The sequence below is a fragment of the Vibrio campbellii CAIM 519 = NBRC 15631 = ATCC 25920 genome (assembly GCF_002163755.1).
In the GTDB taxonomy this organism is placed as follows: domain Bacteria; phylum Pseudomonadota; class Gammaproteobacteria; order Enterobacterales; family Vibrionaceae; genus Vibrio; species Vibrio campbellii.
The window spans coordinates 173,015-403,700 of record NZ_CP015863.1 but is presented as its reverse complement, the minus strand read 5'-3'; the positions used below and the strand labels follow the sequence as shown (position 1 = coordinate 403,700).

General features: G+C 44.0%; 224 protein-coding genes and 7 pseudogenes (1 of these 231 only partly in view). 102 read left to right on the top strand and 129 right to left on the bottom strand.

Going from position 1 to position 230,686, the window contains the following annotated elements; all coding sequences use genetic code 11:
• Positions 1–126 precede the first annotated feature (126 nt).
• From A8140_RS02050 to A8140_RS02025, 6 genes are all read left to right on the top strand, one after another.
• Positions 127–426, top strand: a complete 300-nt coding sequence (locus tag A8140_RS02050) for a DUF2607 family protein (protein WP_005528562.1) — start codon at positions 127–129, stop codon at positions 424–426.
• Between the two features lie 98 nt (positions 427–524).
• Complete coding sequence (gene zrgA / locus A8140_RS02045) at positions 525–1,238, top strand: zinc uptake protein ZrgA (protein ID WP_005528561.1); 714 nt, start codon at positions 525–527, stop codon at positions 1,236–1,238.
• A 52-nt stretch (positions 1,239–1,290) separates the two neighbouring features.
• On the top strand, positions 1,291–2,019 hold the full coding sequence (locus tag A8140_RS02040) for an ABC transporter ATP-binding protein (RefSeq protein WP_005528560.1): 729 nt from the start codon (positions 1,291–1,293) through the stop codon (positions 2,017–2,019).
• The gene (locus A8140_RS02035) at positions 2,016–3,275 is read left to right on the top strand and encodes an ABC transporter permease (RefSeq protein ID WP_005528559.1); all 1,260 of its coding nucleotides are present in this window, start codon (positions 2,016–2,018) and stop codon (positions 3,273–3,275) included. The genes A8140_RS02040 and A8140_RS02035 overlap by 4 nt, the downstream gene beginning before the upstream one ends.
• 5 nt (positions 3,276–3,280) lie before the next feature.
• Positions 3,281–3,775, top strand: coding sequence for a DUF3299 domain-containing protein (locus A8140_RS02030; RefSeq protein WP_005528558.1), 495 nt, complete (start codon positions 3,281–3,283; stop codon positions 3,773–3,775).
• Positions 3,776–4,146: 371 nt separating this feature from the next.
• The gene (locus tag A8140_RS02025) at positions 4,147–5,052 is read left to right on the top strand and encodes a TIGR03899 family protein (protein ID WP_005528557.1); all 906 of its coding nucleotides are present in this window, start codon (positions 4,147–4,149) and stop codon (positions 5,050–5,052) included.
• A 90-nt stretch (positions 5,053–5,142) separates the two neighbouring features.
• On the opposite strand, the gene cysC is transcribed toward A8140_RS02025, so the two are convergent.
• From cysC to cobA, 5 genes are all read right to left on the bottom strand, one after another.
• Positions 5,143–5,760: an adenylyl-sulfate kinase gene (gene cysC / locus A8140_RS02020; protein WP_005430514.1), complete on the bottom strand. Its 618-nt coding sequence runs from the start codon at positions 5,758–5,760 to the stop codon at positions 5,143–5,145.
• A gap of 24 nt (positions 5,761–5,784) precedes the next feature.
• The gene (locus tag A8140_RS02015) at positions 5,785–7,509 is read right to left on the bottom strand and encodes an SLC13 family permease (RefSeq protein ID WP_005528556.1); all 1,725 of its coding nucleotides are present in this window, start codon (positions 7,507–7,509) and stop codon (positions 5,785–5,787) included.
• Positions 7,510–7,719: 210 nt separating this feature from the next.
• Positions 7,720–9,150, bottom strand: coding sequence for a sulfate adenylyltransferase subunit CysN (cysN, locus tag A8140_RS02010; protein WP_005528550.1), 1,431 nt, complete (start codon positions 9,148–9,150; stop codon positions 7,720–7,722).
• 18 nt (positions 9,151–9,168) lie between these two features.
• A complete protein-coding gene (gene cysD / locus A8140_RS02005) occupies positions 9,169–10,077 on the bottom strand; it encodes a sulfate adenylyltransferase subunit CysD (RefSeq protein WP_005430587.1) in 909 nt (302 codons plus the stop codon).
• Between the two features lie 58 nt (positions 10,078–10,135).
• Positions 10,136–11,011, bottom strand: a complete 876-nt coding sequence (cobA, locus tag A8140_RS02000; protein ID WP_005528549.1) for a uroporphyrinogen-III C-methyltransferase — start codon at positions 11,009–11,011, stop codon at positions 10,136–10,138.
• Positions 11,012–11,286: 275 nt separating this feature from the next.
• Here cobA and cpdB point away from each other — a divergent pair, with 275 nt between their 5' ends.
• Positions 11,287–13,248, top strand: a complete 1,962-nt coding sequence (cpdB, locus tag A8140_RS01995) for a 2',3'-cyclic-nucleotide 2'-phosphodiesterase (RefSeq protein ID WP_038862672.1) — start codon at positions 11,287–11,289, stop codon at positions 13,246–13,248.
• A gap of 97 nt (positions 13,249–13,345) precedes the next feature.
• Positions 13,346–13,918, top strand: a complete 573-nt coding sequence (locus A8140_RS01990) for a Crp/Fnr family transcriptional regulator (protein ID WP_005528548.1) — start codon at positions 13,346–13,348, stop codon at positions 13,916–13,918.
• Between the two features lie 66 nt (positions 13,919–13,984).
• Here the strand turns inward: A8140_RS01990 and dbpA are convergent, their stop codons facing one another.
• Positions 13,985–15,364: an ATP-dependent RNA helicase DbpA gene (gene dbpA / locus A8140_RS01985; RefSeq protein WP_005528547.1), complete on the bottom strand. Its 1,380-nt coding sequence runs from the start codon at positions 15,362–15,364 to the stop codon at positions 13,985–13,987.
• A 146-nt stretch (positions 15,365–15,510) separates the two neighbouring features.
• On the opposite strand from dbpA, the gene A8140_RS01980 reads away from it, so the two are divergent.
• From A8140_RS01980 to A8140_RS01965, 5 genes and pseudogenes are all read left to right on the top strand, one after another.
• The gene (locus tag A8140_RS01980) at positions 15,511–15,963 is read left to right on the top strand and encodes a GNAT family N-acetyltransferase (RefSeq protein ID WP_005528546.1); all 453 of its coding nucleotides are present in this window, start codon (positions 15,511–15,513) and stop codon (positions 15,961–15,963) included.
• A complete protein-coding gene (locus A8140_RS01975) occupies positions 15,964–16,851 on the top strand; it encodes a DMT family transporter (RefSeq protein WP_038862675.1) in 888 nt (295 codons plus the stop codon). It begins immediately after the preceding gene.
• Positions 16,823–16,990: pseudogene (locus A8140_RS25500) on the top strand (AraC family ligand binding domain-containing protein); the annotation flags it as partial. The gene A8140_RS01975 and the pseudogene A8140_RS25500, both read left to right, overlap by 29 nt.
• A 312-nt stretch (positions 16,991–17,302) precedes the next feature.
• The gene (locus tag A8140_RS25495) at positions 17,303–17,527 is read left to right on the top strand and encodes a helix-turn-helix domain-containing protein (RefSeq protein WP_227740689.1); all 225 of its coding nucleotides are present in this window, start codon (positions 17,303–17,305) and stop codon (positions 17,525–17,527) included.
• Positions 17,528–17,624: 97 nt separating this feature from the next.
• Positions 17,625–18,101, top strand: a complete 477-nt coding sequence (locus tag A8140_RS01965) for a DUF4405 domain-containing protein (protein ID WP_005528544.1) — start codon at positions 17,625–17,627, stop codon at positions 18,099–18,101.
• A gap of 85 nt (positions 18,102–18,186) precedes the next feature.
• On the opposite strand, the gene A8140_RS01960 is transcribed toward A8140_RS01965, so the two are convergent.
• Positions 18,187–18,783 carry a LysM-like peptidoglycan-binding domain-containing protein gene (locus tag A8140_RS01960; protein WP_005528543.1) on the bottom strand — a complete coding sequence of 199 codons (597 nt, stop codon included), beginning with the start codon at positions 18,781–18,783 and terminating at the stop codon, positions 18,187–18,189.
• A gap of 231 nt (positions 18,784–19,014) precedes the next feature.
• Between A8140_RS01960 and A8140_RS01955 the strand changes: the two genes are divergently transcribed.
• Positions 19,015–19,635 (top strand): FKBP-type peptidyl-prolyl cis-trans isomerase, encoded by a 621-nt coding sequence (locus A8140_RS01955; RefSeq protein ID WP_005528542.1) that lies wholly within the window; start codon positions 19,015–19,017, stop codon positions 19,633–19,635.
• A 151-nt stretch (positions 19,636–19,786) separates the two neighbouring features.
• On the top strand, positions 19,787–20,266 hold the full coding sequence (locus A8140_RS01950; RefSeq protein WP_005528541.1) for a DUF2780 domain-containing protein: 480 nt from the start codon (positions 19,787–19,789) through the stop codon (positions 20,264–20,266).
• A 157-nt stretch (positions 20,267–20,423) separates the two neighbouring features.
• Here A8140_RS01950 and rplQ read toward each other — a convergent pair whose 3' ends face one another.
• The 29 genes from rplQ to rpmE all read right to left on the bottom strand — a co-directional run bounded on the left by rplQ (position 20,424) and on the right by rpmE (position 34,776).
• Complete coding sequence (rplQ, locus tag A8140_RS01945) at positions 20,424–20,804, bottom strand: 50S ribosomal protein L17 (RefSeq protein WP_005383141.1); 381 nt, start codon at positions 20,802–20,804, stop codon at positions 20,424–20,426.
• 26 nt (positions 20,805–20,830) lie between these two features.
• Positions 20,831–21,823: a DNA-directed RNA polymerase subunit alpha gene (locus A8140_RS01940; RefSeq protein WP_005528540.1), complete on the bottom strand. Its 993-nt coding sequence runs from the start codon at positions 21,821–21,823 to the stop codon at positions 20,831–20,833.
• 24 nt (positions 21,824–21,847) lie between these two features.
• Complete coding sequence (gene rpsD, locus A8140_RS01935) at positions 21,848–22,468, bottom strand: 30S ribosomal protein S4 (RefSeq protein ID WP_005383146.1); 621 nt, start codon at positions 22,466–22,468, stop codon at positions 21,848–21,850.
• Between the two features lie 27 nt (positions 22,469–22,495).
• Complete coding sequence (gene rpsK / locus A8140_RS01930; RefSeq protein ID WP_001118870.1) at positions 22,496–22,885, bottom strand: 30S ribosomal protein S11; 390 nt, start codon at positions 22,883–22,885, stop codon at positions 22,496–22,498.
• A gap of 18 nt (positions 22,886–22,903) precedes the next feature.
• A complete protein-coding gene (rpsM, locus tag A8140_RS01925) occupies positions 22,904–23,260 on the bottom strand; it encodes a 30S ribosomal protein S13 (protein ID WP_005450559.1) in 357 nt (118 codons plus the stop codon).
• 149 nt (positions 23,261–23,409) lie between these two features.
• A complete protein-coding gene (gene rpmJ, locus A8140_RS01920) occupies positions 23,410–23,523 on the bottom strand; it encodes a 50S ribosomal protein L36 (RefSeq protein ID WP_000868186.1) in 114 nt (37 codons plus the stop codon).
• A gap of 38 nt (positions 23,524–23,561) precedes the next feature.
• The gene (secY, locus tag A8140_RS01915) at positions 23,562–24,896 is read right to left on the bottom strand and encodes a preprotein translocase subunit SecY (RefSeq protein WP_005435093.1); all 1,335 of its coding nucleotides are present in this window, start codon (positions 24,894–24,896) and stop codon (positions 23,562–23,564) included.
• Positions 24,897–24,916: 20 nt separating this feature from the next.
• Positions 24,917–25,351: a 50S ribosomal protein L15 gene (rplO, locus tag A8140_RS01910; RefSeq protein ID WP_005528539.1), complete on the bottom strand. Its 435-nt coding sequence runs from the start codon at positions 25,349–25,351 to the stop codon at positions 24,917–24,919.
• A 5-nt stretch (positions 25,352–25,356) separates the two neighbouring features.
• A complete protein-coding gene (gene rpmD, locus A8140_RS01905) occupies positions 25,357–25,533 on the bottom strand; it encodes a 50S ribosomal protein L30 (RefSeq protein WP_000201159.1) in 177 nt (58 codons plus the stop codon).
• 7 nt (positions 25,534–25,540) lie between these two features.
• Positions 25,541–26,044 (bottom strand): 30S ribosomal protein S5, encoded by a 504-nt coding sequence (gene rpsE, locus A8140_RS01900; protein ID WP_005435090.1) that lies wholly within the window; start codon positions 26,042–26,044, stop codon positions 25,541–25,543.
• Positions 26,045–26,058: 14 nt separating this feature from the next.
• Positions 26,059–26,412: a 50S ribosomal protein L18 gene (rplR, locus tag A8140_RS01895; RefSeq protein WP_005435088.1), complete on the bottom strand. Its 354-nt coding sequence runs from the start codon at positions 26,410–26,412 to the stop codon at positions 26,059–26,061.
• Positions 26,413–26,421: 9 nt separating this feature from the next.
• Positions 26,422–26,955 carry a 50S ribosomal protein L6 gene (gene rplF, locus A8140_RS01890; RefSeq protein ID WP_005528537.1) on the bottom strand — a complete coding sequence of 178 codons (534 nt, stop codon included), beginning with the start codon at positions 26,953–26,955 and terminating at the stop codon, positions 26,422–26,424.
• Positions 26,956–26,967: 12 nt separating this feature from the next.
• Positions 26,968–27,360 carry a 30S ribosomal protein S8 gene (rpsH, locus tag A8140_RS01885; RefSeq protein WP_005450567.1) on the bottom strand — a complete coding sequence of 131 codons (393 nt, stop codon included), beginning with the start codon at positions 27,358–27,360 and terminating at the stop codon, positions 26,968–26,970.
• 29 nt (positions 27,361–27,389) lie between these two features.
• Entirely contained in the window at positions 27,390–27,695 is a 306-nt protein-coding gene (rpsN, locus tag A8140_RS01880; protein WP_004410442.1) for a 30S ribosomal protein S14, read from the bottom strand.
• 17 nt (positions 27,696–27,712) lie between these two features.
• Complete coding sequence (gene rplE, locus A8140_RS01875) at positions 27,713–28,252, bottom strand: 50S ribosomal protein L5 (RefSeq protein WP_005528536.1); 540 nt, start codon at positions 28,250–28,252, stop codon at positions 27,713–27,715.
• A gap of 23 nt (positions 28,253–28,275) precedes the next feature.
• Complete coding sequence (gene rplX / locus A8140_RS01870; protein ID WP_005435084.1) at positions 28,276–28,593, bottom strand: 50S ribosomal protein L24; 318 nt, start codon at positions 28,591–28,593, stop codon at positions 28,276–28,278.
• 13 nt (positions 28,594–28,606) lie between these two features.
• Positions 28,607–28,978: a 50S ribosomal protein L14 gene (gene rplN, locus A8140_RS01865; protein ID WP_004410450.1), complete on the bottom strand. Its 372-nt coding sequence runs from the start codon at positions 28,976–28,978 to the stop codon at positions 28,607–28,609.
• A 164-nt stretch (positions 28,979–29,142) separates the two neighbouring features.
• Complete coding sequence (rpsQ, locus tag A8140_RS01860) at positions 29,143–29,397, bottom strand: 30S ribosomal protein S17 (RefSeq protein ID WP_005435082.1); 255 nt, start codon at positions 29,395–29,397, stop codon at positions 29,143–29,145.
• The gene (gene rpmC, locus A8140_RS01855) at positions 29,397–29,588 is read right to left on the bottom strand and encodes a 50S ribosomal protein L29 (protein ID WP_004410456.1); all 192 of its coding nucleotides are present in this window, start codon (positions 29,586–29,588) and stop codon (positions 29,397–29,399) included. The genes rpsQ and rpmC overlap by 1 nt, the downstream gene beginning before the upstream one ends.
• A complete protein-coding gene (gene rplP, locus A8140_RS01850; RefSeq protein WP_005379577.1) occupies positions 29,588–29,998 on the bottom strand; it encodes a 50S ribosomal protein L16 in 411 nt (136 codons plus the stop codon). The genes rpmC and rplP overlap by 1 nt, the downstream gene beginning before the upstream one ends.
• A gap of 11 nt (positions 29,999–30,009) precedes the next feature.
• Positions 30,010–30,708 carry a 30S ribosomal protein S3 gene (gene rpsC, locus A8140_RS01845; protein ID WP_005435080.1) on the bottom strand — a complete coding sequence of 233 codons (699 nt, stop codon included), beginning with the start codon at positions 30,706–30,708 and terminating at the stop codon, positions 30,010–30,012.
• A gap of 18 nt (positions 30,709–30,726) precedes the next feature.
• Positions 30,727–31,059: a 50S ribosomal protein L22 gene (rplV, locus tag A8140_RS01840; protein ID WP_005528535.1), complete on the bottom strand. Its 333-nt coding sequence runs from the start codon at positions 31,057–31,059 to the stop codon at positions 30,727–30,729.
• Between the two features lie 10 nt (positions 31,060–31,069).
• A complete protein-coding gene (gene rpsS / locus A8140_RS01835) occupies positions 31,070–31,348 on the bottom strand; it encodes a 30S ribosomal protein S19 (RefSeq protein ID WP_005431614.1) in 279 nt (92 codons plus the stop codon).
• A 21-nt stretch (positions 31,349–31,369) separates the two neighbouring features.
• Positions 31,370–32,194, bottom strand: a complete 825-nt coding sequence (gene rplB, locus A8140_RS01830) for a 50S ribosomal protein L2 (protein WP_005528534.1) — start codon at positions 32,192–32,194, stop codon at positions 31,370–31,372.
• Between the two features lie 15 nt (positions 32,195–32,209).
• Positions 32,210–32,512, bottom strand: coding sequence for a 50S ribosomal protein L23 (gene rplW, locus A8140_RS01825; RefSeq protein ID WP_004398471.1), 303 nt, complete (start codon positions 32,510–32,512; stop codon positions 32,210–32,212).
• Positions 32,509–33,111 (bottom strand): 50S ribosomal protein L4, encoded by a 603-nt coding sequence (gene rplD / locus A8140_RS01820; protein WP_005435074.1) that lies wholly within the window; start codon positions 33,109–33,111, stop codon positions 32,509–32,511. Before rplD ends, rplW begins: the two co-directional genes overlap by 4 nt.
• A 17-nt stretch (positions 33,112–33,128) precedes the next feature.
• Positions 33,129–33,758: a 50S ribosomal protein L3 gene (gene rplC / locus A8140_RS01815; RefSeq protein WP_005435072.1), complete on the bottom strand. Its 630-nt coding sequence runs from the start codon at positions 33,756–33,758 to the stop codon at positions 33,129–33,131.
• 14 nt (positions 33,759–33,772) lie between these two features.
• The gene (gene rpsJ, locus A8140_RS01810) at positions 33,773–34,084 is read right to left on the bottom strand and encodes a 30S ribosomal protein S10 (RefSeq protein ID WP_004410492.1); all 312 of its coding nucleotides are present in this window, start codon (positions 34,082–34,084) and stop codon (positions 33,773–33,775) included.
• A 473-nt stretch (positions 34,085–34,557) separates the two neighbouring features.
• Positions 34,558–34,776 carry a 50S ribosomal protein L31 gene (gene rpmE, locus A8140_RS01805; RefSeq protein WP_005429947.1) on the bottom strand — a complete coding sequence of 73 codons (219 nt, stop codon included), beginning with the start codon at positions 34,774–34,776 and terminating at the stop codon, positions 34,558–34,560.
• A 295-nt stretch (positions 34,777–35,071) separates the two neighbouring features.
• Between rpmE and priA the strand changes: the two genes are divergently transcribed.
• From priA to rraA, 7 genes and pseudogenes are all read left to right on the top strand, one after another.
• Positions 35,072–37,273: a primosomal protein N' gene (gene priA, locus A8140_RS01800; protein ID WP_005528533.1), complete on the top strand. Its 2,202-nt coding sequence runs from the start codon at positions 35,072–35,074 to the stop codon at positions 37,271–37,273.
• Positions 37,274–37,476: 203 nt separating this feature from the next.
• Positions 37,477–38,487, top strand: a pseudogene (cytR, locus tag A8140_RS01795) (DNA-binding transcriptional regulator CytR); the annotation flags it as partial.
• A 168-nt stretch (positions 38,488–38,655) separates the two neighbouring features.
• Positions 38,656–39,207, top strand: a complete 552-nt coding sequence (locus A8140_RS01790) for an SPOR domain-containing protein (RefSeq protein WP_005528532.1) — start codon at positions 38,656–38,658, stop codon at positions 39,205–39,207.
• A 115-nt stretch (positions 39,208–39,322) separates the two neighbouring features.
• Positions 39,323–39,874 (top strand): ATP-dependent protease subunit HslV, encoded by a 552-nt coding sequence (gene hslV / locus A8140_RS01785; RefSeq protein ID WP_005435051.1) that lies wholly within the window; start codon positions 39,323–39,325, stop codon positions 39,872–39,874.
• A gap of 29 nt (positions 39,875–39,903) precedes the next feature.
• The gene (gene hslU, locus A8140_RS01780) at positions 39,904–41,235 is read left to right on the top strand and encodes an HslU--HslV peptidase ATPase subunit (RefSeq protein WP_005528531.1); all 1,332 of its coding nucleotides are present in this window, start codon (positions 39,904–39,906) and stop codon (positions 41,233–41,235) included.
• Between the two features lie 308 nt (positions 41,236–41,543).
• Positions 41,544–42,461, top strand: a complete 918-nt coding sequence (locus tag A8140_RS01775) for a 1,4-dihydroxy-2-naphthoate polyprenyltransferase (protein ID WP_005528530.1) — start codon at positions 41,544–41,546, stop codon at positions 42,459–42,461.
• Positions 42,462–42,536: 75 nt separating this feature from the next.
• Positions 42,537–43,064 carry a ribonuclease E activity regulator RraA gene (gene rraA, locus A8140_RS01770; RefSeq protein WP_005528529.1) on the top strand — a complete coding sequence of 176 codons (528 nt, stop codon included), beginning with the start codon at positions 42,537–42,539 and terminating at the stop codon, positions 43,062–43,064.
• Positions 43,065–43,166: 102 nt separating this feature from the next.
• On the opposite strand, the gene zapB is transcribed toward rraA, so the two are convergent.
• Positions 43,167–43,409 (bottom strand): cell division protein ZapB, encoded by a 243-nt coding sequence (gene zapB / locus A8140_RS01765; RefSeq protein ID WP_005428165.1) that lies wholly within the window; start codon positions 43,407–43,409, stop codon positions 43,167–43,169.
• A gap of 347 nt (positions 43,410–43,756) precedes the next feature.
• On the opposite strand from zapB, the gene glpX reads away from it, so the two are divergent.
• From glpX to A8140_RS01750, 3 genes are all read left to right on the top strand, one after another.
• The gene (gene glpX, locus A8140_RS01760; RefSeq protein ID WP_005528528.1) at positions 43,757–44,764 is read left to right on the top strand and encodes a class II fructose-bisphosphatase; all 1,008 of its coding nucleotides are present in this window, start codon (positions 43,757–43,759) and stop codon (positions 44,762–44,764) included.
• A 493-nt stretch (positions 44,765–45,257) separates the two neighbouring features.
• Complete coding sequence (locus A8140_RS01755; RefSeq protein ID WP_005528527.1) at positions 45,258–45,872, top strand: helix-turn-helix transcriptional regulator; 615 nt, start codon at positions 45,258–45,260, stop codon at positions 45,870–45,872.
• Positions 45,873–45,992: 120 nt separating this feature from the next.
• Positions 45,993–46,355 carry a DUF3135 domain-containing protein gene (locus tag A8140_RS01750; protein WP_005528526.1) on the top strand — a complete coding sequence of 121 codons (363 nt, stop codon included), beginning with the start codon at positions 45,993–45,995 and terminating at the stop codon, positions 46,353–46,355.
• Here A8140_RS01750 and A8140_RS01745 read toward each other — a convergent pair.
• The 3 genes from A8140_RS01745 to A8140_RS01735 form a co-directional block, all read right to left on the bottom strand.
• Positions 46,352–46,615: a GIY-YIG nuclease family protein gene (locus A8140_RS01745; protein WP_414826140.1), complete on the bottom strand. Its 264-nt coding sequence runs from the start codon at positions 46,613–46,615 to the stop codon at positions 46,352–46,354. The two genes, A8140_RS01750 and A8140_RS01745, sit on opposite strands and share 4 nt — an antisense overlap.
• A gap of 252 nt (positions 46,616–46,867) precedes the next feature.
• Positions 46,868–47,290: a DUF805 domain-containing protein gene (locus tag A8140_RS01740; protein ID WP_005528524.1), complete on the bottom strand. Its 423-nt coding sequence runs from the start codon at positions 47,288–47,290 to the stop codon at positions 46,868–46,870.
• A gap of 63 nt (positions 47,291–47,353) precedes the next feature.
• Positions 47,354–47,701, bottom strand: a complete 348-nt coding sequence (locus A8140_RS01735) for a 5-carboxymethyl-2-hydroxymuconate Delta-isomerase (protein ID WP_005528522.1) — start codon at positions 47,699–47,701, stop codon at positions 47,354–47,356.
• Between the two features lie 271 nt (positions 47,702–47,972).
• On the opposite strand from A8140_RS01735, the gene tpiA reads away from it, so the two are divergent.
• Positions 47,973–48,743 carry a triose-phosphate isomerase gene (tpiA, locus tag A8140_RS01730; protein WP_005428123.1) on the top strand — a complete coding sequence of 257 codons (771 nt, stop codon included), beginning with the start codon at positions 47,973–47,975 and terminating at the stop codon, positions 48,741–48,743.
• Positions 48,744–49,320: 577 nt separating this feature from the next.
• Positions 49,321–50,670, top strand: a complete 1,350-nt coding sequence (locus A8140_RS01725) for an MBL fold metallo-hydrolase RNA specificity domain-containing protein (RefSeq protein WP_005528520.1) — start codon at positions 49,321–49,323, stop codon at positions 50,668–50,670.
• A gap of 153 nt (positions 50,671–50,823) precedes the next feature.
• On the opposite strand, the gene galU is transcribed toward A8140_RS01725, so the two are convergent.
• Positions 50,824–51,702 carry a UTP--glucose-1-phosphate uridylyltransferase GalU gene (gene galU, locus A8140_RS01720; protein WP_005449262.1) on the bottom strand — a complete coding sequence of 293 codons (879 nt, stop codon included), beginning with the start codon at positions 51,700–51,702 and terminating at the stop codon, positions 50,824–50,826.
• A gap of 69 nt (positions 51,703–51,771) precedes the next feature.
• Positions 51,772–52,938 carry a nucleotide sugar dehydrogenase gene (locus A8140_RS01715; RefSeq protein ID WP_005528517.1) on the bottom strand — a complete coding sequence of 389 codons (1,167 nt, stop codon included), beginning with the start codon at positions 52,936–52,938 and terminating at the stop codon, positions 51,772–51,774.
• A 183-nt stretch (positions 52,939–53,121) separates the two neighbouring features.
• Between A8140_RS01715 and wecA the strand changes: the two genes are divergently transcribed.
• A complete protein-coding gene (gene wecA, locus A8140_RS01710; protein ID WP_005528515.1) occupies positions 53,122–54,183 on the top strand; it encodes a UDP-N-acetylglucosamine--undecaprenyl-phosphate N-acetylglucosaminephosphotransferase in 1,062 nt (353 codons plus the stop codon).
• 93 nt (positions 54,184–54,276) lie between these two features.
• Here the strand turns inward: wecA and A8140_RS01705 are convergent, their stop codons facing one another.
• From A8140_RS01705 to A8140_RS01640, 14 genes are all read right to left on the bottom strand, one after another.
• Positions 54,277–55,095: a glycosyltransferase gene (locus A8140_RS01705; protein WP_005528513.1), complete on the bottom strand. Its 819-nt coding sequence runs from the start codon at positions 55,093–55,095 to the stop codon at positions 54,277–54,279.
• A gap of 15 nt (positions 55,096–55,110) precedes the next feature.
• Positions 55,111–55,989, bottom strand: a complete 879-nt coding sequence (locus tag A8140_RS01700; protein WP_005528512.1) for a glycosyltransferase family 2 protein — start codon at positions 55,987–55,989, stop codon at positions 55,111–55,113.
• Between the two features lie 38 nt (positions 55,990–56,027).
• Entirely contained in the window at positions 56,028–57,305 is a 1,278-nt protein-coding gene (locus A8140_RS01695; RefSeq protein ID WP_157722003.1) for an oligosaccharide flippase family protein, read from the bottom strand.
• A gap of 23 nt (positions 57,306–57,328) precedes the next feature.
• Positions 57,329–58,057, bottom strand: coding sequence for an O-antigen ligase family protein (locus A8140_RS25960; protein WP_418369047.1), 729 nt, complete (start codon positions 58,055–58,057; stop codon positions 57,329–57,331).
• Positions 58,058–58,487: 430 nt separating this feature from the next.
• A complete protein-coding gene (locus A8140_RS01685; protein WP_038862831.1) occupies positions 58,488–59,867 on the bottom strand; it encodes a surface carbohydrate biosynthesis protein in 1,380 nt (459 codons plus the stop codon).
• A 12-nt stretch (positions 59,868–59,879) separates the two neighbouring features.
• Positions 59,880–60,911 carry a nucleotidyltransferase family protein gene (locus tag A8140_RS01680; protein WP_038862832.1) on the bottom strand — a complete coding sequence of 344 codons (1,032 nt, stop codon included), beginning with the start codon at positions 60,909–60,911 and terminating at the stop codon, positions 59,880–59,882.
• Entirely contained in the window at positions 60,889–61,587 is a 699-nt protein-coding gene (locus A8140_RS01675) for an acylneuraminate cytidylyltransferase family protein (protein ID WP_005535446.1), read from the bottom strand. Before A8140_RS01675 ends, A8140_RS01680 begins: the two co-directional genes overlap by 23 nt.
• A complete protein-coding gene (locus A8140_RS01670; RefSeq protein ID WP_005535447.1) occupies positions 61,584–62,642 on the bottom strand; it encodes an N-acetylneuraminate synthase family protein in 1,059 nt (352 codons plus the stop codon). The genes A8140_RS01675 and A8140_RS01670 overlap by 4 nt, the downstream gene beginning before the upstream one ends.
• Before the next feature lie 9 nt (positions 62,643–62,651).
• Positions 62,652–64,103: a NeuD/PglB/VioB family sugar acetyltransferase gene (locus A8140_RS01665; RefSeq protein ID WP_005535449.1), complete on the bottom strand. Its 1,452-nt coding sequence runs from the start codon at positions 64,101–64,103 to the stop codon at positions 62,652–62,654.
• Complete coding sequence (locus tag A8140_RS01660) at positions 64,103–65,254, bottom strand: LegC family aminotransferase (RefSeq protein WP_005535451.1); 1,152 nt, start codon at positions 65,252–65,254, stop codon at positions 64,103–64,105. Before A8140_RS01660 ends, A8140_RS01665 begins: the two co-directional genes overlap by 1 nt.
• Before the next feature lie 12 nt (positions 65,255–65,266).
• On the bottom strand, positions 65,267–66,457 hold the full coding sequence (locus tag A8140_RS01655; RefSeq protein ID WP_005535453.1) for a UDP-N-acetylglucosamine 4,6-dehydratase: 1,191 nt from the start codon (positions 66,455–66,457) through the stop codon (positions 65,267–65,269).
• A 141-nt stretch (positions 66,458–66,598) separates the two neighbouring features.
• Complete coding sequence (locus tag A8140_RS01650; protein WP_005535455.1) at positions 66,599–67,561, bottom strand: LPS O-antigen length regulator; 963 nt, start codon at positions 67,559–67,561, stop codon at positions 66,599–66,601.
• Positions 67,562–67,866: 305 nt separating this feature from the next.
• Positions 67,867–70,539: an SLBB domain-containing protein gene (locus tag A8140_RS01645; protein WP_005535457.1), complete on the bottom strand. Its 2,673-nt coding sequence runs from the start codon at positions 70,537–70,539 to the stop codon at positions 67,867–67,869.
• A 68-nt stretch (positions 70,540–70,607) separates the two neighbouring features.
• Positions 70,608–71,123 carry a porin family protein gene (locus A8140_RS01640; protein ID WP_005535460.1) on the bottom strand — a complete coding sequence of 172 codons (516 nt, stop codon included), beginning with the start codon at positions 71,121–71,123 and terminating at the stop codon, positions 70,608–70,610.
• Positions 71,124–71,776: 653 nt separating this feature from the next.
• Here A8140_RS01640 and A8140_RS01635 point away from each other — a divergent pair.
• The 11 genes from A8140_RS01635 (at position 71,777) to A8140_RS01585 (ending at position 83,799) form a co-directional block, all read left to right on the top strand.
• Positions 71,777–71,998 carry a hypothetical protein gene (locus A8140_RS01635; RefSeq protein WP_005535462.1) on the top strand — a complete coding sequence of 74 codons (222 nt, stop codon included), beginning with the start codon at positions 71,777–71,779 and terminating at the stop codon, positions 71,996–71,998.
• A 69-nt stretch (positions 71,999–72,067) separates the two neighbouring features.
• Positions 72,068–72,742, top strand: a complete 675-nt coding sequence (locus A8140_RS01630; protein WP_005535464.1) for a YjbF family lipoprotein — start codon at positions 72,068–72,070, stop codon at positions 72,740–72,742.
• Complete coding sequence (locus tag A8140_RS01625) at positions 72,739–73,500, top strand: capsule biosynthesis GfcC family protein (RefSeq protein ID WP_005535467.1); 762 nt, start codon at positions 72,739–72,741, stop codon at positions 73,498–73,500. Before A8140_RS01630 ends, A8140_RS01625 begins: the two co-directional genes overlap by 4 nt.
• A gap of 2 nt (positions 73,501–73,502) precedes the next feature.
• Positions 73,503–75,701 carry a YjbH domain-containing protein gene (locus A8140_RS01620; RefSeq protein ID WP_005535470.1) on the top strand — a complete coding sequence of 733 codons (2,199 nt, stop codon included), beginning with the start codon at positions 73,503–73,505 and terminating at the stop codon, positions 75,699–75,701.
• A gap of 151 nt (positions 75,702–75,852) precedes the next feature.
• Positions 75,853–76,794: an ADP-glyceromanno-heptose 6-epimerase gene (rfaD, locus tag A8140_RS01615; protein ID WP_005535473.1), complete on the top strand. Its 942-nt coding sequence runs from the start codon at positions 75,853–75,855 to the stop codon at positions 76,792–76,794.
• Positions 76,795–76,908: 114 nt separating this feature from the next.
• Positions 76,909–77,895, top strand: a complete 987-nt coding sequence (gene lpxM, locus A8140_RS01610) for a lauroyl-Kdo(2)-lipid IV(A) myristoyltransferase (protein WP_038862836.1) — start codon at positions 76,909–76,911, stop codon at positions 77,893–77,895.
• Positions 77,892–78,611, top strand: a complete 720-nt coding sequence (locus A8140_RS01605; RefSeq protein ID WP_005535613.1) for a glycosyltransferase family 25 protein — start codon at positions 77,892–77,894, stop codon at positions 78,609–78,611. The genes lpxM and A8140_RS01605 overlap by 4 nt, the downstream gene beginning before the upstream one ends.
• A 3-nt stretch (positions 78,612–78,614) precedes the next feature.
• A complete protein-coding gene (waaF, locus tag A8140_RS01600; RefSeq protein WP_005535612.1) occupies positions 78,615–79,670 on the top strand; it encodes a lipopolysaccharide heptosyltransferase II in 1,056 nt (351 codons plus the stop codon).
• Positions 79,664–80,920 (top strand): lipid IV(A) 3-deoxy-D-manno-octulosonic acid transferase, encoded by a 1,257-nt coding sequence (gene waaA / locus A8140_RS01595; RefSeq protein ID WP_005535609.1) that lies wholly within the window; start codon positions 79,664–79,666, stop codon positions 80,918–80,920. Before waaF ends, waaA begins: the two co-directional genes overlap by 7 nt.
• 76 nt (positions 80,921–80,996) lie before the next feature.
• Complete coding sequence (locus tag A8140_RS25035; RefSeq protein WP_038862838.1) at positions 80,997–82,418, top strand: hypothetical protein; 1,422 nt, start codon at positions 80,997–80,999, stop codon at positions 82,416–82,418.
• A 142-nt stretch (positions 82,419–82,560) separates the two neighbouring features.
• Positions 82,561–83,799, top strand: a complete 1,239-nt coding sequence (locus A8140_RS01585; RefSeq protein WP_005535602.1) for an IS256 family transposase — start codon at positions 82,561–82,563, stop codon at positions 83,797–83,799.
• Positions 83,800–84,131: 332 nt separating this feature from the next.
• Here A8140_RS01585 and A8140_RS01580 read toward each other — a convergent pair whose 3' ends face one another.
• Together A8140_RS01580 and A8140_RS01575 are read right to left on the bottom strand one after the other, a co-directional pair.
• Entirely contained in the window at positions 84,132–84,836 is a 705-nt protein-coding gene (locus A8140_RS01580; protein ID WP_033000584.1) for a 3-deoxy-D-manno-octulosonic acid kinase, read from the bottom strand.
• A 24-nt stretch (positions 84,837–84,860) separates the two neighbouring features.
• The gene (locus A8140_RS01575) at positions 84,861–85,265 is read right to left on the bottom strand and encodes a diacylglycerol kinase (RefSeq protein ID WP_005449346.1); all 405 of its coding nucleotides are present in this window, start codon (positions 85,263–85,265) and stop codon (positions 84,861–84,863) included.
• A 104-nt stretch (positions 85,266–85,369) separates the two neighbouring features.
• Here A8140_RS01575 and A8140_RS01570 point away from each other — a divergent pair, with 104 nt between their 5' ends.
• From A8140_RS01570 to A8140_RS01560, 3 genes are read left to right on the top strand one after another with little or no spacing between them, the layout of a single operon-like run.
• Positions 85,370–86,440 carry a glycosyltransferase family 9 protein gene (locus tag A8140_RS01570; protein WP_005535600.1) on the top strand — a complete coding sequence of 357 codons (1,071 nt, stop codon included), beginning with the start codon at positions 85,370–85,372 and terminating at the stop codon, positions 86,438–86,440.
• A 38-nt stretch (positions 86,441–86,478) separates the two neighbouring features.
• The gene (locus A8140_RS01565) at positions 86,479–87,246 is read left to right on the top strand and encodes a glycosyltransferase family 2 protein (RefSeq protein ID WP_005535599.1); all 768 of its coding nucleotides are present in this window, start codon (positions 86,479–86,481) and stop codon (positions 87,244–87,246) included.
• Complete coding sequence (locus A8140_RS01560; RefSeq protein ID WP_005535598.1) at positions 87,243–88,031, top strand: glycosyltransferase family 2 protein; 789 nt, start codon at positions 87,243–87,245, stop codon at positions 88,029–88,031. The genes A8140_RS01565 and A8140_RS01560 overlap by 4 nt, the downstream gene beginning before the upstream one ends.
• Before the next feature lie 48 nt (positions 88,032–88,079).
• Here A8140_RS01560 and A8140_RS01555 read toward each other — a convergent pair whose 3' ends face one another.
• From A8140_RS01555 to radC, 9 genes are all read right to left on the bottom strand, one after another.
• On the bottom strand, positions 88,080–89,015 hold the full coding sequence (locus tag A8140_RS01555) for a glycosyl transferase family 90 (RefSeq protein WP_005535597.1): 936 nt from the start codon (positions 89,013–89,015) through the stop codon (positions 88,080–88,082).
• On the bottom strand, positions 89,002–89,484 hold the full coding sequence (gene coaD / locus A8140_RS01550) for a pantetheine-phosphate adenylyltransferase (RefSeq protein ID WP_005535596.1): 483 nt from the start codon (positions 89,482–89,484) through the stop codon (positions 89,002–89,004). Before coaD ends, A8140_RS01555 begins: the two co-directional genes overlap by 14 nt.
• A 9-nt stretch (positions 89,485–89,493) precedes the next feature.
• Positions 89,494–90,246 (bottom strand): glycosyltransferase family 25 protein, encoded by a 753-nt coding sequence (locus A8140_RS01545; RefSeq protein WP_005535595.1) that lies wholly within the window; start codon positions 90,244–90,246, stop codon positions 89,494–89,496.
• Positions 90,247–90,267: 21 nt separating this feature from the next.
• On the bottom strand, positions 90,268–91,077 hold the full coding sequence (gene mutM / locus A8140_RS01540) for a bifunctional DNA-formamidopyrimidine glycosylase/DNA-(apurinic or apyrimidinic site) lyase (protein ID WP_005535594.1): 810 nt from the start codon (positions 91,075–91,077) through the stop codon (positions 90,268–90,270).
• A gap of 103 nt (positions 91,078–91,180) precedes the next feature.
• The gene (locus tag A8140_RS01535) at positions 91,181–91,657 is read right to left on the bottom strand and encodes a hypothetical protein (RefSeq protein WP_005535593.1); all 477 of its coding nucleotides are present in this window, start codon (positions 91,655–91,657) and stop codon (positions 91,181–91,183) included.
• Positions 91,658–91,726: 69 nt separating this feature from the next.
• The gene (locus A8140_RS01530) at positions 91,727–93,259 is read right to left on the bottom strand and encodes a phosphoethanolamine transferase (protein WP_005535592.1); all 1,533 of its coding nucleotides are present in this window, start codon (positions 93,257–93,259) and stop codon (positions 91,727–91,729) included.
• A gap of 87 nt (positions 93,260–93,346) precedes the next feature.
• Positions 93,347–93,517 carry a 50S ribosomal protein L33 gene (gene rpmG, locus A8140_RS01525; protein ID WP_004410866.1) on the bottom strand — a complete coding sequence of 57 codons (171 nt, stop codon included), beginning with the start codon at positions 93,515–93,517 and terminating at the stop codon, positions 93,347–93,349.
• 13 nt (positions 93,518–93,530) lie between these two features.
• On the bottom strand, positions 93,531–93,767 hold the full coding sequence (gene rpmB / locus A8140_RS01520) for a 50S ribosomal protein L28 (protein WP_005384783.1): 237 nt from the start codon (positions 93,765–93,767) through the stop codon (positions 93,531–93,533).
• Positions 93,768–94,070: 303 nt separating this feature from the next.
• On the bottom strand, positions 94,071–94,745 hold the full coding sequence (radC, locus tag A8140_RS01515; protein ID WP_005535320.1) for a RadC family protein: 675 nt from the start codon (positions 94,743–94,745) through the stop codon (positions 94,071–94,073).
• A gap of 338 nt (positions 94,746–95,083) precedes the next feature.
• Here radC and coaBC point away from each other — a divergent pair, with 338 nt between their 5' ends.
• The 3 genes from coaBC (at position 95,084) to A8140_RS01500 (ending at position 97,990) form a co-directional block, all read left to right on the top strand.
• Complete coding sequence (gene coaBC / locus A8140_RS01510) at positions 95,084–96,283, top strand: bifunctional phosphopantothenoylcysteine decarboxylase/phosphopantothenate--cysteine ligase CoaBC (RefSeq protein ID WP_005535316.1); 1,200 nt, start codon at positions 95,084–95,086, stop codon at positions 96,281–96,283.
• Positions 96,284–96,443: 160 nt separating this feature from the next.
• Positions 96,444–97,034 (top strand): nucleoid occlusion factor SlmA, encoded by a 591-nt coding sequence (gene slmA, locus A8140_RS01505; RefSeq protein WP_005434407.1) that lies wholly within the window; start codon positions 96,444–96,446, stop codon positions 97,032–97,034.
• Positions 97,035–97,039: 5 nt separating this feature from the next.
• On the top strand, positions 97,040–97,990 hold the full coding sequence (locus tag A8140_RS01500) for a Kdo(2)-lipid IV(A) acyltransferase (RefSeq protein ID WP_005535314.1): 951 nt from the start codon (positions 97,040–97,042) through the stop codon (positions 97,988–97,990).
• Between the two features lie 70 nt (positions 97,991–98,060).
• On the opposite strand, the gene pyrE is transcribed toward A8140_RS01500, so the two are convergent.
• Positions 98,061–98,702, bottom strand: coding sequence for an orotate phosphoribosyltransferase (gene pyrE / locus A8140_RS01495; RefSeq protein ID WP_005379384.1), 642 nt, complete (start codon positions 98,700–98,702; stop codon positions 98,061–98,063).
• 104 nt (positions 98,703–98,806) lie between these two features.
• Positions 98,807–99,523, bottom strand: a complete 717-nt coding sequence (rph, locus tag A8140_RS01490) for a ribonuclease PH (protein ID WP_005535312.1) — start codon at positions 99,521–99,523, stop codon at positions 98,807–98,809.
• Positions 99,524–99,697: 174 nt separating this feature from the next.
• Here rph and A8140_RS01485 point away from each other — a divergent pair, with 174 nt between their 5' ends.
• Entirely contained in the window at positions 99,698–100,564 is an 867-nt protein-coding gene (locus tag A8140_RS01485; protein WP_005535311.1) for a YicC/YloC family endoribonuclease, read from the top strand.
• Positions 100,565–100,736: 172 nt separating this feature from the next.
• Positions 100,737–101,933, top strand: a complete 1,197-nt coding sequence (locus A8140_RS01480; RefSeq protein WP_033000553.1) for a tyrosine-type recombinase/integrase — start codon at positions 100,737–100,739, stop codon at positions 101,931–101,933.
• Between the two features lie 18 nt (positions 101,934–101,951).
• Here A8140_RS01480 and A8140_RS01475 read toward each other — a convergent pair whose 3' ends face one another.
• Positions 101,952–102,734: a hypothetical protein gene (locus tag A8140_RS01475; RefSeq protein ID WP_005535308.1), complete on the bottom strand. Its 783-nt coding sequence runs from the start codon at positions 102,732–102,734 to the stop codon at positions 101,952–101,954.
• Between the two features lie 242 nt (positions 102,735–102,976).
• Between A8140_RS01475 and A8140_RS25955 the strand changes: the two genes are divergently transcribed.
• The 5 genes from A8140_RS25955 (at position 102,977) to mobF (ending at position 108,525) form a co-directional block, all read left to right on the top strand.
• Positions 102,977–103,165, top strand: coding sequence for a helix-turn-helix transcriptional regulator (locus A8140_RS25955; protein WP_005535306.1), 189 nt, complete (start codon positions 102,977–102,979; stop codon positions 103,163–103,165).
• A gap of 10 nt (positions 103,166–103,175) precedes the next feature.
• Entirely contained in the window at positions 103,176–103,730 is a 555-nt protein-coding gene (locus A8140_RS01465) for a hypothetical protein (protein ID WP_005535303.1), read from the top strand.
• 174 nt (positions 103,731–103,904) lie between these two features.
• Positions 103,905–104,207: a hypothetical protein gene (locus tag A8140_RS01460; RefSeq protein ID WP_005535302.1), complete on the top strand. Its 303-nt coding sequence runs from the start codon at positions 103,905–103,907 to the stop codon at positions 104,205–104,207.
• Positions 104,204–105,937 carry a type IV secretion system DNA-binding domain-containing protein gene (locus A8140_RS01455; RefSeq protein ID WP_005535300.1) on the top strand — a complete coding sequence of 578 codons (1,734 nt, stop codon included), beginning with the start codon at positions 104,204–104,206 and terminating at the stop codon, positions 105,935–105,937. The genes A8140_RS01460 and A8140_RS01455 overlap by 4 nt, the downstream gene beginning before the upstream one ends.
• A 2-nt stretch (positions 105,938–105,939) precedes the next feature.
• The gene (gene mobF / locus A8140_RS01450; protein WP_005535298.1) at positions 105,940–108,525 is read left to right on the top strand and encodes a MobF family relaxase; all 2,586 of its coding nucleotides are present in this window, start codon (positions 105,940–105,942) and stop codon (positions 108,523–108,525) included.
• Positions 108,526–108,548: 23 nt separating this feature from the next.
• On the opposite strand, the gene A8140_RS01445 is transcribed toward mobF, so the two are convergent.
• The 11 genes from A8140_RS01445 to A8140_RS01395 all read right to left on the bottom strand — a co-directional run bounded on the left by A8140_RS01445 (position 108,549) and on the right by A8140_RS01395 (position 120,904).
• Positions 108,549–109,277, bottom strand: a complete 729-nt coding sequence (locus tag A8140_RS01445) for a restriction endonuclease (RefSeq protein WP_005535297.1) — start codon at positions 109,275–109,277, stop codon at positions 108,549–108,551.
• 24 nt (positions 109,278–109,301) lie between these two features.
• The gene (locus tag A8140_RS01440) at positions 109,302–109,751 is read right to left on the bottom strand and encodes a phosphatase domain-containing protein (protein WP_005535294.1); all 450 of its coding nucleotides are present in this window, start codon (positions 109,749–109,751) and stop codon (positions 109,302–109,304) included.
• Positions 109,748–110,686, bottom strand: a complete 939-nt coding sequence (locus A8140_RS01435; protein ID WP_038862844.1) for a response regulator — start codon at positions 110,684–110,686, stop codon at positions 109,748–109,750. The genes A8140_RS01440 and A8140_RS01435 overlap by 4 nt, the downstream gene beginning before the upstream one ends.
• Positions 110,683–113,070, bottom strand: coding sequence for an ATP-binding protein (locus A8140_RS01430; RefSeq protein WP_050566974.1), 2,388 nt, complete (start codon positions 113,068–113,070; stop codon positions 110,683–110,685). Before A8140_RS01430 ends, A8140_RS01435 begins: the two co-directional genes overlap by 4 nt.
• Positions 113,057–114,313: a DNA cytosine methyltransferase gene (locus A8140_RS01425; RefSeq protein ID WP_005529148.1), complete on the bottom strand. Its 1,257-nt coding sequence runs from the start codon at positions 114,311–114,313 to the stop codon at positions 113,057–113,059. Before A8140_RS01425 ends, A8140_RS01430 begins: the two co-directional genes overlap by 14 nt.
• Positions 114,314–114,638: 325 nt before the next feature.
• Positions 114,639–115,064, bottom strand: a complete 426-nt coding sequence (locus tag A8140_RS01420) for a phosphate-starvation-inducible protein PsiE (protein WP_005529146.1) — start codon at positions 115,062–115,064, stop codon at positions 114,639–114,641.
• 161 nt (positions 115,065–115,225) lie between these two features.
• Complete coding sequence (locus tag A8140_RS01415) at positions 115,226–116,065, bottom strand: ABC transporter ATP-binding protein (protein ID WP_005529144.1); 840 nt, start codon at positions 116,063–116,065, stop codon at positions 115,226–115,228.
• Positions 116,066–116,101: 36 nt separating this feature from the next.
• Complete coding sequence (locus A8140_RS01410) at positions 116,102–116,959, bottom strand: ABC transporter ATP-binding protein (RefSeq protein ID WP_005430191.1); 858 nt, start codon at positions 116,957–116,959, stop codon at positions 116,102–116,104.
• A 9-nt stretch (positions 116,960–116,968) separates the two neighbouring features.
• Entirely contained in the window at positions 116,969–118,795 is a 1,827-nt protein-coding gene (locus tag A8140_RS01405) for an extracellular solute-binding protein (protein ID WP_005529141.1), read from the bottom strand.
• A gap of 38 nt (positions 118,796–118,833) precedes the next feature.
• Positions 118,834–119,877, bottom strand: a complete 1,044-nt coding sequence (locus A8140_RS01400; RefSeq protein WP_005430115.1) for an ABC transporter permease — start codon at positions 119,875–119,877, stop codon at positions 118,834–118,836.
• Between the two features lies 1 nt (position 119,878).
• A complete protein-coding gene (locus tag A8140_RS01395; protein ID WP_005430070.1) occupies positions 119,879–120,904 on the bottom strand; it encodes an ABC transporter permease subunit in 1,026 nt (341 codons plus the stop codon).
• A gap of 821 nt (positions 120,905–121,725) precedes the next feature.
• Between A8140_RS01395 and A8140_RS01385 the strand changes: the two genes are divergently transcribed.
• The 14 genes from A8140_RS01385 (at position 121,726) to A8140_RS01320 (ending at position 139,915) form a co-directional block, all read left to right on the top strand.
• Positions 121,726–124,326, top strand: coding sequence for a TonB-dependent receptor plug domain-containing protein (locus A8140_RS01385; RefSeq protein ID WP_005529139.1), 2,601 nt, complete (start codon positions 121,726–121,728; stop codon positions 124,324–124,326).
• A gap of 73 nt (positions 124,327–124,399) precedes the next feature.
• The gene (locus A8140_RS01380; RefSeq protein WP_005529137.1) at positions 124,400–125,164 is read left to right on the top strand and encodes a DUF3450 domain-containing protein; all 765 of its coding nucleotides are present in this window, start codon (positions 124,400–124,402) and stop codon (positions 125,162–125,164) included.
• A 3-nt stretch (positions 125,165–125,167) separates the two neighbouring features.
• Positions 125,168–126,529 (top strand): MotA/TolQ/ExbB proton channel family protein, encoded by a 1,362-nt coding sequence (locus tag A8140_RS01375; protein WP_005529135.1) that lies wholly within the window; start codon positions 125,168–125,170, stop codon positions 126,527–126,529.
• A gap of 9 nt (positions 126,530–126,538) precedes the next feature.
• Entirely contained in the window at positions 126,539–127,066 is a 528-nt protein-coding gene (locus A8140_RS01370) for a MotA/TolQ/ExbB proton channel family protein (protein WP_005529134.1), read from the top strand.
• 25 nt (positions 127,067–127,091) lie between these two features.
• A complete protein-coding gene (locus A8140_RS01365; protein WP_005430119.1) occupies positions 127,092–127,499 on the top strand; it encodes an ExbD/TolR family protein in 408 nt (135 codons plus the stop codon).
• 4 nt (positions 127,500–127,503) lie between these two features.
• The gene (locus A8140_RS01360) at positions 127,504–128,136 is read left to right on the top strand and encodes an energy transducer TonB (RefSeq protein ID WP_005529132.1); all 633 of its coding nucleotides are present in this window, start codon (positions 127,504–127,506) and stop codon (positions 128,134–128,136) included.
• 11 nt (positions 128,137–128,147) lie between these two features.
• Entirely contained in the window at positions 128,148–129,362 is a 1,215-nt protein-coding gene (locus A8140_RS01355; RefSeq protein WP_005529130.1) for a tetratricopeptide repeat protein, read from the top strand.
• 364 nt (positions 129,363–129,726) lie between these two features.
• Positions 129,727–130,350, top strand: a complete 624-nt coding sequence (gmk, locus tag A8140_RS01350; RefSeq protein WP_005529128.1) for a guanylate kinase — start codon at positions 129,727–129,729, stop codon at positions 130,348–130,350.
• A gap of 163 nt (positions 130,351–130,513) precedes the next feature.
• A complete protein-coding gene (gene rpoZ / locus A8140_RS01345) occupies positions 130,514–130,786 on the top strand; it encodes a DNA-directed RNA polymerase subunit omega (RefSeq protein WP_005379346.1) in 273 nt (90 codons plus the stop codon).
• 39 nt (positions 130,787–130,825) lie between these two features.
• Positions 130,826–132,946: a bifunctional GTP diphosphokinase/guanosine-3',5'-bis pyrophosphate 3'-pyrophosphohydrolase gene (gene spoT, locus A8140_RS01340; protein WP_005434453.1), complete on the top strand. Its 2,121-nt coding sequence runs from the start codon at positions 130,826–130,828 to the stop codon at positions 132,944–132,946.
• Between the two features lie 53 nt (positions 132,947–132,999).
• On the top strand, positions 133,000–133,683 hold the full coding sequence (gene trmH, locus A8140_RS01335; protein ID WP_005529125.1) for a tRNA (guanosine(18)-2'-O)-methyltransferase TrmH: 684 nt from the start codon (positions 133,000–133,002) through the stop codon (positions 133,681–133,683).
• A 288-nt stretch (positions 133,684–133,971) separates the two neighbouring features.
• Entirely contained in the window at positions 133,972–136,053 is a 2,082-nt protein-coding gene (gene recG / locus A8140_RS01330; protein ID WP_005529123.1) for an ATP-dependent DNA helicase RecG, read from the top strand.
• A gap of 232 nt (positions 136,054–136,285) precedes the next feature.
• Positions 136,286–138,271 (top strand): S9 family peptidase, encoded by a 1,986-nt coding sequence (locus tag A8140_RS01325; RefSeq protein ID WP_005529122.1) that lies wholly within the window; start codon positions 136,286–136,288, stop codon positions 138,269–138,271.
• A 252-nt stretch (positions 138,272–138,523) separates the two neighbouring features.
• Positions 138,524–139,915 carry a uracil-xanthine permease family protein gene (locus A8140_RS01320; protein WP_005529120.1) on the top strand — a complete coding sequence of 464 codons (1,392 nt, stop codon included), beginning with the start codon at positions 138,524–138,526 and terminating at the stop codon, positions 139,913–139,915.
• Positions 139,916–139,994: 79 nt separating this feature from the next.
• On the opposite strand, the gene envZ is transcribed toward A8140_RS01320, so the two are convergent.
• Positions 139,995–141,287, bottom strand: coding sequence for a two-component system sensor histidine kinase EnvZ (gene envZ, locus A8140_RS01315; RefSeq protein ID WP_005529119.1), 1,293 nt, complete (start codon positions 141,285–141,287; stop codon positions 139,995–139,997).
• Positions 141,288–141,412: 125 nt separating this feature from the next.
• Positions 141,413–142,132: an osmolarity response regulator transcription factor OmpR gene (ompR, locus tag A8140_RS01310; protein WP_005529117.1), complete on the bottom strand. Its 720-nt coding sequence runs from the start codon at positions 142,130–142,132 to the stop codon at positions 141,413–141,415.
• Positions 142,133–142,346: 214 nt separating this feature from the next.
• Here ompR and greB point away from each other — a divergent pair, with 214 nt between their 5' ends.
• A complete protein-coding gene (greB, locus tag A8140_RS01305) occupies positions 142,347–142,835 on the top strand; it encodes a transcription elongation factor GreB (RefSeq protein WP_005529114.1) in 489 nt (162 codons plus the stop codon).
• Between the two features lie 68 nt (positions 142,836–142,903).
• Here greB and A8140_RS01300 read toward each other — a convergent pair whose 3' ends face one another.
• Positions 142,904–144,787: a putative ATP-dependent zinc protease gene (locus tag A8140_RS01300; RefSeq protein WP_086015916.1), complete on the bottom strand. Its 1,884-nt coding sequence runs from the start codon at positions 144,785–144,787 to the stop codon at positions 142,904–142,906.
• Between the two features lie 210 nt (positions 144,788–144,997).
• Between A8140_RS01300 and A8140_RS01295 the strand changes: the two genes are divergently transcribed.
• Positions 144,998–147,319 (top strand): Tex family protein, encoded by a 2,322-nt coding sequence (locus A8140_RS01295; RefSeq protein WP_005529110.1) that lies wholly within the window; start codon positions 144,998–145,000, stop codon positions 147,317–147,319.
• Between the two features lie 104 nt (positions 147,320–147,423).
• Here the strand turns inward: A8140_RS01295 and A8140_RS01290 are convergent, their stop codons facing one another.
• A complete protein-coding gene (locus tag A8140_RS01290) occupies positions 147,424–147,888 on the bottom strand; it encodes a hypothetical protein (RefSeq protein ID WP_005430182.1) in 465 nt (154 codons plus the stop codon).
• A 135-nt stretch (positions 147,889–148,023) separates the two neighbouring features.
• Positions 148,024–148,788, bottom strand: a complete 765-nt coding sequence (gene bioH, locus A8140_RS01285) for a pimeloyl-ACP methyl ester esterase BioH (protein ID WP_005529108.1) — start codon at positions 148,786–148,788, stop codon at positions 148,024–148,026.
• Positions 148,789–148,872: 84 nt separating this feature from the next.
• Between bioH and A8140_RS01280 the strand changes: the two genes are divergently transcribed.
• The 4 genes from A8140_RS01280 to cysQ all read left to right on the top strand — a co-directional run bounded on the left by A8140_RS01280 (position 148,873) and on the right by cysQ (position 151,898).
• Positions 148,873–149,598: a ComF family protein gene (locus A8140_RS01280; protein WP_029388870.1), complete on the top strand. Its 726-nt coding sequence runs from the start codon at positions 148,873–148,875 to the stop codon at positions 149,596–149,598.
• 97 nt (positions 149,599–149,695) lie between these two features.
• Complete coding sequence (gene nfuA, locus A8140_RS01275) at positions 149,696–150,280, top strand: Fe-S biogenesis protein NfuA (protein ID WP_005430072.1); 585 nt, start codon at positions 149,696–149,698, stop codon at positions 150,278–150,280.
• A 176-nt stretch (positions 150,281–150,456) separates the two neighbouring features.
• Positions 150,457–151,023 (top strand): ADP compounds hydrolase NudE, encoded by a 567-nt coding sequence (gene nudE, locus A8140_RS01270; protein WP_005430103.1) that lies wholly within the window; start codon positions 150,457–150,459, stop codon positions 151,021–151,023.
• Between the two features lie 47 nt (positions 151,024–151,070).
• The gene (gene cysQ, locus A8140_RS01265) at positions 151,071–151,898 is read left to right on the top strand and encodes a 3'(2'),5'-bisphosphate nucleotidase CysQ (protein WP_005430183.1); all 828 of its coding nucleotides are present in this window, start codon (positions 151,071–151,073) and stop codon (positions 151,896–151,898) included.
• A gap of 289 nt (positions 151,899–152,187) precedes the next feature.
• Here cysQ and A8140_RS01260 read toward each other — a convergent pair whose 3' ends face one another.
• The 12 genes from A8140_RS01260 to gspC are packed head-to-tail and all read right to left on the bottom strand — an operon-like array spanning position 152,188 to position 163,549.
• Complete coding sequence (locus A8140_RS01260; RefSeq protein WP_005529103.1) at positions 152,188–152,949, bottom strand: type II secretion system protein N; 762 nt, start codon at positions 152,947–152,949, stop codon at positions 152,188–152,190.
• A gap of 1 nt (position 152,950) precedes the next feature.
• A complete protein-coding gene (locus A8140_RS01255) occupies positions 152,951–153,442 on the bottom strand; it encodes a type II secretion system protein M (RefSeq protein WP_005430160.1) in 492 nt (163 codons plus the stop codon).
• Between the two features lie 7 nt (positions 153,443–153,449).
• Positions 153,450–154,652 carry a type II secretion system protein GspL gene (gene gspL / locus A8140_RS01250; RefSeq protein ID WP_005529102.1) on the bottom strand — a complete coding sequence of 401 codons (1,203 nt, stop codon included), beginning with the start codon at positions 154,650–154,652 and terminating at the stop codon, positions 153,450–153,452.
• The gene (gene gspK / locus A8140_RS01245) at positions 154,621–155,631 is read right to left on the bottom strand and encodes a type II secretion system minor pseudopilin GspK (protein WP_005529099.1); all 1,011 of its coding nucleotides are present in this window, start codon (positions 155,629–155,631) and stop codon (positions 154,621–154,623) included. The genes gspL and gspK overlap by 32 nt, the downstream gene beginning before the upstream one ends.
• On the bottom strand, positions 155,624–156,304 hold the full coding sequence (gene gspJ, locus A8140_RS01240; RefSeq protein WP_005529097.1) for a type II secretion system minor pseudopilin GspJ: 681 nt from the start codon (positions 156,302–156,304) through the stop codon (positions 155,624–155,626). The genes gspK and gspJ overlap by 8 nt, the downstream gene beginning before the upstream one ends.
• A 22-nt stretch (positions 156,305–156,326) precedes the next feature.
• On the bottom strand, positions 156,327–156,722 hold the full coding sequence (gspI, locus tag A8140_RS01235) for a type II secretion system minor pseudopilin GspI (protein WP_005529095.1): 396 nt from the start codon (positions 156,720–156,722) through the stop codon (positions 156,327–156,329).
• Positions 156,703–157,308 (bottom strand): prepilin-type N-terminal cleavage/methylation domain-containing protein, encoded by a 606-nt coding sequence (locus tag A8140_RS01230; protein ID WP_005529093.1) that lies wholly within the window; start codon positions 157,306–157,308, stop codon positions 156,703–156,705. Before A8140_RS01230 ends, gspI begins: the two co-directional genes overlap by 20 nt.
• 31 nt (positions 157,309–157,339) lie before the next feature.
• Entirely contained in the window at positions 157,340–157,783 is a 444-nt protein-coding gene (gspG, locus tag A8140_RS01225; RefSeq protein WP_005529091.1) for a type II secretion system major pseudopilin GspG, read from the bottom strand.
• Between the two features lie 60 nt (positions 157,784–157,843).
• Positions 157,844–159,064: a type II secretion system inner membrane protein GspF gene (gene gspF, locus A8140_RS01220; RefSeq protein WP_005430086.1), complete on the bottom strand. Its 1,221-nt coding sequence runs from the start codon at positions 159,062–159,064 to the stop codon at positions 157,844–157,846.
• Positions 159,064–160,566 (bottom strand): type II secretion system ATPase GspE, encoded by a 1,503-nt coding sequence (gspE, locus tag A8140_RS01215; RefSeq protein ID WP_005529089.1) that lies wholly within the window; start codon positions 160,564–160,566, stop codon positions 159,064–159,066. The genes gspF and gspE overlap by 1 nt, the downstream gene beginning before the upstream one ends.
• Positions 160,559–162,589 carry a type II secretion system secretin GspD gene (gspD, locus tag A8140_RS01210; protein WP_005529086.1) on the bottom strand — a complete coding sequence of 677 codons (2,031 nt, stop codon included), beginning with the start codon at positions 162,587–162,589 and terminating at the stop codon, positions 160,559–160,561. Before gspD ends, gspE begins: the two co-directional genes overlap by 8 nt.
• A 36-nt stretch (positions 162,590–162,625) precedes the next feature.
• On the bottom strand, positions 162,626–163,549 hold the full coding sequence (gspC, locus tag A8140_RS01205) for a type II secretion system protein GspC (protein WP_005529083.1): 924 nt from the start codon (positions 163,547–163,549) through the stop codon (positions 162,626–162,628).
• Between the two features lie 255 nt (positions 163,550–163,804).
• Between gspC and hslR the strand changes: the two genes are divergently transcribed.
• The 4 genes from hslR (at position 163,805) to A8140_RS01185 (ending at position 169,299) form a co-directional block, all read left to right on the top strand.
• Entirely contained in the window at positions 163,805–164,191 is a 387-nt protein-coding gene (hslR, locus tag A8140_RS01200) for a ribosome-associated heat shock protein Hsp15 (RefSeq protein ID WP_005430076.1), read from the top strand.
• 31 nt (positions 164,192–164,222) lie between these two features.
• Positions 164,223–165,098 carry an Hsp33 family molecular chaperone HslO gene (gene hslO, locus A8140_RS01195; RefSeq protein ID WP_005529081.1) on the top strand — a complete coding sequence of 292 codons (876 nt, stop codon included), beginning with the start codon at positions 164,223–164,225 and terminating at the stop codon, positions 165,096–165,098.
• 336 nt (positions 165,099–165,434) lie between these two features.
• Positions 165,435–167,063 carry a phosphoenolpyruvate carboxykinase (ATP) gene (gene pckA, locus A8140_RS01190; RefSeq protein WP_005529079.1) on the top strand — a complete coding sequence of 543 codons (1,629 nt, stop codon included), beginning with the start codon at positions 165,435–165,437 and terminating at the stop codon, positions 167,061–167,063.
• Positions 167,064–167,223: 160 nt separating this feature from the next.
• Positions 167,224–169,299 carry an AsmA family protein gene (locus tag A8140_RS01185; RefSeq protein ID WP_005529076.1) on the top strand — a complete coding sequence of 692 codons (2,076 nt, stop codon included), beginning with the start codon at positions 167,224–167,226 and terminating at the stop codon, positions 169,297–169,299.
• A gap of 123 nt (positions 169,300–169,422) precedes the next feature.
• On the opposite strand, the gene A8140_RS01180 is transcribed toward A8140_RS01185, so the two are convergent.
• The 3 genes from A8140_RS01180 to A8140_RS01170 all read right to left on the bottom strand — a co-directional run bounded on the left by A8140_RS01180 (position 169,423) and on the right by A8140_RS01170 (position 171,784).
• The gene (locus A8140_RS01180) at positions 169,423–170,325 is read right to left on the bottom strand and encodes a bifunctional GNAT family N-acetyltransferase/hotdog fold thioesterase (protein ID WP_005529074.1); all 903 of its coding nucleotides are present in this window, start codon (positions 170,323–170,325) and stop codon (positions 169,423–169,425) included.
• A gap of 108 nt (positions 170,326–170,433) precedes the next feature.
• The gene (gene dtd, locus A8140_RS01175; RefSeq protein ID WP_005529072.1) at positions 170,434–170,868 is read right to left on the bottom strand and encodes a D-aminoacyl-tRNA deacylase; all 435 of its coding nucleotides are present in this window, start codon (positions 170,866–170,868) and stop codon (positions 170,434–170,436) included.
• Positions 170,840–171,784, bottom strand: a complete 945-nt coding sequence (locus A8140_RS01170) for a virulence factor BrkB family protein (protein WP_005529070.1) — start codon at positions 171,782–171,784, stop codon at positions 170,840–170,842. The genes dtd and A8140_RS01170 overlap by 29 nt, the downstream gene beginning before the upstream one ends.
• Positions 171,785–171,819: 35 nt before the next feature.
• Here A8140_RS01170 and A8140_RS01165 point away from each other — a divergent pair, with 35 nt between their 5' ends.
• Positions 171,820–172,461: a DUF2959 domain-containing protein gene (locus tag A8140_RS01165; RefSeq protein WP_005529068.1), complete on the top strand. Its 642-nt coding sequence runs from the start codon at positions 171,820–171,822 to the stop codon at positions 172,459–172,461.
• Positions 172,462–172,550: 89 nt separating this feature from the next.
• On the opposite strand, the gene A8140_RS01160 is transcribed toward A8140_RS01165, so the two are convergent.
• Both A8140_RS01160 and typA read right to left on the bottom strand, forming a co-directional pair.
• Positions 172,551–173,105, bottom strand: coding sequence for an AAA family ATPase (locus tag A8140_RS01160; RefSeq protein WP_005529066.1), 555 nt, complete (start codon positions 173,103–173,105; stop codon positions 172,551–172,553).
• Between the two features lie 75 nt (positions 173,106–173,180).
• Positions 173,181–175,010 (bottom strand): translational GTPase TypA, encoded by a 1,830-nt coding sequence (gene typA, locus A8140_RS01155; RefSeq protein ID WP_005430066.1) that lies wholly within the window; start codon positions 175,008–175,010, stop codon positions 173,181–173,183.
• A 531-nt stretch (positions 175,011–175,541) separates the two neighbouring features.
• Here typA and glnA point away from each other — a divergent pair.
• The 6 genes from glnA to add all read left to right on the top strand — a co-directional run bounded on the left by glnA (position 175,542) and on the right by add (position 184,185).
• A complete protein-coding gene (gene glnA / locus A8140_RS01145) occupies positions 175,542–176,951 on the top strand; it encodes a glutamate--ammonia ligase (protein WP_005529054.1) in 1,410 nt (469 codons plus the stop codon).
• A gap of 197 nt (positions 176,952–177,148) precedes the next feature.
• Positions 177,149–177,730 (top strand): DUF4124 domain-containing protein, encoded by a 582-nt coding sequence (locus tag A8140_RS01140; protein WP_005529051.1) that lies wholly within the window; start codon positions 177,149–177,151, stop codon positions 177,728–177,730.
• Between the two features lie 106 nt (positions 177,731–177,836).
• Positions 177,837–178,907 carry a nitrogen regulation protein NR(II) gene (gene glnL, locus A8140_RS01135; protein ID WP_032999909.1) on the top strand — a complete coding sequence of 357 codons (1,071 nt, stop codon included), beginning with the start codon at positions 177,837–177,839 and terminating at the stop codon, positions 178,905–178,907.
• 59 nt (positions 178,908–178,966) lie between these two features.
• The gene (gene glnG / locus A8140_RS01130; RefSeq protein ID WP_005529046.1) at positions 178,967–180,370 is read left to right on the top strand and encodes a nitrogen regulation protein NR(I); all 1,404 of its coding nucleotides are present in this window, start codon (positions 178,967–178,969) and stop codon (positions 180,368–180,370) included.
• A 112-nt stretch (positions 180,371–180,482) separates the two neighbouring features.
• Positions 180,483–183,029 (top strand): phosphodiesterase GepA, encoded by a 2,547-nt coding sequence (gene gepA / locus A8140_RS01125; protein WP_005529044.1) that lies wholly within the window; start codon positions 180,483–180,485, stop codon positions 183,027–183,029.
• Positions 183,030–183,180: 151 nt separating this feature from the next.
• On the top strand, positions 183,181–184,185 hold the full coding sequence (gene add / locus A8140_RS01120) for an adenosine deaminase (RefSeq protein WP_005529043.1): 1,005 nt from the start codon (positions 183,181–183,183) through the stop codon (positions 184,183–184,185).
• A gap of 67 nt (positions 184,186–184,252) precedes the next feature.
• Here the strand turns inward: add and hemN are convergent, their stop codons facing one another.
• The 5 genes from hemN to A8140_RS01090 all read right to left on the bottom strand — a co-directional run bounded on the left by hemN (position 184,253) and on the right by A8140_RS01090 (position 188,898).
• Complete coding sequence (hemN, locus tag A8140_RS01115) at positions 184,253–185,644, bottom strand: oxygen-independent coproporphyrinogen III oxidase (protein WP_005529036.1); 1,392 nt, start codon at positions 185,642–185,644, stop codon at positions 184,253–184,255.
• A 185-nt stretch (positions 185,645–185,829) separates the two neighbouring features.
• Positions 185,830–186,318: a DUF2489 domain-containing protein gene (locus A8140_RS01110; RefSeq protein ID WP_005430018.1), complete on the bottom strand. Its 489-nt coding sequence runs from the start codon at positions 186,316–186,318 to the stop codon at positions 185,830–185,832.
• A 7-nt stretch (positions 186,319–186,325) separates the two neighbouring features.
• Positions 186,326–186,868 carry a Der GTPase-activating protein YihI gene (gene yihI / locus A8140_RS01105; RefSeq protein ID WP_005529035.1) on the bottom strand — a complete coding sequence of 181 codons (543 nt, stop codon included), beginning with the start codon at positions 186,866–186,868 and terminating at the stop codon, positions 186,326–186,328.
• Positions 186,868–187,506, bottom strand: coding sequence for a class I SAM-dependent methyltransferase (locus tag A8140_RS01100; protein ID WP_005529034.1), 639 nt, complete (start codon positions 187,504–187,506; stop codon positions 186,868–186,870). Before A8140_RS01100 ends, yihI begins: the two co-directional genes overlap by 1 nt.
• A gap of 774 nt (positions 187,507–188,280) precedes the next feature.
• Complete coding sequence (locus A8140_RS01090) at positions 188,281–188,898, bottom strand: c-type cytochrome (protein WP_005529032.1); 618 nt, start codon at positions 188,896–188,898, stop codon at positions 188,281–188,283.
• 159 nt (positions 188,899–189,057) lie between these two features.
• Between A8140_RS01090 and yihA the strand changes: the two genes are divergently transcribed.
• Entirely contained in the window at positions 189,058–189,717 is a 660-nt protein-coding gene (yihA, locus tag A8140_RS01085; RefSeq protein ID WP_005429993.1) for a ribosome biogenesis GTP-binding protein YihA/YsxC, read from the top strand.
• Between the two features lie 515 nt (positions 189,718–190,232).
• Here the strand turns inward: yihA and spfP are convergent.
• The 4 genes from spfP to hemB form a co-directional block, all read right to left on the bottom strand.
• Positions 190,233–190,280: a small protein SpfP gene (gene spfP, locus A8140_RS26095; protein WP_438356636.1), complete on the bottom strand. Its 48-nt coding sequence runs from the start codon at positions 190,278–190,280 to the stop codon at positions 190,233–190,235.
• A 193-nt stretch (positions 190,281–190,473) separates the two neighbouring features.
• Positions 190,474–193,266, bottom strand: a complete 2,793-nt coding sequence (gene polA, locus A8140_RS01075; protein ID WP_005529031.1) for a DNA polymerase I — start codon at positions 193,264–193,266, stop codon at positions 190,474–190,476.
• 620 nt (positions 193,267–193,886) lie between these two features.
• A complete protein-coding gene (locus A8140_RS01065; RefSeq protein WP_005529027.1) occupies positions 193,887–194,321 on the bottom strand; it encodes a GNAT family N-acetyltransferase in 435 nt (144 codons plus the stop codon).
• 125 nt (positions 194,322–194,446) lie between these two features.
• Positions 194,447–195,508, bottom strand: coding sequence for a porphobilinogen synthase (hemB, locus tag A8140_RS01060; RefSeq protein ID WP_005529022.1), 1,062 nt, complete (start codon positions 195,506–195,508; stop codon positions 194,447–194,449).
• Between the two features lie 186 nt (positions 195,509–195,694).
• Between hemB and A8140_RS01050 the strand changes: the two genes are divergently transcribed.
• Positions 195,695–196,459, top strand: coding sequence for a TatD family hydrolase (locus tag A8140_RS01050; protein WP_005529021.1), 765 nt, complete (start codon positions 195,695–195,697; stop codon positions 196,457–196,459).
• Positions 196,460–197,043: 584 nt separating this feature from the next.
• On the opposite strand, the gene tatC is transcribed toward A8140_RS01050, so the two are convergent.
• From tatC to rmuC, 7 genes are all read right to left on the bottom strand, one after another.
• Entirely contained in the window at positions 197,044–197,793 is a 750-nt protein-coding gene (gene tatC / locus A8140_RS01035) for a twin-arginine translocase subunit TatC (protein WP_005429982.1), read from the bottom strand.
• Between the two features lie 68 nt (positions 197,794–197,861).
• Positions 197,862–198,260: a Sec-independent protein translocase protein TatB gene (tatB, locus tag A8140_RS01030; protein WP_005529020.1), complete on the bottom strand. Its 399-nt coding sequence runs from the start codon at positions 198,258–198,260 to the stop codon at positions 197,862–197,864.
• Between the two features lie 3 nt (positions 198,261–198,263).
• On the bottom strand, positions 198,264–198,512 hold the full coding sequence (gene tatA / locus A8140_RS01025) for a Sec-independent protein translocase subunit TatA (protein WP_005429959.1): 249 nt from the start codon (positions 198,510–198,512) through the stop codon (positions 198,264–198,266).
• 48 nt (positions 198,513–198,560) lie between these two features.
• Entirely contained in the window at positions 198,561–200,195 is a 1,635-nt protein-coding gene (gene ubiB / locus A8140_RS01020) for a ubiquinone biosynthesis regulatory protein kinase UbiB (protein WP_005529019.1), read from the bottom strand.
• Complete coding sequence (locus A8140_RS01015) at positions 200,192–200,827, bottom strand: ubiquinone biosynthesis accessory factor UbiJ (protein WP_005448553.1); 636 nt, start codon at positions 200,825–200,827, stop codon at positions 200,192–200,194. Before A8140_RS01015 ends, ubiB begins: the two co-directional genes overlap by 4 nt.
• An 11-nt stretch (positions 200,828–200,838) precedes the next feature.
• The gene (ubiE, locus tag A8140_RS01010) at positions 200,839–201,618 is read right to left on the bottom strand and encodes a bifunctional demethylmenaquinone methyltransferase/2-methoxy-6-polyprenyl-1,4-benzoquinol methylase UbiE (RefSeq protein ID WP_005529008.1); all 780 of its coding nucleotides are present in this window, start codon (positions 201,616–201,618) and stop codon (positions 200,839–200,841) included.
• A 78-nt stretch (positions 201,619–201,696) separates the two neighbouring features.
• Complete coding sequence (rmuC, locus tag A8140_RS01005; RefSeq protein WP_005529006.1) at positions 201,697–203,229, bottom strand: DNA recombination protein RmuC; 1,533 nt, start codon at positions 203,227–203,229, stop codon at positions 201,697–201,699.
• A gap of 169 nt (positions 203,230–203,398) precedes the next feature.
• Between rmuC and A8140_RS01000 the strand changes: the two genes are divergently transcribed.
• The 7 genes and pseudogenes from A8140_RS01000 to A8140_RS25030 all read left to right on the top strand — a co-directional run.
• Complete coding sequence (locus tag A8140_RS01000) at positions 203,399–204,307, top strand: DMT family transporter (protein WP_005529004.1); 909 nt, start codon at positions 203,399–203,401, stop codon at positions 204,305–204,307.
• Positions 204,308–204,503: 196 nt separating this feature from the next.
• Complete coding sequence (locus A8140_RS00995; RefSeq protein ID WP_005528991.1) at positions 204,504–206,951, top strand: EAL domain-containing protein; 2,448 nt, start codon at positions 204,504–204,506, stop codon at positions 206,949–206,951.
• Between the two features lie 165 nt (positions 206,952–207,116).
• Positions 207,117–207,914, top strand: coding sequence for a substrate-binding domain-containing protein (locus A8140_RS00990; RefSeq protein WP_005430041.1), 798 nt, complete (start codon positions 207,117–207,119; stop codon positions 207,912–207,914).
• A 14-nt stretch (positions 207,915–207,928) separates the two neighbouring features.
• Positions 207,929–208,636, top strand: coding sequence for a hypothetical protein (locus A8140_RS00985; protein ID WP_005528989.1), 708 nt, complete (start codon positions 207,929–207,931; stop codon positions 208,634–208,636).
• 10 nt (positions 208,637–208,646) lie between these two features.
• Positions 208,647–209,168 (top strand): RNA polymerase sigma factor, encoded by a 522-nt coding sequence (locus A8140_RS00980; protein ID WP_005528988.1) that lies wholly within the window; start codon positions 208,647–208,649, stop codon positions 209,166–209,168.
• Positions 209,153–209,914: a hypothetical protein gene (locus A8140_RS00975; protein ID WP_005528986.1), complete on the top strand. Its 762-nt coding sequence runs from the start codon at positions 209,153–209,155 to the stop codon at positions 209,912–209,914. Before A8140_RS00980 ends, A8140_RS00975 begins: the two co-directional genes overlap by 16 nt.
• A 1,831-nt stretch (positions 209,915–211,745) precedes the next feature.
• A pseudogene (locus A8140_RS25030) lies at positions 211,746–211,922 on the top strand (IS3 family transposase); the annotation flags it as partial.
• Positions 211,923–211,988: 66 nt separating this feature from the next.
• Here A8140_RS25030 and A8140_RS00970 read toward each other — a convergent pair.
• A pseudogene (locus A8140_RS00970) lies at positions 211,989–212,171 on the bottom strand (NAD(P)/FAD-dependent oxidoreductase); the annotation flags it as partial.
• 48 nt (positions 212,172–212,219) lie between these two features.
• Positions 212,220–213,110 (bottom strand): restriction endonuclease, encoded by an 891-nt coding sequence (locus A8140_RS00965; RefSeq protein ID WP_005536748.1) that lies wholly within the window; start codon positions 213,108–213,110, stop codon positions 212,220–212,222.
• A gap of 46 nt (positions 213,111–213,156) precedes the next feature.
• On the opposite strand from A8140_RS00965, the pseudogene A8140_RS00960 reads away from it, so the two are divergent.
• Positions 213,157–213,507 (top strand): annotated as a pseudogene (locus A8140_RS00960) (IS1 family transposase); the annotation flags it as partial.
• A gap of 136 nt (positions 213,508–213,643) precedes the next feature.
• Here the strand turns inward: A8140_RS00960 and A8140_RS00955 are convergent.
• The 3 genes from A8140_RS00955 to A8140_RS00945 are packed head-to-tail and all read right to left on the bottom strand — an operon-like array spanning position 213,644 to position 216,303.
• A complete protein-coding gene (locus A8140_RS00955; protein ID WP_005536750.1) occupies positions 213,644–214,453 on the bottom strand; it encodes an exonuclease/endonuclease/phosphatase family protein in 810 nt (269 codons plus the stop codon).
• Position 214,454: 1 nt separating this feature from the next.
• Positions 214,455–215,030 carry a nucleotidyltransferase family protein gene (locus A8140_RS00950; protein WP_005536752.1) on the bottom strand — a complete coding sequence of 192 codons (576 nt, stop codon included), beginning with the start codon at positions 215,028–215,030 and terminating at the stop codon, positions 214,455–214,457.
• A 22-nt stretch (positions 215,031–215,052) separates the two neighbouring features.
• Complete coding sequence (locus tag A8140_RS00945) at positions 215,053–216,303, bottom strand: hypothetical protein (RefSeq protein WP_005536753.1); 1,251 nt, start codon at positions 216,301–216,303, stop codon at positions 215,053–215,055.
• Between the two features lie 357 nt (positions 216,304–216,660).
• Between A8140_RS00945 and A8140_RS00940 the strand changes: the two genes are divergently transcribed.
• From A8140_RS00940 to A8140_RS00905, 8 genes are read left to right on the top strand one after another with little or no spacing between them, the layout of a single operon-like run.
• A complete protein-coding gene (locus tag A8140_RS00940) occupies positions 216,661–217,800 on the top strand; it encodes a nucleotidyltransferase family protein (RefSeq protein ID WP_038863351.1) in 1,140 nt (379 codons plus the stop codon).
• A 32-nt stretch (positions 217,801–217,832) separates the two neighbouring features.
• Positions 217,833–220,082 carry a B12-binding domain-containing radical SAM protein gene (locus A8140_RS00935; protein ID WP_050557422.1) on the top strand — a complete coding sequence of 750 codons (2,250 nt, stop codon included), beginning with the start codon at positions 217,833–217,835 and terminating at the stop codon, positions 220,080–220,082.
• The gene (locus tag A8140_RS00930) at positions 220,082–221,074 is read left to right on the top strand and encodes an aldo/keto reductase (protein WP_038863349.1); all 993 of its coding nucleotides are present in this window, start codon (positions 220,082–220,084) and stop codon (positions 221,072–221,074) included. The genes A8140_RS00935 and A8140_RS00930 overlap by 1 nt, the downstream gene beginning before the upstream one ends.
• Entirely contained in the window at positions 221,046–222,215 is a 1,170-nt protein-coding gene (locus tag A8140_RS00925; RefSeq protein ID WP_080619591.1) for an aminotransferase class V-fold PLP-dependent enzyme, read from the top strand. The genes A8140_RS00930 and A8140_RS00925 overlap by 29 nt, the downstream gene beginning before the upstream one ends.
• A gap of 6 nt (positions 222,216–222,221) precedes the next feature.
• Entirely contained in the window at positions 222,222–222,794 is a 573-nt protein-coding gene (locus A8140_RS00920) for a hypothetical protein (protein WP_038863347.1), read from the top strand.
• A complete protein-coding gene (locus A8140_RS00915) occupies positions 222,761–223,729 on the top strand; it encodes a formyltransferase family protein (protein ID WP_038863345.1) in 969 nt (322 codons plus the stop codon). The genes A8140_RS00920 and A8140_RS00915 overlap by 34 nt, the downstream gene beginning before the upstream one ends.
• On the top strand, positions 223,701–224,348 hold the full coding sequence (locus A8140_RS00910) for a dTMP kinase (RefSeq protein WP_005537384.1): 648 nt from the start codon (positions 223,701–223,703) through the stop codon (positions 224,346–224,348). The genes A8140_RS00915 and A8140_RS00910 overlap by 29 nt, the downstream gene beginning before the upstream one ends.
• Positions 224,349–225,557 carry an MFS transporter gene (locus A8140_RS00905; RefSeq protein WP_038863344.1) on the top strand — a complete coding sequence of 403 codons (1,209 nt, stop codon included), beginning with the start codon at positions 224,349–224,351 and terminating at the stop codon, positions 225,555–225,557.
• 107 nt (positions 225,558–225,664) lie between these two features.
• Here A8140_RS00905 and A8140_RS00900 read toward each other — a convergent pair.
• From A8140_RS00900 to ftnA, 5 genes and pseudogenes are all read right to left on the bottom strand, one after another.
• Positions 225,665–226,327, bottom strand: a pseudogene (locus tag A8140_RS00900) (IS1 family transposase); the annotation flags it as partial.
• A gap of 64 nt (positions 226,328–226,391) precedes the next feature.
• A pseudogene (gene tnpC, locus A8140_RS00895) lies at positions 226,392–227,818 on the bottom strand (IS66 family transposase).
• A 196-nt stretch (positions 227,819–228,014) separates the two neighbouring features.
• Positions 228,015–229,202 carry a BaiN/RdsA family NAD(P)/FAD-dependent oxidoreductase gene (locus tag A8140_RS00890; RefSeq protein ID WP_005533538.1) on the bottom strand — a complete coding sequence of 396 codons (1,188 nt, stop codon included), beginning with the start codon at positions 229,200–229,202 and terminating at the stop codon, positions 228,015–228,017.
• Between the two features lie 154 nt (positions 229,203–229,356).
• Entirely contained in the window at positions 229,357–229,680 is a 324-nt protein-coding gene (gene uspB, locus A8140_RS00885) for a universal stress protein UspB (RefSeq protein ID WP_005533536.1), read from the bottom strand.
• Positions 229,681–229,770: 90 nt separating this feature from the next.
• Entirely contained in the window at positions 229,771–230,298 is a 528-nt protein-coding gene (gene ftnA / locus A8140_RS00880; protein ID WP_005533534.1) for a non-heme ferritin, read from the bottom strand.
• A gap of 156 nt (positions 230,299–230,454) precedes the next feature.
• Between ftnA and uspA the strand changes: the two genes are divergently transcribed.
• Positions 230,455–230,686 carry the 5' portion of a universal stress protein UspA gene (gene uspA / locus A8140_RS00875; protein WP_005430021.1) on the top strand. Its footprint extends 194 nt past the window's final position, so only the first 232 of its 426 coding nucleotides appear in the window; its start codon is at positions 230,455–230,457; its stop codon lies off the right edge, out of view.

Here is a 230,686-nt window from a genome sequence, read left to right as displayed (position 1 = left end):
CTCCCGAAAACTTGCTTCTAAGTTATTATTTCATCACAGATAATCCATCTCCATTTCATAAAAGAGTGAACTTTTCTGCCAAATGGGTGTTATATTATAACACTAGGTATCGTTTCGGGCTTTAAGATGCACTATCGCTGGCAAGCAATCTCACATCATTGGCGTCGCACTGTGGTCTTACTCAGTGTTGCGTTACTGATCGCTTGGAATTTTGCCACTATCGCTCATCAACTTGACCTAGTCCCGGAGCACCACAGCCACCATCATTGCCAAATGTTTGCTGGCTCACATCATGGTCTGGCTAAGGCTCAACCAGAGCTCCTCGCACCAACTTATCAACGCTCGACATACTCAGACGTGATCAAAAAACGTTTAAATGTCAGTGATGTGCGCTATACAGCACGCGCGCCGCCTATTTTTGCTTAAACTTAAGAAGCCTCCATACTAGAAATTAAACGAGTTGCTAACTACATGATTTAAATTAGCAATCTCAATAAAACATTTAAGCAAATTAGGAAAAGAAAATGCCTTCTAAACACGCTCTAGCTCTTGTTATCGGTCTATCTCTAGCAGCAACCGCAAACGCAGAAGAATATCGTCAACACGAAGCACACGTGCACGGCCACGTAGAATTCAATATTGCTCAAGATGGTAAAGACCTACTGATCGAAATCACTTCTCCAGGCGCGGACGTTGTTGGCTTTGAACACGCACCTGAAAACGCCGAACAAGAGAAGGCACTTGGCGATGCTGTTGCTGCTCTAAAAAACACCGACCAGTTGTTTGCTATCAACAAACAAGCGAAATGTGTGATTGAAGATGTTCACGTATCCCACACCCTAGGCCAAGATTCTCATGAAGGTCATGAACACCACGACCATGAGGGCCACGATCACGATAAACATGACCACGAAGGTCACGATCATGACAAACATGGCCATGACAAGCACAAAGACCATGATCACGACGAACATGCACATGATGATGACCACCACGATCACGAAGGTCATGAACATCACGACGAGCATGAGGGTCACGATCATGAACACGGCGGCCACGGTGAGTTCACAGCAGAATACCGCTACCACTGTGACTCTGTTGCTGATCTAAACAGCATCAATACCACTTGGTTCAAGCAATTCCCTGCAACAGAATCAATCAGTGCAAACCTATTCACTGACACCACTCAGTCTGCGACTAGCCTAAGCAAAGACAACGCAAAGATCGCAATTAAATAAATCACATGGCGTGTAAGTACTTACTTACACGCCATTGCTTTGGTAATTTATTATGACTGAAACCACGTCAAACGTTGTTGAGCTCTCTAATGCCCAGTTTGTCTGGCCCGGCTCTGAAAACGCGACCATTAACATCCCCCAGTTACACATTGCTCAAGGCGAGCATGTCTTTATCAAAGGCCCAAGCGGCTGCGGTAAATCGACTCTGCTTGCCCTGTTAACAGGCATCAATACGCTCACATCCGGTTCACTGTCTGTATTAGACACCGATATCGCGAGTTTGAGAGCGAGTCAAAGAGACAAGTTTCGCGCCGATCACATTGGCTATATCTTCCAACAATTCAATTTATTGCCTTATCTCAATGTGATAGAGAACGTTCTTATTCCATGCCAATTCAGTAAAATTCGCCGCGACCGCGTTACTCCAAATGCTTCAACGACATCACTGGAAGAACAAGCGACGACGCTACTGGAGCGTTTGCGTTTACCTAAAGCCCTGCATGACAAACCGGTATCAGAGCTCAGTATTGGTCAGCAACAACGTGTCGCAGCAGCGCGTGCTTTGATTGGTCAGCCTGAACTGGTGATTGCCGATGAGCCCACATCGGCACTCGATCATGACAACCGCAAAGCATTCATTGAACTCTTGATGGAGCAAGCCAACCTTGCCAACGCGACGTTGGTCTTCGTCAGTCATGACCCGACGCTAGAATCCTTATTTGACCGAACACTTAATCTGCCTGAAATCAATCAAGCGCAAACCCTAGGAGCCGCATCATGAGTGCTGTTGTAAAGCTCGCTTGGAAAAGCCTGATGAACCGTAAAGCGACCGCTATTCTCACCATCATGACGGTTGCCATTTCTGTTGTTCTATTATTAGGCGTAGAGCGCATTCGAACCCAAGCCAAAGATAGCTTCGCTAATACTATTTCTGGAACTGACCTAATTGTCGGAGGTCGCTCAGGGCAAGTGAACCTGCTGCTGTACTCAGTATTCAGAATCGGCAATGCCACCAACAATATTGACTGGAAGAGCTACCAAGAGTTTGCGAACCATCGAGCCGTCGATTGGGCAATCCCAATCTCGTTGGGTGATTCACACAAAGGCTTTCGAGTGATGGGCACCAACCACAGCTATTTCGAACATTATAAGTACGGAAGTAAGCAACCACTCACCTTCTCAGAAGGTCTAGAATTCAAGGGCTTATTTGAAACCGTACTTGGCTCTGATGTTGCGAAACAACTCGGCTATAAAATTGGTAGCGAGATCATCATTGCCCATGGCATCAGTGATGTTGGCTTTAGTCGTCACGACAACTTGCCATTTAAAGTCGTCGGTATTCTGGCTCCGACAGGCACGCCAGTGGATAAAACCGTCCACGTTTCCCTAGAAGCAATTGAAGCAATTCACGTCGGTTGGGAAAGTGGCGCTCGCTTGGGCCCGACACCGAGTGCCGCAGACCTCAAAGCCAGAGATTTTCAACCAAAGCAGATCACTGCGATGCTGGTCGGGTTGAAATCACGCATCCAGACTTTTGCTCTGCAAAGACAAATCAACACTTATCCGAAAGAGCCACTTAGTGCCATCATGCCGGGCGTCGCTCTGCATGAATTATGGGGAATGATGTCGGTTGCAGAACAAGCACTGATGGCAGTCTCAGGCTTTGTAGTCGTGGCAGGTTTATTGGGTATGTTGAGTAGCTTGCTGACCAGCTTACAAGAACGCCGCCGTGAAATGGCCATCCTGCGCGCAATGGGGGCAAGACCTAAACACGTCTTCTCGCTACTGATCAGTGAAGCAAGTTTACTCACGTTTGCTGGCATCATTACCGGCGTTGCGGGCTTGTATTCCATTCTTGCCCTCTTGCAACCAATAATCCAACAAAGTTATGGTATACACCTAACCTTAACGGCACTGTCGCCGTATGAATGGATGTTGCTTGGCTTTGTACAGTGTGCAGGTATTGTGATTGGCTTCATCCCTGCATTCCGTGCTTACCGACAATCGCTCAGTGATGGAATGACAATTAGGATTTAGTAAAGATGTGGAAAAAGATACTCGCTAGCTGCTTGCTACTGATTTCGTTCACTGCGCCAGTATTGGCAAGTGATGAACCGTTGAAACTCGACTGGATTGATCTAGTCCCTGAGAATGAGCGCAAGATGTTCGACAGTGTCGGCATGCCTGCGACTGACCACACCGGTGGAGCAGCATTACAGTCAAAGATTGGTAATGTTCGTCCAGAACTGAACGGTAGCAAGGTAAAAATCCCTGGCTTTGTGATCCCATTAGAGGGTGACGCGAATACAGTGACGGAATTTTTGCTGGTGCCATATTTTGGCGCTTGTATCCACGTTCCACCGCCGCCACCAAACCAGATCATCTACGTGAAATTTCCGAAAGGAGCGCCAGTACAAGAGTTGTGGGATGTTATTTATGTCGTGGGGACATTAAAGACCGAGACCATAGAACATGAACTGGCAGAAACGGCCTACGTGATTGAAGGCTCATCAATTGAAGACTACGATGATATGTAGCTTGTTTGATAGCTAATAACTTGGTTGCTAATCAATAAATCTGTTGATTAGTAGAATAGATACACTAGGCGTCGCTTCGGCGCCTTTTTTATGCCTGCCAGATATATATTTCGTTATACGATATAGCGAGACAAATACGCGAGTATACCGACATACAAAACCAAAAGTAGCGCTATCGACAGGTGTTTTCTCAGTTTGCTTACGTCTGAATATCTCATCACCCCTCCAAAATAATGATAACAATTTTAACAACTCATTATCATTTTGAATAGCCCTATTCTGTCAAAATCCGGACATGCCTCTCTGGTCGAGAAAACAGGAAAGGTGTAAATTTAAGCAAGTGCTAATCGCCAGCCTTGGTAGGAAATAAAATGGCAGAACCAACAAAGCAACCTGTTGTTATTGAACACGAACCCACACAACAAAAACACACTCACCACGAAAAGAAGTCTGGCTACATCAAAGACAGTGCGAGCCGTGTTCAAAGCATTGCTCAAATCTACGGATTAGATGCTTTGTTGCACAACGATCCTCCAGCTAAAACTGCACTTGAACGCGCTCAGTTACGTGAACAACGCCGCCAAGAACAAAGACAAAAGAACTTAGAGCAAATCCTCAAACTGGCGCACAGCTCATGTCGAGATGAGACCGCTGGTGAGCCAGACCAAGACTGGTTGTATCGTTTTTTCGATATGGCGCAAGACATCCACAACAGCTCAATGCAAAAGCTCTGGGCGCAAGTCATGAAGCGCGAAGTGACCAACCCCGGCTCAACTTCGATGAAAGCACTTAAAGTGTTGAAAGACATGTCGCCGAGAGAAGCCCAAACTCTGCAACGTGCCGCGACGCTAGCGTGCAGTTTTGGTGGAGATAGCAGTCGCAAACTGCTGATTGGCTACAAAGCGCATGGCGGAATATTCAGTTTTGGCAAACGTGATACCACCAGCAATCTCAACATGGGCAGCTTCCAACTGCCTTATTCGAGCTTGTTAGTATTGATTGAATTGGGACTGCTGCACAGCACTGAATTAGAGTCAGGAGAGATTGGCATTGAAACGCCTTTGATGCTCACCTATCAAGGTAAAAACTTATCACTGCAGGTAAATACCAAAGGCGTGCGCCTGTTGTACTACCGCTTTACTCCGACAGGTAATGAGTTGTGTAAGCTGCTTGGTAACAAGCCTAATAATCAATACTATGACCAGATGCTAGCGCTTCTAAATCAGAGATTTAGCGTTCATAGCGAAGCCAAAACCACAGTAAACCACACCGTTTAGTACATAAAAAAGAGCTTTTGGTCACCTATGATCCAAAAGCTCTTTTAACTGCTCAGTGACTTTTTGGCCACCTATGATCCAAATGCTTTTTTATCGGATCACACCGCGTTGTCTAAGGTCGATTAAACACAACTCCACCAGCTCTTCGACACTCTTTTCGCCGGCTGGCAAATCAATTTCTGGGCTTGCTGGAGCTTGGTATTCAGAGTCAATACCGGTGAAATTCGGGATTTCTCCTGCGCGTGCTTTTTTGTACAAGCCTTTCGGATCGCGACCTTCACACACTTCTAAAGAAGCATTGACGAACACTTCAATAAACTCGCCCTCTGGCAACAGATCACGCACCAATTGACGCTCTGCACGGTGAGGAGAAATAAATGCCGACAGAACAATCAAACCCGCGTCTGCCATCAGTTTCGCCAGTTCACCAATACGACGAATGTTCTCGCGACGGTCTTGCTCAGAAAAGCCTAAGTCGCTACACAAGCCATGACGAACATTGTCGCCATCAAGTAAATAAGTGTGATAACCCAATTCGGCTAAGCGATTTTCCAATGCACCTGCCACCGTTGATTTGCCCGCGCCAGATAGCCCAGTAAACCAAAGTACCGCAGGCTTCTGCTTTTTTAATCCAGCACGAAACTGTTTATCAACCGAGTGCTGATGCCAAACGATGTTTTCATCTTTTACCGGAGTTTCGGCAGTCATAACGTATCCTTGTAAATTTACAGATTAAAACGGAAAGAAGACCGGAATCAGCGTCAGTACTAGCACTGAATACACGATGGAAATCGGCACGCCAATTCGCACATAATCGGTCAATTTGTAATTCCCTACGCTGTATACCAACAAATTGGTTTGGTATCCGTAAGGAGAAATAAAACTGGCACTGGCGCCAAACAGCACCGCCATAATGAAAGGCATTGGGTCAACGCCATAACCTACCGCCATGCTGTAGCCAATAGGGAAAGACAGCGCCGCCGCTGCATTGTTGGTCACGAGCTCAGTTAGCACTAAGGTCATAATGTAAGTGGCGACTAGCGCACCAAACACACCCCAGCCATTAAATGCTTCAATAAACATATCGCCCATTCGCACTGATAAACCGGATGTAATCATCAACTGGGCGATAGACAACGCCGAGCCCACAATCACCACAATATCGATTGGGAAGCGGCGACGAAGTTCGGAAAGTTGAATCACACCAAAAGCAAGTAGCGCAATCAGATAAGCTGCCAGACCTTTGATAATCGGTACGAGCTCTAGCAACGCACAGCCAATCACAGCGGCAAAGCCAAATAACACCAAAGCCGATTTGTTGGCGTCTAAACGCGCGCTGGAATCCAGATCGTTCACCAACACAAACTCTTTACGGTGAGCACGGCGTTCCGTCTCAAAGCGCTTACCGGGTACCAAAACTAACGTATCGCCCGCAGCTAAAGTGATGTTACCTAAGCCTCCTTCAAGACGTTCATGGCCACGACGAATCGCCACAACCACCGCATCAAAACGGTCACGGAAGCGGCTCTCTTTCAGGGTTTTATGACAGAAGGTCGCCGATGAGCTGACTACCACTTCAATGAAGTTCTGTCCGTTAAGGTGCTGATGGCCAAACAGCGTTAAACCTGGAATTTCTTGCAATGTTGCGACACTCTCTACATCGCCACAGAACAGCAGCCGGTCTTTAGCGTTGAGGACAAAATCAGGTCCAACAGACGGAACCGTCACACCATCGCGAATTACTTCAGCAAGGAACAACTTTCTCAGGGCACGCAGGTTATTTTCGGTAATAGTACGACCAACCAAAGGTGAACCAGGCTCAACACGAGATTCTAGAAAGTAAGGTAAATCTTCTTGGCTTTGGTCATCGTAATTGGGCAACAGATAACTCAGCGGAATAAGAATAAGCACACCACCCACCAACACCGCTAAGCCAATCATGGTTGGAGTAAAGAAGCTCAAACTTGGCAGGCCGGCATCTTCAACAAAACTGTTGATGATTAAATTGGTCGAGGTACCAATCAATGTCAACGTACCGCCAAAAATCGCCGCATAAGAAAGCGGAATCAAAAGCTTAGAAGGCGCATGTTGTTGGTTGCGTTTAATCGCGCCAATTAATGACACCACAACCGCGGTGTTATTCGTGAAAGAGGAAAGTAAAGCGGTAGAAAAGCCCAACTTGGCAATCACACTGCCGAGATGGCCTTCAGAAATACTGCGACTGACCCAACTGATCAATAAGGTTTTTTCTAATGCGCTCGATGCGAGGATCAGCAGCACTAGGGTCAGAAGTGAAGAATTAGTAAAGTTTGCCGCAATGGTATTGAGCTCAATCATCCCCGCCATAAAGGCGATGAAAGCGGCTCCAGCAAATACGTAACTTGGTTTAATTTTGGTTACGAGTAAACAAGTGATAATGCCAAGCAAAATCGCTAATACAAATCCTTGTTCCCACATAGCCAATCCTTACCAATAAACCCGATACGGGCACAACAACGACTCGTGCAAACTTAGCTGCACGGAGTGACAAACGAGTAACCAGACAAAAAAGCAAAGCAAGCGAAAAAGAACGCCAGAATGCTCGGTTTCTTGGGCTTCCGGAGCATTCTGGATTCGGGGGAAATCAGCCTGACGGGTTTCGCAATCCAGTCAGGCTAGGTGAACCAATTACTTCTTCAATAACTGGCTCAGATCTTTAGCTTCCCAATGTGGGAAGTGCTTACGAACCAAAGCATTGAGTTCAAGTTCGAACGCTGAAACATCCGCAAGACCACGCTCAACAGCCGCCAAACTTTCTTTCACCATGCCGGCACCTACTGTTACATTGGTTAGACGATCGATGATGATGAAGCCGCCGGTATCGGCACAATCTTGGTAGTTATCCAATGCGACAGATTCGTTCAGCGACCACTCACACAAACCAATGCCGTTGAGTGGCAATTCAGCTGCACCGTGAGTCGAAAGATTGTTGATGTCGTACTGATGACGAATCGCTTCAACGTGACCAACCGTCTTCTTACCAGCAATCTTAATGTCGTAATCACGACCTGGTTGCAGCGGTTGCTCTGTCATCCACACTACGTCAGCCAACAAGTGGTTGGTTGATTCCACTTGTGCATTTTCCAGCACCAGCAAATCACCACGACTGATATCAATTTCGTCATTCAGAGTCAGCGTAACAGCCAGACCTGCTTGTGCTTCCTGTACATCGCCATCAAAGGTCACGATGCGTGCAACGGTTGAGGTTTTGCCTGATGGCAGCGCCTTGATCGCATCACCTACTTTCACTGAGCCTGATGAAATCGTGCCCGCAAACCCACGGAAATCAAGGTTAGGACGGTTTACATACTGAACAGGGAAACGGAAGTCGCCTTCGCCTTTCTCGTGGTCAACATCCACAGTCTCAAGTAGCTCAAGCAAAGATGGACCTTCAAACCAGCTTAAGTTCTGTCCTTTCTCTACTACGTTGTCGCCTTCTAGCGCTGACAACGGAATGATTTGGATATCCGTCTCACCCGCTAGGTTTTCTGAGAACTGCAGGTACTCATCGCGGATCTCTTCAAAACGTTCTTGTGAGTAATCCACCAAGTCCATTTTGTTGATAGCAACGACGAAGTGTTTCAAACCCAGTAGGTTAGAAATGAATGAGTGACGACGCGTTTGGTCCAGCACACCTTTACGTGCATCAACCAAAATCACAGCTAAATCACAGGTAGATGCACCTGTTGCCATGTTACGCGTGTACTGCTCATGTCCTGGCGTGTCAGCAATGATGAACTTACGTTTCTGCGTCGAGAAGTAACGGTAAGCCACATCAATGGTGATGCCCTGCTCGCGTTCTGCTTGTAGACCATCTACCAGCAATGCCAAATCTGGCTTTTCACCCGTGGTGCCTACGCGTTGGCTATCCGAGTGAACTGCTGCTAGCTGATCTTCATAAATTTGTTTTGAGTCGTGGAGTAAGCGACCGATTAGGGTACTTTTACCGTCATCTACCGAACCACAAGTCAGGAATCTAAGTAACGACTTGTACTGGTGTTGTTTTAAATAGCCTTCAATACCAAGCTCGGCTAATTGAGCTTCAACTGCACTGTTCATTATCTTTCCTTAGATCCTTTAGAAGTAACCTTGACGTTTCTTAAGCTCCATCGATCCTGACTGATCGTGGTCGATCGCACGACCTTGGCGTTCACTTGAGGTTGCCACCAGCATTTCTTCGATGATGCCTGTTAGCGTGTTTGCTTCAGACTCAATCGCGCCAGTCAGCGGGTAACAACCCAAAGTACGGAAACGAACACTCTTCTCTTCAATCACTTCACCTGGCTCTAGCTTCATGCGGTCATCGTCTACCATGATCAGCATGCCATCACGCTCAACAACCGGTCGCTTGTCTGCAAGGTACAGAGGTACGATCTCGATGTTTTCTAGGTAGATGTATTGCCAGATATCCAGCTCAGTCCAGTTTGAAAGTGGGAACACACGAATGCTCTCCCCTTTGTTTACTTGACCGTTGTATGTTTTCCAAAGCTCTGGACGTTGGTTTTTCGGATCCCAGGTATGGTTCTTATCGCGGAATGAGTAAACGCGCTCTTTTGCACGTGACTTCTCTTCATCACGACGTGCACCACCGAATGCTGCATCAAAACCGTACTTGTTCAGAGCCTGCTTCAAACCTTGAGTCTTCATGATATCGGTATGCTTTGAAGAGCCGTGCACAAATGGGCTACAACCCATTGCTAGACCTTCTGGGTTCTTATGAACCAAAAGCTCAAAGCCGTATTTCTCAGCGGTACGATCACGAAACTCGATCATCTCGCGGAATTTCCAATCCGTATCTACGTGCAGTAGTGGGAATGGAATTTTGCCTGGGTAGAAGGCTTTGCGCGCAAGATGCAACATGACTGATGAATCTTTACCAATCGAATACATCATGACTGGGTTATCGAACTCAGCCGCAACTTCGCGGATGATATGAATACTCTCCGCTTCGAGTTGTTTAAGGTGAGTTAAACGTTGTTGGTCCATGTTTTGTCTTTCCTTTTTAAGCTTGAAGGCTCATTTGTCCCTAATCTTTGGTCTGAAATTATATGGAGCTGGCAATAGCACTTTTGTTGAATTCAGTACTAGACAAAAACCAGTCCAACTTTTGAGACAGACGCACAACTTCGCCGACAACAATCAAAGACGGAGCTTGAGCTTCTTTAGATAATTCAGATAGTTGAGAAAGTTCTCCGGTGAAAACTTTTTGCTGGATTTGCGTACCGCGCTCGATGATGGCTATAGGGGTTGAGGCTGCCCTACCATGTTTGATGAGCTGATTCTGAATATAGTGTGATTTCATCAGCCCCATGTAGATCACTAAAGTCTGATTCCCACGCGCGAGCGTCGACCAATCCATGTCGTCACTTTCTTCTTTCAGATGACCCGTAACAAACAGTGCTGACTGCGCATAATCACGATGCGTCAGTGGAATACCGGCATAAGCGGTCGCACCCGCAGCGGCAGTAATACCCGGAACCACTTGAAAACGCACACCAGCATCAGCCAAAACTTCCAGTTCTTCACCACCGCGGCCAAACACAAATGGATCGCCACCTTTAATGCGCACCACTCTGTAGCCTTGCTTAGCAAAGTCCACCAGCAGCTGGTTGGTCTTTTCTTGCGGCACACTGTGGTGCCCAGCACGTTTACCCACGCACACCAAAATGGTTTCGCTTGGAATTAACGCCATGATCTCGTCAGACACTAGGTAGTCGTAAAGCACGACCTCAGCTTGTTGTAGGCAGTTGAGTGCTTTCAGCGTTAATAGCTCAGGGTCACCCGGACCGGCACCAACAAGGGCAACTTCACCCGGTTGAAGAGATTGCTTGCTGAAACGCGGAAGATCGGCAGCTCGGTTATCCGAAACCAGCCGAGGCTTATTGATTGGGAAATTCGTTACTGAATCGTTAACTGCCATGTGCTTGCTCATCATCCATTGATATCGTTATGGATGGCATTATGGCGGTGGGTTTATATTACCGGAAATTCTAAAATTTCATTTTTTATTCAAAAAACTGCTAAGAAGCTTTTGTTAGGTCTCATTCAAAATGGTGAAAAAGGCATCAGCCTGACACTTTCCTCCGCATTTAATTGCCTAATGTTCACAGTTTTCTGCATCTTAGCCTGAGCTTGCACTAATATTTGTTACATTACGCTGTACGACCCCTCTATCCCATTTAATTGGAGCACCTCATGAAAATGGCAGTTAATCCCGTATCCGTCGCAGTTTTAAGCGGTATGTTGACGCTTGCAGGTCCAGCAATGGCGGACACTATTAAGCTACGTATTATCGAAACCACCGACATTCACACTAATGTGATGGATTACGACTACTACAAAGATCAGCCTTCTCAGCAAATCGGTCTTAGCCGTGCAGCGACACTGGTTAAGCAAGCTCGTGAAGAAGCAGTGAACAGTGTTTTGGTCGACAATGGCGACTTGATTCAAGGCAGCCCAATGGGCGATTACATGGCAGCGAAAGGGATTAACGCTGGCGAAATCCACCCGGTATACAAAGCGATGAACCAGTTGGATTACGATGTGGGTAACATTGGTAACCACGAATTCAACTACGGTCTTGAGTTCCTGAAAAACTCTATCGACGGTGCAAACTTCCCTTATGTTAGTGCTAACGTTTTCGACAAGAAGACAGGTGAGCACTACTTCAAACCTTACCTCATTAAAACGCACACGTTCAAAGACACTGATGGTCAAAGCCACGAAATCAAAGTGGGTTACATCGGCTTCGTACCACCGCAAATCATGGTATGGGATAAGAAGAATCTAGAAGGTAAAGTCTTCGCTGAAGACATCACTGAGACAGCGAAAAAGCTGGTTCCTCAGATGAAGAAAGAAGGCGCAGACGTGATTGTGGCGATTCCACACTCGGGCATTTCGACTGACCCATACAAGCTAGGCGCTGAAAACTCGGTTTACTACCTCACAGAAGTTGAAGGTATTGATGCGATTGCCTTTGGTCACTCTCACGCCGTATTCCCGGGTAAAGACTTTGCCAAGCTGCAAGGTGTCGACAACGCCAAAGGCACAATTAATGGCGTAACCGCAGTCATGCCAGGTCGCTGGGGCAGCCACGTTGGCGTAATGGACTTGATGCTGAAAGAAAAAGACGGCAAGTGGCAAGTGGTTGAAGGTCAATCTGAAGCGCGCCCTATCTTCGATAAAGCTAACAAGAAATCTTTGGCAGAAGCCGATAAAGGCATCGTGGATGCACTTGTTGATGACCATAAAGGCACACGTGAATTCGTCAACCAGCCAATCGGTAAAGCAAATGATGTGATGTACAGCTTCCTAGCGCTTGTACAAGATGATCCAACGATTCAAATCGTAAACCTAGCGCAGAAGGATTACGTGGAACGCTTTATCCAAGGCGACCCAGACCTTGCAGACATTCCAGTATTGAGCGCAGCGGCACCATTTAAAGTCGGCGGACGTAAAGACGATCCAAATGGTTTCACCGAAGTAGAGTCAGGTCAGCTGACTTTCCGTAATGCCGCGGATCTTTACCTATACCCGAACACGCTGGTAGCGATGAAGGTTAAAGGCAAAGAAGTTCACGAATGGCTAGAGTGTAGTGCAGGTCAGTTCAATCATATTGATGTTAACAGCACCAAACCTCAGCCTTTGATTAACTGGGATAGCTTCCGCACTTACAACTTCGATGTGATGGATGGTGTGAACTACCAAATCGATGTTACTCAACCGCCGAAGTACGATGCGGATTGTAAAGTGATCAACCCAGACTCACAGCGTATCGTGAACCTGACTTACAACGGTAAACCGGTTGATCCAAAACAAGACTTCATCATCGCTACTAACAACTACCGTGCTTACAGCGCAACCTTCCCAGGTACTGGTCCGGACTTCATCGCGTTTGATGCTCCAGATGAGAACCGCTCAGTAGTGGCCGCTTACATCTCTCGCATCAGTAAAGAGCAAGGCGAAGTGACACCAAGCGCGGATAACAACTGGTCTTTCGCACCAATCAAATCGGATAACAAACTTGATGTTCGTTTTGAAACCTCACCAAGTGATAAAGCTGCGCAGTTCATCAAAGAGAAAGGGCAATACCCGATGAAACGTGTCGCCACTGACGAAGTTGGTTTCGCGATTTACCAAATTGACCTGAATAAGTAAGGCAAGTTTGGCAATGATTTCAAGCGGCTCTCATGAGCCGCTTTTTTGTTGTCAGTAAAAACCGTTAGAATGAGAAAAACCGTTTCTGAGTTATCACATGCACAGCGATCTTTTTTCTGACTTAATCAATCATGGCTTCCTCGAAGACGAAGCGAATCAGCTAATTGAACATGGGCAACAGCTAGAGTTGCCAACGCGCCATATTCTCAATCACCAAGGTGAGTTCAGCTCTCATATCTACTTTGTATTAGAGGGCTTGTGCCACGCCAGTTATCTGACTGACAAAGGGAAGGAATTCAGTAAAGAGTTCTACTGGGAAAAGGATTGGGTGATTGGCTTTGAAGGGCTTATCAAGAATCAGCCATCGCCGTACTTATTAGAAACGCTGACACCTTGTCATCTGTTTTGCTTGCCAATTGAAGTGCTACACCAATGGCGTGAAGAAAAGCATCCTATCTATTTAAAGCTGCTCGAAGCACAATTAATGCATAAAGAAAACAAAGAACGCTTTATGTTGCTCTACTCACCAGAAGAGCGTTACCAACTGTTTTGTCAGCATTATCCAGACTTAGAACAGCGTATTACCGATAGCCAAATTGCCGCTTACTTGGGGATTACCGCAATCAGTCTTAGCCGCATTAAGTCGCGCTTAAAGAAAGGCAATGAATAAGATCAGGTAGGCAGGAAAAAACAAAGGCGCTCATATCGAGCGCCTTTGCATTAAATGAGGTTCTGCTTACTTCAGAATACGAGCACGGAATTGACGACCTTTCATCTTACCGTTGCTGATGGTTTGCAGTGCTTTCTTCGCCACAGACTTCTCTACCGCAACATAAGAACGCATCGCCATTAGCTGGATCTTACCCACTTGTGCACCCGTGATACCATTTTTACCGGTCAAACAGCCAAGGATGTCACCCGCACGTACTTTCTGTTTCTTACCGCCATCGATATTAATCGTCACCATCTTCGCTTGGTATGGCTGCTGAGTTGATTTCGCTGGCAGTGTTGCTGGTACCACATCCATCTCTAGGTACTCTTCAATACGAGCCACACGTAGACCATCTTTCTCACCAAAGAAACTGAACGCCAGACCTTTGCTGCCCGCACGACCAGTACGGCCGATACGGTGAACGTGTACTTCAGGATCACGAGACAGTTCGAAGTTAAAGACTGCATCAAGGTTGTCGACGTCTAAACCACGCGCCGCCACGTCTGTTGCAACAAGGATAGACACACTCTTGTTAGCAAACTGTACCAGAGCTTGGTCGCGTTCACGTTGTTCTAGATCGCCATGAAGGTCCACCACACTGAAGCCTTTGTGATGCAGTTCATCTGCCACATTCTGAACTTCTTTCTTGGTATTACAGAACACCACCGCTGACTCTGGCTGGTGCGTCAGTAGCAGGTTCGCCAAAGCTTCATCGCGCGCTTCTGAACCTTCAACGTTGTAAAAGTACTGCGCGATGCTCGACGTATCGTGTGTCGATTCTACTTTGATCATCTCTGGCGATTGCATAATACGTTGAGCAATCTGTTCGATCTTCTCAGGGAAAGTCGCACTGAATAGCAGTGTTTGACGTTGCTTCGGTGCTGCATCAATGATCGCATCGAGTGCGTCTTGGAAGCCCATTTCCAGCATGCGGTCTGCTTCATCTAGAACCAGCGTGTTTAGCTCTTCTAGGTTAATGCGACCTCTCTCTAGGTGGTCAAGGATACGACCTGGCGTACCTACCAGAATATGCGCGCCATGCTCTAATGAACCGATTTGCGGTCCCATTGGCATACCACCACACAATGTCAGTACTTTAATATTGTGAATACCACGACCTAACGTACGGATCTCTTTCGCCACCTGATCAGCCAGTTCACGCGTTGGGCACAACACCAAAGATTGTACACGGAAGCGCTTCACATTTAGGTTGGACAATACGCCCAGACCAAATGCCGCCGTTTTGCCTGAGCCTGTTTTACCCTGACCAATCACATCACGCTGATTCAAAATCGCAGGTAAGCTCAACGCTTGAATTGGCGTCATATGGGTGTAGTTCAATGATTCAAGCGTCTCTAGTAGCGCTGGATTAAGCCCTACTTGGTCAAAAGTTTGTTTGCTCACAGGGAAATATCCTCAGGTGGGATGAAAAAGAGGGCACATTATCGCCAGATTTGTCGCGAAGACCAGTGAAAATTAACCATTGTTAATGAGTAATAGCAGAAAACGACGTAAAGTCAGCTGCATTCGCTCATTAATGGATATTGGAAATGATCAACTGGACTGCCCTACCTTTCTCTCAACTGACAACGACACAACTCTACGAGATGCTGCGCCTGCGCGTTGATGTCTTTGTGGTAGAGCAAACATGTCCTTATCCAGAACTGGACGGCAAAGATACACTGGAAGGGGTTTTTCACCTATTGGGCTACAAAGACAATGAACTGGTTGCCTGCGCTCGTCTATTGCCTGCTGGCACCACTTACGACAATGTCAGTATCGGCCGTGTGGTAACCAAACAAAGCGCTCGTGGTGGTGGCCTTGGACATGAACTGCTTGAGCAAGCCCTACAACATTGCCAACAGCTTTGGGCAGGTAAAACGATAGATATCGGCGCACAAGAACACCTGATGGCTTTCTATGCGAGTCATGGCTTTGAAGTCATTTCCGAAAGCTACCTTGAAGATGGTATCCCGCATGTCGATATGCGCCGAGTGAGCTAAATGTCACCCCACCACCTGGCGTTACTATTACTGGTTATCGGCAACTTGGCGGCGTCACTCTCCGATGTCGCCGTCAAACTGATTGAAGGCGGTATCTCACCATTTCAATACATATTTCTGCGTCAATGTTTTGCCCTACTGCTTATTTTACCCTTTTATCTAAAACAAAAGCAGGACAAACGTACACTCAAACAAACTCCGATCACATTGATTCGAGCCCATCTTATTTTGCTCGGGAGTGGCTGTATGGTAGTTGCCATAACCTATTTACCATTGGCAACAGCCAATGCCGTGTTCTACGCTGCACCACTTCTTATGCTGCCACTATCAGTATGGCTACTAAAAGAGCAGCCACCATTAGGTAAAATATTACTCACTGGCTTTGGATTTATTGGCGTATTAATTGTGTTACGACCAAACCAATTTCATTGGGCAGCTTTGTTCGCTTTAGGTACGGCAACAACCCTCGCGCTATTTAATATATTAGTCAGACGTTTACCCAGCGAACAGACCGTCGTGACGACGTTATGGTGGACCACATTATTTTCACTCCCCCTTTCTACATTATTAGCTGCCTTCTTTTGGCAACCCATAGCCGCAAGAGAGTTGGCGCTTGTTTTTATGAGTGCAGGCTGCATTTTAAGCTACAATGGCTTAGCCGTTCTGGCTTACCAAAAAGCACCAGCTGGAGAGATTGCTTTCGCTGAATATTCTGGCTTAGTATTTGTCACACTATTTGGCATATACTGGTTCAATGAAATACCAGATTTTTTAAGCGTCATTGGAATGACAATGATCCTCCTACCGATAATGCTAAAAAATGCCATTTCCACTCGTTGGAGATTAGTAAAGAAGAAATATGATAGAGCACAAAATAAAGCATTATGAAATAGAAGAACATACGGACAATCACTGTCACCAAGAGCATCAACTCGTCTATGTCCATAGCGGACTATGCGCATCACACACTGAGGGAAAAAGCTACTACGCTGTTAATGGTCAGGCCCTTTGGATTCCTGCAAACAAATCGCACTCAGCAAGCTTCTTTCAAGACTCCAAATTGAGCTTACTATTCTTTGACCAACCGCCACCGTCGCCCTTAACGAAAAAACCAGCGTTACTCAGAGTCACAAACTTTTGGTCTCTATTAATGCATGAGTATTCCCAACATCACCTTGGCTTCGACAACAATACTCAACATGCTTATAACGATGTTCTTTGGGACCAAATACAATATTTAAGCCAAATACAAGGCCCTCAAGCTCACACAAATCATTGCGACAAACGACTCAGCACCCTTATCAATACAGTATGCCTTAAACCAAATAAGAATATTACTTTGCAAGATTTTGCCAAACATTGCGGCGCTTCAGAAAGGACATTAAACCGACTGTTTTACAAACAATTCCATCGCTCGTTTGGTGAGTGGCGGAATATGATCGTAATGGAGCGCGCCAATCAAATGCTCATGCAAGGCTTTAGCGCAACCGATATCGCTCTCGAACTGGGATACCAAAGCCTACCGACCTTTTCTTCTGCACTCAAACGTTACAACACCAAATAAAAGTGACAAGAAAGACAAGAAGATTGTCATAAATCGATAAGCGCTATTTTACCCGGCCTTTATAGTTCTCCTTCTGAAATAAAAAGGCGATAGTATTATGTCCAAAAGAAAGAAAACCACTCCGCTTCTCATTGTTACTAGCCTAATGGTCTTAGTATCAGGCGTCATGCTGTTCTTCGATATCATGCCGCAAAAAGTGGTGTTAATGCATGAATGGATAGGCTTGATTCTTACATTAGCAGTGATGAGTCATGTCTTAATGCATAAGAAATTGGTTCTGATGCACTTAAAACAAGGTAGTAATCTGGTGTTGATGGTCTGTGTCTTATTACTGGGTAGTAGCATGTTACAGCCAGAAGGTGGTGCTGGTAACCCTGCTGAAAACCTATTTGCCGCTGTAGATAATTCCTCAATAGAAACCATTGCCACATTAAAAGGTATGTCATTTGAAGACATAAAAGCTGTGATGCAAACCAATCACATCCAGATCAATAATAAAAATGCTACGATCACCGAGGTGGCGCAGCAAAATGACATCAGCAATGAGCAATTGCTAACTTTAATCTTCAGATAGATATGGTGGGCTCGCCATCAAGGGTGAATAAGACACTAACAATTTATGTATACCCAGGTATTCGCGCTTCTTGGGTATCATTAGCTTATTTATTACGCCCGAATGTGCCATCAGATAAGCGGAAGAACATCACCGACTCGCCACTTTTCTCAAGCTGAAGCATATCTAATTTGCCATCGTCAGCGAGCTTAAAGCGCACCAATTGCCCCTGCTTGATTCGGCTTAGTGGCTTGTCGCTGCCTTCAATTTTAACTAAGGCATTCAAGTCCGCCATCGGCAGTTGGTTGCTACGGAATACTTGAGCCAACGTATCACCGTTCTTTACCGTGTACTCTTTCCATTGCTCAGATTTTGGCTCTGAGTTTTGCGCTGAACGCTGCTCACTTAAACTTTGCGCATTCAACTGAATGGCAACACGTTGATTCTCGACTTGAGTGTCATCAATAAGTGCTTGAGTATCTTTTGGCACTGGGATGATCAGAAGCACCAACACCACAGGCACCAATACCATTAGTGCACGCTGATGTAGTTTTGGAAGGCGTTGCCAAAACTGAGTGACTGGCTGCAATCTCTCCTGCCACTTCTCTTTGTTAAACGGCTGCTTCCAATCGATAGCAGCGAGCTTTTGTTTCATCAATTCGACATGGTCGACTTGCTGCTTTTTCTTTCTGCGACGATTCATTCTGATGAGTCCCTTAATACTTCTAATCTCAGTATAAAAATACCAGCGCGGAGAGTATATGTTTTTCGCCAAAGTAAAATGTAATTAGGCGTAAATTAGCAGAAATTTCACTTGGAGTAAGAGATAAGTCACACCCTCTGCTCCAGAATGCGACATTCGAGCGCAATCATTTAAACCGAGGCTCGAACCTGATATCCTGTTCCTTTATCACTCCTAATAAGAGCGACATTCATGTCTGAAATTAAATTTGAAACTGCAGAACAGAAAGCTAGCTACGGTATTGGTCTGCAAATGGGTCAGCAACTAGCTGGTTCTGGTCTAGAAGGTCTTAGCGTTGACGCTATCGCTGCTGGTATTGCAACTGCACTAACTGGTGACATGCCATCTATCGAAATCGACGAGATCAACAACGCACTGCAAGAGCTACACACTCGTGCAGAAGCAGTTCGTCAAGAAGCAGCTAAAGCAGCAGCAGCTGACGGCGAAGCGTTCCTAAAAGACAACGCTCTACGTCCAGAAGTAAACGTTCTTGAGTCTGGTCTTCAGTACGAAATCATCACTGAAGGTACTGGTGCAATCCCAACAGCAGCATCTCAAGTACGTGTTCACTACCACGGTGAGCTAACTGACGGCACTGTATTCGACAGCTCTGTATCTCGCGGTCAACCAGCTGAGTTCCCAGTAACTGGCGTAATCAAAGGTTGGGTTGAAGCACTTCAACTAATGCCTGTTGGTTCTAAGTGGAAACTATACATCCCACAAGATCTAGCATACGGTGAGCGTGGCGCAGGTGCTGCTATCCCTCCATTTGCTGCTCTAGTATTCGAAGTAGAACTACTAGAAATCCTGTAATTGAGACTCTCTTCAATACAAATTCGAAGCGGCGCTCACTAGCGCCGCTTTTTTTGTCTAAAATAAACAGACTTAAGCTCAACAACCTTAATGTCTCTGTTATCTTAAGTAGTGAATAAACAATAATAATCGCAAGCCACACGGAGGTATTATGCGTAAAACACTCTTCACCTTAACACTGCTTTCAATGAGCATTGGTACAGCCCACGCTTTTCTTGATGCTGTCACCGATAAAGAAAGCCAAGAAGGTTTAATGGACATGGTCAGCCAAGGCATGAATGCGGAATCATCACCGCTCACCGACTTACTCACTAGCCAGCTTCCGGTTTCGACCGAACAAGCAGCCGGCGGTACGGGTGCCCTTTTAGCGTTGGCACAAAGCCAACTGTCAGATCAAAACAGCAGTGAACTAAAATCTCTGATCCCAGGAATGTCGAGTTTGGATGGTGCGCAAAGCTTATTAGGTAATATTGAAAGTTTAAGTGCAGTACAAAGCACGTTCGATAAGCTGGGCTTAGACCCATCGATGATCAGTCAGTTTGCACCAGTGATACTTGGCTATCTAGGTGACCAAGGCGCAAGTGAAGGTTTGTTGAATTCGCTAAGCGGGTTATGGGGTTCAGACAACTAAGAAGTTTCGCCTAAACATAAATTAAGATGAAAGATTCGATTATCGAAGATTAGCGTTGAGAGGGGAAACGGAAAACTCAATTTGTTTCGCTTTCAAATACGACAGATACAAAAAAGCCGAGCTAATGCTCGGCTTTTTTTGTTCTTACGAACTGAGATTACTCAGCAGCTTCTTCAGCAGCTGGGCGATCTACAAGCTCAATGTAAGCCATTGGAGCTTTATCACCAGCACGGAAGCCAGCTTTTAGGATACGAGTGTAACCGCCCTGACGAGCAGCAAAACGTGGACCTAGTTCGTTAAACAGTTTTGCAACTACTTCGTTGTCACGAGTACGTGCAAATGCTAGACGACGGTTAGCAACACTGTCAGTCTTAGCTAGTGTAATCAAAGGCTCAACTACGCGACGTAGCTCTTTTGCTTTTGGCAAAGTAGTCTTGATAACTTCATGACGTACTAGAGAGCTAGCCATGTTGCTGAACATCGCTTTACGATGTGAGCTGTTGCGGTTGAGTTGACGACCACTCTTACGATGGCGCATGACCTAATCCTTCTAACTAGTATCGATTAATCTTCAGCGATTGATGCAGGTGGCCAGTTTTCTAGGCGCATGCCCAGAGACAGACCACGTGACGCAAGTACGTCTTTAATCTCAGTAAGAGATTTTTTACCAAGGTTAGGCGTTTTAAGTAGCTCAACCTCAGTACGTTGTACTAGATCACCGATGTAGTGAATCGCTTCTGCTTTCAGACAGTTAGCAGAGCGAACTGTTAGTTCAAGATCGTCTACAGGACGCAGTAGGATCGGATCGAATTCTGGCTTCTCTTCCTTCTCCTCAGGTACACGTACATCACGAAGATCTACGAACGCATCCAATTGTTCAGCTAGGATAGTAGCTGCACGACGGATTGCTTCCTCAGGTTCTAGAGTACCGTTCGTTTCCATATCGATAACAAGCTTGTCTAGATCAGTACGCTGCTCTACACGAGCTGCTTCTACAGCGTAGGCAATTTTGTCTACAGGGCTGTAAGTAGCATCTACTAGTAGGCGACCGATTGGACGCTCATCTTCTTCGTTATGGATACGCGCAGAAGCTGGAACATAACCACGACCACGTTCTACTTTGATACGCATTGCGATCTCAGCGTTGTCATCCGTTAGGTGACAAATAACGTGTTCAGGGTTAGCGATCTCTACATCACCGTCATGGGTGATGTCACCTGCAACCACAGGGCCCGAGCCTGATTTGTTCAAAGTAATGAACACTTCATCTTTGCCTTCGGCAACGCGTACAGACAAACCTTTAAGGTTTAGAAGAATTTCAAGAATATCTTCTTGAACGCCTTCTTTAGTGCTGTACTCATGAAGTACGCCTTCGATTTCTACTTCTGTTACAGCACAACCTGGCATAGAAGATAGAAGAATGCGGCGAAGTGCATTACCCAGAGTATGACCAAAGCCACGCTCTAATGGCTCAAGAGTTACTTTTGCGTGAGTCGAGCTGATTTGTTCGATGTCAACTAGACGTGGCTTAAGAAATTCTGTTACAGAACCCTGCATTGTGTCCTCTCTTTAGTTTAAACCTTACTTAGAGTAAAGCTCGACGATCAATTGTTCGTTGATGTCAGCTGATAGATCAGAACGCTCAGGCATACGCTTGAATGTACCTTCCATCTTGCCACCATCTACTTCAATCCAAGTTGGTTTTTCACGTTGTTCAGCAACTTCTAGAGCTGCTTTGATACGAGCTTGCTGTTTAGCTTTCTCGCGGATAGAAACAACGTCATTAGCCGCTACTTTGAAAGAAGGAACGTTTACAACTTTACCGTTAACTAGGATAGCTTTGTGGCTAACTAGCTGACGTGCTTCTGCGCGAGTTGCGCCAAAGCCCATGCGGTAAACTACGTTATCAAGACGACCTTCAAGAAGCTGAAGCAGGTTCTCACCTGTGTTGCCTTTAAGACGTGCAGCTTCTTTGTAGTAGTTACGGAATTGTTTTTCTAGAACGCCGTACATACGACGAACTTTTTGCTTCTCACGAAGCTGAACGCCATACTCAGATAGACGACCGCGACGAGCGCCGTGTACACCTGGTGCGTTATCAATTTTACACTTGGTATCGATCGCGCGAACACCAGACTTAAGGAATAAGTCAGTGCCTTCACGACGGCTAAGCTTCAGCTTAGGACCCAAATATCTTGCCATGATCTTTCTCCAGTAATCTAAAAAACGTTATACGCGACGTTTCTTAGGTGGACGACAACCGTTATGAGGGATTGGTGTAGCATCAACGATGTTTGTGATGCGGAAACCAGCAGCGTTCAGAGCGCGAACAGTAGATTCACGACCTGGACCTGGACCCTTAACCATAACTTCCAAGTTCTTTAGACCGTATTCTTTAGCCATTTCAGCACAACGCTCAGCGGCAACCTGTGCAGCGAACGGAGTAGACTTACGAGAACCACGGAAACCAGAACCACCTGCAGTAGCCCAAGCTAGAGCATTACCTTGACGGTCAGTAATGGTTACGATTGTGTTATTGAAAGAAGCATGGATGTGCGCAACGCCATCTGCAACTTGCTTGCGTACGCGCTTACGAGCGCGAGTTGGTTGTTTAGCCATTGTACTCTACCTTCCCGATTATTTCTTGATCGGCTTACGCGGACCCTTACGGGTGCGAGCATTGGTTTTAGTACGCTGTCCACGTAGTGGTAGACTGCGACGATGACGAAGACCACGGTAACAGCCAAGGTCCATAAGACGCTTGATGTTCATAGATACTTCACGACGTAGATCACCTTCTACAGTGTACTTAGCTACACCATCACGCAGTTGATCGATCTGCTCTTCAGTTAGTTCACTGATCTTAACATCTTCAGCAATACCCACTTCAGCTAGGATAGCTTGAGAGCGAGTTTTACCGATGCCGTAGATCGCCGTTAGAGCGATTACAGCGTGTTTTTGATCAGGAATGTTAATGCCTGCTATACGGGCCATTATTCACTCCTAAGTGTTTCTATAAAAGAATTAGCCGCAGCAAAGCCCGTTATGGATACGCTGCGGGATACTACTTCTTTTGCACGCAAAAGGTAGGCCGAGGAATATACTCGACCTAACCTTCGTTTTCAAGTAAAAATTTCTGCTAATTAGCCTTGGCGCTGTTTGTGCTTTGGCTCACTGCAAATCACGCGAACAACACCGTTGCGCTTGATTACTTTACAGTTACGGCAGATTTTTTTAACGGAAGCACGAACTTTCATTGCTAAACTCCGTAATTGAAACTGAGTCTACCGTCGAATTAACGACCGTAGCCTTTCAGATTCGCTTTCTTCAACACAGAATCATACTGTTGAGACATCAGATGAGTCTGTACCTGTGCCATAAAGTCCATGATAACAACTACTACGATTAGTAGAGATGTACCGCCGAAGTAGAAACGTACGTTCCACGCGACCATCATGAACTCGGGAATCAGACAGATAAAGGTAATGTACAGTGCACCCGCTAGGGTTAAACGTGTCATCACTTTATCAATGTACTTAGCTGTCTGCTCACCTGGGCGGATACCGGGTACGAATGCACCGGACTTCTTCAAGTTATCTGCTGTTTCACGCGGGTTGAAAACCAACGCCGTGTAGAAGAAACAGAAGAAAATAATCGCTGCTGCATAAAGCATTACATACAGCGGCTGACCTGGGCTAAGAGCCAAAGACACGTCAGTTAACCAACCGAACGCGCTGCTCTCACCGTTCTGACCAAACCACTGAGCCAGTGTTCCTGGGAACAGGATAATACTTGATGCAAAAATCGCTGGAATAACACCTGCCATATTAATTTTAAGTGGCAGATGCGAGCTTTGCGCAGCAAATACTTTACGACCTTGTTGACGCTTAGCGTAGTTAACGACGATTCGGCGTTGACCACGTTCCATGAAAACAACGAAGTAAATTACTGCAAAAGCTAATACCGCGATTAGCAGCAGAAGAAGTACATGCAATTCACCTTGACGCGCTTGCTCGATTGTTTGACCGATTGCAGAAGGCAATCCAGCAACAATACCTGCAAAAATCAGAATGGAAATACCATTACCGATTCCTCGCTCTGTAATTTGTTCACCTAACCACATTAGGAACATGGTACCGGTTACTAAACTTACGGTAGCAATTAGCGTAAACATGGTTTGGTTCATAACAACCAGATTGTCGACCATGTTTGGTAAGCCAGTTGCAATACCAATAGCTTGGAATGTTGCAAGTACAAGCGTGCCGTAGCGTGTGTATTGGCTGATCTTACGACGGCCTGCTTCACCCTCTTTTTTGAGTTCCGCTAACGCTGGATGAACTACAGTTAGCAGTTGGACAACAATAGATGCCGAAATATACGGCATGATGCCCAACGCTAGTATAGATGCACGCTCAAGAGCACCACCGGAGAACATGTTAAACATTTCAACGATGGTACCTTTTTGCTGTTCGAACAAATCGGCAAGTACAGCAGCGTCAATACCAGGAATCGGCACAAAAGAGCCGGCTCGGAATACTAAAAGAGCACCAATTACGAATAACAAGCGCGACTTTAGTTCACTTAAGCCGCTTTGAGCACTACGAAAATCTTGTCCTGGTTTCTTAGCCATCTGTACCTCGTTCCTCGAGATTATTCCTCGATTTTACCGCCTGCAGCTTCGATTGCAGCTTTAGCGCCTTTAGTCACACGTAGACCTTTAACAGTCACTGCTTTGTTGATTTCACCAGAAAGAACAACTTTAACGAATTCGATGTTCTTAGTGATGATGTTAGCAGCTTTAAGGCTGTTTAGATCTACCACGTCACCAGAAACTTTCGCTAGTTCACCTAGACGAACTTCAGCAGACACTAGGCTCTTACGAGAAGTGAAACCGAATTTTGGTAGACGTTGTTTCAGAGGCATCTGACCGCCTTCGAAACCTGGACGAACTTTACCGCCAGAACGTGATTTTTGACCTTTGTGACCACGGCCACCAGTTTTACCTAGGCCAGAACCGATACCGCGACCTACACGCTTAGGAGCATGCTTAGAGCCAGCAGCCGGTGCAAGAGTATTCAAACGCATTCTGATTACTCCTCAACTTTAACCATGTAGTAAACCTTGTTGATCATACCGCGTACGCACGGAGTATCTTCAAGTTCTACTGTGTGGTTGATTTTACGAAGACCTAGACCACGCAAAGTAGCTTTGTGCTTTGGTAGGCGGCCAATTGAGCTTTTAGTTTGAGTTACTTTAATAGTTGCCATGGTGTTCTTACTCCGAAATAGCTTCAACAGTTAGACCACGTTTAGCAGCAACCATTTCTGGCGACTTCATGCTACCTAGTGCATCGATCGTTGCACGAACAATGTTGATAGGGTTCGTAGAACCGTATGCTTTAGATAGTACGTTGTGTACGCCAGCAACTTCTAGTACTGCACGCATCGCACCACCTGCGATAACACCAGTACCTTCTGCAGCAGGCTGCATGTAAACTTTAGAGCCCGAATGGCGACCTTTCACTGGGTGGTGAAGAGTGCCTTCGTTTAGCGCGATAGTAGTCATGTTACGACGCGCTTTTTCCATTGCTTTTTGAATCGCTGCAGGTACTTCACGAGCTTTGCCGTAACCGAAACCTACACGACCGTTACCGTCACCAACTACTGTTAGTGCAGTGAAGCTCATGATTCGACCGCCTTTAACCGTTTTAGAAACGCGGTTAACTGCGATTAGCTTTTCTTGCAAATCATTCGCTTGAACTTGTTGTTCTTTAGCCATCTTCCAACCCTACCTTAGAATTTCAGACCAGCTTCGCGAGCAGATTCTGCTAGCGCCGCTACTCGACCGTGGTATTGGAAACCAGAACGATCAAATGCAACTGCAGTTACGCCTTTTTCAAGAGCGCGCTCTGCAACAGCTTTACCTACTGCTTTAGCTGCATCAACGTTACCAGTGTATTTCACTTGCTCACGGATCGCTTTTTCTACAGTAGAAGCTGCTGCGATAACCTCAGAGCCATTAGCCGCGATAACCTGTGCGTACACGTGACGAGGAGTACGGTGTACAACTAGGCGAGTCGCACCCAGTTCTGCAATCTTACGACGTGCGCGTGTAGCACGACGGATGCGAGATGCTTTCTTATCCATAGTGTTACCTTACTTCTTCTTAGCTTCTTTAGTACGCACATTTTCATCTGCGTAACGAACACCTTTGCCTTTGTAAGGCTCAGGTTGACGGTAAGAACGAATGTCAGCCGCAACTTGACCAACTAGTTGTTTATCACAACCAGTGATGATGATTTCAGTTTGGCTTGGACATTCAGCTTTAATACCCGCTGGCAACTCGTGCTCAACTGGGTGAGAGAAGCCTAGTGTTAGACCTACAGCGTTGCCTTTGATAGCAGCACGGTAACCAACACCTTTAAGAGTTAGCTTCTTAGTAAAGCCTTCAGTAACACCAACAACCATGTTGTTAACTAGAGCGCGAGCTGTACCAGCTTGTGCCCATGCGTTAGCAGCACCTTCTTTCGGACCGAAAGTTAGGTTGTTTTCTTCCTGAGCGATAACTACAGCGTTGTTTAGAACGCGAGTCAGTTCGCCTTTAGCACCTTTTACAGTGATTTCTTGGCCGTTTAGTTTCACCTCTACGCCAGCTGGAATAGCGACAGGTGCTTTTGCAACACGAGACATAGTCTACTCCTATTAAGCTACGTAACAGATGATTTCACCGCCAAGACCTGCTTTACGTGCAGCGCGGTCTGACATCAGACCCTTGGAAGTAGAAACGATAGCAATACCAAGACCACCCATTACAGAAGGAAGTTGATCTTTCTTCTTGTAAACACGTAGACCTGGACGAGAAACACGTTTAAGTTGCTCGATTACTGGTTTAGCTTGGAAGTACTTAAGTGTAACTTCTAGCTCAGGTTTTGCTTCGCCTTCAACAGCGAAGTCAACGATGTAACCTTCAGCTTTTAGTAGTGCAGCAATTGCAACTTTAAGCTTTGAAGAAGGCATTTTAACAGCAACTTTGTTTGCTGCCTGACCGTTACGAACGCGGGTCAGCATATCCGAAATCGGATCTTGCATGCTCATATGATTTACTCCAAATGATTAAGTGGCAATTACCAGCTAGCCTTACGAAGACCCGGAATCTCGCCTTTCATGCAAGCTTCACGAACCTTAATACGGCTTAGACCGAACTTACGTAGGTAACCGTGTGGACGACCAGTTTGGTTACAACGGTTGCGCTGACGTGATGCACTTGAATCACGTGGAAGAGATTGCAGTGTAAGTACCGCATTCCAACGATCTTCTTCAGATGCGTTTACATCGCTGATGATAGCTTTTAGCGCAGCACGCTTTTCAGCGAACTTAGCTACTAGCTTCGCACGTTTTGCTTCACGTGCTTTCATTGAATTTTTAGCCATAACAGTAACCCTTCACCTTACTTACGGAATGGGAAGTTAAAGGCAGCCAGCAGAGCACGGCCTTCCTCATCAGTACCAGCAGACGTCGTAATAGTGATGTCTAAACCGCGTACTCGATCAACTTTATCAAAGTCGATTTCCGGGAAGATGATTTGCTCGCGAACGCCCATGCTGTAGTTACCGCGACCGTCAAAAGACTTAGCGCTAACACCACGGAAGTCACGTACACGTGGAAGTGCGATAGAGATTAAACGCTCTAAAAATTCCCACATACGTTCGCCACGCAAGGTTACTTTACAACCGATAGGGTAGCCTTCACGGATTTTGAAACCTGCAACAGATTTACGAGCTTTAGTGATAAGTGGCTTTTGACCAGAGATCGTTGCCATATCAGCAGCTGCGTTTTCTAGCAGTTTCTTATCGTTGATTGCTTCACCAACACCCATGTTTAGGGTGATTTTCTCGATTCTAGGGACTTGCATGACGCTTGTGTAGCTAAACTGTTTGGTCAGTTCAGCGACTACAGACGACTTGTAGTAATCATGCAGTTTCGCCATAGTAGAACTCCAAATTACTTCTATTAGTTAGAAACGATTTCGTTGTTAGACTTAAAGAAACGAACTTTCTTACCATCTTCAAAACGGAAACCGATACGGTCAGCTTTACCAGTAGCTGCGTTAAAGATCGCCACGTTAGAAACATCGATAGCTGCTTCTTGCTCTACGATACCGCCTTGGATACCTAGTGCAGGAACAGGTTTCTGGTGTTTCTTAACAAGGTTGATACCTTCAACGATAACTTTACCAGTTGCTAGGACCTTAGTTACTTTACCTTTCTTGCCTTTGTCTTTACCAGCAAGAACGATTACTTCGTCGTTACGACGGATTTTAGCTGCCATTTCTACGTGCTCCTTACAGAACTTCTGGAGCCAGTGAAACGATCTTCATGAACTTATCGCCACGAAGTTCGCGTGTCACAGGACCAAAGATACGTGTACCGATTGGTTGCTCAGTGTTGTCGTTCAACAATACACAAGCATTTCGGTCGAAGCGAATGACAGAACCGTCAGGACGACGTACGCCTTTACGGGTGCGCACTACCACCGCCTTCAGAACGTCACCTTTCTTAACTTTACCGCGAGGAATTGCTTCCTTAACAGTAACTTTGATAACGTCACCGATATGTGCATAACGGCGGTGAGAGCCACCCAGAACCTTAATACACATTACGCTGCGTGCGCCTGAGTTATCAGCTGCGTCCAGCATACTTTGCATTTGGATCATGTTAGTGCTCCGCTAAATAATAAAAAAACTAGACCCTCTCGGGTCGGGCTGCCTCTTTAAAAGGGACGCGAATTGTACCACCCTTTTTTTCAATTGGGTAGTCAAAAAATAAACGGCTCCAAAAATTATTTTTGGAGCCGTTTTTAATCATAGAATAAAGAAGATTAGATCTTCGCTTTTTCTAGGACTTTTACCAATGTCCAAGACTTAGTCTTAGACAGAGGACGACACTCTGCGATTTCAACTGTGTCGCCTAGGCCACACTCGTTGTTCTCGTCATGTGCGTGTACTTTAGTCGTGCGCTTTACGAATTTACCGTAAATTGGGTGTTTAACCATGCGCTCGATAGCAACTACGATAGACTTGTCCATCTTGTCGCTAACAACACGACCTTGTTGAGTACGTTTTACTTCGCTCATTATGCGCCTGCCTTCTCAGTCAAAACAGTTTTCACACGTGCGATATCACGGCGTACAGCTTTCAGAGTATGAGTTTGCTGTAGCTGACCAGTTGCAGCTTGCATGCGCAAGTTGAACTGTTCACGTAGCAAATTCAATAGCTCAGCGTTAAGCTCTTCAACGCTTTTCTCGCGTAGATCTTGTGCTTTCATCACATCACCTGCTTAGTTACAAATGTAGTTTTGAATGGCAGTTTACGAGCCGCTAGGCGGAACGCTTCACGAGCCAATTCTTCAGGTACACCACCCATTTCGTACATAACCTTACCAGGTTGGATTTGGGCTACCCAGTACTCAACGTTACCTTTACCCTTACCTTGACGAACTTCAAGTGGTTTTTCTGTGATTGGTTTGTCTGGGAACACACGGATCCAGATTTTACCTTGACGCTTAACGTGACGTGTCATTGCACGACGTGCCGCTTCGATTTGACGAGCAGTTAGACGACCACGGCCAACAGCTTTAAGACCGAATTCGCCGAAGCTTACATCAGTACCTTTAGCTAGACCACGGTTACGACCTGTCTGAACCTTACGGAACTTAGTACGTTTAGGTTGTAGCATCTGTCGACTCCTTACTTACGGCCTTTACGCTGCTTCTTAGGCTTGTCGCCTTTAGGCTCTACAGCGTTAGCTGCTGGCATACCACCTAGGATCTCACCTTTGAAGATCCAAGTTTTAATGCCGATCACACCGTATTGAGTGTGAGCCGAAGAAGTTGCGTAATCAATGTCAGCACGTAGAGTGTGTAGAGGTACACGACCTTCACGGTACCACTCAGAACGTGCAATTTCAGCGCCGCCTAGACGACCACTTACTTCTACTTTGATGCCTTTAGCACCTAGACGCATTGCGTTTTGTACCGCGCGCTTCATAGCACGACGGAACATAACACGACGCTCTAGTTGAGACGCGATGCTGTCACCAACAAGTTGTGCATCAAGTTCAGGTTTACGTACTTCAGCGATGTTAATTTGCGCTGGTACACCTGCAATTTTTGCTACAGCTGCGCGTAGTTTCTCAACGTCTTCACCTTTCTTACCGATTACAACGCCTGGACGAGCAGTGTGAATAGTCACACGGATGCTCTTAGCAGGACGCTCGATAACGATGCGTGAAAGAGACGCTTTTTGTAGTTCCTTAGTTAGGAACTGACGTACCTTGAAGTCGCCGTCTAGGTTGTCAGCGAAATCTTTGGTGTTAGCAAACCATGTAGCATTCCAAGGCTTAACGATGCCAAGACGAATACCATTAGGATGTACTTTTTGACCCATTGCTTACTCTCCTAGTCTCTAGCGATCTGCTACAACAACAGTGATGTGGCTTGAACGCTTCAAGATACGATCCGCACGACCTTTAGCACGAGGCATAATACGCTTCATGGTTGGGCCTTCATCTACAAAGATTTTTGCGACATTCAGATCGTCAATATCTGCACCTTCGTTGTGCTCCGCGTTAGCGATAGCAGACTCTAGAACTTTCTTAACTAGAACAGCAGCTTTTTTGTTGCTGAAAGTTAGGATTTCTAGAGCTTGGTCAACAGATTTACCACGAATTAGATCCGCAACTAAGCGAGCTTTCTGAGGCGAAATGCGAGCAAAGTTATGTTTAGCAATAGCTTCCATTATTTACTCCTTAACGCTTCTTAGCTTTCTTATCCGCAGCGTGACCGCGGTAAGTACGTGTTGGTGCGAATTCACCTAGTTTGTGACCGATCATTTCTTCGGTTACGAAAACAGGTACGTGCTGACGACCATTATGGACAGCGATGGTCAAACCGATCATCGATGGGATGATCATTGAACGACGGGACCAAGTCTTAAGTGGCTTTTTGTCTCCGCTTTCCACCGCTTTCTCTACCTTCTTCAGCAAGTGTAGGTCAATAAATGGACCTTTCTTGAGAGAACGTGGCATGGCGATTCCTCTTTATATAGATTACTTGTTACGACGACGTACGATGTACTTGTCAGTGCGTTTGTTCTTACGAGTCTTGAAGCCTTTAGTTGGCATACCCCAAGGAGATACTGGGTGACGACCGCCAGATGTACGACCTTCACCACCACCGTGTGGGTGATCAACCGGGTTCATTACTACACCACGTACGGTTGGACGTACGCCGCGCCAGCGTGAAGCACCAGCTTTACCAAGTTCACGTAGCATGTGCTCAGAGTTACCAACTTCACCGATTGTTGCACGGCCTTCAGAAAGAACTTTGCGCATTTCGCCAGAACGTAGACGGATAGTTACGTACGCACCGTCGCGAGCAACGATTTGAGCGTAAGCACCAGCCGAACGAGCTAGCTGACCACCTTTACCAGGTTTTAGTTCAACGTTGTGTACAGTTGAACCTACTGGGATGTTACGCATTGGAAGAGTGTTACCAGCTTTAATCGGTGCATCAACACCAGATTGGATAACATCACCCGCGTTAACACCTTTAGGTGCTAGGATGTAGCGACGCTCACCGTCTTTGTAAAGAACTAGAGCAATGTTTGCGCTACGGTTTGGATCGTATTCTAGACGCTCAACTGTCGCTGGGATACCGTCTTTAGTACGTTTGAAGTCAACTACACGGTAGTGGTGCTTGTGACCACCGCCGATGTGACGTACTGTGATACGACCGTTGTTGTTACGACCACCGTTCTTAGAGTTTTTCTCTAGAAGAGGTGCGTATGGCTTGCCCTTGTGTAGGTCAGCGTTAACAACTTTAACAACGTGACGACGACCAGGGGAAGTCGGCTTACATTTAACAATAGCCATTTTTAACTACTCCTGTTATTCCGCGCCGCCAACAAAGTCAAGATCTTGACCTTCTTTCAAAGTAACGTACGCTTTCTTAACGTCGCTGCGGCGACCTTGGCGTAGACCTTGACGTTTGGTCTTACCCTTAGTGATAAGAGTATTTACAGACTTAACTTCAACTTCAAAAAGCTTTTCTACAGCTGCTTTGATCTCTTTCTTAGTTGCATCTTTAGCTACTTTGAAAACGATAGTGTTCGCTTTCTCAGCTGCCATAGTTGCTTTTTCAGAGATGTGCGGAGCACGTAGAACTTTTAGGATACGCTCTTCAGTGATCATGCTAGCATCTCCTCAACTTGCTTAACTGCTTCAGCAGTCATTACAACTTTGTCGAACGCGATTAGTGAAACTGGGTCGATACCAGCAACGTCACGTGCGTCAACTTTGTATAGGTTACGAGCAGCTAGGAATAGATTCTCATCTACTTCGCTAGTCACGATTAGAGCGTCAGTTAGCTCAAGCTCTTTAAGCTTAGCAACTAGCTCTTTAGTCTTTGGCGCTTCAACTGAGAAGTTATCAACAACGATTAGACGCTCTTGACGAACTAGCTCAGAAAGAATGCTCTTCATAGCACCGCGGTACATTTTCTTGTTAACTTTTTGGCTGTGATCTTGTGGTTTCGCAGCAAAAGTAACACCACCTGTACGCCAGATTGGGCTACGGATTGTACCAGCACGCGCACGGCCAGTACCTTTTTGACGCCATGGCTTAGCGCCACCGCCAGAAACTTCTGAACGTGTTTTTTGAGCACGAGTACCTTGACGAGCACCTGCTGCAAATGCAACAACTACTTGGTGTACAAGAGCTTCGTTAAACTCACGTCCGAAAGTAGTTTCGGAAACAGTTAGTGCATCAGCACCTTTAACCATTAGTTCCATTACTTACTCCTGAGACGTTATGCTTTAACAGCTGGTTTAACGATCACGTTGCCACCTGTTGAGCCTGGTACTGCACCTTTAATAAGAAGCAGATTGCGCTCAGCGTCAACACGTACGATCTCTAGGTTTTGAGTCGTTACACGCTCAGCACCCATGTGACCTGCCATTTTCTTGCCTTTAAATACGCGACCTGGAGTTTGACATTGGCCAATTGAACCCGGTGCACGGTGAGACAATGAGTTACCGTGAGTCATATCTTGAGTACGGAAGTTCCAACGCTTAACAGCGCCTTGGAAACCTTTACCCTTAGATGTACCAGTAACGTCTACTTTCTTAGTTTCGTTGAATAGTTCAACTGTTAGCTCAGCGCCAACTGCGAACTCTTCACCGTTTTCCAAACGGAATTCCCAAAGACCACGACCAGCTTCAACGCCAGCTTTAGCAAAGTGACCTGCTTCAGCTTTGTTTACACGGTTAGCTTTCTTTGAACCAGCAGTTACCTGGATTGCAGCGTAGCCATCTGTCTCAAGAGTTTTAACTTGAGAAACACGGTTTGCTTCAACTTCAACAACTGTTACTGGGATAGAAACGCCGTCTTCAGTAAATACGCGGGTCATGCCCACTTTACGACCGATTAGACCAATCATTCTTCTAATCTCCCTTAACCTAGGCTAATTTGAACGTCAACGCCCGCAGCAAGGTCTAGACGCATTAGAGCATCAACAGTTTTGTCTGTTGGCTCAACGATGTCGATTAGACGCTTGTGAGTACGAATTTCGTACTGGTCACGTGCTTTCTTGTTAACGTGTGGAGAGATAAGAACTGTGAAACGCTCTTTACGAGTTGGCAGTGGGATTGGACCACGAACCTGTGCGCCAGTGCGCTTAGCTGTTTCAACGATTTCCGCTGTAGAAGCGTCGATTAGTTTGTAATCGAATGCTTTTAGGCGGATACGGATACGTTGGTTCTGCATGAGACAGAGCTCCAATATTAAAAATTACACAAACAATATCGCCACTCAAACTCGTCAAGACGAGAGAATGCCGATTGATTTATGTGAAACCGTAGCATCCAAGATTAGGACGCATTGTCAGTTAATTTTCGATTAACTATCCCTATATGCCAGAGTCACGTCTGGGGATAGTTTTTCCGAAGAAAAGATAGCTAATTGTATTAACCGCGAACATAAGCTGAGTCTACATTACCTTGCAAATCCGAAGACTTGCTCGCTCCTCATTGCTCATTGGTTCACAACTGGCTTAACCAGTGCGACGCATTATACAGATCACACTTTAGGATGCAAGAGCTGAGTGAAAAATAATCGAACAAAATTCAACCACTCGGCTTATCCCGGTTTTTACGCCAAATCGCCTATTTTACGATGGGCAAATAAACAAAAAGGACGCCGAAGCGTCCTTTTTTAAACAGGAATAATAGCGCTGGCTATTACTTCTTGCTTGATAGGGCACCGAAACGCTTGTTGAAGCGATCAACACGGCCGCCTGTATCAACGATACGTTGCTTACCAGTGTAGAATGGGTGACATTTGTCACATACGTCTAGGTGGATAGACTCTTTGTCTAGAGTTGACTTGAACTCGAAAGAGTTGCCGCAAGAACAAGTAGCAGATACTGCTTTGTATTCTGGGTGGATACCAGCTTTCATGGGATAACCTCAATTGTAGGCCGTGTCGCTATACGAATCTAAGCCGCACACCACACGTAATGAAAAATAAAAGTGCGATACCGCATCGACCAAATGCCGAAGCCATATCTAAGGCGCAGTATAGTAATGAATCACTAGACTAGGATCAACACATTTGGCAACTTTTTCGCCACTTTTTTCACCAGTACTTTAGTACTGAAGGGAATCAAGTTACCCGAAATGCAGATTGCTCGAATTTCTTAACGCGTTTTAATAGACTATAGCCCTCTTCCCTCTTTTATATAGTAAAGATTCTATGCGTCCATCCATCGCCCGAGTAGCACTGCCAGTCCCGCTCGACAAACAGTTTGACTATCTCATACCTAGTCACCTTTTCCCTGTGATTGGCGGACGCGTTTCTGTGCCTTTTGGTCGGCAGACTTTGGTTGGCATCGTGACAGCAATGGTTAATCATTCAGACTTTCCTAAAGAGCAACTGAAAGCGATTAAAGCGGTATTAGATGCCCAACCAGTTTGGCCAGAAAAACTCTATTCTTTACTGACTTGGTGTAGCCAGTTTTACCAATATCCACTTGGTGACACACTTCATAATGCAATGCCAGCTGCCCTGCGTAAGGGAAAACCTGCGGATTTCGCGACATTACAAGAGTGGCAAATCACTGCGTCGGGTAAAGATAAGCTGATGCAAGGCTTAGGGCGTGCAGTCAAGCAACAGCGTGCTTTGCAGATGCTGGTCAATGGTTCAGTGCCACACCAAGAGTTCATCGACCAAGAAATTGGCTCTACCGTACTTAAGTCTTTGGAAGAGAAAGGCTGGGTCGAACGCATAGAGAAAAAGCCGACGATCACTAAGTGGGGCCAACAAGTTGAGTTCGATGTTGAAAAACCAGAGCTCAACCACGAACAAGCTCTGGCGATTGCTAGCGTAAACAGCCAAACTGGCTTTGCCTGCTATTTACTAGAGGGCGTTACAGGTTCCGGCAAAACCGAAGTTTACCTTAACCTCATTAAGCCAGTACTTGAACAAGGTAAGCAAGCTTTGGTACTCGTCCCTGAGATAGGCCTGACTCCCCAAACCATTAACCGCTTCAAGCGTCGCTTCAATGTGCCTGTGGATGTCATTCACTCTGGGTTAAATGATACCGAGCGACTCAACGCCTGGCTTTCTGCGCGAGACAAAGCCGCTGGCATCATTATTGGTACGCGTTCTGCCCTACTGACGCCTTTTGCTGATCTTGGCATTATCATTGTCGATGAAGAACACGACTCGTCTTATAAACAACAAGATAGCCTACGCTACCATGCTCGTGATGTTGCGGTGATGCGTGCACATAAAGAGCAAGTGCCTATTGTCCTCGGCTCTGCCACGCCAGCCTTAGAAACACTACACAATGCACTAACGGGCAAGTACCACCATTTAACTCTGACACAACGCGCCGGTTCTGCCGTTCCGACCACTAACAAGGTACTAGATGTTAAAGGCCTCTATCTAGACAGTGGCTTATCCGCGCCATTGATCGCTGAAATGCGCAAACATCTAAAAGCGGGCAACCAAGTGATGCTGTTCTTAAACCGTCGCGGCTTCTCACCGGCGTTAATGTGCCATGAATGTGGCTGGATTGCGGAATGTAAACGCTGTGATGCTTACTACACCTTCCACCAATACAGCAATGAGATTCGCTGTCACCATTGTGGCTCACAGCAGCCTGTCATTAATCAATGCCAAGGTTGTGGTTCGACTCAGTTGGTCACTGTGGGTGTGGGTACCGAACAGCTTGAGTTGCAACTGGCCGAGCTCTTCCCAGAATACAAAGCCATTCGTATTGATAGAGACAGCACGCGCCGTAAAGGTAGCCTAGAAGATGCGCTCGAATCGATTCGTAAAGGCGAATACCAAATTCTGATTGGCACGCAGATGTTAGCAAAAGGTCACCACTTCCCAAATGTGACGCTTGTTGCGCTACTCGATGTTGATGGTTCCCTCTACAGTAGTGACTTCCGCGCCTCCGAGAGACTGGCTCAACTGTTTATTCAGGTCGCAGGTCGCGCAGGTCGCGCAAGCAAACCCGGTGAAGTGATATTGCAAACTCACCACCCAGAACACAGTTTACTGCAAGCTCTACTGCAGAAAGACTATCGCCACTTCGCTATGACCGCATTGGAAGAGCGTAAACTCGCCCAACTGCCACCGTATAGCTTCTTGACCTTATTTAAAGCAGAAGCCAACCAAAGCGAAGTGGTCGAAGACTTTTTACGTCAGGTACGTTTTACCCTTGAATCGCACCCATTGTTCGATGATAGCTGCATGGTGTTGGGGCCGACACCATCACCACTGGCTAAGCGCGCTGGCAAATATCGATGGCAGCTTTTACTGCAAACTCAGCATCGCTCATTGATGCAAAAGTTATTAACCAGTGCGAAACCTGCTATTGAGTTGTTGCCAAATGCCAAGAAAGTTCGCTGGAATTTAGACATAGAGCCACAGGATCTCAGCTAGCAAACGTTTAACCATGTAATGAATTGCCTTTTAATGTGATGAGATTCACATTAGGATTGCAATTTTTGTTAAACAGACCGTAACTTTCCCTTTAGAAATGAATAGACTATTCAAATTAGTAAAGTCTAAAGTGGATCAGTCACATAGGCTTCAATTAGAACAATGACAAACGTCACCTTGGCGAATATTTTAAGAGGGTAAAAACTATGGCGACAATGAAGGATGTTGCCCAGCTTGCAGGGGTATCTACTGCGACGGTATCAAGAGCATTAATGAATCCAGAAAAAGTCTCTTCTTCAACAAGAAAGAGAGTGGAAGATGCCGTACTAGAAGCTGGTTATTCACCAAATTCATTAGCTCGTAACTTACGCAGAAATGAATCAAAAACCATTGTCACCATCGTACCGGACATTTGCGACCCGTACTTCTCAGAGATCATTCGTGGTATTGAAGATGCAGCAATGGAACACGGCTATCTTGTTCTATTGGGCGACAGTGGTCAGCAGAAAAAGCGTGAAAGCTCGTTTGTTAACTTAGTCTTTACTAAACAAGCAGATGGTATGCTTTTGCTTGGTACTGATCTGCCGTTTGATGTCAGCAAGCCTGAACAGAAAAACCTGCCACCTATGGTGATGGCGTGTGAATTTGCTCCAGAGTTGGAACTGCCAACCGTTCATATCGATAACCTAACTTCAGCATTTGAAGCAGTGAACTACCTTACTCAGTTAGGTCATAAGCGTATTGCTCAGATCTCTGGTCCAGACTCTGCTGCTCTGTGTCAGTTCCGCCACCAAGGTTACCAACAAGCACTGCGTCGTGCGGGTATTAATAAAGAGGAGCAATACACCGTTATTGCCGACTTCTCTTTTGACGGCGGAGTACAAGCCGTGCGTAAACTGCTTGAGCTTCCAGAGCCACCGACCGCTCTATTTTGTCACTGTGACACCATGGCAATTGGTGCTATTCAAGAAGCGAAGCGCCTAGGTCTGCGTATTCCTCAAGACCTGTCCGTTGTCGGCTTTGATGACATTCAGTTCGCTCAATATTGCGATCCACCGCTAACCACCATCTCTCAACCTCGTTATGAGATCGGTCGCCAAGCGATGTTGATGATGCTTGAATTGCTTAAAGGTCACGACGTGCATTCTGGTTCTCGCCTACTCGAGACCAAACTTGTTGTGCGTGGCAGTGCAGCGCCACCGCCACTTCGATAAGAAAACTCTTCCACAGCAACAACCATTTCATTCTAAGCGACGCATTTAGCGTCGCTTTTTAATGCCGACTTTCCTGTACGTAGCTAACAAGATTATCTAATTAGGGTGTTTTCTCGTCGCATTCTGGATTAACATATTTGCCAGAATCCTTGATGACCAGAAGTAACCGTGGCAAATAGAGATTATGTAAGACGCGGACGCGGCGCTCCGAAGAAGTCGACAAAAAAACAACCTTCAAGAAAAAAACCTTGGCGTAGTGGTCTACTGGCAATATTGCTCGTGGGCGGTTTCGGCTATGGCCTGTATTTATTGAGCTCAGATCCAGAACCTGAACAAACCGTTGTGGCAGAAAAGCCTGTAACGAATACCATCAGCAAACCAAAGCCGAAGAAAGACATTCCACCTCCACCAGAAGAAAAGTGGGAATACGTAGAATCTCTACCACAGCGTGAGGTAGAAGTCGTCGCTAAAGAAATTCAGGTATCCAAAGTACCTTATGTGATGCAGTGTGGTGCATACAAAAACCAAAGTCAGGCAGAGGAGCGTAAGCTCGCCATTGCCTTCCAAGGAATGAGCAGCCGTGTGATTAAAAAAGAAGGCAGCTCTTGGTATCGCGTAGTGCTTGGTCCATACAAGTTCAAGCGTGATGCAGAGAAAGAGCGCCACAAGTTGCAACGCGCCAAGATTGAGCCATGTGCAATTTGGAAAGAAAATCTTTAAACACAGGCCCTAGGAGCTAAGATCCTAGGGCCTTTCTTTTCGCCCCCTTGAATCCCCCACTCACTTGCCCCATATACTTAATTAAATCCAAAGAGAAATAATTAAGAGGTCGACTGTGACTACCATTGTATCTGTACGTCGAAACAATAAAGTCGTCATCGCGGGTGATGGCCAAGTGTCGCTAGGTAATACCGTAATGAAAGGCAACGCACGTAAAGTTCGCCGCCTATACAACAACCAAGTACTTGCTGGCTTTGCTGGCGGTACCGCGGATGCCTTCACCCTATTCGAGCGCTTCGAAAGCAAACTTCAAATGCACCAAGGCCACCTAACTAAGGCGGCTGTAGAGCTAGCAAAAGACTGGCGTAGCGACCGTGCACTTCGCAAACTAGAAGCCCTACTGGCGGTAGCGGATGAAACTGCTTCCCTAATCATCACTGGTAACGGTGATGTGGTTCAGCCAGAAAACGATCTGATCGCCATTGGCTCGGGCGGCGCATACGCACAAGCAGCCGCAACTGCACTATTAGAAAACACGGACCTAGACGCACGCGAAATCGCAGAGAAAGCACTGAACATTGCTGGCGATATCTGTGTATTCACCAACCATCACCACACTGTAGAAGAACTAGAATCTACAGTAGAGCTTCCTAAGCCAACGGCTTAAGCGTAATCGTAACGAAGTAAGGAAAGAATATGTCTGAAATGACTCCTCGCGAAATCGTTCATGAACTGAACCGCCACATTATTGGTCAAGACAAAGCAAAACGTTCGGTTGCGATTGCACTGCGTAACCGCTGGCGTCGCATGCAGCTTGAAGAAAGCTTGCGTGTCGAAGTCACACCAAAGAACATCCTAATGATTGGTCCTACTGGTGTAGGTAAGACAGAGATCGCTCGTCGTCTTGCGAAACTGGCAAACGCACCATTCATCAAAGTAGAAGCAACCAAATTCACTGAAGTGGGTTATGTAGGTAAAGAAGTGGAAACCATTATCCGCGATCTCACCGACGTTGCTGTGAAGATGACTCACCAGCAAGCGATGGAAAAAGTAAAATTCCGCGCAGAAGAGCAAGCAGAAGAACGTGTGCTAGACGCGCTGCTGCCACCAGCTCGTGATTCTTGGGGTCAATCTGAGCAAAAAGAAGACACATCGAATACGCGTCAAATCTTCCGTAAGAAACTACGTGAAGGCCAGCTAGACGACAAAGAAATCGAGATCGATGTAGCTGCACCGCAAATGGGTGTGGAGATCATGGCGCCTCCTGGTATGGAAGAAATGACTAACCAGCTACAGGGCATGTTCCAAAACCTAGCGGGTGATACCAAAAAGAAACGCAAGCTGAAAATCAAAGACGCAATGAAAGCATTAGCGGAAGAAGAAGCAGCGAAACTGGTGAACCAAGAAGAGCTGAAAGAATCTGCAATCTTCAACGTAGAGAACAACGGCATCGTATTCATCGATGAAATCGACAAGATTTGTAAGCGCGGTGAAAGCTCTGGCCCTGACGTTTCTCGTGAAGGGGTTCAGCGTGATCTACTACCACTAATCGAAGGTAGCACGGTATCAACGAAGCACGGCATGGTAAAAACAGATCACATCTTGTTTGTGGCGTCTGGTGCATTCCAAGTAGCAAAGCCTTCTGACCTGATCCCAGAACTACAAGGTCGTCTACCAATCCGCGTAGAACTTGAAGCGCTGACCAGCAACGATTTCAAACGTATCCTAACAGAGCCTAAAGCGTCTCTAACTGAGCAATACATTGCGCTGATGAAAACAGAAAGCGTAGATGTAGAGTTCACTGAAGACGGTATCACTCAAATCGCAGAAGCGGCATGGACGGTGAACGAAACCACTGAGAACATCGGTGCTCGTCGTCTACACACTGTGATGGAGCGTTTGATGGATGAGATTTCTTACGACGCGACTGAAAAAGCCGGTGAGAAGTTCGTCATCAACGCGGCATACGTGAAAGACCGCCTAGGCGATACGATTGAAGATGAAGATCTAAGCCGCTTTATTCTTTAATAACGCTCTCTAGAGTCCAAAGCCCAGAATAATGCTTCTGGGCTTTTTCGTTCCGCATGACCGTTACTTTCACAAGCTATAAACCAAAAGAGTTCGGCATCCTAGCGAGCTCCAGCGAGACTAAGAATCTAGTAACAACGTGCGCCGTACCCTTCCCTTTCCCAAAAAACGCCATTTATTACCTCAAATATGGAAACTGTGTTCCTTCTCCGTAAGTCTTTGACTCTTAATTGAGTTGTTTCAGGTCAATAGCGTAACGGGCGCTTTGTGCTTATACTGGGCACATTGGTTCCTAGCACGAAATATCCATGAAACAATCATTGCAGATCTGGCTTGAAGCCGCTCGTCCAAAAACATTACCCCTCGCACTGGTGTCTATTTTGACCGGTAGCGTACTCGCCTATTCTGCGGGTCACTTCTCGCTGGCCATCGCGGTAATGGCCTTCGTCACCGCAACGCTACTGCAGATATTGTCTAACCTTGCGAACGACTACGGCGATGCAGTACAAGGCACAGACAACGATAACCGTTTGGGCCCTCAGCGTGCGATGCAGTCTGGCGCGGTAACAGCGGATCAAATGAAGAAAGCGATTATCTTCAACATCATCCTGACCGCCATTGCTGGTTTAACCTTAGTGTTTTATGCACTGAGCTCTTTTGAAAGTATCATTACCTTTATCGGTCTGGGCATTCTTGCCATTATCGCGGCGATTGCTTACACCATGGGCAGCAAGCCTTATGGTTATGTTGGCTTGGGTGACCTGTCTGTATTTATCTTCTTTGGCCTACTTGGTGTATCTGGCACTTACTTCCTACACACAGGTCATGTAGATGCGACACTATTCCTACCAGCACTAGGTTGTGGTTTGTTGGCAGTAGCTGTACTCAACATCAACAACATGCGCGATATCGAGAACGACAGCGAATGTGGTAAACGCACCATGGCGGTTCGACTTGGCCAACGCAAAGCGAAACAATACCACTTCATCTTACTTGGTGGCGCACTACTGGCTTTTGCTGTTTACCTGCTGATTCAAGACAAACCGGTATGGATCAGCTTGCCATTCTTGATTAGCATTTTCGTGGTGGCGAACCATGGTAAAGCGGTTTGGAATACCGAGAAACCTGCGCAAATCGCTCCAATGATGCCCGTAGTTGTGAAGTGCTCGCTGGTTACCAATGTTTTATTTGCAACAATTGTGGTAGCTCAAACTCTAATGAGTTAAAAAAGGATTGTCATTGCATTGACTTAATGCCTAGATATACTCAAAGACAACAGTTTCTGTTTAGAAAGGTACGCTATGGAATACAATACATCAGCACTCTGTGATATCTACCTTGATCAGGTAGACGTGGTTGAACCGATGTTCAGTAACTTTGGCGGACGAGCTTCGTTTGCCGGGCAAGTGACAACGATTAAGTGTTTTGAAGACAACGCACTGATCCGCGAAACGTTAGAACAAGATGGTATCGGACGAGTATTGTTGATTGATGGTGGTGGTTCCCTACGCAGGGCCTTAATCGATGCAGAAATCGCGACGCTTGCAGAAGAAAACGAATGGGAAGGCATCGTCGTTTACGGTTGTGTCCGCGAAGTGGACGAGCTGGAAGACATGAACCTAGGCATCCAAGCACTCGCGTCTATCCCTGTTGGGGCAGCAAACCAAGGTATCGGTGAAATCGACGTACCGGTTAACTTTGGCGGCGTTAGCTTCCTACCTGAAGATTACATCTACGCAGACAGCACTGGCATCATTCTTTCTCCTGAGCCACTCAATGTAGACCTAGAGCTCGATGAAGAAGACGACGGAGAGGAAGGGTTAAACTAACCCTATTCCTTTATTAGCAACGAGCTACTCGCTAAAAACCCATCGCCAAATACGCAAACACCCGCCGAAGCGGGTGTTTTTGATTCTGGATACTTAAGTGGATTATTCCACTTCGTCCATCTTGCCAAGTAGTGCACGGATGCGCTCTTGCCACTGAGCATGCTCTTGTTGAGCTTGCTGAGATTTTTGCTCAAGCTCTTCACGCTGAGAACGAAGCTCGTTTGCTTCTGTTTCAAGCTTCACTTTATCTTCTTTCAGCTCTTCGACTTCCATCTGAAGAAGAGTGATTGTGTCAACTGCAGTTTGAATTTTCGATTCTAGTTGTTCTAGTACTTCAAAAGACATCTTGGCCTACCTATTGTTATTCCGTTGGGACGATGCGCGAGCATTCGCTTGCACCTTACCTATGAGGTTCATTCTACTCAGCGTAGCGACGAGAAACACTTACTATATTCGATATTTTGCATCATTCGGTTAAAAAATCGGCGCAATCTCACTAAACGCTGACTTTTCTTATCATCGAAGCATTTTTGCGCAATGCATTTTCCCATCACTACCCCTTAAACTCACCCAAGTATTGATCAAATTCAACTTAGTTAAAGTAAAAGCTCAGCAAAAAGGCAAACGTTTAACTGACGATGTGATAAAATCGCCGCGCAACTTATTCTTCCCTCTTGTTACTTGGAGACATCATGAAACGCGATTTAGCAATGGCATTTTCCCGTGTTACTGAAGGTGCCGCTTTGGCTGGTTACAAATGGCTTGGCCGTGGCGACAAAAACGCAGCGGACGGTGCTGCAGTTGAAGTGATGCGCACCCTACTGAACAAAACAGACATCAGTGGTGAAATCGTTATTGGTGAAGGTGAAATCGATGATGCACCAATGCTGTACATCGGTGAGCAAGTGGGTATTGGTGGCGACGAGGTCGATATCGCAGTAGACCCAATCGAAGGTACACGCATGACCGCAATGGGCCAATCTAACGCACTGGCAGTATTGGCAGCAGGTGAGAAAGGCAGCTTCCTTAAAGCGCCTGACATGTACATGGAAAAATTGGTTGTTGGCCCAGGAGCAAAAGGCGTTATCGACCTAGGTAAGCCACTTAAAGAAAACCTAGAAAACGTAGCGAAAGCGCTGAACAAGTCTCTTGATACGCTAGTCGTTATTACGCTTGCGAAGCCTCGTCACGATGAAGTGATCGCAGAGATGCAAGCCATGGGCGTTCGCGTATTCGCAGTGCCAGACGGTGACGTAGCCGCTTCAATCCTAACTTGTATGCCAGATAGCGAAGTAGACATGATGTACTGCATCGGCGGCGCACCAGAAGGCGTAGTATCTGCAGCAGTGATTCGCGCACTAGACGGTGACATGCATGGTCGCCTTCTTCCTCGTCACGAAGTAAAAGGTGATACGGAAGAAAACCGCATCTACGGCGTAGCTGAACTACAACGCTGTGAAGAGATGGGCGTAAAAGCGAATGTTGTATTGAAGATGGAAGACATGGCGCGCAGCGACAACGTAGTCTTCTCTGCAACGGGGATTACTAAAGGTGACCTGCTAGAGGGCATCTCTCGCCAAGGCAATATCGCAACAACAGAAACTCTATTGATTCGTGGTCGTTGTCGTACTATTCGTCGCATCAAGTCTACGCACTACCTAGAGCGTAAAGATCCAGAAGTACGCGATATTATTCTTTAAGCATTATTGGAGGCTCCCACTCACTCTGAGTTGGAGCCTTTCTTTCCTTGCAAGTCATTTACGCTTCCTTTGTCATCATCAGAGTACGTCACTCTAGCGAGCAAGAATCTAGTTCCAGCGAGCTCCCCATCTTTATGCCTAAACTCAGGCTATAGAATCAACGAATAATAGATTCTGAATCACCTCGTCCCTCGTTGTTCAGAATGACGATTACTTTATCAAGCTATAAACCAAAAGAGTTCGTCATCCTAGCGAGCTCAAGCGAGACTAAGGATCTAGTCACAGCAACCCCTTATTCTTTCCTACTCACCTTAAACCACAGTACAAACAGACAATAGATTCTGAATCACGCTCGTTCCTCGCTGTTCAGAATGGCGATATATATTTGTTCGCATGAGCATAGACCCAACAAATCCACACACAAATTAAGTCAACACTTTTCTTTACTAACCCTATCGAGCATAATATGTACTGACGTATAAATGGTGGGTATATGAAGACCGTAGATAGGATTTTGCAAATCGTTAAGCGTGATGGCTCTGTCACTGCGAAACAACTCTCTTCTGAACTGGGTATGACAACCATGGGTGCGCGTCAGCATCTGCAAGGTCTGGAAGATGACGGCGTCCTGTCGATCCATGATGTAAAAGTCAAAGTTGGTCGCCCAACTCGTCACTGGTCTCTGACACAAAAAGGTCATGAACAATTTGCAGATCGCCACGGTGAACTGACCATTCAATTTATTGAGGCCGTAGAGCATATCTTCGGTAAAGACGGATTGGAAAAAGTCACGTCTGAACGCGAAAAACTCACCCTACAAAGCTACCAACAGCACCTTGAGCAGTGCGACTCGCTAGAGAGCAAGTTACAGACACTGGTTACCCTGCGTGAGCAAGAAGGCTACATGGCCGAACTGGAACAAGATGAGCATGGTTTTATTCTGATAGAAAACCACTGCCCTATTTGTAAAGCTGCGACTCGCTGCCCAAGCTTGTGCCAATCTGAGCTCAACGTCTTCCAATCGCTTCTCGGCAATGAAACCAAAATCGAACGCGCCGAGCACATCATCAGTGGTCAACGCCGCTGTGTGTACCGTATTCAAGCCTAATATCTCGACTCACTCCCACTTAGTTATGAACATGCACTCTTATTAGTGAGACGATGCTGTCATTCCTTCTACCTGCGTTTCTACATGGATTAAGCTTTTAGTAACTAGGAGCAAGATCCAATGGATTTGGAGATAGTTATGGCAAGCACCCACAAGCCTCAAGTTTTGCCCTCATTCGATGAGATGGTAAAAATGGCAGAACGCGATCCCGAAGCCTTTGAACAGTTTCGTCATGATATGGCAAAAGAGATGATAGAAGGTGCCTCAGAACGGATGCAACCACGATTGTGGGCACAACAAAGTCACATAGATAGAGTCATTAATAACTGCAAAAACCCAAACCACACCAATGTTGTGTTGATGAATGAGCTACAAAAACAGGTCGTGAAATTTAGAGAAGCATTACAAGGGGAGTCTGCACCAACTCAAAAAGCCGATGTGGTTGAGTTGAAGGCGTTGAAAGGTAGGGATGATTTTTACTAAAACTCATTGGATAAATCGAGAAAGTCAGGGTTAGATTCTCTCACTAAATCTAACTTCCATTCACGCTTCCATTGTTTCAGCTGCTTTTCTCTTTTTATGGCTAAAGCCATGTCTTCGAACCACTCAAAGTAAACGAGCTTGTGAACATGATATTTCTTGGTAAAACCCTTAACGATCCCGTTTTTATGCTGCCATATTCTTTGGGGCAGTCGACTAGTAACACCAATGTAGAGAACAGAGTTATTTTTTGAAGTTAGGATGTAAACGCAAGGTGTTTTGTTGATGGTTCATTCTCCTTAATGAGTTGTTTTGGTTTCCTATTGTGACCCACCAGCAAAGTCAGCTTACTTCAAACTCGGAGCACTCGGTGAGTAGATTCTGAATCACGCTCGTACCTCGCTGTTCAGAATGACGGTTACTTTAAGCGACTATTAAATAAAAGAAATCCGTCATTCTAGCGAGCCCTAGCGAGACTAAGAATCTACGTCCAACGAGTCCAATATCCAATGAGCTTACTTCGGCTCAGGTCCATAGTCGTTCTGACCTGTAGTGCCTTTCAAGAAGCCACACTCCACCAGAATCCATAGGCCACAAATCAGAGAAATAGAAGCGATCATCATTTGCGGTGTCGATGGGTCTTGTGCTGCTGGGTTTGTCATTGGCGTTGCGACTCGGCCAATGATCAACGGGATGTTCAACGCCAACCAGTAAATCGACTTATTACGGTCATGCCAACGCTTAGTGGTGATCGCCAAATCTGGGATAAGAAGAATTAGCAGGAAGATAGGCAGAAGAATATAAGAAAACGCAGGGAATAACTTACTGATGCCTGCACCGAAGCCCAAGATCATGATGTAGTAGATGATATTCCACACCCAGTAAGTTTTACGGCCTATACGACCTTGGAAAGAAAACAGTAGTTCTTTAATCGACATCGAAACACTCAACATATTGAAAGTGCGACAACTCCTTGGCCGCACTAAGTAAATCTAGTGTGTCTAATTTACCACCTTCTGGAAGCAATCAATATCCATATCTCGAACATTCACGGTCAAACTGCGAACATGGCTCGCTTGTTCTTGCAGGACTACCATCAGTGCTCTTGATAATTCCCGCTTCTGTTCTGGGCTTCTTCCCGTTAGTAAATCAAAGTTGATATGAATAAAATCCACACTATCGCCCTCTTCCCCGACCAGCCAATTGTGGCAACGAAGTGCACGAGACTTAACGGACGCCAGCTCAAACAAACCACTGTCTAAAGTCACTTTGTGTAAGTCTTCTAATAAGCCTTGAACATTCACACGCTCATCGACCGAGTTGGAATATTCTAAAACTAAGTTTGGCATTTTGATTCCTTTCTTATTACGGCTAACTTTTAGCCCGTAGTAATACCAATCTAAGACGCATTTTCCGAGGAATGAACTATCATTCTGTCTACGCGATCACCAATCGATTGCTTTTGACAAAAATAACAGAACAAATGCAGCACCGACCAGATGAAGAAAGCCGAATAAGACATGACGCCAATCATGATCTGTTCACATTATTCTGTTATATTCCTACGTAGATTTTTTACATTAATAGACTATTTACATTAAAGATAAGGGAGATATTCCTATGCGTCGTCCTGTAGTGATGGGTAACTGGAAACTAAACGGTAGCAAAGCAATGGTAACTGAGCTACTAACAGGTATTAACGCTGAGCTTGAAGGCGTTGAAGGTGTAGACGTAGCAGTAGCTCCACCAGCTCTTTACATCGATCTAGCTGAGCGCGTAATCGCTGAAGGCGGTAACAAAGTTATCCTAGGTGCACAAAACACTGACCTAAACAACAGCGGTGCTTTCACTGGCGACATGTCTCCAGAAATGCTGAAAGACTTCGGTGCTTCTCACATCATCATCGGTCACTCAGAGCGTCGTGAATACCACAACGAATCTGACGAGTTCATCGCGAAGAAATTCAACTTCCTAAAAGAAAACGGTCTAACGCCTGTTTTCTGTATCGGTGAATCTGAAGCTCAAAACGAAGCTGGCGAAACTGAAGCAGTATGTGCACGTCAAATCAACGCAGTTATCGACACTTACGGTGTTGAAGCTCTAAACGGCGCAATCATCGCTTACGAACCAATCTGGGCTATCGGTACTGGTAAAGCAGCAACAGCTGAAGATGCACAACGCATCCACGCTTCTATCCGCGCACTAATCGCAGCGAAAGACGAAGCAGTTGCAGCACAAGTAATCATCCAATACGGCGGTTCTGTTAAGCCAGAAAACGCTGAAGCTTACTTCTCACAACCAGACATCGACGGTGCTCTAGTTGGCGGCGCTTCTCTAGACGCTAAGAGCTTCGTAGCAATTGCTAAAGCAGCTGCAGCAGCTAAAGCTTAATTTCGCTTTTTACTAAGCAGAAATAACAAAGGGATGCATCACGCATCCCTTTTTGTTTGCTTACGATCTAGTGAGTTCTGTTATTCCGAGGAGCCTAAGCGACATCAGGAATCGACTAACCGCACGCCCCGAATCAAACCAGCAAAACAACAGACATAACCTATAAGAATCCCGTCATTCCGAGGAGCCTAAGCGACATCAGGAATCTACTAACCGCGCGCACCCAAATCAAACCAACAAAACAGCAAACATAACCTTTTAGAACCCCGTCATTCCGAGGAGCCCAAGCGACATCAGGAATCTACTAACCGCGCGCACCCAAATCAAACCAACAAAACAGCAGACATAACCTATAAGAATCCCGTCATTCCGAGGAGCCTAAGCGACACCAGGAATCTACTAACCGCATGTGTCAAACCCAAAGTTAAGTAACGAAAAACGCCTTACATCAAAACAAAGAACCTAATCGCACTTCCGATTATTCCCACTCAATTCCATTCAATCAACCAACTCTATTCACTTACCCTACCCACCGGATTTATAGTTACTGATACTTGTTCAAGGAGGAGCAATCAACATGACAACACCCATATCAGACATCGCCAGTGTGACTCACCATGGCGGAAAACATACCGTCACAGGCTCTTGTCATGAACTGAAACTGCCCCACGGCAGCATCTTGATCGATTGCGGACTCTTTCAAGGCAAAGACATCCATTTTGGCAACCGCAGGGCATCACTGGATATTGAGTTTCCGGTTAAACACATCAAAGCATTAGTCCTGACTCACGCTCATATCGACCATATTGGACGCCTACCTTGGTTACTGGCTGCTGGATTTAAAGGCCCCATCTACTGCACCAAAGCAACAGCCGAACTGGTACCGCTCATGTTAGAAGATGGATTAAAGCTGCTACTGGGTTTGAACTACCATCAACGTCAACAAGTCCTAAAAGTTATTAAAAAACAGCTAAGGCCCCATGACTACCAACAATGGCTGCCACTTGGTAAACAATGTTACCTACGCTTTCAACCTGCAGGGCACATTCTTGGTTCCGCTTACGTAGAATTCAAACTCCCCAATCATGAAATCATCGTGTTTTCCGGCGACCTAGGCCCAACCAATACCCCGCTCTTACCCGACCCGAAGCCGCCAAAGCGTGCCGACTATTTGTTCATCGAGTCCACATACGGCAACAAAGAGCATGAAGACATTGCCACTCGAACTGAGCGCTTGAACGCCATTATCGATCACGCACTGCAAGACGGTGGTGTCATACTGATCCCAGCTTTCAGCGTAGGACGTACACAGGAACTATTATTCGATATTGAACAGCTGATTCACCAACGCAACTTGTCGTCTTCTTTGCCTATTATCCTAGACTCACCACTTGCGAAAAGAGTCACGAAGACCTACCGCTGTTTCAAAAAGTTATGGGGAAAAGAAGCAAAGCAAAAGCTCAACAATCATCGTCCCCCCCTCGCCTTTGAACAATGCATTACTGTGGAAAGCCATCGAGAACATCAAGCATTAGTAAATCGACTAGCCTCTACCAACGAGCCTGCGATTGTCGTCGCGGCATCCGGTATGTGCGAAGGTGGAAGAATCGTCAATTACTTAAAAGCACTCTTACCTGACGAAAGAAATGATGTGCTGTTTACGGGCTATCAAGCGCAAGGAACCTTAGGTCGAGAAATCCAATCAGGCAGCCACACGGTGGATATCGATAACCAACCAATCGAAGCCAACGCACAGATCCATACCATCTCTGGATATTCTGCGCACGCAGACCAAAGCGATTTATTGAAGTTTGTTACTGGGATTCCAACACAACCAAAAGCCGTGCATTTGATACATGGAGAGAAAGAAGCAAAAAAAGAGTTAGGAGAGAAATTGGAAGCAGAAGGAATTGAGGTGGTTTACTAAACTAATATCTGCCGACATTAGAACGATACAATCTCGTTCTTACTTATTGTTAATGAGTTAGAACAGCATAAGAATATGAATATCCACGTGCTTTAACTATGCTTTGTACGTCAGAAAGCCATGTTAAAGCACATTGGTAACAAGCCTGAACAACTATGCTGGTTCAGCAACCTTTACGGTTGGTGTTTTAGCAAGCTCAGCACTAGACGCTTTTTTGTATAGGTTCTCGTAGCAGTAGTTTGTCGCTTCGATGTAACCTTCTACACTACCACAGTCAAAACGCTGACCTTTAAACTTGTAAGCGATAACACAACCAGATTGAGCTTGTTGCATCAATGCATCAGTGATTTGGATTTCTCCACCTTTGCCCGGTTCTGTGTTTTCGATAAGCTCAAAAATATCTGGCGTTAAGATATAGCGACCAATAATTGCTAAATTACTTGGTGCTGTGCCTGGTTCTGGCTTTTCTACCATGTTATCAATTCGGAAGATGTCATCTTTAATCATCTCACCGGCAATTACACCGTATTTATGAGTTTCAGTTTCTGGAACTTCTTGAACCGCAACAATAGAGCAACGGAACTGCTTGTACAGCTCAACCATTTGCGCTAATACGCCCTGCTCTTCATTCACACAGAGGTCGTCTGCTAGCACAACAGCAAATGGTTCATCACCCACCAACTCACGACCAGTCAAGATAGCATGACCAAGACCTTTCATCTCACGTTGACGGATGTACGTGTAACTCGCTGAATCAATCAAAGAGCGGATATCGTCCAGCAGTGCTTCTTTACTTGTGCCTGAGATTTGATGTTCCAACTCGTAGTTTTTATCAAAGTGATCCATCAATGAGTGTTTACCACGACCAGTGACAATACACATACCATCCATGCCAGCTTCAATCGCTTCTTCAACACCATATTCAATCAATGGCTTATTAACTACCGGCATCATTTCTTTCGGCATAGATTTTGTTGCAGGTAGGAAGCGAGTACCGTAACCCGCAGCAGGGAAAAGACATTTTTTAATCATTTTTAAATTCACCAACTGTAAAAAAGGCCCTCATGTATGAGAGCCATATATTATCGCTATACTAAAAATTTAATCACTACCAAACAAGTCACGCGTGTAAACTTTATCCGCTACGTCAGCTAACTCTTCCACCATACGGTTGGAAACAATCACATCCGCACTTTGTTTGAATTCACTCAGGTCTTTAATCACTCGAGAATTAAAGAAGTCTTCTTCTTTGAGTACAGGTTCGTAAACTACGACCTCAACACCTTTTGCCTTGATGCGCTTCATGATGCCTTGAATAGAAGAAGCACGGAAGTTATCCGATCCAGCCTTCATAATTAAACGATAAATACCGACAACTTTTGGCTCACGCTTAAGGATTGATTCCGCCACAAAGTCTTTACGAGTGCGGTTCGCATCCACAATCGCGCCAATGATGTTATTTGGCACTTCTTGATAGTTCGCAAGTAATTGCTTGGTATCCTTAGGAAGACAGTAACCACCGTAACCAAATGATGGGTTGTTGTAATGATTACCTATACGAGGATCTAAGCCAACACCTTCAATGATTTGACGAGCGTCCAAGCCATGAGCTTCTGCGTAAGAATCCAGCTCATTGAAGTACGCAACACGCATAGCAAGGTAAGTGTTTGAAAACAGTTTGACTGCTTCAGCTTCTGTAGAGTCAGTAAATAGAACTTGAATGTCTTCTTTTACAGCTCCTTCAACAAGGAGACCTGCAAACACTTCAGCACGTTCACTGCGTTCACCAACGATAATACGCGACGGATGAAGGTTATCGTAAAGCGCTTTACCCTCACGAAGGAATTCTGGAGAGAAAATTACGTTCTCACACCCCAGTTCTTCTTTGATACGAGCCGTGTAACCCACAGGGACAGTAGACTTAATCACCATCACCGCATCAGGGTTAATTGCCACCACATCATTAATCACAGCTTCAACTGAAGAAGTGTTAAAGTAATTCGTTTGCGGGTCGTAATCGGTAGGCGTTGCAATCACAACATATTCTGCACCTTGGTATGCTTGTTCTTTATCTAACGTAGCAACAAAGTTTAGTGTTTTCGTCGCAAGAAAATGTTCAATTTCAGCATCCACAATCGGTGATTGCTTATTGTTTAGCATTTCCACTTTTTCTTCGATGATGTCTACTGCAACCACTTCATGGTGTTGTGCTAACAACATTGCGTTGGAAAGCCCAACATAGCCGGTCCCAGCAACTGCGATTTTCATGGGGTAATCCTTCAGTATAGTTTTGATGAAGAATAACAAAACAGAGCAACTAGTGCCATCAGTCGCGATGAGCTACTTTAAGATTAAGTACTTCAAGGAAGCATTTGTAGAGATTACATCTTTTTCCGTTAATAAAGTTGAGCTAAAATCTGCAGGATATATACAATAACCGTTGGCTTTAATATGCTCCTTGAACTCAGTTTTATTTTTTTCTCTTCTTTTGCCACGCTATTTCTAATGCGAAAGGTAGCCAAACAAATTGGCCTAGTTGACAAACCCAACGCTCGGAAGCTTCACAACGGTGCAGTCCCTTTAGTTGGAGGTATATCCATTTGTCTTGTTCTTGCACAATACCTAACTTTTAAGCCTGAGGTCATTGAACATAGTTGGCTGTATCTACTTTGTATCTGCGTGTTAACTGTCGTTGGAGCAGTTGATGATAAGATCGACCTCAGCTTCAAAGTTCGAATGGGAATTCAAGCAGCCCTTTCCATTGTGATGATGAAAGTAGCCGGTATTGAACTGCACAGTCTAGGGAACATGTTTGGTTTCGGTGAAATCAATCTAGGATATGGGGGAAGCATAATAACAATTCTGGCGGTAATTGGGGCAATCAATGCTTTCAACATGGTAGATGGTATTGATGGACTTCTCGGTGGTCTTTCCGTAGTAACATTTGGCGCACTTGCGTTTCTATTACAAGTTGATAGCCAACATGGCCTTGCCTATTTATGTATCGTGATCATAGTGGCTATGCTTCCTTACATTTTTATGAATCTTGGCGTCTTGGGTAGAGAGCGAAAGGTATTTATGGGTGATGCTGGAAGTATGATGATCGGCTTTACTGTAATTTGGTTACTGTTAGGAGTTAGCCAGACTGGAAGCTCTGAACCATTAATGCGCCCCGTTACTGCTCTGTGGCTCATTGCTGTACCATTAATGGACATGACAGCAATAATGATTCGCCGCATCCGTCGCGGTGACTCGCCATTCAAACCCGATCGGGAACATCTTCATCATATCTTCCAACGTATGGGATTGAGCTCAAAGCAAACTTTAATTGTGATATGCCTCATCGCTACATTATATGCTGCATTTGGTATTTATGGCGAGATTAAAAATATATCAGAAGCGACAATGTTCGTTATATTTTTAAGCTGCTTTGTTCTTTATAGCATAATGCTTGCATATGTTTGGAGAATAACAAGTTTTCTTAGAGCCAAACGACCAAACATTAAAAGTTGATCTCCGAATTGAATGAAACATAAAAGGGGATGAATTCTACGCCATACCCTTTTATAAAACTTCGACTATTCAAAATAGTATCTGAGTCAATGCTTATCGAGCAAATTTGTATAAAGCCTTCACAAAGAAAACCGGAAGCAAGTGGAAAAAAAATCGAGCGCAAAGAGTCACTATATTCTTGACCGAAACTAATCCCATTTTTTCCATATACTTGTAACGAAGTTTAACTTCACTGAAAGATTTTGATAAACCTTTCCTTCTCTCAACTGTATTTTCATTCATCCTATAATGAAGAAGAATATCTGGCAAGTTCGCGAAGGTTTTACCATTTTCGAGTAACAATAGCCACAGGCCCATATCCTCAGTAAAAGACGTATCAGTAGGATAACGATATCCCTCACAAAACAATGATCCCTTGAACATAACTGAAGGATGTATAAATGGACAACGAGATAGACTAAAGCTTCTCAGTTCGTTGTGACTCAAAGGAAGGCGCTTGTATGGCAGAGCAAAAGAAGCGCCAAATTCTTTACAGGCACCTCCCAGCACATCAACATTTGGATTTAGATTCATAAAATTCACTTGTTTTTCTATCCGATCCGATACTGAAATATCATCACTGTCCATACGGGCAACGAACTCATACTTTAATTCTGATACTATATCGATAAGAGTATTCAATGCTGTCGCCAACCCCTTGTTATAATCGCAGCGAATAATCACAACATTATTTAAATTAGAAAAACTCTCTAAAACCTCGTTTAGTGAAGAAGTTAATAAGCCATCAGCATAAATATACAAGTCACAATCTAAGGTTTGTGATAGAATGCTATTAACAGCAATAGATAAATCTTCAGGTTTATCTTTAAAATAAACACTCATTATCACTGCTATATCATTTAATTTATTCACAGCATCACCATTTTATCAAACGTAATGAAATAATTTCTTTAAAAGACTACAGGGTACAAATGCTATAACGAGAGACTTTACATTCGGTTTAAAATAAAAAGAAAGCAATGAGTATTTCATCTTTCTCGAAACACTTGAATTAGATGATGATATTGCGACCCTCAAATAAAGGTTAGATTTAAAAATACTCTCCAGGCCAAGGGGACCATATAAGTCCTTGTATTTTCTCAAGAGGTAAGATGATGCTAAAATATATTTATCTGGATTCTTACTTATTTGTGCATTAGTTCTATGAACCGTATATAAAACTGTTGTATTACTATCATAGTAAACGTCAGATATAGATGCCATACGAATCCACAGATCATAGTCTTGTAAGCATTGAAGATCTTCATCGAACATTCCTGCTTCCATGAAGTAACTTTTCCGCACCGCAACCCTGGACGTAGAACCGATTAAATTCCCGCACTTGAATAAATCTCTTGTATCGATATTATCACTAGAACCATGAACTACTCTTTTGACCTGTTCTAAATCGTCATCGGATACTATTCTAATTCCCGTATAAGAAATTCCAACCCTCTCATCAGAAAACCCTTTGAGCCTACTTTCAAAAGATATTTCTGTTAAGGCATCGTCATCATCTAGAAGAAATACGATATCATTCGTTGATTTTTGAATACCAAGATTGCGACAGTAGTTTGCGCCTTTTGAATAATCATTGTTAATGATTATTATCTCGATATCACGAGGTAGCGCATTTCGGGGAATATGACACCCTCCATCATTTACAATGATAATTTCACTAGGCGTAATAGTATTGTTAGTTATGCTATTAACGGCTCTGATTAGAAATTCTATTCGGTTTTTTGTAGTAATAACAACAGAGAACATAAAACCTCTTACTGTATAGATATCAATTGCATTCAAATTCAGAAGATTGATAATGGATTAATTTTTAATTTTCTATAGGCTGAAATACAGCCTAATAAGTTTGATGATGCTAGAGCAATGAAAGTCATTACCGCTGCACCATAGATGCCATATCTTTCAACTAGTAAAACACCTGAAAGAAGACTGACTACAGATGTTATCATAATATTATACATAAGTTGCTTTTGCAGCCCTGTCATTTGTAATAAAAATATAACGGTACCTGTAATTGAAGCTATAAACTGGCCAGTTGCAATAATAATAAGAACCAAGTAAAAATCAGAAAACTCTTCTCCGAAAATACTAAGGATTTGTTTGGAAAATATAACCACCAAAATTAACATTGGTAGAGAAACAAGCCACAATAATCTATTAGCCTTCTTAACAGTCTTTTCTAGTTCAATTAACTTTCCTTCTGAATATAGCTGCGCAAACTTTGGAGCAACAACTTTATTAATAGCAATGACGAAAAAACTCATAACAACAGAAATACGAATACTTACAGCATAATATGCCAATGTTTCGGGCTTAACGTATAGACTGAGTATAAATTGACCTGAAAATGCGTTTACCTGACCTATAATTTGAGTAATAAAAATAGGAAAAGAAGAACATACTATTAACCGATAAGGTTCTATGCGTTTGATAGAGCCAAGACAAGGTTTAAATACACCTGTTAGATATAAAGTTAAAACCACAAGAGAAATAACTATTGATAAGGCATATAGAAAGATAACCTGCTTAGGCTCAATGCCTTCATAAAGAAAACAAAGTAACAACATTACCGACTGATAACCCATTGTAAGGGATAGCATGGAAGCGAGGTAATATCGCTTTGCTTGAAAGTAATTAGAATATAATAGTAGAATTGAAAGCGGCGCCATGCTGAAAAATATATAAAGGTAATACTCGCTAAAAATCTCATGATCAAAGCCGATATATTTACCAAATAGCACACCAAAAAAACATACAATACTACAACATACTACAACTAATAATAAAGACTGACTAAAATATTGGTCTCCATCAGTATTATTTTTTACAGCAATATTTTTCAATACCATAGGCTGTAGCCCGATTGTACAAAAAGTACCAAAAAATAATACTGCACCAGATATGAAAAAATATAGGCCTGCAACAGTCGAGCCAAACTTCCTGCTAATATATGCAGAAATCCCGAGAGCGATTAATGAAGAAATTATTTTCAAAAAAAAGACAAAAATGCTATCTTTTAAGAACTGAGATTTACTAAAAAAACGTAGGACGTTATTCTTCACAAGGAACCATTTCAAAATATAAGCTACCTAAACCTATGATCGAGCGAGGGAACATTACTATATTTAAACAGGGAAACAACTATTCCCGCAGATAGAAAAAGCATAGACGAGTCATATATTGAAAATGATTTCATAAAGTTCATAAGATAATACAGGTATATTAAAATTGATATATACTCCTCTTCGGAAACTTTTCGTTTTTTAAAGATATAAAAAAATGGCATAAAAGAAAAAACCAGTGCAAACGAAAGCCCGAGAAGCCCGAATTCTGACCAGAACTCCAACACAAAATTGTGTGGATACTTCTCTATTGTATAAACATATATATTGCTAGAGGTCTGGTTTAATCCATAACCAGAAAACCAAAACTCTGAGAGGTGGGAGAAAAAAGTGGTGTATGTAACTATCCTTGGCTCATTTTGATAATTAAAGAACAAATCAGACATTCTTTGATATATCTTTGAGTTCTCGTAAAAGTAAACTATATCTTGATAAAAATAAGATATAACCACGAAGACAGACATACTAATAAAAATTATAAACTTAGTCTTAGCTTTGCCTTTTAATATAAAAGTAGGTAATAGAAGATAATACCCAAATGCGAATAGAAATACAGCTCGAGATTGCATAGAAAACAACCCTAACCACGTAACCAAAGCAATAAGAATAAAGAATATCTTTTTCACCTTACTTGGGGAATAAAAAAATCTCAGATATGAAATACAACAAGACAAGCCTACTGCAATGCTCATTAGTAAATAGTTTACACCTGAAGAATAAACATACCCACGATCATATACTAAAAATATAGAATGCAGAAAACCAAAAAACAAGATAATATTAGATAGTGTAAATATATCTTCCTTTTTTATTTCCCTTCCAAGAAAGTAAAACAAGAACAGTACAGAAAGCTCAAATAACTTGCCCCATTCAAATTTTTGATTCAATATGGTGCTAATGAAAGCATAAGAAACGATGAAACCACCAAATATTGCAACCCCTAAATCGAGAGATTTAACATAATTCCATGAATTCAATACTCTTAGTTTAACTCCAAAAAATAATAACAAAGCTGAAAAGAAGAAAATGTACATTAGGTTTACGTACGCCAAACTACGTATCGTTTGATTACATATCATCAATCCAATAAAGAAAACCATAAAAGTTCGAGCTGTTTGATATTTAGTCATTTTCTGCTTCAATTACGAACAAATGCTTTGAAATATATTTAACTTTCACTTGTTTTCCGACAATTTTAGATAATTTTTCGACTTTTGTTTCAATGTCATTTTTTTCGAATCCACTGAATCTTTTTCTATAGTCCACAAACTTACCAAACTTACCTTGAAAACTAAGATAAGTGTATTTAGTAAGCAAATAAACTTTATGCAAGTAAGATATATACTTTAATTTAATCGAACTTGGAGATTTAGACTTAGCACCATGAGAATGAGCAGCTGCAATATTTAGTTCATCTACCACTTGCTCTTGTGCTTCCCCCCCCTTAAAGTTATGAAACAAGTCTTGAGCCTTACTAGCTTGCGGTAAAGATGCTTTTTCTTCATCTAAATTGATCAAAAATTGTTTAGCATCATTATAGTTATCAACCGTTCTACCACATATATTGGCTAAATAAGTATCAAAATCAGGGTTAGGGTTAGTTGCGTAGTTGAGCACAGGGATTCCAGCTAATGTTGCCTCTATAGCTGTCGTGCAACCATTATGAATAAGGCATTTACACCCCAAAACCCAAGGGGTTACCGAACCGTCATAAACAACTTTTACGTTGTCTATACCGTTAAAAATAGACTTATAGTAATTAGTGTCTTCACTAGGGTGGGGACGAATTACAAATATCTCATCAGGGAAGTCTAGACTTAGCTTATTTACCAAATCAACAACATCAGCGATTGAAAACATCTGCTGCCTCCAACGCTTAAAACGATAAATACGATGTTCATTATTTTTAGGTGAGTAGGACAATGTCGGTTTAAATATAAAGTCAACGCCTCCCTCTCCATTATTAGAATATGAGAAAGCAGTATTGATCAATATATAATCACTGTAAGATGATAATATATCATCAATATCGTCTTTAAAATAATCAATATATTTTTCATTATATAAATCAAATCTCGGATGACCTGTAGCCTTTATTTTCACAGAATGATCTTCACGAGATTTATTATAGTTCGCTTGCCACTCACCCCAAGTAAGCATCGCATCTTTATCATTCAGTACCGCAGGCCTTTCTGACTGGTCTAGAAGATACTTCCAAACATCTTCTCCACCGGGCCAAACTGCTCCTTCCTCGTTAAGGTGAACAATATTTATATCATTTTTCTTCAAACGGTTATAATAGTCCGTGTCAGAAAACATCGGTTTGCCAAATAAGTGCTTTCCGTAGAAAACACCTTTTTTTACAAAGTATGACAATGTTCTTATAATTTGTTGATCACCTACATAAACTTTATTATCGGGATTGGAGATTAATATACCCATCAAGATTTTGTGATCTAGTTCTCTGGCAATTGTTTCAATAGGAAATAAAAAGTTATTCATATATTTCACAAGCTAAAATTTAAACATTATATCTTCATTTGCTTTTTCTAGTTCTTCTTTTCTGCCAATATCTATCCAATAGTCATTAACTTTATAACTGCTACAAGTCAATTTATTTTCTATCAGCTTTTTAAATAGACTAGGCATATCAAAGAATTCATTTTTCGGGATCTCATTGAGAATGATAGGATCAAGGGCGTATATACCTGCATTTACTTCAAATGAAACAGAAGGCTTTTCTTCTATATTGAGAATATTGCCACCCTTGCTCGAATTGACAACGCCAAAGGGGATTATTTGTTCATAACGTCTAACAACCATTGAAGCTAGTGCGGTAGATTGTTGATGAAAGTCAAGAAAATCGCCAAATTTCATATTGGTCAAAACATCAGCATTCACGACAATAAAAGGTTCATTAAGCCCTTTATTTATCAAGCTTAGCGCTCCTGCTGTCCCCATTCTTTTTGACTCAATGATATACTCAATATCAACAGAAAATTCTTCTCCATTTTTGAAAAAGTCTTGAATTTTCTCTTTTTTGTAATTTAAACAGAGGATGAACTTTCTAAAGCCCTGCTCTCGAAACTGTTCTATCAGATGCTGTAGCATTGGCTTATCACCTACATGCAACATTGGTTTTGGGGTATCTTTAGTTAACTCCCCAAGTCTTGAACCTAATCCACCAGCCATAATAACAACAGTATTAGGACGAGATACAAACTCAACATCATCTAATGTAAAAACAGAAACTAACACACCATTTTCATCGACCAGCGGCATGTGTCTTCTATGTAAATTTTTTAACCTTGCTAAAATATCACCTTTACTGGAAGATACGTGCATTTTTATAGGCTTAAAGTTAACTAACTCATCAATATCTGACACGCTGTTAAGGATACCCCGACGAAGATCTCCATCAGTTAAAATTCCGACCAATTTTCCGTCTTTATCAACAAAGGAAACTAAGCCAATTCCTCCATCATCTAATACTTTAACTACTTCCTTTAAGGATAAGCTTTTATTATAAACTATTGTGTGATTCATTTTTATTACTCAACAAGAAACTGGCATATTCAAAGTCTTCAATTGTATCAATGTCAATTGATCGTGAACGTGGCATTATATAAGCAAAAGTCTTATCCGAATAATAACGCCTTGATTTAATCAGGCTTTCTTTAAAAACGTAAATCGCACCATTTGGATAATAAGTAGGTTTGACTTTTTGTCGATTTTCCAACATATCACAAGGGAATATGTCAGAAATCTTATTACTTCCATCAATATATTTATGCCAACTAACGGGGTGGTGTTCTTCGCAATATGTGATTACCGAGTCCGCTTCATTTGCCATAAATAGCTCAATTGCAGCATCTATATCTTCACTAGTTCTTAGGGGAGAGGTTGGCTGTAAAACTACAAATGACTCGATTGTATATCCATACTCATTTTTTAGCCTGTCTATTGTGTAGACATAATTATCAATAGCCTGAGAGTCATCTTCTGCCAGCTCTTTCGGTCTTAAAAAGGTGCTAGTTGCCCCATATTTTACTGCGATATCATGTATTAACTGGTCATCAGTAGAAATAATTACATCAGATATAAATTTCGATGCTAGAGCAGATTCGATAGTATAAGCAATTAATGGCTTACCATTTAAAATCTTTATGTTTTTTCCAGGTAGCCCTTTCGAGCCACCTCTAGCTGGAATAATTGCAATCATGCAACTAAATCCTCTTTGGTGAGAATATGATCTAATTCTAGATCTTTATTGACACTCATACCAACAAGGAACTCTGTCATCTCAGGAGCGATTCCTGTGCCAGGTCTCTTATAATCGATATCTTCTAACCTCAAGGTTTCGCCTTTTTTCATAGCTCGAGTAATCACAATACTTCTTCTAAACTCTGCTTTCTTTTCATCACTTTCTGGAGCAGAAATACGATAGCTGCCTAACGCATCGTTAATTCGTTTTACTCCATTAACAATACTAGTCAACTCCTGCTTATTGGCTGAAACTTTATGATCCCAACCTTCCATATCTTTATCGAGAGTGAAATGCTTTTCAATCAAACATACTCCCAATGCAGCTGATGCTAATGGAATCTCTGTGCCAATAGTATGATCTGAAAAACCAATACAATATTCAGGATATGTGCTCATCAGTGTCTTGATGTTATTTAAATTTACGTCAGTATCAACAGGTGGGTATGTGGAGACACAATGCAAAATTACAATTCTATTATTACCCGCAGACTCAATACATTTGATTGCTTTATCGATCTCATATAACTCACTCAATCCCGTTGAAATAACCATTGGCTTTCCTTTTTTTGCTAGGTATTCAAGGAATGGATAATTATTCAAGTCCATAGACGCAACCTTAATAAAAGGCGTTTCCATTTTTTCAACCAAAAAATCAGCTTCATGTTTACTAAATGGTGTAGATGAACAATCAATCCCAACTTCATCTGCAAAAGCCTTCATATCTAGTAGTTCCTGCTCTGAAATCGAGTATTCCTCTACAATCTCTTCTAGAGTGTAATCGGTACGATCACGATAATCATCTGCAATAAAGTAATTATCTTTATATTTCTTCTTCGCGAAGATTGTATCTTTTGACCAACTCTGAAATTTAACGCAATCCGCTCCTGCTTCCTTCGCTTCAATAATTAGCTTTTTGGCAAGTTCCATGTCTCCGTTATGATTTGAACCCAGTTCAGCAATAATATATGGTTTGCAAAAGTTAAATAGTTCTTTCTTTTCTGTTAGCTTCATGTTGGTCGCCTATTTTCTAATAACTTCCCACCAGAGCAATGGTGAGCTGCTATTCGTTTGATTCAGTTTTAAAATTTTCTCACACTCATCGACTTGATTGAGTTGAGCCATCAACTTATGGTTTGAGTCAAATTCAGCTTGGAAAGCATCACTAATGGTCAACATATGTTTATAGTGGGTTTCGCGTACTTTCAATGACTGCTTTAAGCTCTCTTTTGTCACATCACCTATACCTACTGTATTTTCCTGATGTTGACGATAAAATGTAATTGCTTGATTAGTAAATACTGCACGCTTTGATTGGTATAACAGTCGGGTAAAAAGAAACCAGTCGACTGCAATTAATGCACGTGGAAAGCGAAAAGTTTCAGCTTCCAAACCCACCAACCTTATCGCAGTATTGGATAATCCAAACAAATTTTTGTCACGAATAAAATCCAGAGATATCTCATCCCCATCAGTAATGCGTGATGATAATATTTGTACAGCAAGTTCTTTGTTTTCATTAAATGCAGTCAAATCATTAACTACAACATCATACTCTCTGAGCAACTCGAGCGAATGGGCTATTCGATTTTCTGAGAAATGGTCGTCAATATCGGCAAACACCGCTGCTTCATATTGATTCTTTAAAGCAAATTGACACATTGCCTCTCGGTTTTTCGCTATATTACCTGCAGACTCTAATTCAATAATATTTAAATTTGAATATAAGTTCTTAAATACATTCAAATCACCGAAACCGTCATTGACTAGGATAACATCAAAACTTTGTACTGTTTGGCGCTCCAACGACTTGAAGTAGTCGTGAACATATTCTTCATTAATAGGAAATATCGTCGTCAAAACTGCGGTCTTAAACGGCACTGATGGTTGATATGTTCTTGCATAACAACTGCCAGCTTTGATAAAGGCCTTTGATTCCGTTTTAACCCCTTGTACCACCACCGCATTACTTCCAATAAATGATCCAGTAGCAACCTCTGCTGCACCATTAACTACGGCTCCTGTTGAAATATGACAGTGAGTTGCAATTAATGCATCATGCTCAATCAATGATTTTGTATTAATGATACAATTATCTGACACTTGTGCACCAGCATTGATCAGAGCATCATGCATAACAATAACGCCCTTTCCTATCTGAGCAGTCCGCGAAACATGTGCCCGAGAAGAAATGACTGTTGCCAATTGAGCATTTAAACTCAGGAGTTGTATGTACAAATGTTCACGAATGCTACTAGATTGAATCTGTCCCACGGTAATTAAGAAATGGCATCCTTTAGCAATATATTTCGAAATAGCCTCATCTGTATCTAGTATGGGATAACCTAACAAGGTTGTACCAATCTTATCTTTGCTGTCTAAGATACCTTGAATTCGATATTTTCCTTGAGACTCGATCACATCGATGCAAGCAGCGCAATGCCCTCCGCCACCGATGAGAATCAAATTTATCATCATAACCTCCGCGTTACCGGGCTACTAGGTAGGTTTACCAACCTTTGTTCTAGTAACTCTGAAACACCTAAATTATCGCGTATAGCATTCTCAAACATAGGTAACCTATGCATAAGCTGCCAAATTGGTCGAGTCATCACACCTGAACCATTTGTGCAAGCTAAGACCTCTTCGCGACTTTCTTTATCCGGACAAATGATTGCATTTAGCCAGTAGTTTGACTGCGCATATTCTGGCTCAGTAACAAATTTAAAATCTGTTCCGTCAAAAAAATCCTTGTAGTTTTCTGCAAGTAACCTTTTCTTCTTCAGGTATTGCTCAATGACTTCCATTTGAGCACAGCCAAGAGCCGCATTCAGGTTTGGCATACGATAGTTGAAGCCAGGTTCATCATGGAAGAACTCATACGGATGAGGAACTTTTGCTGTCGTCGTGACATGCTTAGTTCGCACACCTAATTCTTGAGTCTTACATAACACCATGCCGCCACCGCCTGTGGTGATGATCTTATTACCATTGAAGCTGACAGCACCAAAATCACCAATAGTACCGGTGTGTTTACCCTTATAGAGCGAGCCTAGACTTTCTGCGGCATCTTCAACCAATGTAATGTTCCATTTCAAGCAAACGGCAACCAGCTCATCAAGCTCTACAGGGTGACCAAACGTGTGCATTGGTACAACGGCTTTGATTCTTCGACCTGTTTTTTTATGGATACACCCCGCGTCTGTAACTTCAGCATTCTCCTCTAAAAATGCATCCACAGCCTTAGGGCACAACCCTAAACTCACTGGAGATACATCCAGAAAAATAGGCTCAGCCCCCATATGGTAAAGAGCATTGCAGGTTGCAACAAAAGTCAAAGCTTGCGTGACGACCAAGTCGCCTCTTTGAACATCAGCCATGTACAATGCAGCATGCAATGCTGCTGTACCATTCACTGTCGCTACAGCTTTAGCCGTACCAGTATAAGTTTCAATTTTTCTCTCAAAATCATCAACAAACTTACCGACGCTAGAAACAAATGTACTTTCAATCGTTTCCATTACGTACGCTTTTTCGTTGCCATCGAACGTCGGTGCATGTAAGGGAATAAATTCGTCTGTTTTGTAAGTATCTCTCACAAATTCAACAATAGATGTCGCTTTCATTGAATGCTCCACTTACATCTTGCTATCGAGGTATTTACCCGTTTCTTTGTGCCCAAAATCAGGGATCATGGTAAAGAACAGTTTCACAATCTGCTCTTTAGTCCAAGCTCGCTCACCTTTCATCTCTGAGATGCTGTTTTCAAACAAAGTAAGCAGATCTTGCTCATAAAGAGGGTCATTTTTGATTATGCCCAGATTTTCGAATCGAGACATATCCAGCTCTTCTTTATCTGTAAAAAACTCTTCGAAGTCTTTTTCACCCGTTGTATCACTTGCAGTAAACAAACATGGCCACTTACCTTGCTCTGGGAGCGTATGCGCAAGCTGGCGAGCTTCTTCTTCTGTTTCACATAAATGAGGTTCGTAACCAAGCTGCTCTAGGTATTTCACGGCAATATCTGCAAACGAGATAAGGTGCAGAGCTTCACTCAATTTCGGGAAGAAAATGTCACGATTCGCTCCAAAGATACAAGACATCAAACATAACTCACCCGACTCTTGCGGAGTAACAAAGTAACGTTTGATGTCATTAGGAGCAACGATAGGTTGGCGCTTTTGAATACGTTGGTTAAATCCGTGAAGTAGCGAGCCATCAGAGAATGCCACATTTGCAAATCGAGCAGTTGAGATTGCCATTTGCTCGCTTTTCCGCATCAGGAACATTTCCATAATACGTTTGGATGCTCCCATCATATTAACTGGGTTTGCAGCTTTATCTGTAGAAACACAAAAGTACTTTTTCGCGCCAGCATCAATAGACTGCTGGATCGTTTTGTCAGTATTAAAAACATTCACATCGATCATGCGCATCAGTGTGTAAGGATCTTTTTCACTTCTAACATGCTTAAGCGCAGATAGGTTCAATACATAATCGAACTTACCATCGGCTTTAATGAATGCGTCGTACTCTAGAGAACCAATGTCCAATGCAAATGTTTGGAAGTCACCATCAATATAACCAAATGAGCTACGGATATCTCGGACAAGCTCTACCATATTGTTTTCACTAATATCCACAACATGCAATTTCTTAGGATTGCGTTTGAAGATCTCTTTAGTCACAGCTTGACCAATTGAGCCTGCACCACCAAGCACAAGAAAACGAGATTCAGAAACAATACGAGATAACTCAGCTTCATGCTGAGCGATATCTTGTGTAAATAGGGCGTCAGTGCGGCCAATCAGTGGCAAAATCTGGTTCATTTACGATACCTAGCTTCAAGTTGATTGATTTCGTTATCTCAGCACCTTTAATAAACTGAGATTTTTTATTCAAAATGAGGTAGCTAAAATAAACCACCTCAAGGTTTGTTCTAATTTTTACATCTAGACTTTCTGGGTTTGTTATTTCCGAAGCGCAAAGCGAATCAACACAAGAGCTCCACCTAGCATCCCCCCAAGCAATATACTAATTATACAAATTAGTGCACGCTTAGGTCCATCCTTCAACTCGGGAACAACAGCAGGATCTACAACTTTAAAGATGAACTCTTCTTGAACCTCTGCAAGCATTAAGCTTTTGGTTTGCTCTTCAATCAGTTTATAGAACGTGCTTTGCATATCAGTTACTGCCGTTTTTTGTAGCTGAGTATTGAGATAAGCAAGGTTTTGTGAAGTTTCAGCTATTGTTCGTTCACGCATCACTTTGTTGATGTCTTCAATTAACCAATTAACCCATTGTTGAGCAATATAAGGTGAGTAATATTTGACTGATACCGTGTATAAACCGCTCTCTTTATCCTGACTAACGCTCAAGACTTCTTTATTGAATACTTCAAACGCTTCTTGTGCGGTCGGTGTTGCACCGCGCAGACCATTAGGTTCACGTAACCACTCGCCTGTATTTGAGTTATAAAGCTCTTCGTCTAGGATAAGTTTGTTATTCGCTAAATCCCAATCTTTTGCCGCCATTAGAGGCACAAGCAAATCATGCTTGTTGATAAATGCCTCTACAAACTGGCGAGACTTCATCACTTGTACTGCCAAATCTGTTTGAGAAGATTCACCTGCGCCCAAGTTAACACCAGCTAGTGCCGCAAGACCACCTAATTGTCCTGCCATTTTTGACAAGCCTCCACCATTCGAGCTTTCAGCTGGTGCTAATAGTGCATCAGCTTTGTAGATGTTTGGTAGGCTCAGGGCGTAAAGTACTGCGCCAACTGCAAAGACAAATGTTGTCGCAATAATGATCCATTTACCTTTCCACAATGCTTTGAAAAGTTCACGCAGATCGATTTCATCATCACCATGTTGTGGATTGGGTGGATATGGTAGGTAATTTGAGTTGGATTCTTTTTGTGGTTCCATTGGTCTTTAATCCTAAGCTCTGAGGTTGGTTATATTGGACTCAGAGATTGGTGAAATTTGATAGATTATTCTCCGGCTTTCAAAACACAACCGCGCTGTGACAAGATTCCTAGTCTCGCTCCGGCTCCCTGGAATGACGGGCTACGGCTGAATAATGCGACTATTGGTGTTCAGAGTAGTATTTGCCGTTTTGATTAATAATGTTCATAAAATTGAGCTTATGTAACTTCAATCGTTACATAAGCTCTTACTATTATTGTATTTCTAATCTTATTTTAAGCTGATTGTAATGACCTTGTTGTTCATTACTTCAACGCGTTGATCGCTACACCTGTTTGGTAAAGGATCTGCGTGGCAGCGGTCCAAGTACTTAATGCATCGCGGTAGTCGGTATCAATTGGCACAACAATGGTATCGCCCGCTTTTAACTCTTCATGATTGTTACCGAACCAGTAGCCTGATGTTGGTTTGTAAACCGAGCCATCAGCACGTACTACAAAGATACGGTCTTCATCAGCTTGTTTTTTTGCACCGCCAGCTTTGTTCAAGTAATCATCCACATCTAGCTTATTATCGAGTAGATATGTAATTGGAACTTGAACTTCACCCATGATCGAAATCGTGTTGCGGAAGGTTGGGACAAATAGGAAGTCACCGTCTTCTAACATAAAGTCAGCTGAGCGTTCATCTTTCAAGATGCGATTAAGCTGTACAACCATACGACCAAGCGCTTTGCTCTTGCTTGCTTCTTCAACAAACTTCAATGTTTTATCTGGATCAGAAATCACCGAGCTCATATTGTTATCTGCACGGAAGGTCTTCTTCGCCGTTTCTGCACGCATATCTGCAGCGTATTGGTTTAGTAGCTTTTGCTCTTGTAGGCGAAGCGCTTCACGCGTAAAAATAGCACCTTGAGGATGAGCGAATTCCGTTAAACCACCTGCACGTTCAAGTAACTCGCCTAAGGTTTCCCCTTGACGAACAGTGTAAGTACCAGGGAAGCGGACTTCACCTTGCAAGGTGACTGTGCTTTGTAGTTTAACGTTCGGCTTTTCAAGAATGTTCAAGCGGTCACGGCCAACAAGGATTGCATCGTCTACAGTGCTTCCTTGAATTGCTTTACGTAAGTCAATGCGTTCTACATCGATCGAAGCTCGTTCATCCTTGCTACTGATCACAGAACGAGCCAACTCTGCATTAATGGTAAATGCATTATAAGTTAAGCCACCAGCAGCCTCGACTAATTTAGAAATCGTCATACGTGGGGTAATTGGGTAACGCCCAGGGTGTTTGACCTCACCAAAAACTTCTGCAATTTGCGGAGCCAAACCTAAGCGAGATTGCTGTTGAAGTTGCAGCAGCACAGGAGCGAGCAACGTACGGCGCGTATTTTGCTTTAATGCTTCAAAATCATCTTTAGTGATTTCTTTGCCACGGAACACAATCTTTGAGTGTTTTGAGCCTTTTTCTAATGGCGCTGCAGAAGACACCGCCACTGATGAGCTCATGACTTCTTGCTCTTTCAATTGCTCTTGTTGTGCTTGAAGTTGAGCTTGCTCTAAGGTTTTCGCTTTGGAAACGGTTTCTTGATCCGCTAACGTATCCAGATCTTCATTGTTGAAGCGGTTAAAGACTAAAACTCGGTCGCGCGAGTTTAGCTTCAAGTTATCTTTACTCGTTGGAGAAAGAATCGCGTTCGCAAGATTTACTTGATAAACCTCAATGTCGCGCTGTGGATTAATCTCACGGACAACAACAGCATAGTTAACATCTGCAGTAGAGTTAAATGACGTATCTACTGATTGGAACAAGTCAGCAATACGAAGGCCACTCTTCCATTCGAAAAAGCCCGGATGACGAACATCACCCTCAATTTGAACGTAACGAGTTAGCTCTTCACTCTTCTTCAGTACATTAACAGCATCACCATCTTTGACTTTAGTTTGTTGGTCATGTGACTGGCTAAAGTTCAGTGTTAATGCATCGCGAGCACCTTCTGCTGCATAACGTTTGACTTCAATTTGGTCACTGTAAGCGTTGGCAGTAAAACCACCTGCCATTTGAATCGCTTGCTTGTAGGTTTCACCTGATTTCACTTCGTAGATTGCAGGGCGATTTACCTCACCATCAATAGCGATGGTATTACCAACAGCACCAATAAAGATCACATCACCAGGTAATAGTCGAACATCGTTGCGCGCGTCGCCTTTCAACAATAGGTCATACATATCAAGCTTGCGAATCACCTGACCATTGCGCTTAAGTTGCACGTTACGAAGGGCGCCACTCTCACTAAAGCCACCGCTATAGTAAATCGCTTGAGAGATCGTGGTTAGGGCACTGACGGTGTAAGCACCTGGTTTGTAGGCATCCCCCATCACAAACACTTGCATGGTACGCATTTCACCTAGTGAAATGTCGCTACGTACACCGATCATTTGCTCTTTTACACGCTGGTTTAAAGAATCGCGTACGTCAGAGAATGTCATCCCTGCAACTTGAACTGGGCCAAGTGAAGGGAAGTTAATCGTACCCGCGCGATTTACTCGCAAACGGTGGGTCGTGTTATCTTTACCAAATAACTGAATAACAATTTCGTCACCGGCGCCGACTGTGTAATCAGCAGGAACAGGTACATCGCTTACTGGGGCAAATGTTGTTGGTGAACCCGCAAATAGATCCAAGCCGAAGCGTTTTAACTCTTCGTCTTCTTTCGCTGAATCCATTTTATCCGTTTGATTGGCATTACTCACCTCTGGGCGAGGATCAATCACCTGAGGGTTTTGATAGCTACTCGGCTGAGAAGAGGAGCCAGAAGGGAGAGTAATGCCGTACTTACTTGCTAGTGCTTGTTGTTGGTCAGCAGGTAGGCTCTGGAACATTTGTATTTGTTCCGGGGTTGGAGTTTGCGCATGACTGAATGGCGCAAAAACACTTGCCAATACACAGGCGGCAATCGAGAAATATCCTTTAAGCATGATAATTCGCTATTTAAATCGAGAGTTAAAAAATCCTAGTTACTAAAACTAGGCACTAGGTCTTTTAATTAAAATCGGTGCTGAAAGCCGAGTGTCAGGGCATTCAAACGAACTTGGTCTTCTGATGTACTGTCAACAAACTCGAAAACAACCGCATTGTGCTTATCCAAGGCGTAATGCATACCTAAACCAAAGCTGAAACCTTGATCTTTACCAGTACTGACGTTCTGTTGGTCAATTTGGACACTGGAGTAACCCGCCAGTCCGTAAAGTGCAAAACGTTCAGAAACCGGCATGTTTAACTTAACAAAACCACTTGCTAAGCTGTCTACTGCAAGTCCACTTTCGCGCTGTATTGAAGTGCCGTAACGCGCTTCTAACGCGACATAATCGTTAAAAAAGTAGCCTGCTTGCGCTTGAAGAAGAAATGGATTGCCTTCGGTTACAGAAGAAGTAGAAGAATGGTGGTATTCGGCATTAGAGTAGCTCACTAACGCACCTGCATAAAAATCTGCTGAGGCCGTAAATGAGCACAAGCTTAAGCTGATTGCACTCAACGCCCCTAGCCATGGTCGTTTGTTCATCACGTAAGTATTCCTTAGGTATTGACTGACCACTGCACATGAATGACGCACGCAGTGAATGTCTGTTAATTCTTTAGTCTGTTTGCTTGTGCGTTTTCACGCTACCGCCCTGCGGCATTACGCGTAGCCACTGTTCGCTGATTACCGAGTTGCTCGGCTTATTGATATAAGTACTCTTTAAATCGTTGCTTTTGTGATGAGGATATCAAAAAGTCACCTTTTAAAAGCACAGCATTAAAGCTGGCAAATTATGCATGGATTAGCGCAAAACGGCAAGGGACTCAATACAAGGCTGAGCATTCATATTCTTATCTTTCAGATGGGTAAGAGAGTATTGTTTAGGGGTTACAAAGCATTACGTTGTATTTATACAGAATGTCAATTAAGTGTCATTTCCTTCCTTGCCCGGTATTGACAAGTTGGTGTTGCTTATGGATGCATTATCCCTCATGACACCATTAAGCTCTAGTTAAAATAACTACAACCGCATGCAAATAACTTACTCACCTCCAATGACACGCTTTCTTTAGAACTTGGTAAAATTCCATAGGAAACTATTTACATGCTGATTGTTTTTTAACTAAAATGACAAATGGTATGTTCTAAACAGACCAAACATCGATGTTTTAAAATCTGAAATACAAGGATTAATAATGAAGAATACAGCTCTAGCTATTCTTATGGCTCTAAGCGCATCAACTGCATTTGCAGCTGAAGAAGCTGGTTCTGCTGGTGCAGCATCTGCATCTGCAACTGGTACAACTGCAGTAGCAGTGGGTGCAGCAGCAGCAGTAACTGTAGTAGCAGTTGCAGCATCAGACAGCGATTCAACTTCAACGTCTACTTCTACTTCTACTTCTACTTCTACGAACTAATTCGTTTAAGTTGAACTAGATAAATCGCCCTGAACTGTTTCAGGGCGATTTTATTTGTACGAGGGAATAATGAATACTTTTCTATCGCAAAAATGGATGCGCTTACTTGTTGTTTTACCTGTATTAAGCCTCACCTTTGGGTGTACTCAGAAATTCAATGATGTCTCGGCGACCGTTCAGGAAGCTTATAGCAACTATATCGATGTTGAACTGACACCAGAAGAAATTGAAGCCGTTCCTTATGCCAGCGCTTATCTAAAAATCGGCAGCCAAAAGCAAGTTTTTGTTGTTCTCGCCTTTGCAGAATTGAACCCGTTAACAGGCCAAACCCAACTCAAATGGGTCAGTGCCGATAAGGCAATGGTGGTAACAGAGAACGGTCATATCGTTAAAACTATTGGTTTGCAAACCACCAATCTAGCAGGCATTTATGGCGACGTTCCTGCCTACTCAGCGCCCTATGTGCAATATTCTCTTTCTTACGATTGGGCTGACAAATACCGTTATGGATTCCCGGCTAAAGTCCAGCGTTCTCGTCAAGGTAAAGAAACCGTCATAACCCCTATTTCATCTACCACTACTGATGTTTATACAGAGGTTGTAACGTTTACCAGCTTAGAAAAAACTGTAGAGAACCAATACTGGGTAAACGGTAAAGGAGAAGTAGTGAAAACACGTCAACACTTAGGTCCAAACATGGTACCTATTGAATTGACGATTTTGAAAGGGTACAGCAAATCATGAATAAGCGACTGCTATCTTTATTAAACCTAAGTTTAACGGCAACGATTCTGGCGACACCTACTACTGTTCAAGCTCAAAGTCGCCCCTCTTCACCGCTTAATGTTGAACTTGTCGGAACGGGCAGAGCATTGCAGTTCCAACAAGCGGCACGTTTAGAGAGCGTACTTAAGCATGCACAAGAACAACAAGTCGCCCTGCAATACCCTTTAGCTGTGACTCTATTTGATAATTCCGAAACAGCTGTGCAAGAAAGTACTGCCTTAAAGAATTCGGTGTTGAACCAAATGATTCAACATAATTTAGTGGCACACCCATTTTACAAGTTTATCCAACAAAGCCTGTTTGCACCTCGTGTGCTGTCAACCATTGATGTTGATCTCATCCGTCTAGATAAATTTGATAATCCTCTTTTACAAGGTCAACTTGCGTTAAGTGCGGCAAAACGAGAAGAAAAAGTATTGTATGTGGGTAACTTGGAAAAAGTCTACGCAGTAGAAAACCAAACGGGTATTCCTCTGCACGAACAGATCACTAATCTACGTTCAAGCGATATTGGTGAACTTGCTTATCCGCCAGTCCTAATTTACCCGGATGGCAAAATCGTTCATCCTCACCATGGCAGTTGGCTAACCACTCAATATTACTTACCACCACTTACCATGGTGTATATCCCATTTGATAAGTTCGAAACATCACAAATGGATAAAGACATTGTCGCTCTGCTTGCACAACGTAAACCAACCTCATCGAAGAACTAAACATGAACCTGATCAGAACCAGTTTATCCCTTTCTTTAATGGGTCCAGCGTTGGTGTGGGCTCAAGACATGCCTTTCGAAGCACCACCATTGCAACCATCACAAATGGACTTTGGTGGTGTCGGCTTAATGCAAATGCCAACTGGCCGTATGGCTCCTGAAGGTGAGTTTAACTTTGCGGTCACAGGCAGCGATGAGTACCTATTTTACAATGTGACTCTTCAAGTGATGCCTTGGCTAGAAACGACTATTCGTTACACCATAGTAAACGATCTTTTTTACAGTAGCGATCCAAGCTTCTCTGGTGATACCAAGTACACCGACAAAGGCATCGATTTTAAAGTTCGCTTACTAGAAGAGTCTGAGTACTTACCAGAGCTTTCTGTTGGTATTCGTGACTTTGCGGGTACTGGCCTGTTTGATGGTGAGTTTGTTGCTGCAACAAAACGTTACTCCAACCCAAACCTCGGTACCTTTGATTTCACTTTCGGTATGGGCTGGGGCTACTTAGGCACGCGCGACAACATCAGTAACCCTGCTTGTAAATTGTCAGACAGTTTCTGTGAACGACCTTCCGACTTTAAAGGCAATGGCGGTAGCGTAGATTTTGAACGCTGGTTTAAAGGACCGGCAGCTCTATTTGGTGGTGTCGAGTATCAGACACTGCATGCCCCACTGCGCTTCAAGCTTGAATACGACAGCAATGATTACAGCGAAGATTTCCCTGTCGTACGTGGTGGTGTAGATATGACGCCGCATACGCCTTGGAACTTTGGTGTTTTGTATCGTTTAGGGCATATGGCAGATTTGCGCTTGAGCTACGAACGCGGTGATACGCTGGTTGCTGGTGTGAGTCTTTATACTAACTTCAACGAGATGCCGTCTTTCTGGCGTGATACACCAACACCAGAAGTGGAAGACAAGCAACCAGAACAACTGTCTGATGTAGATTGGGAACGTGTTACCGAGGAGCTAGATAAGATTGCTGGCTACCAAAATACCCAACTCTACGTTGAAGACAACACAGTATCTGTTGTTGGTGAGCAGAAGAAATATCGCGACCGCAACGAAGCTCATGAAAAAGCAGCTGCAGTTCTTTACAACGAGATGCCAGACAACATTGATACCTTTACTATCAATGAACGAAGCCGTGGTTTGCTCGGCGATCAAACGGTTATCTCAAAAGATAAGTACCGTGACTTTGCTGAAGTAAACTACATCAACCCGAATATTGAAGATGCGACGTCTACATCAAGCAATAAGCCTCAGGGCAAACCTGCTTACGATGGGTTTGAGCGCTTTGATTGGGGCTTTGCACCAAAACTGGCTCAAACCTTGGGTAACCCAGAAGATTTCTACTTGTTTAGTGTTGGTTTGAGCGGCAACGCTTCTTACTGGCTAACGGACAACCTAGAAATCGGCGGTTCGTTGTACTGGGATTGGTACAATAACTACGACAAGTTTAACTACGTAACACCACCTGATGGCACAAGCGTTCCACGTGTACGTACTATGTTCCGTGCTTATCAGAATGAACACGCGGTAACCATGTCGAACCTTCAATTGACTTGGTTCCAAGAGTACTCCGATACCATGGACCAGCAATTCTATGCAGGTTACCTAGAAAGCATGTTTGCGGGTGTAGGTACGGAGTTCTTGTACCGTCCAAAAGGTGCAAACTGGGCAGTTGGTGCTGATGTTAACTTAGTTTCTCAACGTGACCCTGAAAGCTACTTTGGTGTTTACGATGAGGAGTGGCAGCATATCCCTGAATACGGCCGCCCATTCCAAGTGGTAGATAAAGGCTTTACTGGTTTTGTGTCTGGCTACTACTACCCACAATGGGATTTCCTAAAAGACTTGATGATTCAAGTTGATGTAGGTCAGTTCCTAGCGGGTGATGTCGGTACGCAAGTGAACGTCTCTAAGCAGTTCAAGAGTGGCGTGATCGCTGGTGCGTTTGCATCGATTAGTGACTTGTCTGCAGATGAGTTCGGCGAAGGTAGCTTTACCAAAGGATTCTACATTTCGATTCCATTCGACATCATGACAGTGAAACCAAGCAACAACCGTGCAAACTTTAGCTGGCAGCCATTAACTCGAGATGGCGGCCAGAAGCTAGGTCGTAAATACAGCCTAATTGAGCTAACAGATGAGCGTAACCCTTGGTATCAACGTCCAAACGCGTCAGATGAAAAGTAATCTAACCATTAACAGGTTATCTATCTAGTACAAAGGAAGCTTCGGCTTCCTTTTTGTTTGCCTAATGACAACGACCTCCCCTAGTACTAGCACCTAAAGGCTTAACTCTGCTAAACTTCCTGAGAAAATTTTAATCTATGGTGGAAGTCTTATGATCATCGTAACTGGTGGTGCTGGCATGATCGGCAGCAACATTGTTAAAGCTCTGAACGAAGCAGGTATTAACGATATTCTGGTTGTCGACAACCTAAAAAATGGCAAGAAGTTTAAAAACTTAGTTGATCTTGATATCACTGATTACATGGATCGTGATGACTTCCTTACCCAAATCATGGCAGGTGACGACTTCGGCCCTATCGAAGCCATCTTCCATGAAGGTGCTTGTTCTGCGACAACTGAGTGGGACGGCAAGTACATGATGCTAAACAACTATGAGTACTCAAAAGAGTTGCTTCATTACTGTCTAGATCGTGAAATCCCATTCCTATACGCGTCATCAGCGGCGACATACGGTGAGACAGAAACGTTTGTTGAAGAGCGTGAATTCGAAGGCGCGCTTAACGTATACGGCTACTCGAAACAGCAATTTGACAACTACGTTCGTCGCCTGTGGAAAGACGCAGAGGATCATGGCGATCAGCTTTCTCAAATCACTGGTTTCCGCTACTTCAATGTTTACGGTCCACGTGAAGATCACAAAGGCAGCATGGCGTCAGTAGCCTTCCACTTAAATAACCAGATCAATGCTGGTGAAAACCCTAAATTATTTGCAGGCAGCGAATCATTCAAACGCGACTTTGTTTACGTTGGTGATGTGTGTAAAGTAAACCTTTGGTTCCTCGAAAATGGTGTTTCAGGTATCTTCAACTGTGGTACTGGCCGTGCAGAATCTTTTGAAGAAGTGGCAAAAGCAGTGGTTAAACACCACAACAAAGGGGAAATCCAAACCATTCCGTTCCCAGAGCACCTAAAAGGTGCTTACCAAGAATTCACTCAAGCAGACCTAACTAAACTTCGCGCAGCAGGTTGCGATGTAGAGTTCAAAACTGTGGCAGAGGGTGTTGCTGAATACCTAGAGATTCAAAACTGCTAATTCCCTTCAAAGGTGGTAGTTAATTCTCTACCACCTTTACTCTTATGTGATCACTAGTATCATTTCAGCATACCCCCACTGCCTTTCTTCAAAAATATAGGTGCTTAAAACTTCATGACTAATCAACGTGATGATTTCGATCCTAAAGCTTATAACCCTAAATTTGAGCGTCATTTCTTAGCGCCCAAATATTGGGGTACTTGGGTAGGCGTAGCCCTTTCTTTGCCGCTTGCTTTATTGCCTCTAGGGATGCAGAAATGGCTAGCAAAAAACATCGCGAAGAAACTGGCTAAATCGCACAAAGGTTCAGCTCACCGAGCTCGTGTCAACTTTGAACTGTGCTTCCCAGAAAAATCATTTGAAGAGCGCGAAGGTCTGATTGAAAAAACGCTTTATACCGCAGCATTGTTCTTTTTCCGTTTCAGCTTACTTAGCTTACGCTCATCTAAATGGTTACAGCAGCGTTGCCAAATCCGAGGTTTAGACATCCTACAAAAACACATCGACAATGATGAGAAAGTCATTTTGATGGTTCCACATTCATGGGCAATTGATATTCCTGCGGTGTTGCTTGCTTCGATGGGAATGCCCGTCTCGGCAATGGCAAAAAAGCAGAAAAACGAATTGGCAGATTGGCTAATGCACGAACAACGTGTGCAATATGGCGGTCGCGTTTATGAACGCTCTGGTGGTATTAAGCCGTTTTTGAAATCGATCCGTGATGGCTACATTGGCTATTACTTACCCGATCAGGATCATGGTCCTGAACACAGCGTTTTTGTCGATTTCTTTGCGACCAGAAAAGCAACGCTTCCTGGTTTAGGTAAAATTGCTAAACTATCACGCGCTAAAGTGTTACCTATGTTTGCTTCTATGAACACAGAAGATGGTACGTTTGATATCGAAATCTTACCGGCGTTCGAACTAGATAAAGGTGAAGAACAAGACGCGAGAACATGTAACCAAGCGATTGAATACTTTGTAAAAGATAAGCCAGAACAGTACATGTGGGTGTTACAGCTACTGCATTCGCAAGAAAATGGCGATAACTACTACAACTTATTCAAGACCCGATACAACGACGATTGGAAAATGCAGTGAAAGTGATTGTTATTAGTTTGAAGCGCTCTATTGAACGTCGAGAGCGAATTAAGGAGCAACTCGACCAAGCGGGAATTGAATTTTCCTTCTTAGATGCAGTTGATGCAGAAGGAACTAATTTCCCATATTCGGAGCGAAGAAACGATCGTTTAACAAGGAAACGATTTGGTTATAAGTTGGTTGATAGCGAAGTGGCCTGCTTTGCGAGTCACTTTAAGGCTTGGAGCGCTGCTTTAGAATTGAATGAGCCTCTACTTGTTTTAGAGGATAACTGTGACCTTTCCACAGAATTTTTTGAATATTACCAGCATCTCCCAGAGATCGCAGCTGGATTTGATTTCTTGAAGCTATGCGCGACAAGCCCTAAGAAATTCAAGAACATCAAGGAGGTTGATTCAAAAGTAAAAATCATCCGTTATTACAGACGAACGTGTGGAATTATGGGCTATATCATTTCACCAAAAGCAGCACAGTCATTCATTCAAAATGCAACTCAGTTTATCGAACCTGTCGATGACTATATGGAAAAACCACATAAACACGGTATTTTCACATACTGCCTCAAACCAGATTTAGTTACCCGAGCAAAAATAGATTCAACTATTGGCAGCTCAAGGAAGAACAAACAAGGTATAACTCTTGTCGACAAGCTTTATATTGAGTCTTTTAGGCTTTATGAACAAATAAAAGACTTTTCAATGAGAGCACCGGATTAAACAATGAAAATACTCATTATCGGCCCTTCATGGGTTGGCGATATGGTGATGTCACAGTCACTGTACAAAGTCATTAAACAGCAACACCCAAACTGCACTATCGATGTTATTGCACCAGGTTGGTGTAAACCGATTCTTGAGCGGATGCCAGAGGTTAACCAAGCGATTGATATGCCGATCGGCCATGGTGAATTCAACTTGTTAGGCCGCCGTGAAATAGGTAAGTCGCTGCGAGAGAAGCGATACGAACATGCTTATATTTTGCCGAAATCTGCGAAGTCTGCCTTAATTCCGTGGTTTGCTAATATCCCACTTCGTACTGGTTGGAAAGGTGAAATGCGCTACGGTCTACTCAATGACTTGCGTCCAAATATGAAATCTTTCCAGTTCATGGTTGAGCGCTATGTTGCATTAGCCTATTCACAAGCGGAGATGATCGACTCTTCTTCTCTGGGCGGCTTAGAAACATTGCCTCGCCCGAGCCTGTTTATTGATAAACAAGAACAAAGCGCTACGATTTCAAAGTTTAGTCTCAACCAAGAATCTCCTGTTGTTGGTCTATGCCCTGGAGCGGAATTCGGTCCCGCGAAAAAATGGCCCGAAGCGCACTATGCAGAAGTAGCAATTCAAATGGCGAAATCAGGGCATCCGGTATGGCTCTTTGGCTCTCAAAAAGATCTAGAAACCTGCAACAACATCAAGCAATTAGTACCTCAAGAACATCAGCATCAGATCCACGTTCTAGCAGGGCAAACAAGCCTGATTGAAGCGGTTGATCTTCTAGCTGCTTGCCAGACCGTTGTCGCGAACGACTCAGGCCTGATGCACGTGGCAGCGGCCGTTGGCTGTAACGTCGTGGCGGTCTATGGCTCCACCTCACCTAAATACACACCACCACTTGCTGAGAAGGTAGAGATTGTCCATACGGACATTGACTGCCGTCCATGCTTTAAGCGCGAGTGTCAGTTTAAGCACTTGAAGTGTTTAACTGAGTTATCTCCAAAGCAAGTTTTGGATAGTATTCAAAAACTAGAAGCGATCACTGTTGGCTCATGTTAATTCGTATTCTCTATACTCTCTTGCTCACAATCGCATCGCCTTTCCTATTGTTTGGCTTATACAAAAGTAGGTCAAACAAACCCAAGTTCGGTCAACGTTGGAAAGAGCATTTTGGTATAACCCCAAAGCTAGAGGCAGCTGAGCGCCCTATTTGGATTCATGCGGTTTCGGTAGGTGAAAGCATCGCCGCCACACCACTCATTAAAGAGTTGAAAAAGCAAAAACCAACCCAACCTATTTTGGTCACCACCACAACCAGTACTGGTGCGGAACAAATTGCGAAGTTGGGCGACCTAGTGGAGCACCGCTATATGCCTATCGATTTTGGTTTTGCCGTGAAAGGCTTTCTAAGGGCAATACACCCACAGCAAATGTTGATAATCGAAACCGAGCTTTGGCCAAACACGCTTAATACTGTCCACAATGCAGGAATCCCTGTCATAGTGGTCAACGCCCGCCTCTCTGAGAAGTCGTGTAGGAACTACGCAAAAGTGCAGCCACTGTTTGACCTCTTACATCCATGCATAGATAAGGTCCTTTGCCAGACGGAGTCAGATGCTGGGCGTTTCGAACGTTTAGGTATCGAGAAAAACAAACTTTTTGTTACTGGCTCAATAAAGTTTGATATCCAGATATCGGACGACGTAAAAGAAAAAGCTAAAGCGCTAAGGGATGCCCTTGGATTAGAGCGCCCGATTTGGATAGCTGCCAGCACTCATAAAGGCGAAGATGAGCAGGTATTAGAAGCTCACAAAAAAATCTTAGAATCTCACCCAAATGCACTTTTAATCCTTGTTCCCCGACATCCAGAGCGATTTGAAGATGTATTTGAGCTTTGCCAAGGTCAAGGCTTTGAAACTGCTCGCCGTACAAGCCAAGAAGAAGTAACAATATCGACCCAAGTTTATCTTGGAGATACCATGGGTGAGATGCTTACCTTGATTGGAGCAGCCGACATTTGCTTTATGGGCGGTAGTTTAATTGGCGATAAAGTCGGTGGGCATAATGTTTTGGAGCCTATTGCACTTTCTAAAATAACCATTAGCGGGCCTAGTTATTTCAACTTTAAAGAGATCGTTGACAGCCTCAATGAGCATAAAGTGCTCCATATTGCCATGAACTTTCAATCCCTAGCAAATACTATACTAGAAAATATCTCATATAATGAAAGAAGCAATACAGCTCATGAAACTAAGCTGTGGCTTAAGAAAAATCAGGGGGCATTACAAAAAACGCTTGAACAAATATGAGTGTTTACTTAAAGATATTCAAATCTAACTGCACCAACAAACCGTTTACTGATATTGGTATTATTCGAGACTTAAAATGACTGATAAAATCTTGGTCCAACTCCCCATTGGTACTCATAGCCCCAACATGGAAGTAACAATCTGCTATACTAACGACTTGATTCGACAAGGTCATGACATCACGATATTAACTTGTTCCGGATCCAATGATAGCTGTTTGTATAACCCTCTCGGACTTCCATCAACCTGTCGAGCTTGTAAGCGACGAACTCGTGAAGCTTTATCTCATCTAATCGGCACTTACAAACATAAAGAAACCCTTGCAAGAGGGGATTATGAGTTTACATATAACTCCACTGAGGAACTTAAAGCGATTAAATATCGAGGTACATGTGTTGGTTACTCAGCCTTGTCTACCTATGCATCTTTGACTCGTAGCGTTGATATTGATTACGATAATTACAAGACTAAGAGAATTATAGATGGGTATCTCACCACAGCTTGTAAGTTAGCTGATTCAACCATAAACTTACAACAATCATCCTCATTTGATAGATTTGTATTATTTAACTCTCGCTTAAATACTTATCGTAGTTTTTTTGATTTGGCAATCAATAACAACATCCCAATTACCGTTATTGAGCTTAATTTCAACAAAGAAAATGCAATGCTTTTTGAAAATTCGATGCCACATGACATTACTTACAACGGACTATTGATCGAAAGTCTATTTGAAAGGCTGGGGTACAAAGAGACTAAAAAAAGAGCAAAATCTTTCTTCAACAATAGGGCAAAGTCATTATTCAGTAATGAAGAATCTTATACTAGACAACAAGACAAAACATTACTTCCTAACGGTTGGGACCCTCACAAAAAAAATATCGTGATATTCAATAGTTCAGAGGATGAGTTTATGGCTATTGGAGGAAGTTGGGAAGAAAACAAGTTATTTAATAACCAATATGATGGTTTAAAATTCATATCAAATTATGCAAAGAATAATAATATTGTTTTTTATCTTAGAGTTCACCCAAACCTTTATGGTACTCAATCTTCTTATTTGAAAAAACTAGCTTCTTTAAAAAATAAAAACTTTGTTGTAATTCCACCAGAAAGTAAGATCTCTACTTACAATCTTATGTTTAGTTGTGACTCTGTCATCACTTTTGGCAGTAGCATCGGTATAGAAGCCACTTATTGGAATAAGCCATCCATATTGTTAGGAAATTGTTTCTACCGTCATTTAAACATTACTTACAATCCAAACTCTCAACAAGAATTAATATCACTAATCGAAAGTAACTTAAAGCCAATCGACAATAAACTTGGGTGCATCAAAATGGCAAGTCATATGATAAACCCAGGCTTTCAAATTCAGGGGTATTCATTTAAAAAAGGTAGGGGCTATGTAAATGAAAAAATCATAAATAAACCAAAAATTATAACACGAAAAATAGAATCAAAGTATACAAAACATTATTTAAAAGAAATTAGATGATTTATATTAGAATTTTTATCTATCTTATTTTACTTTAAAAATTAGAGCTATGCTGATTTCTGGTGTATGGAAGAGAAAGGAAGTTGCGGTGTAATCTGTTGATGTAGTTCTCGCCAGAACGATTAACAGAAAGGTACACCGCATGACTGATAGTACTGTTGTTTCACTGAATACACCACAAGACCCACTTACTGAACTGATACGTCAAGGGGCTAGAGATTTGATTGCACAAGCTGTTGAAGCTGAGCTTCAACAGCTACTAGCCCAACATCAGAATGTAATGGTTGACGGCAAGAAAGCCATTGTTCGCAACGGTTTCTTACCTGAACGCACCTTGCAAACCGGTGTCGGTGATGTCGAAGTGCAAATTCCTAAGGTACGAGATCGCTCAGGGCATGGCGTCAAATTTAATAGCAACTTGATACCACCCTATCTCAAGCGAACAAAGAGCGTTGCAGCACTGCTCCCGTTACTCTATCTCAAGGGAATATCTACGGGCGATATGCTGCCTGCTCTGGAGTCTCTGCTTGGTAAGGATGCGAAAAGCCTGTCAGCCAACAGCATCTGTCGTCTCAAAGAGCGCTGGTATGCTGAGTATGAACAGTGGCGTAAGCGTGACCTCGGTAGGCGTCGCTATGTTTACGTTTGGGCTGACGGTGTTTACTGTCACGTTAGGATGGACGATAAGATCTGCTTACTCGTCATCATTGGTGTCGATGACACTGGACGCAAAGAAGTCCTTGCCGTTCTGGATGGCCATCGAGAGTCAGAAGCAAGTTGGACGGAACTCATTGAGCAGCTACGAGCGCAGGGATTACAGTTAGCACCGAAGCTCGCCATCGGAGATGGCGCGCTTGGCTTCTGGAAAGCGGTTGCTAAGTGCTGGCCTCAAACCGCCCAACAACGGTGTTGGGTACATAAGACAGCGAATGTGCTTAACAAGGTACCCAAAAGAGTACAACCACGAATGAAGGAAGCACTGCAAGATATCTGGATGGCAGAAACTAGAGATGATGCTTATCACGCCTTCTCTACCTTCCAGAAACGCTTTGAAGCCAAGTATCCTAAGGCAACCGGCTGCTTAGTGAAAGATAAAGCTGAAATGCTGGCGTTCTACGATTACCCTGCAGAGCACTGGGTTCATATCAGGACAACCAACCCAATAGAATCGATGTTCGCCACAGTACGTTTACGCACGAACAAGACGAAGAACTGTGGAAACAGAAAGACGACGTTGATGATGGCCTACAAGTTAATGCGCAGTGCAGAGACGAAGTGGCGTCGTCTACGAGGTTTTGCACTCCTGGCTGATGTAGTGAAAGATGTTCGCTTCATCGATGGGGTGAAAGAAATGGAGACTCATCAACAGGCCACTGCATGATCTCCATACACTAAATTTGACAATAGCTCTAAAAATTAATCTACGAATTGCAACTGCTTTACTAATAACATTAACGGTCTAAGTTATGGACGCTTATTGCTAAACATTATAATCAAGTTTCCCAAATAAAGGCCCCATAATCTCCTGCGAAGAGATAGTATCGGTTGCTTTTCAGTTATATAAAAACTGATAGACTTTAATCAGTGCTTTAAACTTAATTTTATAGCAATAAATATTAGAAATTTATATATGCACGCTAAATCAAACCCACTAGGAGAGCATGATATTTACTTAAGAATTTCAGTCTTATTGAACACGAAACTAATTGATATTTACAACTTGTAACCTCTACATAAAAAGTAAAAATCTTGTATCTGCCAAGCCATCCTCACTTTACTAGACTCTTTCTCAAAAGAACGCTTCAATCTGTCTAGGTTGCTTTGCTTCCAATCACCATCCACTTGCTGACAACACTTATCAAAGTCGATAATCCAGACCTTGTCTTGGTCATCAATTAAGATGTTATGAATATTTAAGTCAGTATGGTTCACATTAACGTTATGCATCTTGGCAATTTCTTGCCCAATCTTCTGGTACATCACTTCCGGTAATGGTTTTTCTTGCAAAATACTGACCAAATCTCTGGCATTTGGGATTCTTTCGCTGAGCAGATCCGCTTGGTAAGTCAAACCTGTTTTAACTGCTCGCGCGGCAATCGGGCGAGGAACATTAACGCCGGCATCTATCAAAATCTGCAAAAGATTTAACTCCTGAGCACTACGAGTTTGTTCCCACCCAGTAAACCAATAGTGATCCTTAACGATCTTTCCAAACAGTCCCCCACGACGATAATGACGTAGAGCCGCCTGCATGTTTTCAAGCTGAACAAACCAGGTTGTCCCTCTACCTGTTGCACTACCAACCACTTTATCTTGCTCTTGCCAATATTGGGCATCAAACAACGCTTGGCTTGGGTCAGTGATGATTTCATCATCAAACCACACCATGCTATTGCCTTGTTGATAACTCTGAGTCATGTCGAAAATTGCCGTTAGGTTTTATTAAAAGTAGTGGCTGATAAGAATATACAGCCATGTAAAGCCAGCAAAAAATAGCGCAACCATCACTGCGGCTGAGCCAATGTCTTTTGCTCGTCCACTCAGTTCATGATGCTCGACACCAATTCTATCAACAACGGCTTCAATGGCAGAGTTAATCAGTTCAACGATAAACACTAACACTACAACGCCTAACATGAGAATGCGTTCTACAACACTTAAATCAAATACACACACCAATGCAATCGCAAGTACCAGCATGGCTAATTCTTGCCTGATGGCGGCTTCATGTTTAAACGCCGCTTTCAGCCCTTTTGCAGAATATCCAGCTGCTTTGATGACGCGCGTCAAACCCGTGTTTCCAGGTTTACCTGAGTTCAATGATTGGTGTTGTTTTGTCTTTGACATTAAGAGGGGCTCGTCAGTACTCATTATAGAAGCGGTGTATTTTACATTTATTGGGGATGTCTGCATAATTTACCTGCATCTATTTATCTTATCAGACAATAACTATGTTCACTTCTGCCCCTTCTTCACTCTGTATATTGCGTTTATCCGCCATCGGCGACGTTTGTAATACCATCGCGACGGTTCAAGCGATTCAAAAACAATGGCCTGATACCCATATCACTTGGATTACTGGCAAGCTTGAAGCTCAATTGCTGCAAGCGATAGATGGTGTTGAGGTGATTGTTTTTGACAAAAAAGCAGGTCTTGATGGTTATAAGTCATTGTGGAAGCAGCTCAAAGGACGCAAGTTCGATGCTTTGCTTCATATGCAATATGCCATTCGAGCGAGCGTGGCGACGCTAGGTATTAAAGCGAAGTACAAACTTGGGTTCTCTTCTGACCGTAGCCAAGACTTTCAAACTTTGTTCACCAATGTCAAAGTTCCTTCACCAAGCTCTTTGCATGTTGCGGATGGTTTAATGGCGTTTGCCCATCAAATTGGTGTGCCTCAGTCAGAACTTACTTGGTCATTGTCGTACTCAGAGCAAGATGCTATCTGGGCAGAAACTAAGATCTCGAAAACTCAGCGCCAAGCTGATAAGCCGAATCTATTGTTGGTCCCGGGGGCAAGCAAAGCTTATAAGAACTGGAATGCAGAAGGGTATGTTGATGTTATCAATCACGCTCGCGAGAAAGGCTGGAATGTGATCTTAGCGGGTAGCCCAGCGAAAGTGGAAGTCGACTTAGCTGAACGCATTCAATCTTTACTTACAGAGCCTTGCTTAAACTTGGTTGGAGAAAGCTCCATCATGCAAATGCTGGCACTGATTGATAAGGTTGAGATGGTGATTGCACCAGATACTGGTCCTGCTCACATGGCAAGTGCGATGCAAACTCCAATTATTGGCTTGTATGCTCACCATAACCCTGTCCGTGTTGGTCCTTATAACTATTTGAAATACGCCGTTTCAGTGTATGAAGAGACCATTTTTGCAGAGACAGGAAAAACCAGCCAAGAGCTAAGCTGGCGAACGCGAGCAAAAGATGACAAAGCGATGAACCGTATCACGAGTGATCGTGTCATGGTTATGTTTGATCAAGTCGTAGAAGATTTGTATCCCCAATATCAGTAAACTCGCCCTATATAAGATTACTTAAGAAGGAAACCAACTTGTCTAAACCCACTTTAGCCGTTGCCTTAATCGTGAAAAATGAAGAGAAGCACCTACAAGCTTGTCTAGACACAGTGAAAGATTGGGCTGATGAGATTGTCCTTCTTGATTCAGGCAGTACTGATCGCACTGAAGAAATCGCCAGACAATATACCGACAAGTTTTACACCAACTTGGAGTGGCCAGGATTTGGCAAACAGCGCCAACTTGCTCAGCAATACGTAACCGCAGATTATGTGCTTTGGTTGGATGCCGATGAACAAGTCACGCCAGAGCTGAAAGAAAGCATTTTAAAAGCCGTTGAGAATGACGAGCCAAACACACTGTACAAAGTGAATCGTCTGAGTGCCGCGTTTGGTAAGTTTATCTATCACTCAGGATGGTCACCAGATTGGATCGTTCGCCTCTACCGCACCAGTTATACCCACTACAATGATGCTTTAGTGCATGAAAAAGTCGAAGATAAAGGCTTTGCAATCAAGAAACTGGATGGCAGATTACACCACTATACGTACGAACACCTCCATCATTACATCTACAAAACCACAGGTTACCTCAAAGCTTGGACAGACGAGCGAGAAGGCAGGAAAAAAACTGGTCTCAGCACGGCAATCATCCATGCATTAGCCAGCTTTTTGAAGATGTACATTCTTAAGCGTGGTTTTCTTGATGGTAAGCATGGCTTTATCCTTGCGTGGTTAAGCATGCATTCTACCTTCGTTAAATACATCGACTTATACTTACGCGAACAGGCGAAAAAACAATGAAAACGACTTTAATTATTACCACTTATAACTGGAAAGAAGCTTTAAAATCCGTGTTAGAAAGTGTAAAGCGCCAAACCGTTTTGCCTGATGAAGTTATTGTGGCAGATGATGGTTCTCGTGAAGATACCAAAGCAATGATTGACCAAATGCGCGAAGGTTTCCCGGTTCCACTGGTACACAGTTGGCATGAAGACAATGGCTTCCAGCTTTCTATGAGTCGAAACCGTGCAATCGCTAAAGCATCAGGCGATTACCTAATCATGATAGATGGCGACATGGTATTGTCACAAACCTTTATTGAGTCCCACAAACGCGTGGCAAAGCCAAATTGGTTTGTTCAAGGCGGTAGAGTTCTGACTGACGAAGCGTGCAGCCGTGAAATTATGGAAAACGGATTGGTTCCTTCTGTATTTAGCAAAGGGATCCGCAACCGCAAGAACTGCATCACAAACTCGCTGCTATCGAACTGGTTCTCATATGAACGCAACAACGATAAGGCGACTCGCGGCTGTAATATGGCGTTTTGGCGACAAGATGTTATCGAGGTGAATGGCTTCAACCAAGATTTTGTCGGCTGGGGACGTGAAGACAGTGAATTTGTTCATCGCATGCTTAACTCAAACAAGTCACGTCTTTACCTAAAATTCGCCGGAGTGGGCTACCACTTATATCACGTAGAAAACTCTCGTGCGTCATTGGGTCAAAACGATGAGATCTTAGATAACACCATTAAAAACAAACTTAAGCGTTGCGAAAATGGTGTTGACCAATTTCTAGAAGCGTAAAAGCTTTAGGAGCTTAAAAAAATATGAAAGGGGCGTTTCGCCCCTTTTTTATTGTTGTTGAGATAAGGTGAAGTACTTATCGGCAACCATCAATGAGATCAAACGCTCTTTACGTTTATCTTTAAACTGCTCAACCCATTGGTGCGCATTCTCAATGATCGCTAATGCTTCTTGCTCGTTCGCTAAGTAATAGTCCATCTTTTCAGGCAAATCCGAATAATCATCCTTCACTTCGACATAGTGGACACCAGCTTCTAACTTACCTTCCATAAACCATGTTTCGTACTTAGGCTTCGACATAATAACCAATGAGTTCGAGGACATTGCCCACTTCAGGTTGGTTGCGACATCATTCCCTTCAATACACAGCAAGAACTTGTATTGAAGCTGCTCCTCAATACTCATAAAGCCTTTTTCCCAAGGCTGTCCCTCTTGCGGTCGAGTCTGACCAATATTGCAACGGGGGTGGTCATAGAACGCTTGTATTACCTTGCAACGGTGCGGCTGAAAACCGACGCCTCGCCACGCCACCATGTCTTTCTTATCTCGGTAGCTCATTTCGTCATCCACAAATTTGAAATGACGAATTTGATTCAGCTTTAAAACGACAGAATTCTGATTGTTACCACAGATAGGGCGACTTTTAATAAAGCTCGGCACATTAGGAATGTACGTCACATCGCCGTTGATATAGTTAAACGTAAACTCAGATGGGAAATAGCGTACAACTTGGCGCGTATCGAAAAAATAAGTCCAGCCTTTTGTTTTTTTGAACTCACCAATCTCTGCGTAACTCTGCTCTTGGCTATCGACCGAAAACAACTGTTCACACTTGTTGTAATAATTCACTCGCTCAAGACAGTGCTGCTTCTCCGCTCCATTAAGAGTCAAAAGTAAACGCTTTGCTTGCGCTCGATATACAAAACGAGGGATCAGCATCGAAAGAGCGTTTGAGAAATAATAAGGAAACTTACTGCCTTTCATTTACTTTCTTCTCGATAGCCTTAGCCACTTCCACAGGAACAAATTGCTCAATACTGCCACCATGGATGGCAACCTCACGTACGATGGTCGACGATAAAAAAGCAAACTCTTCTTCAGGGGTCAAAAATACACTCTCAATCCCAGGTAATAACTTGCGATACATGTTGGTCAAACCAAACTCATACTCAAAATCGACCGTCGTTCTTAACCCACGAATCAATACTTTAGCCTGCTCTTGACGAGCAAAATCCACCAGTAACCCAGAAAAGCCTTTCACTGTTACACCAGGTAAATGCGCTACTACCTCTTCCATCAAAGCAACGCGTTCTTCCAATGTGAACATCGTATTCTTTGAAGGGCTTGCTGCGACTCCGATAACGACTTCATCGAACATTTCATGGGTACGCTCGATAAGATTTAAGTGACCATTGGTAACTGGGTCAAATGTTCCTGGGTATATCACTTTCATTCGTTTTACTCAGTATTTTTTAACGTTTTCAAAGCTGGCTAAGCGCTTTTTACTCAAGTTTGTCACGACATAGCGTTGGTAGGCATCTCTAAAAAAAGAGGTTATAGAGGTAAAAGTACTTTGCTTTCTGGAGCTTAAATCACTGTCAAACGTGCCATTCTTACTTCCTTGATAAACCACAGGAGGATCCATCCAAAATGTATTGTATTCTAAAACATCTCGCATCTTAGTTTGGAATACATCACTAGGCATACCCGTTCTATTTTCCTCAAAGAATTTTACAAACTTTTTAGCAACGTCAAGATGTATAATGTAACCACCAGTTCGTTTCGTGTGAGAGGCTAAATAACACAATTTCCCTTTTTCTTTGATTTTCAAAGGAACGGAACGATTACTGTGCTCGATATTGACAATAAAATTGACTTCATCACGCATTTCTCGTTCTACAAGCTTTAATTGACCTACAGCATCACTTGCAAGAAAAGCATCGTCCTCTAGGACAAGAGCGGCTTCTATGTTCCTTTTAACGATTTCCTCATAAACCAATATATGTTTATACGCGCAAGACAGTTCAGGTAAGTTATCATTTCCTTTGAAATACTTCGCTTTCACTTCTGGCGTTAGATCTTTGATATCACCGCGCAGCATATATTCAAAGCAGGTAATCCCCCTCTCAGGAAGATGCTTATCAATATGTTGTCTACGTTCTTCGTAGCCTTCACTAACATGAATAATAAATACGTGATCTAGAAAACTGCTCATTGGCTCTATATCTCAAGAGGGTTAATGCTGACACAAAGGGCAAAGGAAAGTATTTCTTTGCCCAATTTTTAGGGTTTCAATAATCGTACCACACTCTGGACAAGGTTCGCCTGCTTTACCATAAACTTGAAGTTCTTGAGCAAAGTACCCCGGCTTTCCATCCGCTTGAGCAAAATCTTTCAGTGTGGTTCCGCCTTGCTGGATGGCGATCTCTAGCGTAGCTTTGATGTTCTCTACCAACAATTGCCACTCTTTCTTGGTTAGTTTTCCTGCAGGGCGAGTGGGATGAATACGTGATTTAAACAATGATTCGTTGGCGTAGATATTTCCGACTCCGACGACGATTTTGTTGTCCATGATGAACTGCTTAACCGCAACACGCTTACCTTTGGCTTTCTCTGTGACGTAGCCCGCGTTGAACTTTTCAGTCAAAGGTTCTGCTCCCATATGACCTAAAACGGCATGTGGCTCATTAGGTGCGCTCCACAGCCATGCGCCAAAACGACGTGGATCGTTGTAGCGCAACACTTTGCCATTGCTCAGTTTGAGATCCACATGATCGTGCTTTGCTGGAGGAAAATCTGCATCAAGCACTCGCAGTGAACCCGACATGCCTAAGTGAACAATCGCAGTTCCTTGGTCAGTATCAATCAATAAGTACTTGGCGCGACGACGAATATTACGAATAACCTGCCCTTCCAAAAGCTTAAGCTCTTGAGGAATATCCCAACGTAGCTTCGGAGTGCGAAAAACAAATGCCTTGATCGTCTGCCCAATCATATGAGGGCTGATACCCATTCGGCTTACTTCAACTTCTGGTAATTCAGGCATTTGACTCTCCTTAACAGCGTCAGAAACAACATTAGTGAGCGCTTAGCATAATAGAAAAGCAGCATGACAAACACAGTTTCAGCGAAAGGTTATTACGCAACTTTTACTTAGGCATGATGTAGTTACCATCAACAGAAATCGCGATCCACTTGTCTTGCCAATTTTTAAATAGCCAAAAATCATCAAGGCGGTAAAAAGTGATTCGCTGTGGTTCTTCCAACCCTTGATACCAAACTTCAATGCTCTCAGGAGAAGAAAGATGCGGCTTTAACTGCTCATATTGTTCAGAGGTAAGCTCAGTTCCCTCTAATGATTGCCAGCGAGTTATGATTTCTTGTACGGGGATATGGGCCTTGATATTCGATTGCCACTGGCCATTTTGCTTGTCTAATTCCCAACCAGCATAGTAAATGGCACTGACATCATGATCTGAGCGTAACAAGTTTGGATACAAATCCACTTGTTCATCGATAAGGTAGGTTTTGATCCAAGTTGGCGCATTAAGGATCACCATGAATATGATGATGCCTAAGATTAGAATATTGTTCCAACGACGGCGACGGTGCACCTTTTTAGACATAATTCACCTCATCGCGTAAATCAGCAGCAGCTTAACCAAGCTGCTGCTATTGAGAGAATCTACATTAAACTATGATTGAATCGGATCATCTTTTAACGTACTTAGCGGAACCAATTTACCTTCTCCATTATTCACTTCCGGTACATCCGCATGTGAAGAGAAGAAAGAAGGTAACGCATCCAACCTCTGACTGGAGACGCCCATCAATTCAGAGATTGCTTTGATCATTGTGAAGCCATTACGTTGATAATCAACTACTTTTCGTTCATTGAAGTCCGAACCAATGACAAATAAAGGCACTTCGTAGGATTGTTTTACCGATGGGTCATGACGCAAGTTTTCACCACGATTGCGATGCCCAAGTCCGTGATCGGAAACATAAATCAAGTTGTATGGCAGCGACTGCTTCTCAGCAAGTTGGGTAATTTTCTCTAGCATTGTGTCTGTTTGCTTAATCGACTCAATGTAACAAGAGATCTTGCTGCCATTGAAGTCAAACTCAACATCACCTTCCACACGATCACAGAAACCTGGGTGTGAGCCAATTAAGTGGATCACAATCAATTTTGATTTATCGTCACTCGACAGCGCTTTTTGAATGCTTGGCAGCAGCGTGCTGTCATAAACGTTCGAGTCGTTAAAGCTACCGCTACGCGTAAAGGAAACATGCTCAGCGTAGTTGGCAATTGAGCTGATCCCGGTATCGAATACTCCCATTCGACCTTGGTTAGAAATCCAATAGGTTTCCACACCAGCCATTTGCGCTAAGGTGTTGATGTTATTATTCAGCTCAATATCAAGGCCATCATTCATTGTGACGTAGCGCATTACCGAAGTGAAAGTGTTCGGACCTGGGGACAAAAAGTTTGTCCAAAGTTGCCCTTTGGCCGTAGACATAAACGGCGTGTTTTCCATCGGCAGACCATACGCGTTCATGTAGTCTTTTCGCACGCTTTCACCAATCACAAAAATGGTGTTCTTAGCCTCACTAGGTGTTTTAGTAATTTGCCAAGAGGCTGGGATTTCACGTTGAGCCATGATCTCTGCATTGTATTGATGGTACATGTTGTACGAATCAAACCAATCAAAGATAAATCGGACCGGTGGGTAACGCATGTAAGAGAATAATGCATGCGTGTAGTCGCTATTAACATTACGGTCTTTAATAGTGCGGATAGGCTTATCTAAGAGTAAGAACGAAAACAAGATCAGACAGAAAACTGATGTTTTACGACCTTTAAGTTGTGGTACCCATTTGAACAGGTAAAAGGACGCTGCAGCGAAAAGTACCGCGACTGCCAACGTTTTAAGCTCCAAATCATTTGAGAACTCAAGCGCTTCTGAAGGATTGGTCTCAATCAATGAAGAAATGATGGTCAAATTAGGGTGACCATAATTCCAAGAAACAGGAATATAGAAAGTCGCAGTCACAGCTAACAAGGCATATACCCAGTGACCAATACGATGAGCTTTAAGAAAAGCAATCGTAATCGACATTAAGATAAGACAGTCCGCTTTTATTTCATAACCCAGTGCGGCACTAAACATCACCGCTAAGATAATTAATGCAACAAACTTCAAGGCTTGTAACCCTAAATACATACTTACTTTACTCCTATAACTACAGCAAATAATAAAAAACCCAGCTCGAAAGCTGGGTTTTTCAAATCATCAAAGAGATAAAACCAATTATTTGATTTTAGCTTCTTTGTACATAACGTGCTGGCGTACAACTGGATCAAATTTCTTGATCTCAAATTTGCCTGGCATGTTACGCTTGTTCTTATCAGTTGTGTAGAAGTGGCCTGTACCTGCTGAAGATACTAGACGGATTTTCTCACGAACGCCTTTCTTTGCCATTGCCTATTTCCTCTTAAACGTTTTCGCCACGTGCACGCATATCAGCAAGAACAGTATCAATACCCTTCTTGTCGATGATACGCATACCTTTTGCAGATAGGCGTAGTTTAACAAAACGTTTTTCGCTCTCTACCCAGAAACGATGAGTTTGTAGGTTCGGCAGAAAACGACGCTTAGTAGCATTTCGTGCGTGTGAACGGTTGTTACCCGTTACTGGACGCTTACCAGTTACTTGGCATACTCGTGACATGAATGTCTTCTCCAAAATCGTTTCAGCTCGATATCAACCTTGGTGGCCGAACCTCTCTATTTCTTGGAAAGAAGTTAGAGGTTAAGAACCGCTATGGAAAATCCATACAAGGCTATCAAAGGTCGCGCATTATACTAACTTGATATGCATTGCTCAAGACCCGAACAGATCCTTTTTACAGGTTTTCGTGATCTTTTTTTAGACAGCAGGTTTTTTCTAGCAGTCCAAGCTGAATTCAGTTAAAAATTTAGTGGCGAGGATGATAGCAGATTTTTAGCAACTAACAACCTAAAAAACGCACAGTTATATCCAACCTCTGTCGGCAAAAGAGACGCTTTCCCCATCTCCGATAACGAAATGGTCCAAAATTCCAATATCCACCAGCGCTAAAGCGTCGATTAAACGCCGGGTAATCCTTCTATCTGCTTGGCTAGGTTCCGCCACACCTGATGGGTGGTTGTGAGCCAAAATCAATGCAGCGGCGTTGTGGTGCAAGGCGCGTTTGACGACTTCTCTCGGATAAACCGATGCTGCATCGAGTGTTCCTTCGAATAAAATCTCATCTTTTATCACCCGATGTTGGTTATCTAAGAAAAGAATGTAAAAAGCCTCTCTTTGACGGTCTCTTAATATAGAGGAAAGATAAAGTTTGGTTTGTTCTGGGCTGGTTAACGCGTCACCACGTTTTAATGTCTCGGCTAAATAGCGTTGCGTCATTTCCAAAACAGCTTGTAACTGCACGTATTTCGCTTGCCCTAACCCTTTATGCTTGCAAAACTCTTTCTCTGAGGCAGAGAACAGCTGGCGCAGTGATCCAAAGTCTTGAATAAGAAAGTCAGAAAGCTCTATTACGTTCATGCCTTGCGTGCCTGTACGTAGGAAAATTGCAAGTAACTCCGCATCCGATAGCGCTTGCGGACCGCGTTGCAGCAATTTCTCTCTTGGCATGGACTCGTTAGGCAAGGTTTTCAGTGTCATTAGGCGGCTCTCTCTATAAGTGAGCGTCTATTGCACAAAATAAAAAGCGAAAGTCGAACCTGACTTTCGCTTTTTTCGTTCCATCTTTGTATTTGCTGTAATAATGAAATTTATCAACAACCACCTTCTACAACGCCTTCCTACCTTTCTTACTCGACACTGAACCACCAACTCTCCATACAGACTGGCAGTATTGCACGCAATACTGCCCGCTCCAGTTTTGTCTGAAAAGATTAATATTCTGTAGTTTGATATGGATTAGCTTCTCATCAGATTTGCTTAGGCGATGAGAGGTTCAGATGTGCTAAACTCGTCGCCAGAAAAATTGGAGATCTCACATGCAAACACTAGCAGGAAAGAAAATTCTACTCGGCATCAGTGGCGGTATTGCCGCGTATAAATGTGCGGAACTAACCCGTCGCCTAATAGAAAGAGGCGCGCAAGTTCAAGTAGTGATGACCAAAGCGGCGAAGGAGTTCATTACTCCCTTAACCATGCAGGCAGTCTCTGGGCGTCCGGTGTCGGACAGCTTGTTAGACCCAGCAGCAGAAGCGTCGATGGGTCACATTGAACTGGCAAAATGGGCAGATTTGGTTCTTCTTGCTCCTGCAACTGCAGATTTGATTGCACGTATGTCGGCAGGCATGGGTAATGATTTGCTCACCACGTTAGTGCTTGCGACAGATTCACCAGTAGCGGTATCTCCGGCAATGAATCAACAGATGTACCGCAATGTCGCAACTCAAGAAAACATCGCGACACTGGCACGCCGTGGTATGCACATTTGGGGCCCTGCGGCCGGTGAGCAAGCATGTGGCGATGTTGGCCCAGGTCGAATGCTAGAGCCAATGCAATTAGTGCACCTTTGTGAGCAGTTCTTCCAACCGAAACTGTTGGCAGGAAAATCGGTACTGATCACCGCAGGTCCAACTCGTGAAGCGATTGACCCAGTGCGTTACATTTCTAACCACAGCTCAGGAAAGATGGGCTTTGCACTGGCAAACGCAGCAGCGCAATTGGGTGCAAAAGTAACGCTTATCAGTGGGCCTGTCAGCTTGAATACACCAGCAGGTGTTGAACGTATCAATGTTGCAAGTGCACAAGAGATGCATGATGCAGTAATGGCTCACGCGCCTAGCCACGATGCTTTCATTAGCTGCGCCGCCGTAGCAGATTACCGTCCAGAAAACGTGGCGTCTCAAAAGTTGAAAAAGACGGAAAACAACGATCAGATGACCATAAACATGGTCAAGAATCCTGATATCGTAGCGACCGTCGCCAATATGACAGAGCAACGTCCATTCACAGTTGGTTTTGCAGCAGAGACCAATGACGTAGAAACCTACGCTCGCGGCAAACTGGTAAAGAAAAACCTCGATATGATTTGTGCGAACGATGTTTCTGTTGAAGGCCAAGGTTTTAACAGTAACGACAACGCCATCACTTTATTCTGGTCAGAAGGCGAGCAGGCGTTGGCACTAGAATCCAAAGAAGCGCTAAGTTTCAGAATTTTGGAAAAAATGCACGAATTGGTGTAATTGCCATTCGCTTTTCATAGAAAACTGGCACAAATTTGGTACAAACATGACAAGTGAGGGTGTTAAAGCTCCCATTACCTCCTCACTGGTCTAGTTTGATGCCAAAGAGCGTCTTATAATCCCCTCCGCTCAACTTTGTATTTTGAAAGGAAGTAACTAAATGGCCGGCAGTAAAAAATCCAATCGTCGTGAAGAAATCTTGCAAGCGCTCGCGCAGATGCTTGAATCTACAGAAGGTGCTTCACGCATTACTACGGCAAAATTGGCGAAACAGGTCGGTGTTTCAGAAGCGGCACTTTACCGCCACTTCCCAAGTAAAGCTCGCATGTTTGAAGGCTTGATTGAGTTCATCGAAGAAGCACTCATGACTCGCATCAACCGTATTTTGGATGATGAGAAAGACACGCTAGAGCGCATTCGTATGGTAATGCACCTTATTCTGGCATTCTCAGAACGTAACCCAGGTTTGACACGCATTCTTTCTGGTCATGCTCTAATGTTTGAAAATGAGCGCCTACGCGATCGCATCAACCAACTGTTTGAACGCATCGAAACACAGCTTCGTCAGATCCTGCGCGAACGTAAGATCCGTGAAGGCAAATCGTTCCCAGTGGAGGAGCGCATTTTGGCGGCTCAAATCCTAGGACAAGTTGAAGGCAGCTTGAACCGCTTTGTTCGTAGTGATTTCAAATACCAACCAACCGCGAACTTTGACGAGTATTGGGCACTTCTTAGCGCACAAATTAAGTAGAGATTATGAGTAAAGACAAATTCACTAAGCCGGAGTTTTCTCTTTCCCTTCTCCACCCTCGTAACTGGGACGTTTGGCTCGGCTTTGGCTTTTTGGCTATCGTGGTCAATATCCTTCCATATCGCATGCTGCTATCGTTAGGTCGCATACTTGGTCACCTTGGTATGCGTTACGGCAAAGGTCGTGTCCATGTTGCGACACGTAACCTTGAGTTGGCTTTCCCAGATAAAACGCCTGAAGAGATCCAAGACATCGTTGAAGAAAACTTCAAGAACACCGGTATGGCGCTGATCGAAACCGGTATAACTTGGTTCTGGCCAACGTGGCGTTTCAAAACTCTGATTGTCGAGAAAGACCTAGGCGCGCTGCGTGAGAGAAATGCAGAAGGCAAAGGCGTACTGCTGTGCTGCGTGCACGCACTTAATCTTGAAATCACGGCGCGTGCCTTTGCAGTGCTTGGCGTGGCGGGTTACGGCGCATTTCGTCCGCACAACAACCCTGCGTACAACTTCATTCAGTACTGGGGTCGAACACACAACGGCAACAAGCTGATTGATCGTAAAGACGTTAAACATATGATTCGCGTTCTACGTAGCGGTGAGCGTTTGTTCTACTTACCAGACCACGATTACGGTCGTAACAAGTCCGTATTTGTGCCTTTCTTCGCGGTTGAAGATGCTTGTACTACAACTGGCACCAGCATTCTGGCTTACACGTCTAAGTGTTCGATTATCCCGGGTTCTGGCTTTCGTAATGAAGATGGCAAATATGAAATCATCGCTGATAAGTGTATTGAAGCTGACTATCCGAAAAAAGACGAAGTTGCAGCAGCGGCTTACATGAACACCTTTGTGGAAGAAGTGATTCTGCGCGCACCAGAGCAGTGGATGTGGCTGCACAAACGCTACAAGACCATGGCTGATGAAACTGCGCCAAAAGGCATTCGCTACAAGTAAGTGATAAAGATAAAAGAAAGGGGCTTATGGATATCCACCAGCCCCTTTTTCTTTAATGATGAAAGAACAATTAAATGCCGTATTCCGCGCGGTACGCTTTTACTGCTTCTAGGTGCTCTTTGTCTGTACCTTTCTCTTCAAGGAAAGTCACAAGGTCTGTCAGGCTAACGATTGAGATGATTGCACAACCAAAGTCACGCTCCACTTCTTGAATCGCAGATAGCTCACCTTTGCCTTTTTCTTGGCGGTCAATCGCAACTAACACACCAGCTAGGTCCGCACCGTTTGCTTGGATGATTTCCATTGATTCGCGAATCGCGGTACCTGCTGTGATTACGTCATCTACTAGCATGATACGACCTTCAAGCGCCGAGCCTACAAGGTTACCGCCTTCGCCGTGGTCTTTTGCTTCTTTACGGTTGAAGCAGTAAGGCGTGTCGATGTCGTGGTGATCCGCTAGCGCTACTGCTGTTGTCGTCGCGATTGGGATACCCTTGTACGCAGGGCCAAACAGTACATCAAACTCAATGCCTGAATCCGCCAACGCTGCTGCGTAAAAACGACCAAGACGCGCTAGGTCACGACCAGTATTGAAAAGACCAGCGTTAAAGAAGTACGGGCTTTTACGGCCAGATTTCAAAGTAAACTCACCAAACTTAAGAACTTCTTTCTCAAGTGCAAACTCAATAAATTCACGCTGGTATGCTTTCATTATTTTCTCTCTATGTCCTTGGTTTCTTGTGTCTCTTCTCGACAATCATTCATTTCTCTATTGTCGAGATAAAAAAATAGCCCCCATAATGGGAGCTATCTAAATCAATTGGCTAACGCCGCCTTCTGTGCTGCGACAATTTCCGTAATGCCGATTTTCGCCGACTCTAACAGAGCCATCAGCTGTTCGTGACTGAACGGTTCACCTTCTGCGGTGCCCTGAATTTCAATCATCTTGCCTTCTTCTGTCATCACAACGTTCATGTCTGTGTCTGCCGCTGAATCTTCAACGTACTCAAGGTCACACAGAACATCATCACCTAGCAAACCAACAGAAACTGCCGCTACGTGGCCTTTCATTGGGTTTGCTTTTAGCTTGCCGCTATCCACTAGGTGTTGGAACGCATCTGCCATTGCAACGCTTGCGCCGCTGATAGATGCAGTGCGGGTGCCACCGTCTGCCTGGATAACATCACAGTCAACTGTGATCATGAACTCACCCATCGCTTGTAGATCAACCACAGCGCGTAGGCTACGTGCGATCAAGCGTTGGATTTCCATAGTACGACCGCCTTGCTTACCGTTCGCAGCTTCACGACGCGTACGCGAGTGAGTTGCACGAGGTAGCATGCCGTATTCAGCCGTTACCCAGCCTTTACCTTGACCTTTTAGCCAACGAGGCACAGATTCTTCAACGGTCGCATTACACAACACTTTGGTGTTACCAAATTCAACTAACACTGAGCCTTCAGCGTAAGCTGTGTAGTTACGAGTAATTTTGATTGGGCGAACTTGATCCGCCTTGCGATCGTTTGGGCGCATGGGCATCTACCTTAAGTAATGAGGAGAAGACGATTTGGTTGGGCGCAGATTATAACGGAATCGATTAAATAAAGCTATCTGGACAATCTCGACTCAGAATAGCAAAGCCACTGCCATCTGACTGTGCTACTATTGCGGGGTAATTTTCAGCAAATTAGAAGACAGGAAAATTCAATGATTTACAGTATGACAGCGTACGCGCGTAAAGAAGTGAAAGGCGATTGGGGTAGCGCAGTGTGGGAAATCCGCAGTGTAAACCAACGCTACCTAGAAACTTACTTCCGTATGCCAGAGCAGTTCCGTGCTCTTGAGCCAGTACTGCGTGAGCGTTTTCGTAAGCGCCTGGCACGCGGCAAAGTAGAATGTAGCCTGCGTTTTGAAGCGAACCCAGCAGCAAAAGCGGAGCTAAGCATCAATGAAGCACTGGCGAACCAAGTGATCAAAGCCGCTGAGCAAGTGATGCACATGACTGGTGAGCTAAGCCGCATCAACCCATTCCAAGTAATGCAATGGCCAGGTGTGATGGAAACGCCAGAGCAGAACATGGATGAGGTAAACAAAGAACTGCTTGCTGCTTTTGACGAAGCAATCAGCGAGTTCATCGACGCGCGTGGTCGTGAAGGCGACAACATGAAAGCGCTTATCGAGCAACGCCTAGAAGCGATCACATCAGAAGTTGTGAAAGTACGCGCACGCATGCCAGAAATCCTAGAGTGGCAACGTGAGCGTCTGTTCTCAAAATTTGAAGATGCAAAAGTTGAGCTAGACCCATCTCGCGTTGAGCAAGAGCTGATCCTTCTGGCACAAAAATCAGACGTAGCGGAAGAGCTAGACCGTCTTGATTCTCACGTAAAAGAAACCACAAACATCCTGAAGAAAGGTGGCGCAGTAGGCCGTCGTCTAGATTTCATGATGCAAGAGTTCAACCGTGAGTCGAACACGCTAGCGTCAAAATCGATCAGCACAGACATCACTGCATCAGGTGTTGAACTGAAAGTTCTGATTGAGCAAATGCGTGAACAGATCCAGAACATTGAATAGAGACACACAGCCTATCACCATAGACTACAAGCTATTGTTTTTATTAAATATAAACAATATAAAGTTCTCATCGCGTAGCATCAAGACGCACTAAATCGCACAGAAGTGGTTACAAAAATGGCGACAAATATTATACTAGGCAGTATGACGATTGCAGCTTGTAACCACTTTTATGAACGATAAGCAGATTCGGAGTTTAATCAGCCAAGGAAAACCTGGCCTTCTCAGAGTGGAAAAGGGAGGGAAAGGTGTTTACCTTCGAATTTCAAATAGTGGCACTGCATCCTGGGTCCTCCGATATACCTTTAATAAGAAACGAAGACTTTTCGACATCGGTCCATATGGCATGATGGCAGATCAAGTCTCTCTAGCTAACATAACGGATCTAGCAGCTACCTATCGATTGCAAATTAGAGCTGGGTTAGACCCTATTGAAGAGCGAGAGAGATCTAGTTTAGGCTCGATGGAATCAATTGATGAGATTGCCAAAGACTGGATTTCCGAGCTCACAAAACGCCTTAAACATCCACAAATACCTAAGCGTGTATACGAAAAAGACATTTCTCCCTCAATTGGCAAAATTAATATTCAAAATCTGAAGAAGCCTGATGTTGTGGCATTAGTTCGTAAGATAAGAGATAGCGGAAGACCAACAATCGCAGCAGATGCATTGAACTACTGCAAACAAATTATTGATCATGCGGAAACTCTTGGCCTGATAGATTACAACGTAGCTTTATCAATCAAACCAAGCAAACTTGGGTTGATCGAAAAATCCAGAAAAAGGTGGCTTAGCGAAGAGGAAGTAAATGTCTTTTTTTCAACTGCAAGAGAATACCAAGACCAATTTGTATTGGATAATTATCAGGCCTGTGTTTTATTAATCTGCTTAGGAGTCAGGAAGAATGAACTTCTTCAAGCGAAATGGTCAGAGTTTGATTTATCAAAAGGCATTTGGTTTCTTCCTGAAGAACGCTCTAAAACGAGCGAACCTATAGCTTACCCTCTTGACGCTTACTTAGTTGATATCTTAGAACAACTTAAATGGCGAAGTTGCGGTTCAGAATATGTATTCCCTAACCGAAGAAGATCAAAACGATTTGCACATATATCCCCAGATACCTTGAATGCAGCGATAAGTAAACTATTCAAAGATGAGAAGCTTACAATTCCGCATTTTACAGTGCACGATTTACGTAGAACTTTTCGCGCACACCTATCCGTAATTGGAGTATCGGACCACATTTGCGAACGTTGCTTGAACCATAAAGTCCCTGGAAGCAAAGGGGCATATGATGTTTATGATTACTTTCAAGAAAGGAAAGAAGCTCATCAAAAACTAATAAGCAAACTGAAGATTTACTTTTAGATTTCTAATGTCAGTAAGTTACGATTGTTTCAATACCTCATCAATAAATTGAATGTTGTCGGGTAAGAGATTAGGTGATTTTGTTGTTGCTCGCGCAGCCTTTCTGAATAACTCTACTTTAAACCATATATCTTTTGGCACTCTATAGTGCTCCTCCATCTGAAAAATTAAACCGCAATGTAGTTCGGAGAATAGTAGTTTACCTAAATCAGAATAGCGATTAGGTTCAGTCGAGTACATCGCTATAAAACACATAACTACCAAGTTAAGAGACACCACCATCAAGTTATGGGGATCTTTCACATGAAAATAAGCATCATCACTAATATCCGGTAGAATTGTGTCTAAACGAGGATACTGCTTCTCCCATCCTCCATTGAAAAATTTTTCAAGAAGCAAGGTGTCAATTTCAGAAGTAAAATCTCTTTCGATAAAGTAATTGTCACTTAGGGCGACATCTTCTCCGCTAAAAAACTTCTTATACCTATTCTCATAAAGACTATCTGCATAGGCACAAAATGCTTTGCGAAGACTGTCCCACCCATCAGTAACACTTTTAGAAAGCAGCATTTCAAAAAGGTAAAATGGGCCAACCTCAAAAAAACTTCGACTTCCCTGAACGATAATATCTAGCTGATTTAATACATAGTTTCCTTGAATGCCATGAGAGCCATTAGCGTATCGTTTCCACTTAACATCTGATTCCAAAAACACTTCTCGGCACACTTTCTTTGCTTTTTTACTACCAAGAGAGCTCTCAATTTTCGAAACTAAAGCTTCAGGACCATCTTCACCTTTCATTGTGCTCCTGAGAGAGCTGACTCCCAAACTATTTGGGCCATCTATATCTAGTTCGAAAAACACATACCTACACCAGAGTGCTGTCCTGAACTGGTTTATTTCACGTTTGATAGAAGCCAAAATCTCACTCACAAAAACAACAAAAAGTCAAACCAAAGATTGACGGTAATCGTTGGTTAGATTGAAAAATCGCATATCACTATCCTGACTACAAACCTTAAAACAGGAAGGAGAAAAAACATATGTACAGACAGCATATGCAAAAACCAACAGATGTAGCGTACCTAACGAACAGGCATGTATCAACAATATACAGATGGATCAATGAGGGCCTTTTACCTCGACCTTTATATGCAGGAAACCGCATTTTGGGGTGGCGTCATGAAACCATCGAAACCTGGCTATCAAGCCTTGAAGAAACCAACAAATAGGAAATGAATAATGAAGTATCTTATCGAATACTGCACACAACAGAAGCCTAGCAAGGCTACCAAGGTACCTATACTAGGTTTCGCACTTACCACTAGCGACATAGATGATATTACGACCTCCATGTATCAGCAATTTGGGATTAAATCTGATAGTGACTCTCAAAACATGATTTATATGGTACTAAACGACTATGAAGCATGGAGATTAGACAACCAAATATCTGATTCTCATAAAGTCAATTTCATTTGCCTTGGCGAGCATATTGTTCTGCGATACATGCTAAATAAGCATAGAAAAAAGAGTGGTCAACACTCCACCGCAATGTCACTAGCCCCTATCGAACGAAAAATCTACAAAGCATATGTTAGCAGCCAAGCGAAAAACTACTGCAAGCACTTCGGTATTGAAAAAATCAACTTCGAAAAGTTGATATCAATCCTCCACCTAAACGTCACTGAGTTTGAGCAAGGAGGTTTTAGCGCAGCCGAAGAACTAAGTTTGATAGCAATTGCTATGCACATTGCAAAAACTGAAGAACGCTTTGGCCTACTTCGTACTCGATGACACAGACCCAATCGCTCCTAAATGAGCAATTGGACACCCCATAAACTTCCGTTAACCTCATACTTATCATGAGGTTAACCAACCATCAACACTGTTTACAACATACACCCCGACTCAAAAAATATATAGCAAAATCAACGTGTATACATTGTTGACTGAAAAGGACTGACAATCATGGCTAGAAACTATCGAATTCAAGCAAAATCAAAAACATTTTCTGTTCGCTTTTCTGCGAACGACACAGCTGTTGTAGAAGAGGACATTGAAAGAAGTGGACTAAATCCTTCTGAATATTTCCGCCACTTGTGGGAAGAAAGCAAAGAACAAAAGAACATACAGATTCAACTAAATGCCTTAGAGATTCGTCTATTGGATCGACTATTTGAAATGGTCTCTGCCGTGGCAGGGATAGATGATCGTCAAAGAGACCTTGCTAAAAAAGCATACCAAGCGCGACTCAAAGCGAGAGCATTATGATTAAAAAACGCATTACTTACTTGATTCAGTTCTCTGCATTGTATTTCTTCTTCGCAACTGTGTTTTTCACTTTGATACTTACCTTTTCTTGGTCATGGTTTTCACCCAAAGGTTGGGGTTCGATTTCCCAAGATGCACTTGCATTATTCTCTGCGCTCGGTCATCTAACACCAAAGGTTTCATTGGATCGCTGGTATTGGTTCAATGAAAGAGTAGCTAGCTTCAACTGGCAAACTGACTTCTACCTACACCTTTATATGCCTCTTTTTTCCTCGATCATCCTGGCCTTTTTTGTCACAAAGGTATGCTTCAAACACCGAAAATTCTCGAACGAGTTGGAATTTGTGTCAGGCCCTGAGCTGTGCTCAGGGAAAAAAGCCACAACACATGCGAATAAGATGCAAAAGAGGGAACTAAAAATTTCCAACTCCACGATTGGTATAAAGGTTCACCCTAAACTTCCGATTTCTACCGCCAGGGAGCAAAACAACTTCTGCATACTCGGAACAACTGGTGCGGGTAAGTCGACCATCTTAAAACCCATGATTAAGCAAGCAATTGATCGTAACGACTATGCGGTTATTTACGATGAGAAAGGTGAATACACTCAAGGTTTTTACCACTCATTCAATACTATATTGCTTGCCCCATGGGATGCTCGCAGTGCCTTATGGGACATATCTAAAGACGTAAGTTCAGAACAAGACGCAGAACTACTAGCCCAGTGTTTAATTCCTTACAGTGATACAAAGGAACAAATCTGGAACGATGGGGCTAGAATAATCCTGACAGGGATGATTGTGTCACTAATCTATGGTTGCAAAGGTAACTGGGAATGGCACGATTTATACGAGTTACTCCAACTCAGCCCTGAGCATGCATTACTTCGGATGGAACCCTACTATCCAACCGTGCAGAGCCTAATTCAGAAAAACTCAAAAACAACTCAAGGTTTCTACGTCCACCTCATCACACACTTAAATTGGCTAAAGTACTTAAGCTTGGCTTGGAGAAAGAGCAGCAAAGAATCGTTCAGCTTGAGTCAGTGGGTTAAAAGCGGCACGAGCAAACGTGTGATCATAATTCAAGCCAACAGTGAATATGAAGCTGTGGGCAAACCTCTGTGCAATACAGTGATTTCTTTTATGACCAAGAAGTATTTATCGAGCAGTAATAGTTTTTACAGACCAACTTGGTTATTTATTGATGAGTTTGCCAACTTGCCTCCAAACCCGAGTGTCAAGAAGTGGCTGGAGCTATCACGAGTTTATGGTGGACGTTCAGTTATCTGTACTCAATCGCTTTCACAAATCCGAGATATTTACGGGGAAGACGAAACCAACGCCATACTGAACTTACTGTCAAACGTAATTACATTACGTCTTGGTACCGCAGGTGATGATGCTGTTTTTACCGCGCAGATGTTGAGTGAACAGACTGTTGAAGTGCCCAACTACGATAATGCTAATCACATCGGCATTCGGTCAAAGCAGCTATTGGTTGAAGCATCTGATCTGACACAGCTAAGGCCTGCTGATAACAAAGGTGTAGAAGGCTACCTCTTTATTCCTGGTTGGAAATCAGTCTACAAGCTGACTTGGCCCCTTTTTACCCAGCCCAACCAAGCGAAAAAGTTTATTCCTGCCAAATGGTTGTTAGACGTCAGAGTAGAAGCGTCCCCCAGAATCCCAACTCCTCAAAACAATAATCCACTAAATAAATGGAGCTAAAAATGGTTGCGACAATTAGTGCTGTTACCGACAAAAATTATCTGCCGAATCAAACTAAAATGAATAAAGAGGGCCATTCAAAAGAATACTACTCGGATCATGGCGAGCCTGATGGCAGATTCACTGGCACAGCGAGCAGAGTATTAAATTTACATGGAAAAGTTATTGAGAAAGCCCCCTATGACAAATTGATGGATGGCTATTCGACAGATGGTTTCGCGCTAGTGCAGAACGCAGGAAGCAAGGATCGACGTTGTGCTTGGGATGTAACTTTTAGCGTCCCGAAAAGCGTGAGTATTTGCTGGGCTTGTGGCACGCCAAAGCAACAAAAAGAAATTGAGGCAGCTATGAGTCAGTCAGTGCAAAGCGCCATTGCTATGATGGAAAACAAAGCAGCAACGACCCGTCGAGGCAAAGGATCAAAACAATATGAAAAAGCAGCAGGGTTGATAGTAGCAACATTTGAACATTGCACTAATCGGGCACAAGAACCACAGTTACATACCCATGCTCTCATATTCAACGTAGCTCCAAGAAAAGACGGCACTTTTGGCAGTATCGACTCCTATAAAATCTATCGTTGGATAAAACCATTTGGGGCGATCTTTCGTGCAGAAATGGCATATAAAATGAGTAAACTGGGTTATGGCATCGACCCCGACGGCGAGTCTTTTCGAGTGAAGGGCGTTTCCCAAGAACTTTGTGATGCATACTCTGCTCGCTCTAAAGCTATACAAAATGAATTAGACAAATTAGGGATAAAAACCAGTGCCAGCAAAGAAGGCGATCACTTCAAAACAAGAACTCGCCCAGGCAAAAAAGACGTGAACCGCCGTGAGTTATTTCAACAGTGGCAAAAAGAATTGCATAAAAAAGGGTTCAATTTGGACTCGATTCAATCCATGTACTGGTCAAAACAGACTACTAAAGGTGACTTACTCGATAAAGATTTAATCCTTTCGGAACTCACCGAACGACAATCCACATTTACCGAGCAAGAATTATTCTATCGAGTTGGTGTAAAAGCATCGCATTGTGGTATCAATGCAAAGGAAGCCCAAGCTTTTGCAGAACTGATACTCGAAAATGAGTCTGTAGTTTCATTAAGTAGAGAAGATATCTATGCTCCTCGATTTACGACCAAAGACGTAATACAGATGGAAAACCTAATGATTGACGATGCGAGATTCTTAGCCGCTAGCCGTTCTAAATGTATTGAAGATGATCAAATTCAACTCGCTATTCAAGCAGCCGAAAAACAACTTGGTTTTTCTTTTGATGAAGAACAGCAATCCGCCATTAAGTATTCTCTTCAAAGCGGAGATTTTTGTACCATACAAGGAAGTGCAGGGGCAGGGAAAACCACCTTGATGCTAGCTGTGAAAATAGCTTATGAAAAGAATGGTCTTCGCATAGTCGGGGCAAGTATAGCCAAGAAAGCCGCTGACAATTTTTTTGAAGAGACAGGGATTGCTTCTCGTACTGTAGCTAGCTACATCCATTCAATTGAACAGGCTCATAATCCTCTTAAAAACGTAGACGTATTAGTCATAGATGAAGCAGGGCTAGTTCCCAGTACAGACCTTCAAACCCTTCTGTATGAAGCGAGAAAAGCAAACTGCAAGCTAATCCTGACAGGTGAAGACAAGCAGCTCACAGCTATCAATAAAGGGGGGGCATTACGCCACTTATCACGCCCTGAAATACTAGGGACGCAAAGAGTTGAAACCATACGGAGACAGCGACAAATCTGGGCAAGACAAGTGGTTGCAGATTTGAGAGATGGTAATTCAGAAAGTGCTTTGAAAACTTTAGGTGACAGGGGATGCCTTCATTGGGAAGAAACGAAAGACAAAGCAAAAGAGGCGTTAATTCACGACTGGTATCAATATCAGAAAGCACATCCAGAGAAACAGTCACTTGTAATCGCTCAGGAATGGAAAGATGTAAAAGTGCTAAGCGAAGCCATTCGGGCCATACATATTGAAGAAGGACTAGTCGGGGCAGAGGGCCTAACGCTAAAATGCAGTGTGGCTAATAAGCTTTTCAATTATGAATTTTCCGTCGGTGATCGCGTAAAATTCTGCCGTAACGAGTATCGTACACTCCAAGTGGCTAATGGAACCATTGGAACAATCAAACAAATAGATAGCCTCAATAACGATGCAAGGTTAGTCATCGAACTAGACAACTGTAGAGAAGTCTCGTTTCTGGCATCAGAGTACAGCGATGAAATCGGTGTAAACCTATGCCATGCTTACGCCCTGACTGTTTTTAGCTCTCAAGGAACAACCGTCGACGGAAATACTTTCATCCTCTACAACGGTCAAATGGATAGAGCAAATACCTACGTAGCCCTCAGTCGTCATAAAGACAGATCTCACATCTATATTAATGAAGCAGAAATCAACGAACGAATTAGAGCATTTGAAAATGGCATAAAACCAACTGCTCCGCTAAGACATGCGGAACTAGAAAAAATGATGGCCCAGGACCGACATGCGACCCTAGCTATTGACCACCTAAAAGTATTCAAGCAGTGCGAAAAAATACCTAACCACAATCTTATCGAAGAGGTAACTATCTAGATGAAGTGAAGAAAAGGGCAGCTCTAACTCAATGGTTTTCTATCAGCAATTAGAGCATCTAAAGGGGTTACTAACAGCAAATAAACCGACTTAGATTGCTCATGATCATTGGAGCTAGCTTCATCGTCTTCAGTCGCGGTCAGCCAGAACCAGGGATGTTTACAGTTACATTTAGCTTCACTTTCATCACTCAGGGAGAACTTCTTACCGCAATCCCAACACCAAATATGAAAGTCACCACAAACATCACACTTACCAGTACAAGAAATAGAGACCGGCGAATCAGGTGCCCCGATTCCCATAGGGGTATCCCAAAGAACCAAACCTCTTTTAGATTTTTCATTACAATTATCACTGAGGCAATCATCCCATGATTCAAGATCAATACCCTCTAGCTCTTCCAAAGACACAACCTTAAGGTTAATAAAGTCCTGTGCTCGTTTTTTTGCAGCAGCACTATATCCATTAGGGCAAACTAGAATTCCTACCTTAGATGAGCAATCGATCATCATGCCATGGAAACTTTCGACATCTTTGACATTTAGGGGACGATTATACTTCTTTGCATCGACAATGATTCTTCGGCCTCTATCATCACCAAAACGAGAGTCAATGAGTACATCTACCTGTCGGATAGTTTTACTTAAACAGCCTTTAATCTTCGCATTTGGTATTACAGTTGTACTCGTAGACTGATAGTCTTCAGAACACAACTCAGCAACAAACCTTTCGTATTTCTTCCAACTAGTCATGGCTCTGCACGAAAGTCGTGATCATCAAAAGTTTCCTTCAGCAACTTGAAAACAAATCAGCCCCAACTCACGCCACATCTTCACAACTTTATCTCGGTCGTCAAAAACGCAAAGAATATCATTCTTGTAATTTGGATATAGGTCTAGAAGCCAGAAGCGCTTTAGTATTTCATCTGCTGTATATGTATCCATTTCTCTCATGGTTAAATCATCATACTGGACACCATGAAGAGATAGCCAATTGACAGTTTTATCTCTTACTATGTCACCTCTAGCAGAAAAAATATGGACGCGATTTCCCTGTGCCTTAAGTGCGTTGACAGCCTCAATTACTGGATGATTGGGTAAGTCCTTATCACAAGCTTCAAAGTAGGCAACCCAGTCAGGCTTCCGACCACTGGACTTATCAATAAAATGGCTTCTATGCTTGTTTAGGGCTAAAGTTCCATCTAAATCAACGATCACAGTTTTCATTCAATACCCAATAACGTCTCTATATTTGATATATGACGCTTAGTTTCCATGCGAATCAGCTTAATGTTCTCTTCTGTATGAACTGCTTCAATCGCTTCGCATGGTTCATGCGCATAAATATTTCTCAGATTATTAAGACTATCTCCTCGCTCTGTTCTATTGTAAAAATCTGACAGAATATTGCCATGATCCTTGAAGTCTTGTGACTTCCTTAACATTTCACGTAGAGACTCAGCCCGTGTATGACAATCAGTGATCCTTGGGTTGTCTTTCAGAAAATCGACTACTTCCTCATAGCTCCAATTATCTATATTTTCTAAGGCATCTTCTAAGGTTGTTTTTTTTCTTCTTAAACGAGCTTTTATTTGGTTGCTAACTCTCTCCCTTGAACCGCTCAAGACATCTTCTTTACAGTGTTCCAAAGCCCTCAAAATGCAATGGTCAACGTATCCAACTCTATCCATTAGCATTCCCCTAACAGAGTTAATTCTTTCATCATTTCTCAGTTGGGACTTTACTATTTTTAAGAATTTGTCACTAATATTGTCTCTGTGGCAATAAAAAATGCCGTCAATAAACTCAACTCCATCAGTGTTCTTACTATTAATTGCATTAGCCAAATCTAAAGGATCATCTCCGGTATAAAATAGAATTGGAGTATGATAATCATGAAGTGTTTTTCTTATATACTCAATAACATCTGAACCATTTAAACCAGGCATGTTAAAATCGATCAAGATAAAGTCTAACTCTTGGGATTCAAGTGCCTTAATAAAGTCTTCATTGTCTACGAGGCTACTACCAGCATTAGCCTCTATAGAAACTAGATCTAGTTCAATTTCTTTGCTCCTAAAAAATGTGGATATTGTTCTACGATCCCCTCTAACTAAACTTATTTGGTCATCTATCCAGACGATATTATACTTAAGCTTCATTTAAACTCCAAAGCAACAACTGCGCCAAATTTGTTGTTATTATCAATTGTTAATTCTGCACCTAAAGACCTAGCAATATCTCGGCAATGATATAAGCCTAACCCTGAACCACCTGTTGTTGTGGTGATGCCCTTTTTGAAATAGGCTTCTCGATCTAGTCTTTCAAAATCAAATCCTTCACCGTCATCAATAAATTTTATTGAACTTTCATCACAAAGAACTTTTAAGCTTTTTGCCCCGGCTCTACGAGAATTCTCTAAAATATTTACAAATAAAACACATGCCTCAGCAGGTTTGAAATTAATGATTCTTTCGTATCCTCCAGAATTTTCAAATGAGATTTTTACTCCCCATTTTCCGCTTCGGGATACAACCTTGTCTATGTAGCTTTCAATAAAGAAAATAATATCTTGCTTAACTGATGATACTTTTATATTGAAATCAGCTTTAGTTGCCATGTTGGCAGTTTCTTTTATCGTAGCTATATCAAGAACCGCATGTTCAATAACTTCAATTAATTCTTCTTTAGAAACCAATTCTGGTGATTCATAATATGCGTTAAGTATAGATCTACCATCTTTTTCTATACCCCCAGATATTTGTTGGATAACATGAGTAATCAATGCATCTAGTGTTTTTTCTGGGTCTACTAACCTTTCGAGAAAAACACTTCTCTTTTCTTCACTCTTAAGCCTTTCTGCTGTGACTATTTTTTCTTTGACTGCTACATCAGCTATTTTTTCAGCTTCAATTTTCTGCTCAACAGCAATGTCTTTCTTAACTTTTAACTCTTGTATGATTTTCTTTGTTTGTGTTTTCTTATGCTTAGTTAAGTCAGCAAAACTATCATTGCCTAAAGACTCTACAAACTCATCGAGGTACTCATTATATTTTGTTTCATTGATAGCTTTAAGCTTAAGAATCAACTCATCATTCAAATCATAGTTAATAACATTAAAGTTGCTACTTACCATTTTTTCTATTGAGTTCTTTACTTTATCTGTTGAAAGCTCTTTAAGTATATATCTATTTGGATCTCTTACTGCATCTTGTGCAGAAACAGCTTTCTTTTGATCTAAAGTATCGACTAGCCTATTCCACTCTAAACCATCAACAACAAATGCTTCTAACTGCCTTAAGATGACCAAAATATAGCCATACTCCTTATGGCTATTTTTTAGAACAACTTTTTCTTCTTCATCTGAAGCAGCAAGTTCATAATAAGCATTATTATGAACTAAACCTTCCCTGCTGGTAATAACACTAAATAAGTCTCTGTTATCCTTGATAGTAATCTTACCAAAAATATCACGAGTACCAAGGTTTCTAGATACACCTTGCGTTTTTCTCTGATCTAAGTTAAGCCAGTCATTTTTTTCATTTCCATAAGGTGAAATTCTAAACCCATTATAGAATAGAAACATAGAACCATACTTATTTGGGTTGATTCCTACGTTTCTCGTAAAGTAGCTTTTAGATAAAGTATCTAAGTAATGAGCTTCTATACTAATTCCTGATAATAGTTTAAATGGATTTTCAGCCGTATACCTATATAACTCTTCACCTTGATAATATAACACCGTATTTATAAACTCACCTTTGTCATCTATATTAGACTCAATGTAAGTTGTTTTTATTTTTAGCTTATCTAAAATTCCATTATCAACTTTAGAATTCAACTTGTCATTTAGGGGTTCATTGTTTTCAAAATACATGTTGCTTTTTATATGTATCTCAAATCCATTATCAAGAGCAGGAGAGAACTTCTCTAATTCAGAGAGCAATTTTGTTAGTTTTTTTTCATCCCAAACAGAACGTAGGTGTGATATTTTTAAAACAGTTCCTTGAGAGAACTCTTCTTCCCCTACACTAGTTAGGAAATCTTGCTTACTTAATATTTCAATTTTTAGTGGGATGGTTGATATTTCATCATTTAGCCCCTTATCTTCATATAGAGTCCAGTCTATATATAACTTAATGAAATCACCATCCAACGATTTTGTATATAAAGTTAACTCTTTTCCTAATCTATCACAGCTAAAACGACCAACGCCTTTATTACCAGCATATTCTTTATTCTTTGCATTTTTCTTTTCTGAATATGCAATATTTAACCATTTATCTTGAATATCTTCTTTGGTCATGCCAATGCCAAAATCTTTTATAGATATCTCAGGGTTAAATAGTTCGGATAAGATATCACCTTCAGGTTCAATATTTACATCACTGAGTTCGATAATCACCTTCGATGAATCTGCATCCTTTGAGTTCTTTACTAACTCAATCATCGCTACATTGTCGTTATAAATTAGTCCTCTTCCGACAATATCTTTCACACCAGCATTCGCTACAAAATGTGCATCTAAGCTATTACTGTTCATCATTCAACCTTTTCAAATACACGCCCAGCACTTCTCCAAGCAATGGAGGCACAGCGTTCCCAACTTGAGTGTATCGTGGACACTCCTGAGTTCTTCTCTCACCACCAGTCGTATATTTGCCTAATATGTCAAAGCTATCTGGGAATGATTGAATACGAGCCATTTCCCTCACAGTTAGAATTCGCGGCTCGCTATAGTGAAGTAAATCATCTGGTAGTGTTGTAAGAGTCTTAGAAGGCTCATCAGCATTTAAGACTGTTATTGCTTGTTTCTTGGTTCCAATTTCCAAGCGCATTTGATCATTCAAACTGACACCTGGCTTACAAATTTCTTGTATCTTAGTAAACTTCTCAATTGTGCTAAGCTTGTGTCTGGCTAAGCGCAGGCTATTCGGTTTTGACTTACCGGAGCCTTTTCTAATTACTCGGAGATATCTTGAAGGTTTAGACGGCAACTTATAATCAACTTTCTTGAAACCACTTTTATCGTTTCCAGAGTGGTGAACAAGACCATTGGTCTGCACCAACAAGTCTCCAATCGCATCACTCACTTTCACTGGTCTCAATGGTAACTTCTTCCTATTTAAAAAGTCTCGTCGACTATGAGATATGACTTCAAAAGGATTCTCGAAGTTCTTATCTACCAGGTCATCCTTGACGCCAATCATGATAAAACGGGTTCGCTTTTGAGGTACTCCAAAGTCAGCACTACACAGAAAGTCGGTGAACACCTTATATCCAAGTTTTTCAAGCTTGGCTTTAACTATCATGGAATGTGGTTTCTTTGCTTTTTTACCCTCAAGAGCTTTGAAAGAAGCATTGAAGCCTCTAACATTTTCAAGTAGCAAATACTTAGGTGAAACAATCTCTACCATCTTGATGTACTCATCGGAGAGCTTGTTACGCGGGTCTTTGGCATTCCGGCGTCCAGCAAGGGAGAAGCCTTGACACGGTGGTCCTCCTGCAATCAAATCAACCTTTCCTTTTAAAGCGGTTAGTTGTTCAGGATACTTCTCTAAAAGGTTTTGAATAGTCGTCGCCTCTTCAGGTAACCAATTAGGCCAATCAAAGTGCGCATGTTTTCCATCTATAAGGTTGTGTTTAAAGGTAGAAAACGCCATAGGATCTTTTTCTACCGCAAAAAGACCATGCCAGCCTGCATTGCCGAGGCCTAACGAAAGCCCTCCGCATCCAGAGAAAAGGTCAATATATGTTGCTTTTTGTGCTGAGTCTGGCTGACATGACATCTAGAAAATACTCTTAAATCTTAATTGCATATGTATAGTATTATTCTAAAGAAAAACTAGCAAAATACCAGGACTAAAAGGTTGTAGCTTTGTGAGGAAGAAGAAGGTTCCGCTCAACTAGAGACGATAAAAAAGCTCTCTTGAGCAAATCTAGACACTACCATATCAAAGTGGTGACAGATTTGGTGACATAATTAATAGAAATTAAATAAAGTTAATATATAACAAAAAATTAAGAGCCAACTATTGATTTAGATCCAGAATATCGAGTAATAAAAGACCTTGATGAGATATCAAAAAGCCTCGCACTGAGCGAGGCTTAACATCATTCGTCTTTTTCGGCGGTTTGATTATCGATATACGGCCAATAATGGTGACCAACTCGAATAACCAAGGTTGCAGCCGCCAGAATAAATGCCGCTGAAGATAACCACACGATCATTACTGAATCGAGCTCTTTCATACCTAAAGTGATATAACGAGCAATCGCCATCATGGCAATGTAGATCGGGAATCGAACCGGTATTTTACCGTTCATCACAAACTGCCCGACCATGGCCAGCACTTCCAAATAGATGAACATTAATAGGATGTCATCGAGTGCAACACGCTTCTGGACGTAAATGTGGACAAACTCTTCCACCATCGCCCACACAGTTGCCAGTGTAATGGCGACCAAAAGCACAGCTTCGAGCAGATGAAAGACTTTCAGAAAGGGACGACTGAATGATTTAGGTAAATGCGACGGCATGGCCAACTATCCAAAAAATCAAAGTAATAAGCTTGCAGTGTAGCATGCTCTTTTAAAGAAGCTGAAGACGCGTCTTCCCTCCAGTTATAAAGATACGCTCATAATAAAAACGCTCCAACTAAGTGGAGCGTTTTTATTATGATTTTACTCGGCGGGTGGCATTACGCCACTTGCTGCTTTTTTTCTGCTAAGCGCTTTTTCTTGCGATACTTCGGATGAGTAATTGGGATCGCAGAGAGGAGCTTCTTGGTGTAGTCATTTTGAGGGTTCGCGTAGATTTCTTTCGCGTTACCCGCTTCGACTACCTTACCAAAATACATCACCGCCACTTTGTCAGAGACATGCTTCACGACAGACAAATCATGAGAGATAAAGATAATTGCTAAATTCATCTCTTGTTGCAGTTGAAGCAGTAAATTTAGGATTTGCGCCTGAACCGATACGTCCAGTGCCGACACCGATTCATCACAAATCAGCAACTTAGGCTTAAGCGCAATCGCACGTGCAATACCAATACGCTGACGCTGACCACCGGAAAACTCATGCGGGTAGCGGTTCACTGCGGTTTCTGGCAAGCCAACTTTAACCAGTAGCTCTTTCACCCACTGCTTACGCTCTGCAGAAGTACCGATATTGTGAATCACATACGGCTCTTCGAGAATCATGCCAATGGTATGACGTTGGTTGAGTGATTCCATTGGGTCTTGAAAGACAATCTGCATGTCTTTACGCAATGAACGCATTTCTTTGACAGAAAACTTGGTGATGTCTTTACCTTCAAAGAAAATCTTACCTTCCGTTGGCTCGTACAACTTGAGAATCGTGCGGCCAAGGGTACTCTTACCACAACCAGACTCACCTACTAGGCCAAGGGTTTCCCCCTCACCTACTGATAGCGACACACCATCTACCGCTTTGATGGTGTAGCCTTTCTTAAACAGTCCTTTACCAGATACAAAGTGCTGCTTAAGATTTTCAATTCTTAATACTTCTTTGGCCATAACATCCTCTTTTATGACTTGTTCACTTTGCACCAGTTAGCTAGCAAACATGCTGGCATCGATCGGTTTAATGTCGATCATTTGCTTAGGCTCGTTATCCAAGCTTGGCATCAAGCCCATCAAACGTTCAGTGTATGGGTGTTGCGGATTATCGAATAGCTCGAAAATCTCTGCCTTTTCAACAATACGACCACCATACATCACCGCCACGTCATCACACACTTCGGCAACTACACCTAGATCGTGGGTAATGAAGATCATCGCCATGCCCGTTTCTTCTTGAAGCTCGTTCATTAGTTCAAGGATAGACGCCTGAACCGTTACATCCAGTGCAGTGGTTGGCTCATCACAGATCAGAATATCGGGTTTACACGCCAACGCCATGGCGATCATCACACGCTGACGCATGCCGCCAGACAGATTGTGTGGATACTCATTCAAGCGCTTTTCTGGCATTGGGATTTTCACTTTCGCCAACATTTCAATAGCGTAAGCTTCACGTTCTTTCTTATCCAACTCAGGACGGTGTAGCTCTAACACCTCACAAAGCTGACGACCAATAGAATGCACTGGGTTAAGCGCCGTCATTGGATCCTGGAAGATGATTGAAATGCGATCACCGCGCATGGCATACATTTCTTCTGCCGGCAGTGTCACCAAGTTTGTACCGCGGTAATCAACCTCACCATTGACGATATTACCGTAAGGTTTCGGCAGCAAACCCATGATGGACATGGAGGTCACACTCTTACCACTGCCCGATTCGCCAACAAGGCCAAGGGTACGTCCAGCGCGAACATCAAAGTTCACGCCATGCAGTACTTTCACTGGGCCGTCATCAGTAGTGAATTCAACTTCTAGATCTTTAACACTCAGGATTACATCGTTTTCCATAACACATCCTTACAGCTTATACGTGTCATCAACGACAACAACCGGTTCAAAGGTTTTACCCGACTTCATCGCCTTTTGGGTTTGTTTCTTAGCGTCCTTATCAATCCAGTACGTACCATCACCAATAATGCCGCCACTGAACAACGCTTCTGTCATTCGGTTCATTGGCTTCTCTGGCAGTTTCAACCAGCTCCAGTGGCCGTAACGAACGTATGGCACCATATAACCCGGAACAATCACGTGCGCGTCAATGATGTCGCGTTGGATTTCATGACCCAATTGGATCTTCTTATCCATGTCCATATTGAAACGGTACTCGATGATTTTCTCATCAAGCTCTGGTGTGCTGTAGTTTGTGAACGAGTTAGTCTGTGGCTTATTGGCATTCACTGAGTGGAAGTACTCCCAATATGTTGGGATCTCAGACGTACCCATATCGAAAAACGCTAAATCGTGCTTTTTCTCGCGTACGTATTTAAACATCGATGAGCCATCGATCAATTTAAGTTCAATATCCAAGCCAGCCAACTTGGCTTGCTCACGCACAAAGGCAATACGTGGTGTATGAACAGGTGTCGCGTAGGTCAGCTCAAAGCTCAAACGCTGGCCTTTGTCGTTAACACGGATACCGTCTGAGCCAATCTTATCGAAACCAGCTGCTGCAAATGCTTCAGCCGCTTTTTCTGGGTCAAACTTTGGTGCTTTCGCATCTGGCAGGGTGTATTTACCGTGGCCATAGCCTGTTGGGTTCGGCTTACGGCTGTAATCACCGCGCATGATGTTTTCGATCATGCCATCAAAATCGATCGCGTATGTAATACCCTTACGGATGTTTAAATCATCCAATAATGGCATTGCGGTGTTCATCCAAACGCCGCCAGCGCCAACAGGGTATTGGTTGTAACCCCAAAACTTCTGGATGTAGCCTTTTTGATAAGGTGCGGTATTGGACTTGTCATGCCATAAACTTGGTAGCACAAGGCCAAACGCATCTAAACTGCCTTTTTCGAAGTGCTTCTTGGCGATGTCGTTATCACGAATAACCGTGATGCGAATCTTGTCTACGTTATAGCGGTTCTCGTAGTACTTATTGGTGTAACCCCACCAGTCCTCACCGACGTGCTTAAAGGTTACGCTTTTACCTTTTTTGATATCGTCTAGGTAGTAAGCACTGGTCGTAGGCTCGCTCTTGAAGTTGTAATAACGGACAAAGTTGTCGTGAATACCATCACCGTTCTCATCTTTCTTTGGATTCGCATAGAAATGAGCAGGACGAGGACGCAGCGCTCCCATTCTTAACAGTAACTCTTCAGGATTAAGCTCTTTCGCTGCCTCAACGGCGAACGTATGATCATCAAACTTAATCACATCAGCGACAGTTTTGTTGTAGTAATCGTTATACCAAGGCTCGAGAATGTCTTTCGAACGATAGAACTTAAGCATGAAAACAAAATCGTCTGCCGTGACTGGTTTGCCATCGGACCATTTCGCTTCTGGGTTTAGTTTGAAGTAAACCGTCTTATTATCACCAGCTAGTGCCCACTCATTGGCCAGCTCAGGGATAAATTCTAGGGTGTCTGGGTGGCGAACCACCAACCCTGGCGTCTCGTCCAAGATGAACGAACGCAAGCCAGAGTTCGCATCCGGGCCGACGCTACGTAGAGTCTGCGGAAAGCTCGACATGTAAGTACGATAAGTCCCGCCACGTTTCGCTTCAGGCGAGCCATATTGCGGCTCATCCCAGTTTGTTTGCCAGTTTAAGTCAGTCGGTAGCGTTGCTGACATCGCACCAAAACTTAGGGCGCTCAGCGTGGACGCTAAAAATAATTTTTTCATAAAACTTCCCTTTTTTATGTTTTGCTCACAATGCTTGCTTAAACATAGCGTGTGAATTTTTTCGGGTCGAAAGCTGCTCGGATTGCTTCACCGATAAAGGTCACCATCACCAGCACCAGTACAATTGAAGTCACTACTGAAGACACAATCCATGGCGAGTCTAGGTTTGACTTACCTTGCTGCAGCAGTTCACCCCAACTTGGTGTTGGTGGCATCAGACCAAGGCCTAGGTAATCTAGTGCGGTCAGTGCCGTGATATTGGCCGCGATAGTAAATGGCGCAAGCGTCACTATCATCACCATGGTGTTTGGTAGGATATGATTAAACAGAATACGACCTGTTGATGCTCCTAGCGCACGCGCTGCCATCACATATTCGCGAGCCGATTCTTTATAAGTCATGGTACGCATGTACCAAGTCATCCCCATCCAACCAAACAGTACGTTAATGGCGACGAACAAGGTAAAGGTGGGTTGCACAATGGATACCAAGATCATGATGACGTACAAGAACGGCACCATAGACCACACTTCGATCAAGCGTTGAACAAACAGGTCGAACTTACCGCCCCAGAAGCCCATAGCACAGCCAACGGCAGTACCAATCGCATAAGAGATTGCCATTGTTAGTAGCGCAAATCCCATCGCAGTACGGAAGCCGTAAACCAATCGAGCCAAAATATCACGACCGATTACATCCGTACCTAGGTAGTGTTTATTTTCAGCATCGGGTGCCGTTGGAGGGAAATCACCACTGAAGTCTTGCTCGTATGGGTTCCAAGGAACAATCGGTAGAATCACGAAGTTATCGCCGCCTTCAGCTTCAAATACTTTCTGCAGCTCTCGATAATCGGCTTCACTCGAAGAAGCTTGGCCAAACTCGCTACCTAAACGTACATCACTGACGACTGGGAAATAGTAACTACCATCGTACTTCACCATTAAAGCTTTACTGTTGATCAACAGCTCTGCAAACAGAGAAAGGATCAACATGGTGGATAAGATCAAAAACGACCAGTAGCCACGTTTGATTTCTTTAAAGTGACGGATTTTCTTTTGAGTTAATGGGCTAACTTTAATCATATTACGCTCCAAACTTCACACGTGGGTCGACTAAAGCAACACAGATATCTGAAATGATATTACCAATCAGCAGTAATACCGCGTTGATAGCTACGATGCCCATTACTACAGGGTAGTCACGCTCCATGATGGATTCATAACCAAGCAGACCGATACCATCAATGTTAAAGATTACTTCGATAAGGAACGCACCTGTCATAAAAAACAAAAGTGAATTACCAAAGTGAGAAGCGATAGGAATCAAGCTATTGCGCAAAGCGTGCTTACGTACCGCTTTCTTAAACGGTAAACCTTTAGCTATCGCAGTACGAATGTAATCTGACGATAAGTTTTCCATCAGGTTGTTTTTCATCGTCATCGTCAGCGTTGCGAAGTCACCAATCAAGTAACAGATCAGAGGCAATACAGCATGCCACATAATGTCTTTTGCGCGCTCAAAGAAGGTTTCGTAATCATCAAAATCATCGCCAACAAAGCCCCCCATTGGGAACCATTCTAGGTGATAACTGAATAGCGTAATCAGCAAAACACCAACCACATAACCCGGTAAGGCGTAGCCAACGAAGATAAGAATGGAAGAAGCGGAGTCAAACACGGAGCCATGCTTCAACGCTTTATAGTAACCAAGCGGAATTGAGATAAAGTAACTGATAAAAAAGGTCATTCCGCCATAAAACAGAGATACAGGTAAACGCTCGGCAATCATGTCAGATACCGGTTCGTAGTATCGGGTAGATTCACCCAAATCAAGCGTAACCAAGCGACTCAACCACTCAACATACGCTTCCATAACTGGTTTATCTAAACCGTAAAACGCATTAAGTTCTGCGATTTGCTCATCAGAAAGTGCGGTGTTACCACCAGCTGAGGTCATTGAAGCGGCGCCATCACCTTGTGCTTGCATTTGCGAAAGCATTCGCTCTACTGGCCCACCGGGAACAAATCGAGTGATCGCGAAGATAAGAATGGTAATTCCGAGAAACGTTGGGATCACCAGCGCTAAACGGCGTAAAAAGTACGACAGCATATACAACTTGCTCCTTGTCTACTGTCCATTATTAGGCGGGGTTGGATAGGAAAAATCCGGCCCAAAATGGTGCATTTCTATCCTGTAGTAACTAAAGCTGTTGAAACACACTCCCTGAATTTCAAAAGCCAGTTTTTTCCACTACTGCAATAATTTCAGCGTCATATTTATCTTGAATCTGAGTAAGCTTCAAGTGTTTGAATCCAAAACATGACAAACTTCTTCCGATGTCGAAAAATAGAAATGTTTTTGTAAATAATTATAAAAAACCACAAAACCAATTCACACAGAATATCAACCTAGGCACTCTAGAGCCAAAACCCTATATAAACATGCAAATATGGAGAATAAATAGACAAAACAACCTAACTTCCATTTGACCCTAAAATACGAGTGAGCCCTTTTATTACGGTGGGTATCATATTCTGATACCACCCCATGCGATCGAGTTAACATACAGAGCATTCCATAAAAACCTCATAAAAGAATAATTCTCTATATATACACCAACTTTCAGTACTAATCGCCCACTTAAAAACTACAGGCAAGATAAGTCATTAATCTTTACAAGAAACACAAAATACGGTGTTTTATTAAAATTTAATCTCGGTTTATAAAAGCTAAACAGCAAAATATGCTGTTATTTATATCAGCTTTGGTTTTTTACATCTTTTTTACATTTCTTTATCTCTGTTTACCACTGGTTTGACTTCCTTTTTTCATCTCGGTTATACATGTCCAGAACGTTAACGAAATATTAACGTCATAATTGGTCTTTATATGACCGCACATAGGAAATAATAATAATCGGAGCAACAAGGATGTATAAAAACACAACCGCTTTATCTGTTGCGATCAGCCTTGCACTGGGAACCGCAGCAGTGGCACCTCTAGCAGCACAGGCAGAAGAGCAGCAAGTTGAAAAACTTCAAAAAATGAAAGTTACTGGTTCGCGTCTAACGCGTGCGTCTATGGAAGGAAGCACACCAGTAGCGGTTATCGGCCGAGCAGAAATTGAGCGCGCCGGTGATATCTCTATCGCTGATGTACTACGTAAATCTTCATTCAACTCTTTCGGTTCATACAGCGAAAGTTCAGGTAGCTCTTGGCAGAGCCAAGCAACCATGTCACTACGTGGTCTAGGTGCTTCACGAACACTTGTTCTAATCAACGGTAAGCGTCTACCAGGTTCTGCAACAATGGGCGGCGGCGCAGCAAACCTGAACGTCATTCCAGCAGCTATCGTTGAGCGCGTAGAGGTAATGGCCGATGGTGGTTCTGCAGTATACGGTTCAGACGCTGTTGCAGGTGTTGTGAACGTAATTCTAAAAGACGAGTTTGACGGCATTAACGTAACTGTTGGTGGCGGCATCCCTTCGCAAGAAGGCGGTGACGAACAAAACTTCTCTATCGTAACGGGTACTTCTGGCGAAAAAGGTAATATTTACTTCTCGTTTGAACACGATTCCAAAGGCGAGATCTACCAAAGAGACCGTGACTACTTGAGCTCAAAGAATACTAGCTCAGATAACTACTTTGACATGTCTGGCGTAAGTATTTACGGCCGTAACGTATATCATGATGGCAAACTAAAGCCTCTGAACGGTTATGAAACTGATGCGAAGTGTGACTCTTCTAAAGGCTTCGTGGGTGTTACTGAATACCCTGGTCTTGGCCCTATGTGTGGTTATGATTACACCTCAGAAGCAGCTCAAACCGCTTCTCTTGAACGAAATACAGTTTTTGTAAATGGTAATATTTTCCTATCAGATACAACAACCTTTAACGCACAAATGCTTTTAAGCCGTAACGAAAGCTTCGGTCGTTTTGCCCCAGCAGCGGGTTACTTTGAAGTTGATCCTACAACATCAGGCGGCGCTGATTTCTTTACAGAGAACGGCTTGGACCCATCTAAGGGCCCTGCAAGTGTTTACTACCGTTTTACGAACGTAGGTACGCGTGACACAAACGTTACGGATTTCCAAGCGGATATGAAAGCGGGTCTAGACGGCTCCTTCTATACTGACGGATTTGGTGAGGTAATCTGGGAAACAGGCTACCACCTTAACTACTCAAACAGTAATGAACGCGGTACTGGCTATGTTCTACGCTCACCAGCAGAAGCATTGGCTAACTCTGGTCAATTCGTAAATGGCGAGTTTAGTGCTGACGCGACTAAAGATCTGGCCGCGACTACTGCTCGTGAATCGCAAATGGAAATGCACCAGATCAATGGTGGTTTACAGTTCGACCTAGCAGATATCGGTGATGTAACCATTCCACTATACATTGGTGCTGAAGCAACAACGTATGACTACTTTGACCAATACGATTCACAAAGTGAAGCGGGTAACATCATTGGTAGTGCTGGTAACTCAGCTGCTGGTGACCGCCAAACATACGCACTCTTTGCAGAGTCTCTGATCGCATTCACAGATGAGCTAGAAATGAACGTAGCACTACGCTACGACCACTACAGCGACTTCGGTAGTGCTGTTTCACCAAAAGCATCATTCCGTTACCAGCCTCTCGACAACTTAATGTTCCGAGCTGGCGCAGGTATGGGCTTCCGCGCTCCTTCTCTAAGCAACCTTTACGGTGCGGATAGCGAATCAAATGACTACGCAAAAGACTACGTTTACTGTGAAGACCAAGGTATCTCTGATGCAGATTGTCCTGAGAAGCAGTACACAACAACGCGTACATCAAATGAAGATCTAGATGCTGAAACATCAACATCATTTAACTTCGGTGTAAGCTACTCGCCAATCGAAGATCTAGCGTTAACAGCGGATTACTACAATATCCGTATTGAAGACACTATCGTGATGAACACGCTACAGAGCATGATTGACCAAGAGCGTAGCAGTGGTCAGCCAAACTCGAATATTACGCGTGACTCTGCGGGCAGCATTACGCACGCTGTAGTTCCACTATCAAACATCGGTGACCTTGAAACATCGGGTATCGACTTGAAAGTAAACTACCTATACGACTTTGATGTTGCAACTGTACGTTATGACTTTGCTGGTACTTACGTACTAGATTACAGCAGCCCTGAATATGTTAATGGCCCAACAAACAACAAAGTCGGCCGTAACGGTCTTCCTGAGTACCGTTTCCAAACGGGTGTTGGCTTCAATATCTTGAGTGATCACGATATTTACCTATCGGCTGATCACATTGCCTCTCAAGCACAAGACGTAGATAAGAACTACAACAAGACCGGCAAGATCCCAAGCTACACAACGTTCAACGTAGCCTACAACTACATGGCACCTTGGGATGCAAAACTAACAGCAGGTGTACGTAACCTAACTGACGAAGATCCAGCATTTGAAGCAGATGGTGTTACATACAACGATGAACTGTACAGTATTCAAGGCCGTGTATTCTTCGTTAACTACTCTCAAAACTTTTAATTAAAAACTTTGGCGCAGGAGTCTTTCCTGCGCCCCATTCGACTGACTTTTATACACTGACAAGGATGCTACTATGACGTTAAAGGAATTTGGCGTAAGTGCAGTTACTGCCGCAATTTTATCGGTAAGTGGAGCAGCTATTGCTGCAGACTCCGGTACTGTTGTCGCTAACCAAACAAAGACAACGAAGTCTTCTCAGGCTTCACAACAAAAAATCGACGGATATGCTGAAAGTGCGGAAAGCATGCTAGCTGAATACAAAGGCTTGCTTCGCCAAATTGACAGCATGAAAGTCTACAACGAACAAATCAATCGCATGGTTCAATCTCAGCAGGGAGAGCTGGATTCATTGAACAGTCAGATTGCTCAAATCGACCAAACGGCGACTGAGGTTGTACCTTTGACGCTGAAAATGATTGATGCACTTGATGAATTCGTCGTACTCGACCTTCCTTTCCAAAAAGAAGAGCGTACTAAGCGTGTCAATGAACTGCGTGACCTAATGGACCGTGCAGACGTAACGACTTCAGAAAAATTCCGTAAAGTGATGGAAGCGTATCAAATCGAAGAAGGCTTCTCTCGCTCAATTGAATCTTACAAAGCTAGCCTAGAGCGCAACGGTGAGACCGTGACTTACGACTTCCTACGTATTGGTCGTACTGCGCTTTTATTCCAATCTCCGGATGGCGGTGAAACAGGAATGTGGAATCAACAAACCCGTCAATGGGAGTCACTACCTGAAAACTACCGTATCGCTGTACAGCAAGGCCTTCGTATCGCTAAGAAACAAGCGCCACCAGCGCTGATCAAACTGCCTGTATTTGCTGGGGAGGAATAAGAAATGAAAGGATTCAAAACTCTAGCCGCTGGTTTGCTAGCGAGCTTATTCATGATTTCTGGTGCTCAAGCTGAAGCACCGCAGAACCTATCTGAGCTACTAAAAAACGTAAAATCAGAAAGTATTGTTGAATCAAAAGAGAACAAAGCTCGTGAAGCTGAGTTCAAAAACAACCGTGACCAACAAGCTGCACTTCTTGAAAAAGCTCGTGCAGAACTTGCAGCGCAACAAGCACTTGGTGATGAGCTAAAAGCCACGTTTGATGAAAACGACAAGCAGCTAACTGAACTGACTGAAACACTGCGCGTTCGTTCAGGTACTTTAGGTGAGATGTTTGGTGTGGTTCGCCAGTATGCTGGTGAGTTTAAAGGTCTATTCGCCGCTTCGCAAAACGCCGTTCTTTTCCCTGAGCGTGATGCTCTGCTGTCTAAGCTAGCAGAAAGTAAAGAACTGCCATCAACGCAAGAACTTGAAGCGTTTTGGCACACTATTTTACAACAGGTAGTTGCATCAGGTGATACAACGACAGCTGAAGCAACCGTTGTATATGGTGAAGGTAAAGAAGCGGTACGTGATGTAACCCTAGTGGGTGAGTTTAACGCAATCGCAGATGGCAAATACGTAACTTACGTACCTCAAACTGGTAAGTTCGAAGAGCTATCACGCCAACCAAGCAAAAACATCACTCTTCTAGTTGGCGGTTTTGAAGCAGCAGACGGCACATACGAACCACTGTTTATCGACCCATCTCGTGGTGTGATTCTGTCTCTACTTGTGCAAAGCCCTACCGTTCAGGAACGTATTGACCAAGGTGGTATCGTTGGCTACGTAATCCTAGCTATGGGTGCAGTTGGTGCACTGATCGCACTCGCTTGTTACCTACGCCTATTGGTTATCGGTGGCAAGATGCGTAAGCAAGCGAAATCCGACACTGTTATTCCTGGCAACCCTCTAGGTGAAGTTATCCAAGCTTACCAAGAACACAAAGGTGACAACCTTGAAGATCTTGAAGCGAAGCTGGACGAGATCATCCTACGTAACGCACCGAGCATTGAACGCTTTATCAGCTCAATCAAACTGTTCGCTTCTGTAGCACCGCTTCTAGGTCTATTAGGTACGGTTATGGGTATGATCGGTACGTTCCAAGCAATCACACTATTTGGTACAGGTGATCCGAAGCTAATGGCTGGCGGTATCTCAGAAGCACTTGTTACTACGATGCTTGGTCTGGTTGTCGCAATTCCTCTGCTGTTCCTGTACACCATCGTACACAGTAAAGGTCGTCGTTTGGTTCAAACTCTTGAAGAACAGAGTGCAGGCTTCATCGCTCGCTATCAGGAAAAACTGCATAAAGCCGAAAGCTAAGGAGGCGTTATGTGGTGGTTAGTTGGAGAACTTGAATCAATTAGGCGCTTCTTGGGAATGGGTGGCGACGTGCTTGTCGTCATCTTTATCCTCAGCTTCATGTTGTGGGCAGTATTGCTAGAACGTTGGTTTTACTTCGCTGCCGTCGCTCCAAAAGCAATGAAAAAAGCCGTTAGCTTTTGGGAAGAGCGCTCAGAACATAAAAGCTGGAACGCTAAGATGATCCGACAAGAAATCGTTTCTTGTCAGGATATTGAGAATAAAAAGGGACTACCAATCGTTAAAGTATTGATTGCACTTTGTCCCTTACTTGGTCTACTCGGCACCGTTGTCGGCATGATTCAAGTATTCGATATCTTAGCGGTTACAGGTACAGGAAGCCCTCGAGCAATGGCCTCGGGGATCTCAAAGGCAACAATCCCAACATTAGCGGGAATGGTGGCTTCTCTATCAGGACTGTTCTTTAGTACTCGTCTTGATCATTTAGCCAAAGTCACCACGCAGAAGCTTGAAGACAAGCTAAAGCATATTGCCTGAGTAAACGGAATTAGAGGTATAGGTCATGAAGAGACGCTATAGCAATGACAGCAGTGATGAAGCTGCTATCGATATGACACCGATGCTCGACATCGTCTTCATCATGTTGATCTTCTTTATCGTAACAACATCGTTCGTTAAAGAAGCCGGTCTAGAAGTAAATCGCCCTACGGCAAGCTCAGCGCAAACCGTGAAGAAAGGTAACATCATGGTTGCCATCGGCGCTGCGGGTGATGTTTGGGTTGATAAACGTCGCATCGAAGTAGATGCCGTACGTGCCAACATCGAACGTCTACGTGCAGAAAGCCCAGACGGTGCGGTTGTTATCCAAGCGGATACTGAAGCTAACGCTGGTGTAGTCGTGAAGGTTATGGACCAGATTAAGATGGCAGGTGTAGAAAGCATCTCCATCGCCGCAACCAATAAGGATTAAGCCTATGCGGTATCTGGCCTCAATTGCACTGGCGCTCATTGTCTCCCTCGGATTGTTCTGGGGGATGGACAAGCTAGTAAACAAAGAGCGCCACGAGCTAGTGTCGAATGATGATCTCCGTATGGTTGAATTCATTCGCATTAAACCGGACGAAAAAATACAGGAGAAAAAGCGCGAACTCCCGAAACCACCACCACCGAAACGCCCACCGCCACCACCTGAAATGAAGGTGACAGCGACGGTCAAGCCGGTGATGGATCAAATCCCGATGGACATGCCAAAACTTGACTTACCAGTCAATGTTACAGGTGGTTCCGTACTCGGTCACTACTCGCAAGGTGGTGGTGCTCAACTGGCTGGAAGCGGAGGCCCTGTTCCTCTTGCAACATTCCAACCTCAAATGCCACGTAAAGCGGCACGAGCAGGGATTGAGAAAGGTATCGTTTTAGTAGAGTTTACTGTTAACGAGCGTGGCAGTGTTCAAGATGTCAAAGTCTTAAAAGAAACTCCACGTAAGTTAGGCTTGGGTAAAGCAGCAAGAAAAACCGTATCAAAGTGGACCTTTAAACCAAAAATGGTTGATGGAAAGCCGGTTACTTCACGCTTATCGCAAGAAATTGAGTTCTCTACAAACTAAGGAGTTGCAACATGAAAACATATACAAAATTGTTAGCTTCTCTATTGGTTATTGCAGGTGCGTACAGCGCACCTGCCCTAGCAAAAACACCAGAGTTGTCTGACAGAACGTTTCGAACGGTAAATAAAGTTCAAGAACTTATCGCCGAAGAAAATTACTCTAAAGCGATTTCAAAGATTAACTCAGCGCTGGAAAGCTCTGGCAAGAGGCAATATGACAAAGCCGTTTTGCTACAACAAATGGGGTTCCTATATTCATTAAAGGACGACTACCCTAAGGCCGCGAAGTACTTTGCTCAAGCTTTGAGTTTAGACGCTCTACCGGTACCAGTAGCACAACAAGTACGTTATAGCTTAGCTCAGCTTTATCTAGCAGAAGGCCAGTTTAAAAAGTCTGTCGTTACGATGAAGGAATGGTTCAAGATTGCTGAAACGACGGAAGAAAAGCCACAAGCACACGCATACATAACATTAGCGAGTGCTTATGTTCAGTTGTCTGATTACAAAAATGCGATTCCACCGACCAAAAAAGCAATCGCAATGAGTAAGAACCCAAGTGAGTCTTGGTATCAATTGCTGATGTCCGCGCACTATGAACTTAAGCAATTCAAAAGTGTTGCTGGCGTACTGAAAATTTTAACCACCAAGTATCCAAAAAATAAGCGCTACTGGACTCAATTGTCTGGTATTTATATGGAGTTAAATCAAGAACGAAATGCACTTTCTACTTTGGAGATGGCTCATAAATTAGGCCTTCTAGAGGAAGAAAAAGAGTACTTACGTTTAGTGAACTTCCAAGCTTATCAAGGTGTACCTTTCCGTGCAGCCAAGACAATGCAAGTGTCGATGGATGAAGGTAAGATCACGCGTAATGCTAAAAACTTGGAGAAGCTGGCTTCTTTCTGGCAGCAAGCGCAGGAGCTCGATAAGTCGATTGAAACCTATGTTGCGGCTTATAAGTTAGCGCCAAAAGCAAAAACGCAGATCAAGATTGCTCGTTTGATGATCTTAGATAAGCAGTACTCTGCAGCAACCAAGTTTGCCAAGAATGCTGCGCCAGACGCCAAGCGTGATGATAAAGGTGAACTGAACTACATTCGAGGTATGGCGTACTTCGAATTAAATCAGCCAAGTAATGCACTAAAAGCAATGAAGAGTGCAGCGCAATCGCCTGACATGAAGCCTGTCGCGAGCCCTTGGATCAACTTCCTAGAGTCCCAAGGCTAACAGGAAACCAACATCTGCAAAGTAGTAACCAAAGTGGTTGTGGTTGCTCCGAAAATTAAGTGTGAGTCAGTCGCACGCCTGGGGAAGTGAAAGCTTCCCCTTTTTTCGTTTCTGTATAAAGAAGGCGAATTCATACCACACCTCAAAGATCCAAAAGATCGGCTAGCAACCTCAGGGAGATCATGATACTCTTCGCCTCCATTTTTCTGGCGGGTTTATCACCAATCTCAAGCAGTTTGATGAGGAAATCATCAACGCCAGTGCTATCGTTATACCAATCTCGTGAATAAACGTCATTGGCATGACAACAAGGTCGAGACTTCTTTCGGCATTCACTCAATCCAACCAAAAGTGGAACAGTACAATGGGCAAAGGTACTCTCTATATCGTATCTGCACCTAGCGGCGCAGGTAAATCTAGCTTGATCTCAGCAATGTTGGAACGTAACCCAACATACGCAATGAAAGTGTCTGTGTCTCATACTACTCGTGGCATGCGCCCTGGCGAAGAAAACGGTATCCACTACCATTTCGTTGCAAAAGAAGAGTTCGAAGCTCTGATTGCACAAGGCGACTTCCTAGAATACGCAGAAGTGTTTGGTAACTACTACGGCACATCACGCGTATGGATTGAAGAAACGCTAAACAAAGGCATCGACGTTTTCCTAGACATCGACTGGCAAGGCGCACGTCAAATCCGTAAGCAAATGTCAGAAGCGAAAAGCATCTTTATCCTACCACCATCAAATGGTGAGCTAGAACGCCGTCTAAACACTCGTGGTCAAGACAGCGAAGAAGTGATCGCAAAACGCATGGCAGAAGCAAAATCTGAAATCTCACACTACAACGAGTACGATTACGTAATCGTAAACGACGATTTCGATACTGCATTAATGGACTTTAAAGCCATTCTACGTGCGGAAAGATTGAAGGAAGAAAAGCAAGCTGCTAAATATAAAGGTATGCTTGACGCGCTTCTAGCAGAGTAATTCTGCACTGAAACACAAATTTTCGCTTCTTTATTACGGTAAGGAAGCTTATATTGCTTATATAGAAAGTCATTGTTGTTGCACGTCTTATCGCTAGTAAATATTACGCTGAGACTGTATACTTTCTCGTCATTCAAAATTTAGTTAACTATTTGGAGTCCTCATGGCACGCGTAACTGTTCAAGACGCTGTTGAAAAAGTTGGCAACCGTTTCGACCTAGTACTGATTGCGGCTCGCCGCGCTCGTCAAATGCAAACTGGCGGTAAAGATGCACTAGTGCCAGAAGAGAACGATAAGCCAACGGTTATCGCTCTACGCGAAATCGAAGAAGGTTTAATTACTAAAGAAGTTCTAGACGCTCGTGAACGTCAAGAACAGCAAGAGCAAGAAGCGGCAGAGCTAGCGGCAGTAAGCAGCATCGCTCACAACCGTTAATTCTGACTTTAGAATTCAACAACCTCCCGGGCCTATAATTTGTATCTATTCGATAGCCTCAAAGACGTTGCCCAAGAATACCTAACAGAGCCTCAAATTGAGGCTCTGCGTCAATCTTATGTGGTAGCAAGAGATGCCCATGAAGGGCAAACCCGCTCAAGCGGTGAACCATACATCATCCACCCAGTCGCTGTGGCTCGGATCTTGGCCGAAATGCGCCTCGATATCGAAACCCTCCAAGCTGCGTTGCTGCATGACGTCATCGAAGACTGTGACGTTACAAAAGAAGATCTCGAAGAGAAATTCGGCAATACCGTCGCTGAGCTGGTTGATGGTGTATCTAAACTGGACAAACTCAAATTCCGCGATAGGAAAGAGGCTCAAGCCGAGAACTTCCGTAAGATGGTTCTGGCGATGGTGCAAGACATCCGCGTTATCCTGATCAAACTGGCTGACCGTACGCATAACATGCGCACGTTAGGTGCCCTGCGCCCCGACAAAAAACGCCGTATTGCTCGCGAAACACTGGAAATCTACGCGCCACTGGCTCACCGTCTTGGTATTCACAATATCAAAACGGAACTTGAGGAGCTTGGCTTCGAAGCGCTTTACCCGAACCGCTACCGCGTTCTAAAAGAAGTGGTAAGAGCGGCACGTGGTAATCGTAAAGAGATGATCCAACGTATTCACAGCGAAATTGAAGGTCGACTCGAAGATGTTGGCTTGAATGCGCGCGTGTTAGGTCGTGAAAAGAACCTGTTCTCCATCTATAACAAGATGAAAACCAAAGAACAGCGTTTCCACACCATCATGGATATCTACGCTTTCCGAGTGGTTGTTGATACTGCCGATACTTGTTATCGCGTTCTAGGCCAAGTACACAGCTTGTATAAGCCGCGTCCTGGTCGCATGAAAGATTACATTGCGGTACCAAAAGCGAACGGCTACCAATCGCTGCATACTTCTATGGTTGGCCCACATGGCGTGCCAGTTGAAGTTCAGATCCGTACCGAAGATATGGATCAAATGGCGGACAAAGGTGTCGCTGCGCACTGGTCATACAAAGACAAGGGCGACAAGTCTGGCACAACTGCGCAAGTGAAAGCTCAGCGTTGGATGCAAAGCCTGCTTGAGCTGCAACAAAGCGCTGGTAACTCATTCGAATTCATTGAAAACGTAAAATCGGATCTATTCCCAGATGAGATTTACGTCTTCACACCAAAAGGTCGTATCGTTGAATTGCCATTAGGCGCAACGGCTGTCGACTTTGCCTATGCCGTACATACTGATGTCGGTAACTCTTGTGTTGGTGCTCGTGTTGACCGTAACCCTTACCCACTGAGTAAGGCACTGAAGAACGGTCAGACAGTAGAAATCATCAGTGCACCAGGTGCGCGTCCAAACGCGGCTTGGTTAAACTATGTCGTGACTTCTCGCGCTCGCACTAAGATTCGTCAAGTGTTGAAGACCATGCGTCGTGAAGAGTCGATTACCTTGGGTCGTCGTCTACTGAATCACGCTTTAGGTCGTCATTCGATTGATTCAATCTACCCAGAAAACATCCAAGAAGTGCTGACTGATCTGCGCCTAGAAAGCGTCGATGATCTGCTAGCAGCCATTGGTTTGGGTGAATTGATGAGTATCGTCATCGCACGTCGCTTATTGGGCGACACTGATGAATTGACCACCACGAGCTCGATTCCAAACGAATCTAACAAGAAACTGCCAATCCGTGGAGCAGAAGGTCTACTACTGACTTTCGCAAATTGTTGTCACCCTATCCCGGATGACCACATCATTGCTCACGTATCACCAGGTCGTGGCCTTGTGGTTCACCGTGAAACATGTCCAAACGTTCGCGGATACCAGAAAGAACCAGACAAATACATGGCAGTCGCTTGGTCTGAAGAGTACGACAAAGAGTTCATCGCGGAACTGAAAGTCGATATGCTCAACAACCAAGGTGCGTTAGCGGAATTGACCAATGTGATTTCGAAAACCGGTTCGAACATTCACGGTCTTTCAACTGAAGAACGCGACGGTCGCTTGTATACCGTTACCGTTCTGCTAACCACCAAAGATCGTGTTCACCTTGCTGGCATCATGCGTAAGATTAAGACCATGCCACAGGCGACTCGAGTCAGACGAAGAAAGAACTAAACTCTATCGCCACCCACACTCTGGGTGGCGATTTTTTTATATCCCTATTTATTATGAATTTAGAACGTTACAACCGCATTCATCAGGTGCTAAAAGCACGCCAAACCGACCTCACTCTATGTCTTGAAGAAGTCCATAAGCCGAACAACGTTTCTGCCGTGATCCGCACAGCAGACGCAACAGGCTTACACAAAGTTCATGCGATTTGGCCCGACAAAATGCGCACACTGACTCACACCTCAGCAGGTGCTCGTAACTGGGTTGAAGTGGATACTCACGATTCGATTGAAACTGCGATTACCGAGCTCAAAGCGCAAGGCATGCAAGTTCTGGTCACCAACCTTTCGGACACCGCGGTCGACTTTCGAGAAATAGACTACACCAAGCCAACGGCGATCATTCTTGGTAGCGAAAAAATTGGTGCTTCAGAGCAAGCGAAGAAACTCGCGGACCAAGACATCATTATCCCAATGATCGGTATGGTGCAGTCTTTGAATGTCTCAGTCGCCAGTGCTGTGATTCTTTATGAAGCGCAGCGTCAGCGTGAAGCCGCTGGGATGTACGAACGTGAAGAAAGCGCTCTGCCAAAAGAGACCATCAACCGCATTCTGTTTGAACGAGGACACCCGGTCTTAGCAAAGGTAGCGAAACGCAAAGGGCTAGAATATCCACAACTTGATGAAGAAGGCCAAATTGTGGCTGACGAATCATGGTGGAAAGAGATGCAGAAGAAATAAATTCGGGATTCGGGATTCGGGATTCGGGATTCGGGATTCGGGATTCGGGATTCGGGATTCGGGATTCGACTCTATTTTGCCTTTCTGGGGACAAGTTCTGTCAACTATTTCTATACTTAAGCTTCTTTCAGTCAATACCCCAGTGCACACATCCCGATTCCCAAAGCGAAGCATTCTCGAATCTCGGAGCGTAAGCGTTCCCATATCCCTTTCTCTAACTTAATCCTGTACAAAAACACAGCTTAGTGGTTAACATACTGCTATGTTAACTATTTTCTTGAGCCCACTATGTCTGCCCAAATGTTATCTGCTGTTCCTTTAACCTCTCTGTCTGGAGTTGGCGCTAAAGTCGCAGAAAAACTCGCCAAAGTTGGCTTGCATAGCGTTCAAGATCTACTGTTTCATCTTCCTCTTCGTTACGAAGATCGCACTCGCATTTACCCAATCGCCAAACTGCATGCCGGGCTCTGGGCGGCGGTACAAGGCAAAGTCATGGCTGTCGATACTACTTTCGGCAAACGCAAAATGCTGACGGTAAAAATCAGTGACGGCAATGGCACCATTACTCTACGCTTTTTTAACTTTACTGCCGCGATGAAGAACAATTTCTCGAATGGTAAGTTAGTACACGCTTACGGTGAAATTAAGCGTGGCGGTATGGGCTTAGAAATTGTTCACCCTGACTACAAGTTTTATGTAAGTGAGCAAAAGCCGGATGTGGAACAGAGCTTAACCCCCGTTTATCCAACCACCGATGGGTTACGCCAAATCACTTTGCGTAACCTGACGGAGCAAGCCTTATCACTCCTCGATAAAGCCGCAGTACAAGAGTTGCTGCCTTCCGGTTTGTACAATCACCAGATCACCATGTCGCAAGCGCTGCATACGATTCATCGACCGCCTCCAACCATTAATTTGGATGAGTTTGATGAAGGTAAACATCCAGCTCAAATTCGGTTGATCATAGAAGAGTTACTGGCACAGAACCTCTCTATGCTGGCAGTGCGCAGCAAAGGACAACAGGACGTTGCATTACCTTTGGCGTTGTGTAACTCGCTGAAAAAGCAACTACTAGCTCAATTGCCTTTCTCACCGACCAATGCCCAAGCACGAGTCGTCAAAGAAATTGAAGCTGACTTAGAAAAAACGCACCCAATGATGCGCCTTGTTCAAGGTGACGTAGGCTCGGGGAAAACTTTAGTTGCCGCACTCGCAGCAGTCAGAGCCATTGAACACGGCTATCAAGTCGCTTTAATGGCACCGACCGAGCTACTCGCCGAACAGCACGCGATTAACTTCGCTAATTGGTTCGAGAGAATGGGCATTCAGGTCGGTTGGCTGGCGGGCAAATTGAAAGGTAAAGCCAAAGAAGCCGAACTAGCCCGAATTGCCAGTGGTGAAGCACAAATGGTAGTGGGCACTCACGCCCTTTTCCAAGAGCATGTTGAGTTTCATCATCTTGCTTTGGTCATTATTGATGAACAGCACCGCTTTGGTGTCCACCAGCGCTTAGAGCTACGCGAGAAAGGCGCGAAACAAGGCGCTTATCCACATCAGCTCATCATGACAGCAACACCGATTCCGCGAACGTTAGCCATGACAGCTTATGCTGATTTAGAAACGTCGGTGATTGATGAGTTACCACCGGGTCGAACACCAATCCAGACGGTCGCGATTCCAGACACCAAACGCGATGATATCGTCGAACGAGTGCGCAATGCTTGCTTAAACGAAGGCAAGCAAGCGTATTGGGTATGTACCTTGATTGATGAGTCCGAAGTCTTGGAGGCTCAAGCTGCTGCTGACACTGCAGAAGAGCTGCAACGTAAACTGCCTGACGTAAAAATTGGTCTAGTGCACGGACGAATGAAGCCCGCAGAAAAACAAGCGGTGATGCAGGATTTCAAAGACAACAAGCTGCATTTGCTGGTCGCAACGACGGTGATTGAAGTGGGCGTGGACGTGCCCAATTCCAGTTTGATGATCATCGAGAACCCAGAGCGCTTAGGTTTAGCTCAGTTGCACCAGTTGAGAGGTCGTGTTGGTCGAGGTTCAGTGGCGAGCCATTGTGTGTTGTTGTATCACTCACCACTATCAAAAACCGCCCAAAAACGTTTAGGCGTATTACGTGAAAGCAACGACGGCTTCGTGATTGCACAGAAAGACTTAGAGATTCGTGGACCGGGTGAGCTTCTTGGTACCAAACAAACTGGCTTGGCAGATTTTAAAATTGCCGACTTAGTGCGAGATCAGCGCTTGATTCCGGAAGTTCAACGCATCGCGCGTTACATTCATGACAACTACCCAACGAATGCGACAGCAATTATTGACCGTTGGTTAGGTGAGCGTGACATTTACTCTAAGGCGTAAACGCTTCTTTTCTCACCGACCCTCACTCCATTAACAAACCTCCTTACAGACACTGTTCTGTAAGGTTGGCTTCGCATACATTCATTGTACCAATGAATATCTCATTTAATAAAAGCCAACTCGACTTTATTCAATAATTACGACAAGTTAGAGCAAGTAAACTCTACATAAAGTTAATACTCCAAGCGGATATAAAAGTTCATAAATACACAATGTCATCAAGGATAGATGCATGAAAAAAGGTACCTTGCTTGCGGTCACAGCAGCATTAGCTAGCTCTGTACACTCCGCCCCCATAGCAGCGCAAGATAAACAGAGCGCGATTCTTCAGTCGGCTGAGTTTTTTGCCAAAAGTTCGGCTTACTTTAATCCAAAAATATCACCTGACGGCAAGCACTTAGCCTTTGAATCCAGTATCGATGGTAAAGATGCTTTGGTTATACTCGACAGTAAAACCATGCAGCCGAGCAGTGTGCTGCGCTTCTCAGGTAACGAGCAAGTGGGTGATTATTACTGGGTCAATAATGAACGAGTTGTCGCATCCAAAGAATATTTAAAGAGTTGGTCTACCGCTCCTCGCTACTATGGCGAACTCGTCTCGGCCAATGTGGATGGAAACAAATACGCTTATATATTTGGTTATAACCCTCCTCAAACTAGCCGCCTAGTGCGAGCATCCTCTATCGTAAGAGCTTATGGTGATGTCTTAGATATTCTGCCTGAGGACGACCGCCATATCTTAGTTTCAGCTCTTCCTTTCGGTGAATTCAGTTTCAACTTGGAAGCACCAAGAGAGGTGTACCGCGTCAACGTATACACCGGTAGACGCTCGAAGATAACGACAGCACCCATCCCGTTTAGTCGGTTTCTCACCGACCATGATGGTGAAGTTCGCTTTGTTTCAGGTTTGAATAGCAATAACAAAGTCGAGCTTTATTATCGCGTCAACGATCAATGGAAAAGCTCCGATAAATTGGCGGCTTTAAAAAATTTCAAAGAGTTCTATCCTATCTCCTTTGCAGAGAATCAAGATTCCGTTTATGCCGCGATTAGTCAGTCAGGTGAGCCAAGAGCAATCCATCACCTCAACTTAAAAACCGGTAAAAGTACAAAAGTTGCCTCGGATGATACCGTCGATCCGAAGGAATATTGGTTAGATCCAGACTCAAAGCAACTTTACGCCGTCGAGTTTGAAAGTGATTACCCTACTTATGCCTTTGTTGATCCAAAAAACAAACGCAGCGAGTACCTAAAGCAGATCCTAACTTCTCTACCTGGTCATCAAGTTCGCCTAGTCAGTGAAACAGAAGCTGGTGATGCTTACGTCATTATGGCCTTTAACGATAGAAACCCTGGGGATTACTACTTATTTACAACCGAGCCAAAAGAAATTCGTTATCTGTTCTCGGCACGAGAGTGGTTAGACCCAGAGAAAATGGCCGAAGTGAAGCCTTTTGAGTTCACCAGTCGCGACGGGAAAACCATCTCTGGTTATCTGACGTTGCCACCAAATACTGAAGCAAAAAATCTCCCTCTTATCGTCAATCCGCATGGCGGTCCTCATGGTCCACGAGATTGGTGGCGTTTTACCGAGGAGAATCAATTTCTTGCTAACAATGGCTATGCTGTGATGCAAGTAAATTTCCGTGGCAGTGGTGGTTTCGGTAAGCAGTTTGAAGAGGCTGGCTATCGTAAATGGGGAACGAACATTCAATATGACATCATCGACGCCACCAAACACATTGTCGCAGAAGGCATCGCAGATAAAGAACGCATCTGTATTTCTGGCGGAAGCTTTGGCGGATACAGTGCATTGCAATCAGCCACCCTTGCACCTGAGTTGTTTCAGTGCGCCGTGGGCAGTGCCGGTGTTTATGATCTTGAGTTGATGTTCACCGAAGGTGATGTGCCCGATAGCCGCATGGGATTAAGCTTTTTGAAAGAAGTACTGGGAACCGACCCTAAAGTCTGGAAAGCCATGTCTCCAACTCATAATGCAGAAAAGTTGAAAGCTTCTATCCTTCTCGTGCATGGGGGAAAAGATCAACGTGCGCCTATTGAACATTATGAGGCAATGGCTAAAGCACTCGACAAGCTCAACTACCCATACGAATCTTTTGTACTAGACGATGAAGGACATGGCTTTTACAAAGATGAACACCGAGCTAAATATTACGCTCATGTGTTGGGCTTCTTCGATAAACACTTAAAAAACTAAACTCCCAAAGTAAAACCTTAAAGGCGATAACCATTCCGTTATCGCCTTTTCTTTTTAGCTCAAAGCAAACGTTTGCTTTTTGAATAAATCCCTCTATAATCGCGCTCAAAATTTATGGTGTGCGCCTTGTCACATCAAACCAACCTGAGTTGACACTGATTAACAGCAATCACAGGTCATAACGTCAACTCCACCCAGCACTCCCATTCAGCGAGCTCTGGGGCAAGAATTATTGCGACTAGCGAGACAAACATGACAACTTCAAACCGAACTTCGGAACTGGTCTATCAGTTAAACGATCGTCCACCACTACCTCAGACCATTTTTGCTGCACTTCAGCACTTATTGGCGATGTTCGTAGCCGTTATCACTCCTTCTCTGATCATTTGTCAGTCTTTGGGTGTGCCTGCTGACCAAACCAACACCATCATCAGCATGTCGTTGTTTGCATCTGGCGTGTCTTCTTTTATTCAAATTCGCACCTTTGGTCCTATCGGCTCTGGCTTGCTTTCAGTGCAAGGCACCAGCTTTAACTTCCTTGGTCCAATCATTGGGGCGGGTCTTTCTCTTAAGGCAGGCGGCGCTGATCTCAGCACCATGATGGCAGCGATTTTCGGTACTATCTTGGTCGCGTCTTTTGCTGAAATCCTGCTATCTCGCGTCCTAGAACACGCACGCCGCATCATCACGCCACTGGTATCAGGCATTGTCGTGACGCTTATCGGCCTGACGCTTATCCAAGTGGGTTTGGTATCAATGGGCGGTGGCTACGCAGCAATGGGCGATGGATCTTTTGGTAGCCTAGACAAGTTGGCTCTCGCTGGTACAGTACTTGGCTTGATCGTAATCCTTAACCGTTCAAAGAACCCATACCTACGTGTTGCATCAATTGTAATTGCAATGCTGGTTGGCTACGTCATGGCGTACTTCATGGGCATGGTCGACACCTCAACACTGGGCGAAACTGACCTCATCGCGCTGCCAATCCCAATGCAATACGGCTTAAGCTTCGACTGGTCGCTGTTTATTCCACTGGTTCTGATTTTCTTCATCACGGCACTAGAAGCAATAGGTGACATCACCGCAACGTCTGAAGTTTCCGGTGAGCCAGTGAAAGGTCCGGTTTACATGAAGCGCATCAAAGGCGGCGTATTAGCTGATGGTCTAAACTCAGCGATTGCTGCGGTATTCAACAGCTTCCCAAACTCTACCTTCAGCCAAAACAACGGCATCATCATGCTCACTGGCGTAGCAAGCCGTTACGTGGGTTACTTCATCTCAGGCATGTTGGTGATTCTGGGTCTGTTCCCAGGCGTGGCAAGCTTTGTTCAGCTGATTCCTGAGCCAGTACTGGGCGGCGCGACTATCGTGATGTTCGGTACCATTGCCGCAGCAGGCGTGCGCATCATCTCTCGTGTCGACCTCGATCGCCGCGCAATCCTAATTATGGCGTTGTCGTTCTCGATGGGTTTGGGCATTGCACAAAAACCAGAAATTCTGCAATTCATGCCTGAGTTTATTAAGAGCATTTTCTCCACGGGTGTGGCAGCAGGCGGCATCACCGCTATCGTATTGAACCTACTGCTTCCAGAGAAACTGGAAGAGGAAGACGAGCTGGTTGCTCAAGAGGTAAAAGAATCCTAACCTTGCACTAGGATGATCGGAAAGCCCAACCAGACTTTGGTTGGGCTTTTTTATTGGAATCGATTGAGCGAAGAACGCTTTATTTGGTTGGGAAACTGATTTGTGCGCTTAACCCGCCTTCACTGCGGTTACGCACCACAACCGAACCAGAATGTTGGCTAACGATACGCTTCACAATGGCTAAGCCCAATCCGGTCCCTTCACTGCCTCGCGCCGTGTCACCACGAGTAAAAGGTTCAAACAGCTTGGCGATTTGCGACTGCTCGATGCCCGGACCATTGTCTTCAACGCACATCCACACCAATTGTTTGTCGGCAGTGACGCCCGTACTGATTTTCACCCAGCCATTACCGTATCGTAGAGCGTTGACTACAAGGTTACTCACCGCGCGTTTAATTGCGATTGGGCTGCCTTTTGCGGTTAGCATCGTTGGGTTGAGGTCCGTTTCGATTTCGACTTCATAACCCCCTTCCGACGTTGCCACATCGCTGGTAATGGTATTGATGTCCACCTGCTCAAACGACTCTTTATTTACTGGTTTGAGGTAGTCCATAAACTGGCTAATGATCTCGTTGCACTCTTCGGTATCACTGATGATGCCTTCGGCTAGGTAACTGTCTTCAGGTGACATCATTTCTGTCGCAAGACGAATACGCGTCAGTGGCGTGCGTAAGTCGTGGCTGATGCCTGCCATCAATAGCGCACGATCTTCTTCCAGTTCTTGAATGCCTTTCGACATTTGGTTGAATGCTCGGGTTACTGAACGTATTTCAGAAGCACCTCTATGCGGTAGGGGCGGAGGGATCTCGCCTCGTCCTACTTCTTCTGCAGCCTTCTCTAACGCGATTAATGGACGGTTTTGCAAACGAATGAACAGCCAGCCACCAGCCACAATAACCAATGCCATAATCAAGTTGTGGCTAAATAAAGGGACGAAATCTTCTTTTTGTAATTCGGAGAGAGGAATTCGAATAATAGAATCTGGTAGCTGGTCGATATGCATCCACAGAATGTAACTTTCACTACCTAGCATCAAACGGACTTCTGTTGGGGAGTCAAGCTGCTGTGTCATTTCTTCCGACATTAAATCAATCGGCACAGCACTATCAAACTCTTTCATCATATCACTTTTAACGCTGTGTACTGTTACACCAAGGTTCTCGAGTAACTCATGGCGTAGTGGTGCATCCGATTTTGAGGCTTCGTTCTGATCTAGGACTAAATTCAATTCGTGAGCAAGAATTTTGTTGAACTGCTGCAAACTTGGCATCAACGCGTAGTTAAAAACGGCGTAGTATGAAAAGACTTGGCTCGCGAGAAGCAAAGAGATGAACAGCAGAATGGATTGTGTAAATGAACTTCGGATTCGCATGGAGAGTTCCTAACGGACTGTTCCTAGTAAACAACATTAATTGCGAGTTTCCAGCCCTCAAACAGAAAGGAACATTGAGGGTGGAATATGAGCAGCCGAGGATCATCGGCAGACCTTAAAGGTAATTACGCTAATTTGCCATCTGGAACGAACACATAACCTAAGCCCCATACCGTTTGGATGTAGCGTGGCTTGCTTGGGTCGTCTTCTAGCATGCGGCGTAGACGTGAGATTTGAACGTCGATAGAACGTTCCATCGCTGAGTATTCACGACCACGAGCCATGTTCATCAGTTTATCACGCGACATCGGCTCACGAGCGTTGGTCACAAGCGCTTTCAGCACCGCGAATTCACCCGAGGTCAGTGGCATCGCTTCATCACCACGGAACATCTCACGCGTACCCAGATTCAGACGAAAATCACCGAATTCAACGACTTTCTCTTCTGTGCTTGGTGCACCGGGCAGTTCAACTGTTTGGCGGCGAAGTACTGCTTTAATACGAGCCAGCAATTCACGCGGATTGAACGGCTTTGGTAAGTAATCGTCTGCACCCACCTCTAGACCAACAATACGATCGACTTCATCGCCTTTCGCCGTCAACATCAGAATAGGCAGCATGTTGTTCGCATGACGTAAACGACGGCAAATCGATAAGCCATCTTCGCCCGGCAACATTAAATCCAGCACCATAAGGTGGAAGTTTTCACGGGTCAGAAGGCGGTCCATCTGCTCGCCGTTAGCGACACTTCTCACTTGAAAACCTTGCTCAGAAAGGTAACGCTCCAACAGAGCACGCAAACGAGCATCGTCATCAACCACTAATATTTTATGATTTTCCTGCATTGAAACATCCTTTCAGAGACATCTATAGCCAAAAATGTATCACTGTTTTTTCAAACGTGCTTGTGCAAATTGTTACTCTTTTTATCTTAGCCACGGTTTTGATGAATTTTTTCGATGTTTCACGCCGTTTTTCTTCTCATCACAACAATTTACAGTCAGACAAAATCAAGGCTACTATGATCAACAGAATCCAATAAAGGCTGATTTACTTCTAATGAAAACCAATTTAATTACCCGTGAAGGCTACAATCGCCTAAAAACCGAACTCGACTTTTTATGGCGAGAAGAACGCCCAGAAGTCACCAAAAAAGTCACTTGGGCAGCAAGCTTGGGCGACCGAAGTGAAAACGCTGATTATCAATACAACAAAAAACGCCTGCGTGAAATTGACCGTCGTGTCAGATACTTACGTAAGCGCCTAGAGCAAGTCAAAGTGGTGGATTACTCACCTCAGCAAGAAGGCAAAGTGTTCTTTGGTGCTTGGGTGGAAATTGAGAATGAAACCGGCGATGTGAAGAATTTCCGCATCGTTGGTCCCGATGAAATCTATGGCGATGCAAAAGGCTATATCTCGATTGATTCCCCAATGGCTCGTGCGCTACTAAAAAAAGAAGTCGATGACGAATTCGCAGTAAGAACGCCGGAAGGCTACAAAGAATGGTTTATCAATAGTATTCGCTATCAAGCCGAAGAAACTGATTGAATGACCCGATACAAAGAAAGCCGCACTCTTTAGTGCGGCTTTTGCGTTTTAAATAGCAACCTTGAGGATTACTCCTCGTAGTCAGGCTTCTCGGTCACAATGTAGTTGGTATCGCTGGCAACGATCGCACCGTGCTTCAAGAAGTTCTTACCCAGAATCATGCTGTAATGGAAGCGGCTACGGTCTTGCAAGTTAACTCGAATCTTCTTCTCTAATTCGCCAAGCTTAACGTGCATTTCCACCACAGGGCGTACGTTGGCTTTCTCACCTTTCTTGGCTTTAATACGCATCACGTCGACAACAGGCTTGGTAAATTCTTTCTTCATACCGCTGTCGTTCTCGTAAGTGAAGCTCACCATGTCTTGGCCATCTTTCTTGAACTGTTTGATGTTCTTGGCATTAATCGAGCTCACATCCGCGCCCGTATCCAGCTTCACCGGGAAAGATATGCCTTCCACTTCTGCCACTTCAATATGACCGGCTTTAAACAGTGGACGCGCATCGAGTAAGTGGTCTGCACGTGTATTCAGCAGCACACCACCTTTCGCCATGTTGTGGCCGAAGATAAAGAACGGTTGCTCTTGGTCATCTTTCTCTAAAACATCAATGGCAAATTCGATGGTCTTCTCTTCATCACCAAACAGGAATTCCCCCTCAACAACTGGGCGAACCGAATCCCCTACTTTGAGCTTCTTCAGTACACGTTTGGTGATTTTCTCTTCCTTACCCTTCGAGCTTGGCAGGTAGAAGGTCACGACTTCTTTTTTGTCTTTCTCGGTCAGTTCAAAGCCATCCACACGCAACAGCGGTGTTCTCACCGCGAAAGTTGGATACGCTGGCAGTACGTGGCCATCAATGTTGACTGACTCTTCTGGCGAGATAACCAGAGGCTTAGATTTCAGCGCGCTCTTAAATGACTTTTCAACACCTCCAAGCAAGTTTTCTTTGTCGGTATCAATCACGAAGTGCTGACTCGCCACGTCTTTGCCCAAACGGATTTGCGAACTAAAACCGCTGCGATCACGCAGGTATACCAGCCATTGTTGCGTCTCGGTTTCGCTCACTTGCACCGGAAGGTAAACCAAAGGGCGCTCACTCTTGCTGGTTTTCAACATACGGACGAGTGGCAATGTCATTGGATGACGCTTACCGTTCTCGCCCTCTAAAGTGAAAGAAACTTGTTTTTTCTTCTTATCGACTTTGATGTTAAGCGCGTGCACGTTGGTGTAACGACTGGTGGTCGAAATGCTTACTTTGTATGGCACGCCTTCAACATTCACCGTTTCTTTTTTACCGATCATCTGCGCCTTTTGTTGCTCTTGCAGGTAATCGTAACCAGCAAACACCCACGCGTTGTTGTCGAGGTAAGTCTTACCAATCAAGATAGGTGCTGAGAATTGAGTGCGTTTGGTTAGGTTGACCACGGTATCCACAGTGTGCCCTGCAATGGTCATCGGCATTTTCACTGTCGGACGTAAAATTGGTTTTTCACTGGTACGACTGCGGATAGCACTGATGCGCTCAAGATCATCAGTGATCTTAATTTCTTTACCTGTGTAAGGATGATGAATGGTGAAGCTCACGGTCACTTGGTAAGGCTTAAAACTATCAGCATCCCATTTGGCTTTGGTGCCACCAAGATCATCAATAATGGCCCACATCAGCTTGTCATCTTTGAGGCTTTTGTATTCGGGATTACTGCTGCTAACGTGGATGTTTTCTGCGTGCATCGAGGTGGTATCTGCACCAGTATCAATCTTACCGATGAATGGAACATCACTTAGCTCAGGAATATCATTGTAGTAAACACTCTCTACTCGTCCCAATACGACTTTATCATCAAGTTGGTAAATCGGATCTTGAGTGGTCGCGGAAAGTGTTTGCGACCAAGCGAGCGGCGTCGCCAATAAGGCACCAGAGAGCGCCAGAGCCAAAGACAGTTTCTTCATCATTGTTTTCCGTATGAGCCAAGGTATAGGGGTTAGTCGATAACCAAACGTATAAGTTCTCAATTTAATTACAGTTTTGACACAAATCTGACTGATGTCCACCAGCGCTCGGTAAATTTTTGTGTGTCTAGTTTAAAACATTGCAAATTCCATGAATGACCCCAATGTTCTATACACAACCAATACCCAAACAGAATTAAAGAGAATACACGGATGAGCCAAGCTATCTGTCGCATGATTGCTCAAGAGCTGAATGTTCGCCCTGAGCAAGTCAACGCTGCTGTAACCCTTATTGATGACGGTAACACGGTCCCATTTATTGCACGTTACCGTAAAGAGGTGACGGGCGGACTTGATGACACCCAACTGCGTACTCTAGACAGCCGTCTGTCTTACCTTCGTGAGCTGGATGACCGCCGTCAAACCATCCTGAAGTCGATCCAAGAACAAGGCAAACTTACCCCAGAACTCGAACAAGAAATCACTCAGGCAGACAGCAAGACTCGCCTTGAAGACTTGTACCTACCTTACAAACCAAAGCGTCGCACCAAAGGTCAGATCGCGATTGAAGCCGGCCTTGAGCCACTGGCAGACCAGCTTTGGAATCATCCGCAAACTGAACCAGAAAGCGAAGCAAGCAAATACCTTGATGCAGACAAAGGCTTAGCAGACACCAAAGCCGCACTGGATGGCGCTCGCGCGATCATCATGGAGCGCATCGCGGAAGACGCAAACCTGCTAGAGAAAATCCGTGGTCATCTAAACCGTAATGCGGAAATGGGTGCTCGCGTCGTTGAAGGCAAAGAGCAAGAAGGTGAGAAGTTTAAAGATTACTTCAACCACAACGAGCCATTAAGCAAAGTACCATCGCACCGCGCACTGGCGATGCTACGTGGTCGTAACGAAGGCTTCCTGACATTGGCAATGAATGCCGATCCAGAACAGGAAGAAGGCGCGCGTCAGTCTTACTGCGAAACGATTATCGCTGACCACTACGGCGTGACACTCAGCAGCGCACCCGCGGATACGTGGCGTAAGCAAGTGATCAGCTGGGCATGGCGCATCAAAGTATCGATGCACATGGAAACCGAGCTAATGGGCGCAATGAAAGAGCGCGCAGAAATCGAAGCGATTGAAGTATTCGCCACCAACCTAAAAGACTTGTTGATGGCAGCACCGGCAGGTCCTCGTGCAACACTTGGTCTCGATCCGGGTCTGCGTACCGGTTCAAAAATCGCAATTGTTGACCCGACTGGTAAAGTGCTTGCAACCGAAACCATCTACCCTCATCCACCACAAAAACAATACGACAAATCAGCGCAAATCGTTGATCAGTTGGTGCGCAAATACAACGTCGATTTGATTGCTATCGGCAACGGCACGGCTTCACGTGAAACCGATAGCTTTGTCGCAGACGTCATCAAACGTGGCAACCTGAAAGTTCAGAAGATCATTGTGAGTGAAGCGGGTGCATCGGTTTACTCAGCGTCTGAGCTTGCAGCAAAAGAATTCCCAAATATGGACGTGTCTCTGCGTGGTGCGGTGTCTATTGCCCGTCGTCTACAAGACCCACTGGCTGAGCTAGTGAAAATTGATCCTAAGTCGATCGGTGTGGGCCAATACCAGCACGATGTTAGCCAATCAATGCTGGCAAAACGCCTAGATGCGATTGTGGAAGACTGTGTAAACGCAGTAGGTGTAGACGTGAACACTGCTTCTGCGGCGCTACTGACGCGCGTAGCGGGCTTGTCGAGCACCATTGCGCAGAACATTGTCGACTTCCGTGATGAAAACGGTCGTTTCGAAGCACGTACAACCTTGAAGAAAGTACCTCGTTTAGGCCCTAAGGCGTTCGAGCAGTGTGCAGGTTTCCTACGTATTATGGATGGTAAGAACCCTCTTGATGCGTCTGCGGTTCACCCAGAAGCGTACCCAGTGGTAAAAGCAATTTCTGAGAAGAACAACAAAGACATCAAAGCACTGATTGGGGATTCAAGCTTCCTAAAAGGTCTGCATGCGGTCGATTACACCGACGATAACTTTGGTGTTCCAACCATTACAGACATCATCAAAGAGCTAGATAAGCCGGGTCGTGACCCGCGTCCAGAATTCAAAACAGCAACGTTCGCAGAAGGCGTAAACTCGGTTTCTGACTTGGAGCCGGGCATGATTCTAGAAGGCGTGGTATCGAACGTAGCCAACTTCGGTGCTTTCGTTGATATCGGCGTTCACCAAGATGGTCTCGTGCACATATCCGCACTGACAGACCGCTTTGTGTCTGATCCACGTGAAGTGGTGAAAGCGGGCGACATCGTAAAAGTGAAGGTGATGGAAGTGGACGTGCAGCGTAAGCGCATTGGTTTGTCGATGCGTATGAACGACGAACCGGGCCAAGACAACCGTAGCCAACGCTCATCAGCAGCGCCGCGTCGTAATGACCAACCGCAACGTCGTCAGCCTCGCCGTGATGACTCGTCATCTAACAGCGCAATGGGCGGTGCTTTTGCAGCCGCGTTTGCTAAAGCGAAAAAGTAATCTCGCCGAGGCTTCACCGCTAACGAGCTTTGATAGCTAAAAAGAAAACGCTCCAATCAGTTGTTCCGCTTGGAGCGTTTTTATTTGAGTAGGATATTGAGTCGTCATAATACTGCTATCACTTCTGACGGTGTATGGGGCGCGACCGAGTGACCATAATGAAACTTAATCACCTTCCTGCGCTTTTCCATCAATCCCTCTTTGACCGCAGCATCCAAAATGCGCTTAGGTAATCGAAAGCGTATCGCGTAACCCTTACCCTGATCTTCGCTGTAACTCTTGAGCGCAAGCAAACCGAACAGACGCTCTAGCGTGTCTTCTGGTTCTTCGTGATAACGGGTATCCACCTCGGGTTCCACTTCGTAGTCTGGATGCTCCGATGGGTCCCACGAGGATTGGCGTCGCCGCTTCTCATCACTTTTTACTTTGCGCTCCGCATTGGTTTTCGCCAGTGCGACTGTTGGCGTCACAGGTTCTCGGACTTTATTGTCACGAGCAGCTTGTTCCGTCTGCACATTAACGGATGGGGCGATCAGTGGCACGCTTACGTTAGCCGGTGACACAATCATTGCGAACCCTCCTCAGAGTCGCCCAACTCGTCAATACAGCAAACTCCTCCCGCAAGAAGAGTTCGCTAAAACTTATATCGACCAATTTTTAAGCAGCTTTAGGGTTTTATTCGCTTAGAGTTGTAGACTCGCTAATTAAGCAGCAAATTCTCGCACTTGGAGACAAAACGCTTCATGTTCGGTCATGAACGGTGCATGAGAGGATTGATTGAAAACAAACTGCTGAGTGCTTGGCAATTGCTCATTTAAATCACTTGCCACTTTGATTGGCACCAAACCATCAAGTCGACCATAAAGACGCAGCATCGGCATAGAAAGAGAAGTCAGCGCATCACGCAGATCCACATCGGCAAGAATATTCAAGCCAACCAACAATGAATCAGGATTCGGCTGCGGACGCGATAATACAGCTTGCTTGAGTTGCTTAACGTCTTTGCGCGCAGACGGACTGCCCATCGCTTGCAGCGCCATAAAGCGCTCAATAGTGACAGAGAAATCTTCCAGTAATTGATCGGTGAATGCGGTTAACACGTTAGGTTGAATGCCACGCCAAGGGCGTTCAGCGGCAAATTTTGGTGAACTGGCTACCGTGATTAACTTGCTTACACGCTGCGGAGCATTAAGTGCAATGTGGGTTGCCACCAAGCCACCTAATGACCAGCCAAGCCAGACAGCTTTTTCTGGTGCGTCTTGCAGAACAAGGTCAGCGATTTTTGCTAAGTCTTCAGCGTGAGATTCTGCGCTGTGTCCGTATCCAGGAAGATCGACCACATGCACTCGGAAATAAGGTTGAAGAGACTCAACGGTCTGCTGCCATACCGCACCATTCATACCCCAACCATGAAGCAACACCAAATCTGGTCCTTGACCAAATGACTGCCAGTGTAAATTCGTGCTCATGCTCTCGTTCTCTCCCACTTATCTTATTCCTTACCACGCAATCCAAGCTTTAGTCTAATGACTCGCACACCTCGGATGGATTGTATGTTATCTCATCAATGGCAAAACATCATGCATCGCGTACTCAGTAGCCAATGCGGATTATGCCGATTTCCCATACCTCACCGCCAAACGCCCAACCTAATGCGTTGGTGTGACAGCTGTTTTGATCACCTCACACCAATTGAGCGCTGCATGCGTTGTGGTTTAAAAATGACAGAAGAGGAATCACAAGCCGCCACAGAGTGTGGAGAATGCCTGAAAGAGCCACCACCATGGCGGCGTTTGTATACCTTGGGGGATTATGACTTCCCGCTCTCTCAACAAGTACAGCGTTTTAAAGATCACGGCGAAGTCTGGCATGTGGGCGCGCTCACTCAATTATTAGCAGAGCGAGTTGAGCAGCCTGCCCCAGTGATAACAAGTGTGCCCGTTCACTGGCAGCGCCTCTTAAAACGAGGTTTCAACCAGAGCCACATCTTGGCCAAACACCTCGCCCATCATTTAGATGTGCGCTATGAAAACAAGGTATTTAAACGCGTCAAAAACGTCCAATCACAACGAGGAAACAAAAAAGCCAGTCGCGAGCAAAATTTGCAAGGGGCATTTGCCCTACGAGGTGAGGTGGACTTTTCCCACGTCGCGATTGTGGATGATGTGGTTACAACAGGTAGTACAGTCCGACAATTATGTCATTTACTACTTGAAGTTGGCGTAGAAAGCATCGATATTTACTGCATCTGCAGAACTCCTGCGCCCGGTTCGCTCTAGATCGCTTCGCCATGTCTTAGCATCAAAAAGACTAGACCGAGGCGGTAACAGGAGTAGAATAGCAGCAATAGCCTACAAATTTACTCAGGTATTCGTCGTGTCAAATATTACTATTACAGAAACTGCGCAAACGCATTTCGCCAACCTTTTAGGTCAACAACCTGAAGGTACTAACATCCGAGTTTTCGTTGTTAACCCAGGAACCCAAAACGCAGAGTGTGGCGTATCTTACTGCCCACCAGAAGCGGTTGAAGGCACTGACACAGAAATCCCTTACAGCGGTTTCTCAGCATTCATTGACGAGCTAAGCCTACCGTTTCTAGAAGACGCTGAAATCGACTTTGTGACAGACAAAATGGGCTCTCAGCTAACGCTAAAAGCGCCAAACGCAAAAATGCGTAAAGTGTCTGACGATGCACCGCTTGTAGAGCGTGTTGAGTACGTGATCCAAACTCAAGTGAACCCGCAACTTGCCGGTCACGGTGGTCACGTAAACCTAGTTGAAATCACGGACGATGGCATCGCAATCGTTGCATTTGGCGGTGGTTGTAACGGCTGTTCAATGGTCGATGTGACACTAAAAGAAGGCATTGAAAAAGAGCTTCTTAATCAATTCGTTGGTGAACTGACAGCAGTTCGCGATGCAACTGAGCACGATCGTGGTGATCACTCTTACTACTAAGTCGTTCATGGCTTGCTAGTAATGCATATCGACGAGAAATGGGAGGCGTTTGCCTCCCATTTTTTGTTTTCAATTGAGTTAAGCTGAATCATCACGCTAGAAACTCGAGCTTTCTTCTCATATATTAAGAAATCTCATTTCCCTCGATGAGTTAACGACACTAAGGAGCCAGCGTTATGTCGAAAAGGACCCCACCAGAGATTCTCTCTTGTCAGACGGTCGCACAATCTAAGCTGTTTGCTGTGGAAGCCCTCGACCTTCGCTTCTCTAATGGCGAACTGCGTACTTATGAACGCATGAAACCAAGTGGTCGCGATGCCGTGATGGTTGTGCCTGTCACTGAGCAAGGAGACTTACTGTTAGTACGCGAGTACGCGGCAGGCACAGAACGCTACGAACTGGGCTTTCCGAAAGGTCTTATCGACCCAGGAGAGACACCATTACAAGCGGCCGATCGAGAGTTAAAAGAAGAAATTGGTTTTGGCTCTCATGAGCTAACGCCGTTAAAACAGGTGATCCTTGCACCTTCTTACTTCTCCAGCAAAATGACGCTGTTCTTAGGACAGAGCCTATACCCTGAGAAACAAGAAGGTGACGAGCCAGAACCATTAGAAATCGTTCGCTGGCCATTAGCGCAAGCGGAAGAACTATTAACGCACTTAGATTTTTGTGAAGCACGAAGTATCACAGCGTTGATGTTGGCACTGAAACACTTACAAAACACCACTCACAAACAAAACTAATCGCAGCCGAAGAGCTGGACCATAATTGTGAGAAAGGACCATTACTTATGCCAATGACAAAAGATTTATCTCACCTGCTCCCGCAAGTCATCGAAATTGCTCGCAGCGCGGGACAATTGATTCTCGATATTTACGAGAAAAAGCAGTACGAAGCTTACACCAAAAGTGACGAGACCCCAGTCACCAGTGCTGATATCGCAGCGCACAAGCTGATCACCGAGCGTTTAAGCGAGCTTACGCCAGATATCCCCGTGCTTTCTGAAGAAGCCGCGGACATCAGCTTAGAGCAACGTGCGCAATGGGAACGCTACTGGCTGGTTGACCCACTTGATGGTACACAAGAGTTCATCGCGCGCAGCGGTGACTTCGCGACCATTATCGCCCTTATCGACAACAACAAGCCAACCATGGGTGTGGTTTACGGTCCGGTTTCTGGCGTGACTTATTATGCTTACAACGGCAAGGGCGCGTGGAAGATTCCAGACATGTCTGAGAGCGTGAAAATCCACACTCACAAACATGAACAACCTGGGCAAAACATCGCTATCGCAATCAGCCGTCGCCAAGACATCAACCGCATCACGAGCCGCATGAGTAGCGCTTGGAACTATGATTTAATTCCACTCGGCTCTGCCGCACTTAAAGCCTGCCTTGTCGCTGAAGGTGCAGTGGACTGTTACTTACGTCTAGGTCCAACTGGCGAGTGGGATACCGCTGCTACACAATGCATTGTAGAAGAAGCGGGCGGACGAATTCTTAGTACGCAACTTGAACCGCTGTCTTACAATGAGCGCGAGACGTTGGAGAACCCGAACTTCATCGTACTGGGTGACGCGGATTTGCCATGGGATGAGATTCTCCAGCGCAAAGATTAACCCCAATCCAATCAGCCCCATTGCTAGATTTTAAAGGCCACGAATCGAGTTCGTGGCCTTTCTTTTTTCTTCTTGTACAGCGATATAAGTATTTGGCCTACTATAATCTAAATGCTTCCTTAGCTGTACACACTTAAATTATTCAATTAAAAATCAACAACTTAGCCCAAAACCCATAATCAGCTGGATTTCTTGTACAGCGAATAGAGGGTTTGGCCTACCATGACCCAAAAGCAAAAAGAGCTGCACACTGGCAGCTCTTTGATAATGTTCTGAATGACAGATTTGGCTAGAAACGCCCTTTGTAATCAAACTCGTATTGCCCTTGAGCGTTTGGATTACCTAACCATTTCAGCTGGTCACTCATGCCTGATGGGAACTCTGCTCCTGGCTTAAACCACGCTTTGGTAGAGTAACGTTGATTTGGCATTAGCTCAGCAGAAAACGCCGCTGATACTTGCTTGCTCTTTTGCTCACCCGATGCCGAAAGCACGCTGTCTTTACAGTTTAAATCAGCAATGACGGGGCCTAGTTCAAGACTGCCAAGTGGGCTTTGAATACCACTTGCACTCCAAACTAGCGTGCCTTCAGCTGTCTTACACCAGGGTGCTGCGTACGTCGCATGACGGATGTTCAACTCAAACTGCCCATCCACACCAACAGGTACAGGAAGGCGAGCTTGCTCCACCACTTTGGCCGCTGGGATCGACGCAACTAAGTTTTCTGCGTATGGACCGCTGGTAAGACTGTAGCCAACCAAGCCACGTCCACGCACGTCCATATCGCTCCCACGACCAAAACGTACCGCGAATTCTGCTTTACCAGTTAATAGGCCAGAAAGTTGGAAGTCCCAGTTCACTTCACCTAAGTTTTGACGCTGCCTACGCACATTGGATGCACTGCCTTGCCAAACCGTGCCTTGCGCACCTTGAATATCCAAACCTTTTACCGTCGGCACTTGTTGCAATACCCAAGAGATTGGCAAGCCAGCGATCAAACTGGTCGAGAAAAAGGCAATAAAAATCACCACATAAAGAACGGCTTTCTTCACCTTAACCTCGCTTAAATTGCAGGCGGTTTACGTCAATCATACCGGCTTGGTCGGTACGGTCGATGTCTAGGAATTCCACCTCAATCCCTTGTTGTTCTTTTAGATAACGCAACCAATCCACCATCTGGTTAAACGCCAATGGTTTGATCCACACTTGGACACTGTCATTACGCGGCTGTACGCGAATGAGCTCAACTTTGTAACGGCGAGCCGATGAGGAGACTACTTGGTTCAATGGTTGATTAGAGAAGCTGACACCACCGCTTTTACGTAGTGCGGTAATATCATCGGCTTTGTTTTGCACCCACGTTAATAGCTGCTTTTCACTTTGAATTCGAGATTGCGCTAGCTCTGCACGTTGATTCATTGGCTGCAAGATGCCCCAATAAATGATACCTAGCACAGCAATTGCGCCACAGCCCATCACCAAACGTTGTTCACGCTGTGAGATGCTACTCCACCAAGTTTGAGCTTGTGCGATTAAGTTTTTCATCATCACCTCACTGACGCTTCAACACGAAGCTGCCCATCACAACATTGCCGTTGCGGTTCAGCTGACCTTGTTCAACGTTAAACTTCTCTGCCAATTTCACACGAGCTTGCTCGAATGGCTGGAAGTCAGAGCTGCTCGCTTGAATACGAACTTCGCCACGTTGACCATCATATTTGAAGCTAGTGATCTGAAGATCATTAACCTGACCTAATGTCGAAGGCAGTGCAGCAATCCAAGATAGCATCGCCACATCACTCGAACCACCAGACAGACGACGCTCTTCATCGGTCATCTGACGCTTCAAGTAACTAACGGTAGGAATGCGTTTTTTATTCGGGAAAACTTGGCGGAAGATACGTTCACTCTCTTCACGATACGCTTGGGCCTGTGCTTCGTACTTATGCACCATCAACAACTGCTGACCAACCAACACGACAAGTAATACACCCGCAGCAATCGCGGCCTTTTGCCAAACCTTAACGTACTTACCCCAAGAGGATTTTGGCTTGAAAGAACCAGTCAGTAGGTTGACCTTACTTTCTGTCGTTCCTTTCGCCAGAAGAGCCATCGCCATTTCTTCTGGCTTGGCGACCCAGATATCTGACACTGCAGACTCAGGCACAGAACTGTAGCAATCGAGCTTCCAGCCTTCATGACTTTGTAAGTAAGAGGATAAGTACAGGTCAAGCCAAGACGCATCGACAACCGCACCTTGAGTTTGAGAATGACGAATCAGCCATTGCTCACCCAATTGGACCGCAGAACTGCTTTCTTCATCAACAGGCATCGCCAGAACATCAGGCAGCATACGCTTGATAACAAGGCCTTGGCTGGAGAAACGCTGCAAAATGGTTTGAATCCAAGCACGCTCGACAGCACACACTTGTGCTGCTTCCGCTTGCTTGTCTAATACTGTGAAATGCAGGTTGTCCACGTCTTGCGCGACTTCATCTTCCACCAAATAAGGCAGCATGCTGTCAAACTGACGCGCAGCACCTGGCGGAATATCCACTTTTGTTAACACAACATCATTACTCGCCAGTAGCGCCACAATTTGTCGCTGATCGGCGTAAGCAATCAGTTCGTCCAGATGTTCCCATCCGGCAAGCTCACCACTAGCAATCACTTCTTGCTGTTGTGTCGACCATACCAACCATGGAATGGTACTTTGTTGTTCGCTACTCAGCCGAACGGTCAGAAACTCGCTCACTGATTCCTCCAAAACGACGGCGAACGACAGTCACCGTTTCTCTATCTGTACTTTGTAAAAGGCTACGGAGGCGTACTCGGGATTCATCCACCAGTACTTGAACATCCAGCTCAAAGAAAGCGCTGTCGACTCCTAAGTAACCTTTGGCATTTTTCTTTACGTCATCGCTTAAGCCAGCTAATTCTGACTCAGACAAAAATTCATCTACGCTGTCCCAACCATCAAAAGGACGCTTTTCTATCAGTTGCACCGCATCGCTGCTGCTAAGGCCCGGCGTGAACATTGCCACCAAAATAGGCGCTTGTTCGACTTCAATGGTATTGATGTTCAAGCGCCAGTCATCGCTAGGGAGCGCACAAACCATTGGGGCTATCTTCTGGTAGATATCGCCACTTACTTGGTAAACCGCACGTAACTCACTCGCATCGGCCATCCAACCATTTGGTGGTAAGTATTGTGGTTTCATTGCTTCATAAGTGCTGTCTTCAACACCAGCCGTAGAACGTACCGTGCTGTCACTATCGACATATTCCCAAGTCGAGTCTGCAATCACTTCAGCTTGATAAGGTTCAACGTCTTTCTCTTCCATCAATCGTTGGAAGACTTGTACTAAGTATGGACGATTTGTTGAATCCCCGGAGGGTTGTACACTCGCTAACACGTTCAAATTGAAGCAGGCTTGTTTATCGATGATGCGACCAGCGGCTTGACCATAATCCAACGGGTAGACCTGCTCTTTTATCGCCCAAGGCTGACTTAAGTTGATGTTATCGTCGTCTTCATAGCTCTGTTCGATACCAATCTCAGCCAACGCTTCTACCCCCAAGCTATACCAGTAAGCTTGTTGGTAATTAATTTGATTCGAACCACGCTGAAACTGCAGAAACAATCGCTCTGACATGCTTGCGGCTATCGTGGTCATGATGGCAAGTAACATCAGCACGATAAGGAGCGCGACCCCACGTTGACGACTAGCCATTACTGCCTCCAGATGAGTTGCTGTCTCCAGATGAATTACCACCACCAGAGTTATCTTGACTACTTGATACTAGTTTTCCATTTGGTGTCAGGTAAGTACGAGAGATCTCTCCGTAGTCTTTCAGCTTCAATATCACAGACACAGCTTTGGGTAACTCACTGCCGTTTTCCCACGTTTTCTTCCATGATTTTCCATCAAAGAAGCGCATATCGAATTCTTCGACATTGGTAAGCAATGGCGTCACAATGCCTTCTTGCCCTGTTGGCGTATCTGGGTAGCGCCACCACACACGTTGCAGCACTTCATCTTTAATGCGATAGCCCACTTTCGTGACTTCACCACGTGGAAATTGCTGTTGTGGGTTGTGCCACCCCAAACGCGCAAACAGCACACCTTTCGCATCCGAATCCAGCAGGTATTCGGACCAAAACAGCAACTGCTTTGATGGCTCTTCACCATTGGTGCGCACATGGCGCATAGCCATTTGACGGAAGTCACTATCCATCATCACCATCGCACGCTGCAGTTCATTCAAGCGTTGGGTGCGTTCTTGCGACAGAACATTACTGCGCTGCACTTGCGATACGACTTGGTAAGCGGCCACGCTCATGCTGGCAAAAATCGCAATCGAAACCAGTACCTCAATCAAGGTAAAACCTCGATTTGATTTCATTGTTGGCGCCTTATATCGCTTATTACTCAGCAACATAACTTCTCACCGTGACAACAGGGCTCGCTTCTTTCTCAGTTGCGACGCTGACATCAAATGCTTTCAGCAATGGCTGCGCGGTGGCAACAGGAGTGACCTTCCAATACCAAGTACGCCCCGCCAACTCTTCAGTGCCTTTTTTAGCTTTGAGTTTTTCCGTCGAGAGCATCACATTGGCCATTTGGTTATCCACAACCATGGCTGCAAACATTTTTTCTTCTAAATAACTGACGGTATTAATGTGCTGGCTCACTGAGCGAATCACACTGATCGCAGCAGTAGCAAAAATCGCCAGTGCGACTAGCACCTCAAGTAGCGTCATACCTCGAACATTGCGGTACGATAAACCAATACGGCTTGGCTTAGAATATTGAATTGTCATCGTCTTCCGCTTCTTCTCCAGGTGCTAACAATTTGATTTCACCTGTTTCTTTACCAATGACTCGCCAGCCATCGTTGAATGCATCCCCTTCTTCAGGAAAGAAAGATAAGGTGAATGGCGTAATTTCAGCACTTGATAAAATGAACACTTGAGGTGGTTTCACTTTCTTCTTTTTCTTGTCCTCCACCTCGGCAAACATGTCTTCATCAAACAGCGAGCCGGGCTCGAACAATCGGTCATCGTCACCCCATGCGCCACCGCCTAATTCCAATTGCACTGAGATATCCCCTTCAAGCTTTGTTTCGCTTGGGATTTGCTTTAACTCAAGTGGTTGCCAACCGTCTTGGGTCAGGCTCAACAAAGTGTAGGTGAATTTAACGTCATCAACACGCAAGCCAAAGTCTTTACCACTTAGTACCGCTTCTTCATTAAGCAGTTGTAAGCGCTGGAAAAAGCTTTGTGCATATTGTTTGGAAAGGTCTTTTTGACTGGTAGGCAAGGTAGCGATCACCGCAACGGCGGTAAGAGATAACAAAACCAGCACCAATAGAATTTCTATCAATGTAAAACCGAGATGTTTTTGCATTTTCTTCATTAGTGCTGGTTTAAGCTAGAGCTTATTGGAAATCTTGCATGTTCCAGTTGCCGATATCCGACGCAGGACCTTCACCACCCTCTTGGCCATCCGCGCCTAGAGTAAAGATATCAATCGTGCCATTGTCACCAGGGCTCAGGTATTGGTACTCGTTGCCCCATGGATCAGATGGTAGACGCTTGATGTAACCACCATCACGGTAGTTGCGTGGCTCTGGGTTAGAAGGCTTGTTCACCAACGCATCTAGGCCTTGGTCCGTTGTTGGGTAAACGCTGTTATCCAGCTTGTACATGTCCAACGCATTCTCCAACGCCACGATGTCAGTAATCGCTTTTTGTTGGTCTGCTTTTTCTTTGTTGCCTAGTAGGTTAGGAACAACCACACTTGCCAAAATACCTAGGATAACCACAACAACCATCACTTCTAGAAGTGTAAAGCCTTGTTGTTTACTGCGTTTAAATTCCATTATTTTCTCCGAAAGTTAGATTCAAACCATGTCATTAGTAGACACGACTTAACTCGAATTTTATCCACTCATCAAGTTATTCATTTCCAACATTGGCATCAATGTCGCCATTACGATGAAAAGAACGAGACCAGCCATCAATGCTATCAGCACTGGAGTGAAGATCCCTAAAGCGATATTCACTGTAGATTCAAAGTTTTGGTCTTGGTTGTCCGCCGCTCGTGTCAACATGCTTTCAAGCTCACCACTCTGCTCACCACTGGAAATCATATGCAGCATCATTGGTGGGAATAAGCGAGTTTGGTCGAGCGCTTTACGCAGACTTGCCCCTTCACGTACGTTGTCTGCCGCCACTAACACTTGTTGTTTCACATAACGGTTCGACATAACGTCAACTGCCACACGCATGCCTTCAAGAATAGGAATCGCACTTGAAGTACAAATCGATAAGGTGCGAGCAAATCGTGAGGTATTCAGACCGCGAGAAATCTTGCCAATTAGTGGTAAGCTAAGAATTTTTTGGTCCCAAGCCAAACGAAAATTTGGTTTCTGTAGTGCCAGTTTTAAACCGTAAAAGAACACCACAAAGACAACAAAAATGATTAAGCCCCATTCTTGGACAAACTCACTCGCAGACAATAGCATTTGCGTCGACTGTGGTAGTTCTTGCCCCATTTGAATGATTGGCTCAATGATTTTCGGCACCACTGAAGAAAGCAGCAACGACACAATGCCCACCGCAAACACCACCAGCACAACTGGGTAAATCATGGCTTGAAGCAGTTTAGAGCGCATCTTCTGACGGTTTTCTACATAATCCGCCAAACGCTCTAATACCGCATCTAAATGACCGGACTTTTCACCAGCCGCCACCATAGATCGAAATAGCTCGTCAAACACATGTGGGTAATCACCCAAACTGTCTGCAAGCGGATAACCCTCAGTGACTTTCGAGCGCACGGCCGCAATCATTGAGCGAATACGTGGCTTTTCAGCCTGCTCTGAAACGGCTTTCAAACACTCTTCCAATGGCATGCCAGATTGCACAAGCGTTGATAACTGACGCGTAATTAGGGCGAGCTCTGCGGTTTTGATACCACGTTTGAATCCAACTGATGCACCTGAAGACTTCGCAGCTTTGGCTTTGGCTTCCATCACCTCTACAGGGATCATGCCCTGTTCTTTTAGGCGTTGGCGCACCTGACGAGCATTATCTCCTTCAATGGTGCCTTTCTTTTGTTTGCCTTTCGCGTCTAGCGCTTTGTATTCAAATGCTGCCATTACGCTTCCTTAGTCACTCGCATCACCTCTTCAAGAGAAGTGATACCACGACTGACTTTGCTTAGGCCATCGCTGCGAATGCTTGGCGAGTGTGCTCGTACGGCTTTTTCAATTTCTTGTTCACCCGCTTCACTGTGGATCAGTTCTTGAACTTTCTCATCCACCATTAGAAGTTCGTGAATACCAGTACGACCGCGGTAACCTTTTTGGTTACATACTTCACACCCTTTTGCTCGATGCAGAACCAGCGATTCGTGCTCTTCCAGACCGAACAATTTCTTCTGTTCTTTATCCGCTTCGTATGGCTCTTTACAGTCAGAACAAAGGGTTCGAACTAGGCGCTGTGCTAACACGCCCAATAGCGAAGAAGAGATCAGGAAGGGTTCAATACCCATATCGCGCAGACGAGTAATAGCACCCACAGCCGTGTTGGTGTGTAGTGTCGACATAACCAAGTGACCAGTCAAAGAGGCTTGCACCGCAATCTGTGCTGTCTCTAAGTCACGGATCTCACCGACCATCACTACATCCGGGTCTTGACGAAGAATCGCACGCAGACCTCGCGCAAAGGTCATATCAACCTTAGGGTTTACCTGCGTTTGGCCGATGCCATCAATATCGAATTCGATAGGATCTTCAACAGTCAGAATGTTGCGTTCATTGCTGTTGATCTCTTGCAAGCCCGCGTACAAGGTCGTCGACTTACCCGAACCCGTCGGACCGGTCACCAAGATGATGCCGTGAGGACGACCAATCAAGTGACGGAAGTTGTCATGCACTGAAGGCGTCATACCCAAACTATGCAGATCAAGACGAGTGGCGTTCTTGTCCAGTAGACGCATTACCACACGCTCACCATGCGATGAAGGCATGGTCGATACACGCACGTCCACCGCACGACCACCGATACGCAGTGAAATACGACCATCTTGAGGTACGCGTTTTTCCGCAATATCCAGCTTCGCCATGACCTTCACACGAGAAACTAGCAAAGGTGCTAGCTTGCGGCTCGGGGTTAAGACTTCACGCAATACACCATCGACACGGAAACGAATCGAAAGGGTTTTCTCGAACGTCTCAATATGGATATCCGACGCCCCTTCTTTGATCGCTTCACCCAACATGGCGTTAATCAATTTGATGATTGGCGCATCATCTTCCGATTCCAACAAATCTTCGTCGTGAGGCAGCTCTTCTGCTAATGAGAAGAAGTCATCGCTGTCTGCGCCAATGTCTTCCATCAACTGACGGGCTTCAGAAGAATCACGTTGATAAGCTTCAGTGAGCTTTTTATCGAACGCTTCTTTGTCCATCACTTGAGGAATAAAGTCTTGTTTCAGTACTCGACGTACTTCAACCAGAGCCGCAGGGTTTAGCGGCTCTACGTAATACAGAATTGGAGGGCGCTCAGGGTGCTCCGTCTCCAAAACCAGTTTAAAGCGATTGGCAAAACTGAATGGCAGACGGCGCATACTTGGCGCGGTGTCTAACATATCAACCATCATTCTTTACCATCTGATCAATGAACGCTTGGATTTCAGCAGGGTGCTCACGCTCACGACCAAATTCAGGTATCACCGGAATATTGGAATCATCCATCAGTTTCAAACCTTCCTGCGCTTTGTATAGCTGCTCAGCACGCATAAAGTTGTATTTGCGCTGAGTAATGCCGTCTGCCGTCATTCCTTCACGAATAATCGTCGGTTTGATAAACACCATCAAGTTTCGCTTATAAGTTGAAGTGCTGGTTGATTTGAACAACTGGCCGATGACTGGGATATCACCTAGTAGTGGAACCTTTGACTCACTTTCTTGAGCCTGCTCATCGACTAATCCCCCAAGCACTAGCATTTGACCGTCTTCAATCATTACTGATGTGTTGAGCTGACGCGTACCAAAACGAATGTCTACTGCACCATTTGCACCCAACACATTAGACACTTCTTGTTCAATATTCAATTGAACTGAGTTCCCTTCGTTGATTTGAGGTACCACTTTCAGTTTAATACCGACCTCTTTACGTTCTACCGTTTGGAATGGGTTGTCGTTATTTGAGCCTGCCGTCGAGCCTGTAAGTACAGGTACTTCTTCACCGACAACAAACGACGCCTCGCCATTATCCATCACCGTAATACTCGGAGAGGAAAGGATATTTGAGTTGGTATCCGATGAGACAGCACTGATCAACGCGGTCCAGTCCCCCATCACAATACTCATCGCCGCACCATTAACGCCACTAAGTGCAGCTGCCAAAGTCGAATAATCGCCTTTTTCTGTTGTTTTTCTGTCAACCCAATCTTTTATATCTTCATCCCAGCGACTATCGACTTTCTCTGTATCTTTGGCCTCCTCAAGACCAATCATCACACCGCCGATAGAAGCACCAGTATTGTTGTATTGAATCACTGCACCGGTTTCCAGGTTCCCCCACTGAACGCCAAGTTGGATGCCGTCACTTTCTGACATCTCAACGATCAAGGCTTCGATTAGAACCTGCGCGCGGCGAATATCAAGCTGAGAAATAATGTCTTGTAGCGCCATCATAATATCTGGCGGCGCAGTCAAAACTAGCGAGTTAGTTGCTTCATGAGCGGCAATCACCACTTCACCACGTTGTGAACTTGATGCGCCTTTTTGACCTGCTTGCTTCTCAGCCTGTAGGTTGTCAGATACGCCTTTTAGTACATCAACTAGGTCTTCCGCTTTCGCGTACTTTAGGTAAACCACACGGTTATTGCCTTTGGTCGCCATTTCAACGTCAAGTTGACGAATCAAACGCTTCAGGCGCGCACGAACTTTAGGGTCACCAGAAATCAGGATGGAGTTAGTACGCTCATCCGCTACGATTTTTGGCTCTAGGAATTCAGGTGTGCTCTTTTGGTTGGTCGTTTTGTTCAGGGCATCAACGATACGCACCATCTCAGAAGCAGACGCATTGCGCAGCTCTACGACTTCGATTTCTTTGTCGCCCGCTTGGTCAACGCGCTTGATGATTTCCGCCAGGCGGTTTACTACCGCAGCACGACCCGTGATCAAGATGATGTTAGCTGGATCGTAGTGCACCACGTTACCGGCACCTGCGTTATCAATAAGTTGACGCAGTAGCGGAGAAAGTTCACGAACCGACACATTTCGCACCGTAACCACACGGGTAATCACGCTGTCGCCTTGCGCACTGTCATCACCCAAAACTGGGATTGCTGAGGTTTTTGAATCTTTCGCTTTGATGACTTTCAACACACCATTGTCCATTTCGACAACGGCATAACCGTACACTTCCAGAACGTTCAAGAAGAAGCTGTAGTACTGCTTTTCGTTAAGAACGTCGTAACTACGTACGTCAATCTTACCGCGCACAGACGGGTCAACGATGATGGTCTTCTCTAGATTGCGACCAACAATATTGATGAATTCTTGAATATCAGTGCCTTTGAAGCTGGCACTAAACTCGTTCGCCATTGCACCCGGAGTGCAGAGTAGTGTCCCTGCAAGTAACCAAGTACTTTTGCTAAACCAATGTTTCACGTATGTCTCCCTGAACTTACGCAGCTTGCCTAAGTATTACAATTGGATATAGATGTCGTACTGTTGGCCATCGCGCTCAACAGTCAAATTCAGTTCTTGCGGATCGTTCATCACTTGCATCAGTTCTACTGAAGATGAAGGATCACTTAAATCGATCCCATTTAATTGCACCGCAATATCACCAGGTTTTAGACCGACATCATTAAACAACGCCGCATCACGACCTGGTGAGACGCGATAACCGACGATTCCTCCATCCTTTTTGACTGGAGAAATGTTGATGTACTTGAATACGCTTTGCGGATCTTTGGAAATCTCCGCACGAATTTGGTCGACCTTCTCGCTCACCGCTGATGATTTATCCGCTTTCGCCGCTTGCGGGCGGGTTGCTGGACGTGTTTCAGACAGTTTGCTGTACTCGATACCTTCGAGCATTAGGGTTTCATCACGACCTTGGTTGTCGATGATCACACGATCAACCAATACCGCTTTTAATTCTGCACGTGTGCCGTCAATTTCTTCGCCGATACCATAAGTGGCTTGCTTACCTCGATTGGCGATCACCGCTAGGCTCGTTTTTGCGTTGCTGCTCGCAACTGCACCAACAAGTGTTAGGTTTAAGCGAGTTTTAGGCGCATCTTGCACGACAGGCTGCTCTACTACGACCGGCTTTTGCTCGGTGTACTTTCCGAACAAGTTCGCATTTTGAAGGGCATTGAAATCAATCGCGTCCTTTTTATTCGTAGACGCAACAGCACCTGCTGATGGCTTCCATTGAGTCACATCAGAAGTTTGAGGCATTGCTAGCCACACCACTTTACCCAATATCCAACCTGTCATTGCTATGAATAGACAAGTTAAGAACAAACTGAGTTTCGCTTGTATGGTGTGATTGTTGGACTTAATCTGAGCCAGTAGCGGGCTGCTTGCTAATCCTGCACTTAGCTCTAAACGCTTCACTGAATTGATTCCTTTATTCTGACGTCGGTCGACCTTAAGTATAAGTAGAGAGTGTCGACTCTATCTTGCTAAATTTTCAATAAAATTACTACTCAACAAAGAGCAGTGAACTATATCACAAGTTCCTTTTCATGCCTTTTTCTTATGCAGTTTTTGCCAACTCCCTTGAAAAAAAACAGCCTTGGCTCCATCTGTAGGTGAATAATCCACCAGTTACTGCCTTATTATTGCAGTGATTAGATAGTGTAGAGTCGTATGAGTTCCGCAAATGAAGCCGTAAGGCTAGATAAATGGCTATGGGCTGCCAGATTTTATAAAACCCGCTCCATCGCACGCAATATGGTCGATGGCGGTAAAGTCCACTATAATGGGCAACGAAGCAAACCAAGCAAAATCGTTGAGTTGGGCGCTGAGATTCGTCTTCGCCAAGGTAATGAAGAGAAGACGGTGATTATCGAGAAAATCTCTGATCGTCGCATGGGTGCACCAATCGCTCAAACGCTCTATCGTGAAACTGACGAAAGCGTCAGCCAACGCGAAGAGTTCGCGAAACAGCGTAAACTCAACGCCCACAACCCAAGTCCGGAACGCCGCCCAGATAAGAAGCAGCGCCGTGACATCATTAAGTTCAAACACCAATAAAAGCCGGAATTACCGACGAGGAAAGCACTCCATGGCAAATAATGTTTTAAACCGCTACCTATTCGAAGATCTTTCAGTACGTGGCGAGTTGGTTCAATTGGATGAAGCATACCAACGTATTATCTCCAGCAAGGAATATCCGGCAGCACTGCAAAAACTGTTGGGTGAGCTACTCGTTTCAACCACTCTTTTAACGGCAACTTTGAAGTTCGAAGGCTCAATCACTATCCAATTACAAGGTGATGGTCCTGTATCACTGGCTGTAATCAATGGCGATCACGATCAGAAGATCCGTGGCGTTGCACGTTGGGAAGGCGACATTGCGGATGACGCAAGCCTGCACGAAATGATGGGTAAAGGCTACCTAGTGATCACTATCGAGCCAAAGAAAGGCGAACGTTACCAAGGTGTCGTTGGCCTAGAAGGTGAAACACTGGCTGACGTTATCGAAGGCTACTTCGCAAACTCAGAGCAGTTGAAGACGCGCCTGTGGATCCGTACTGGTGAACACGAAGGTAAAGCTCACGCAGCAGGCATGATGATTCAGGTAATGCCGGACGGCACGGGTACACCCGAAGACTTCGAGCACCTAGAGCAATTAACAGCAACCGTGAAGAACGAAGAACTGTTCACTCTACCGGCAAACGAACTGCTTTACCGCTTGTACAACCAAGATTCTGTTCGTCTATACGAACCGCAACCAGTGGAGTTCCACTGTGGCTGTTCTCGTGAACGTAGTGGTGCAGCGATCATTACCGTTGAGCGTGCTGAAATTAATGACATTTTAGCGGAAGAAGGATCAGTTTCTTTACATTGTGATTACTGTGGCACGTCATATTCATTTGACGAAGCGGAGATCACTGAGCTCTATGCACAAGCCGCTCCAGAGAAGAAAACACTGCATTAATTTTCATAGCTTAACAAGCTTGTAATTTACCCTTCAAAAGGCCAGCATCATGCTGGCCTTTTTGTGATCAAACCCTCTAATTACCTAACCTCAGACGTAATAAAGCAACCGCTTAATTTTAAATAATTAATAATTCTTTTCCCCTAGCGCAAAGGTTTGCGCCCACGATAAACTATTCGCACCAATATGTGACGGGCCACCTAAAACCCACTTAAATCGTGGGTATTTTTTGAACTATATCCCTGTTTTATCCCCACCCCGTTGCTAGCATGGTGAGCAGATAAAAATTAAAACATTCTTACAAAATCCCTACAAAAATCCTTATAAGGAGCACCTATGACCGTTATGGAACATACAAAGGCTGCAACAATTGATCTGACCAAACACGGACTGCATAACGTTAAAGAGGTTGTTCGCAACCCAAGCTACGAAATGCTGTTTGAGGAAGAGACCCGTGCTGACCTAACAGGTTATGAACGTGGTGTGGTTACAGAACTCGGCGCGGTTGCCGTAGACACTGGTATCTTTACTGGTCGCTCACCAAAAGATAAGTACATTGTTAAAGATGCAACGACAGAAGAGCACATGTGGTGGACTTCTGACGCAGTGAAAAACGACAACAAACCAATCAACAAAGAAGTATGGGACGACCTAAAAGAGCTAGTGACCAACCAGCTTTCAGGTAAGCGTCTATTTGTGATTGACGGTTATTGTGGTGCAAACCCAGACACACGTTTGAGCATTCGAGTGATCACCGAAGTAGCGTGGCAGGCGCACTTCGTGAAAAACATGTTCATCCGCCCAACAGAAGAAGAGTTGGCGACGTTTGAACCTGACTTCGTGGTAATGAACGGCGCGAAGTGCACGAACGACAAGTGGGAAGAACACGGTCTGAACTCTGAAAACTTTACTGTGTTCAACCTAACAGAGCGCATGCAACTGATCGGCGGTACTTGGTACGGCGGCGAAATGAAGAAAGGCATGTTCGCAATGATGAACTACTTCCTTCCGCTGAAAGACATCGCATCGATGCACTGTAGTGCAAACATGGGCCAAGAAGGCGACGTAGCGGTTTTCTTCGGCCTGTCTGGCACAGGTAAAACTACCCTATCTACCGATCCTAAACGTGCACTGATTGGTGATGACGAGCACGGCTGGGACGACGACGGCGTATTCAACTTCGAAGGCGGCTGTTACGCGAAGACCATCAAACTATCGAAAGAAGCCGAGCCTGATATCTACAACGCAATCCGCCGCGATGCACTATTAGAAAACGTGACGGTTCGTAGCGATGGTTCTATCGACTTTGATGATGGCTCTAAGACAGAGAATACCCGCGTGTCTTACCCACTGTATCACATCGACAACATCGTGAAGCCAGTATCAAAAGGCGGTCACGCAAACAAAGTGATCTTCCTATCGGCTGATGCGTTCGGCGTGTTACCTCCGGTTTCAAAACTGACGCCTGAGCAAACTAAATACCACTTCCTGTCTGGCTTCACCGCTAAGCTAGCGGGTACAGAGCGTGGCATCACTGAGCCGACACCAACCTTCTCGGCGTGTTTTGGTGCAGCGTTCCTAACCCTACACCCAACTAAGTACGCTGAAGTGCTAGTGAAACGTATGGAAGCAGCAGGTTCAGAAGCTTACTTAGTGAACACGGGCTGGAATGGTAGCGGCAAACGTATCTCTATCCAAGATACACGCGGCATCATTGATGCAATCCTTGATGGTTCTATTGAAGATGCGAAAACCAAACACATTCCGATCTTCAACCTAGAAGTACCAACTTCACTGCCAGGCGTCGATCCAAACATCCTTGACCCACGTGATACCTACGTTGACCCTCTACAATGGGAAAGCAAAGCGAAAGACTTGGCAGAGCGCTTCATCAACAACTTTGATAAGTACACTGACAACGCAGAAGGTAAATCACTAGTGGCAGCAGGTCCTCAGCTGAATTAAGCCACTCACTAGACCTTAGTGACCTAGCTACAAAAACAATCTTCAAGCCCCTCTTTTGAGGGGCTTTTTATTGAATCCAGCCCAAGATTGATACAAGCTTAAGCCTATCTAAGTAATTCAATATTCACTTACTCCAATTTATGTATAGGTTTGGGCAGGGATGAAAACAGCAAGTCGAGTTCTACTTCTAATACTCATACTGGCGATCGCAGTTCCGGCCGTCTTTTTAGGCATGCTGACCACCTCGCATTCTCGCCAAACGTGGAATCTGTTTTCCGATTTAGTCGATTTGCCACTGCAAGCGGATAACGTTCAATACGAGTTTCCTTACCACCTCACACTCAATGGCGTGGCAACCAAACAACAAAATCTACCCTTCATTGAGCAAGTCGATCTCTGGCTGAACCCAGATGTTCGTCGCGATGGAAAATGGATTGTCGACAGCTTGCTGATTGATGGGTTGAGTCTACAGCAAGGTATGCCAACACTGCCGGCGCTGGGCAACGTTTACTTCCATCAAATCGCCTTGAAGAATATCGATTACGCCGATGATGCATTCAGCATTACGGGGGTAGATGTGCAAATCCAAGATCCAATATGGTCGAGCGACACTCAGCAAGTGCCATACGGTGAGATTCAGCTCTCTGCCGAACAATTGCATTGGAATGGCGAAGCCTTTGATAAATTACTCATCGACGTGGATTACAAAGCGCAAGACAGCACCCTTTACGGCGCCTCGTTTAACTGGCGTGGCAGCGAAGTATCGGGTCAAGGCGAACAATACCCACAAGGTTGGTCAATCATAAACATGACCGTCGATAAACTAAAAATCGACAACATACAGCTACAATCTTTGCTTGCTAAGCCTTGGCAGGCCCTGCCCGTTCATATCAGCCATATCAACAGTCTCGATCTGTTAAATGCAGATATCGAATATGGAGATTGGCATTGGCAAAACCTAGAGCTATCGCTAGAAAACGCCTCTTTACCGCTATCACTATGGGGGACAACAGCGCAGCTTTCTCTGCAAGCTGATAGCGTCAGTTTTCAAGATCAAACTGCGATTGAACCTCGCTTAAATGCCACGCTAAAGTCAGGTTCGATTCAACTGCAAGAACTGAGTTTGGATTGGCAACAAGGTCGTGTGCAGGTATCTGGTGAGTTTGAGCCTGAGCATTGGAAAATCAACAACGCGACTATCAGTGGATTGAAATGGGCGATCCAACCAGATGACAAGGTGGACTGGTGGCAAAAAGCCACGGAGAGGCTCCAGCAAGTCAATGTGAAGCAATTAGAGATTGAACGCAGCCAAGTTATCCAGTTATCCAAACAGCCTTACTGGCAGCTTTCTGGCTTGAATTTGGAAGGTGACCAGCTCGAAGTAAAGCACAACAACGGTCATTGGGGTATTTGGAGTGGCAAGCTTGATGCCAGCGTGGTAAACGCAAGTTACGACCAAGTCATCACATCACACGCTGCGATTGCGACACAAAGTGATGATGGATTCTGGCAACTAACGCGTTTTTTTGCTCCTTTAGAGCAAGGCTATGTTGAAGGCTTAGGTCAAATCGACCTCAGTACCACCAGCCAACCTTGGGCGCTTAGCCTTAATGCGGATGGAATCCCTCTGCAGTTGCTTCATCCCTACTTACCAACAGCACTCGCGGTCAATGGCTTCTCTGATTTAAGCCTCGATTTAAAAGGCTTGGCGGGTGATCAAAATATGCTTGCTTACAGCTTGTCGGGAGAAGTGGAAGCTAACCTACGCGATACCACCCTGAAGTCACAAGCGGATGATTCACTCAAGGCGGTCACCTTCAGCCCATTACGTTTACGTGCTCAGCGTGGTGAAGTAAAACTTCAACCAGTGACCATCTCAGGCAAGGCTGTTTCGGGTAACTTGTCAGGTGAATTTGATATGGCAAACAACCCGCTTTCTGGCGTGATTTATCAACTCAAAGACACGTGTGGAGTGATTAAAGGTGATGTGCTGAGTGGCGAAATCGAAACAAATGAGTGCCAACATAAGCCAAAACAGAAAGAGCAAACGGAGCCAGAACAAAGCGCCCCCGAACCAAGCAAGGTTACACGCATTGCGGCAATCAACTTAGAACAGCATGAAGAAGAGATAAGTGAAGAAGTGATGGAGGAGGAAGAGCCAACCGCAACATCACATTCCGAAGAGCAGCTTATCTCTGTCCGAGAAGTCTCAGTGAACAACGAGATTAACGAATAAGCGTCTCCAGAAGAACGTAATACACCAGAGACGAACCATTCAGTGACGGAACAAGGCGCATCAGCTAACCAAGATGCGCCACAAGAAACACCAGCCCCCCCTGCCCCACTAACAGCTAAGTAGTTAAGAGTAATTCGGCAACAGCATGTACGTGCCGACAAAATCAACCGCTGGTACGTCTCCACTGTAAATCACCACATGGATAACAATACGCGCTTTACGCCCTGATGCGAGCCTGTCCAAATCACCACTAATGCCATCGAGCGAGGTACTCGCTACTGGGTTCTGCTCGACCGGATGACGATAACGAATTGAACTGTCTGCTAATACGATGTCACCGTGCAAACCACGCTCTTTCATCAACAGCCACGTCATGCCCCACCCAGTCAGTGTCGCCAGAGTAAAAGCAGAGCCCGCAAACATGGTATTGTGTGGATTCAAGTTTGGGTTAAGCTGCGCGCTACACTCAAACTGGTAACCTGTGTATTGGTTGATTTTGATCCCCATTTTATCCGCGATCGGGATCTGCGCTTCCCAACGCTGTTGCAACTCGGTACACCAATCAGGGCGACGTAGCACATCCGCCATTGGGTCAAGCTGTTTAACCATTTGTTGGTGACGCACGGGACCACGTTCATCGGTAAGCTCACCGCGACGCTCAAAACCATTCTTCTCATAGAAGGCAATCGCGTCTTCACGGGCATTACACACCAGACGCTTCGCCCCTTCTTGCCGAGCTAACGACTCAAGCGCCACCAGCACTAATGAGCCCATGCCTTTGCTGCGACGGTTGTTCTTCACCGCCATATAGCGGATCTGGCCATCGTTATCTGGGGTAATGTACAACCGACCAATCGCCATCGGACGACCACGACTGTCGGTAATCATGCGGTGATGGCTCATGCCATCGTACTCATCACGCTCGGAACCTACAGGCATACGCCAAGGTTCGCGTAGCAACTGCCAACGAAATTGATAGTACTTGTTGAGCTGATTTTCTGTTTTTGGAGTTATGAGTTTGAACATATCAATCCTTTGAAAGCACAAATCAAATGAAAGCCTTAGGAGAAAATACCCAAGCAAATTCAATTTACTTGGGCTTAAAGCTTAGACCATGATGTTGTGGTTACCAGATTAGACCTGTAGCCAAAAAGTCACTGGACCGTCATTAATTAATGACAATTTCATATCCGCCGCGAAACGACCGCGTTGTGTTGGCAGTTCTTGCTCACACAAGTCCGAGAAGTAGTCATACAGACGTTCTGCATCCGCTGGATGCGCGCCGCGAGAAAAGCCTGCGCGAGTGCCCTTTTTGGTATCCGCTGGTAACGTAAATTGAGACACCACCAAAACCTGACCGTTCACTTGTTTGACGTTGAGGTTCATTTTGCCTTCATCGTCTTCAAACACACGATAAGTGGTTACGCGCTCCATCAAACGTTTTGCTTTTGCTTCATCATCGTCCTTCTCTACACCAAGTAGGACAAGTAGACCTTGGTCGATTTCACCGACAACTTCACCGTCTACACGAACGGCGGCTTCACTGACTCGTTGAATTAGCGCTATCACGACTCTCGCTTCCTTCATCTGTTAATTGTAATTCAGCGGTCGAGTGTATCATTTCTAAGTCGTCACTCCAGTGCTCTCTTTCACCCAGAGCGGCCGTGACTTCCGCACCAATAAGCACAATCAACCAGCACAAATACACCCACACAAACAGAATCGGAATCGCAGCAAGTGCGCCATAAATTAATTGGTAAGAAGGGAATTGAGTAATGTAGAAAGCAAAGCCCTTCTTACTCAATTCAAACAACACCGCAGCGATGGCTGCACCAATAGCGCCGTGAGACAGATAAACCTTCTTGTTTGGCACTAAGAAGTACAACCCCATGAATGCGAAGAATGACAGCAGCAGAGGCAGCCAGCGCAAAAACAGGTTATAAGCGCCCGACAAGGTTTCGTTTTCAATCAGCTTAAGCGATGTTACGTAAGAGGTTGCGGCAATACTCGCGCCGACCAGAATCGGACCAAGGGTCAACACCATCCAGTACATAGAAAATGAGAATACTGGGCGACGTTTGTCTTTCACTCGCCAAATGTAGTTTAAGTTTTTGTCGATGTTGGAAATCAGCATCAAGGCAGCAACAAACAAGAATGCACCACCCACGGCGGTCATCTTGCCTGTATTCGATACAAACTCTTGCAATGCGGTTCTTACCGCATCACCAGAAGCGGGGACGAAGTTATCAATGATATACCCTTGCAAGGTTTCGCCCACATTCTCAAATACCGGAAACTTCGACAATATCGACAGCAATACCGTCAACATCGGCACAATAGACAACAAAGTGATGTAAGCTAAATAGCCTGCGTTAACATTGACGCGATCGTGCGTCATGCGCTTGAGCAAATATTGGAAAAACGCGACGCTCCCCGGCACGAGCTTGCTCAATCTCACCTTGTAACTCTCTGATAACTGGTTCATAGTTCATCCCATAAATTAGCGTCGAGGACATAAGAATGCCTTATTTATTAGCAATTGTACTATCAATTTTCACTTTGACAGGATGTCAATCCGCATATTATTCAGCAATGGAGCAAGTGGGATACCACAAACGCGACATTATGGTTGACCGCGTGGAAGACGCCAAAGAGTCTCAACAAGATGCACAAGAAGAATTTACCAGTGCGCTAGAAGCCCTCTCGGCACTGACCAACTTTGATGGTGGTGAGCTAGAAAGCGTCTACAACAACATTAACGATAAATACGAAGACAGCGAAAAAGCGGCGCAAGATGTGCGCGACCGTATTGCTGCAATTGAAGATGTGTCGGATGCACTATTTGAAGAGTGGCAAGGTGAGCTAGACCTGTATACTAGCGCCAAACTGCGTCGCTCTAGCGAACAAAAGCTGCGTGAAACCAAAGCCTCTTACAAGAGTATGCTAAGCGCGATGAAGCGTGCAGAAGACAAGATGACGCCAGTGTTGAATACGCTGCGTGACAACACGCTTTACCTCAAGCATAACTTGAACGCGAGCGCGATCGGCTCACTGAAAGGCGAGTTCTCTAGCCTGGAGAAAGACATTCAATACGCAATTAAGCAAATGAATGCCGCGATTGCTGAATCAGACAAGTTCTTGCAACAGCTGAATCAAAAGTAATTCGATAAAGCCTCCTCCTCGTGAGGAGGTTTTGCTATCTGGCGACCAAACTCAGTTCTTCGCTAAGTGAGCTGAATACCTACCGACCTCTATTCACCTTTCTCCCCATCTCCCCCGACCACTAAGCCCATTACTTGGCGAACAAACGCAACACGCTTTTCGACACTACCCCATGGAACATCGATCACCTCATAGCCCAGCTCAGCATAGGTATCGACTAAGGTTTGATGGATTTGCAGGGCCTCTTCAAAACTGTGTGGACGCACATCATCTTGAACATAGATAGAGGCTTCAGGTCGACAAGTGAGCACCTTGCTCTGGTACCCAGCACTCTCGGTCAAGAAGGTTTGCTCAACAGGGCAGCCGCCCACTTTTAGGTATGCCAAGATGTCTGGGATAGCACGGTCAACGAAGGCGACCTCATGACTCAGTGCGTCTTGCTTTTGCTTACCCATCAACTCAAGGCATAAGTTAGCGAACTCAGGTAGGTTGGTCCAAGGCAAGACACCGTTATCCAGCTGGCTTTGCTGTTCAATCAAGGCGCGAGAGCCCTCAGCAAAGGTGGCATAGCCCAACCCACCTAACGCATTCAGTAAGGTGGTTTTACCCGCCCCAGGACCACCCGTAATCACGATTGGCTGCATAGCCTTATTCCTTTAGATACAAAAAGCCCCGAGCATGACTCGGGGCTTGTTCTTAATCGAATCCGTTACAGCAGATTATTTTGCTGAACGTGAAGCACGTTTACGATCGCTTTCCGTTAGGAATTTCTTACGGATACGGATGCTTTCCGGTGTTACTTCTACTAGTTCGTCATCATCGATGAACTCTAGTGCTTGCTCAAGAGTCATCTTGATTGGCGGAGTAAGAACCTGTGCGTCATCTGTACCAGATGCACGAACGTTAGTTAGCTGCTTACCTTTCAGTGCGTTTACTGTTAGGTCGTTATCGCGGCTGTGAATACCGATAACCATGCCTTCGTAAACTTCAACACCGTGACCGATGAATAGACGACCACGTTCTTGAAGGTTGAATAGTGCGTTAGTTAGCGCTTTACCCATTGCGTTAGCAATTAGTACACCGTTAACACGTTGACCGATGTTACCGCCTTTGTGTGGGCCGTAGTGGTCAAATGTATGGTATAGAAGACCAGAACCTGAAGTCAGTGTCATGAACTCAGTTTGGAAACCGATCAGACCACGTGATGGCATTTCGAAGTCCATACGTACACGGCCTTTACCATCTGGAGACATGTCTTTCAGCTCACCTTTACGTAGGCCGATGTTCTCCATGATGCCGCCTTGGTGCTCTTCCATAACGTCGATCGTTACAGTCTCGAACGGTTCCATTAGCTGACCATCTTCTTCTTTGATGATTACTTCTGGACGAGATACAGCAAGCTCAAAGCCTTCACGACGCATATTTTCGATCAGGATAGATAGGTGAAGTTCACCACGGCCTGATACGCGGAATTTGTCCGGATCGTCTGTTTGCTCAACACGTAGTGCAACGTTGTGTACCAGTTCCTTCTCTAGACGCTCAAGGATGTTACGTGAAGTTACGAACTTACCTTCTTTACCAGCGAATGGAGACGTGTTTACTTGGAACGTCATCGTTACTGTTGGTTCATCAACAGATAGCGGTGGTAATGCTTCAACTTGGTTTTGTGCACAGATAGTGTCAGAGATTTTTAGCTCGCCAAGACCAGTGATTGCAATGATATCACCTGCATTCGCTTGCTCAACTTCGTGACGCTCTAGGCCTAGGTAGCCCATTACTGTACCTACTTTACCGTTACGAGTCTTACCGTCAGCACCGATAACCGTTACTTGTTGGTTTGGCTTAACGCTACCACGAGTTACACGAGCAACACCGATAACACCAACGTAAGAGCTGTAATCTAGCTGAGAAACTTGCATCTGTAGAGGACCGTCTAGGTCAACTTGAGGTGCAGTTACTTCTTCAACGATAGTTTGGAACAGTGGTTCCATGTTCTCGCCAGTTTCGCCTTCTTCTAGCGCAGCCCAACCGTTAAGTGCTGACGCGTAAACAACTTTAAAGTCTAGCTGTTCGTCAGTTGCACCTAGGTTGTCGAATAGGTCGAATACTTGATCCATAACCCAATCAGGACGTGCACCAGGGCGGTCAATCTTGTTGATTACAACGATTGGCTTAAGGCCGTGAGCAAATGCTTTTTGCGTTACGAAACGCGTTTGTGGCATTGGGCCATCAACTGCGTCAACGATAAGTAGTACTGAATCTACCATCGACATGATACGTTCTACTTCACCACCGAAGTCCGCGTGTCCCGGAGTATCTACGATGTTGATGCGGTAGTCATTCCAGTTAATTGCTGTGTTTTTAGCAAGAATGGTGATGCCACGCTCTTTCTCAATGTCGTTCGAGTCCATGACTCGCTCTTCAGCTTCACCGCGAGACTCTAGCGTGCCTGATTGTTGTAGCAGCTTGTCAACCAACGTTGTTTTACCGTGGTCAACGTGCGCGATAATCGCGATATTTCTTAATTTATCAATCTGTGGAGTAGCCATGGATATTGATTCACTTAGATAGATGAAATGCCCCCATGCCGAGAACGGGTGCTCTCTGGCGACATTTGCTGATTAAAAAAACGGCCATAATGTACCAGATTTTAGCAAAAAGCCTAGAAATATGTGATCTACTCCTTAGCTTTTATAGCAAATTTACGCTTAGCGCCCACTTTCTCTCGCCCAGCGAATTGATTCAACGCAATTTTATTCCAATCGTTGCTTATCAGAAATTGACTCTTGCTCAAAAACTGGGCTAGATAAGCAACATGGTTGTCACATTGTGGTGCAATAATAAAAATATGCACCATTACAGTGCATACAAAGATCATTTTGGTGCAATCGTTTGCACCAAACTCGTATCTGAAAACATAATTCCTTGAAATTAATGGAATAATTTTTTTGGCACGGTTTTGGCTTTAGAGAAAACAGCATCGATTAATAAAATGTCAAATAAATTAATTAATGCTGGATTTAATCAATTTTTCATAAATCGAGCTTTTACCGCTTTATTAACACTGGAGGTTATCCAAGATGTCAGTAGAAAACGTTTTATCACTGATCCAAGAAAACGAAGTTAAGTTTGTTGACCTACGCTTCACTGATACAAAAGGTAAAGAGCAACACATCTCTATCCCTGCTCACCAAATCGACGCAGACTTCTTCGAAGAAGGTAAAATGTTCGATGGTTCATCAGTTGCTGGCTGGAAAGGCATTAACGAATCAGACATGGTTATGATGCCAGACGCATCTTCTGCAGTGCTTGACCCATTCACTGAAGATGCAACGCTAAACATCCGTTGTGACATCCTCGAGCCTGCAACAATGCAAGGCTACGACCGCGACCCTCGCTCTATCGCTAAGCGTGCTGAAGACTTCATGCGTTCTACTGGTATTGCAGATACTGTTCTTATAGGTCCTGAGCCAGAGTTCTTCCTATTTGACGACGTTAAGTTTGCGACTGACATGTCTGGTTCTTTCTTTAAGATTGACGACGTAGAAGCAGCGTGGAACACAGGCTCTGATTACGAAGAAGGTAACAAAGGTCACCGTCCAGGCGTTAAAGGTGGTTACTTCCCAGTAGCTCCAGTAGATTCATCTCAAGACATCCGTTCTGCTATGTGTCTAGTAATGGAAGAAATGGGCCTAGTTGTTGAAGCGCACCACCACGAAGTAGCAACTGCGGGTCAAAACGAAATCGCAACTCGCTTCAACACGCTAACAACGAAAGCTGACGAAATCCAAATCTACAAATACGTTGTACATAACGTTGCTCACGCGTTTGGTAAGACAGCGACATTTATGCCTAAGCCACTAGTTGGTGACAACGGTAGTGGTATGCACGTTCACCAATCTCTAGCAAAAGACGGTGTAAACCTATTCGCTGGTGACAAGTACGGCGGCCTATCTGAAACTGCACTTTACTACATCGGCGGTATCATCAAGCACGCTCGCGCAATCAACGCATTTGCTAACCCATCAACTAACTCGTACAAGCGTCTTGTACCAGGCTTCGAAGCGCCAGTTATGCTAGCTTACTCAGCACGTAACCGTTCTGCTTCTATCCGTATCCCAGTGGTACCAAGCCCTAAAGCGCGTCGTATCGAAGTTCGTTTTGGTGACCCAGCGGCTAACCCATACCTAGCGTTCGCAGCAATGCTAATGGCTGGTCTTGACGGTATTAAGAACAAGATCCACCCAGGCGAAGCGATGGATAAAGACCTTTACGACCTACCAGCTGAAGAAGCAGCAGAAATCCCAACTGTTGCATACTCACTGAAAGATGCTCTAGAAGAACTAGATGCTGACCGTGAGTTCCTAACAGCAGGCGGCGTATTCTCTGATGACTTCATCGATTCTTACATCGGTCTTAAGTCTCAAGATGTAGAGAAAGTAAACATGACAACTCACCCACTTGAGTTCGAACTTTACTACTCTGTATAAGGTCTCAACTGTGTAAAATGTAAACACAGAAACAAAATATTAGGCTCGCCTCGCAGGCGGGCCTTTTTTGTATTCGCTCGCCCTATATGGGCGTTTAACATGGAGGGAAAACTCAAATACGCTCAAACTCTTTTACTCGATAAGTCAAAGAGCTAAGCAATCCAAACGTGAAATCATCTATCAAAAGAAGGTGAGCAATGAAAGTTCAGCTTTTACCATCGCTATGCGTCTTAAGTGGCTTACTGATCGCCGCAACAGCCTCTGCTCAAGTCGCCTACACTTGGGTCGATAAAGACGGCGTTGTGCATTTTAGCGATACTCCAAACCAAGGCGCAAAAGCCATTTCGCTACCTAATCTAGAATCCAGTGCGCCAGCACCAAAAGTAGAAAGCACGGAGTCTCTGGCACCACAAGCAAAAACGACATCAGAGCCCACAACAGATGAGCAAACAAAGGCAGAAAAGCCACTGCCTCTTTCCCTTTCTATGCTCACGCCACAGCATGATGAAACCATTCGCAGCAACTCTGGCGCTATCAACATCCAACTCGAAGCCAACCGTAAATTGGGGATTGGCGAGCAGTTGCAACTCTTCCTTGATGGTAAGCCATATGGGGCGCCACAAAGCCGTTTAACTTGGCAATTGAAGAACATCGATCGTGGTACACACACCCTCGCGGTACAAGCCAAAAGAAGCGGCAAGCTTATTGCATCTACTAGCCCTATAACGGTGCATTTACATAGAGCGAGTATCAAGCCGACCATTAAAGGGGCAAAGTAGAATATTAAGTGAAAAAAACCGCACTCTGATGGCGCTTTTCACTTTTTCTTCTTAGGTTTATTCGCCATACTTACGTTCTATTGCACCAATATAGTGCAGTGCACAAATACAACGCAAGCAAGGACGTAATGTGGATACCAGTCTCTCCAGTGCCATTCTCAACAACATGGTGACAGCAACGCTGATTCTCGATGATGGATTAGCCGTTCGCTACGCCAACCCTGCGGCTGAGTTATTGTTCTCACAAAGCGCCAAGCGTATTGTCGAGCAGTCGTTGTCTCAGCTGATTCAGCATGCGTCATTGGATCTTGCGCTGCTCACTCAGCCATTGCAGAGCGGACAAAGTATCACTGACAGTGACGTGACCTTTGTGGTTGATGGCCGCCCTTTGATGCTGGAAGTGACTGTCAGCCCGATCACATGGCAGAAGCAGTTAATGCTGCTGGTTGAGATGCGCAAAATTGATCAGCAACGCCGACTCACTCAAGAGCTTAACCAACATGCCCAACAACAGGCGGCGAAGCTTTTAGTGCGTGGTTTGGCGCATGAAATTAAAAACCCACTTGGCGGTTTACGCGGCGCAGCACAGTTACTGGAGAAAATGCTGCCCGATCCTTCTTTGACGGAATACACCCACATCATTATTGAACAAGCCGACCGCTTGAGGGCACTCGTCGATCGCTTGCTAGGGCCTCAAAAACCGGGCAAAAAGACCCAAGAGAACCTACACCAAGTGCTTGAAAAGGTGCGTCAATTGGTGGAATTAGAATCTCAGCATTCGGTTGTGATTGAGCGTGATTACGACCCGAGCTTGCCGGAGATCTTGATGGACGCTGACCAAATCGAGCAGGCGATGCTCAACATTGTTAGCAATGCGGCGCAAATCCTCTCTCACCAAGAGCATGGCGAAATCACCATACGCACCAGAACGGTGCATCAAGCCAATATTCATGGTCAGCGTTGCAGACTCGCGGCTCGCGTCGAGATCACCGATAACGGTCCAGGCATTCCACCCGAGTTACAAGACACGCTTTTCTACCCGATGGTCAGTGGCCGTGAGGGCGGAACGGGACTTGGCTTGTCTATTTCACAAAATTTGATCGACCAGCACAACGGCAAGATTGATGTCGAGAGCTGGCCAGGTCACACCACTTTTACAATTTATTTGCCAATCTGACTTGATTAAATGGCTTTTCGATTAGTCAGTTTTAGGCTTTTGCTGCAAGGATTTATTACATGAGTAAAGGATATGTTTGGGTCGTCGATGACGACAGTTCGATTCGCTGGGTAATGGAGAAAACCCTCTCCTCTACCAACATCAAATGCGAAACCTATGCGGATGGTGAAAGCGTGTTAATGGCGCTAGAGCGCGAAGTACCAGACGTTTTGGTTTCAGACATTCGCATGCCGGGTATCGATGGCTTAGAGCTACTCAAACAAGTTCAACGTGATTACCCAGACCTACCCGTGATCATCATGACAGCACATTCCGATTTGGATGCGGCGGTGAACGCTTACCAAAAAGGTGCTTTTGAATATTTGCCTAAGCCGTTTGATATTGATGAAACACTAACGCTGGTAGAGCGTGCGATAGCCCATAGCCAAGAGAATAAGCGTGAGCAACTTCTGCCGGACGACATCCCAACCGATACGCCTGAAATCATTGGTGAAGCACCAGCGATGCAAGAAGTGTTTCGCGCCATCGGTCGCTTATCGCGTTCTTCTATTTCCGTTCTAATCAACGGTGAGTCTGGTACCGGTAAAGAGTTAGTTGCTCATGCCTTACACCGCCACAGCCCGCGCGCCAACAAACCTTTTATTGCCCTCAATATGGCTGCAATCCCGAAAGACTTGATTGAATCGGAACTGTTTGGTCATGAGAAGGGGGCGTTTACTGGTGCGAATAGCGTCCGTCAAGGTCGTTTTGAGCAGGCCAATGGTGGCACCCTGTTTTTGGACGAAATCGGTGACATGCCGCTAGACATCCAAACTCGTTTGCTACGTGTTTTGGCGGACGGTCAGTTCTACCGCGTCGGCGGCCACTCTCCAATTCGTGTCGACGTACGTATTGTTGCAGCCACCCACCAAAACCTTGAAAAATTGGTTCACGAAGGCGATTTCCGTGAGGATTTATTCCACCGCTTGAATGTCATTCGTGTTCAGATCCCTGCACTAAGAGAGCGTAAGCAAGACATAGAGAAGCTGACACAACACTTCCTCGTTCGAGCGGCGGATGAACTCGGTGTTGAAACCAAAACCCTGCACCCCTCTTCGGTGGAGATTTTGAACCGCCTTGACTGGCCAGGTAACGTGCGTCAATTGGAAAACATCTGTCGTTGGCTGACCGTTATGGCAAGCGGCAGTGAAGTCTTGCCAAGTGATTTACCCGCAGAGTTGCTGGAAGAGAAGAAAATCGCCACGGAAGCCACCAGCGGCAGCTGGCAAGATCAATTAGCAGATTGGGCTCGCCAAGCGTTAGAAGCTGGAGATAAAGAGCTGCTTTCCTACGCATTACCTGAGTTTGAACGCATTTTATTGGAAGCTGCGTTAGAGCACACTAAAGGTCACAAGCAAGATGCCGCTAAAGTACTAGGATGGGGACGCAATACCCTAACCCGAAAATTGAAAGAATTGTACTGATCCCGAACGGATACGAGTTTGGCTAATGGTTATCAAGCGCACAATTTTTCCCTCGCTTGATAACCTAAGTGTCAGTAAAATTATGGTACGACACCTCTTATGTGACTAGGCAATGTCAAACGCGACGACTCAAATTACACTACGTACTGCTGTTCTCATCCCTTTCGTGATGATTTTTCTGCTGGCTATCGGTGTGATTGTCTATGTCCAAAAACAGAGCTATGAGGAAGTTGTCACCGACATCAGTGATAAGCAACTTTCAGTATTGACCGAAAGTGTTCACGACCACCTTAATGACTACCTGCGTAAACCTTTCACCGCAGTCAATGCGCTGGGGCACAACGTTAGCTACCACAACTTATATCATCCTAACGACACCAAAGATATCCAAGCTTATTTGTTGAGTGCATTTAAAGATTTGTACCACTCAATACCGCAGCTGGATGTGATTGCATTTGGATCTGAATCCGGTGACTTTACCGGCTTCCGACGCGAAGCGGGTGACAGCTACACGCTGATGGTTCAAGACCATCGTACTGATGGTAATTTGGTTATTTACGGCAGTGAAGACGTCAGTGATGATATTCGTACTGTGATTGCTCCGTACGACCCTCGCACCCGCCCTTGGTATCAGCCCGTCGCTCAAGACCACAGAGCCCGTTGGTCACCGATTTACGCCAATGCCGATGAGCGCCAAGACATAACCCTTTCGGCCATGACTCCCATTTACGAGCTGGGTGAGTTTGCAGGAGTCCTCGTTACCGACATTCGCATCAACACCTTTAACTTGTTCTTACAAGATCTCAAGCGAGATACCAGCGCATCCGTTTACATCATGGATCAGGAACACCGCTTAGTGGCGCATTCAGGGCAAGGCAGTGTGATTTCTTGGGGAACGAAGTTCTCAGAAAAGGGACAGCGTTTACTGGCTTCGGAAAGTGCAGATCCTATCATCCAAATGAGTGCGTCTCGCCTAATGGGCCAAGACCTCAGCCACAGCGACAAACCTTACACATTCGAGTTCGACTTCAACGGTCAACGCACCTTTAGCCGTATCACACCATATCATGACGCCAATGGCTTAACTTGGTTTATTGGCACTTCGGTTTCTGAAACCGATCTACTCGGCAACCTGCCCAATAGCCAACAGAAAAGTTGGATGGTCGGTGCCTTGGTGAGCTTATTTGGTATTGGGATTAGCCTACTGATATTCAATCGCGTTACTCGCCCTATCAATGCCACGGCAACAGCGGCGCAGCACTTAGCCAAAGGGGATTGGGATAGCACCATGCCTAAGCCGGGCTACGTGTACGAGACTACCGCCCTGGTACAAGCCTTTAATGAAATGAAGGGGAATCTAAAAGCCTCATTTAAAGCGCTACGTGAACAGCTTGAATTTGATTCTCTTACGCGCTTATACAGTCGCCAAGGTTTGATAGAAGTGAGCGAAACGTTGACTCATTCAGGCCAAGGTAGTTTGTATCTTATTGGGATCAACAAATTTAGGGATATCAACGACAGTATCGGCCATCACAATGGCGATCAGTTGCTGATTCATATTGCCGAGCGACTCAAACAGCAACTTCATGATGAAGCGACACTCGCTCGAATTGGTGGTGATGAATTTGCGGTATTCATGCCAACGACACACTCAGATGAAGACATCAGTTTAATGGAGCGACGCCTACAACAGCTGCTGGCAGCCCCATTCATGCTTGATGGTGAAACCGTTATCGTCAAAATTTCTGTTGGTGTCGTTCGCACACAACCAGAGCAAACCATGTCGTTATGGCTGCGTAACGCTAGTATTGCGCTCAGCTATGCCAAACAAGATTCCCGTACCAGCGTTTGCCATTACAGCCCTGAAATGGCGAGTGCTTCTAAGTTCAGAACTCAGATGCTGGCGAAAATCCAGACGGGTATTGATAACCGAGAGTTTGTGCCTTTCTATCAGCCGATCATTGACCTTGCGACGGGGAACATTTGTGGCGCGGAGGCATTGGCTCGCTGGCACAGTGAATCAGGCATGGTTTCACCACTCGACTTCATCCCTATCGCAGAAGAAAGCGGCATGATCAAAACCATTGGTCAACAAATCCTTTTCCAAGCTTGTAGTGACACTCGTAAAGCCATCGATAATAAGCAATGGCCTGAAGACTTCCAGCTACACGTCAATGTGTCCGTTCATCAGTTATCGAGCCCTAACTTCGTCGAATCTGTCGCGAAAATACTGCTTAAAACAGGTCTATCGGCAACTAACGTAACATTAGAGATCACCGAGTCGCGTATCATTGATAGCGCACCAACCACGCTAGATAACTTAATCAAGCTCAGAGAGATGGGGTTGGGTATTGGAATTGACGATTTCGGTACGGGTTACTCGTCACTCGCCTACTTGCATGCTCTGCCATTCACCTGCTTGAAGATAGATCGCACCTTCATTAACCGTCTGACCAAAGAGAATCTCGACAGCTCAGTGGTAGCGGCGATCATCAATATCACGAAAGGTATGAAAGCGAATGTGGTCGCGGAAGGAGTAGAAACCGCAGTACAAGCACAACTGCTCCGTTCACTTGGCTGTGACCAAGTTCAAGGCTTCTACTATAGCCGCCCGATGGCGATGGAAGAATGGCCAACACATTTGGTTAACATGAAGTAGAAAACAGCTGAAATCGTTGATTTCCTAGTCATCGTCTACTGACAATCTACCTAATTGTTATTTATACTTAACTGCAAATCTTCCCCATGTATTGTCATTGATAATGTTTGGGCTGAGTTCCTGTTCACAACAAACAACCCGGATCGACATAATGATAACTAAGAATCTTCCCCTAACTGATTTGCACCGTCACCTTGACGGCAACATTCGCACTAAGACTATTCTTGAGCTTGGCCAGCAATTTGGTATTGCTCTACCAGCTTACGATATCGAGTCGCTAACACCACACGTTCAAATTGTTGAAGCTGAGCCATCTCTTGTTGCTTTCCTTTCTAAGCTTGATTGGGGCGTGGCAGTGTTGGGCGATCTAGACGCATGTCGCCGCGTAGCTTACGAAAACGTAGAAGACGCACTTAACGCACAAATCGACTACGCTGAACTTCGCTTCTCACCTTACTACATGGCAATGAAACACAAATTACCTGTAGCAGGTGTGGTAGAAGCTGTGGTTGATGGCGTACAAGCGGGTATGCGTGATTTCGGCATCAAGGCAAACCTAATCGGTATCATGAGCCGTACTTTCGGTACTGACGCTTGTCAGCAAGAGCTGGATGCGATTCTTAGTCAGAAGGACCATATGGTTGCCGTTGACCTAGCTGGTGATGAACTTGGTCAACCGGGTGATCGTTTTGTGTCTCACTTCAAACAAGTTCGCGACGCAGGCCTGAACGTGACCGTACACGCTGGTGAAGCGGCGGGTGCAGAGAGCATGTGGCAAGCAATTCAAGAGCTTGGTGCAACACGTATCGGCCACGGTGTGAAAGCAATCCACGATCCTAAACTGATGGACTACCTTGCAGAAAACCGCATTGGTATTGAATCGTGCCTAACATCAAACTTCCAAACTAGTACGGTTGAGTCACTAGCAAACCACCCTCTGAAGCAATTCCTAGAGCACGGTGTGCTAGCGTGTCTAAACACGGACGATCCTGCGGTTGAAGGTATTGAACTGCCATACGAATACGAAGTGGCGGCACCAGCAGCAGGCCTGACTCAAGAGCAAATTCGCCAAGCGCAAATCAACGGTCTAGACATCGCTTTCCTATCAGATGCAGAGAAAACTGAACTGAAAGAAAAAGTGAAAGATCGCGTATAATTGCCGCGAAAGGTATAAAAAATGCCAGCAGATGCTGGCATTTTTTGTATCCGAAATCTGTAAGAGATTAAATCACGCGAGAGAATTGTTGCTGACGCGCTTTCGCTCGTAGGTACTTATCAAAGCACATACAGATATTACGAATCAGAAGGCGGCCACGCAGTGTTACGCGAATTTCATTGTCATCCACTTCCACCAATTCATCATTGATGAAGGTTTGCAGTAGACCTAAATCTTCTTTGAAATATTGCTCGAACTTCACGCCGAACTCAGACTCAATCGACTTCTTATCCAGCTTGAAGTTACAGATAAGCTGTTTGATCACTTCACGGCGCAATAAGTCATCCGCATCCAGTGACACACCTTTCCACAGCGCGTGGCGAGATTCATTCACCTGTGCGTAATACTTCTTCAATTCTTTCTGGTTTTGCGCGTACGCATCACCAATCATTGAAATCGCCGAAACACCAAAGCCAACCAAGTCGCATTCACCTTGCGTGGTGTAGCCTTGGAAGTTGCGGTGCAAAATGCCTTCACGCTGAGCCACAGCAAGCTCATCATCCGGCATCGCAAAGTGGTCCATACCGATAAACTGGTAACCAGCACCTGTTAGCGTTGCGATGGTATCTTGCAGAATCGCCATCTTCTCTTCCGCTTTTGGCAGATCTTCATCTTTAATCTTACGCTGCGCAGCAAACAGTTGTGGCATGTGCGCGTAGTTAAACACCGATAAACGACCCGGCTGCATTTCTAGCACTTGCTCTAGTGTCTTCGCAAAAGATGCCTTGGTTTGCTTCGGCAAGCCGTAAATCAAATCAAGGTTAGTAGAGCGGAAGCCAAGCTCTTTTGCACGAGCTACCATCGCAAAGATAAATTCTTCATCTTGCTCACGGTTCACAAGCTGCTGAACTTCTTTGTTGAAGTCCTGAACACCAATACTTAGGCGGTTAAAGCCTTCACTGCGTAGGTGATCCAGCATAGTGAGCTCAATCTCACGTGGATCAACTTCAATACTGATTTCCGCATCGGCACTGAAAGTGAACTCTTGGCGCAACAAGTCCATCACACGCGTAATCTGCTTCTCAGATAGGAAAGTTGGTGTACCACCACCAAAATGCAATTGAGTCACTTGGCGTTCACCCAATAGTGACGCGCGTTGGCGGATCTCGTGCTCAAGTACATCCAAATATTCGTCAGCTTTGTGCGAATGGCGAGTAATCACTTTATTACAGCCACAGTAGTAGCAAAGCTTATGACAGAACGGAATGTGAACGTACAGAGATAACGGACGATCTGGGTACTGAGTGCATGCCATATCGTAGTCCGAAATGGTAAACGCTTCATGAAACTCCAGTGCTGTCGGGTACGACGTGTAACGCGGACCGGAATAGTTGTACTTATCCAATACCGCTTGATCCCAGACGATTTGCTGTTTCGATTCAGTATGTTGATTCGACATGGTGGTACTTTCCGTAAAATGCGAGGGAGACGAAAGCCGTCCCCCAATATTCAGAAACCGTTATTCTGCCATACGACGATGACAACTACGGCAGCCACAGGCGGCTTTTTAAGTATAAAACTAAAGAAGTGCTAGCGTGATCACGATACCCCTAATAGTTATAAGGAAACCATTAGAGGCAGCAATTAGATCATCTGAATATTGATTTGGTTATTCAGTGGCTTAACGTTTTTTTGCAACACTTTGAGCTCTTCGATGATCGCGTCCGTTAAGCGCTGTTCTGCTTTATGACGCGTCAGGTTCTGCTGCATACGTTCTTTCTTGGCAAGCTGCTGACGATCTTCGCCACGCGCCATATCTTTCACGACATGGTAAAGCTCTGAAATCGCAGGATATGTGGCGTCAAAATCAACACGGTCTTCACCTTGAACATAGTCCATGATGTTGTAAACACGAATACTGATTTCCGACAAATCACACTGGCCTTGGATGCCCGCCTGACACAAGGTATGCACGTTCTCAAAAATGTTGGCGTTACGCTTATCGATCGCCAATTTTTGATGCTTCAGCTGCAATTCCTTTTGCTTTTTCAATTGAAGCAGAAGGTAACCTGCATAAGAAGCCAGCGCGATAATGATCACTGCACCCGCAATCGCTAATAAGGTTACGTTCATGAATTACTTATCCTTTGTAGTCGTCGAAGTTGATATCGTCGAAGTCTGCTAACAGATCATCGTCGTTACGAGAACCTTTCACCGCTGGTGCAGTGAAGTCTTCGTCTTCTTCCGGCTCTAGTAGACCCAGTTGATCCATCAGCTTCTCGATGCGATCTAGCTTCTCGTCTACGTATTTTTGTAGACCAGTGCCTAGATTCTCACCCGCTTCGATGCGATCCAACAACACGTTCAATTGCGCATCGTTCTCTAGCATCTCCAGCTCTTGCTCTGCAGATAGACGACGCTCTTGTTTAGTTTGCTTCTTCACCGGTTCAACAATCAGAGGGATTTTCTTTTTGCTGCCTAGGCGAGGATCGCGTTTCTGTGCTGCTGCTTGTCTCTTCTGCTCTTCAGCATCAGAGTTGCGGCTACCAGTCTTCAAGCCTTTGCGCTTTTTCGCACGCTTGCGTAGACGACCTTCTACATCTGACTCTGTACGGTTACGAGTGACGACAAACTCAGGTGCGCCAGAGGCACCCGGCTTTCTTGATTTCTTTTTACGGCTCATTACTGGGTCTTCCTCAGTAAAATTACATCATTACCAATAAATTCGAGTTCGAGCTTATCCCGCTCTGCTAGGAACTGGAACGTGTCACGGCTAAAGAACACCACATGCGTAGGATCGTTCTTATAATGCCATGTCCGAAAGGCTTCTACGTCGATGACCATTTTCGTCATCAGGCCTATCCAGCCACCTGGCTTAACTAAATTCAACCATTGCTTCCACACCAAATCTGGGTGGTAGAGGTGTTCGATCACCTCTGTTGCTGTCATGAAGTCATACTGCTTTTCTAACACACAAGTATCTGGGTGATAGTAAAGATCGTACAACGCCATGTTGTGCCCCGCTTCTTCTAACATTAAGGAAAGCGTTGGGCCCGGACCACAACCAAAGTCGATTCCGTTCGATTGTGGTGAAATTCGCTCTGAGATTGGATCAGCAATTCTCGCCAAAAAGCGGCGATATCCCATATCTTCAGGATTGTTCTCATGCAGATCATAGTGAGCTTTTTCAGTTTCCGCATCCAAACGTTGATCTGGATTGACGAATACCAAACTGCACTGCTCACACTGAAGATAGTCGCGTTGCTTGTCTTCAAAAAAGTGGTGAGTGCGCTGATTCTGGCATAAAGGACAGGTGTGCATGCTGACTTCCTCAAACAGGGATGCGAAACATACCAGAAAGTGGACTCAGATTGGAGTGTTACTGGATACTTTTTCAGCAGTTTTTATTAAAAAAACTTTGATTAGGAAAAATAGATATAAAAAAAGCGACAGTGAGACTGCCGCTTTCTGAATGCCACCATTAGTGGCGAAACTGTGTTGCACTCATTTGGTGCACCAAGAATCCTTTTGTTTTTCGAGCTTTCCTTGCCAAAAAGTGTTGTTCTTCATCTTCCTGATGAGTTTTGGCTATCCGTTTACTTCCTGTCTACTGAGCTACTTCCTGAGCTTGATCCGTTTCACTGTCTTAACCGTTAGACGAGACGACCATCCATATCTGATAGGCTCCTTGCCTATCTAAGTCCCTTTTCCTACTACCAAACGTCCTTCGTTTGCATCCTTGGAGACCTCATATCCATGGTCTAAATTCCTGTGATTCACTCCCTGTGAACAATGTCTACTTTACGGATTGGATAAAAACCAACAAGTCATTGAAAGCAATTATTGATACGAATTTTTCTAGGAAAATAAATAGCCATTTCTATCAATAACTTAAAACGAAGAGAGAGAAATAGTATCGAACAAGTATGGCAAATATCTCACAAAGCCCCGAGCGAACTATCTCTTTACCTTGAATAACCATGTGTGACTGAGATCACTAACGCACCGGACATTAGCCAATGCAACACCAACAAAAATGCCCCAGCGAGAATGCTAGGGCATATTTGTATAACTGTGCTCGAACTTTGTAGGGGTTTAGTGCAGACCGCCAACGTATTTCGACAGAACTTCGATGTCTTCGTCTGTCATTTTCTTCGCGATGTCACGCATCATGGCATTCATATCGTTACCACGGTTACCATCACGGAACTTCTCTAGCTGAGCTTTGATGTAGTCAGAGTGCTGACCAGAAATTTTAGGGAAACCTGAAAGCTCAGTGCCGTTACCACGAGGGCCGTGACATGCGATACATGCGGTTAGACCACGTCCTGCATCACCAGCGGTGTACAGTACTTTACCTTTCTCAACAACTTCTTCTGGTGTTGAGCTCTCTGAGATTGGTAGAGAGGCGTAGTATGCAGATAGATCAGCGATGTCTTCATCGCTCAGTGGCATTGCCATACCACTCATTACAGGGTCGTAACGACCTTGCTTACCACCACTAGTCATTCCTAGTTTCAGGTCTTTTAACTGCTTCTCAAGATACTTAGCGTGTTGGCCTGCAAGTTTCGGGTACATTGCGATTGCACTGTTACCGTCCGCTCCGTGACAGGCGACACAAGTTTGTGATTTTGCTTTACCAGCTTCAATATTACCTTGGGCCCATACTGAGCAACTGGCTAAAAGACTCAAAATTAGCGCTAATTTCTTCATGACATTCCATTATAATTATCAAGCTTCCAGTACCACGGAATGTGAACATACCGCGTACACTCATGGTACAATAGGCGACCTTATGCCGAGCACGGTTATTTTACACAATTTCACAAAAAAGTAATCAATCGACTACACAAAGTCGAGATGGAGTTAACAGTGAGCGTAAAAATTCATTACCAAAACACGCATTTCATCACCAGCGCACCCGATATTCGTCACTTACCTGAGGACGAAGGTGTCGAAATTGCGTTTGCAGGACGCTCAAACGCTGGTAAATCGAGTGCACTTAACCGTCTTACTAACCAAAAAAGCTTAGCGAAGACATCAAAGACACCCGGTCGTACTCAATTGATCAACCTTTTCAAAGTGGAAGAAGGTTGTCACATTGTCGATTTGCCAGGATACGGCTTCGCTCAAGTACCGGTTGAGATGAAGAACAAATGGCAAAAATCATTAGGTGAATACCTACAGAAACGCGAGTGCCTAAAAGGCTTGGTGGTTCTGATGGATATCCGTCACCCAATGAAAGACCTCGATCAGCAAATGATTTTCTGGGCAATCGACAGCCGCATCCCTGTTCAAGTTCTTCTGACTAAAGCAGACAAACTGAAAAGCGGTGCTCGCAAACAAACGTTGCTAAAAATTCGCAAACAAGTGGAAACGTTTGGTGGTGACGTATCGGTAGATGTTTTCTCTTCACTGAAAGGTCTAGGTGTCGATCAGCTTCGTGCCAAACTGGACACTTGGTTTGCACCAGCATTTGCACACTTGATTGAAGAAGACGAGCAAGACGTTCCAGAGAACGGCGAAGAATAATTAACAAAATTTGTTAAAATTTTTCGACACAGCCCTGCCTTTTGGTGGGGCTTTTGTTTATCCGCTATCGAAAAACGTGAATTTCAGGCAATAAAAATCCCCACCTTCCTGGCAGGGATAACGGGAGAGAAAAATTGGTAATTATTGTTATGTGGCGAAGCATTACTGAACTGAGATTCGATTTCAATAGGTTAAAAAGCAATCTTACATCCTGCCTCATACCAAACATTTCCTCTCAAACCATCCAATAACTTTAATATTCAGATAGTTAAGTTAAAAAAAGTATCAGAAGTACGTAACTTAGTTTCTTTCAAGAAAAAATAATAGTGTGACTGGCGTAAATTTACAGCATGAATAACGCAATAAATTTGAAGGAAAACTTGTGATTTTGCAGTGACTTAGAGAGGTCAAAAGAGAAGTTTTTTGAGGATTTAGTTTAACTTATTGATCAAAAAGAAAATTTTCTTTCGCCCAATAAAAAACGCCCCAGTCAAAAACTGACTGGGGCGGCTGAATCAGCCTAATCCAATAACGTGAAACAAAAGGTCTGAAAGATAGAACATCTTACCTCTGTACCCTACGAGAGATAATGTACAACAATTGGTCAGATATGCAAAGAACTTTTGTAGTTTTTTTTCATGAAAGTTTTATTAAGTAACATTAAATCTCAGATCGGATTTGCTTTTTTAATGGCACAAAAAAGCCAGCGTTTGTGCGCTGGCTCATATTAAATCGGCTAAATTGGCTTAAAAATGACTAGTGTGCTTGATCCCAGTTGTCACCGTGACCCGCTTCTGCCACTAGAGGCACTTTCAGCTCTGCTGCAGATTCCATCAAATTCTGTACTTTACTTTCAATTTCGGACAAAGACGACTCTTCAACTTCAAACACCAGTTCATCGTGTACTTGCATCAGAAGTTTCACTCGACCATTGCCTTCTTCTTGAATCCACTGATCAACTAACAGCATCGCTTTCTTGATGATGTCCGCAGCGGTGCCTTGCATCGGCGCGTTGATCGCTGCACGCTCTGCCGCCTTACGACGCATGCCGTTGCGAGATTGAATTTCAGGAAGGTGCAAGCGACGACCAAAGATTGTCTCGACGAAACCTTGCTCTGAAGCCGCACTGCGCGTGTCTTCCATGTACTGCATTACGCCTGGGTAGCGCTCGAAATACTTGTCCATGTATGCTTGTGCCTCACCACGAGGAATGCCCAGTTGCTTCGCCAAACCAAACGCACTCATGCCGTAGATAAGACCGAAGTTAACCGCTTTCGCACGGCGACGTTGCTCACTTGAAACGTCTTCAATAGAAACGCCCATGATTTCTGCTGCGGTTGCCGCGTGGATATCTTTACCGTCACGGAACGCATCAAGCAGTGCTTGGTCACCTGATAGGTGCGCCATAATACGCAATTCAATCTGAGAGTAGTCGACTGCCAGAATCTTGTAACCCGTAGGGGCAACGAATGCCTGACGAATACGACGACCTTCTTCATTACGAATTGGGATGTTCTGCAAGTTAGGATCGGTGGATGATAGACGACCCGTTGCGGTCACCGCTTGGTGGTAAGAAGTATGCACACGACCCGTCGATGGGTTGATCATCTTCGGCAACTTATCGGTGTAAGTTGATTTTAGCTTCGCCAGACCACGGTATTCCAAAATCAGTTTTGGTAGTGGGTAATCCAGAGCCAGTTCTTGCAGCACTTCTTCATTAGTAGAAGGCGTGCCTGATGGCGTCTTCTTGATGACTGGTAGACCCATTTTTTCAAACAGAAGCGCTTGCAGTTGCTTCGGTGAGTTCATGTTGAACTCTTGCTCAGCAATCTCGTAAGCCTTTTGCTCAAGCTCATCCAGGCGTGCAGCAATTTCTACAGATTGCGCACTAAGCTTCATGTCATCAATCAACACACCAGTACGCTCTATGCGAGACAGCACGGGCACGAGTGGCATTTCGATTTCTTCGTATACGGCTTTGAGCTTTTCATCTTGTTCGATGTTAGCAAACAAACGGTTATGCAGACGAAGTGTCACGTCTGCATCTTCCGCAGCATATGGTGAAGCTTCATCCAGATCGATTTGGTTGAAGGTCAGCTGGTTCTTACCTTTACCTGCAATTTGCTCGAATGAAATGCAGCTGTGCTGTAGGAAGCGCAGTGCCAAGCTGTCCATATCGTGCTTGCCACCTACACTGTTGTAGACGTAAGACGCCAACATAGTGTCGTGCTTGATGCCTTTCATCTCAATGCCATAGCGAGCCAACACAGATGCATCGTATTTTAGGTTTTGACCAACTTTCGCCTGAGCCTCATTTTCAAGAATCGGCTTTAGCTGTGCCAGTACCCAATCACGATCCAGCTGCTGCGGCGCATCTAGGTAGTCGTGGGCCACTGGTACATAAGCAGCAATGCCTTCGTCAGTTGCAAATGACAAACCAACCAAGTTTGCCACCATGTAATCTAGGCTGTCAGTTTCGGTATCAAACGCGAATAACTCCGATGCTTTTAGTTTGTCTAACCAAGCATTGAATGAAGCTTCATCTAGGATGGTTTCGTATTGGCTACGGTCTATTTTTACCGCTGAAGTATCCATATCAGTTTTAGATGCAGCAGAGCCACCACGCGCTGCGCCGGTTGATTCATCCGCTTCAACCACACCTGTACCGCCTTCTAATAGCTCGTTCAACCAAGACTTGAACGTCAACTGACCGTACAGTTTGATCAGCTCATCGGTACTTGGTTCTGCTTTTAGCAATGATTCTGGCGTCTCTTCCAGTTCCACATCCAGCTTGATGGTCGCAAGCTCGTAAGACAGCATTGCGTTGTCTTTGTTATCGACTAGCTTCTTCGCCATGGTTTTTGAACCACGGAAGCCAAGCGCTGCAATATCATCGAGGTTTTCATACAGCTTTGTCAGACCGCCAATACCTTGTAGCAGGGCAGTTGCGGTTTTATCACCCACGCCCGGAACGCCAGGAATGTTATCGACTTTATCGCCCATCAACGCTAGGTAGTCGATGATCAGTTCTGGTGGGATACCAAACTTCTCAACGACACCTTCACGATCCATCACGACGTTGGTCATGGTGTTGATCAAGGTAACGTTGTCATCCACCAACTGCGCCATATCTTTATCGCCAGTACTAATCAAAACAGGCATGCCTTGCTGCGATGCTTGATAAGCCAGAGTACCAATCACATCATCGGCTTCTACACCTGGAATACAGATCAATGGCAGACCCATAGCACGAATAACGTTATGCAGAGGTTCAATCTGGCAACGAAGATCGTCCGGCATTGGTGGACGATTCGCTTTGTATTCCGGGTACATATCGTCACGGAAGGTTTTACCCTTCGCATCGAAAACTACTGCGATACGATCAGAAGCAAACTGACGCATCATGCTGCGTAACATGTTTACTACACCGTAAACTGCGTTAGTTGGAATTTCACCGTTACTCATCGTGCCTGGGTAAGCGTGAAAAGCGCGATATAGATAAGAAGAGCCGTCGATCAGAATCAACGGATTTTCAGGAATACTTGCCATAATTGTCTGTATCCAAATCAGTACTTAATAGATCTGCTTAGAATGCCATGACTGCTAAGCTGAATCTATCTTGTTCGCTCGATCGAGGTCGCGGAAATTTTCCGATATTATTCACGAAACTTGCACTCTCTTGTGGATAACTCTGTTTATAGAAATTATCCACTGGTTATCCAACGGAAATAAAACCAACAAAACACAGCAATAAACACTTGTTTTTATTAAAAATAAATACCAACAGGCGAAAAGATCAACGATCCTAAAATGATCATGTCATGTGGAAAAGTTGCCAATAGAGGCGTCAATTAGAAATCTCAGAAAAGAAAAAAGCGACCCAATTGGGTCGCCTAGCAGAAGTGGTGAAGCTATTTCCATTTGTATGGCAGCTTAACCAAGAAGCTATAAATTACACTGGAAGCAATGTGAGCAATGTCGTGTCAAAAAGAATTCGTGCAAGTTCTGGGAAAATTGTTTCATCACCTTCTCAACACTCAGTTAATAAACTGCAGTTAATTAGCAAATCAACGTCCTTGTGAACTTTCCTCATTCCCTAAGACAGGTTTAATAATAATGATTCTCATTTGACAGTCAACAACTAAATGAGAAAAAATCTCATTTATTTTTTATAGCGCTTTAATGAAGTGGACTCGAGACTCACGCAAATTCGAATTTTCTTCAATTTTTTCAATAATATAGTCATTTCTTAGCAATAGACGAAGCATGGCAGGAAATTGGTTGCGCGATTTTACTTTTAACGTTTTATAACCCTGCTCAGCGACCCAGTCTTCTTGTGCTTCCAACAACATCTGCGCCACACCTTCATTGCGCGCTTCTGGGGCCACGCCACCAAACCAACTGTAGAAGGTGTAATTATCTAATTCGTAGCCAATTTTAAAACCAAGGATCGTCCCAGCTTTCTCAGCCACTAAGATTAGGCTCTTTTTCTCTCCAAGGCGCTCCGCCATAGATTCAACCGTTTCACCACGAGCAAACTCAGTGACACGAGCCACCACTTGGATCGCTTCTTCCAGCGTGCCTTCACGAATCAGCATTGTCATTGTCTCACTCTCCAGAAATAAATATACCCAAGTAACTTCAAGCCGTTTGTATTCCGTCTTGAGGGTACTTGGGTATATTCAGACCGACAACAATTGTCGGTCTGGCTTTTCTCATTGAGCGATAATTACTCGTCTGCCGCTTCTTGCGCTTTCACTAAGTGCTCTGCAGTTTGTGCGTTTTCTTCCGCTAGCCATTCTGCTACATCTTTCGCGAAGTAAGTCAGGATGCCATCAGCACCTGCGCGCTTGAAGCAAAGAAGCGATTCCATCACAGTCTCACGCTCTTTCAACCAACCATTCATTATGGCCGCTTTGTGCATCGCGTATTCACCAGAAACTTGGTAAGCGAAGGTTGGAACTTGAAGCTCAGTCTTCACTCGGCGAACCACATCAAGGTAAGGCATGCCTGGCTTAACCATCACCATGTCTGCGCCTTCATTGATGTCGAGAGCCACTTCATGTAGCGCTTCATCCGTGTTCGCAGGATCCATTTGGTAGTTTTTCTTGTTGCCGCCTTTTAGGTTCGCTGATGAACCAACTGCGTCACGGAATGGACCGTAGTAGTTTGATGCGTACTTCGCAGAGTAAGCCATGATCTGAGTATGGATGTGACCCGCTTCTTCTAGTGCTTCACGGATTTTACCAATACGACCATCCATCATGTCTGATGGTGCCACCACATCTGCACCCGCTTCTGCATGAGACAGCGCTTGTTTTACAAGTACTTCAGTTGTCTCATCATTCATTACATAGCCATCTTCATCGATGATGCCATCTTGGCCATGTGTAGTGAATGGGTCGAGTGCCACATCTGTGATCACGCCGATTTGAGGCACGTGCTCTTTTAATGCACGTACTGCGCGCTGAACCAAACCTTCTGGGTTGTAAGCTTCAGCAGCACATGAACTTTTAGCGTCTTGGTTTACGACAGGGAAAAGCGCGATTGCTGGTACGCCTAAGTTTGCTAGGTATTGTGCTTCTTCTAGCATTAAATCAATCGACAAACGTTCTACACTCGGCATCGATTCAACACTTTCACGACGATCTTTGCCCATCAGGATGAACATTGGGTAAATCAAATCGTTTACTGAAACTTGGTTTTCAGCCATCAGACGACGACTAAAATCGTGCTTACGCATACGACGCATACGGCGTGCAGGGAATGGACCTTGAATTGATACAGACACCACTTTCTCCTTGTCTGGAAGGTTACGATGATCAAATCATCTGGTGGCAAAATCATATCACTCTTGATGCACCTTGCGAGCAGCAATATGGAAAAACGGCATGAAAAAAACCGAAAATGACCCAGCACTCACACTCAAGTATACTTCTCACTAATTCCATGCACCGATAACCCATAGAGACTAACCATGATCGATACTCACGCTCATATTTACGCTAGCGAATTTGATAACGACCGCGACGAGGTGGTGAAGCGCGCTTTAGAACAAGGCATTGATAAAATTCTGCTGCCGAACATCGATCTTGAATCTATTGAGCCGATGCTAAAAACCGAGGCAGCTTATCCTGAGATTTGTCGTTCTATGATGGGTTTGCATCCATGTTACGTAGATGGCAATGTCGAGCAAACACTAGCAATCATTCGTGGCTGGTTTGAAAAGCACAACTTCATTGCAGTGGGTGAAATCGGTATCGATCTTTACTGGGATAAAACCTTCCGAGCAGAACAAGAGATGGCGTTTGTGACTCAGTTAAACTGGGCAAAAGAGATGAATTTACCTGTCGTTATCCACACACGTGACTCAATTGAAGAAACGCTGACCTTACTTCGTCAAGAACAAGATGGCAGCTTGCGTGGTGTATTCCACTGTTTTGGTGGCAGCGTAGAAGAAGCGCAAGCGATCAATGAGCTTGGGTTCCACTTAGGTCTGGGTGGTGTCTCTACGTTTAAAAATGGCGGTATGGATAAGGTTATCCCGCATCTGGACATGAATTGGGTGATTCTAGAAACAGACTGTCCTTACCTTGCACCGGTACCGCATCGTGGTAAACGCAACGAGCCGGCTTACACTTCTCTGGTGGCAGCGCGCGTGGCGGAACTGCGTGGGGAAAGCCTTGAAGTGATTGATACTCTAACGACCAAAAATGCTGAGGCATTGTTTAACCTGAGCTAATACCCGCACTTATATAAGTTAAAATCAAACAACTTCTTATATTTCATGGCATTATATTTGAAAGTATAAATAATGTGCTATTGAGATGTAACTCCTGTCCTTCTTAAAATATTGCCCACACATTCGACAAGGTGGGCAATCGATGAATACTTGCCAGCATGGTATTTACCTAAAACATCAAAAGCACACGCTACTGCAAAGACTGATCGGCATTAAAGAGATCTACATTTGCACTAAATGTGGATACATCCGCAAAATTACATAGTCTTGGTATGGATAATTTAGTGCTACAAACCAATCATTTCATAATCATACAATCTCATACTCAACTATATAGTTAGTCCTATTGAGTTATGCATTGTTTTACATAAAATACCAGCCGGCTTATAAAATAAGAAAGATAGGATTAGCAATGTGTAATCACGGAGTGTATTTACAACGTCAACAGCGCAGTTGGTTTCAAAAATTGATTGGAATTAAAGAAGTATATGTCTGTTCTCAATGCGGGCACATCAGACGAATCAGGTGATGATTGAAGTTAAAAAAGCGGCTGTGCGCCGCTTTTTTAATATTGATGTTTGGAGTTACTCTTCCACTTCTTCTTGTTCGTCGTCTTTACGTGTGTAGAAACGTGCGAAGAACAAGCCTACCTCAAACAGCAAACACATAGGGATTGCTAAAAGGGTTTGCGAGATCATATCCGGCGGCGTCAATAGCATACCGACAATAAACGCACACACGATGATGTATGGACGCTTCTCTTTCAAGTCTTGTGGTGTGGTTGCGCCAGTCCAACATAGCAAGATTATCGCCACAGGTACTTCAAACGCGATACCAAACGCCATAAACAGCGCCAGTACAAAGTCGAGGTAACTCGAGATGTCGGTTGCGAACTCCACCCCACCAAGAGAGATGGCGGTAAAGAAGCCAAACACCAGTGGGAATACCACGAAGTAAGCAAACGCCACACCGCAGTAGAACAGCAGTGAGCTAGAGAACAGTAATGGCATGATCAATCGACGTTCATGCTTGTATAAGCCCGGTGCAACAAATGCCCACACTTGGTACAAGATAAACGGCACCGCAATAAACACCGAAGCAATCAAGGTTAGCTTCAAAGGCGTGAAAAACGGTGAAGCCACATCGGTTGCAATCATCGTAGCACCTTCAGGTAGACGCTCTACCAAAGGCGCTGAGACAAACTCATAGATGTGGTTAGAGAAGTAAATTAGTCCAACAAACACCACCAATACTGCAGCAATGGCTTTAAGCAGTCGGTTGCGAAGTTCTAATAAATGACTAATTAAAGGTTGTGTCTGCTCGACGGTAGACATGGCAAACCTCTTTTTTAAAACCTGATCAAAAAGGAGCTACCAATCACTAGTAGCTCCTCCTAATGAGACTATTCGGCTTTCTTATCTGCCGCTGTAACCTTAATCTCTTCCGCTTTCTCAACGGTTTCAGTCGCTGGTGCCTCTTGTTTAGACTCCGCTTCTGATTTGGTTGGCTCCGCGTAAGGGCGGTTTACAGATTGCGCCGCTTTTTTCAATTCTTCGACCGAAGATTTCAGCTCAGGAGACAGATCATCCATCCCCATTTGCTCAGCTTTGCGCAAGTTTTCTTGCAGTTCTTGAACTTTCAGCTCGTGTGACAACTCGTCTTTGACGCTGTTTGCCATACTCTTCGCTGCACCGACAAAACGAGAGACACTGCGGATGGCATGTGGCAAACGCTCGGGACCAAGAACAACCAGACCAACAACAGATATTAATACCAGTTCCCAAAAACCGATATCAAACACGTTTTACGCCTGCTCTTTGTCTTTTTTCGATTCAGGAGCTGCTTCTTTCTTTTGCTGCTCTTCTAGACTTTTTGGCTCGAAGTCTGCGTCTTTGTCGTCTTTCTTCGCAGGCTCATCTTCGCTCATTGCTTTTTTGAAGCCCTTAACGGCACCACCCAGATCGCCACCGATACCGCGTAGTTTCTTAGTTCCGAATAGCAATACAACAATTACAGCAATGATTAGAAGTTGCCAAACACTGATACCACCCATTCTTTTTACCTCGGGTCTTTAAACAAAATTATTTCAAGAGTTTAACGTCTATCGACGATAAGCTCGCCAACTAAGCAGCCAAAATGTGACCCCTGCGATACCGCTAGCAATCGATAGCTGCTCATAAGCGTTATCCACCAATATTGCCGAGCATACGACTAAAGTGGCTCCAACGCCAAATAAAAACTTTCCTGTCGCCTGCTGACGCTTGCTGTGACGGTAACCTTGATAAAGCTGATCCATGCGTTGATTCATGGCTTTACTTTGTCTCAGGCTATCGTAAAGCAGCTCCGGCAGTTCCGGTAACTTTTCTGCCCAAAACGGCGCGCGGTCTTTAATGGCATTCACTAAAGCTTGCGGACCAACTTGGTTCATCATCCATTCTTCAAGGAAAGGCTTAGCGGTCTCCCACAAATCAAGTTGCGGGTACAACTGGCGGCCCAGACCTTCGACGTACAACAGCGTTTTTTGTAGCAATACAAGCTGCGGCTGCACTTCCATATTGAATCGACGCGCTGTGTTGAACAGGTTCAACAATACGTGACCGAAAGAGATCTCACAAAGTGGCTTGGCAAAGATTGGCTCACACACAATGCGAATCGCAAATTCAAATTCATCGACATTGGTATCAGCTGGTACCCAGCCCGAATCAACGTGCAATTCCGCTACGCGGCGGTAGTCACGATTGAAGAAAGCGAGGAAGTTTTCCGCCAGATAGCGTTTGTCTTCCGTATTAAGTGCCCCAACGATCCCGCAATCCAGCCCAATCCACATCGGGTTCTCTGGATGCTCCGGCTTAACGAATACGTTACCCGGGTGCATGTCTGCATGGAAAAAGCTGTCTCGGAACACCTGAGTGAAGAACACACTCACGCCGCGTTCCGCGAGCAATTTCATATTGGTGCCATTCGCTTCCAAGCCTTCAATATCAGAGACTTGGATGCCATATATTCGCTCAGAAACCATGACAGTTTCATTACTAAAGTCAGGAAAAACTTCTGGTACGTAAAGCTCTTCGCTGCCTTCGAAGTTGCGACGCAGTTGAATCGCGTTCGCCGCTTCACGACGTAAATCGAGTTCATCAAGTAAGGTTTTTTCGTACTCGCGAACCACTTCGACGGGTTTTAAACGACGTGCTTCAGGCATCGCTCCGGCGACTATACGCGCCATTCGGTGCATCAGTCTTAGATCTGAATCAATGACCGGACGAATATCTGGACGGATGACCTTTAATACAACTTCTTGGTTAGTGTCTTTTAATCGCGCTGTATGCACTTGGGCAATCGACGCGGACGCTAACGGTTTAATATCAAATTCAGTAAACCAGTTTTGCAACGGACCGCCCAGAGCGAGTTCCATTTGTTCTTTTGCTAACTGCCCATCAAATGGTGCAACTTGGTCTTGCAAAAGCGCAAGAGGATCAGCGATATGCGGAGGGAAAAGATCGCGACGAGTCGACATCATCTGACCGAACTTAATCCAAACCGGACCAAGTTCTTGCAGAGCGAGACGAAGACGTTCACCCAGCGGTTTCTCTGGGTGCTTGTTCTTAATCCAGAATAGGCTTTTGCGCATCAAAAGCGGCGCTTTAGTCAATTGATGATCAGGCAGCAACTCATCCAAGCCGTATTCCAGCTGAACTTTAATGATTTGGTATAAGCGTTTTATTTCTGCTGGCGTCATGAGTTCTCCAGCGCAGGCTTATCCGAGTCGAACTTGTTTAGTAGTGCGTTTAGGCGCGCTTCAACACGAGAAGCTTGACTGCGAACGTCATCCACTTGATCACAGAAGTGGGCGATTTCCAGCGGTGCTGGCGCCAGTTTCCACTCTTCTGTTACCACTTGAGCAAGATGACGTTGGTGTTTTTCTGCTTGAGAGGCAAAGAAACCACCGACGTTTTTTGTGCCTTGCACAAAGGTATGTGCCACGACATCACCTGTCACGCGAGACAACCATTCTTCGATATCAGGTTTGCAATCCACCATCAATTGAGAGAATTTCTGTGCCAATTGAATGTCACCTTCAAGCTCAAGTTTATCTTGCTTGATCAGGCGAGTGATGTTGGCTTGATCGCGCAACTCAGGCAACACGCTTAGATTCAGTGACAAATAACAGTCTGGCTGACCTTCGTAATTACCTAAAACATCGATTTGCTGGCTGAAGATGAACGTCAATGTCTTGTTGATTTCTTTGAGGTGAATTTGAATCACCTGACCTTTAAGACGTGACAAACGACGACCCAATTCAGGATCGTCTTTAATCAGCGTATTTAGCGTCGTTTCAATAACGGCAGTGATAAGAGGTTCAAATGGCATACCGCTTATCCTTAGAATTTGTAGCCGCGATGCAGCGCCACAATACCACCCGTTAGGTTATAGTATTTGGTGTTTTCGAAGCCCGCTTCTTTCATCATGTCTTCCAGCGTAGCTTGGTCTGGGTGCATGCGGATAGATTCTGCTAGGTAACGGTAGCTGTCTGCGTCATTTGCCACTAGCTCACCCATTTTCGGCAACAGGTGGAAAGAGTAAGCGTCGTACACTTTGGATAGTGGGTCTAGGATTGGTTTAGAGAACTCAAGCACCAACAGACGACCACCTGGCTTCAATACGCGGAACATAGAGCGCAGCGCTTTGTCTTTATCAGTTACGTTACGTAGACAGAAGCTAATCGTGATCACGTCAAAGTAATCATCTGGGAACGGCAGTTCTTCTGCGTTCGCTTGCACGTAATGCACGTTACCTACAATGCCGTTGTCGCGCAGTTTGTCACGGCCTACATTCAGCATTGAGTTGTTGATGTCCGCTAGAATCACGTGACCTTGGTCGCCAACAATGCGCGAGAATTTCGCCGTCAGGTCGCCAGTACCACCACCTAGGTCAAGAACACGTTGACCTGGACGAGCGCCACTGCAATCAATAGTGAATCGCTTCCAAAGGCGGTGAACGCCGCCGGACATCAAGTCATTCATGATGTCGTATTTCGCTGCCACTGAGTGAAAAACTTCGGCAACTTTGGTCACTTTTTCGTCTTTTGCCACTGTGGTAAAACCAAAGTGGGTAGTGTCGTTATCTAACGCTGTATTTGATTGCACACTTGTGTCCGTCATTCTGATTCCTCTTGGGCAGCACTTTCTCACTTCGGGGCGGTTGCTGACAAATATATTCGCCCACTGTACTGCGGGAGATTAGTTTACTTTATCCTCAGCCGGATGTCTTTCTACTAAAGAAGCATTTTCCGAAAATGACTCCGTCTGCGCCAACTGAGCAAGGTCAGGAGAAATAGGACGTTTTACCTCAACACCAAGTTGCTTAAAGCTCTCCGCCTGACGGATCACGTTGCCACGCCCTGTCGCCAACTTATTCATCGCACCTTGGTAAGTTTGGTTCGCTTTGTCTAATGCTCCGCCAAGCCCTTCCATATCGTCTACAAACAAGCGCAGTTTGTCGTACAACTTCGCCGCTCGTTCAGCGATCAATTGGGCGTTTTCGTTTTGGCGTTCGTTACGCCACAAGTTATCTATCGTACGTAGCGCCACCAGCAAAGTGGTAGGGCTGACCAAAATAATGTTTTGTTCCATCGCATCTTTAACCAAGCTCGGGGCAGCTTGAATTGCGACTTGGAATGCAGGCTCTACCGGAATAAACATCAACACGTAGTCTAAGCTCTGGATGCCTTTAAGCTGATGGTAATCTTTAAGGCTCAAGCCTTTGATATGCGCGCGCAGCGCGGCTAAGTGATCGCTCAGCGCCTGCTCACGTTGAATGTCGTTCTCTGCGTTGAAGTAGCGCTCGTACGCCACTAACGCCATTTTCGAATCGACCACCACTTGCTTGTTTTGCGGTAAGTGAACAATCACATCCGGTTGATAGCGTTTGCCGGCTTCGTTTTGCAAGCTCACCTGAGTTTGATACTCGTGCCCTTCACGTAAGCCAGATTCTGCCAAGACACGAGCCAGAACTACTTCACCCCAGTTGCCTTGCTGTTTGTTGTCACCTTTCAGCGCTTGAGTCAGATTGACCGCTTCTCGGGTCATGTGTTCATTCAAGCGTTGTAGGTTTTTAAGCTCGTGCACCAAGGTGTGACGCTCTTTGGCTTCTTGGCTGAAGCTGTCGTTAACTTGTTTTTTGAACCCTTCTAACTGCTCTTTCAGTGGAGACAGCAAACCTTCCAAACTCTGGCGGTTTTGCATGTCGACTTTGGCGGTTTTCTCTTCAAACAACTGATTCGCTAAGTGCTCAAATTGCTGCTTCAAACGCGTTTCTGCTTGCTCAAGAATTTGCAGTTTTTCCGCATTGGCTTGGTTGATTTGCTCGTGGCGCGCTTGCTGCTCACGAAGCTGAGTTTCAAGGCGCGATTTGTGTTCACGCATCTGCCCTAGCTCATCAAAATACTGCTGACGCTCTTGCTTCACAGCTTCGAAATAGCGCAGTTTTTCCATCGCCGCCATCAATTTACCATGAGTTTGGCGCACCTCGAATGCCGCTTTATCGCGTTCATCATCGAGCTCATCCAATTCCTGCTGCGCATCGGAGAGGTTTTGCTTCACCTGTTCAAGTTGTTGTTGATGAAGCTGTTTTTCAGAGGAGAGCTGTTGTTCGAGCAATTGAGTTTGTGTGGCAAAGCGCTGTTTGACCCACCAACCCACTGCAACACCGCTGATGGTCGCGGTAAAAAGGGAAGACAAAATGAGAGATTGATGCTCAAGAATCCATTGCATAATAGCGAGTTAGCCTGTGTTTTTTATCTCTAATAATGGTATTTACATACTGGATAAATGTCCAGTTTGTTGGATGAAAAATCCTCGCATACACTAGGCGCTCCGTACAACATTCTCACACTAGCTCAAACCAACAGCAATGAGCGGTACATCATCACACAGAGGCATCATGAACGAGCGTCGCGCCCTAGGATTTGGGCTATCAGCGGTATTACTTTGGTCAACAGTAGCGACCGCATTTAAATTGACTTTGGCGGAATTCACACCGATTCAGATGCTGACCATGGCGAGTATTGTCTCGGCCATCGCACTCATCATGGTATGTGGTGTACAGGGGAAGTTGAATCAGCTCAGCTCAACATTCCTTTCCAACCCTTGGTACTACTTACTACTTGGGCTAATTAACCCGCTAGCGTACTACTTTATTCTGTTTAAAGCCTACGACTTACTGCCAGCCTCTCAAGCGCAGGCAATCAACTACAGCTGGGCGATCACACTCACCTTAATGGCAGCGGTTTTCTTAGGTCAGAAGATCCGCAGCAAAGACTGGATTGCTTGTGGTTTTAGTTACTTGGGCGTTATCGTGATTGCCACCAAAGGCAATGTGTTGGGAATGGAGTTCGAAAGCCCACTTGGTGTCGGACTAGCGCTGCTTTCTACATTACTGTGGGCAAGTTACTGGATTCTCAACACCAAAAACAAAGCCGACCCTGTAGTAGGTGTACTATTGGGCTTTCTGGTGGCGATTCCCTTTGCGATTGGCTTAAGCATTTACGAAGGCGCAAATTGGAGCCAGATCACCGCGAAAGGTTGGGCGGCAGTGACCTATGTTGGTCTGTTTGAGATGGGCGTAACCTTCGTGTTATGGCTATCTGCACTGAAGTTAACCGAGAACACAGCGCGCATCAGCAATCTAATTTTTGCTTCACCATTCATCTCACTCATACTGCTTTCTACTATCATTGGCGAAGAGATTCACCCATCCACTTTGATTGGCTTGGTGCTGATCATCAGCGGCTTGGTCATTCAACAAGTGAAGTTTGGCAAGCAGCAAAAACAGGCAAACAACGCTCAGTAACATCGCCCGAAACCATTGCAAAAATGAGACGCGATTTATAAAAAAGAGAGCTAGCTAACAGTTTACCCGATTAATGAAGTGTTCCTTGCTTGGATTTGTCTGGGCTTTGGATACGATATAGCCAAAGCCCGATATTTACGTCTAGTCAGATGTTCAACATTCAAATCCAAGGGCGTTTCAGGATGCTTTATTAATTATGTTTCGCTTCGCTATCTCCCCTGCATTGATGACTGACTGGAAACAGGCTCTGCAGCAATGCTGTGATGCCACACAGGCGCACGGTCAGCTTTATACGTTCAGCTACACTCGCCAATGGCGTTTGAGTGAGGTAGCCACATCGCCGCTGCATGATCGTGAAGTTATCGCGATTCTCGATCCTGCCACCAAGCACTTTGCCTATCCTCAACTCGTTGTTGAACAAACGCCTTTTCGAAGCCAAACCTTGAGTTACTGCCCGGTATGGCTACCGAGTGGTGAGCAGTTTGCTGCGCTCGCCTTGGTTCATCCAACTGAGCAAAATACTGTTATTTCTGGTTGGTTAAGCGCGTTAGCGGGACGCATCGGCTTTGATGTTGCTCAGACTTATCATAAGGAGCAGAAGCGCCACGATGTTCAATTGCCAGAGTTACTGCCTTCACTGCAAGAGTTCATCGACTGCTTAGAAGATCACACGTGGATAAAAAGTACCGATGGTCGTTATGCGATGACTAACCGCAGCGTTGAAGACTCTTGGCAAATGACGGGCAGTGACATTGTTGGCAAGAATGACTTCGAGTTGTTTAGCAGTCGTCGAGCGAAGAAGTTCATTGATACCGACCAGTTGGTCATTGCTACTGGCAGCCAAAATACCGTCGAAGAATGCACTCTCATTGATGACAACAACAACCCAACCTGGTTGGAAACCATCAAATCGCCAATCCGCAGCCAAACTGGTGAGCTCGTCGGCATTTTAGGCATGACACGTAACGTCACTCGTCGAAAGATGGTGGAAACTCAGTTGTCATTGGCGTCGAAAATCTTCGATAACTCCCACGAAGGGATGGTGATCACCGACCGTAAAGCCAATATTCTCGATGTGAACAGCGCCTTCACCCACATCACTGGCTACACAGCCGAAGAAGTGATCGGTAAGAACCCCAACATCCTGCGCTCTGGGCACCATGACAGCAAATTTTATCAACAGTTGTGGCGTCAATTAGAAAGTAAGGGGCAATGGAAAGGCGAATTCATCAACCGTAAAAAAGATGGCAGCATTTACCCGCAGCTCGCCACCATCAGCGCGGTGATGGACGATAAAAACCATCTGATTAACTACATCTGTGTGTTCGAGGACATCTCGGTACGTAAAGCTCATGAAGAAAAACTGCAACGCATGGCCTTTTACGATCCATTGACCAACCTGCCTAACCGTACCCATTTGATCAGCTTGCTCGAACAGCACATCGAGAGTGGTCAGCAACATCAACACGCGTTTGCGACCCTGTTCCTCGATATCGACCACTTCAAACACATCAACGACAGTATGGGGCACTTCTGTGGCGACCAGCTCCTGACTAAGCTCGCTGAACGTCTGCAAGATGTGTTGCACTTACGCGCTCATGTAGCACGTATTGGTGGCGATGAGTTTGTGATTATATTGCCGAATATCGAATCAGATTCGCAGCTTATCGACACTATTGAGGACATACTCTGCCTGTTCAACCGTCCTTTTGAAGTCAGTAAGAACGAATCTTTACGTATCTCCACCAGCGTAGGCGTGGCACGTTATCCTCAAGACGGACAAGACAGCGAAACCTTGCTCAAGAATGCCGATACCGCCATGTACTTGGCGAAGAAAAACGGTCGTAACGGCTACGCATTCTACTCACCAGATTTGACCGATAAATCCGTATCTCACGTGCGTATGCAGTCTGCTCTGCATGAAGCGATTGAGAAAAACCAACTTCATTTAGCATACCAACCGCAATACAACTTAAGTGCCAACGAACTGGTTGGCGTAGAAGCCTTACTGCGTTGGCAGCATCCCGATCTTGGGATGATTTCTCCAGCGGACTTTATCCCGATTGCAGAGAAAACCGGCTTGATTCAAAGCATTGGTAAATGGGTCTTGGAGCAAGCTTGTTTGCAAGGTCGCACATGGCTGGATAACGGCATTGAATTTGGCAAGCTCGCGGTGAACGTATCGGCTCTTCAGCTACAGCAATCGGACTTCATCAGCAAACTTGGAGCTATTCTGAAACAAACCGAATTCCCGGCGCACCGCCTAGAGCTGGAAATCACCGAAAGCTTCCTACTGATCGATCCACAACAAGCCATCGCATCGCTGAATTTACTGCGCGAGATGGGCATTGAAATCTCTCTTGATGACTTTGGCACCGGTTACTCGTCACTGTCTTACCTCAAAGGTTTGCCAATCAACAAATTGAAGATCGACCGCTCTTTCGTAAGCGATGTTCCAAACAACACCGACAGCAATGCGATCGTGAATGCCATCATCGCTATGGGACAAACCCTTTCGTTAAAAGTGGTTGCTGAAGGCATCGAAACCGACGAGCAAGCCCAATACCTATTCGAGCGCGGCTGCATCTACGGACAAGGCTTCCGCTTTAGCGCCCCAGTTCGCGCGGAGAAGTTATTCAAATAGAACAGACCGAGCACTGACTCGGTCTTTCACTTTCTCTACAAATGGTTACTTCCCAGAACAACGCGCCCATTTTTAGTTATACAAAAATTTTTTACTTACCTGCATCCAATCGACCGTTTCTTTCGTCTCTTATCCGCTTGTTTACATTAATGGTTAGGAGAAAACATGAAATATCACATAATCGCGGCAGGATTGACCGCTCTGCTCACCAGTACTTCAACACTGGCGTCACCACTGCTCGACCCGAGCATTATCCATAAACCAAACGATGGTGAAATCAATGTCTATGGCCCAGGAGGCCCCGATACCGCTCTCCGTCATGCCGCAGAAGCTTTCAGTAAAAAAAGTAAGGTGACGGTAAACGTGATCGCTGGGCCTGAATCAAAGTGGACGAAAGATGCACAGAAAAATGCTGACTTAATCTTTGGATCCGCAGAACAATCCATGAGCGCTTTTGTTGAAACCTACCCCTTTATTACCGATCAAGATGTTGAGCCAGTGTACTTGCGCCGTGCAGTGATTGCGGTCCCAAAGGGGAACCCAAAAAATATCAACGGGATTAAAGACCTACTCGAAAAACCAGCGCGAATAGTCGTGACTGAAGGTCTAGGGGTTTACAACACTTCCGGTACAGGCGTTTGGGAAGATGTCGCAGGACGCACGGGTTCACTGGCTGACGTACAGAACTTTCGCAAAAAAATCATTGCTTACGCCAAAGGCAGCGGAGCAAGTTTCAAAGCTTTTCAACAACAAAAGGCTGATGCGTGGATCACTTGGATTCACTGGCCGCTCAACCATGCCGATAAAGTCGACTATGTAGAAATTGAGCCAGAAAGACGCATCTACCGAGATCTCACCCTAGCAAAGGCAAAAGGTGCAGATCCACAAACTCAAGCTTTCATTGATTTCGTTAACAGCAGTGAGGGAGAAACCTTTTTCACTCGCGAAGGTTGGACTCGTTAATAAGGAAAACGACTGTGAAAAAACTATTATTTTCGGCATTACTGGTCACCTCAACTAGTTTTGCTGCGCCAACAACAACTACGTCAGTTGGGGAGGTATACACCGATGCCTCAGGCAAATCACTTTATACCTTTATTAAAGATCCAGTTGGGAAATCTGTATGTACTGATCAATGTGAGAAGTTATGGCCGCCTGTTCTTGTAACCGCACAATCCAGCAAGCACTTCGGTACGCAAGCAGGCTTCAGCCAAATAACAAGAGAAGACGGCAACAAACAATGGGCTTTGAGCGGAAAACCACTTTATCGCTGGCTTAAAGACTCTCAGAAAGGAGAGATCACAGGTGCGGGCATCAAAGGCGTTTGGCCACTAGCCCGAGCGGATGATGTCACCATCAGACTGTTCAATGATGGTAAGCAACGTTATCTGGTCGATAGCCATAATAAGACTCTCTATACCTTTGATAAAGATAAGCCCAACCAATCCGTTTGCTACGATGATTGCGCCTCTAAGTGGCCACCTGCTCTTGTGGATACAGAGATAACTCAAAAGGGGATAGAAAATCTAAAGCTGACGGGAGGATTTGGTGTGACTCAGCGCAACGACCACTCATATCAATGGACATATCACAACAAACCGCTTTATCGTTGGATAAAAGACCAAAAGCCCGGCGACACTAGCGGCAATGGCGTAAAACAAGTCTGGCACATTGTAGAACAATAATGAGGAAAGCGTGAACACCGATAAACATAAGATAGGTTTACTGCTTTCCCAAGTAGCGCTTCGAGACCAAGCTGCGTTCGAAGCGCTATACCAGTTGACCAGTACCCGGCTTTTTAACGTTATCCTCGGCGTCGTAAAAGACGAACACGTTGCAGCGGATATACTTCAAGAGGGATTCGTAAAGCTCTGGCACAACAACCAGCAATATCCAGTAAATCACCCTTGGGCTTGGTTATGCCAAAGTATGAGAAACCTCGCTATAGATGAAATTAGAAAGCGGAACAATCGAGGGGAAGAACAACTGGTAAAGCCCCCCGAAGAGGTCGCTCTCGAAGTAACATCTGACTCAGGAGCCAACTTATCATACTGCCTAAACTCGCTCGCTGAAGAAAAAAGGAATGCGATTATCTTGGCCTATCAGCACGGGATGAGTCATCAAGAGATCGTCCACCATGTGAGCACTCCACTTGGCACAGTGAAATCGTGGATTCGCCGAGGTTTACAGGAGCTAAAACGATGCCTAACCGATTAAAAAACGCACGTTATCAAAATCAAGAGCTAAGAGATAAACTTGCCGGCGAATACGTTCTGGGAACATTAACGCCACTCGTACGAAAGAGGTTGGAAACCCTCATGCGATCAGATCCCACTTGGTGGGAACACATCGACCTTTGGCATCAGCATTTGTCTAGCTTAACCCCAGCAATCGATATGACACATTCTGAAGGCAACTTGAAACCTCCGCCACGCCAAGTATGGAAAAACATCGCATCCCAAACAATCAAACCATCGAAGCAGACTCAGACTATGCGTTGGTGGTGGCTCCCTATTAGCATGGCTTTTTCTCTGCTCATAGGGTTGTCGCTACAACCTTTTGTATCACCAACCTCGCAACCAACAGAAATCGCACAGGTGCGCCCTATTAGTTACTTAGCCATGATGTCTTCTGAGAGCCAAAAAGACCATTTTGCTTTGGTCGCCTATCAAGGAGAAAAGCCCGGGCAATCAAGCATCCGCATGCAGCGAAATCGTGCGATGGCGAAAGTACCTATGGATAGAGCAATGGTGTGGATGAGAGATGGAAATACCGGTGAGCTCAAACTCATTGATAGCCTAGAAAATGTAAATAACGTCCGCTATATGTCGCCAACTGAGTGGCAAACGCTTAAAAACAGTTCTGAACTGCTAGTGACCGCTAATCGCGACCCAAACAGTGAGATTTTATATCGAGGCCGTTGTGTAGAACTAAACGCCCCACCAGCAAGCAAAGCATCATAAGCCCTTAGCTTTCGGGAAAGTCTAATATGGTATTGAACAGCAGCGATGGTCGTCATTATGAGTCCATCGCTGTTGCGGAGAAATTGTTAACTGTGCAGGGACAATAGAGTTTGCCCACAAGGCTCAAATGAGACAATAAAGTTTGCCCTCTATAAATAACAGCAACTGGCTTGTTAGATACAGCATCTTCCGTTGCGTATACAAAACATAGCAACCATCTTTACTCTCAATATCATTGTACATTGCTTTTCAAGGGCTGAACCGACGTTAACAGCTAACCAAATCACCCAGGTTTAATACTTAATCAAAAAGCTTAGATACCATAGCCTATTGCAGCGACTGCCGCAGCAGTCAAAACGGCCCCAGTAGCCACCCCCACTAACAGTATTTTATACTGTTAGTCTTTTCATGATTCATCCCTCTGTGTGTTTCGTTGGGATTAGTATTAGAATCTACTGAATTGAAAAACTATGTAACTATTTCTTATACTTTTACTTAAAAGATAAGATCCCGAATTGTAGGAATATAACAACCAAAGAACAGATCACATGGAAAAAGTTCATTATAAATTATGGGATGGGTTAACCAATCGCAATTTTTGATGTCATCTTCTGTAATGCCACAGGCTTCAAAATGAAACTTTCGTTACAGTTGTTGTATACTACTAACTGTATTATTTTTGCAGAGTTTCTAAGAATGATTAGAAAGTATCAATACAAAAAGTCCCTGCAAGCGGAAATAAGGAATTTGATAGTCTTATTTTCATTACGTCGAAGTATTGAACTTTGCACCCATCAATTAACCATACTCGTACCCGTAAGCGTTAGAGTTTAAGTTTTTTGTGTAGCTTTGCTTTTAGTTCCCATCACAATCCAACAATACCTAAAATACGCACTCCCCCAAAATACCCCTTTCGTACAACAAGCTTATTTTTGCCTATATTTATGCGCTACTGTATCTATTTACGCTATATCAGAAAAATAAATTGGCCAATTGGATAGATATACTGACATTTCACTCCTCTCACCTTCACGCTTTAATTATTTAATAACCTATCACTATTGAAAGGCAAATCAATGTTTAACACAACAGCCGAAAAATAAAGTTCATGTAAGGAAAGTCGATTTCGGATTCAACGAATCTCACTTTCCCAGCCAGTTTCAGAGGGACAGTTTTAAGTCTAGGAGGGTGGATAACACGTTTTTTCTTGCTTGTCATAGCTCACCACACTAGTGCTTGTACTCATTTAACTCTGTGTACAAAGATGCGAGTGCGGTTCACTCAAAAACAATGATTACTTACACATCAACTATTAATTTAGAGGTATAAACCAAGCCTAACGTAGAAAAAACCAACTACTAATTTAGTTGGTTTTTAAAATTCAGAAATATCAAATATATTCACATAATTGATTTCTTTTTTAAAACATAAAAAGTATATATTAAAAACAGCATGCATATAACAAAAAACACTTGTAAAAACCAATTTTCATTTATTTATTTATAAATAAACAAATAAATGCATCACCGTAAATAAAATAATCGATATAAATAGCTCACACTTAGGGTACACCAGCCTTAACATAAATACTGGCAATGCCCAATATAAAAAAAGAAACTAATATTATTGTTATTAAGCATTTTATTTCCAAATAAGGCTCAATAAAATAAGCTGCTCCGACTAAAAAACAAGGAAAAGAACGAAAAATATCTTATATAAGCCAATCATATATTAACCATGTTGAAAATCATCCCTTACAAATATCATTGTCATCAGTTTCGGCAAGAGCCGAATCAATAAACTTTGCAACTTCTCCAGTCATTGCTGCTGTAGCTGTTGGGATAATGCGTGTGTTGAGAGCTTTTTCCATTCGATGAAAGTCGAGGCGATCCAATACGAACCGATCATGACAAGAAATGAGATGCGCCAAACGCTCTTCGAGTACAGTGAGGTTGATAGTCATCCAACGACTCGATTTTTCGACCGCGCCCCACACTTAATCCAATAAAGCTTCACTTTACAAATCATAGTGATAACCATCACTATGGACAAACTTTATTGTCTCTGCACATAATTACACCCACTGACCCGCAACAAAGCCGCTCGACCAACACCATTGGAAGTTATAGCCACCTAACCAGCCTGTTACGTCCATCACTTCACCGATGAAGTACAAGCCCTTGATGTTCTTGCATTCCATAGTTTTTGAAGACAGGTGATCGTTATCTACCCCGCCTAGGGTCACTTCTGCAGTTTTCCGAACTCGATCACAAAGTTGTCAAAAATCTAAATATTAAAACAATTATTACCTAGGCCAATAAACCTTAGTCAAAGGCAGCAAAATTCTTGTATCGATATCAAATGAATCATAGTGCTCGATGATTAGCTTCATCAATCCGTCGATATCGATTAGTGTAACCGGGACGTTTGAACGTTCTGCTTCGTATTTAGCATCTTTGGTAAAGCCCCCTGTACTAACATATAAACCGCGATCGTCACTACGAAGACCTCCAATAAAGCTGCGTAGTTCCTGGGAACCCATAGCCGTATTTTTACGATGCTTTACTTCCACTTTAATTCGAGGAGACTCTAGCCCTAGGCCATCTGGTGAAGCAAAGATATCCACACCACGATCCATCCCTTTAGCTGAGACAATGGTTCTATAACCCATCGCCCGTAAAACGCCCGCAACTAAGTGCTCCATATCATCCGGAGAAACATCTACAATTCGGTCTTTTATTAGCTCTCTAGACTGTTCAATTACATCGTTTCGTGACTGCTCAATCGCTTGTTCTTTTTCTTCCTGAACTTCGGCAACTGATGGAGTATCGTTCTGAGAATTGAGAAATGTATTTATCTCAGCTGCAACATCATCGTTTACAGAAAATACTGTCAATGTACTGCCTAGTGTATTGCGCGAGGAAACACCCAGAGAATCGCGGCTTACACAGCCAAGCCATTTAACCTTTCGAATATGATTAAAATCCTCATCATCGATAATTTCACTAGTGTATTCATAATCACTAACTACCTCGCCTACTAAATATTCTCTGCGAGATGGGTCATATGTTATCGCCTGATCACCAACTTTCATGTCGAAACGAAACTTCTTGATCATCGCAATAGCATTACTCGATTTTGATGTGTGCTGCCCAGGGTACTCGTCAAGATACAAATTTACCACATGTTTCAACATTAAGTTTCAGATAGGCCCATCAGAGATGGACCTGTTAGGAGCTTAGCTTTGGTATGCATGGGAGCCGCGTTATAAACGCATCATTGCTCGCGGATTTGGTAACCGCAATACGGATGCGTTGCGAGTGTTACTTACTTTACTAAAGCCGTTCAACATCAGCTTCTTTTTCACAGATGACTTCAATGTCTACACGAAAGAGTTACCAAGAGAAAAGCACATTGTAGGGAAAAGGTTTACTCAGCGAATTGCGCGCACCAATCTGACATTACGTAGAAGATCAAAGCGACTGGTTCGTAAAACGATCGGTTTTCCAAAATCAGAAGAGATGCATGGCAAGTTTAAGGGACGTTTATCTAACGGGCACTCCACTGGTGATTCAACCGATTTGAGTCATTGACAGCTCTGGAAAGAGAGGTTTCAAGAGCAGTATTACAAGCTGAATATTCAGCTAAGAAAAATGAAAACATATCTATGAATCACACTGCTAATTGTTTATTTTCCGGTTCGTTGGGTTGTCGTCAATAAATGTGAATCTAGAATATATCCAGATACATAGCCGAGTGATCACTTAGTTTGTTTAACCTGGGAAGATGATCAAAATAACAACTTCTTATAGATTTATCCATTCTAGTATCAACAAACATATGATCTAGTCTCTGGCCTTCTCCTTCCTGCGAAACCCAGCTATGCTCATTTTTTTTCCCAGCCCTTAACACTGTATAGCAATCTATTAACCCAAGACCGCATAAATCTGAGTACACATAGTTCCACTGTTTATAACCGTCAATTCTTGGGATATGTTCTGGCTCGAGAATGTTTAAGTCACCTGTAAAAATAAGACGGTTCGATGGGCCAGAGAAATACTTTCTTAAACGAAATAGTTCATTATCACTAAAAGACTTCTTTAACGATATCCTTTCAGGTGTTGCATATAAAGGATGATATGATGGCATGTATGTCCCCCAGATAGTAACCATACCTAGTGAGAAATATATATTAACGATAATTGAACGAGGGTTGTCATCAGATTTGTCATATAGCTTGCATTTGTTGCTTTTCAGATTCCGTGTGGCAATAATGGTTGTGTACTTACATTCCAGGTTCATACCGTGATGAACGTTGTAATTATTCATTTCTAATAAAGACGCGTATTGCTCAATATTTTTGCTTTTAAGCTCTGTTAATACCAAGATATTGGCTTTTGAAGAGCATATGTAGTCAACTTGTTCTTTAAACCTACTTAATGAAGGAGACTGTAAGTTCCAGGATAGTATTTTAAGCGAACTTTTAGTTGTATAGTCATTATCTATTTTATTTGTCAAGTCTAGACTATAATTATTCATACTAACTCCATGGTATTATAGTGATATTCGGCCATCGCTCTTTATAACCTTTAGTTTTTTCTTGATAAACTGATATTTGCATTGAACGTCTATTGGGGCGAACAATCATTTTAAATAAATCGTTCAACCCAAAAGGGGCGTATACATAATAAATATTCTCAGTTCTCTGTACCCCAATGGAGAACGCCGGTAACCATGTAGCTATACCATCTTCAGCACTAACAAGTGGCGGTGTAATGACCCCGTATTCGTCCTTAAACCACCTATGGATAAACGCTTGATTTGTAACATCAATTTTTACCTCCCCCCCTACAGCCTCCATTATATTTATTTCTAGTCTCTTATCGGAGACTTTTGTGTGCATATCGAAATAAACAATGTCGATATCCTTAATATTATGTAGTAAGGGGAAACCATGTAGATTATTCCAAACTATTTGTGTAATCACTCCTCCTGCAATGTAGGCATTATTTAACCTTAGACGTTCGATCTCATCAAATACCCTATTAATTTCGGGAACTGAGCAAATGATGTCTAGCAGAGCAGAGCTACTAATATTAGTGTTTTTTGTATACAAATGTGTAGTCCAATACCAAATTTTACCAAATAGAACTAGATATTATTTCACATGCATTAGTGTTTTTCTTATCACCTTCGATTGAAGATATCGTATAAAGGTACTTTTCTGGGTCAGAGTAAGCTATAAACCATATTGCTGAACAATACATTTCTATTATTGGGAAAGATTTTCCTTCTATGTCACAATCATTTCTAATTTTAGCTCTAGAAACCATAGCCACTAGTTGTTCTTTAATTTTTCCATTTGAATTAGCAATAGCTGTGAAAGCTGTTCTAGATAATAAATAACCCCAATTTTCTTTTAGGATTTTTCTGATAAATCCCTTGGATAAATTTGGATGATATGTTCCACTGATTAAATAACTATTCATATATTGTCTATTAAAAACATGGGTTTTAATACTACGCTTAGAGCGTTCAATATCGTCCTTTGAGATATATGGGAGATACTTAGCAATCTCTCGAGCTTCATCACCATGACAAGCATCAATGTTAATTTGCTCGTGTTTTTTTTGTCCTCTTGTAAACTCTTCTCCTAAGTCTGATGAATCCAAAACATCAATATATCTTTGTGAATCTGAAGCATTTCCTTCTAACATCATTACCATGGCGATAAAAGAAGGAAGGTCGAAGATTGAATAGTACAATAGGTTCCCTACTATACTCAATGTTGACACATGTACAACAACACTCTCTAACTCAGCTTTGCTATAATCGGAAGCACTTTTGAGTAGTTTTTGGTGACCAATCTCTTCTCGAAAAAAAGAAAACAACTGTTCTCGTAGATGGTCATTTAAGTCTTTATTAATTAAAGATGCTGCTATACAACTTTCTGCATTTTGGGTAATAAAGCTATATTGCAGCGCCCATCGCAACAACGTTTCATTCGAAACTGACTTATCTTCAAGCTGTTGAGTAAAAATATCAGGATGTAGCTGAGATAGCACATGTTTGTAATAGTACCTTTCCTGGTCGCAGATTAACTTTTTTCCTGAGAATACACGAATATCTTTTGGGTCAAATTCAGTAATAATACATTCGGAATCAAGAATTTCTATCAGTTGCTCAAAGCTGTAAGGGGACAAGTCAACTTTTTTGGCTAGATCTAGCTCTTTTAACTCTAAGTGTTCTAAGACCTTTTTGACATTTTTTGTCAAACACAAACTGTCCAATTCCAATTCAAAGCTATCATTCCCAATCTCAAATTTTATAGATTTTCCAGTAGATTTATAGCAAACATCTGGCGACAAGATAGGATACTTTTGAAACATCTAAAACCTCCTTAGGTTCACGCAGTAAGTAAAAAACCACTCAAGAAGCTGAGTGGTTTATATCAGGTTAATTATAGGCGTGGGTTTTCAAATGAAACTTTTTTCCCTTTACGAACTAACTTCATGAAGTACCTCCTTTCTTATGTTGTATCAATGATATAAAAGTGCCCATTATGTAACGAGACCTTTGATTAATACCACAAACATTTAACACAGCAAAGTAATTTTACACACCTTAGTGAATAGCCTGTTGGTTTATAGCAACGGATCACATATCAACAATGTTGATATTGAAGTAAATACATTGGTCAATGTAGTTTCACTGGGTAAATGTGATGTTGTGCAAGGATGCTTTAGGTGAAATTTAGAAAAAATACTTTTTTATCAATGGTTTATGATCTTGTGCTAGATCAGAATTACATAGAGCTTGAAAGATTACTCGAGTGTGAATTCAAAACTGAAGATCAAAAAGTGAATTTCTTAAGAAAAGAAAAGATCTTATACGGTTATCTTAGTTACTTTCGAGATAGCCTATCCCAGGAGTTGTCTAATCTACTGAAAGCCTACGACGAAATATCAGCACACAAACTGAAGATTGATAGTTACTTGGAAGAAATGAACCTTGTAGGAAAGGTAATGTATGTTAAAGGACCAAACTATTCGTATCTATACCCGAAAGGGATGATTAGGGAAGTTAGAGATTTAGATTTGTTATTTGATAGCAAAACCGATTATATAAAGTTTGTATCTTTGATATTAGCAAAGTCGTACAGAAATTCAAAGCTATGGCTGATGAAACAAAATAAAATTGAAACTTTATCTGGGATATTTCAACATGATATGAGCCACCCTTTTCCTTGGAAATACAGTGACAAGTTATGGCTTGAAGTTCACTACAAAAACTACCCAGGAACATTCTATTCAGGTGTTAATCTAATAGAAGTCTTTGCTACTAAACCTTTTCAAGTATCAATGATGATCGCATTTATGGTTGAAATCATTAACAGAGATAACAAGGCAAAAAGCTTCTCTATACGAGATGCAATTGATTTTAACTACTTATTGGAATCATTAACTGATCAAGAACTACTAACAATTTCCAGATTTGTTTGTAAAGAATCATTGCATTTCAGCCTACTCTTGATAAATAAATATCTAACAGACCAGAATATCTATCTAAGACATGAAAAAAAGTTAGCATTTTTATTACAAGAAATAAAAACACATTCTAGCTTTATCTCTGAACACCAAGATATTGTAGAAAATAACAAATATGATTGTGAACTACACCATGCAATTGACTATGTAAAGTGCCAAGGATTGAATGATCAAATTATTTACAACGATATTTTGAGAAGAAGAAAAGAGAACGAAAATTATAATTTAACAATAAAGGAAGTAAAAAAACACCATGATATTGGTATCCCCTTAGAAGGAGTAATTACAGAAAAAATATCTTGTGATATATACCTTACAGATAAATGGACTTTAACATAAATAAAAAAAATAACTAAAAATGGAGCTTTAAGTTGGCTACGTTAAATAAAATTGAAAATATTGGTGGTGCGGCAGGCAAGGCTCAAATAATAAAAGTCGTAAGCGTAAAACACAATCTACTAAACTATAGAGATAGAAAAAAAGAAATTAATTCCTTTTTGACAAAAATTGATTACATAAAAGAACCTGATGAACTCAGCGATAATATTATATTGCATCAATGCGAACCGGAAAAAATTAAAGAGTTAATTAACAATAACTTACCTAAAGATTATAAAACTATAGTATCTGGTTCTGTAGATGAACGTGTAATAATTATTTATTCTATCGACTTATCATGTCATGCATTGAGTTTGGGGAAACCAATTAGGGATGTGGATATTGTATCAAATAATCTTGTTACGGTAGTCAACGCTAATCAATACTATGGTGAAGGTTATATAAGCCCAGACCTAATAAGGCAGACAACTGAGTCACCGATAGTGTTAGCTGGCTTATATCATCCTGAAATATTCCCATTGCCGAGAGTTGCTCTTGGAATATCGTGTATTGCTAGAGCTTTGCGATCAAACCATCTCGGAGACGTAAGCCTATTGGATATGCAATTAGAACTAAGTTCTCATGAACTTGTTAGTTCAATTGTGCTTAAAAAACCTAAGGTTATCGCTATATCAGTAACATTTGGTCAGCAAGATGTATTAGAATATATACTCTCTGAATTAGTTGAGAGAAACCTTGATTTAACGTCAAGGATTATAGTTGGGGGCAGCTTAGCTGTTTTGAATAAGAATATTCTTCTTGATAAATATCCAAATATATACATTGGTACGTCATCGGGTGAATCGACGATGGTCGACTTTACTCGTGCCGCAATTGACAATACCGATTGTTCAGATGTACCTGGTGTTGCTTATATTAATGATGGCAAATTTTATGAAACAAAAGCTATAAATAACCGAGTGTCATTAGACATATTACCAGAGCTAGACCTCCTACCTAAAACATTAAATTTAAACGGAGTAATGCAGCTTGAATCTAGCCGAGGTTGCAGCTATGCGTGTTCATTTTGTCCACGTCAGCACAAAGGAATATGGGCAGGTGACTCGGTCCAATCTATAAAATCTCTAATGCCATATATTGAAAGTGAGTTTAATAAAAATAACTTACTACCGAAAAAAATATTCTTAGTAGATGAAGAGTTTCTAGGCTACAACAGAGAGTCGCAAAAAAGAATTGAAGACTTGGCAGACCAAATACATAGGTTTGGATTTAAGTTTGAAACAAACTCAAGAGTAGATCAAGTAGTTCGATTAAACAAAAATGTAGATTGGCATCAAAAGCGATTGAATATGTGGAGAAAGCTCCGAGACACATCTTTAGACCGGTGTTTGTTCGGTGTAGAGTCAGGTGTCGATTCAATTTTAGAGCGATTCAATAAAAAAACAACATCGTTGCAGAACATCTTAGCGATTCGAATCCTAAGTATGATGGGAATAAAGACAAGATACACTTACATTACTTATGACCATCTAATGTCAATGGAAGAACTGCTTGCTACGTATTATTTTCTAGGTCGAAAAGATCTAATTGTCAGTAGTGATCTTTCAATAAGTCCAAAAGATGCCTACCTCTTAGCACAGAATAATGATTACTGCAGTGTTCATTCAACAGGCAGAGCATTCTATGAAGACGTGTCCTACATGCTAGGTTCAATGGAAAACCTTCAAGGTGCAAACTATACGAAAGAAGTTATAAGCCTGGGACTAGCCACAGGGTTTAATGAAGCGATGGGTAGAGTCGATGCTAACTATCTGGACCGAAGAATAGGTAGGTTTAGTTACTATAGCCAATTGTGGATTGATATGTCATATCCTTTTGATTATACGCTAAAAAGTGTTCAGAAAATATCAAATAGCGACGAAAGGGAAGCAATTCATAGAACAAGGAAAATTATCAGAAGAAACAGTTGGGAGTTACTGGGATGCTTTTTGTATGTAGTTATAGGTGACAAAAAAATACTTGATAACCACAGAGATATCAGATTTTCCGATTTCATCGATGAAAAGAGGAAAGAATATTCAAAAGATAATACTATTGAAAATCTTAACTCTGTTCTTTATAAAATCATAGACCTTAAATTAAAACAGCAAACAGAAGATATTGAAACATCGCTAACCTTATTGAGAGGGAATATTAGCAGTAAATTAATGACGATTATTTCTGATGGCTACAAGCATTTTCTGTCTAGAAAAGATAAAGGCTGGAAGTTAAAGGATGCATAATGGCTAATTATTCCACATTGTATTGCGCTAAGTTAAACAAAAAACTTAGTAGAATTGCATTAGGCACGTGGCAGGGAGGAGGTTCTTATATCCAAAATGGAAGACATATTGGCTGGCAGAGTATTAATGAAAAAAAGTACATAGAAGCAATAGTTTACTCTTTAGAGAATGGGATTAACTTTATAGATTCTTCAGATTCTTATGGACCGGACTATAGTTCTATAAGGAAAATTTCTCACGCGTTGAATTCAACGATCAAAGCAGAAAATTGCAGTATATCATTGAAAGTCGGTTACACGAAGACAGATAAGTATGACTATCTAGACAAGGAACTTGTAAAACAAAGATTATTCAGAACAATGGATATTTTAAAAATTGATTCTTTAGACGTGTTTGCATTTCACCATAACTATTTTTTAAATAGAAGGCAGTTTGAAGAAACCAGTGATTTCATTTTAAGTTGCGTCGAAAGTGGAATTATAAAGTCTACTTGTATAAGAAAGTCACATCAGTTTACCAACCAAAAAGAGTTAGTGATTAGAAATGATTTCGAATGCTTTTTATTAGATAAATTAGATCCTTCTTTCGTTGCTAACAATTTTTCTCCGATACCTGATAGAGAAAACGATTCCAATGATAAAAAAATCTCCCTTCTTAATAAAACACTATTTCAAGGCGTAATGCTTAATGAGCCGAGAAAGTTTAATAAAGGAGACACTAGGTTTGGAAAGTCTATTTATAGTATTGACAACCAAAAAATAATCCACACACATTTAAAAAAATTTAAGAAATCAGAAACAATTAGTTTCTTATTGAAACGATGTCTCAAAGAAGAAAATTCTATACAAGTTATTGGTATAAGAAACTCAAACCAATTGAATGATTTTCTTTGCTCTAACGAAATATCAGACGAAGTATATAATAAAATTCAAGAAGCTATTGATAATATCAACAAGGATATAAATGATGTACGAATGGCCAATTATAGATGAAAAATTAGAAAAGGTAGTAATTGATCAATTGAAAAGGTCTCTTTCTGACATTGATTCGAAAGGTGTTATTGGAGAGGTCGAATCAGTTATTAAAGATTATTATAAAACAGAATATGCCGTATTTTTTAGTTGCGCAACGGGTGCAATGCACTCTTTATACTACGCTCTTGACTTTAAGCCTGGTGACGAAATAATCGTTCCCTCATATACGTTTTTTGCAACATTTTCTCCATTTGCCTATGAAGGGGTTAATATTATACAAGCGGATTGCGATAACTACGGAAATATAAGTGCAAGTGAAATAGAGAGATTACATACGGATAATACTAAAGCCGTTGTTCTTACACATATGTGGGGGATACCATGTGATATGGATGAGATATGCCGAGTTTGCGAAAAGCTTGAAATCAAGTTAATAGAAGACTGTTCACATGCTCATTTAGCCACTTACAAAGGAAAAAAAGTAGGTACTTTTGGTGATGTCGGTATCTTTAGCACCAACCAGAAAGTGCTAACTTCAGGTGAAGGTGGTTACTTGATCACTAACCATAAAGAAATATTCGAGAAATCAATAATTTTAGGCCATTACAATAAAAGAGTAAAGCAAGAAGTGACTGATAGGAATTTAACTACAGTTTCTTTAACAGGGCTAGGATTAAAGTATCGCGGAAGTACAATTGGTGCTGCTATTCTTAAAGAACAATTCGCTAGAGTTCCAGTCATTAAAAGCCAACGTGGAGTGAATTATCAAACATTGTTTGATGCTGTTGAAGAGTCAACCTATTTTGAAAACATCTGTCCTCCATATGATTTTGAGCCTGGATTATACACGTTCCCATTTATGATCAAGAACGAGCATTCAAGTTTAAAGAACGACATTCTTAAAGTTTCCGAAGAACAAGGGTTTGGATACGTAGATAGTCCGGGGTCAACTAGACCGCTTATAGATCAGCCATTATTCTTCGGTCAAAAGTCTGTTTTCCATAGACTTTCTACTAATGCCTATGAAGTTAACATTAAAAACGCTAGTAATGTTAGTGGACGACTGCTGAAGCTACCATTATTCGGAAAGCCAAATAATGGGAAAGCCGAAGAAATTATTCTTCGCTATGCCGATTTTATAAAAAAAATGTCTGTGTAAACAATAATGAAGTTATTTAAAGAAGATATATTTAAAGACATTACTTCTTCTTCACGAGAGGCTCTCAAGAGGGAGCTTCTTTCGATTTATAACCATTGTATAGAAGAAAGAATTTTTGTGTCTGGACGAAGTGAGTCTAATCCATTTCTTACTAAGATATGCCTATATTATGATAAATACGAAGATATTGAAATTAGAGTAAATATATATGGTGATAAATCATATTCATATCAGGAGAATCTCCATGATCACAAATGGTCATTTATATCTACTATACTTAGAGGAGATTTAACTCATACTATATATAAAAGAGACTTTAAATCAAATTTTATCTCCGATGTCAATCATCTTGTTTGTGGTGACACTTACAAACTGACTGCTGGTCAGATTCATACAGTTGTACCATCTAATGACTTAATTACAATATTAATTAGAGGTCCTAGAGTATTTGAAAGTTGGGCAATGTACGATCAACAAGGTTCGAAAATCAATTTCGAGTCTAAGTCCGACTCAAAGAGTATTATCCTGAGCGATAGAGAAGTAGAATGCTTAATAGAAAACTTGCCTCCAATATCATAGATTTATATAAATTCAGATTTGATGAATTAAAAATAAATCACGTATCTACATTAAAGAATGCTATTTTAAACGTATCAACAGTAGAAGAATGCATTAAGTTATTTAAATTGATAGATATTTTCACTTCTAACAACCCTACTTTATGCATGAAAGATGATTTATTTTCATTAGAGTCAAAACTATTCGAAATAGCAACTAAAAATAAGAGTAAGAATAGAGCTTATAGCTATGATTTGTCTAACTCAAATGAGAAGTCGCATTACACAGATATTCTCATTATTTCCCCATCTATAAGTGATAAGATTTTACGTTACGCAGACTGTCTAAAGGAAAAATTTGGCATATATTGTAATATAATATTATTTAACAATTTTACTTTAAATAAGCCTTATTCTTGTAAAAGTAAAGTTTGGTATCCTAGTGAAAAAAAAGAAAATGTTAGATTTGACAATGATATTGTTTTAATTGACATTGTTCAAACTGAAGATGAGCTTATTAAAGCATGCAAATATAAATTTTCTCGTAGCTTAGTTTTTACAATGGGGTGCGGTAAGTTCTCCAGAGACGTCATAGATATATTTAAAAACGGTATTATCAATATCCATAATGGATTCTTACCTTATTTTAGAGGCTTAGACTCTCCTGGGTGGTCATTCTTATTGTCTGAACCTTTTGGTGTTAGCGCTCATAAAATTAATTGTGAGTTTGACTTGGGGAGCTTAGTCTGTTCGCGTCAAGTTGAAACAGGACGTAAGATGGAATTCAGTAATGTAACTTCGTCTATTATGATAGATATTACCAAAGTAACTATCATAGAGAAAAAGACGCTTTTAACAAAAGAAATTAATGGTGGAAGCTATTACCCGCCACTTGGAGATTTAGCTATAGATTTTTTAGAGAGGAAGCATGAAGATATTTTCATTGGAAGGCATTGATGGTGCTGGAAAAACCACTTTGGTTACTAGACTATCTCAAGAACTATCCATTGCAACTACACAAAGAAAAGAGTTCCTATGTGAAAGTGAATTTATTAATAAGGTTGGTAGTAAGCTGAAAGACGTTTTATGGAATAGTGGAGATAGTCGAGACTTGCCAGATGAATTTTGGCTGTATTTGCAAGCTAGTTGGCATGTATTGCTTAGAAACAGTATATACAATAGATTCCGAGATGAAACTTCAGTTGTTGTTGATGGCTGGTATTATAAATTCCTATCAAAGCTCTTAGCAAATGGGTGGGAAAGTAAAGATATTGACCTTCAAGAGCTTTATTCTCTAGTACCACAACCAGACGTTACTATTTTGTTGTGTACTTCTCCACAAATCGCTTGGGGGCGAAAAATTTACAGACCGACTGAGCTAGGGTTACATTCCCCCCAGTTTTCTAAACGAAAATTAGGTCAAGATAGTTTCATGGAGTATCAATCTCGCTCACTCGATGCTCTCAAGTCTATGGCAAAAGCTAGAAATTGGTATGTTATAGAAAATGCAGATGACTATCACATCGATGAATTACTAAATATTGTAAGTACAATAATATCAAAGGAATTGGATTAGATGGAAAGTGTATCAAAATCTGAGAGCATATGGGTAAATAAGACGTTTTATTACGCTTTCTTTAGCACCGCATTCGTAGTTCTTGGCACGAAAATTTATGACATAGCTTTGCCTCTGTTAGTTTTTGATTTAACAGGCTCGTCTGAATTTATGGGATTGATCCGTGCTGTAGAGTTTTTACCTGGACTGCTATTTGCTGCTTTCATCGGTGTTTTAGTAGACAATAGAAATCCAAAATCTTGGTCTAACCTTATGCTGCTGGGGCAATTGGTAACCATTTTGTTATCTTATATATTTGTCCGATTTAGTAACGATGCTGTATATTATTTAATCCCGTGCGCATTTCTCATGAGCGCATTTAGCTACGGTTATAATATAGGCAGAGGGAGAATGATGAAGGTTGCTATATCAAGTAAACTTCAAAATAGAGCAACTTCTAGCTTCAGTTTTCTCTATAATTTTATGGATTCAATTGGCCCTATAATTTCCGGGGCAGTCTTATTTTACTCTTCTGCTTATGACATCTTCCCATTGGTTTCTTTATTATTTTTTATCGCTCTTATACAAAATAGAAAAATTAGAATTGAAGAAATTAAAACTAAAAAAAACAATGGTGTATTTTCTGACTTAAAAATAGGTTGGTGGGCTTTCAAAAAAGATAAATGTATGGTTGATATTACATTGGCAGTGATGTTTATTAATGTTACTGGAGCTATTTTTTGGATTCAGTCTATATACTTTGGAAAATCAACTCTTGGTTTTGATGCTTTGGAGGTAAGTTATCTTTTTGCTGGCGCAGGAATTGGAGGAATCATTGGTTCATTTAGTGCCGAAATAGTAAGAAAGAGAATTGGTTTAGGCCGACTTTTGATTATGTCAATTTTTCTAGAATCATTTGGTTTTATACTCCCCGTTTTATATCCTAGCGCTCTATCATTAGCATTATCCTTCTTTTGGGTGTCTGCAGTAGGGTTATATAGCAACATTTGTATATGGACTTATCGCCAGGAAAAGTTTGAGCATGACGTGATAGGTAAAGTGTCCGGTATTACTGGTTCTTTGTTTAAATTACTTATGCCTATTGGTTTGGGGTTGTCAGGTTTTTTTGTTGCTGATTTTGGAATCTCCACTGTTTTTGTTTCGTGCTTTTCGGTTCAAGTTTTAGTTTCTATTCTTCTAGTTTTTAGTCAAGTGAAACATATTAAATAGAATAATGCATTATTTAGGAAATTGAGATAGAAAATGTAACTTTTTTACCCTTTTAACTCTTGAGTAAATGGTCGAGAAAGTTTGGGTCATGACTCCAATCAGTTGATTCAAAGATAGAACTCCCGCTCAATGAATGTTCCTATCACGTTGTCGTGCATCCCTAATTTGGAAAAACCGATAGTTCTGCGTACTAAACGTTTTAATCTGGAGCGTAAAGTCAGATTGGTTCGCTCAATTCGCTGAGTGAACCTTTTACTGACAAAATGCTTTTCCCTCGATAGTTCTTTTGCATAAACGCTGAAGTCATCTGTAAAAGAGAAGCTGATATCGAACGGTTTGAGCAAAGCGAGTAACGAACGCAGTGCATCAGTATTACGCTTACCAAATGCGTGAGCAATGATACGTTTATAGCGGGGCTCCCATGCATACCAAAGCCAACGTCGATTTTTCTTATTACCTACGAACGACCATTGCTCATCAACTTCAAACTTCACAGATGAGAGAGATATTTTCTTTATCGAAAGGCATCGAAGTCACTTGCCTTGGCGAGAGTTTTTTAAAGTGCGTAGCACGGTGTTATAGCCCACCTTTAATACTCGACTTGTTTCTCTAACACCAGAGCTATTCATCGCCATATCAATGATTTTTTCTTTGATATTGGGCTTATATGCTTCGTATGCGTAATCAAGCTGAAAGGAGCGCTTGCACTCAATACAACGAAAACGCTGAAAACCTGTAACACCTTTGCCGTGTTTACGAACATGTTCAGTTTGGTTGCAAAATCGTAACCGTTCACCAAGGTAGCTTGACTTGTCATCATTGAAGGGAGCAAGACTACAGATTAAAAACGTTTGGGTACGGTTTCTTCTCAACGACAGATGTGATGATGTCTGCCAACACTGACATGGCTGATAGTCTACGCTTTTTGCAGGTTTCGATGAGCGTATGGATCCAACTTCGGAATTTATCGCCAGCATCTGAGGTTGTCCCAAAGCTGATTTTTCTTTGGATAACAAAGCCTCGAATGCATCTCTCTGCTTCATTATTCGTTAACGGAATAGAGGTTTGTTTGAGGAAAACCCACAAGCTCTCTCTATGTTTGATTAGTAGCTGACACCGTCCCCGATATCGTTGAACCATGGTATCGGTACCTTTACTCAACCAATGATCGAATGATTTTTGCAAGCGCCGCATCCGCCGTAAGCACAGTGAATAATCTAATTCACTTTGTTCATAACGATGTCGGGTATGGAAGAGAGCATTGGTCAGTAGGCAGAGGCGTCTTCCTATGTAAGCCGTGTGTCCACCGCCACTATAATCGGCCATTTGTTGAAGATTGCGCTTAACATGCGCCCAACACAATTGGTGGCGATCTGCTGCTATCCAGTTATAGCTTGGGCATTGGTCGCTGACTACAATCCCTGCGTAGTTTTCATCGATAACTTTTTTGGCTGACGAGGTTGAGCGAGAATATAGTATCTGCTCATAGACAAGGTCATCACTAGCGACTAACCAACACCAACGGAGACTTTGCTCGTCATTTCGATGATGTGAGGTTTCATCAGCATGAATCAGCGGTGCCTTCTTTAAGGCTTGCTTTATCGCTTGATGCAGCGGGGTTAAGGCCGAGGCGACTTTCGTTTGGGCTTCACTAATCGCACCGACAGAAAACGTTGTACCAAGCTGCTCTTTGAGTAGTGATTGTATTTTTCGAACGCTTAAGTGGTATTGCCCAGCTAGCACACCGATGTAACTTTATAAGTTCGGCCCAATAATGCCTTGCGATGCATTCTCAGGCTTTTGTGCTTTCACGGTTTCTTTACAGCGACGACATTGGCCGGAGAACAAGCGGTATTCAGTGATATAGACGGTGGGCTTAGGTATATCAAATACTTGATGGCGGTAGTAAGGGCCACCTTGAACATCAATATCAGACCGAGCACAGCAAGGGCAAGTTTCAGGAAAACAGTCGATAACGACATCGGTGTCTTTTAACGGTTAGAGTTTTCTTTGATGCCCTGTGTGGCCTTCCTTAGCTCCTCTCGAATTGCGACCACCAGAGCTTTCATCTTTTTTCGCTCATAACGCTCTTTCGGGCTATCCGATGAGGGAGACTTTGATGAATTTTTAGAACTGATACTGAGCTTGTCTTCATAATGTCGAAGTTGCTCCCACAGTTCATCAATAAGGACTTTAGCCTCGTTCAAGTTGGAGACCTCAGGCGGTGCTTCTTGGTATTTAGGTGTTTTCTTTCTGGTCATGGAGCCATGATGAAGTGCCAAAATGAGCACTCAACAGCTAAAGTTGGATCAAGTGCGCGAAATCACATTTCTTGTGTCAATAGGGCTTGGTGAACACTTACTATTATAGCCTAGTGTACAAACTTTATTATTCCAAAATGGACTTTTGTACAAACTTTATCGACAGTGTGCAATCTTTATTGTTCTAAAACAACAATTAAACATTCTGACCAGCAACCCACCCAGATGACCATGCCCACTGAAAATTGTAACCACCCAACCAGCCAGTAACATCCATACATTCACCAACGAAATATAGGCCTTTTATTGATTTACATTCCATTGTTTTAGACGAAAGCTCATTGGTATCAACCCCCCCCAAAGTGGCCTCAGCTGTTCGATACCCCTCAGTGCCGTTGGGTTTTATCTTCCAGTTATGAAGATTTAAAGCAATATCTTCAATTTGCTTCTTGTTAAACTGACGAAGAGGTTTATTTTCAAAAACATTTAGTTCAATAAAGTATTCAACTAATCGTTTGGGTAGCAGTTTTGATAGTGCCGTTTTTAGTTCCTGAATGGGGTTCTTAGCAATTGCCTTTTCTAAAAACGCCAATGCATTCGTTTCCGGTAACCAATCTACAGTAACAGAATCACCAGGGTTCCAATACGAAGATATTTGTAGTACAGATGGACCAGATATACCTCTATGAGTGAACAATAGAGCCTCAAGAAACTCTTTGTTATTACAACTTATACGTACTGGTAAAGCTGTACCGGTTAGCTCCGTAAGCCCTTTCTCACGCCCATCTAATGTAAACGGTACTAATGCTGCTTGAGGCGGTACAACAGCCAAACCAAACTGCTCCGCAATTTTCCAGCCAAATGGCGTAGCTCCAAGGCGTGGCATTGATAGCCCACCGGTGGCAATAACTAGCGATTCACATTTGAATGTACCTTGAGTAGTTTTGACTTCAAAAGCATTATTATTGATACGTTCAATCGAGATAATTTCAGATTGGTACTTATACTGTACATTCCCAGTTTCTTCACATTCACTGGTAAGCAAGTTAACAATATCTTTTGCACTATCATCACAAAATAGTTGCCCATGCTCTCGCTCATGAAACAATATGTTGTACTTAGCAATTAGAGCAAGGAAATCCCAATTAGTGTATTGCGATAATGCTGATTTACAAAAGTGTGGATTCTGTGAGAGATAGTTATTTGCAGTCACATCATAGTTAGTGAAATTGCAACGACCACCCCCTGAGATAAGGATTTTACGTCCTGGCTTTTTTGCATGATCCAGCACGAGCACACTGCGTCCGCGTTTGCCTGCTTCTGCTGCACACATCAAACCTGCCGCACCTGCGCCGATTACAACAACATCAAATTTCTTACTCATTGGTAACGCTCAATTACTTATTTAGATTGGTTTGTCCAAAATCCAAAAATAAAAAAGGATGTGCGTAATGCACATCCTTGCTTTCTGCGGGCGCTATTCTAACTACAAAAGTCGAGAGGGAAAAGCGCTTAAATTCCAATCACTGCTCGGTGGCCTATAAAATGAAGGCAGCCAGTAGCGTTAAACCTAGTAAAGCGGTCGATAAAATGAATAACCCACGCACCCTTTCACACTTGCCAGTAAAGATTTCATCGTGGTGATGGTGATATTCTTTACTCTTGATGTAATGGTACAACCGCACCTGTTTGGTGACGTTACCATGGGTGGTGAAGAATCCATTGCCATCCACTTGCTGATAAAGCAAAGGATGCGCTTCACGCATGATGTGAATTAGAGAACGAAGAGCGGTAAGATAACGGACCATGTTGAGCCCAGTTACCACCATTAGCGCAAATAAGATTGTGTCTCCACTGATCATCTTTTCCTCCCTACATCTTCAGTGATGCTTAAGAGATAAAGACGATCAATGCTTCGCCCTTAACCCGCTACTTAGCGCGTTGAGAACGCGTTATGCAGCTGGAGCATCCATAATTGAAGATGAACCTTCTTTCGCCATTTGTGCTAGATCTTTATCGATGAAGAACAATGCCTTACCATCTTCACCTACCAATTCGATCTTATCTAAAATGCCTTTAAACAACTTCTCTTCTTCGTGCTGTTCAGCCACGTACCACTGTAGGAAGTTAAACGTAGAGTAGTCTTGGCTTGTAAATGCACCATGTGCCAATTTATTGATTTTTTCCGTGATCATTTGCTCATGTTCGTAGGTTTCACGGAAAACATCGCCTAGGCTCGCAAAATCATGCTTCGGTGCTTCAATTGCACCTAGGATTGGCATTGAGCCAGTTTCGCTCACGTAAGTGAAAAGACGTTGCATGTGCTCCATTTCTTCTACGGCGTGAGCGCGTAAAAATTCAGCCGCACCTTCAAAACCTTTGTCTTCACACCAAGCACTCATTTGTAAGTATAGATTGGATGAGAAAAATTCTAGGTTAATTTGCTCATTCAATTGTTGAACCATAGTTTGAGACAGCATGTTAACTCCTATTTATGTGCATACGTTTTGCGCCACTATAACATGATTACTGAGGCAAGACTTTGTACCTACGATATTGATATGAGATCACTTCAGCAAAATTTTCTGACACTTAGTGCTAATCTGACACTATGACCTTATCAAGGAGATAGCAATATGAGTTACAAACACATACTTGTGGCAGTCGACCTCTCAGACGACAGTAAAGTGTTGATTAAGAAAGCCGTATCGCTGGCTAAACCTCTGGATGCGAAAGTCTCTTTCATTCATATCGATGTGAATTACGCCGAGCTTTACACCGGGCTTATCGACATCAACATGGCAGAGGCGCAGCACCAAGCGATGGAAGCGTCTCGTACACAATTAGCGAACTTTGAAGAATATGCAG

Bases quoted from the DNA above. Each gene is read 5' to 3' on its own strand.
- A8140_RS02050 (WP_005528562.1), top strand. From the start codon at position 127: ATGCACTATCGCTGGCAAGCAATCTCACATCATTGGCGTCGCACTGTG.
- zrgA (WP_005528561.1), top strand. From the start codon at position 525: ATGCCTTCTAAACACGCTCTAGCTCTTGTTATCGGTCTATCTCTAGCA.
- A8140_RS02040 (WP_005528560.1), top strand. From the start codon at position 1,291: ATGACTGAAACCACGTCAAACGTTGTTGAGCTCTCTAATGCCCAGTTT.
- A8140_RS02035 (WP_005528559.1), top strand. From the start codon at position 2,016: ATGAGTGCTGTTGTAAAGCTCGCTTGGAAAAGCCTGATGAACCGTAAA.
- A8140_RS02030 (WP_005528558.1), top strand. From the start codon at position 3,281: ATGTGGAAAAAGATACTCGCTAGCTGCTTGCTACTGATTTCGTTCACT.
- A8140_RS02025 (WP_005528557.1), top strand. From the start codon at position 4,147: ATGGCAGAACCAACAAAGCAACCTGTTGTTATTGAACACGAACCCACA.
- cysC (WP_005430514.1), bottom strand. From the start codon at position 5,760: ATGACTGCCGAAACTCCGGTAAAAGATGAAAACATCGTTTGGCATCAG.
- A8140_RS02015 (WP_005528556.1), bottom strand. From the start codon at position 7,509: ATGTGGGAACAAGGATTTGTATTAGCGATTTTGCTTGGCATTATCACT.
- cysN (WP_005528550.1), bottom strand. From the start codon at position 9,150: ATGAACAGTGCAGTTGAAGCTCAATTAGCCGAGCTTGGTATTGAAGGC.
- cysD (WP_005430587.1), bottom strand. From the start codon at position 10,077: ATGGACCAACAACGTTTAACTCACCTTAAACAACTCGAAGCGGAGAGT.
- cobA (WP_005528549.1), bottom strand. From the start codon at position 11,011: ATGGCAGTTAACGATTCAGTAACGAATTTCCCAATCAATAAGCCTCGG.
- cpdB (WP_038862672.1), top strand. From the start codon at position 11,287: ATGAAAATGGCAGTTAATCCCGTATCCGTCGCAGTTTTAAGCGGTATG.
- A8140_RS01990 (WP_005528548.1), top strand. From the start codon at position 13,346: ATGCACAGCGATCTTTTTTCTGACTTAATCAATCATGGCTTCCTCGAA.
- A8140_RS01980 (WP_005528546.1), top strand. From the start codon at position 15,511: ATGATCAACTGGACTGCCCTACCTTTCTCTCAACTGACAACGACACAA.
- A8140_RS01975 (WP_038862675.1), top strand. From the start codon at position 15,964: ATGTCACCCCACCACCTGGCGTTACTATTACTGGTTATCGGCAACTTG.
- A8140_RS01965 (WP_005528544.1), top strand. From the start codon at position 17,625: ATGTCCAAAAGAAAGAAAACCACTCCGCTTCTCATTGTTACTAGCCTA.
- A8140_RS01960 (WP_005528543.1), bottom strand. From the start codon at position 18,783: ATGAATCGTCGCAGAAAGAAAAAGCAGCAAGTCGACCATGTCGAATTG.
- A8140_RS01955 (WP_005528542.1), top strand. From the start codon at position 19,015: ATGTCTGAAATTAAATTTGAAACTGCAGAACAGAAAGCTAGCTACGGT.
- A8140_RS01950 (WP_005528541.1), top strand. From the start codon at position 19,787: ATGCGTAAAACACTCTTCACCTTAACACTGCTTTCAATGAGCATTGGT.
- rplQ (WP_005383141.1), bottom strand. From the start codon at position 20,804: ATGCGCCATCGTAAGAGTGGTCGTCAACTCAACCGCAACAGCTCACAT.
- A8140_RS01940 (WP_005528540.1), bottom strand. From the start codon at position 21,823: ATGCAGGGTTCTGTAACAGAATTTCTTAAGCCACGTCTAGTTGACATC.
- rpsD (WP_005383146.1), bottom strand. From the start codon at position 22,468: ATGGCAAGATATTTGGGTCCTAAGCTGAAGCTTAGCCGTCGTGAAGGC.
- rpsK (WP_001118870.1), bottom strand. From the start codon at position 22,885: ATGGCTAAACAACCAACTCGCGCTCGTAAGCGCGTACGCAAGCAAGTT.
- rpsM (WP_005450559.1), bottom strand. From the start codon at position 23,260: ATGGCCCGTATAGCAGGCATTAACATTCCTGATCAAAAACACGCTGTA.
- rpmJ (WP_000868186.1), bottom strand. From the start codon at position 23,523: ATGAAAGTTCGTGCTTCCGTTAAAAAAATCTGCCGTAACTGTAAAGTA.
- secY (WP_005435093.1), bottom strand. From the start codon at position 24,896: ATGGCTAAGAAACCAGGACAAGATTTTCGTAGTGCTCAAAGCGGCTTA.
- rplO (WP_005528539.1), bottom strand. From the start codon at position 25,351: ATGCGTTTGAATACTCTTGCACCGGCTGCTGGCTCTAAGCATGCTCCT.
- rpmD (WP_000201159.1), bottom strand. From the start codon at position 25,533: ATGGCAACTATTAAAGTAACTCAAACTAAAAGCTCAATTGGCCGCCTA.
- rpsE (WP_005435090.1), bottom strand. From the start codon at position 26,044: ATGGCTAAAGAACAACAAGTTCAAGCGAATGATTTGCAAGAAAAGCTA.
- rplR (WP_005435088.1), bottom strand. From the start codon at position 26,412: ATGGATAAGAAAGCATCTCGCATCCGTCGTGCTACACGCGCACGTCGT.
- rplF (WP_005528537.1), bottom strand. From the start codon at position 26,955: ATGTCTCGTGTTGCAAAAGCACCTGTCGCTATTCCAGCTGGCGTAGAG.
- rpsH (WP_005450567.1), bottom strand. From the start codon at position 27,360: ATGAGCATGCAAGATCCGATTTCGGATATGCTGACCCGCGTTCGTAAC.
- rpsN (WP_004410442.1), bottom strand. From the start codon at position 27,695: ATGGCTAAAAATTCAATGAAAGCACGTGAAGCAAAACGTGCGAAGCTA.
- rplE (WP_005528536.1), bottom strand. From the start codon at position 28,252: ATGGCGAAACTGCATGATTACTACAAGTCGTCTGTAGTCGCTGAACTG.
- rplX (WP_005435084.1), bottom strand. From the start codon at position 28,593: ATGGCAGCTAAAATCCGTCGTAACGACGAAGTAATCGTTCTTGCTGGT.
- rplN (WP_004410450.1), bottom strand. From the start codon at position 28,978: ATGATCCAAATGCAAAGTATGCTGGACGCAGCTGATAACTCAGGCGCA.
- rpsQ (WP_005435082.1), bottom strand. From the start codon at position 29,397: ATGAGCGAAGTAAAACGTACTCAACAAGGTCGTGTTGTTAGCGACAAG.
- rpmC (WP_004410456.1), bottom strand. From the start codon at position 29,588: ATGAAAGCACAAGATCTACGCGAGAAAAGCGTTGAAGAGCTTAACGCT.
- rplP (WP_005379577.1), bottom strand. From the start codon at position 29,998: ATGCTACAACCTAAACGTACTAAGTTCCGTAAGGTTCAGACAGGTCGT.
- rpsC (WP_005435080.1), bottom strand. From the start codon at position 30,708: ATGGGTCAAAAAGTACATCCTAATGGTATTCGTCTTGGCATCGTTAAG.
- rplV (WP_005528535.1), bottom strand. From the start codon at position 31,059: ATGGAAGCTATTGCTAAACATAACTTTGCTCGCATTTCGCCTCAGAAA.
- rpsS (WP_005431614.1), bottom strand. From the start codon at position 31,348: ATGCCACGTTCTCTCAAGAAAGGTCCATTTATTGACCTACACTTGCTG.
- rplB (WP_005528534.1), bottom strand. From the start codon at position 32,194: ATGGCTATTGTTAAATGTAAGCCGACTTCCCCTGGTCGTCGTCACGTT.
- rplW (WP_004398471.1), bottom strand. From the start codon at position 32,512: ATGATCACTGAAGAGCGTATCCTAAAAGTTCTACGTGCTCCGCACATC.
- rplD (WP_005435074.1), bottom strand. From the start codon at position 33,111: ATGGAACTAATGGTTAAAGGTGCTGATGCACTAACTGTTTCCGAAACT.
- rplC (WP_005435072.1), bottom strand. From the start codon at position 33,758: ATGATTGGTCTAATCGGTCGTAAAGTGGGCATGACCCGCGTATTTACT.
- rpsJ (WP_004410492.1), bottom strand. From the start codon at position 34,084: ATGCAGAACCAACGTATCCGTATCCGCCTAAAAGCATTCGATTACAAA.
- rpmE (WP_005429947.1), bottom strand. From the start codon at position 34,776: ATGAAAGCTGGTATCCACCCAGAATACAAAGCAGTATCTGCTACTTGT.
- priA (WP_005528533.1), top strand. From the start codon at position 35,072: ATGCGTCCATCCATCGCCCGAGTAGCACTGCCAGTCCCGCTCGACAAA.
- hslU (WP_005528531.1), top strand. From the start codon at position 39,904: ATGTCTGAAATGACTCCTCGCGAAATCGTTCATGAACTGAACCGCCAC.
- A8140_RS01775 (WP_005528530.1), top strand. From the start codon at position 41,544: ATGAAACAATCATTGCAGATCTGGCTTGAAGCCGCTCGTCCAAAAACA.
- rraA (WP_005528529.1), top strand. From the start codon at position 42,537: ATGGAATACAATACATCAGCACTCTGTGATATCTACCTTGATCAGGTA.
- zapB (WP_005428165.1), bottom strand. From the start codon at position 43,409: ATGTCTTTTGAAGTACTAGAACAACTAGAATCGAAAATTCAAACTGCA.
- glpX (WP_005528528.1), top strand. From the start codon at position 43,757: ATGAAACGCGATTTAGCAATGGCATTTTCCCGTGTTACTGAAGGTGCC.
- A8140_RS01755 (WP_005528527.1), top strand. From the start codon at position 45,258: ATGAAGACCGTAGATAGGATTTTGCAAATCGTTAAGCGTGATGGCTCT.
- A8140_RS01750 (WP_005528526.1), top strand. From the start codon at position 45,993: ATGGATTTGGAGATAGTTATGGCAAGCACCCACAAGCCTCAAGTTTTG.
- A8140_RS01740 (WP_005528524.1), bottom strand. From the start codon at position 47,290: ATGTCGATTAAAGAACTACTGTTTTCTTTCCAAGGTCGTATAGGCCGT.
- A8140_RS01735 (WP_005528522.1), bottom strand. From the start codon at position 47,701: ATGCCAAACTTAGTTTTAGAATATTCCAACTCGGTCGATGAGCGTGTG.
- tpiA (WP_005428123.1), top strand. From the start codon at position 47,973: ATGCGTCGTCCTGTAGTGATGGGTAACTGGAAACTAAACGGTAGCAAA.
- A8140_RS01725 (WP_005528520.1), top strand. From the start codon at position 49,321: ATGACAACACCCATATCAGACATCGCCAGTGTGACTCACCATGGCGGA.
- galU (WP_005449262.1), bottom strand. From the start codon at position 51,702: ATGATTAAAAAATGTCTTTTCCCTGCTGCGGGTTACGGTACTCGCTTC.
- A8140_RS01715 (WP_005528517.1), bottom strand. From the start codon at position 52,938: ATGAAAATCGCAGTTGCTGGGACCGGCTATGTTGGGCTTTCCAACGCA.
- wecA (WP_005528515.1), top strand. From the start codon at position 53,122: ATGCTCCTTGAACTCAGTTTTATTTTTTTCTCTTCTTTTGCCACGCTA.
- A8140_RS01700 (WP_005528512.1), bottom strand. From the start codon at position 55,989: ATGTTCTCTGTTGTTATTACTACAAAAAACCGAATAGAATTTCTAATC.
- A8140_RS25960 (WP_418369047.1), bottom strand. From the start codon at position 58,057: ATGAGCATTGCAGTAGGCTTGTCTTGTTGTATTTCATATCTGAGATTT.
- A8140_RS01685 (WP_038862831.1), bottom strand. From the start codon at position 59,867: ATGAATAACTTTTTATTTCCTATTGAAACAATTGCCAGAGAACTAGAT.
- A8140_RS01680 (WP_038862832.1), bottom strand. From the start codon at position 60,911: ATGAATCACACAATAGTTTATAATAAAAGCTTATCCTTAAAGGAAGTA.
- A8140_RS01675 (WP_005535446.1), bottom strand. From the start codon at position 61,587: ATGATTGCAATTATTCCAGCTAGAGGTGGCTCGAAAGGGCTACCTGGA.
- A8140_RS01670 (WP_005535447.1), bottom strand. From the start codon at position 62,642: ATGAAGCTAACAGAAAAGAAAGAACTATTTAACTTTTGCAAACCATAT.
- A8140_RS01665 (WP_005535449.1), bottom strand. From the start codon at position 64,103: ATGATAAATTTGATTCTCATCGGTGGCGGAGGGCATTGCGCTGCTTGC.
- A8140_RS01660 (WP_005535451.1), bottom strand. From the start codon at position 65,254: ATGAAAGCGACATCTATTGTTGAATTTGTGAGAGATACTTACAAAACA.
- A8140_RS01655 (WP_005535453.1), bottom strand. From the start codon at position 66,457: ATGAACCAGATTTTGCCACTGATTGGCCGCACTGACGCCCTATTTACA.
- A8140_RS01650 (WP_005535455.1), bottom strand. From the start codon at position 67,561: ATGGAACCACAAAAAGAATCCAACTCAAATTACCTACCATATCCACCC.
- A8140_RS01645 (WP_005535457.1), bottom strand. From the start codon at position 70,539: ATGCTTAAAGGATATTTCTCGATTGCCGCCTGTGTATTGGCAAGTGTT.
- A8140_RS01640 (WP_005535460.1), bottom strand. From the start codon at position 71,123: ATGAACAAACGACCATGGCTAGGGGCGTTGAGTGCAATCAGCTTAAGC.
- A8140_RS01635 (WP_005535462.1), top strand. From the start codon at position 71,777: ATGAAGAATACAGCTCTAGCTATTCTTATGGCTCTAAGCGCATCAACT.
- A8140_RS01630 (WP_005535464.1), top strand. From the start codon at position 72,068: ATGAATACTTTTCTATCGCAAAAATGGATGCGCTTACTTGTTGTTTTA.
- A8140_RS01625 (WP_005535467.1), top strand. From the start codon at position 72,739: ATGAATAAGCGACTGCTATCTTTATTAAACCTAAGTTTAACGGCAACG.
- A8140_RS01620 (WP_005535470.1), top strand. From the start codon at position 73,503: ATGAACCTGATCAGAACCAGTTTATCCCTTTCTTTAATGGGTCCAGCG.
- rfaD (WP_005535473.1), top strand. From the start codon at position 75,853: ATGATCATCGTAACTGGTGGTGCTGGCATGATCGGCAGCAACATTGTT.
- lpxM (WP_038862836.1), top strand. From the start codon at position 76,909: ATGACTAATCAACGTGATGATTTCGATCCTAAAGCTTATAACCCTAAA.
- waaF (WP_005535612.1), top strand. From the start codon at position 78,615: ATGAAAATACTCATTATCGGCCCTTCATGGGTTGGCGATATGGTGATG.
- waaA (WP_005535609.1), top strand. From the start codon at position 79,664: ATGTTAATTCGTATTCTCTATACTCTCTTGCTCACAATCGCATCGCCT.
- A8140_RS25035 (WP_038862838.1), top strand. From the start codon at position 80,997: ATGACTGATAAAATCTTGGTCCAACTCCCCATTGGTACTCATAGCCCC.
- A8140_RS01585 (WP_005535602.1), top strand. From the start codon at position 82,561: ATGACTGATAGTACTGTTGTTTCACTGAATACACCACAAGACCCACTT.
- A8140_RS01580 (WP_033000584.1), bottom strand. From the start codon at position 84,836: ATGACTCAGAGTTATCAACAAGGCAATAGCATGGTGTGGTTTGATGAT.
- A8140_RS01575 (WP_005449346.1), bottom strand. From the start codon at position 85,265: ATGTCAAAGACAAAACAACACCAATCATTGAACTCAGGTAAACCTGGA.
- A8140_RS01570 (WP_005535600.1), top strand. From the start codon at position 85,370: ATGTTCACTTCTGCCCCTTCTTCACTCTGTATATTGCGTTTATCCGCC.
- A8140_RS01560 (WP_005535598.1), top strand. From the start codon at position 87,243: ATGAAAACGACTTTAATTATTACCACTTATAACTGGAAAGAAGCTTTA.
- A8140_RS01555 (WP_005535597.1), bottom strand. From the start codon at position 89,015: ATGAAAGGCAGTAAGTTTCCTTATTATTTCTCAAACGCTCTTTCGATG.
- coaD (WP_005535596.1), bottom strand. From the start codon at position 89,484: ATGAAAGTGATATACCCAGGAACATTTGACCCAGTTACCAATGGTCAC.
- A8140_RS01545 (WP_005535595.1), bottom strand. From the start codon at position 90,246: ATGAGCAGTTTTCTAGATCACGTATTTATTATTCATGTTAGTGAAGGC.
- mutM (WP_005535594.1), bottom strand. From the start codon at position 91,077: ATGCCTGAATTACCAGAAGTTGAAGTAAGCCGAATGGGTATCAGCCCT.
- A8140_RS01535 (WP_005535593.1), bottom strand. From the start codon at position 91,657: ATGTCTAAAAAGGTGCACCGTCGCCGTCGTTGGAACAATATTCTAATC.
- A8140_RS01530 (WP_005535592.1), bottom strand. From the start codon at position 93,259: ATGTATTTAGGGTTACAAGCCTTGAAGTTTGTTGCATTAATTATCTTA.
- rpmG (WP_004410866.1), bottom strand. From the start codon at position 93,517: ATGGCAAAGAAAGGCGTTCGTGAGAAAATCCGTCTAGTATCTTCAGCA.
- rpmB (WP_005384783.1), bottom strand. From the start codon at position 93,767: ATGTCACGAGTATGCCAAGTAACTGGTAAGCGTCCAGTAACGGGTAAC.
- radC (WP_005535320.1), bottom strand. From the start codon at position 94,745: ATGACACTGAAAACCTTGCCTAACGAGTCCATGCCAAGAGAGAAATTG.
- coaBC (WP_005535316.1), top strand. From the start codon at position 95,084: ATGCAAACACTAGCAGGAAAGAAAATTCTACTCGGCATCAGTGGCGGT.
- slmA (WP_005434407.1), top strand. From the start codon at position 96,444: ATGGCCGGCAGTAAAAAATCCAATCGTCGTGAAGAAATCTTGCAAGCG.
- A8140_RS01500 (WP_005535314.1), top strand. From the start codon at position 97,040: ATGAGTAAAGACAAATTCACTAAGCCGGAGTTTTCTCTTTCCCTTCTC.
- pyrE (WP_005379384.1), bottom strand. From the start codon at position 98,702: ATGAAAGCATACCAGCGTGAATTTATTGAGTTTGCACTTGAGAAAGAA.
- rph (WP_005535312.1), bottom strand. From the start codon at position 99,523: ATGCGCCCAAACGATCGCAAGGCGGATCAAGTTCGCCCAATCAAAATT.
- A8140_RS01485 (WP_005535311.1), top strand. From the start codon at position 99,698: ATGATTTACAGTATGACAGCGTACGCGCGTAAAGAAGTGAAAGGCGAT.
- A8140_RS01480 (WP_033000553.1), top strand. From the start codon at position 100,737: ATGAACGATAAGCAGATTCGGAGTTTAATCAGCCAAGGAAAACCTGGC.
- A8140_RS01475 (WP_005535308.1), bottom strand. From the start codon at position 102,734: ATGAAAGGTGAAGATGGTCCTGAAGCTTTAGTTTCGAAAATTGAGAGC.
- A8140_RS25955 (WP_005535306.1), top strand. From the start codon at position 102,977: ATGTACAGACAGCATATGCAAAAACCAACAGATGTAGCGTACCTAACG.
- A8140_RS01465 (WP_005535303.1), top strand. From the start codon at position 103,176: ATGAAGTATCTTATCGAATACTGCACACAACAGAAGCCTAGCAAGGCT.
- A8140_RS01460 (WP_005535302.1), top strand. From the start codon at position 103,905: ATGGCTAGAAACTATCGAATTCAAGCAAAATCAAAAACATTTTCTGTT.
- A8140_RS01455 (WP_005535300.1), top strand. From the start codon at position 104,204: ATGATTAAAAAACGCATTACTTACTTGATTCAGTTCTCTGCATTGTAT.
- mobF (WP_005535298.1), top strand. From the start codon at position 105,940: ATGGTTGCGACAATTAGTGCTGTTACCGACAAAAATTATCTGCCGAAT.
- A8140_RS01445 (WP_005535297.1), bottom strand. From the start codon at position 109,277: ATGACTAGTTGGAAGAAATACGAAAGGTTTGTTGCTGAGTTGTGTTCT.
- A8140_RS01440 (WP_005535294.1), bottom strand. From the start codon at position 109,751: ATGAAAACTGTGATCGTTGATTTAGATGGAACTTTAGCCCTAAACAAG.
- A8140_RS01435 (WP_038862844.1), bottom strand. From the start codon at position 110,686: ATGAAGCTTAAGTATAATATCGTCTGGATAGATGACCAAATAAGTTTA.
- A8140_RS01430 (WP_050566974.1), bottom strand. From the start codon at position 113,070: ATGATGAACAGTAATAGCTTAGATGCACATTTTGTAGCGAATGCTGGT.
- A8140_RS01425 (WP_005529148.1), bottom strand. From the start codon at position 114,313: ATGTCATGTCAGCCAGACTCAGCACAAAAAGCAACATATATTGACCTT.
- A8140_RS01420 (WP_005529146.1), bottom strand. From the start codon at position 115,064: ATGCCGTCGCATTTACCTAAATCATTCAGTCGTCCCTTTCTGAAAGTC.
- A8140_RS01415 (WP_005529144.1), bottom strand. From the start codon at position 116,065: ATGGCCAAAGAAGTATTAAGAATTGAAAATCTTAAGCAGCACTTTGTA.
- A8140_RS01410 (WP_005430191.1), bottom strand. From the start codon at position 116,959: ATGGAAAACGATGTAATCCTGAGTGTTAAAGATCTAGAAGTTGAATTC.
- A8140_RS01405 (WP_005529141.1), bottom strand. From the start codon at position 118,795: ATGAAAAAATTATTTTTAGCGTCCACGCTGAGCGCCCTAAGTTTTGGT.
- A8140_RS01400 (WP_005430115.1), bottom strand. From the start codon at position 119,877: ATGATTAAAGTTAGCCCATTAACTCAAAAGAAAATCCGTCACTTTAAA.
- A8140_RS01395 (WP_005430070.1), bottom strand. From the start codon at position 120,904: ATGCTGTCGTACTTTTTACGCCGTTTAGCGCTGGTGATCCCAACGTTT.
- A8140_RS01385 (WP_005529139.1), top strand. From the start codon at position 121,726: ATGTATAAAAACACAACCGCTTTATCTGTTGCGATCAGCCTTGCACTG.
- A8140_RS01380 (WP_005529137.1), top strand. From the start codon at position 124,400: ATGACGTTAAAGGAATTTGGCGTAAGTGCAGTTACTGCCGCAATTTTA.
- A8140_RS01375 (WP_005529135.1), top strand. From the start codon at position 125,168: ATGAAAGGATTCAAAACTCTAGCCGCTGGTTTGCTAGCGAGCTTATTC.
- A8140_RS01370 (WP_005529134.1), top strand. From the start codon at position 126,539: ATGTGGTGGTTAGTTGGAGAACTTGAATCAATTAGGCGCTTCTTGGGA.
- A8140_RS01365 (WP_005430119.1), top strand. From the start codon at position 127,092: ATGAAGAGACGCTATAGCAATGACAGCAGTGATGAAGCTGCTATCGAT.
- A8140_RS01360 (WP_005529132.1), top strand. From the start codon at position 127,504: ATGCGGTATCTGGCCTCAATTGCACTGGCGCTCATTGTCTCCCTCGGA.
- A8140_RS01355 (WP_005529130.1), top strand. From the start codon at position 128,148: ATGAAAACATATACAAAATTGTTAGCTTCTCTATTGGTTATTGCAGGT.
- gmk (WP_005529128.1), top strand. From the start codon at position 129,727: ATGGGCAAAGGTACTCTCTATATCGTATCTGCACCTAGCGGCGCAGGT.
- rpoZ (WP_005379346.1), top strand. From the start codon at position 130,514: ATGGCACGCGTAACTGTTCAAGACGCTGTTGAAAAAGTTGGCAACCGT.
- trmH (WP_005529125.1), top strand. From the start codon at position 133,000: ATGAATTTAGAACGTTACAACCGCATTCATCAGGTGCTAAAAGCACGC.
- recG (WP_005529123.1), top strand. From the start codon at position 133,972: ATGTCTGCCCAAATGTTATCTGCTGTTCCTTTAACCTCTCTGTCTGGA.
- A8140_RS01325 (WP_005529122.1), top strand. From the start codon at position 136,286: ATGAAAAAAGGTACCTTGCTTGCGGTCACAGCAGCATTAGCTAGCTCT.
- A8140_RS01320 (WP_005529120.1), top strand. From the start codon at position 138,524: ATGACAACTTCAAACCGAACTTCGGAACTGGTCTATCAGTTAAACGAT.
- envZ (WP_005529119.1), bottom strand. From the start codon at position 141,287: ATGCGAATCCGAAGTTCATTTACACAATCCATTCTGCTGTTCATCTCT.
- ompR (WP_005529117.1), bottom strand. From the start codon at position 142,132: ATGCAGGAAAATCATAAAATATTAGTGGTTGATGACGATGCTCGTTTG.
- greB (WP_005529114.1), top strand. From the start codon at position 142,347: ATGAAAACCAATTTAATTACCCGTGAAGGCTACAATCGCCTAAAAACC.
- A8140_RS01300 (WP_086015916.1), bottom strand. From the start codon at position 144,787: ATGATGAAGAAACTGTCTTTGGCTCTGGCGCTCTCTGGTGCCTTATTG.
- A8140_RS01295 (WP_005529110.1), top strand. From the start codon at position 144,998: ATGAGCCAAGCTATCTGTCGCATGATTGCTCAAGAGCTGAATGTTCGC.
- A8140_RS01290 (WP_005430182.1), bottom strand. From the start codon at position 147,888: ATGATTGTGTCACCGGCTAACGTAAGCGTGCCACTGATCGCCCCATCC.
- bioH (WP_005529108.1), bottom strand. From the start codon at position 148,788: ATGAGCACGAATTTACACTGGCAGTCATTTGGTCAAGGACCAGATTTG.
- A8140_RS01280 (WP_029388870.1), top strand. From the start codon at position 148,873: ATGTTATCTCATCAATGGCAAAACATCATGCATCGCGTACTCAGTAGC.
- nudE (WP_005430103.1), top strand. From the start codon at position 150,457: ATGTCGAAAAGGACCCCACCAGAGATTCTCTCTTGTCAGACGGTCGCA.
- cysQ (WP_005430183.1), top strand. From the start codon at position 151,071: ATGCCAATGACAAAAGATTTATCTCACCTGCTCCCGCAAGTCATCGAA.
- A8140_RS01255 (WP_005430160.1), bottom strand. From the start codon at position 153,442: ATGAAAAACTTAATCGCACAAGCTCAAACTTGGTGGAGTAGCATCTCA.
- gspK (WP_005529099.1), bottom strand. From the start codon at position 155,631: ATGGCTAGTCGTCAACGTGGGGTCGCGCTCCTTATCGTGCTGATGTTA.
- gspJ (WP_005529097.1), bottom strand. From the start codon at position 156,304: ATGAAATCAAATCGAGGTTTTACCTTGATTGAGGTACTGGTTTCGATT.
- gspI (WP_005529095.1), bottom strand. From the start codon at position 156,722: ATGACAATTCAATATTCTAAGCCAAGCCGTATTGGTTTATCGTACCGC.
- A8140_RS01230 (WP_005529093.1), bottom strand. From the start codon at position 157,308: ATGCAAAAACATCTCGGTTTTACATTGATAGAAATTCTATTGGTGCTG.
- gspG (WP_005529091.1), bottom strand. From the start codon at position 157,783: ATGGAATTTAAACGCAGTAAACAACAAGGCTTTACACTTCTAGAAGTG.
- gspF (WP_005430086.1), bottom strand. From the start codon at position 159,064: ATGGCAGCATTTGAATACAAAGCGCTAGACGCGAAAGGCAAACAAAAG.
- gspE (WP_005529089.1), bottom strand. From the start codon at position 160,566: ATGGTTGATATGTTAGACACCGCGCCAAGTATGCGCCGTCTGCCATTC.
- hslR (WP_005430076.1), top strand. From the start codon at position 163,805: ATGAGTTCCGCAAATGAAGCCGTAAGGCTAGATAAATGGCTATGGGCT.
- hslO (WP_005529081.1), top strand. From the start codon at position 164,223: ATGGCAAATAATGTTTTAAACCGCTACCTATTCGAAGATCTTTCAGTA.
- pckA (WP_005529079.1), top strand. From the start codon at position 165,435: ATGACCGTTATGGAACATACAAAGGCTGCAACAATTGATCTGACCAAA.
- A8140_RS01185 (WP_005529076.1), top strand. From the start codon at position 167,224: ATGAAAACAGCAAGTCGAGTTCTACTTCTAATACTCATACTGGCGATC.
- A8140_RS01180 (WP_005529074.1), bottom strand. From the start codon at position 170,325: ATGTTCAAACTCATAACTCCAAAAACAGAAAATCAGCTCAACAAGTAC.
- A8140_RS01170 (WP_005529070.1), bottom strand. From the start codon at position 171,784: ATGAACCAGTTATCAGAGAGTTACAAGGTGAGATTGAGCAAGCTCGTG.
- A8140_RS01165 (WP_005529068.1), top strand. From the start codon at position 171,820: ATGCCTTATTTATTAGCAATTGTACTATCAATTTTCACTTTGACAGGA.
- A8140_RS01160 (WP_005529066.1), bottom strand. From the start codon at position 173,105: ATGCAGCCAATCGTGATTACGGGTGGTCCTGGGGCGGGTAAAACCACC.
- typA (WP_005430066.1), bottom strand. From the start codon at position 175,010: ATGGCTACTCCACAGATTGATAAATTAAGAAATATCGCGATTATCGCG.
- glnA (WP_005529054.1), top strand. From the start codon at position 175,542: ATGTCAGTAGAAAACGTTTTATCACTGATCCAAGAAAACGAAGTTAAG.
- A8140_RS01140 (WP_005529051.1), top strand. From the start codon at position 177,149: ATGAAAGTTCAGCTTTTACCATCGCTATGCGTCTTAAGTGGCTTACTG.
- glnG (WP_005529046.1), top strand. From the start codon at position 178,967: ATGAGTAAAGGATATGTTTGGGTCGTCGATGACGACAGTTCGATTCGC.
- gepA (WP_005529044.1), top strand. From the start codon at position 180,483: ATGTCAAACGCGACGACTCAAATTACACTACGTACTGCTGTTCTCATC.
- add (WP_005529043.1), top strand. From the start codon at position 183,181: ATGATAACTAAGAATCTTCCCCTAACTGATTTGCACCGTCACCTTGAC.
- hemN (WP_005529036.1), bottom strand. From the start codon at position 185,644: ATGTCGAATCAACATACTGAATCGAAACAGCAAATCGTCTGGGATCAA.
- A8140_RS01110 (WP_005430018.1), bottom strand. From the start codon at position 186,318: ATGAACGTAACCTTATTAGCGATTGCGGGTGCAGTGATCATTATCGCG.
- yihI (WP_005529035.1), bottom strand. From the start codon at position 186,868: ATGAGCCGTAAAAAGAAATCAAGAAAGCCGGGTGCCTCTGGCGCACCT.
- A8140_RS01100 (WP_005529034.1), bottom strand. From the start codon at position 187,506: ATGCACACCTGTCCTTTATGCCAGAATCAGCGCACTCACCACTTTTTT.
- A8140_RS01090 (WP_005529032.1), bottom strand. From the start codon at position 188,898: ATGAAGAAATTAGCGCTAATTTTGAGTCTTTTAGCCAGTTGCTCAGTA.
- polA (WP_005529031.1), bottom strand. From the start codon at position 193,266: ATGGCAAGTATTCCTGAAAATCCGTTGATTCTGATCGACGGCTCTTCT.
- A8140_RS01065 (WP_005529027.1), bottom strand. From the start codon at position 194,321: ATGACAATGCTGATTCGTGAAGGCACGCTGGAAGAAGCGATCCAAGTG.
- A8140_RS01050 (WP_005529021.1), top strand. From the start codon at position 195,695: ATGATCGATACTCACGCTCATATTTACGCTAGCGAATTTGATAACGAC.
- tatC (WP_005429982.1), bottom strand. From the start codon at position 197,793: ATGTCTACCGTCGAGCAGACACAACCTTTAATTAGTCATTTATTAGAA.
- tatA (WP_005429959.1), bottom strand. From the start codon at position 198,512: ATGGGTGGTATCAGTGTTTGGCAACTTCTAATCATTGCTGTAATTGTT.
- ubiB (WP_005529019.1), bottom strand. From the start codon at position 200,195: ATGACGCCAGCAGAAATAAAACGCTTATACCAAATCATTAAAGTTCAG.
- A8140_RS01015 (WP_005448553.1), bottom strand. From the start codon at position 200,827: ATGCCATTTGAACCTCTTATCACTGCCGTTATTGAAACGACGCTAAAT.
- ubiE (WP_005529008.1), bottom strand. From the start codon at position 201,618: ATGACGGACACAAGTGTGCAATCAAATACAGCGTTAGATAACGACACT.
- rmuC (WP_005529006.1), bottom strand. From the start codon at position 203,229: ATGCAATGGATTCTTGAGCATCAATCTCTCATTTTGTCTTCCCTTTTT.
- A8140_RS01000 (WP_005529004.1), top strand. From the start codon at position 203,399: ATGAACGAGCGTCGCGCCCTAGGATTTGGGCTATCAGCGGTATTACTT.
- A8140_RS00995 (WP_005528991.1), top strand. From the start codon at position 204,504: ATGTTTCGCTTCGCTATCTCCCCTGCATTGATGACTGACTGGAAACAG.
- A8140_RS00990 (WP_005430041.1), top strand. From the start codon at position 207,117: ATGAAATATCACATAATCGCGGCAGGATTGACCGCTCTGCTCACCAGT.
- A8140_RS00975 (WP_005528986.1), top strand. From the start codon at position 209,153: ATGCCTAACCGATTAAAAAACGCACGTTATCAAAATCAAGAGCTAAGA.
- A8140_RS00965 (WP_005536748.1), bottom strand. From the start codon at position 213,110: ATGTTGAAACATGTGGTAAATTTGTATCTTGACGAGTACCCTGGGCAG.
- A8140_RS00955 (WP_005536750.1), bottom strand. From the start codon at position 214,453: ATGAATAATTATAGTCTAGACTTGACAAATAAAATAGATAATGACTAT.
- A8140_RS00945 (WP_005536753.1), bottom strand. From the start codon at position 216,303: ATGTTTCAAAAGTATCCTATCTTGTCGCCAGATGTTTGCTATAAATCT.
- A8140_RS00930 (WP_038863349.1), top strand. From the start codon at position 220,082: ATGGCTAATTATTCCACATTGTATTGCGCTAAGTTAAACAAAAAACTT.
- A8140_RS00925 (WP_080619591.1), top strand. From the start codon at position 221,046: ATGATGTACGAATGGCCAATTATAGATGAAAAATTAGAAAAGGTAGTA.
- A8140_RS00920 (WP_038863347.1), top strand. From the start codon at position 222,222: ATGAAGTTATTTAAAGAAGATATATTTAAAGACATTACTTCTTCTTCA.
- A8140_RS00915 (WP_038863345.1), top strand. From the start codon at position 222,761: ATGCTTAATAGAAAACTTGCCTCCAATATCATAGATTTATATAAATTC.
- A8140_RS00910 (WP_005537384.1), top strand. From the start codon at position 223,701: ATGAAGATATTTTCATTGGAAGGCATTGATGGTGCTGGAAAAACCACT.
- A8140_RS00905 (WP_038863344.1), top strand. From the start codon at position 224,349: ATGGAAAGTGTATCAAAATCTGAGAGCATATGGGTAAATAAGACGTTT.
- A8140_RS00890 (WP_005533538.1), bottom strand. From the start codon at position 229,202: ATGAGTAAGAAATTTGATGTTGTTGTAATCGGCGCAGGTGCGGCAGGT.
- uspB (WP_005533536.1), bottom strand. From the start codon at position 229,680: ATGATCAGTGGAGACACAATCTTATTTGCGCTAATGGTGGTAACTGGG.
- ftnA (WP_005533534.1), bottom strand. From the start codon at position 230,298: ATGCTGTCTCAAACTATGGTTCAACAATTGAATGAGCAAATTAACCTA.